The 216,464-nt window shown below is 69.7% G+C and carries 167 protein-coding genes, 1 pseudogene and 1 CRISPR repeat array; of the genes and pseudogenes, 107 read left to right on the top strand and 61 right to left on the bottom strand.

Annotation, left to right across the window (positions count from 1 at the left end; translation table 11 throughout):
* Both J2847_RS19250 and galU read right to left on the bottom strand, forming a co-directional pair.
* The coding region (locus J2847_RS19250; RefSeq protein WP_209780498.1) for an NAD-binding protein at positions 1 to 104 on the bottom strand (104 nt) is incomplete at its 3' end.
* A gap of 128 nt (positions 105 to 232) precedes the next feature.
* Positions 233 to 1,102, bottom strand: coding sequence for a UTP--glucose-1-phosphate uridylyltransferase GalU (gene galU, locus J2847_RS19245; RefSeq protein WP_209780485.1), 870 nt, complete (start codon positions 1,100 to 1,102; stop codon positions 233 to 235).
* Positions 1,103 to 1,449: 347 nt separating this feature from the next.
* Here galU and J2847_RS19240 point away from each other — a divergent pair, with 347 nt between their 5' ends.
* From J2847_RS19240 to J2847_RS19225, 4 genes are all read left to right on the top strand, one after another.
* Positions 1,450 to 2,208, top strand: coding sequence for an RluA family pseudouridine synthase (locus J2847_RS19240; protein ID WP_209780484.1), 759 nt, complete (start codon positions 1,450 to 1,452; stop codon positions 2,206 to 2,208).
* A gap of 5 nt (positions 2,209 to 2,213) precedes the next feature.
* Positions 2,214 to 2,504 carry a GNAT family N-acetyltransferase gene (locus J2847_RS19235; protein WP_209780483.1) on the top strand — a complete coding sequence of 97 codons (291 nt, stop codon included), beginning with the start codon at positions 2,214 to 2,216 and terminating at the stop codon, positions 2,502 to 2,504.
* A 136-nt stretch (positions 2,505 to 2,640) separates the two neighbouring features.
* Entirely contained in the window at positions 2,641 to 3,882 is a 1,242-nt protein-coding gene (locus tag J2847_RS19230) for an O-antigen ligase family protein (RefSeq protein WP_209780482.1), read from the top strand.
* The gene (locus J2847_RS19225) at positions 3,879 to 4,820 is read left to right on the top strand and encodes a glycosyltransferase family 9 protein (RefSeq protein WP_209780481.1); all 942 of its coding nucleotides are present in this window, start codon (positions 3,879 to 3,881) and stop codon (positions 4,818 to 4,820) included. Before J2847_RS19230 ends, J2847_RS19225 begins: the two co-directional genes overlap by 4 nt.
* Positions 4,821 to 4,859: 39 nt before the next feature.
* Here the strand turns inward: J2847_RS19225 and J2847_RS19220 are convergent, their stop codons facing one another.
* Entirely contained in the window at positions 4,860 to 6,374 is a 1,515-nt protein-coding gene (locus J2847_RS19220; RefSeq protein ID WP_325169445.1) for a hypothetical protein, read from the bottom strand.
* A gap of 265 nt (positions 6,375 to 6,639) precedes the next feature.
* On the opposite strand from J2847_RS19220, the gene J2847_RS19215 reads away from it, so the two are divergent.
* The 4 genes from J2847_RS19215 (at position 6,640) to J2847_RS19200 (ending at position 13,763) form a co-directional block, all read left to right on the top strand.
* Positions 6,640 to 7,818, top strand: coding sequence for an HflX-like GTP-binding protein (locus J2847_RS19215; RefSeq protein WP_209780479.1), 1,179 nt, complete (start codon positions 6,640 to 6,642; stop codon positions 7,816 to 7,818).
* 88 nt (positions 7,819 to 7,906) lie between these two features.
* Entirely contained in the window at positions 7,907 to 8,266 is a 360-nt protein-coding gene (locus J2847_RS19210; RefSeq protein ID WP_209780478.1) for a DUF2934 domain-containing protein, read from the top strand.
* Positions 8,267 to 8,543: 277 nt separating this feature from the next.
* On the top strand, positions 8,544 to 10,409 hold the full coding sequence (gene ilvD / locus J2847_RS19205; protein WP_209780477.1) for a dihydroxy-acid dehydratase: 1,866 nt from the start codon (positions 8,544 to 8,546) through the stop codon (positions 10,407 to 10,409).
* Positions 10,410 to 10,703: 294 nt separating this feature from the next.
* Positions 10,704 to 13,763 (top strand): ATP-binding protein, encoded by a 3,060-nt coding sequence (locus J2847_RS19200; RefSeq protein ID WP_209780476.1) that lies wholly within the window; start codon positions 10,704 to 10,706, stop codon positions 13,761 to 13,763.
* A gap of 55 nt (positions 13,764 to 13,818) precedes the next feature.
* Here the strand turns inward: J2847_RS19200 and J2847_RS19195 are convergent, their stop codons facing one another.
* Positions 13,819 to 14,130, bottom strand: coding sequence for a ribbon-helix-helix domain-containing protein (locus J2847_RS19195; RefSeq protein WP_209780475.1), 312 nt, complete (start codon positions 14,128 to 14,130; stop codon positions 13,819 to 13,821).
* Positions 14,131 to 14,300: 170 nt separating this feature from the next.
* Between J2847_RS19195 and J2847_RS19190 the strand changes: the two genes are divergently transcribed.
* From J2847_RS19190 to J2847_RS19170, 5 genes are all read left to right on the top strand, one after another.
* A complete protein-coding gene (locus tag J2847_RS19190) occupies positions 14,301 to 14,492 on the top strand; it encodes a hypothetical protein (RefSeq protein ID WP_233474627.1) in 192 nt (63 codons plus the stop codon).
* A 118-nt stretch (positions 14,493 to 14,610) separates the two neighbouring features.
* A complete protein-coding gene (locus J2847_RS19185; RefSeq protein ID WP_209780473.1) occupies positions 14,611 to 15,879 on the top strand; it encodes a YcaO-like family protein in 1,269 nt (422 codons plus the stop codon).
* Positions 15,876 to 16,619 carry a TfuA-like protein gene (locus J2847_RS19180; protein ID WP_209780472.1) on the top strand — a complete coding sequence of 248 codons (744 nt, stop codon included), beginning with the start codon at positions 15,876 to 15,878 and terminating at the stop codon, positions 16,617 to 16,619. The genes J2847_RS19185 and J2847_RS19180 overlap by 4 nt, the downstream gene beginning before the upstream one ends.
* A 76-nt stretch (positions 16,620 to 16,695) precedes the next feature.
* Positions 16,696 to 17,406 (top strand): Crp/Fnr family transcriptional regulator, encoded by a 711-nt coding sequence (locus J2847_RS19175; RefSeq protein ID WP_209780471.1) that lies wholly within the window; start codon positions 16,696 to 16,698, stop codon positions 17,404 to 17,406.
* Between the two features lie 105 nt (positions 17,407 to 17,511).
* Positions 17,512 to 17,913 carry a ribbon-helix-helix domain-containing protein gene (locus tag J2847_RS19170; RefSeq protein ID WP_209780470.1) on the top strand — a complete coding sequence of 134 codons (402 nt, stop codon included), beginning with the start codon at positions 17,512 to 17,514 and terminating at the stop codon, positions 17,911 to 17,913.
* A gap of 70 nt (positions 17,914 to 17,983) precedes the next feature.
* On the opposite strand, the gene J2847_RS19165 is transcribed toward J2847_RS19170, so the two are convergent.
* On the bottom strand, positions 17,984 to 18,463 hold the full coding sequence (locus tag J2847_RS19165) for a MarR family winged helix-turn-helix transcriptional regulator (RefSeq protein ID WP_233474626.1): 480 nt from the start codon (positions 18,461 to 18,463) through the stop codon (positions 17,984 to 17,986).
* Between the two features lie 325 nt (positions 18,464 to 18,788).
* Here J2847_RS19165 and rimO point away from each other — a divergent pair, with 325 nt between their 5' ends.
* The 9 genes from rimO to J2847_RS19120 all read left to right on the top strand — a co-directional run bounded on the left by rimO (position 18,789) and on the right by J2847_RS19120 (position 31,697).
* Positions 18,789 to 20,141 (top strand): 30S ribosomal protein S12 methylthiotransferase RimO, encoded by a 1,353-nt coding sequence (gene rimO / locus J2847_RS19160; protein WP_209780469.1) that lies wholly within the window; start codon positions 18,789 to 18,791, stop codon positions 20,139 to 20,141.
* 25 nt (positions 20,142 to 20,166) lie between these two features.
* Complete coding sequence (locus J2847_RS19155) at positions 20,167 to 20,502, top strand: HNH endonuclease (RefSeq protein WP_209780468.1); 336 nt, start codon at positions 20,167 to 20,169, stop codon at positions 20,500 to 20,502.
* A 123-nt stretch (positions 20,503 to 20,625) separates the two neighbouring features.
* Entirely contained in the window at positions 20,626 to 21,807 is a 1,182-nt protein-coding gene (locus J2847_RS19150; protein ID WP_411800606.1) for an NAD(P)/FAD-dependent oxidoreductase, read from the top strand.
* A 42-nt stretch (positions 21,808 to 21,849) separates the two neighbouring features.
* A complete protein-coding gene (locus J2847_RS19145; RefSeq protein ID WP_209780467.1) occupies positions 21,850 to 22,011 on the top strand; it encodes a hypothetical protein in 162 nt (53 codons plus the stop codon).
* A 189-nt stretch (positions 22,012 to 22,200) separates the two neighbouring features.
* Positions 22,201 to 22,452: a hypothetical protein gene (locus J2847_RS19140; protein ID WP_085553994.1), complete on the top strand. Its 252-nt coding sequence runs from the start codon at positions 22,201 to 22,203 to the stop codon at positions 22,450 to 22,452.
* Positions 22,453 to 22,620: 168 nt separating this feature from the next.
* Positions 22,621 to 22,929 carry a hypothetical protein gene (locus J2847_RS19135; protein WP_085553995.1) on the top strand — a complete coding sequence of 103 codons (309 nt, stop codon included), beginning with the start codon at positions 22,621 to 22,623 and terminating at the stop codon, positions 22,927 to 22,929.
* A gap of 119 nt (positions 22,930 to 23,048) precedes the next feature.
* Positions 23,049 to 28,697 (top strand): malto-oligosyltrehalose trehalohydrolase, encoded by a 5,649-nt coding sequence (gene treZ / locus J2847_RS19130; protein ID WP_209780466.1) that lies wholly within the window; start codon positions 23,049 to 23,051, stop codon positions 28,695 to 28,697.
* Between the two features lie 28 nt (positions 28,698 to 28,725).
* Positions 28,726 to 31,506 (top strand): malto-oligosyltrehalose synthase, encoded by a 2,781-nt coding sequence (treY, locus tag J2847_RS19125; protein WP_209780465.1) that lies wholly within the window; start codon positions 28,726 to 28,728, stop codon positions 31,504 to 31,506.
* 35 nt (positions 31,507 to 31,541) lie between these two features.
* Positions 31,542 to 31,697 carry a hypothetical protein gene (locus J2847_RS19120; protein WP_209780464.1) on the top strand — a complete coding sequence of 52 codons (156 nt, stop codon included), beginning with the start codon at positions 31,542 to 31,544 and terminating at the stop codon, positions 31,695 to 31,697.
* Positions 31,698 to 31,765: 68 nt separating this feature from the next.
* Here J2847_RS19120 and J2847_RS19115 read toward each other — a convergent pair whose 3' ends face one another.
* On the bottom strand, positions 31,766 to 32,224 hold the full coding sequence (locus J2847_RS19115; RefSeq protein ID WP_209780463.1) for a response regulator: 459 nt from the start codon (positions 32,222 to 32,224) through the stop codon (positions 31,766 to 31,768).
* 247 nt (positions 32,225 to 32,471) lie between these two features.
* Between J2847_RS19115 and J2847_RS19110 the strand changes: the two genes are divergently transcribed.
* The gene (locus J2847_RS19110; RefSeq protein WP_209780462.1) at positions 32,472 to 32,690 is read left to right on the top strand and encodes a hypothetical protein; all 219 of its coding nucleotides are present in this window, start codon (positions 32,472 to 32,474) and stop codon (positions 32,688 to 32,690) included.
* Between the two features lie 18 nt (positions 32,691 to 32,708).
* On the opposite strand, the gene J2847_RS19105 is transcribed toward J2847_RS19110, so the two are convergent.
* Positions 32,709 to 33,479 carry an oxepin-CoA hydrolase, alternative type gene (locus tag J2847_RS19105; RefSeq protein ID WP_233474625.1) on the bottom strand — a complete coding sequence of 257 codons (771 nt, stop codon included), beginning with the start codon at positions 33,477 to 33,479 and terminating at the stop codon, positions 32,709 to 32,711.
* A 53-nt stretch (positions 33,480 to 33,532) separates the two neighbouring features.
* Positions 33,533 to 33,964 (bottom strand): PaaI family thioesterase, encoded by a 432-nt coding sequence (locus J2847_RS19100; RefSeq protein WP_085554000.1) that lies wholly within the window; start codon positions 33,962 to 33,964, stop codon positions 33,533 to 33,535.
* Positions 33,965 to 34,128: 164 nt separating this feature from the next.
* Between J2847_RS19100 and J2847_RS19095 the strand changes: the two genes are divergently transcribed.
* From J2847_RS19095 to J2847_RS19070, 6 genes are all read left to right on the top strand, one after another.
* Positions 34,129 to 34,836: a glutathione binding-like protein gene (locus tag J2847_RS19095; RefSeq protein WP_209780461.1), complete on the top strand. Its 708-nt coding sequence runs from the start codon at positions 34,129 to 34,131 to the stop codon at positions 34,834 to 34,836.
* 153 nt (positions 34,837 to 34,989) lie between these two features.
* Complete coding sequence (locus J2847_RS19090; protein ID WP_209780460.1) at positions 34,990 to 36,186, top strand: GNAT family N-acetyltransferase; 1,197 nt, start codon at positions 34,990 to 34,992, stop codon at positions 36,184 to 36,186.
* 15 nt (positions 36,187 to 36,201) lie between these two features.
* Positions 36,202 to 37,416: a carboxylate--amine ligase gene (locus tag J2847_RS19085; protein WP_209780459.1), complete on the top strand. Its 1,215-nt coding sequence runs from the start codon at positions 36,202 to 36,204 to the stop codon at positions 37,414 to 37,416.
* Positions 37,413 to 38,243 (top strand): metallophosphoesterase family protein, encoded by an 831-nt coding sequence (locus tag J2847_RS19080; protein ID WP_209780458.1) that lies wholly within the window; start codon positions 37,413 to 37,415, stop codon positions 38,241 to 38,243. Before J2847_RS19085 ends, J2847_RS19080 begins: the two co-directional genes overlap by 4 nt.
* 93 nt (positions 38,244 to 38,336) lie before the next feature.
* Positions 38,337 to 39,863: a bifunctional metallophosphatase/5'-nucleotidase gene (locus J2847_RS19075; RefSeq protein ID WP_209780457.1), complete on the top strand. Its 1,527-nt coding sequence runs from the start codon at positions 38,337 to 38,339 to the stop codon at positions 39,861 to 39,863.
* Between the two features lie 6 nt (positions 39,864 to 39,869).
* Complete coding sequence (locus J2847_RS19070; RefSeq protein ID WP_209780456.1) at positions 39,870 to 42,341, top strand: ATP-binding protein; 2,472 nt, start codon at positions 39,870 to 39,872, stop codon at positions 42,339 to 42,341.
* A 22-nt stretch (positions 42,342 to 42,363) separates the two neighbouring features.
* On the opposite strand, the gene J2847_RS19065 is transcribed toward J2847_RS19070, so the two are convergent.
* Positions 42,364 to 42,696, bottom strand: coding sequence for a DUF1491 family protein (locus J2847_RS19065; protein ID WP_209780455.1), 333 nt, complete (start codon positions 42,694 to 42,696; stop codon positions 42,364 to 42,366).
* Positions 42,697 to 42,763: 67 nt separating this feature from the next.
* Between J2847_RS19065 and J2847_RS19060 the strand changes: the two genes are divergently transcribed.
* The 5 genes from J2847_RS19060 to J2847_RS19040 all read left to right on the top strand — a co-directional run bounded on the left by J2847_RS19060 (position 42,764) and on the right by J2847_RS19040 (position 52,575).
* The gene (locus J2847_RS19060; protein WP_209780454.1) at positions 42,764 to 44,263 is read left to right on the top strand and encodes a tetratricopeptide repeat protein; all 1,500 of its coding nucleotides are present in this window, start codon (positions 42,764 to 42,766) and stop codon (positions 44,261 to 44,263) included.
* Positions 44,260 to 46,431 (top strand): tetratricopeptide repeat protein, encoded by a 2,172-nt coding sequence (locus J2847_RS19055; RefSeq protein ID WP_209780453.1) that lies wholly within the window; start codon positions 44,260 to 44,262, stop codon positions 46,429 to 46,431. Before J2847_RS19060 ends, J2847_RS19055 begins: the two co-directional genes overlap by 4 nt.
* 240 nt (positions 46,432 to 46,671) lie before the next feature.
* Positions 46,672 to 49,041 (top strand): flagellar hook-basal body complex protein, encoded by a 2,370-nt coding sequence (locus tag J2847_RS19050; RefSeq protein WP_209780452.1) that lies wholly within the window; start codon positions 46,672 to 46,674, stop codon positions 49,039 to 49,041.
* 79 nt (positions 49,042 to 49,120) lie between these two features.
* A complete protein-coding gene (gene flgK, locus J2847_RS19045; protein WP_209780451.1) occupies positions 49,121 to 50,530 on the top strand; it encodes a flagellar hook-associated protein FlgK in 1,410 nt (469 codons plus the stop codon).
* On the top strand, positions 50,527 to 52,575 hold the full coding sequence (locus tag J2847_RS19040; RefSeq protein ID WP_209780450.1) for a flagellin: 2,049 nt from the start codon (positions 50,527 to 50,529) through the stop codon (positions 52,573 to 52,575). The genes flgK and J2847_RS19040 overlap by 4 nt, the downstream gene beginning before the upstream one ends.
* 54 nt (positions 52,576 to 52,629) lie before the next feature.
* Here J2847_RS19040 and J2847_RS19035 read toward each other — a convergent pair whose 3' ends face one another.
* Entirely contained in the window at positions 52,630 to 54,279 is a 1,650-nt protein-coding gene (locus J2847_RS19035; RefSeq protein ID WP_233474624.1) for an alpha-amylase family glycosyl hydrolase, read from the bottom strand.
* A 193-nt stretch (positions 54,280 to 54,472) separates the two neighbouring features.
* Between J2847_RS19035 and J2847_RS19030 the strand changes: the two genes are divergently transcribed.
* Complete coding sequence (locus tag J2847_RS19030; protein WP_233474623.1) at positions 54,473 to 56,176, top strand: DUF4384 domain-containing protein; 1,704 nt, start codon at positions 54,473 to 54,475, stop codon at positions 56,174 to 56,176.
* Between the two features lie 26 nt (positions 56,177 to 56,202).
* On the opposite strand, the gene J2847_RS19025 is transcribed toward J2847_RS19030, so the two are convergent.
* Both J2847_RS19025 and cobT read right to left on the bottom strand, forming a co-directional pair.
* On the bottom strand, positions 56,203 to 57,048 hold the full coding sequence (locus J2847_RS19025) for a PP2C family protein-serine/threonine phosphatase (RefSeq protein ID WP_209780448.1): 846 nt from the start codon (positions 57,046 to 57,048) through the stop codon (positions 56,203 to 56,205).
* A gap of 144 nt (positions 57,049 to 57,192) precedes the next feature.
* Positions 57,193 to 58,221, bottom strand: coding sequence for a nicotinate-nucleotide--dimethylbenzimidazole phosphoribosyltransferase (cobT, locus tag J2847_RS19020; protein ID WP_209780447.1), 1,029 nt, complete (start codon positions 58,219 to 58,221; stop codon positions 57,193 to 57,195).
* A 201-nt stretch (positions 58,222 to 58,422) separates the two neighbouring features.
* On the opposite strand from cobT, the gene J2847_RS19015 reads away from it, so the two are divergent.
* Positions 58,423 to 61,137 carry an O-linked N-acetylglucosamine transferase family protein gene (locus J2847_RS19015; RefSeq protein WP_209780446.1) on the top strand — a complete coding sequence of 905 codons (2,715 nt, stop codon included), beginning with the start codon at positions 58,423 to 58,425 and terminating at the stop codon, positions 61,135 to 61,137.
* Between the two features lie 34 nt (positions 61,138 to 61,171).
* On the opposite strand, the gene J2847_RS19010 is transcribed toward J2847_RS19015, so the two are convergent.
* The 3 genes from J2847_RS19010 to cobS form a co-directional block, all read right to left on the bottom strand.
* Positions 61,172 to 61,687, bottom strand: a complete 516-nt coding sequence (locus tag J2847_RS19010; protein WP_209780445.1) for a pyridoxamine 5'-phosphate oxidase family protein — start codon at positions 61,685 to 61,687, stop codon at positions 61,172 to 61,174.
* 74 nt (positions 61,688 to 61,761) lie between these two features.
* Entirely contained in the window at positions 61,762 to 62,361 is a 600-nt protein-coding gene (locus tag J2847_RS19005; protein WP_209780444.1) for a histidine phosphatase family protein, read from the bottom strand.
* Positions 62,358 to 63,194: an adenosylcobinamide-GDP ribazoletransferase gene (gene cobS / locus J2847_RS19000; RefSeq protein ID WP_209780443.1), complete on the bottom strand. Its 837-nt coding sequence runs from the start codon at positions 63,192 to 63,194 to the stop codon at positions 62,358 to 62,360. The genes J2847_RS19005 and cobS overlap by 4 nt, the downstream gene beginning before the upstream one ends.
* Positions 63,195 to 63,332: 138 nt before the next feature.
* On the opposite strand from cobS, the gene J2847_RS18995 reads away from it, so the two are divergent.
* On the top strand, positions 63,333 to 63,740 hold the full coding sequence (locus tag J2847_RS18995; protein ID WP_209780442.1) for a flagellar basal body rod protein FlgC: 408 nt from the start codon (positions 63,333 to 63,335) through the stop codon (positions 63,738 to 63,740).
* Positions 63,741 to 63,768: 28 nt separating this feature from the next.
* Here J2847_RS18995 and J2847_RS18990 read toward each other — a convergent pair whose 3' ends face one another.
* Together J2847_RS18990 and J2847_RS18985 are read right to left on the bottom strand one after the other, a co-directional pair.
* Positions 63,769 to 63,972 carry a hypothetical protein gene (locus J2847_RS18990; protein WP_085554020.1) on the bottom strand — a complete coding sequence of 68 codons (204 nt, stop codon included), beginning with the start codon at positions 63,970 to 63,972 and terminating at the stop codon, positions 63,769 to 63,771.
* Positions 63,973 to 64,006: 34 nt separating this feature from the next.
* Positions 64,007 to 64,561: a hypothetical protein gene (locus J2847_RS18985; protein WP_209780441.1), complete on the bottom strand. Its 555-nt coding sequence runs from the start codon at positions 64,559 to 64,561 to the stop codon at positions 64,007 to 64,009.
* 200 nt (positions 64,562 to 64,761) lie between these two features.
* Here J2847_RS18985 and J2847_RS18980 point away from each other — a divergent pair, with 200 nt between their 5' ends.
* Positions 64,762 to 66,297, top strand: coding sequence for a tetratricopeptide repeat protein (locus J2847_RS18980; protein WP_209780440.1), 1,536 nt, complete (start codon positions 64,762 to 64,764; stop codon positions 66,295 to 66,297).
* 10 nt (positions 66,298 to 66,307) lie between these two features.
* On the opposite strand, the gene J2847_RS18975 is transcribed toward J2847_RS18980, so the two are convergent.
* Positions 66,308 to 67,588 (bottom strand): methyltransferase, encoded by a 1,281-nt coding sequence (locus tag J2847_RS18975; RefSeq protein WP_209780439.1) that lies wholly within the window; start codon positions 67,586 to 67,588, stop codon positions 66,308 to 66,310.
* Positions 67,589 to 67,718: 130 nt separating this feature from the next.
* On the opposite strand from J2847_RS18975, the gene J2847_RS18970 reads away from it, so the two are divergent.
* The 3 genes from J2847_RS18970 to J2847_RS18960 all read left to right on the top strand — a co-directional run bounded on the left by J2847_RS18970 (position 67,719) and on the right by J2847_RS18960 (position 73,810).
* Positions 67,719 to 71,225 carry a tetratricopeptide repeat protein gene (locus J2847_RS18970; protein WP_209780438.1) on the top strand — a complete coding sequence of 1,169 codons (3,507 nt, stop codon included), beginning with the start codon at positions 67,719 to 67,721 and terminating at the stop codon, positions 71,223 to 71,225.
* 11 nt (positions 71,226 to 71,236) lie between these two features.
* Positions 71,237 to 73,522, top strand: a complete 2,286-nt coding sequence (locus J2847_RS18965) for a tetratricopeptide repeat protein (protein ID WP_209780437.1) — start codon at positions 71,237 to 71,239, stop codon at positions 73,520 to 73,522.
* A 111-nt stretch (positions 73,523 to 73,633) separates the two neighbouring features.
* Entirely contained in the window at positions 73,634 to 73,810 is a 177-nt protein-coding gene (locus tag J2847_RS18960) for a YdcH family protein (protein ID WP_085554025.1), read from the top strand.
* A 97-nt stretch (positions 73,811 to 73,907) separates the two neighbouring features.
* On the opposite strand, the gene J2847_RS18955 is transcribed toward J2847_RS18960, so the two are convergent.
* The 12 genes from J2847_RS18955 to J2847_RS18900 all read right to left on the bottom strand — a co-directional run bounded on the left by J2847_RS18955 (position 73,908) and on the right by J2847_RS18900 (position 90,295).
* Positions 73,908 to 79,787 (bottom strand): tetratricopeptide repeat protein, encoded by a 5,880-nt coding sequence (locus tag J2847_RS18955; protein ID WP_209780436.1) that lies wholly within the window; start codon positions 79,785 to 79,787, stop codon positions 73,908 to 73,910.
* A gap of 26 nt (positions 79,788 to 79,813) precedes the next feature.
* Positions 79,814 to 80,221 (bottom strand): flagellar biosynthesis repressor FlbT, encoded by a 408-nt coding sequence (locus tag J2847_RS18950; RefSeq protein WP_085554027.1) that lies wholly within the window; start codon positions 80,219 to 80,221, stop codon positions 79,814 to 79,816.
* 123 nt (positions 80,222 to 80,344) lie between these two features.
* Positions 80,345 to 82,210, bottom strand: a complete 1,866-nt coding sequence (locus J2847_RS18945; RefSeq protein WP_209780435.1) for a flagellin N-terminal helical domain-containing protein — start codon at positions 82,208 to 82,210, stop codon at positions 80,345 to 80,347.
* 176 nt (positions 82,211 to 82,386) lie between these two features.
* Positions 82,387 to 83,469, bottom strand: a complete 1,083-nt coding sequence (locus tag J2847_RS18940) for a ketoacyl-ACP synthase III (protein WP_209780434.1) — start codon at positions 83,467 to 83,469, stop codon at positions 82,387 to 82,389.
* A 40-nt stretch (positions 83,470 to 83,509) separates the two neighbouring features.
* Positions 83,510 to 84,289 carry an SDR family NAD(P)-dependent oxidoreductase gene (locus J2847_RS18935; RefSeq protein ID WP_209780433.1) on the bottom strand — a complete coding sequence of 260 codons (780 nt, stop codon included), beginning with the start codon at positions 84,287 to 84,289 and terminating at the stop codon, positions 83,510 to 83,512.
* Entirely contained in the window at positions 84,286 to 85,467 is a 1,182-nt protein-coding gene (locus J2847_RS18930; protein WP_209780432.1) for an AMP-binding protein, read from the bottom strand. The genes J2847_RS18935 and J2847_RS18930 overlap by 4 nt, the downstream gene beginning before the upstream one ends.
* Entirely contained in the window at positions 85,464 to 85,712 is a 249-nt protein-coding gene (locus tag J2847_RS18925) for a hypothetical protein (RefSeq protein ID WP_085554032.1), read from the bottom strand. The genes J2847_RS18930 and J2847_RS18925 overlap by 4 nt, the downstream gene beginning before the upstream one ends.
* The gene (locus J2847_RS18920; RefSeq protein WP_209780431.1) at positions 85,709 to 86,545 is read right to left on the bottom strand and encodes an alpha/beta fold hydrolase; all 837 of its coding nucleotides are present in this window, start codon (positions 86,543 to 86,545) and stop codon (positions 85,709 to 85,711) included. The genes J2847_RS18925 and J2847_RS18920 overlap by 4 nt, the downstream gene beginning before the upstream one ends.
* A gap of 1 nt (position 86,546) precedes the next feature.
* On the bottom strand, positions 86,547 to 86,780 hold the full coding sequence (locus tag J2847_RS18915; RefSeq protein ID WP_209780430.1) for a phosphopantetheine-binding protein: 234 nt from the start codon (positions 86,778 to 86,780) through the stop codon (positions 86,547 to 86,549).
* Positions 86,781 to 86,810: 30 nt separating this feature from the next.
* The gene (locus tag J2847_RS18910) at positions 86,811 to 87,584 is read right to left on the bottom strand and encodes a cytidylyltransferase domain-containing protein (RefSeq protein WP_209780429.1); all 774 of its coding nucleotides are present in this window, start codon (positions 87,582 to 87,584) and stop codon (positions 86,811 to 86,813) included.
* Complete coding sequence (pseI, locus tag J2847_RS18905; RefSeq protein WP_325169444.1) at positions 87,581 to 88,654, bottom strand: pseudaminic acid synthase; 1,074 nt, start codon at positions 88,652 to 88,654, stop codon at positions 87,581 to 87,583. Before pseI ends, J2847_RS18910 begins: the two co-directional genes overlap by 4 nt.
* A 63-nt stretch (positions 88,655 to 88,717) precedes the next feature.
* Positions 88,718 to 90,295: a glycosyltransferase gene (locus tag J2847_RS18900; RefSeq protein WP_209780428.1), complete on the bottom strand. Its 1,578-nt coding sequence runs from the start codon at positions 90,293 to 90,295 to the stop codon at positions 88,718 to 88,720.
* Positions 90,296 to 90,429: 134 nt separating this feature from the next.
* Between J2847_RS18900 and J2847_RS18895 the strand changes: the two genes are divergently transcribed.
* Entirely contained in the window at positions 90,430 to 90,648 is a 219-nt protein-coding gene (locus J2847_RS18895) for a hypothetical protein (protein ID WP_085554037.1), read from the top strand.
* Positions 90,649 to 90,688: 40 nt separating this feature from the next.
* On the opposite strand, the gene J2847_RS18890 is transcribed toward J2847_RS18895, so the two are convergent.
* Together J2847_RS18890 and J2847_RS18885 are read right to left on the bottom strand one after the other, a co-directional pair.
* Positions 90,689 to 91,981 carry a pentapeptide repeat-containing protein gene (locus J2847_RS18890; RefSeq protein WP_085554038.1) on the bottom strand — a complete coding sequence of 431 codons (1,293 nt, stop codon included), beginning with the start codon at positions 91,979 to 91,981 and terminating at the stop codon, positions 90,689 to 90,691.
* A gap of 142 nt (positions 91,982 to 92,123) precedes the next feature.
* A complete protein-coding gene (locus J2847_RS18885; RefSeq protein WP_209780427.1) occupies positions 92,124 to 94,283 on the bottom strand; it encodes a hybrid sensor histidine kinase/response regulator in 2,160 nt (719 codons plus the stop codon).
* Between the two features lie 470 nt (positions 94,284 to 94,753).
* On the opposite strand from J2847_RS18885, the gene glgX reads away from it, so the two are divergent.
* On the top strand, positions 94,754 to 97,054 hold the full coding sequence (gene glgX, locus J2847_RS18880; protein ID WP_325169443.1) for a glycogen debranching protein GlgX: 2,301 nt from the start codon (positions 94,754 to 94,756) through the stop codon (positions 97,052 to 97,054).
* Here the strand turns inward: glgX and J2847_RS18875 are convergent.
* Both J2847_RS18875 and J2847_RS18870 read right to left on the bottom strand, forming a co-directional pair.
* Positions 97,014 to 97,358, bottom strand: coding sequence for a hypothetical protein (locus J2847_RS18875; protein ID WP_209780426.1), 345 nt, complete (start codon positions 97,356 to 97,358; stop codon positions 97,014 to 97,016). The genes glgX and J2847_RS18875 overlap by 41 nt on opposite strands.
* A gap of 18 nt (positions 97,359 to 97,376) precedes the next feature.
* Positions 97,377 to 97,706 (bottom strand): cyclic nucleotide-binding domain-containing protein, encoded by a 330-nt coding sequence (locus J2847_RS18870; RefSeq protein WP_233474622.1) that lies wholly within the window; start codon positions 97,704 to 97,706, stop codon positions 97,377 to 97,379.
* 336 nt (positions 97,707 to 98,042) lie between these two features.
* Here J2847_RS18870 and gpmA point away from each other — a divergent pair, with 336 nt between their 5' ends.
* A complete protein-coding gene (gene gpmA / locus J2847_RS18865) occupies positions 98,043 to 98,789 on the top strand; it encodes a 2,3-diphosphoglycerate-dependent phosphoglycerate mutase (protein ID WP_209780425.1) in 747 nt (248 codons plus the stop codon).
* Positions 98,790 to 98,832: 43 nt separating this feature from the next.
* Here the strand turns inward: gpmA and nirJ are convergent, their stop codons facing one another.
* The 3 genes from nirJ to J2847_RS18850 are packed head-to-tail and all read right to left on the bottom strand — an operon-like array spanning position 98,833 to position 101,548.
* Positions 98,833 to 100,020: a heme d1 biosynthesis radical SAM protein NirJ gene (nirJ, locus tag J2847_RS18860; protein ID WP_209780424.1), complete on the bottom strand. Its 1,188-nt coding sequence runs from the start codon at positions 100,018 to 100,020 to the stop codon at positions 98,833 to 98,835.
* A gap of 40 nt (positions 100,021 to 100,060) precedes the next feature.
* Complete coding sequence (locus tag J2847_RS18855) at positions 100,061 to 100,834, bottom strand: cyclic nucleotide-binding domain-containing protein (RefSeq protein ID WP_209780423.1); 774 nt, start codon at positions 100,832 to 100,834, stop codon at positions 100,061 to 100,063.
* Positions 100,835 to 100,837: 3 nt separating this feature from the next.
* Complete coding sequence (locus tag J2847_RS18850; protein WP_209780422.1) at positions 100,838 to 101,548, bottom strand: Crp/Fnr family transcriptional regulator; 711 nt, start codon at positions 101,546 to 101,548, stop codon at positions 100,838 to 100,840.
* A gap of 211 nt (positions 101,549 to 101,759) precedes the next feature.
* Between J2847_RS18850 and J2847_RS18845 the strand changes: the two genes are divergently transcribed.
* The 11 genes from J2847_RS18845 (at position 101,760) to J2847_RS18795 (ending at position 111,445) form a co-directional block, all read left to right on the top strand.
* Positions 101,760 to 103,400, top strand: coding sequence for a cytochrome D1 domain-containing protein (locus J2847_RS18845; RefSeq protein WP_209780421.1), 1,641 nt, complete (start codon positions 101,760 to 101,762; stop codon positions 103,398 to 103,400).
* A 129-nt stretch (positions 103,401 to 103,529) separates the two neighbouring features.
* Complete coding sequence (locus tag J2847_RS34850; RefSeq protein ID WP_209780420.1) at positions 103,530 to 105,185, top strand: NapC/NirT family cytochrome c; 1,656 nt, start codon at positions 103,530 to 103,532, stop codon at positions 105,183 to 105,185.
* 35 nt (positions 105,186 to 105,220) lie between these two features.
* On the top strand, positions 105,221 to 105,547 hold the full coding sequence (locus J2847_RS18835; protein WP_209780419.1) for a cupredoxin domain-containing protein: 327 nt from the start codon (positions 105,221 to 105,223) through the stop codon (positions 105,545 to 105,547).
* 70 nt (positions 105,548 to 105,617) lie between these two features.
* Positions 105,618 to 106,409 carry a uroporphyrinogen-III C-methyltransferase gene (gene cobA / locus J2847_RS18830; RefSeq protein WP_209780418.1) on the top strand — a complete coding sequence of 264 codons (792 nt, stop codon included), beginning with the start codon at positions 105,618 to 105,620 and terminating at the stop codon, positions 106,407 to 106,409.
* The gene (locus J2847_RS18825; protein ID WP_209780417.1) at positions 106,402 to 106,746 is read left to right on the top strand and encodes a c-type cytochrome; all 345 of its coding nucleotides are present in this window, start codon (positions 106,402 to 106,404) and stop codon (positions 106,744 to 106,746) included. Before cobA ends, J2847_RS18825 begins: the two co-directional genes overlap by 8 nt.
* Complete coding sequence (locus tag J2847_RS18820) at positions 106,743 to 107,957, top strand: cytochrome D1 domain-containing protein (RefSeq protein ID WP_325169442.1); 1,215 nt, start codon at positions 106,743 to 106,745, stop codon at positions 107,955 to 107,957. The genes J2847_RS18825 and J2847_RS18820 overlap by 4 nt, the downstream gene beginning before the upstream one ends.
* A 14-nt stretch (positions 107,958 to 107,971) precedes the next feature.
* Complete coding sequence (locus tag J2847_RS18815; protein WP_209780416.1) at positions 107,972 to 108,430, top strand: AsnC family transcriptional regulator; 459 nt, start codon at positions 107,972 to 107,974, stop codon at positions 108,428 to 108,430.
* Positions 108,421 to 108,954 (top strand): siroheme decarboxylase subunit beta, encoded by a 534-nt coding sequence (gene ahbB / locus J2847_RS18810; protein WP_209780415.1) that lies wholly within the window; start codon positions 108,421 to 108,423, stop codon positions 108,952 to 108,954. Before J2847_RS18815 ends, ahbB (J2847_RS18810) begins: the two co-directional genes overlap by 10 nt.
* Positions 108,954 to 109,403: an Lrp/AsnC family transcriptional regulator gene (locus tag J2847_RS18805; RefSeq protein WP_233474621.1), complete on the top strand. Its 450-nt coding sequence runs from the start codon at positions 108,954 to 108,956 to the stop codon at positions 109,401 to 109,403. Before ahbB (J2847_RS18810) ends, J2847_RS18805 begins: the two co-directional genes overlap by 1 nt.
* The gene (ahbB, locus tag J2847_RS18800; protein WP_209780414.1) at positions 109,400 to 109,918 is read left to right on the top strand and encodes a siroheme decarboxylase subunit beta; all 519 of its coding nucleotides are present in this window, start codon (positions 109,400 to 109,402) and stop codon (positions 109,916 to 109,918) included. Before J2847_RS18805 ends, ahbB (J2847_RS18800) begins: the two co-directional genes overlap by 4 nt.
* 27 nt (positions 109,919 to 109,945) lie before the next feature.
* On the top strand, positions 109,946 to 111,445 hold the full coding sequence (locus J2847_RS18795) for a cytochrome D1 domain-containing protein (RefSeq protein ID WP_209780413.1): 1,500 nt from the start codon (positions 109,946 to 109,948) through the stop codon (positions 111,443 to 111,445).
* A 54-nt stretch (positions 111,446 to 111,499) separates the two neighbouring features.
* On the opposite strand, the gene J2847_RS34845 is transcribed toward J2847_RS18795, so the two are convergent.
* The gene (locus J2847_RS34845; RefSeq protein ID WP_209780412.1) at positions 111,500 to 113,347 is read right to left on the bottom strand and encodes a di-heme oxidoredictase family protein; all 1,848 of its coding nucleotides are present in this window, start codon (positions 113,345 to 113,347) and stop codon (positions 111,500 to 111,502) included.
* Between the two features lie 432 nt (positions 113,348 to 113,779).
* Here J2847_RS34845 and J2847_RS18785 point away from each other — a divergent pair, with 432 nt between their 5' ends.
* From J2847_RS18785 to J2847_RS18775, 3 genes are read left to right on the top strand one after another with little or no spacing between them, the layout of a single operon-like run.
* A complete protein-coding gene (locus J2847_RS18785) occupies positions 113,780 to 115,084 on the top strand; it encodes a ferritin-like domain-containing protein (protein WP_085554053.1) in 1,305 nt (434 codons plus the stop codon).
* A 60-nt stretch (positions 115,085 to 115,144) separates the two neighbouring features.
* Complete coding sequence (locus tag J2847_RS18780) at positions 115,145 to 116,986, top strand: LodA/GoxA family CTQ-dependent oxidase (protein ID WP_209780411.1); 1,842 nt, start codon at positions 115,145 to 115,147, stop codon at positions 116,984 to 116,986.
* On the top strand, positions 116,976 to 118,157 hold the full coding sequence (locus J2847_RS18775; RefSeq protein WP_209780410.1) for an FAD-dependent oxidoreductase: 1,182 nt from the start codon (positions 116,976 to 116,978) through the stop codon (positions 118,155 to 118,157). The genes J2847_RS18780 and J2847_RS18775 overlap by 11 nt, the downstream gene beginning before the upstream one ends.
* A gap of 7 nt (positions 118,158 to 118,164) precedes the next feature.
* Here J2847_RS18775 and J2847_RS18770 read toward each other — a convergent pair whose 3' ends face one another.
* A complete protein-coding gene (locus J2847_RS18770) occupies positions 118,165 to 119,847 on the bottom strand; it encodes a Hint domain-containing protein (protein WP_209780409.1) in 1,683 nt (560 codons plus the stop codon).
* Positions 119,848 to 120,266: 419 nt separating this feature from the next.
* Between J2847_RS18770 and J2847_RS34660 the strand changes: the two genes are divergently transcribed.
* From J2847_RS34660 to J2847_RS18760, 3 genes are all read left to right on the top strand, one after another.
* The gene (locus J2847_RS34660; RefSeq protein WP_267912543.1) at positions 120,267 to 120,401 is read left to right on the top strand and encodes a hypothetical protein; all 135 of its coding nucleotides are present in this window, start codon (positions 120,267 to 120,269) and stop codon (positions 120,399 to 120,401) included.
* A 179-nt stretch (positions 120,402 to 120,580) separates the two neighbouring features.
* Positions 120,581 to 121,054 (top strand): YciE/YciF ferroxidase family protein, encoded by a 474-nt coding sequence (locus J2847_RS18765; protein ID WP_411800604.1) that lies wholly within the window; start codon positions 120,581 to 120,583, stop codon positions 121,052 to 121,054.
* A 555-nt stretch (positions 121,055 to 121,609) separates the two neighbouring features.
* Complete coding sequence (locus J2847_RS18760) at positions 121,610 to 125,029, top strand: DEAD/DEAH box helicase (RefSeq protein WP_209780407.1); 3,420 nt, start codon at positions 121,610 to 121,612, stop codon at positions 125,027 to 125,029.
* A gap of 85 nt (positions 125,030 to 125,114) precedes the next feature.
* On the opposite strand, the gene J2847_RS18755 is transcribed toward J2847_RS18760, so the two are convergent.
* From J2847_RS18755 to J2847_RS18745, 3 genes are all read right to left on the bottom strand, one after another.
* Positions 125,115 to 125,348, bottom strand: a complete 234-nt coding sequence (locus J2847_RS18755) for a hypothetical protein (protein ID WP_209780406.1) — start codon at positions 125,346 to 125,348, stop codon at positions 125,115 to 125,117.
* 24 nt (positions 125,349 to 125,372) lie between these two features.
* On the bottom strand, positions 125,373 to 125,510 hold the full coding sequence (locus tag J2847_RS18750; protein WP_209780405.1) for a hypothetical protein: 138 nt from the start codon (positions 125,508 to 125,510) through the stop codon (positions 125,373 to 125,375).
* Positions 125,511 to 125,615: 105 nt separating this feature from the next.
* Positions 125,616 to 125,858 carry a hypothetical protein gene (locus J2847_RS18745; RefSeq protein WP_209780404.1) on the bottom strand — a complete coding sequence of 81 codons (243 nt, stop codon included), beginning with the start codon at positions 125,856 to 125,858 and terminating at the stop codon, positions 125,616 to 125,618.
* Positions 125,859 to 126,131: 273 nt separating this feature from the next.
* Between J2847_RS18745 and J2847_RS18740 the strand changes: the two genes are divergently transcribed.
* The 9 genes from J2847_RS18740 to J2847_RS18700 all read left to right on the top strand — a co-directional run bounded on the left by J2847_RS18740 (position 126,132) and on the right by J2847_RS18700 (position 136,561).
* On the top strand, positions 126,132 to 126,707 hold the full coding sequence (locus tag J2847_RS18740; RefSeq protein WP_209780403.1) for a hemerythrin domain-containing protein: 576 nt from the start codon (positions 126,132 to 126,134) through the stop codon (positions 126,705 to 126,707).
* Between the two features lie 228 nt (positions 126,708 to 126,935).
* Positions 126,936 to 127,700 carry a gluconate 2-dehydrogenase subunit 3 family protein gene (locus J2847_RS18735; RefSeq protein WP_233474620.1) on the top strand — a complete coding sequence of 255 codons (765 nt, stop codon included), beginning with the start codon at positions 126,936 to 126,938 and terminating at the stop codon, positions 127,698 to 127,700.
* A 12-nt stretch (positions 127,701 to 127,712) separates the two neighbouring features.
* Positions 127,713 to 129,485 (top strand): GMC family oxidoreductase, encoded by a 1,773-nt coding sequence (locus J2847_RS18730; protein WP_209780402.1) that lies wholly within the window; start codon positions 127,713 to 127,715, stop codon positions 129,483 to 129,485.
* Positions 129,482 to 130,714 carry a cytochrome c gene (locus J2847_RS18725; RefSeq protein WP_209780401.1) on the top strand — a complete coding sequence of 411 codons (1,233 nt, stop codon included), beginning with the start codon at positions 129,482 to 129,484 and terminating at the stop codon, positions 130,712 to 130,714. Before J2847_RS18730 ends, J2847_RS18725 begins: the two co-directional genes overlap by 4 nt.
* Positions 130,711 to 131,904: an HlyD family secretion protein gene (locus tag J2847_RS18720; RefSeq protein ID WP_325169441.1), complete on the top strand. Its 1,194-nt coding sequence runs from the start codon at positions 130,711 to 130,713 to the stop codon at positions 131,902 to 131,904. The genes J2847_RS18725 and J2847_RS18720 overlap by 4 nt, the downstream gene beginning before the upstream one ends.
* On the top strand, positions 131,901 to 133,493 hold the full coding sequence (locus tag J2847_RS18715) for an MFS transporter (protein WP_209780400.1): 1,593 nt from the start codon (positions 131,901 to 131,903) through the stop codon (positions 133,491 to 133,493). Before J2847_RS18720 ends, J2847_RS18715 begins: the two co-directional genes overlap by 4 nt.
* A 181-nt stretch (positions 133,494 to 133,674) precedes the next feature.
* Positions 133,675 to 134,769 carry an SDR family oxidoreductase gene (locus J2847_RS18710; RefSeq protein WP_233474619.1) on the top strand — a complete coding sequence of 365 codons (1,095 nt, stop codon included), beginning with the start codon at positions 133,675 to 133,677 and terminating at the stop codon, positions 134,767 to 134,769.
* Between the two features lie 36 nt (positions 134,770 to 134,805).
* Complete coding sequence (locus J2847_RS18705; RefSeq protein WP_209780398.1) at positions 134,806 to 135,303, top strand: DUF4142 domain-containing protein; 498 nt, start codon at positions 134,806 to 134,808, stop codon at positions 135,301 to 135,303.
* A gap of 175 nt (positions 135,304 to 135,478) precedes the next feature.
* A complete protein-coding gene (locus J2847_RS18700) occupies positions 135,479 to 136,561 on the top strand; it encodes a spore photoproduct lyase family protein (protein WP_209780397.1) in 1,083 nt (360 codons plus the stop codon).
* Between the two features lie 17 nt (positions 136,562 to 136,578).
* Here the strand turns inward: J2847_RS18700 and J2847_RS18695 are convergent, their stop codons facing one another.
* From J2847_RS18695 to J2847_RS18670, 6 genes are all read right to left on the bottom strand, one after another.
* Complete coding sequence (locus tag J2847_RS18695; RefSeq protein ID WP_209780396.1) at positions 136,579 to 136,806, bottom strand: hypothetical protein; 228 nt, start codon at positions 136,804 to 136,806, stop codon at positions 136,579 to 136,581.
* A 192-nt stretch (positions 136,807 to 136,998) separates the two neighbouring features.
* Entirely contained in the window at positions 136,999 to 141,012 is a 4,014-nt protein-coding gene (locus J2847_RS34655) for a cellulase family glycosylhydrolase (RefSeq protein WP_209780395.1), read from the bottom strand.
* A 611-nt stretch (positions 141,013 to 141,623) separates the two neighbouring features.
* Positions 141,624 to 142,664 carry a sensor histidine kinase gene (locus J2847_RS18685; protein WP_209780394.1) on the bottom strand — a complete coding sequence of 347 codons (1,041 nt, stop codon included), beginning with the start codon at positions 142,662 to 142,664 and terminating at the stop codon, positions 141,624 to 141,626.
* Entirely contained in the window at positions 142,661 to 143,110 is a 450-nt protein-coding gene (locus J2847_RS18680) for a response regulator (RefSeq protein ID WP_209780393.1), read from the bottom strand. Before J2847_RS18680 ends, J2847_RS18685 begins: the two co-directional genes overlap by 4 nt.
* Positions 143,100 to 144,602 carry a sensor histidine kinase gene (locus J2847_RS18675; RefSeq protein ID WP_209780392.1) on the bottom strand — a complete coding sequence of 501 codons (1,503 nt, stop codon included), beginning with the start codon at positions 144,600 to 144,602 and terminating at the stop codon, positions 143,100 to 143,102. Before J2847_RS18675 ends, J2847_RS18680 begins: the two co-directional genes overlap by 11 nt.
* A 598-nt stretch (positions 144,603 to 145,200) precedes the next feature.
* Positions 145,201 to 146,004, bottom strand: a complete 804-nt coding sequence (locus J2847_RS18670; protein WP_411800602.1) for an NAD(P)H-dependent oxidoreductase — start codon at positions 146,002 to 146,004, stop codon at positions 145,201 to 145,203.
* 109 nt (positions 146,005 to 146,113) lie between these two features.
* Here J2847_RS18670 and J2847_RS18665 point away from each other — a divergent pair, with 109 nt between their 5' ends.
* The 3 genes from J2847_RS18665 to J2847_RS18655 all read left to right on the top strand — a co-directional run bounded on the left by J2847_RS18665 (position 146,114) and on the right by J2847_RS18655 (position 150,452).
* Positions 146,114 to 147,037: a LysR family transcriptional regulator gene (locus J2847_RS18665; protein ID WP_209780390.1), complete on the top strand. Its 924-nt coding sequence runs from the start codon at positions 146,114 to 146,116 to the stop codon at positions 147,035 to 147,037.
* Between the two features lie 212 nt (positions 147,038 to 147,249).
* The gene (locus J2847_RS18660; RefSeq protein ID WP_209780389.1) at positions 147,250 to 149,076 is read left to right on the top strand and encodes a sensor histidine kinase; all 1,827 of its coding nucleotides are present in this window, start codon (positions 147,250 to 147,252) and stop codon (positions 149,074 to 149,076) included.
* Positions 149,077 to 149,078: 2 nt separating this feature from the next.
* Positions 149,079 to 150,452: a sigma-54-dependent transcriptional regulator gene (locus J2847_RS18655; RefSeq protein WP_209780388.1), complete on the top strand. Its 1,374-nt coding sequence runs from the start codon at positions 149,079 to 149,081 to the stop codon at positions 150,450 to 150,452.
* Between the two features lie 33 nt (positions 150,453 to 150,485).
* Here J2847_RS18655 and J2847_RS18650 read toward each other — a convergent pair whose 3' ends face one another.
* From J2847_RS18650 to J2847_RS18640, 3 genes are read right to left on the bottom strand one after another with little or no spacing between them, the layout of a single operon-like run.
* Positions 150,486 to 151,334, bottom strand: a complete 849-nt coding sequence (locus J2847_RS18650) for an ABC transporter ATP-binding protein (protein WP_233474618.1) — start codon at positions 151,332 to 151,334, stop codon at positions 150,486 to 150,488.
* A gap of 28 nt (positions 151,335 to 151,362) precedes the next feature.
* Positions 151,363 to 152,196, bottom strand: a complete 834-nt coding sequence (locus tag J2847_RS18645; RefSeq protein WP_209780386.1) for an ABC transporter permease — start codon at positions 152,194 to 152,196, stop codon at positions 151,363 to 151,365.
* A gap of 29 nt (positions 152,197 to 152,225) precedes the next feature.
* Positions 152,226 to 153,230 (bottom strand): ABC transporter substrate-binding protein, encoded by a 1,005-nt coding sequence (locus J2847_RS18640; protein ID WP_209780385.1) that lies wholly within the window; start codon positions 153,228 to 153,230, stop codon positions 152,226 to 152,228.
* Positions 153,231 to 153,834: 604 nt separating this feature from the next.
* Between J2847_RS18640 and J2847_RS18635 the strand changes: the two genes are divergently transcribed.
* Positions 153,835 to 154,227, top strand: coding sequence for an LLM class oxidoreductase (locus J2847_RS18635; protein ID WP_233474617.1), 393 nt, complete (start codon positions 153,835 to 153,837; stop codon positions 154,225 to 154,227).
* A gap of 203 nt (positions 154,228 to 154,430) precedes the next feature.
* On the opposite strand, the gene J2847_RS18630 is transcribed toward J2847_RS18635, so the two are convergent.
* The gene (locus tag J2847_RS18630; RefSeq protein ID WP_209780384.1) at positions 154,431 to 154,634 is read right to left on the bottom strand and encodes a hypothetical protein; all 204 of its coding nucleotides are present in this window, start codon (positions 154,632 to 154,634) and stop codon (positions 154,431 to 154,433) included.
* A gap of 47 nt (positions 154,635 to 154,681) precedes the next feature.
* On the bottom strand, positions 154,682 to 155,851 hold the full coding sequence (locus J2847_RS18625) for an aminotransferase (RefSeq protein ID WP_209780383.1): 1,170 nt from the start codon (positions 155,849 to 155,851) through the stop codon (positions 154,682 to 154,684).
* Positions 155,852 to 156,026: 175 nt separating this feature from the next.
* Here J2847_RS18625 and J2847_RS18620 point away from each other — a divergent pair, with 175 nt between their 5' ends.
* The 9 genes from J2847_RS18620 to J2847_RS18580 all read left to right on the top strand — a co-directional run bounded on the left by J2847_RS18620 (position 156,027) and on the right by J2847_RS18580 (position 164,573).
* The gene (locus tag J2847_RS18620) at positions 156,027 to 156,815 is read left to right on the top strand and encodes a MetQ/NlpA family ABC transporter substrate-binding protein (protein WP_209780382.1); all 789 of its coding nucleotides are present in this window, start codon (positions 156,027 to 156,029) and stop codon (positions 156,813 to 156,815) included.
* Positions 156,816 to 156,820: 5 nt separating this feature from the next.
* Positions 156,821 to 158,248: an FAD-binding oxidoreductase gene (locus tag J2847_RS18615; RefSeq protein WP_209780381.1), complete on the top strand. Its 1,428-nt coding sequence runs from the start codon at positions 156,821 to 156,823 to the stop codon at positions 158,246 to 158,248.
* Entirely contained in the window at positions 158,245 to 159,486 is a 1,242-nt protein-coding gene (locus J2847_RS18610) for a trans-sulfuration enzyme family protein (RefSeq protein WP_209780380.1), read from the top strand. The genes J2847_RS18615 and J2847_RS18610 overlap by 4 nt, the downstream gene beginning before the upstream one ends.
* Before the next feature lie 165 nt (positions 159,487 to 159,651).
* Positions 159,652 to 160,203: an OsmC family protein gene (locus J2847_RS18605; RefSeq protein WP_209780379.1), complete on the top strand. Its 552-nt coding sequence runs from the start codon at positions 159,652 to 159,654 to the stop codon at positions 160,201 to 160,203.
* Positions 160,204 to 160,290: 87 nt separating this feature from the next.
* Positions 160,291 to 161,112, top strand: a complete 822-nt coding sequence (locus tag J2847_RS18600; RefSeq protein ID WP_209780378.1) for a MetQ/NlpA family lipoprotein — start codon at positions 160,291 to 160,293, stop codon at positions 161,110 to 161,112.
* A 120-nt stretch (positions 161,113 to 161,232) separates the two neighbouring features.
* Complete coding sequence (locus J2847_RS34650) at positions 161,233 to 162,282, top strand: methionine ABC transporter ATP-binding protein (RefSeq protein ID WP_209780487.1); 1,050 nt, start codon at positions 161,233 to 161,235, stop codon at positions 162,280 to 162,282.
* Positions 162,263 to 162,919, top strand: coding sequence for a methionine ABC transporter permease (locus J2847_RS18590; protein WP_209780377.1), 657 nt, complete (start codon positions 162,263 to 162,265; stop codon positions 162,917 to 162,919). Before J2847_RS34650 ends, J2847_RS18590 begins: the two co-directional genes overlap by 20 nt.
* Before the next feature lie 50 nt (positions 162,920 to 162,969).
* A complete protein-coding gene (locus J2847_RS18585) occupies positions 162,970 to 163,953 on the top strand; it encodes a hypothetical protein (RefSeq protein ID WP_209780376.1) in 984 nt (327 codons plus the stop codon).
* A 5-nt stretch (positions 163,954 to 163,958) separates the two neighbouring features.
* Positions 163,959 to 164,573, top strand: a complete 615-nt coding sequence (locus J2847_RS18580; protein ID WP_209780375.1) for a dimethylsulfonioproprionate lyase family protein — start codon at positions 163,959 to 163,961, stop codon at positions 164,571 to 164,573.
* A gap of 53 nt (positions 164,574 to 164,626) precedes the next feature.
* Here the strand turns inward: J2847_RS18580 and J2847_RS18575 are convergent, their stop codons facing one another.
* A complete protein-coding gene (locus tag J2847_RS18575) occupies positions 164,627 to 164,872 on the bottom strand; it encodes a hypothetical protein (RefSeq protein ID WP_209780374.1) in 246 nt (81 codons plus the stop codon).
* A gap of 478 nt (positions 164,873 to 165,350) precedes the next feature.
* Here J2847_RS18575 and J2847_RS18570 point away from each other — a divergent pair.
* The 3 genes and pseudogenes from J2847_RS18570 to J2847_RS18560 all read left to right on the top strand — a co-directional run.
* Positions 165,351 to 165,713: pseudogene (locus J2847_RS18570) on the top strand (ATP-binding cassette domain-containing protein); the annotation flags it as partial.
* A gap of 8 nt (positions 165,714 to 165,721) precedes the next feature.
* Positions 165,722 to 166,321 (top strand): branched-chain amino acid ABC transporter permease, encoded by a 600-nt coding sequence (locus tag J2847_RS18565; RefSeq protein ID WP_209780372.1) that lies wholly within the window; start codon positions 165,722 to 165,724, stop codon positions 166,319 to 166,321.
* 46 nt (positions 166,322 to 166,367) lie between these two features.
* A complete protein-coding gene (locus J2847_RS18560) occupies positions 166,368 to 167,582 on the top strand; it encodes an ABC transporter substrate-binding protein (RefSeq protein ID WP_209780371.1) in 1,215 nt (404 codons plus the stop codon).
* A 65-nt stretch (positions 167,583 to 167,647) separates the two neighbouring features.
* Here the strand turns inward: J2847_RS18560 and J2847_RS18555 are convergent, their stop codons facing one another.
* Positions 167,648 to 168,556, bottom strand: a complete 909-nt coding sequence (locus J2847_RS18555; RefSeq protein WP_209780370.1) for a LysR family transcriptional regulator — start codon at positions 168,554 to 168,556, stop codon at positions 167,648 to 167,650.
* A 152-nt stretch (positions 168,557 to 168,708) separates the two neighbouring features.
* Between J2847_RS18555 and J2847_RS18550 the strand changes: the two genes are divergently transcribed.
* The 9 genes from J2847_RS18550 (at position 168,709) to J2847_RS18510 (ending at position 179,844) form a co-directional block, all read left to right on the top strand.
* Positions 168,709 to 169,818 carry a glycoside hydrolase family protein gene (locus J2847_RS18550; RefSeq protein WP_209780369.1) on the top strand — a complete coding sequence of 370 codons (1,110 nt, stop codon included), beginning with the start codon at positions 168,709 to 168,711 and terminating at the stop codon, positions 169,816 to 169,818.
* 36 nt (positions 169,819 to 169,854) lie between these two features.
* A complete protein-coding gene (locus tag J2847_RS18545; protein ID WP_209780368.1) occupies positions 169,855 to 170,310 on the top strand; it encodes a MaoC family dehydratase in 456 nt (151 codons plus the stop codon).
* Between the two features lie 7 nt (positions 170,311 to 170,317).
* Positions 170,318 to 171,886 (top strand): CoA-transferase, encoded by a 1,569-nt coding sequence (locus J2847_RS18540; RefSeq protein WP_209780367.1) that lies wholly within the window; start codon positions 170,318 to 170,320, stop codon positions 171,884 to 171,886.
* 31 nt (positions 171,887 to 171,917) lie between these two features.
* Positions 171,918 to 173,054 (top strand): iron-containing alcohol dehydrogenase, encoded by a 1,137-nt coding sequence (locus tag J2847_RS18535; RefSeq protein ID WP_209780366.1) that lies wholly within the window; start codon positions 171,918 to 171,920, stop codon positions 173,052 to 173,054.
* 5 nt (positions 173,055 to 173,059) lie between these two features.
* Complete coding sequence (locus J2847_RS18530; protein ID WP_209780365.1) at positions 173,060 to 174,508, top strand: aldehyde dehydrogenase family protein; 1,449 nt, start codon at positions 173,060 to 173,062, stop codon at positions 174,506 to 174,508.
* 29 nt (positions 174,509 to 174,537) lie between these two features.
* Complete coding sequence (locus tag J2847_RS18525) at positions 174,538 to 175,683, top strand: acyl-CoA dehydrogenase family protein (RefSeq protein WP_209780364.1); 1,146 nt, start codon at positions 174,538 to 174,540, stop codon at positions 175,681 to 175,683.
* Positions 175,684 to 175,732: 49 nt separating this feature from the next.
* Positions 175,733 to 177,391, top strand: a complete 1,659-nt coding sequence (locus tag J2847_RS18520; RefSeq protein WP_209780363.1) for an acyl-CoA synthetase — start codon at positions 175,733 to 175,735, stop codon at positions 177,389 to 177,391.
* Positions 177,392 to 178,050: 659 nt separating this feature from the next.
* Positions 178,051 to 179,226: a zinc-dependent alcohol dehydrogenase gene (locus tag J2847_RS18515; RefSeq protein WP_209780362.1), complete on the top strand. Its 1,176-nt coding sequence runs from the start codon at positions 178,051 to 178,053 to the stop codon at positions 179,224 to 179,226.
* 18 nt (positions 179,227 to 179,244) lie between these two features.
* Positions 179,245 to 179,844 carry a hypothetical protein gene (locus J2847_RS18510; RefSeq protein ID WP_209780361.1) on the top strand — a complete coding sequence of 200 codons (600 nt, stop codon included), beginning with the start codon at positions 179,245 to 179,247 and terminating at the stop codon, positions 179,842 to 179,844.
* A 269-nt stretch (positions 179,845 to 180,113) separates the two neighbouring features.
* On the opposite strand, the gene J2847_RS18505 is transcribed toward J2847_RS18510, so the two are convergent.
* Positions 180,114 to 181,733 (bottom strand): ISL3 family transposase, encoded by a 1,620-nt coding sequence (locus J2847_RS18505; RefSeq protein ID WP_209780486.1) that lies wholly within the window; start codon positions 181,731 to 181,733, stop codon positions 180,114 to 180,116.
* Between the two features lie 154 nt (positions 181,734 to 181,887).
* Here J2847_RS18505 and J2847_RS34190 point away from each other — a divergent pair, with 154 nt between their 5' ends.
* On the top strand, positions 181,888 to 182,241 hold the full coding sequence (locus tag J2847_RS34190; RefSeq protein WP_233474616.1) for a hypothetical protein: 354 nt from the start codon (positions 181,888 to 181,890) through the stop codon (positions 182,239 to 182,241).
* A gap of 36 nt (positions 182,242 to 182,277) precedes the next feature.
* Here the strand turns inward: J2847_RS34190 and J2847_RS18495 are convergent, their stop codons facing one another.
* The gene (locus J2847_RS18495; protein ID WP_209780360.1) at positions 182,278 to 188,172 is read right to left on the bottom strand and encodes a DUF3320 domain-containing protein; all 5,895 of its coding nucleotides are present in this window, start codon (positions 188,170 to 188,172) and stop codon (positions 182,278 to 182,280) included.
* Between the two features lie 62 nt (positions 188,173 to 188,234).
* Between J2847_RS18495 and J2847_RS18490 the strand changes: the two genes are divergently transcribed.
* Positions 188,235 to 189,497 (top strand): metallophosphoesterase family protein, encoded by a 1,263-nt coding sequence (locus tag J2847_RS18490; protein WP_209780359.1) that lies wholly within the window; start codon positions 188,235 to 188,237, stop codon positions 189,495 to 189,497.
* A complete protein-coding gene (locus J2847_RS18485) occupies positions 189,497 to 192,934 on the top strand; it encodes a YhaN family protein (RefSeq protein ID WP_209780358.1) in 3,438 nt (1,145 codons plus the stop codon). Before J2847_RS18490 ends, J2847_RS18485 begins: the two co-directional genes overlap by 1 nt.
* Before the next feature lie 37 nt (positions 192,935 to 192,971).
* On the opposite strand, the gene J2847_RS18480 is transcribed toward J2847_RS18485, so the two are convergent.
* Positions 192,972 to 193,958, bottom strand: coding sequence for a helix-turn-helix transcriptional regulator (locus J2847_RS18480; protein ID WP_209780357.1), 987 nt, complete (start codon positions 193,956 to 193,958; stop codon positions 192,972 to 192,974).
* Positions 193,959 to 194,076: 118 nt separating this feature from the next.
* On the bottom strand, positions 194,077 to 194,448 hold the full coding sequence (locus J2847_RS18475) for a hypothetical protein (RefSeq protein ID WP_209780356.1): 372 nt from the start codon (positions 194,446 to 194,448) through the stop codon (positions 194,077 to 194,079).
* A 260-nt stretch (positions 194,449 to 194,708) separates the two neighbouring features.
* On the opposite strand from J2847_RS18475, the gene J2847_RS18470 reads away from it, so the two are divergent.
* From J2847_RS18470 to J2847_RS18440, 7 genes are all read left to right on the top strand, one after another.
* Complete coding sequence (locus tag J2847_RS18470) at positions 194,709 to 195,560, top strand: nucleotidyltransferase domain-containing protein (protein ID WP_209780355.1); 852 nt, start codon at positions 194,709 to 194,711, stop codon at positions 195,558 to 195,560.
* A 12-nt stretch (positions 195,561 to 195,572) separates the two neighbouring features.
* Positions 195,573 to 196,658 (top strand): AAA family ATPase, encoded by a 1,086-nt coding sequence (locus J2847_RS18465; RefSeq protein WP_209780354.1) that lies wholly within the window; start codon positions 195,573 to 195,575, stop codon positions 196,656 to 196,658.
* A 7-nt stretch (positions 196,659 to 196,665) separates the two neighbouring features.
* Positions 196,666 to 198,489 carry a vWA domain-containing protein gene (locus J2847_RS18460; protein WP_209780353.1) on the top strand — a complete coding sequence of 608 codons (1,824 nt, stop codon included), beginning with the start codon at positions 196,666 to 196,668 and terminating at the stop codon, positions 198,487 to 198,489.
* A 154-nt stretch (positions 198,490 to 198,643) separates the two neighbouring features.
* Positions 198,644 to 199,882, top strand: coding sequence for a type I-G CRISPR-associated RAMP protein Csb1/Cas7g (cas7g, locus tag J2847_RS18455; protein ID WP_209780352.1), 1,239 nt, complete (start codon positions 198,644 to 198,646; stop codon positions 199,880 to 199,882).
* Positions 199,879 to 201,375, top strand: coding sequence for a type I-G CRISPR-associated protein Csb2 (gene csb2 / locus J2847_RS18450; protein ID WP_209780351.1), 1,497 nt, complete (start codon positions 199,879 to 199,881; stop codon positions 201,373 to 201,375). The genes cas7g and csb2 overlap by 4 nt, the downstream gene beginning before the upstream one ends.
* A complete protein-coding gene (gene cas3g, locus J2847_RS18445) occupies positions 201,372 to 204,446 on the top strand; it encodes a type I-G CRISPR-associated helicase/endonuclease Cas3g (RefSeq protein ID WP_209780350.1) in 3,075 nt (1,024 codons plus the stop codon). Before csb2 ends, cas3g begins: the two co-directional genes overlap by 4 nt.
* A complete protein-coding gene (locus tag J2847_RS18440; RefSeq protein WP_209780349.1) occupies positions 204,443 to 205,462 on the top strand; it encodes a type I-G CRISPR-associated protein, Cas3-extension family in 1,020 nt (339 codons plus the stop codon). Before cas3g ends, J2847_RS18440 begins: the two co-directional genes overlap by 4 nt.
* 7 nt (positions 205,463 to 205,469) lie before the next feature.
* On the opposite strand, the gene J2847_RS18435 is transcribed toward J2847_RS18440, so the two are convergent.
* Positions 205,470 to 208,664, bottom strand: a complete 3,195-nt coding sequence (locus J2847_RS18435) for a UvrD-helicase domain-containing protein (RefSeq protein WP_209780348.1) — start codon at positions 208,662 to 208,664, stop codon at positions 205,470 to 205,472.
* A complete protein-coding gene (locus tag J2847_RS18430) occupies positions 208,661 to 211,393 on the bottom strand; it encodes a PD-(D/E)XK nuclease family protein (protein WP_209780347.1) in 2,733 nt (910 codons plus the stop codon). Before J2847_RS18430 ends, J2847_RS18435 begins: the two co-directional genes overlap by 4 nt.
* Positions 211,394 to 211,584: 191 nt before the next feature.
* On the opposite strand from J2847_RS18430, the gene cas4g/cas1g reads away from it, so the two are divergent.
* A complete protein-coding gene (cas4g/cas1g, locus tag J2847_RS18425; RefSeq protein ID WP_209780346.1) occupies positions 211,585 to 213,288 on the top strand; it encodes a CRISPR-associated endonuclease Cas4g/Cas1g in 1,704 nt (567 codons plus the stop codon).
* A gap of 16 nt (positions 213,289 to 213,304) precedes the next feature.
* Entirely contained in the window at positions 213,305 to 213,601 is a 297-nt protein-coding gene (cas2, locus tag J2847_RS18420) for a CRISPR-associated endonuclease Cas2 (protein WP_012975299.1), read from the top strand.
* Between the two features lie 230 nt (positions 213,602 to 213,831).
* Positions 213,832 to 216,378: direct repeats of the CRISPR family, unit length 37 nt; unit sequence GTCTTCCTGGGTGGAAACGCCCAGGCCTCATTGAAGC.
* Positions 216,379 to 216,464: the final 86 nt, after the last annotated feature.

Below are 216,464 nucleotides of genomic sequence, written 5' to 3'. Positions count from 1 at the left end.
TTGCCGGCGTCCTTGTCGACGCAGGTGACGTGGACGCCGAACTCCGAGAAGCAGGCACCCGACACCAGGCCGACATAGCCCGTGCCAATCATCGCTATCCGCATCGTGTATCCCCTGTGCTCTCTCGCATCGGCCGGCTTCCCCCGCCGGCCAGTCCCCGAAACAGGCAAACCCGCCGCCGCCCCGGTCAGGGGACGTCGGCGGGTTGCGTGGTGTCAACGCCGCTCGTCGGTCAGCAATATTTGCGCAGCATCTCGCGCACCTTGTCGGCCATGTCCGGCCGCTTCAGCGCGTGGGCGAGGGTCGCCTCGATGAAGCCGACCTTGTCGCCGCAGTCGAAGCGCGTGCCCTCGAAGCGCAGCCCGTGGAAGGGCTGGTTGCCGATCAGCTTCGCCATGGCGTCGGTGAGCTGGATCTCGTTGCCGGCGCCGCGCTGTTGCAGCTCCAGATGGTCGAAGATCTCCGGCTGGAGGATGTAGCGGCCGATGATCGACAGGGTCGAGGGCGCTTCCTCCGGCTTGGGCTTCTCGACGAGGCCGCGCACGGTGGCGAGGCGGCCGTCGTCCTTCTCGACGTCCAGGATGCCGTAGCTGCTGGTGCGTTCGCGCGGCACGTCGACCACGGCGACGATGTTGCCGCCGACCTCCTCATAGGCCTCGACCATCTGCTTCAGGCAGGGGGTGTTGCCCTGGACGAAGTCGTCGGGCAGCACGATGGCGAAGGGGTCGTTGCCGATCAGGGCGCGGGCGCACCACACGGCGTGGCCGAGGCCGAGCGGAACCTGCTGGCGGGTGTAGAAGCAGCGGCCGGGCGCGATCTCGCTGTGGCGCACCTCCTCCAGGGCGTCGGCCTTGCCGCGCTCTTCCAGGGTGCGGTTCAGCTCGGTGTCGGCGTCGAAATGGTCCTCGATGGCGCGCTTGGAGCGGCCGGTGACGAACACGAAATCCTCGATGCCGGCCGCGCGGGCCTCCTCGACGGCGTGCTGCAGCAGCGGCCGGTCGACCAGGGGCAGCATCTCCTTCGGGATCGCCTTGGTGGCCGGCAGGAAGCGCGTGCCGAGACCGGCGACGGGGAACACCACCTTGCGCACGGGTTTCCGCATAGGAAGTCTCTTGTGGTTGAGGCGAGAAAGGCAAGACATGGGAAGAAACCGCCACGCCGGAAGCGCGGCCATTCCGATGGGCTTTCTGCCACGCCTTCCGGGGCCGCGCAACAAACCTTCCGGGGCCGGACAAAAGGCTAGATGGCTTGCCCGTCGATACTAGGACCGGCCGATCGGCCGGGGTCCCGGTCGAACGTCGCGCCGTTGCAGGGTTTCCACCCCGATCGATCGGGGTAGGCGTCCGTCGCCGCGACACCGTGCCGCCCCAACCTTGTCACACGGCCGTCCGGGCGGGGCGGCGGCGCTTGGCGCTTGCCTCGCGGGCATGGCACCGCCATGGTGCGGTCATGACCCCCGACTCGCTGCGCGCCCGCGTCCTCTACGAGGATCCCTGGCTCTATGTCATCGACAAGCCCGCCGGACTGGCCGTCCACAAGGCCGGCAAGATCGTCGACCATCTCGAACTCTATCTGCCGGCGCTCGCCGACGCCGATGGCGTGCCGCCGAAGCTGGCGCACCGGCTGGACCGCGACACCGCCGGCTGCCTGATCCTCGGGCGCACGCCGTGGGCGCTGAAGCGGCTGGGCCAGATGTTCGCCGCCGGCCATGTGGAGAAGACCTATTGGGGCGTCGCCGACGGCATCCCCGACCGGTCGAGCGGAATCATCGACCTGCCGCTGCTGAAGCGCAACGTCCCCGGCGCCTGGACCATCCTGCCCGACCCGACCGGCCAGCCCGCCGTCACCGAGTACCGCGTGCTCGGCACCGGCAACGGCCGCTCCTGGCTGGAACTGACGCCGCGCACCGGGCGCACCCACCAGATCCGCGTCCATTGCGCGGCGATCGGCTGCCCGTTGACCGGCGAGCCCTTCTACGGGCCGGAGCGGCTGCCCTTCGGCAACCTGCATCTGCTGGCCCGTTCGGTGTCCTTCCAGCTCGGGCTGCAATACCCCAGGGTCACGGCGGTGGCCCCGCCGCCGGAGCATATGCGCGATGCGCTGGCCGGATGCGGTTGGGGTAGCCCCGGTCCAAATCCCGAAACCGCGTGTTACGATGCGGAGACGGGCGGCACGGAGCCGGCCGCCCTGGGCATCGTCACGGGATGAGGGTCATGAGCGAATCGTTTTCCGGCGAAGCGTTTTCCGACAACCGGGCGAAGAACCGTTTTGAGTTGGCCGTCGGCGGACAGACCGTCTTCGCCGACTACCGGCGCAGTGGCGGCACCCTGCTGATCTCCTACGTCGAGGCGCCGCCGTCGCTGCGCGGCACTGGTGCCGCCGGGCGGCTGATGGAGGGCGTCATGGGACAGGCGCGGGCGGAGGGGTTGAAGGTGGTGCCGGTGTGCAGCTACGCCGCCCTGTGGATTCAGCGGCACAAGCAGCACGCCGACCTGCTGGCCTGAACGGAACGGCGTCAGGCGTTCTTAGGGAAGCGCCGGCCGTCCGGGATCGGCGACGAGCACCGTCGGGCGGTGCCGGTTGCTTTCAAGCCGGGACTTCTGTTAAGTCGCCGCCGGTCCTCGCTGTCCCGTTGAGCCCATGGCCATCTCCTCGTCGCGTCACGATTCCTCGACCGGCCTGCCCGATGCGTTGCTCGCGGCGGCGGCCGGAACGGTCGCCGGGCTGCTCGGCCCGCTCGCGGCCCTGGCGCCGCGCGGCCTGCCGGTGTGGGCCATTCTCTTCACCGTCATCGCCCTGGCGGGGCTGGCCCGCCGCCGCGCGCTGGGCCGGATGGCGCGCTCCCTGCCGGCGGTCGCCGTGGTCGGCGCCTTCCTGTTGCTGGCTCTCCTGTCGACCGTGTGGAGCCCGTCCGGACGCGACGGCGTCACGGTGTTGGAGATCGCCTACATCGCGTTGGGCGCCCTGGCCGGCGGGGCCTGGGTGTCGCAGATGCCGGGGGTGGAGGCGCGGCGGCTCGCCGGCCTGTTCCTTGCCGGCTTCCTGGCTGGCGTCGCCGTGTTCGGCGTCGAGGCGCTGCTGGATTTCCCGCTGCATCGGTGGTGGAACGCGATTCCCGACGAGGAACTCATCCACCTCATCCACAGCAACGTCCCCAAGCGCACCGCCGCCCTGCTCTGCCTGCTGGTCTGGCCGGCCGCGCTGGTCGTCGACCGGGCCGGGCATCGCGCCGCCGCCCTGCTGGTGCCGGTGGCCTACGCGCTGGTCTGTCTGCCGTTGACCAGCCGTTCGGCCATTCTCGGCATCGCCGTCGGCATCGCTACCTTCGCCCTGGCCTGCTGGTCGGCCCGCCGCGCCCGGCAGGCGCTGGGGACCATCGTGGCCTTCGCCTTCGTCGCCGTCGTTCCGGTGGCCCTGTTCCTCGACCGTGTCCTGAACCTGGAAGGAGCGGACTGGCTGTTCCATTCCGCCCGCCACCGGATCGAGATCTGGGGGCTGGCGGCGAACCGTGCGCTCCAAACCCCTCTTCTCGGTCAGGGAATCGATTCCTCCCGCGCGCTGACGCCACAGGGCGAGGTGTCCCGCTTCGTGGAAATCGGCGACAGCCTGCTGCCGCTGCACCCGCACAACGCCTTCCTCCAGGTCTGGCTGGAACTGGGAGGGGCCGGGGCCGCGCTGGCGCTGGGCGCGACCCTGATGCTTCTGGCCGGGACCGGGCGCATGGCCGAGCGCGACCAACCCTTCGCGCTGGCGCTGTTCGCGACGGCGCTGGCGATGGGCAGCACCGCCTACGGCATCTGGCAGGCGTGGTGGATGGCCGGCTTCCTCGCCGCCGGCCTGGTGCTGCGGCTGGCCGCCCGCGTTCCGGCGGACGAGCGATGATCCCTGCCGCCCCCCCTGCCCGGCCCTGCCGCATCCTCGTCATCAAGCTGGGGGCCTTCGGCGATTTCTTCCTGGCGCAGACGGCTTTCGCGGCGATCCGGCGCCACCACGCGGCCGACCATCTGTCGCTCATGACCCTGCCGTCGCTGGCCCCCCTCGCCCGGCTCAGCGGCCTGTTCGACGAGGTCCTGGAGGATCCGCGCGAGCGTTCGCTGGCGGCCTATCTGGCGGTCCGGCGGATCCTGCGCGCCGGACGCTTCGACCGTGTCTACGATCTGCAATCGCAGTCCCGCACCAACCGCTATTTTCCCCTGCTGTTTCCCGGTCCCTGGCCCGAATGGTCGGGCACGGCGCGCGGAGCCTCGCACCCCGACCGCTACGAGGGCCGTCGGCGGGTCGCCGCCGTCGAACGCTACGCCCGGCAGCTGGCGCCCTTCGGCATCGTGCCCGATCCGGTGCCGGACCTGTCCTGGCTCGATGCCGACATCGGCCATTTCGGCATCGCCGCGCCCTTTGCCCTGCTGGTTCCCGGCTCCTCGCCCGGCCGGCCCGACAAGCGCTGGCCGGTGCGCCGCTACGCCGAGGTGGCGACCGCCCTGGCCGGGCGGGGGGTGACGCCGGTGGTCGTCGGCACCGGGATCGAATCCGAACTGGCCCGCTCCATCGCCGATGCCTGTCCCGGGACCGTGGACCTGACCGGCCGGACCAGCGTTCCCGAACTGGGCGGGCTGGCGCGCCGGGCCTGGGGGGCGGTGGGCAACGACACCGGCCCGACCCAGCTGATCGCCGCGGTCGGATGCCCGACCGTGGCCGTCTATTCCAACGCGTCGGGGCCGACCCAGTCCTCGGGGCCGCGCGTGGTCATGCACCGGCGGCCGGATTTCGCCGAGATGGACAGCGCCGGCGTGCTGGCCGCTCTGGATCGCGTGCGGGGCTGAACGGCCCCGCGAGCTTTTTCCCTGCCCGTCGCGGTCCGGTCAGCGGCAGAAGGGGAACGGCCCGACCCGCGGCATGTAGGTGGGAATCCACTCGCAATGCGTCGTCGGGTTGGGCAGGCGGCGGGTCTCGATGATCGGCCAGGCGTGCGCCGCGACCACCACCAGCGCCACCCCGCCGAGGATGGCGCGCCGCGACCGGGTGCGGTCGAGAAGCCCGGGCATCCGCGCCAGCACCCAGGCCGCCGACAGGATCGCCAGCGGGTCGGTGTAGGCGGCGTAGGCGCGCTGGAAGCCGCGCAGCGAGAACAGCGCCTCCAGCCCCCAGGCGACCAGCAGCAGGAACAGAGCCTGGACGGCGGCCAGCCGCTCGCCGCGCCGCCACAGCGCCACGGCGCCCGCCAGGGCGAACCATTCGACGATGATCGTCTGCGGGATGTTGTCGGGATGCAGGACGATGGTGCGGATCGCCAGAGTCCGGCCGACCCCGGACAGCAGCAGCGTCAGCAGCCCCTCGCCCACCACCTGCTCCTGTCCCTGCAACGCGGTGGCGTGGCGCCAGCTGGTGAAGACGAACATGTGCTCGACGAAGTTGGCGACGGCGATGACGTTCTGAACGTTGTAGCGGAGGTCGAGCGCCAGCAGCCCCAGCGCCAGCCCGAGCAGGACCGCCGCCGCCGCCGTCACGGCGTGGGCCGGCGGCACCCGCAGCACCGCGGCGACCACCGCCATGCCCAGCAGGATCCAGCCGGCGACCAGCCCCTGGTAATGCCCGGACAGACCGCCGCCCACCGGCTTGTAGGGGTAGAGCGCCTGTCCCCAGCCGGCGATGCCCTCGGCGACGAGCGCGAGAGCCGGAACCAGCGCGGCGGCCGCCAGGAGTGCCGTCACGGCGGCCAGAGCCCACGGAGACCGGGACCCCCGCGTCCGGGCGGCGGGCTCGAACCGCTGCCCGAACAGCAGGGCCGCGACCGGAATGCCCAGCGCCAGGAACACCGCCTGGACCTTGGTGACCATCGCCAGCCCGGTCAGCAGCCCGGCAAGGCCGAGCAGCAGGACCGGCTTTCCTCCCGGCGGACGCCGCACCGCGACCAGCACCAGCAGCAGGGCGGTGACGACCAGGCCGGCGGAGAGCAGATCGGTCCGCATCTGCCGGCCCTGCGCCGTCAGCCCGACTCCGAACGCCATCACGATCCCGGCCAGCAAGGCCACCCGCCGGTCGCCGACGAGGCTGCGGACCAGCGTCGCGTAGACGACGGCGAACAGGGCGACCAGCGCGATCGACAGCGCCCGCCCGGCCTCGACCAGATGCTGCCACGCCGCCGCCGTGGCGGCGGCGTCGCTGGCGGGCGGCAAGGCCGACAGCGTGGCGATGGGCAGCAGCCCCAGCGCGTGCAGCGCTCGGAACCAGGCATCGACGACCAGGAAATAGCCGTATCCCGGATGGTCGAAATACTCCTGCGGCAAGCCGTCGCCGAACAGAAGCCCGTGATAGACCAGGACCAGATCCTGGTCGGCGTGCATCCAGTAGGGCAGCCGGAATCCGAAGATCAGCACCGAAAGCGCAATGGCCGCGGCAATGCCGGTGCACAGGGCCCACCAGGGGGCTTGCGAAAGGCGAGGAAGCGGCGAGGGGCGGGAGGGGGTGGACGGCATGGTCGGGCTCTGATCCGGTCGGCGGCAGCGCCGGGTTGTGACACGAGTCCGGTCCCCTTGGGAACCGTGTCCGAAGGCGCTCTGTTGATAAGGCGCCGCCCGCGCACGCCGTACCATCCGGACGCCTGAAGGCGCGCGGCCGTTTCCAGAGAGCCGGGAAGACCCCATGACGCTGTTTTCCGAAACCGATCCCACGGCACCCGTCGCCCGGGCGCTGGTCGTGACCCCCATCCTGGCCACCGACCCGCCCGCCCCCGCCGCGGCCGCGCGCCTGGACGAGGCGGTGCGGCTGACCCGCGGCATCGGGGCGGCGGTGCTGCACGCGGAAACGGTTTCCCTGGAACAGCCGAAGGCCAATTCCCTGTTCGGGCGTCCGGGCCTGGAGCGTCTCGGCGGGTTGGTGGAGGCGTTCCACGCCGACCTGCTGGTGATCGACCATCCGTTGACCGCCTTGCAGCAGCGCACGCTGGAGCGCGGCTGCCTCGTCAAGGTTCTGGACCGCTGCGGTCTGATCCTTGAAGCGCTGGGGGAATCGCAGGGCGCCCAGGGCGCCGACGCCGAAGCGCGGATGCAGGCCGACCTCGCCATCCTCCGTTTCCAGCGTGGGCGGTCGGTGCGTTGCTGGAGCCGCCCGGACAAGCGATGGGACGGGCTGGGTTTCCAGACCGCCTCATCCGGCGGGATTCCCGGCGACGCGCTGCTGGAGAGCCACCGGCGCCTGCTGACCGAGCGGATCGCCGGCCTGAAGCGCGGTCTGGCCGACCTTCGCCAGCGCAAGGCCCGGACGCGGGAACGGCGCAGGGCGGCCGGCATCCCGTCCGTCGCGCTGGTCGGTTACGCCGGTGCCGGCGTCTCGACCCTGCTCGCCCGGCTGTCCGGCCGAACCTCGCCCGGCGCGGCGGCGGTCGGGGCGTCGCTTCCGTCGGGCCGGGCCGTCGATCTCGTCATGGGCCTGCCCGTTCTGGCCGATCTGCCGCATGGCGCGATCACCGCCTTCGCGGCGACGCTCGACGCGGTGCGCGAGGCGGACCTGATCCTGCATGTGCGGGACGCCGCCGATCCGGAACAGGCCGCGCGGGCCATGGCCGTGGACACGCTGCTGCGCGACCTCGGCATCGATCCGGTGAACGACCCCCGGCTGCTGGAGGTGTTCACCAAGGCCGACCGCCTGGCAGGCACCGCGCGGGCCGCGCTCGCCTTGCGGATGCTGGACGGTAAGGCCGGCGAAAGCCTGCCGGTCTCCGCGGCCACCGGCATGGGCATGGACGATTTGGCCAGCCTGATCGAGCGCCGGCTGGACGCGCGGGCTCCGGTCCTCGACGAGAAGGGGCCGGTGCCGGCGTGACCGGTCATTCGGGGTGCCCCATAGGAGCGGCTTCTCAACGTCGGCGGGAAGCTGTCACAAAGCGATTCTGGCCGAGGAGCAGGAAACAATGAGCGATCCCCAGGATATTCAGGAGCGTATCAGCCGTCGTGCCCACGAAATCTGGGAGCGCGAGGGCCATCCGGACGGCCGCCATGACGAGCATTGGGCGCAGGCCGAAGCGGAAATCCGCGCCGAGGACCGCGCCGGCACGGCTGTGAAGCCTTCCCGCAAGGCCGCCGCCAAGGGCACCCGCGCCGCTGCCGAGGGATTGTCGGCGGTGGCCGCCGGTACGAAGGCGGCGGGCAAGGCAGCGCCGAAGGCCGCCAAGCCCCCGGCGGCGAAATCCGCCGCGGCCGGCAAGCCGGCCGAGCCGAAGGCGGCCCGTGGGTCGCGCAAGGACAATGGCAAGGGGGCGGCGGCACGCTAGCTGGGGGGCCGGCGCGGCGCTTCGGGCCTGCTCGGGGAGCTTTCCCACCGAGGCAACCGGCGCGTCCACCGGATTGCGGCATGGTTTCGGGGTGCTTGCGGGCGATTCGCGTGTCGATGGGCGCGCGTATGGCTCGGCGGTTGGTGCGGTGTGCATGGCTGGCCTACGCGTCCTTCGCGGCTCTGGAAAGCGCGACAGGAGATTGCTAAGGTGCCCACCTGTTTCGTTCCATCCTTTCGCCAATCCGCATCCGCGCGACCAGTCGAGGACAAAATCCATGCCGCATTACCGTTCCCGCACCTCCACCCACGGCCGCAACATGGCGGGCGCCCGCGGACTGTGGCGGGCGACCGGCATGAAGGACGGTGACTTCGGCAAGCCGATCATCGCCATCGCGAACTCCTTCACCCAATTCGTACCGGGGCACGTCCATCTGAAGGATCTGGGCCAGCTCGTCGCCCGCGAGATCGAGAAGGCCGGTGGCGTCGCCAAGGAATTCAACACCATCGCCGTCGACGACGGAATCGCCATGGGCCACAGCGGCATGCTCTACAGCCTGCCCTCGCGCGAGCTGATCGCCGACGCGGTCGAGTACATGGCGAACGCCCATTGCGCCGACGCGCTGGTCTGCATCTCAAACTGCGACAAGATCACGCCCGGCATGCTGATGGCGGCGATGCGGCTGAACATCCCGGCGATCTTCGTGTCGGGCGGCCCGATGGAAGCCGGCAAGGTCAACTGGCGCGGCAAGACCAAGGCCGTCGACCTGATCGACGCCATGGTCGCCGCCGCCGACCCGACCGTGTCCGACGAGGAGGCGGCGGAGATGGAGCGCGGCTCCTGCCCGACCTGCGGCTCCTGCTCCGGCATGTTCACCGCCAACTCGATGAACTGCCTGACCGAGGCGCTCGGCCTGTCTCTGCCCGGCAACGGCACCATCCTGGCCACCCATGCCGACCGCAAGGAGCTGTTCCTCGCCGCCGGCCGCATGGCGGTGGATCTCTGCCGCCGCTGGTACCAGGAGGAGGACGCCACCGCCCTGCCGCGCGGCATCGCCACCAAGGAAGCCTTCGAGAACGCGATGACGCTCGACATCGCCATGGGTGGTTCGACCAACACGGTCCTGCACATCCTGGCCGCCGCGCAGGAGGGCGAGGTCGACTTCACCATGGCCGACATCGACCGGCTGTCGCGCCACGTTCCCAACGTCTGCAAGGTGGCGCCCGCCGTCTCCGACGTCCATATCGAGGACGTGCACCGCGCCGGCGGCATCTTCGGCATCCTCGGCGAGCTGGACCGCGCCGGCCTGCTCCACCGCTCCGTCCCGACCGTCCACGCCCCGACGCTGGGCGAGGCGATCGACCGCTGGGACGTGGTGCGCACCCAGGATCCCGCCGTCCACACCCTCTACAAGGCCGCCCCCGGCGGCATCCCGACCGTGGTGCCCTTCAGCCAGGAGCGCCGCTGGCCGGAACTCGACCTCGACCGCGAGGCCGGCGTCATCCGCAAGGCCGACAAGGCGTTCAGCCAGGATGGCGGCCTCGCCGTGCTGTTCGGCAACATCGCCGAGAAGGGCTGCATCGTGAAGACGGCGGGCGTCGACGCCTCCAACCTCGTCTTCTCCGGTCCGGCCCGCGTGTTCGAAAGCCAGGACGACGCGGTCGCCGGCATCCTCGGCGACACGGTGAAGGCCGGCGACGTCGTCATCATCCGCTACGAAGGCCCGCGCGGCGGCCCGGGCATGCAGGAGATGCTCTACCCGACCAGCTATCTGAAGTCGAAGGGGCTGGGCAAGGCCTGCGCGCTGGTCACCGACGGCCGCTTCTCCGGCGGCACCTCGGGCCTGTCGATCGGCCATGTCTCGCCGGAGGCGGCGGGTGGCGGCGCCATTGGCCTGGTCGAGGAAGGCGACCGCGTCGAGATCGACATCCCCAACCGGATCATTCGTCTCGCGGTCAGCGACGAGGAACTCCAGCGCCGCCGCGACGCGATGAACGCCAGGGGAGCGGACGGCTGGAAGCCGGCGGCCCGCGACCGCGTGGTGTCCCCCGCCCTGCGCGCCTACGCGGCCCTGACCACCAGCGCCGACCGTGGCGCCGTTCGCGACGTTTCGCAGGTCGAGGGCATCGCCGTCCGTCGCTGACGGCGTCCCCGCACACGCCCTTGCCGAACAAGAAAGAAGCGCCACGTCTGGACGTGGCGCTTCTTTTTTGTTCAGGCATCCATACTCACGTATGTATTGCCGGTCTGAGGCGAAAAAGAATCTCAAATGCCTCGCTTGGATATCCACAAATGGCAAAATGCATGCTCTAATATGTCAACGCGAACTCCGCAGGGGGCGGACATGGCGGTGGCCGGGCGGGCCATAACCGGGCCGATGGCCGGGGCGACGATGGGAGGCATCGGGGGCGGTTCGCCCCGTGAGCTTGCACGCCCTGTGCGCGGCAAGGGTCCGGAGCGCAAGCTCCTGACCACGATGTTCGTGGACATCGTCAGCTCCTCCGCCCTGGTGGCCGGCCGCGACCCCGAGGACGCCGACGAGATCCTGCTGTCGATCCTGAACACCCTGGTCGATGTGGTTCCACGCTACGACGGCATGGTGTCCCAGCTGCTCGGCGACGGTTTCATGGCGGTGTTCGGCGCTCCCGACGCCCAGGAGGACCACGCCCTGCGCGCCTGTCTGGCCGCGCAGGACATCGTCCGCGCCACGGTGGACTCCGACCTGCCCGCCTTCCAGGTGCGCATCGGCATCAGTTCGGGCGACGTCGTCGCCCATGTGGTGGAAAGCGGCGTGTGGGCCGATTACCGGATGGTCGGCGAATGCGTCCATGCCGCCGCCAAGCTCCAGCAGCGCGCCGACCCCAACACCGCCCAGTTCAGTTGCGACACGCTCGACCTGATTCCGGTCGGAGTCGTGGCGCGGCCGGTCGGCAGCCTGACCCTGGCGAAGGGGGCCGTGCCGATTCCGGCCTTCACGCTGGAGGGCGCGCGGGCGGTGCGGCGCACCGCGACGGACATGCTGCGGTCGTCCGACGCCCCCTTCGTGGGCCGCGAGGCCGAGGTGGCGACGTTGCTGTCGATGGCCGACATGGCGGAGGCCGGCTCGCCGGCCCTGCTGGTCCTGCGTGGCGAGGCCGGGATCGGCAAGTCGCGGCTGGTCGGGGAGTTCTTCCGCGATCCGCGCAGCCGGCGCTGGAACGTCGTGCCCTGGCCGCAGATGCCGATCCGCCGGCTGGGCGATCCCGACGATCTGGAGGCGGTGGCGCTCAGCCTCGCCGTCCAGACCGCCGGCACGGCGAGCGGCGACGGGCCTCTCCGGGTCGCGGCGGCGGCGGCGCGCCGGGGCGGCTCGCTCGCCGCCGACGCGGTGCGCGACCTGTTCGGCCTGCCGCCGGAGGACGCGCTCTGGCCCGGGCTGGATCCGTCGCAGAAGCTGAGTCTGGCGATCGACGGGCTGGTCGGCGCGGTTTTGGAACTGGCATCGCCCGATGTGGCCGACTCGCGCCCGATGCTGCTGCTCGTCGAGGATGCCCATTGGGCGCGCCCGGTGATGGCGCGGCTGCTCAATGCCCTCGCCGCCGCCCTGCCGGGCAGCCGGGCGCGAATCCTGCTGCTCGCCACCATGCGTCCTCCGGCGCTGCGGCTCGAATCCGCTCCCGAGGGTTGGAGCGTTCCCAAGGGCGCGCGCCGGATCGACCTGGACACGCTCGACAACGGGCAGGTGCAGCGTTTCCTGAACCACTGGCTGGGGCCGGACTGGTCGCTCGCCGACCTGAAGACCCAGGTGACCGAACGCAGCCAGGGCATTCCCCTCTATCTCGAGGAGATTCTGCGCACTCTGGAGGCGACCGGGGCGATCTCCGGCACGCCCGGCGGCTACCGTCTGGCCAACGCCGCGGCGGTGCGGAATCTCCCGCGCTCGCTGCACGGCCTGCTGGCCGCCCGCATCGACCTGATGGACACCGAGCCGCGCCGTTTGCTGATGAACGCGGCGGTGGTGGGGCCGACCTTCGACGCCGGACTGCTGCGCGCGCTGTCGGCGGTCTCGGAATCGGCGTTGCCGGTCCAGCTCGCCTATCTGGAGCGGGCCGGCTTCATCCTGCGCGCCCGGCTGCTGCCGAATCTCGAATACGCCTTCAACCACGCGCTGGTCCGCGAGGTCGCCTACGCCACCCTGACCAAGGCCGACCGTCGGATTCTGCACTCGCGGGTGCTTCAGGCGATCCGGCAGCGGCGCGAGCATGATCTGCCCAACCGGATCGATCTGATGGCCCACCACGCCTTCATGGCGGAGAACTGGCCGTATGCCTACGCCTGCGGGTGGCGGGCCGGGCGGCGGGCCGAGGAGCGTTCCAAGCTGGCGAGCGCCAGCGAGAAATACGGCACGGCGATCAACGCCCTGGCCCATCTGCCGACGTCGCCGCGCGGCATCGGCCGCATGATCCGGCTGTCCATCGCCCTGCCCCGCGTGCTTCTGCCGCAGGGGGCGACCAACATCCACGACATGATCGACCGGGCCAAGGCCCTGTCGGTCCATCACGGCGATTGGCGCGGTCACGCCGACGCCACGTCCATGTTGGCCTCCTTCACCTGGGCCTACGGCAAATTGGACGAGGCCATCGCGCTGTGCGAGGAGGGGCTGTCGGTGCTGCCGGCGGCGGGCAGCCGGCGGAGCCGTGTCCAGCTTCTCGTCAGGCTCGGCGGCGTTCTCGCCGACAAGGGGCTGTTCGGAAAGGCGTGCCGCATCCTCGAAGAGGGGGCCGGCCTGCTGGGGGCCGATCCGCGGCACGAGCGCTACGGCCTCGCGGCCTCCGCCGAGGTGACGATCCGCAGCGTCACCTCCCGTTCGCTGGCCGAGATGGCCCGGCCGCAGGATGCCGTCGCGCAGGGCAGCGCGGCGGTTGAGCTTGCCGAACGGTCCGGGCATATCTTTTCGCGGATATTCGCCTATTCGCATTTCGGCTGGGCTTTGCTGCTTCTCGGCCAGCCGGAACAGGCCATGTCCGCCTTGTCGGAAGCGCGGGCGCTGTGCCGCGCGACCAAATCCTCTCTCTGGCTGCCGCTGGTCACCGCCGGGATCGGGCATTGCTTGGCCCGTCTTGGCCGTGTCGACGAAGGGATGGCGCTGTTCGAGGACAGCTACGACGCGTTCCGGCGACAGGGCAACGCGGTCCATCCGCTCTACCCCCGTGTCAGCGTCCCGCAGGTCCGCATCTGGGATGCGGAGTCGCGGCTGTTGGCGGGCGATCCCGCCGGGGCGCTGGCGACCGCCCAGGACGCCCTGCGCGACGCCACGGCAACCGGCCAGCTCGCCTATCAGGCGCGCGCGCTCCTCGCCATCGCCATGGCCTTGCGGGCGGCCGGCGCGGAGTCCTCAGGCTGCGCCGACGCGCTGGCCCGCGCAACCGACCTCGCCCGGACGCTCGACATGCCACGGCTGGTGGAGGACTGCCGCAGCCTTGGCCGGCCACGGCTGCACAGTCTCCGCGTGCGGTAGGAGCTGCGTCCTACCCTTTCCGACACCTCGCCGCCGCCCGTTCGCCGTCGCCTGTTCACCGCTGCGCGGCGTTCCGGAAATGGGCGAGGACATGGTTGCGGATCGCGCTGGTCAGCGGGGTGTTGGCCGGCCGGGCAGCGTTCAGTTCACCGCACAGATCCCGGACCCCGCGGCCTTCCTCGGCGGCGATGGCGTCCAGCCCGTCCCACACCGCCGTCTCCAGCCGCAGGCGGACGTGGCGCCCGTCCAGCGGGATCGTCCGGGCAACGACCAGCGGCCAGGAGATCAGGTCGGCGGCATCGGCCGGAGCCGGGGACGCGGGAGAGGACGGCGCGTTCCGGGCGGCGGAATTCTCGAGATGGATCATCGGCGATGCCCTTCGGTGGTCGCGCGGACCCGGAGGGAGGGCGCGCTGTCCGGCCTGTCTAGCCTCCCGGCGCCAGTTCGCGATGTGAAGTTTTTCACATCCGTGCATAGCTTCGAATGCAAAGCTGTTCCCCATCAACAACCCAGTGACCCGAGGAACAGCCAATGTCCATGAGCCTCTCGAAGACCTCGACGATCCGCGGCGCCGACGGCCGTCTGTATGTCGTGACCGGCGACGGTGTGTCCGAAGTCGCCGAGGCCCGCCCCACCCCGGTTCGCGCCGCGATGCGCGCCGGCGACCGCGCCACCTTCGATCCGACCGATCTGGAATCGGGCCGGATGGTCATCACCTCCGGCTTCTGATCGCCTTCTGGCTTCCCGTCCCGGTTCGTGACCGCCTCCACCCAAGCAAGGCCGGCCATGAACCGGACGGAGCAGCGCCGAGCCCGTCCCCGTCGCGATTGAGATTGAGCGAGCCGCGATGCCCTTCGATCTTCTCGATGTCCAAGCCGCCGCAGCGGAAGCGGTGAAGGCCCACACCGTCGGCACCCACCGGATCGCGGCGCCGGAACAGACCCTGGCGCGCGTGACCCCCTTCCTGCCGATCATGGGAATCACGCGGGTCGCCAACGTCACCGGCCTGGACAGCGTCGGCATTCCCGTGGTGATGGTGACGCGGCCCAACTCCCGCTCCATCTCGGTGTCGCAGGGCAAGGGCGTGACCCTGGCCGCCGCCAAGGCGTCGGGCGTCATGGAGTCGATCGAGAGCTATCACGCCGAACGCATCACGCTGCCCCTGAAGTTCGCCAGCTTCGAGGAGATGCGCTGGACCCATCCGGTGGTCGACGTCGACCGCCTGCCCCGCCTGTCGACCAGCGCCTACAACCCGCACAACCCGATCCTGTGGATCGAGGGCGACGATCTGCTGAACGGCGGCCGCAAATGGGTGCCGTTCGAGAGCGTCCACCTGAATTTCACCATGCCGATGGCCCCCGGCAACGGCTGCTTCCTGGCCGGCTCCAACGGTCTCGCTTCCGGCAACCACCGGGTCGAGGCGATCAGCCACGCCGTCACCGAACTGATCGAGCGCGACGCCACCACCATGTGGCGGCTGTCCGGCGCCGAGGCTCAGGAGCGCACCCGCATCGATCTCGACAGCGTCGACGATCCGGTCTGCCGCTCGTTGATCGACCGGTTCGAGGCGGCCGGCGTCGATGTCGGGATCTGGGAGATCACCAGCGACGTCGGCCTTCCGGCCTTCCTCTGCCGCATTGTCGAGCGCGAGGATTTGCCGCAGCAGTCGATCCGTCCGGCCAGCGGCATGGGCTGCCATGTGGCGCGCGAGATCGCGCTGTCCCGCGCCCTGACCGAGGCGGCCCAGAGCCGGCTGACCTTCATCGCCGGGGCCCGTGACGACATGCCCCGCACCGAATACGACCGCCATCTCGATCCGGCGCGCCACGCCCAGTGGAAGGCGCGCATCGCCGGCGGCGTCGGGCTGCGCGATTTCACCGACTGCCCGACAAGCGCCGCCCCGACCATCGAGGCCGATCTGGAGCACCAGCTCGCGCGGTTGCGCGCCTGCGGCATCGACGAGGCGGTGGCGGTCGACCTGACCAAGCCGGAGTTCGGCATTCCCGTGGTCCGCATGGTGGTGCCGGGGCTGGAGGGTCTGGACGAGTCCCCCGAATATTTGCTGGGCGACCGCGGCCGCCGCGCGCTCGGCCGATCGATGGAGAAGGCCGCATGAGCGGGATTTTCGTTTTTCTCGGCCCCACCCTTCCCGCCCGCGACGCCGCGTCCGAACTCGACGCGACCTTCCTGCCGCCGGTGGCGCAAGGCGACGTGATCCGCCTGTGCGCGGAAAAGCCCAAGGCGATCGGCATCATCGACGGCTTCTTCGAAAGCGTTCCGTCGGTCTGGCACAAGGAAATCCTTTTCGCCATCCACGCGGGCATCCCGGTGTTCGGCGCTTCGAGCATGGGGGCGCTGCGCGCGGCGGAACTGCATCCGTTCGGCATGATCGGCGTCGGGGCCATCTTCGAGGCGTACCGCGACGGCCGGCTGGAGGACGATGACGAGGTCGCCGTCGTCCATGGTCCGGCGGAACTCGGCTATCCCTCCCTGTCCGAGGCGATGGTCAACATCCGCCGCACCCTGGCCGACGCCGCCGTGGAGCGTATCCTGTCCCAGGACACGGCCTTCCGGCTGGAGGGCATCGCCAAGGAGCTGCCCTACCGCGAACGCGGTTATGGCCGAATCCTGCGGCTGGGCGCCGACATCGGGCTGCCGGGCGACGAGCTGGCGGGCTTCAAGGCCTGGCTGCCGACGGGCCGCTTCGACCAGAAGCGCGACGACGCGCGGCGGATGCTGCGGACCATGCGCCGCCATCTGGGGCAGGACGTTGCGGCACCGGGCGCGCGCTTCCATTTCGAGCGCACCGCCCTGTGGGAGCGCGCCGTGCGCGAGGCGGCGACACTCGCGATGTGAGAACGGTTCCGTTACACTGATCGCGTCCCGCGTGGCGCTCCCACGCGGGGCGCCATCGTGCCTGCGGGATGAACGGATGAGTGCCTTGACGGATGTGACGGCGGTGCTGCGGCGCAACCGTCTGCTGGGAGAACTGGACGCGGATCAGATGATGGAGCTGGTGTCGCTCGGTCGTACGCTCCGCTTCGACGCCGATCAGGTCATCTTCGATAAGGGCGATCCTGGGGACTGCCTCTACGCGGTGCTGAAGGGCCAGATCGCCATCCGCACCTCGTCGGCCGACGGCAAGACGATGCTGCTGAACATTCTGGACGCCGGCGACGTCCTCGGCGAGATCGGCCTGCTCGACGGGCGCGAGCGGACCGCCGCCGCCGTGGCCCTGCGTCCGACCGCCCTCTACCGGATCGACCGCATCGATTTCATTCCCTTCCTCGAGCGCCACCCCCGCCTGTGCACCCGCATGATGATCGTGCTCTGCGAACGCCTGCGCTGGGTGTCCGAGAACATCGAGGATGCCGTCTTCCACGACGTGCCCCGCCGTCTGGCCCGCCGCCTGCTGCTGCTGAGCGAAAACTACGGCCAGCCGTCGCCGGCCGGCCTGCGCATCGCGCAGCCCCTGTCACAGGAAGCCCTGGCCAACATGCTGGGCGTCACCCGGGAAATGGTGAACAAGAGCCTGGGGGCGTTGCGCAAGACCGGCATCGTCACCTACGCCAAAGGCTTCATCGTCATCAATGATATGGCTCTTCTGCGCGATATGGCGGGAGATCCGGAGCGTCTGTCCTGATCCATCGGCGCCCTGCCAAAAGTTTTGTTCCCCAAATTTCTTGCACTCGGGCTATAGTGTAGAAAGGGGGCGCAGGACGAGCGTGTATGGAAAGGGTGCAGTGTGATGGCGAGCGAAGGGAAACAGACGCCGCGCAACAATCAATCCCGAGGAGTTTCGTCTTTGGTCGGGCGCGCGTTGGAGTTGTCCGGAAGGACCGTCCAAGTCCGCCTTGAACCCTCCTATTGGGAGGGGCTCGATGAGATCTGCCGTCGGGAAGACCTGACGGTGGACGAGGTGTGCGCCGACGTGAAGGAGCGGATGGAGCAGCAGATCCGCCGGTCCCGATCGGGCAGCCGCGGCTCCGGCCAGCCGGGCGTGTCGCTCGCCAACGCGTTGCGGGTTTTCGTGGTCGGCTATTACCGTCAGGCGGCCACCGAGCGCGGCCATGCCCGTGCCGGCCATGGTCGCGGCGACCCCTTTGTCAGCACGCCCTTCGACAGCGTTCCGGCCACCACGGATTCCTGATCGCGCGATTCCCGGCTGCGACCGTGGCGGATGCTGTTGCGCTGGGGTGGCCGGGCGTCGGAACGGCCGGTCAGGCCGATTGCCGTTTCGCGAGAAGGCCGCGCAGCAACGTGGTCAGGGTTTCGGCAAGCTGGTACTGGTCGTCGGACGGCAGCGCCGCGATGATGCCGGCGAACTCGCCCAGCGGGTCGAGACGCAGCAGTTCCAGGGCCTTCGAGGTCGGGTGAAGCTGAACGACGCGGCGGTCCTCCGGCACCGGGGCGCGAACGAGCAGCTTCTTTCCCACCAGCACCTCGACCATCTGCGAGGCGGCGCCGCGCGTCGTGGCGTGGAAGTCGGCGAAGGCCGAGACGGTGCGCTGGCTGGCGTTCGCCCCGGCGAAGTAGCGGAGCGCCGTCCATTGCGACGGTTTCAGTCCCTGCGTGTAGCTCAGGCTGTCGGCGATGTGCCCGATGTGCATCATCACCTCGGCGATCGCCTGGGGTGACGCGCTGTTGGACGGGCTTTTGGCCATGACCACCGGAGACATCGACACCGGGATTCCCGGCATGGGCTCCAGGGAAACCACACGGTCCGTTCCGCTTCTGCGCAATGCCGTCCGTTCCATCCGCGTCACTCTACAAAGTGCAGACACTGCACGATTGACGTCCGTACCATGGCTGGACGGATGTTCGATTCTGAAACCCGTCAGCCCTACGGCGCGTGGCGGTACTTTAGTTCGGCAGCCTGCAAAACGGAACAGCGCCAGACCATGCCGCCGGTTGCGAATTGTCGCACCCGCTGTTCCCGTACGGCGCGCGTCCGCCCCGGCTTGCCGGGCATGGCGGCCATTCCGCCGCAGGTTTTGCTGGCGTTGGTCCCCCGATCGCCTGTATATGCGCGCGATGACCGCATCGTCCGTTTCAAAGTCCGCCCCCAAGGTCGGCATCGTCAGCCTCGGCTGCCCGAAGGCGCTCGTCGATTCCGAGCGCATCCTCACCCGCCTGCGCGCCGAGGGGTACGAGATCTCGGCCTCCTACGACGGCGCCGACGTGGTGCTCGTCAACACCTGCGGCTTCCTGGACAGCGCCAAGAAGGAGTCGCTGGACGCCATTGGCGAGGCGATCAAGGAGAACGGGCGGGTCATCGTCACCGGCTGCATGGGCGTCGAACCGGACGTGATCCGGCAGACCCACCCCGGCGTGCTGGCCGTCACCGGCCCCCACCAGTACGAACAGGTGGTCACCGCCGTCCACGACGCGCTGCCGCCGCGCCACGACCCCTTCACCGATCTGGTGCCGCCGGAAGGGCTGCGGCTGACCCCGCGCCACTACGCCTATCTGAAGATTTCCGAAGGCTGCAACAACCGCTGCACCTTCTGCATCATTCCGTCGATCCGCGGCGATCTGGTCAGCCGGCCGATCACCTCGGTGCTTCGCGAGGCCGAGAAGCTGGCGGTGGCCGGCGTCAAGGAACTGCTGGTGATCTCGCAGGACACCAGCGCCTACGGCATCGACACCAAGTTCAAGCAGGAGATGTGGTACGACCGTTCGGTCCGCACCCGCTTCTTCGACCTGTGCACGGAGCTGGCGAACTTCGACCTGTGGGTCCGCCTGCACTACGTCTACCCCTACCCCCACGTCGACGAGGTCATCCCGCTGATGGCCGAGGGCAAGATCCTGCCCTACCTCGACATCCCGTTCCAGCACGCCTCGCCGACGGTGCTGAAGGCGATGCGCCGCCCGGCGGCCCAGGAAAAGCAGCTCGACCGCATCCGCAAGTGGCGCGACGAGTGCCCGCATCTGGTCCTGCGCTCCACCTTCATCACCGGTTTCCCCGGCGAGACGGAGGAGGACTTCCAGTTCATGCTGGACTGGCTGAAGGAGGCCCAGCTCGACCGCGTCGGCTGTTTCAAGTATGAGCCGGTCGAAGGCGCCGTCGCCAACGACATCCCCGGCGCCGTGCCGGAGGAGGTCAAGCAGGAGCGCTGGGAACGCTTCATGGAGACCCAGAAGGCGATCAGCGCCGAGCGGCTCCAGCAGAAGGTCGGCTACACGCTGGGCGTGCTGATCGACGAGGTCGACGAGGACGGCGCCATCGGCCGCTCCTACGCCGACGCGCCGGAGATCGACGGCAGCGTCTTCCTCAACGGCGAGACCGGCCTGAAGCCGGGCGACATGGTCGACGTGACCATCGAGCACGCCGACGAGTACGACCTGTGGGGCAGCGTCGAGCGCGACGACGCCTGATTTCGCCAGATCGAAGGACGATGCCATGCCCGTCTCGCCGGACGACGCCACGCTGATGGACGTCCAGCAGGGCGGGCGTTGCTTCTTCTGCGGCGAGCCGGTCGGCGCCAAGGCGACCTTCGATCATCTGATCCCGCTGGCTTATGGCGGCATCGATGAGCCGTCCAACGTCGTGCTGGCGCACCGTCGCTGCAACCAGCGCAAGGGCGACCGCCTGCCCGACGCCGGGGAACTCGACCGTTTCTTCGCCGCCCGCCGTGGCAGCCGGCTCGGCGTCTGGCCGCCGCTGCGCGCCCTGCGCGCGGCCGAGGAGGGGCAGGAGTGGATCGCCGTCGCGCGAGCTATATCGCAAGAGAAATAAGTTATAATTCGATCCTTATAACCGGATCGCGGCGATAATTTTCCCTTATTTTCCAAACCGCGCTTCCGTGCCTTAATCGGCCATCGGCGGCGCGTCACGCGCCCCTTGACCTTGGCGGGAGGCATGATGAGCGGTCGGTTCGACGTGGTGATCGTCGGTGGCGGCGTGATGGGCTGTTCGGTGGCCTATTTCCTGGCCTCCGATCCGGCCTTCGGCGGCAGCGTCGCCGTGGTGGAGCGCGACCCGACCTACCGCACCGCCTCCTCGGCCCTGTCGGCCAGCTCGATCCGCCAGCAGTTCTCGACCCCGGCCAACATCGCCCTGTCGCAGTTCGGCCTGTCCTTCCTGAAGGCGGCGACCGAAAACCTCTCGGTCGACGGCGACCCGGTCGACCTCGGCCTGCGCGAGCCCGGCTACCTCTATCTGGCGACGGAGGCCGGGGCGGACATCCTGCGGCAAAACCACGCCGTCCAGAAGGCCTGCGGAGTCGACGTCGCCCTGATGAGCCCGGCCGAGCTGTCGGCCCGCTTTCCCTGGCTGTCGGTCGAGGGGCTGGTCTCCGGCTCGCTCGGCCTGTCGGGCGAGGGATGGTTCGACGGCTACAGCCTGATGCAGGGCTTCCGCCGCAAGGCCAAGGCGCTCGGCGTCACCTTCATCACCGCCGACGTGGTGGGAATGGAGCGCAGCGGCGACCGGATCGAGGCGGTCCTGCTCGGCAACGGCGAGCGGCTGGCCTGCGGAACGGCGGTCAACGCCGCCGGCCCCAAGGCGCGCCGGGTCGCGGAGATGGCCGGCGTTCCCCTGCCGGTGTCGGCGCGCAAGCGCTGCGTCTTCGTCTTCGACTGCAAGGAGGCGTTGCCGGGCTGCCCTCTGGTCATCGACCCGTCGGGCGTCTGGTTCCGGCCGGAAGGCGCGCAGTTCATCTGCGGCGCTCCGCCTCCGGCCGACCGCGACCCGGACACCGACGACCTGACCGTCGAGCACGACCTGTTCGACGAGATGATGTGGCCGGCGCTCGCCGCCCGCGTCCCGGCCTTCGAGGCGATCAAGGTCACCAACGCCTGGGCCGGCTTCTACGAGTACAACGACCTTGACCAGAACGCGGTGATCGGCCCGCATCCGGAGGTCGGCAACCTGCTGTTCTGCAACGGCTTCAGCGGCCATGGCCTGCAACAGGCCCCCGGCGTCGGCCGTGGCCTGGCCGAGCTGATCGTCCATGGCGGCTACCGCAGCCTGGATTTGTCGGTGTTCGGCTACGGCCGCCTGAGCGAAAACCGCCCGTTGTTGGAAACCAACGTGATCTGATCCGGTTGTCAGGGGGACACCCAACCACCGAGGAGGCCCCCGATGGCCAAGCAGCCGCACACCGAGGAGAGCATCGAGCACAGCAAGGGCGAGCAGAACACCGGCAACCACAAGAAGCCGGACGCCCCCGACGCCAAGGGGGCCGACCGTTTCGGCGGCACCCGCGCCGGCGCCGAGAACGTCGAGCCGGTCCGCAGGAAATAGCGGAGCAAGGGAGCTTGCGGGAAAGGCCAAGGTTTCGTGCGTTTCTTATCAAACGCACGAAACCTTGGCCTTTTGATGACGAGCGGATTCACGCTCCAAACCGATTCCGGTTTTACGCGATCCGCTCTAGCGCCAGCCCCGCACTCCGTGCGACATCCGGGTGCACCGGCATTCCCCGAAGGACGATCCGTGGCACCCGCGATCTTCAAGCGCTACAAGCTTCACTTCACCCGCCCCCTGCCCGGCCTGCGCCCCGGCCGCCCGGAGCGCGACGCCATGGTGGACCGGGTGAAGCGCTTCGCCAGCGAGAACGGCATGGCCGGCGACCTGCACTCCCTGTCGCCCAACGCCGGCTTCGGCATCCTGGAAATCCGCTGCACCGACCGGCTGGCCCGCCGCCTGTCGGACCTGTCGGAGGTGGAGACGGTGCAGGAGGCGTGATCCGGACGCGCCTCCCCCATCCGGCGACTTGACGGGCATGGGCGCTTGCCGGCCATCGGTCCGCTTCCCATCTGCCGTTCCTTCTCATCGGAACGGCACGGATCGTCCGTCCCGGCTGTTGTGGACTTTCAAGGGGATGACCTGAGAATGTCGCCGAGGATCACCGCCATGACACCCAATCTCCTTGCGGAGCTGTTGGAACCGCTGCTGTCCACGGCGGACGGCGACGAGGAGTCGCTGTGCGAGGCGGTCAACCTGACCGCCGAGGCGATGGCGGCCCTCGGCGCCACCGTGCTGGACCCCGAAGGCCGCCCGGCCCGCAGCGTCAGCGACGAGCGCGCGGTGGTCGCCGCCCTGAACACGCACGCCCACCATCTGATGCGGGAAGGCCGGCTGGACGACGTGGTGGAGGCGCTCCAGGTCGCCGAGCGCATCGGCCGGCTTGCCCATCTGCCGCACCACCCGCGCACCGTCTGATATTTCTTTGGGGGAGGACGGCTGACCGTTCGGTGAGAAGCATTCGCAAGCGCGGGAGGAACCCCCGTCTGCGGTGTTGAGCGAGACGCCGTCCAAGCGCTCAACACGGGAGAGTCCTCTTGCCGACCGCGCCACACACGAACGCTTTTCCCGGCCCCCTCGGAGGCGAGCTTGAGGGCGAGCTTCTCGCGCGCCTCCAGGATGATCTGCTGCCCGACCATCTGATGTCCCGCCGCTGGTACGCCGCGAAGGACGCGGGCCGTCCGGTTGTGCGGATCATCGACGCGCTGCCCCTGCCGCTGGCGGAGGGCGCGGCCCAGCTCTGCCTGCTGCGGGTGGAGCCGCCGGGGCGCGACGCGCAACTGTATCAATTGCCGCTGCTGCTCGACCGGCCGGGGGCGAAGGCCGACGATTCGACCGTCGCGGATGCCGGCGCCCTGCCGATGGCCGGACGCTTGCGCGACGGCTACGCCGACGATTCGGTCGTCCGTGCGATGCTCGGCGCCATCCTCGCCGACCAGCCCCACACGGCGGGGCTGACGGTGGGCCGGACGAAGGCCGGCGACGCGCTGGCGGCGAGGCTCGGTCCCGACGCGCCCCTGCGGAGGCTGAGCGGCGAGCAGTCCAACACCTCGATCCGGGTCGGCGACGCCGCGATCCTCAAGGGATTGCGCAAGCTGGAGCCGGGAACCCACCCGGAACTGGAGGTCGGCCGCTTCCTGACCGAGGTCGCCGGCTTCGCCAACACGCCGGCCCTGCTGGGCTGGGTGGAGCGCGCCAACAGCTCCGGCTCGACCACCCTGTGTATCCTCCAGGTGCTGGTGCCGGACGCGGTGGACGCCTGGGCCCACGTCACCGGGCGGCTGACCGAGCGGGTCGCCCGCTTCACCGACGCCGACCGCTCCGACGACATCGAGGCGCCGGCCTTCCTGCGCCGGCTTGGCCGGCGGACGGCCGAACTGCACCGGGCCCTCGCCACGCCCGGCGGCGGCGACGGCTTCACCCCGGAACCGGTGACGCCGGCCACCCTGCGCGCCTGGGGCGACGGGGTGCGCGCGCTGGCCGGAAATGTTCTGGAACGGCTGCGCGCGGCGGCCCCGTCGCTCGACCCGGCCATCGCGCCCTACGCCCTGTCCCTGGCCGAGGGGCGGGACGCCGTGCTGGCGCAGATCGACGCGCTGACCCCGGCTTCGGCCGACCTCCACGCCATGCGGCTGCATGGCGACTATCATCTGGGGCAGGTGCTGGTGTCCGGCGGCGACGTCCACATCGTCGATTTCGAGGGCGAGCCGATGCGCCCGCTGGCCGAGCGCCGGGCCAAGCACTGCATCCTGCGCGACGTCGCCGGGATGCTGCGCTCCATCGCCTACGCCGCCGCCACCGCGCGCGACGCCATCCCCGCCACCCTCCCCGAGGCCGAGCGCGACGCCCGCGCCGCGTGGCTGTCCTGGTGGGAGGGGGAGGCCGCCTCGGCCTTCGTCGCCGGCTACCGCGAGGCCATCGGCGGCTGCCCCGGCTTTCCGTCCGATCCGGCGGTGGCGACGAGCCTGCTGAAGCTGTTCCTGCTGGAGAAGGCCTTCTACGAGATCGGCTACGAGCTGGCCAACCGCCCGGCCTGGGTCGGCATCCCGCTGGCCGGCGCCATGGGCATCCTCAAGGCCGAGGCGGGCCCCGAGGCCGCCCGGCGCGCCACGCCCGAGGAAAGCGGGCGGCGGATCCACGCCATGCCCTTCGGCGCCGGGATCCAGCCCGACGGCTCGGTGCGCTTCGCCCTGTGGGCGCCGTCGGCCGGCGCCGTCTCGCTGGTGCTGGAGGAGGACGGCGAGCGGTTGCCGATGGCGGCACGCCCCGACGGCTGGTTCGAGCTGACCACCGCGCGGGCGCAGGCCGGCACGCGCTACCGCTTCGCCCTGCCCGACGGGCTGGCCGTTCCCGACCCGGCCTCGCGCTTCCAGCCCGACGACGTGCACGGCCCGTCCGAGGTGATCGATCCGGGGCTGCACCCCTGGACCGACGGGGAATGGGCCGGCCGGCCCTGGCACGAGACGGTGCTGTACGAGCTGCATGTCGGCACCTTCACCGAAGAGGGCACCTTCCGCGCCGCCATCGGCCGGCTCGACGATCTGGTCGCGCTCGGCGTCACCGCCATCGAGCTGATGCCGGTCGCCGACTTCCCCGGCACCCGCAACTGGGGCTATGACGGCGTCCTGCCCTTCGCCCCCGACGCCGCCTATGGCCGGCCGGAGGATCTGAAGACCCTGGTGCAGGAGGCGCACGCGCGCGGCCTGATGGTCTTCCTCGACGTCGTGTACAACCATTTCGGGCCGGAGGGGAACTACCTCCACGCCTTCGCCGAGCAGTTCTTCACCGACCGCCACAAGACGCCCTGGGGGGCGGCCATCAACGTCGACGGCGCCGCCAGCGGGCCGGTGCGCGACTTCTTCATCCACAACGCGCTCTACTGGCTGGAGGAATTCCATCTGGACGGGCTGCGGCTCGACGCCGTCCACGCCATCCTCGACGACGGCCCCAGGCATGTTCTGGAGGAACTGGCCGAGCGGGTGCGCGAACGCTTCCAGCACCGCCGCCACGTCCATCTGGTGCTGGAGAACGACGCCAACCAGGCGCGCTTCCTGGCGCGCCACGCCGAGGGCGATCCCCGCTGGCACACCGCCCAGTGGAACGACGACCTGCACCATTGCCTGCACGCGGCGGCGACCGGCGAGAAGGGCGGCTACTACGCCGACTACGCCGACGATCCGGGCAAGCTGGGCCGCTCCCTGGCCGAGGGCTTCGCCTTCCAGGGCGACCCGTCGGCCTACCGCGACGGCGAGTTGCGCGGCGAGCCCTCCGCCCATCTGCCGCCGACCGCCTTCGTCAGCTTCATCCAGAACCACGACCAGATCGGCAACCGCGCGCTCGGCGAGCGCATCGCGCAGATCGCCAAGCCCGAGGCCGTGCGCGCCGCCAGCCTCCTGTATCTGCTGGGACCGTCGATTCCCATGCTGTTCATGGGCGAGGAGTGGGCCTCGGCCAAGCCCTTCCCCTTCTTCTGCGACTTCGGCGAGGAACTGGCCCAGGCGGTGCGCGAGGGCCGGCACGAGGAGTTCGCCAAGTTCCCGGAATTCCAGGACCCGGCCTTCCGCGACCGCCTGCCCGACCCGACGGCCCCGGAGACGATGGAATCGGCAAAGCTCGACTGGGACGCCCGCGACCGGCCGGAGCACGCGGCGTGGCTCGACTGGTACCGCCGCGCGCTGGCGGTGCGCCACGCCGAGATCGTGCCGCGCCTGGACAACGCGCCGGGCGGCGCCGCCTCGCACGAGGTGGTCGGCGGGACCGGGTTGCGGCTGTGCTGGCGCCTCGGCGACGGCAGCCGGCTGCGGATGATCGCCAACCTCGGCGACCGGCCGGCGGCCGGCTTCGAGGAACCCGCCGGCCGCGTGCTGTGGACGGAGGGGGCCGGCGTCGTTGGTGGCGGCGGCGATGGTGGTGGCGGTGCGTTGGCGCCCTGGTCGGTGGTGGTGTCGCTGGACGAGGCGACGGCGCTCGACCGGCTGGGCGACCGCATGGGCATCGAGCGCTCCTTCCGGAACGCTGCGGGCGAGACGGTGAGCGCCGGCCCCGGCACCGTCCGCGCGCTGCTGGCGGCGATGGGCGTCGCGGCCGACGACGAGGCGGCGGCCGAAGCCCAACTCGCGGCGCTGGAGCGCGCGGAGCTGTCGCGGGTTCTTCCCCCCGCCGTGGTGCTGCGAACCGGACAGGGGCACGCGGCCGTGACGCTCGCTCTGCCGGACGGGGCGGGGGCCGTTCGCTGGACCTTGACCCTGGAGAGCGGCGAAACCCGCCGGGGCGACGCCGAGGCCGCCGAACTGCCGCTGATCCGCAAGGCCGCGCTGGATGGAAAGCCGCTGGCGTTGCGCCGGCTGACGCTCGGCGACGCTCCGCCCGCCGGCTATCACCGCCTGCGTGTGGAAGCGGGGGGTGGATCGGGCGAGACCAGCCTCATCGCCGTGCCGGAGCGCTGCCACCTGCCCGCCCCCATCGCCATGGGCGAAAGGCTGTGGGGGCTGTCGGCCCAGCTCTACACCCTGCGGAGCGACCGGAACTGGGGCATCGGCGACTTCGGCGACCTGGAGAATCTCGCCGACATCGCCGCCGCGCGCGGAGCCGCCGTGATCGGGCTCAACCCGCTGCACGCCCTGTTCCTCGACGCTCCCGCCCAGGCCAGCCCCTACTCCCCGGCGAGCCGGCTGTTCCTCAACCCGCTCTGCATCGACGTGACGGCTGTTCCCGAATTCATGACCGACGAGGAGGCGCGCCGCCGTGTCGCTTCGCCGGATTTCGCCGCCGTGCTCGATGCCGCCCGCGCCGCGCCCCTGGTCGATTACGAGACGGTCGCGGCGCTGAAGCTGCCCGTGCTGGAACGTCTGTTCGCCGTTTTCCAGTCGGGCGCTCCCGCCGAGCGCAAGGAGGCTTTCGCGGCCTTCCGCGCCGAGGGGGGCGAGGGGCTGCGGCGCTTCGCCGTCTTCCAGGCCCTGCGCGAACGCTTCGCGGCCGAGGGCAGGGCCGGCTGGCAGGGCTGGCCCGTCGAACTGCGCGACGCCTCGTCTCCCGCCGTGGCGGCCTTCGCCGAGCAGAACCGGGTGCGGATCGATTTCTTTGCCTGGCTGCAATGGGTCGCCGACGGACAGCTTCGCGCCGCCGCCGCGCGGGCCTCGGATCTCGGCATGGCCATCGGCTTCTACCGTGACCTCGCGGTCGGGGCGGACGGCGGCGGGGCGGAAACCTGGATGGCGCCGGAGGTGGTCGTGGGCACGGCCCGTGTCGGCGCGCCGCCCGACCTGTTCAACCCGGCGGGGCAGGATTGGGGCCTTCCGCCCTTCCACCCCCGCGCGCTGCGCGAGGCGGGCTACCGGCCCTTCATCGAGCTTCTGCGCGCCAACATGCGCCACGCCGGCGCCCTGCGCATCGACCACGCCATGGCGCTCCAGCACGTCTACTGGATCCCCGAGGGGCATAGCCCCGGCGAAGGGGCGTATGTCGCCTACCCGATGGAGGATCTCGTCGGAATCCTGGCCCTGGAGAGCCAGCGCAACCGTTGTCTGGTGGTGGGGGAGGATCTGGGAACCGTCCCCGACGGATTCCGCGAGCGCATGACGGAGGCGGGCATTCTCAGCTACCGGGTGGTCGTCTTCGAATGGACGGAGGATGGCGGCTTCAAGGGGCCGGACGATTACCCGTCCCTGGCGCTGGCCACCTTCGGCAGCCACGACCTCGCCACGCTGCGCGGCTGGTGGGAGGGGCACGACATCGCGCTCAAGGAGGACAAGGGCCTCTACCCCGCCGCCGACGAGGCCGGGAAGCAGCGCGACCGCCGCCGCGCCGACCGGGGCGCCCTGATCGACGCCTTGCGGGCCGCCGCCATCCCACTGCCCGCCGGCTTCGGCGCCGACAGCCCCTACGACGACGCGCTCGGCCACGCGGTGCACGGCTTCCTGGCCCGCACCGGCTCCGCCCTGGCCATGGTCCAGCTCGACGACCTGACCGGCGAGCGCGCCCAGGTCAACCTGCCCGGCACGGTGGACCAGTACCCCAACTGGCGGCGCAAGCTGTCTTTGACGCTGGAGGAGTTGGCCGACGCCCCCGAGCCGGCCGCCGTCGCCGCCATCCTGGCCGCCGCCCGGCCCAACACCCCAAGATCCGACGCCTCAAGATCCGACGCCTCAAGATCCGACGCCCCAAGGTCCGATGCCACCGCCCTCTGACCGACCCGACCTTCAAGGAGCACCATCCATGCCCCCCGCCTCCGGCCAGCCGCTTCCCCGCGCGACCTACCGGGTGCAGCTGAACGCCGCCTTCGGATTCGACCGGACGGCCGAGATCGCCGACTACATCGCCCGGCTGGGCGTCAGCCACCTCTACGCCTCCCCCTACATGAAGGCGCGGCCGGGCAGCACGCACGGTTACGACATCGTCGACCACAACGCCCTGAATCCCGAGCTGGGCGACGAGGCGGCCTTCCGGGGGATGGCGGCGGCGTTGCGCCGCAACGGGTTGGGCCAGATCCTCGATTTCGTGCCCAACCACATGGGGGTCGGCGGCGCCGACAACGGCTGGTGGCTCGACGTGCTGGAATGGGGGCCGGACAGCCCCTGCGCCGGCTATTTCGACATCGAGTGGGACACCGATTACAGGTACCTCCAGGGCAAGCTGCTGGTGCCGGTGCTGGGCGACCAGTACGGCGCCGTTCTGGCCTCGGGCGGGCTGGAGCTGCGCTTCGACGCCGCGTCCGGTAGCTTCGCCGTCTGGGCCTATGGCACCCACAAGCTGCCGGTCCGCCCGCAGGATTACGGCAGCATCCTCGGCACCGACCACCCGGAGCTGGAACGGCTGGGCGACATCTTCGCCCATCTCGCCTACGCCCATCCCCATCAGATCCGCCGTGCCGCCGATCTGAAACGGGAACTGGCGGCGCTGGTCGCCGACCGCCCGGACGTGGCCGACGCCATCGCCCAGCGCCTCTCCATCTTCCGCGGCGACCAGGGCGAGCCGGAGACCTGGAGCCACCTGCACGCCCTGATATCCGGCCAGAACTGGCGCGTCGCCTATTTCAAGGTTGCCGCCGACGACATCAACTACCGGCGCTTCTTCAACATCAACGAGCTGGCCGGCCTGCGCATGGACGAGCCGGACCTGTTCGACATCGCCCACCGGCTGGTGCTGAGGCTGGTCGAGGATGGCACGCTGGACGGCATCCGCATCGACCACATCGACGGGCTGATCGACCCCAAGGGCTATTGCCAGCGCCTGATCGCCGCCTCGCCGAAGCCCTTCTACCTCGTGGTCGAGAAGATCCTGGCCCGTCACGAGCGGCTGCGCGAGGACTGGCCGATCGACGGCACCACCGGCTACGAGTTCGCCACCCTGATGGGCGGGCTGTTCGTCGATCCCAAGGGCGAAGCGGCCTTCGACCGCCTCTATTCCGGCTTCATCGGCCGCTCCGACCGCTTCGAGGACGTCGTCCGCCTGTCCAAGATCCGCATCATGGAAAGCGAGATGGCGAGCGAGCTGCATGTGCTTGCCCGCAAGGCGGCGCGCATCGCCCGCTCCAACCCGGCGACGGCCGACTTCACGTCGAACATCCTGCATCACGCGCTGAAGGAGACCATCGCCCGCTTCCCGGTCTATCGCACCTATGTGGATGGCGGGGTGCCGTCGGATCTCGACCGCCGCGACATCGACTGGGCGGTGTCCCAGGCCCGCAAGGCCGAACAGGGGCCGGACGGGTCGGTCTACGATTTCGTCCAGCGGCTGCTGACCACCGATCTGGTGGCCGCCCCGCGCAGCGGCTACAGCCACCGGCAGGTGACGCGCTTCGCCATGCGGTTCCAGCAATACAGCGGCCCGGTGATGGCCAAGGGGCTGGAGGACACCGCCTTCTACCGCTACAACCGGCTGGTCGCGCTGAACGAGGTCGGCGGCCATCCCGAGCATTTCGGCGTCAGCCCGGCCGCCTTCCACCGCGCCAACCAGGACCGCGCCCGCAACTGGCCGGGCAACATGCTGGCCAGCACCACCCACGACACCAAGCGCGGTGAGGACACCCGCGCCCGCCTCTACACCCTGTCGGAGATGCCCGAGGAGTGGGAGCGCCAGATCCAGACCTGGAGCCGCCTGCTGCGCGCCCGGCGCGGCGACGTCGAGGGCACCGCCCCGCCCGACCGCAACGACGAGTATCTGTTCTACCAGCTCATCCTCGGCGCCTGGCCGGTCGAGCTGACCGGGCTGGCCGCCGACCGGCTCGACCCCGCCGCGATGGCCGCCTTCGCCGAGCGCATCGTCGGCGCCATGACCAAGTCGATGCGCGAGGCCAAGGTCCATTCGACCTGGGCGGCCCCCAACGAGGCGTACGAGTCGGCGGTGATCGGCTTCATCCACGACGCGCTCGACGTCTCGCGCCGCAACGCCTTCCTCGACGCCTTCCTGCCCTTCCAGGCGAGCGTCGCCCGGCTGGGCATGGTCAACGGGCTGTCCCAGACCCTGCTGAAGCTGACCAGCCCCGGCGTGCCCGACCTCTACCAGGGCTGCGAGCTGTGGCATCTCAGCCTCGTCGATCCCGACAACCGGCTGCCGGTGGATTACGGGATCCGGCGGCGGCTGCTGGGCGAGGTTGAGGCGGCGCTGGAGCAGGGGACGACGCCCGCCCTGCTCGACCGCTGGACCGATGGGGCGGTGAAGCTGGCGGTCACCCGCGGCACCCTCGCCCTGCGGGCCGAGAAGCCGGACCTCTTTGCGGCGGGCGATTACGTCCCGCTGGAGGCGACGGGAGACAAGGCCGAGCATGTCGTCGCCTTCGCCCGCAAGGCGGGGAACGACGCGGTGGTGGTCGCGGTGCCGCGTCTGGTGGGCGCTCTCGGGGAGGAGCCCGACTGGTCCAACACGGCGATCCCGCTGCCGCGCGGCGCGTGCTGGCACAACGTCCTCACCGGGCGCGCCGTGGAAGGGGGGGATGCGGTGAAGGCCGCGACGCTGTTCGACGGCTTCCCGGTCGCCCTGCTGGTTCGTGAGGCCTGACCCGCCCGCTACGACAGGACAGGAGGACCATGGCGATGATCAGTCCGACAAGCGCTCCGCCCATGACCGGCGCGCCGCTGAGCGCCCTTCGGCAATGGGTCGAACTGGACCCGGACAACGGCGGCCCCCCGATCGACGACGTGTCGGAGGATGAGGCGGCCACGGCGGCGGACACTCCCCCGCCAGCATGATCATATGAAAAGGCCCGCCGGTTGAGCGGGCCTTGCGAACGGAACAGGCGGATCGGCGCGGGGCGGCGTCAGGCGCTGCGCACGCGCGGCCCGGCGAGCGACGCGGCGGTGACCGAGGCGATGGAGGAATGGAACAGCTCCAGCGCCGAGGGCACCGAGGAGGGGCGCAGGCCGCCCAGAATCTCGGCCAGCGTGCCGACCGCATCGACCAGGGCATCGGGCATCACCGGCTTGCGCAGCAGCCCCATGGCGAACTCGCGCGCTTCCTCGGCGTGGTGGTCGAAGCCGGTCATCAGCAGCGACGGAACCCTGTTTTCCTCCCACAGGCGGCGGGCGAGCGTCAGCCCGTTCTCGCCGCCGGCGAGGTTGACGTCGACCAGCGCCAGGTCGGGATTCTCCCGCGCGCCGACCCGCGCGGCTTTGTTGGCGTCGCGCAGCGGCCCAACGACGGTGTAGCCCGCGTTTTCCAGCACGGCCTTCACGGCCGGACCGATCAGCGGATCATCTTCGACGACGAGCAGCTTCAAGTCTTGGTGCTCCCTTTGTTGCAGGCCGGGCTTATAGCCGGTTGCCGTCCAAAGCCGAAGCCTTTCGGTTCCGGCCGGACTGAACCGCCCATGTTTGTCGCACGGCGCCGACGTTCAAGGGGCCGAAGGAGCAGCCTCTTCCGGTCAGCCTTTGGTGTCGGATCGGCCGGAAGGCCGAACCAAAGGCTTGGAAGGAAACCTACCATGTTCCCGTGTGTTTTACGTGCATGCAGAGAGGATGGTCGTCATGGCATTCGTTGAACTGACCGACACGAGCGGAGCAATCGTTCTGGTGAACCCCGGCGCCGTGCTGTTCCTGCGCGGTGCCGCGAACGGCGAAACCGACCTGTATTTCGGCGGCCGGGCCGAAGCGTTGCGCGTGGCGGGAAAACCCGACGAGATCGCCCGCGCGCTGGAGGACGCCGCCCCGGCGCCGGCCGACCCCACCCTGTCGCTGCTGGCGTGACGCGGGGATCTCATCCTCTCAAACGCGCGGGTAGTTGGCGGGGCGCTTCTCGAAGAAGGCGGTGATGCCCTCGGCGGCTTCGGCCCCATGCAGAGCCTCGACGAAGAAGTCGGCCTCGCGGTCGAGCTGGGCGTCGGGTTCGCCGAAACCGGCCTCGATCAGCCGCTTGGCACGGCCGATGGCCAGCGTCGGGCCGTCCGCCAGCCGCGCCGCCCAGGCCGTCGCCTCGGCCAACGCGAGTCCCGGCGCCACCACCCGGTTGACGATGGCGAGCTGCGCCAGCCGCGCCGCGCCGATCCGCCCGCCCTCGAACATGATCTCGGCGGCGAGCTGCGGCGTCGCCGCGCGCGCCAGGAAGGCCGAGGCCCCGCCGTCCGGGTTGAGCCCGACCTTGACGTAGGCCAGCGTGAAGGTCGCGTCATCGGCCGCGACGATCAGGTCGCAGCCGAGCGCGATGGAGAAGCCCGCCCCGGCCGCCGCCCCCTCGACCGCGGCGATCACCGGCTTCGGGCAGGCGCGCATGGCGCGGACCCAGCCGTGGAACTGCTCCAGGTTCGCGCGGATGGCGCTCGGGTCGGTCTTGGCGTTGCCGAGCAGCGCGCCGAGGTTGCCGCCGGAACAGAAGGTGCCGTTGGCCCCGGCCAGCACCACCGCGCCGACCGCCGGATCGGCCGCCGCCTGGAGGAAGGCGTCGCGCGCGGCCGCCATCATCTCCGGCCCCAGCGCGTTCTTGGTGGCCGCGTCGTCCATCGTCAGCACCAGCACGCGCCCGTCGCGCGCGGCCGTCAACCGTCCTGTCGTCAACCGTCCTGTCGTCAAGCGTTCACTCGTCGGCTGTCCCATCATCTCTCCATCCCCTCCCGGTTCTCGCTGCCCGGTCTGTATTTGAACATGCCCTCGGACGTCGCCAGCAGGGCGCCCGTCTCGCGGTGGCGGATTTCCGCCGCCACCCCGACGATCTTGCGTCCGCCGCCGCGCAGACGTGCGGTGGCGACCAGCGTACCGTTCCGTGACTGCCCGAGGAAGCTCGTGGCGAGCGACAGCGTCACGACCCGTCTCACCCGCCCTTCATGGGGACAGAATGTTGCGGCGAATCCGGAAACCGTGTCCAAAAGCGACGTCAGCACCCCGCCATGCACCACGCCGGCCCGGTTGAGGTGCCGGTCGTCCACCGGCAACTCCATCTCGGCGCTTCCCTCTTCCCAGCGACTCAGACGGTAGCCGAGAAGCTCCTGGTAGCCGGACGGGGATTCGCCTTTCAGCAGGTCGGTCATGCGCGGGGGTTCCTCATGGCGGGATGGTGCTTGCGTTGCGCGAAGTAAAGCGCGGGCGCGCCGCCGCGGTCCACGATCTTCGGCGACCCTGCCCCGCGTCAGGATGGGCTTGCCAGACGGCCGGCGGCGATTAACCTTCTGCGCAAATCAACGGAGGGTTTGGGATGATCGACCTCTATTTCTGGCCGACGCCGAACGGCCACAAGATCACCATGTTCCTTGAGGAAGCCGGGCTGGACTACAGCCTGAAGCCGGTGAACATCGGCGCCGGCGACCAGTTCAAGCCGGAGTTCCTCGCCTTCTCCCCCAACAACCGCATGCCGGCGATCATCGACCAGGCGCCGGCCGACGGCGGCGAGCCGGTCACGGTGTTCGAATCGGGAGCCATCCTGCTCTATCTCGCCGAGAAGACCGGCAAATTCCTTCCGGCCGATCTGCGGGGCCGCAAGACGGTGACGGAGTGGCTGTTCTGGCAGGTCGGCGGCCTCGGGCCCATGGCCGGGCAGAACCATCATTTCGTCCAGTACGCGCCGGAGCGCATTCCCTACGCCATGGAGCGCTACGTCAAGGAGACCGGCCGTCTCTACGGCGTGATGGACAAGCGGCTGGCCGGGAACGCGTTCCTCGGCGGCGCCGACTACTCCATCGCCGACATGGCCGCCTACCCGTGGGTCGTGCCGCACGAGCGCCAGCAGCAGAACCTCGACGACTTCCCGAACCTGAAGCGCTGGTTTGCCGCCATCCAGGAGCGTCCGGCGACGGTCCGCGCCTATGAGAAGGGCTCGGCCGTCAACGCCGCCAAGACGCCGACCGTGAACGACGAGAGCCGCAAGATCCTCTTCGGCCAATCGGCCGATACGATCAAGCGCTGACCCCCGGCAAAAAGGGGCGCGGACGGCCTCCAAGCGGAGCACCCTCTGCGTCCCCGAAACCCCGATGGAGAACCCCGCCGGGACGGATACCCGGATGGGGCCGGATGGTGTTCTCTCCAGTATGGATTCGTCCCTGCTGGAGACGCCGAGCCGATGACCTTCAGGCCCACGACCGACACCGACGGAGCCATCGACATCGATCTGCTCCCGCTCGACCGCACCGACGGTCTGGCGGGGATGTGGACCGATCTGGAATCGCGGTCGGACGGTTCCTTCTTCCTGTCCTGGCTGTGGATCGGCCATTGGCTCGCCCTGCTTCCGCCCGGCGTCCACCCGCATCTGCTGGTCGCGCGCCTCCATGGCGAGGTGGTCGGGCTGGCGGTGCTGTGTCCGCGGGTGCAGTGGCGGCTCGGGCTGCTGCGCACCCGCTGCTGGATGCTGCACGAGACGGGTGACCGGGTCTTCGACCGGCTGTTCGTCGAGTACAACGGCATCCTCGCCGACCGCCGCCATGCCGACTCCGTGACCTCGGCCTGCCTGCGCTGGCTCGGCTCCCGGCTGACCCGCTCCGACGAGCTGGTGCTCGCCGGCCTGACCGACAAGGCCGAGATCGCCGCCCGCCGCGCCGCCGCCCAGACCGGCCACGCGGTGCAGGTGCGGCTGGCCGACACGACGCAATGGGTCGATTTCGACCGGATCCGCGCCGCAGGAGGCGGGGGCGGCGGCTACCGCGCCGGGCTGGGCAGGAACACGCGTTCCGCCGTCAACCGCACCGAGCGGCTCTACCAGGAGCGCGGCGGCCTCGACTACCGCGTCGCCGCCACGGTGGAGGAGGCGCTGGAGGATTTCGCCGCGCTGGAGCTGCTGCACCAGGCGAGCTGGCAGGCGCGCGGCGAGGTGGGGGCCTTCGCCAACCCGGCCTTCCGCCCCTTCCATGAGCGGCTGATCGCCGACGGGGTGCCGAAGGGCGCCATCCGGCTCTGCCGCATCAGCGCGGGCGGCGAGCCCATCGGCTACCTCTACAACATGGTCCACCGCAACCGGGTGATGAACTACCAGGGCGGCTTCGCCTTCGAGAAGGACAACCGACTGAAGCCCGGCCTCCTGAGCCATGTGCTGGCCATCGAGGACAGCCTTCGGCGCGGCGAGGACTGCTACGACTTCATGTCCACGCCGGCCGGGCACAAGCCGCTGCTCGCCAACGCCGAACAGCCGATGAACTGGCTGGCGCTGGGGCCGGACCGGCTGAGCCGGCGCCTCGACGCCCAGTGGCGGCAGGCGCGCGGCGCGCTGGCCGAGACGGTCAAACGGTCCATGCGGGGCTGGTTCGCTCCCGCCAAGGGGTCCTGAGGGGAGGAAACGACGATGACGAGCCTGCGCAAGAACGCTCCGCTGGCCTGCGTGCTGGGCGACATGGATCTGGTCCGCCCGCTCGGGCTGGCCGGCATCCGCTGCGCCGTGGTGGGGCCGCCCGGCTCCCCCGCCGCCTACTCCCGCTTCACCGAGACGCTGCTGCCCTGGACCGCCGGGTCCGGCGGCGACGAGGCGCTGGTCGACGCGCTGCTGCGCTTCGGCGCCGCCCAGCGCGAGCGCCCGGTGCTCCACATCGAGGAGGACGCCCATCTGCTGATGGTGTCGCGCCACCGCGACCGTCTGGCCCGTGCCTTCCGCTTCGCCCTGGCCGACGCCGAACTGGTGGAGACGCTGGTCGACAAGGCCCGGTTCCAGGCGCTGGCGGAGCGTCTCGGCCTGCCGGTGCCGCGCACCCGGCGTCTGCACCCCGCAGCCGGATCGGAGGCGCCCGACCTCGACCTGCGCTACCCGCTGATCGTCAAGCCGCTGACCCGCCGGCCGCCCTGGGATTCCATCGAGGGGCTGGGCAAGGCCATCCGCATCGAGAACCCGGCCGAGCTGCGCGCCCTGTGGCCGCGCCTGATCCCGGTCGGCATCGACCTGCTGGCGCAGGAACTGATCCCCGGCCCGGAAACCGGCATCGAGAGCTACCACGTCTACATCGACGCGCGGGGCTCCGTCGCCGGCGAGTTCACCGGCCGCAAGATCCGCACCTACCCGGCCGAGTACGGCCACAGCACCGCCCTGACCATCACCGACAGCCGGGGCGAGGGCGCCGACGTGGCGGCGCTCGGCCGCAGCCTGAGCGAACGGATGGGGCTGCGCGGCCTCGCCAAGTTCGACTTCAAGCGCGCGCCCGACGGCGGCCTGCATCTGCTGGAGGTCAACCCGCGCAGCACCCTGTGGCACCATCTGGGCGCGGTGGCCGGCGTCAACCTGCCGGCGATCGTCCAGGCCGACCTCACCGGCGCCCCCCGCCCCGCCCCGGCGATCGCCCGCCCCGGCGCCTGCTGGTGCCACATCAGCAAGGACCGCAAGGCGGCGCGCGAGGCCGGCATTCCGACGGCCCAATGGCTCGCCTGGGTCGCCCGCTGCGAGGCGAAGGCCATCGCGCTCGACGATCCCATGCCCTTCCTGCGCCCGAAACTGGCCCGGCTGCTGCCGGCCGGAACCGGCACCGCGCGGGCCCACCGGTCTGGCGACGCCGTGAGGACCGCAAGGCCATGAGGATCGCGCTGATCTCCGATCTCCACGCCAACGCCGAGGCGCTGGGCGCGGTGCTCGACCGCATCGCGGCGGAAGGGGTGGACCGCATCGTCTGCCTGGGCGACATCGTCGGCTACAACACCGACGTCACCGCCTGCGTCGCCCTGCTGCAGCGGGCCGGTGTCCTCTGCGTCGCCGGCAACCATGACCGGGCGGCGGTCGGCGCCATCGGGACCGAGGGCTTCAGCGGGCCGGCGAGCCGCGCCATCGCCTGGACCCGGCAAAAGCTGGACGCGGACAGCCGGGCCTTCCTGTCCGGCCTGCCGCTGAAGGCCGCCGTGGACGACGCGCTCGTCCTCGTCCATGGCGCCCTGCATCCGGAGCGGGGCTGCGAACTGGTTCGGCTTGACAGCGACGGCAAGCGGGCCCTGAGCTTCGACGCGCTGGCCGCCCATCCGTCGGGCGCCCGTGTCTGCGCCTTCGGCCACACCCACCGGGAGGGCGTCTGGGAGCGTCACGGCGGCGTCATCCGGCAACTGGAGGGGAACATGGTCACGTTGCGGCCGGATGCCCTCTATCTGCTCAACCCCGGCACCGTCGGCGAGCCGCGCGGCGCCGACAGCCGGGCGAGCTTCGCCATCCTCGACACCGGCCGTGGCCGCGTCGCCTTCCACCGCGTCGCCTACGACCGCCGGGCGGCACTGGCGAAGACCCGGCGGGCCGGACTGGCCCCCCGCTTCGCCGGGGTTCCGGCGCCGCTGCGCATGCGCCTGATCGGGCTTTTGCAGGCCCTTGGCGTCTACGAATGGCTGAAACGCGCCCTTCCCCGCCGGGCATCGTCCATATGACAATCCCGTAACGCGGCTTTGCTTCAACAGCGGCCCGCAAACGCGCATAATCGGCATGTTTCGCTGGTCGGCAGCGCGTGAAGGGAAGTCGGGATGGGGTCGGGCAAAGGAATCGTTCGGCTTGCGTGCCTGACCCTTGCGCTGACCGCCGCCGCCCTGTTGGTCCTGCCGGCAGGTGGCGCGCGGGCCGAGCCCCACCGTTTCACCATCCTTTATGTCCAGGGCACGACCGATCTCGAGGACAGCCAGGGGCGCGGCGGGATGGCCCGGCTGGCGGCGCTGATCCGCCGGGAAAGGGCCGAGCGCGGCACCCTGCTGGTCCTGCATGGCGGGCAGTCGCTGTCGCCGTCGGTTCTCGCCTTCTACGACCAGGGCGCCCACATCATCGATCTGCTGAACGGCATGGGCATCGACGCGATGGCCGCCCTCAACCGTGAGTTCCATCACGGCGACGACCGCCTGATGACCCGCGCCTTCGAGGCGGGCTTTCCGCTGATCACCAGCAACGCGGTCGACCGCTCGACCGGCGGGCCGCTCGACGGGCTTGAGGAGTCCGTGGTCCTGAAGGCCGGTCCCTATCGGGTCGGCGTGCTGGCGGCGACGCCGACGCTGACCCGGGAGACCGCGCGGGCGCCGCGCACCGAATTCCGCGACCCGGTGGCGGCCCTCACCGACAAGACCAGGGCGATGCGCGCGGCGGGGGTCGATCTGGTGGTGGCGATGACCGGCAGCGCCGGCGACACCCACCGCACCGTGCTGGCGGCCCGGCCGACCGACATCCTGCTCTACCAGGATCGCGGCCGCAGCTTCGGCGTCGAGTATGACGGGCGCTTCCTGTCCGCCACCGTCGCCCCGCAAGCGGCCTGGGCGCTGGCGCTGGACGTCACCATCGACCGCCAGCCGGATTCGCGTGTCGTCTGGTCGGCGGAGGCGCGGCTTCTCGACAGCGCCACGGTCGCGCCCGACCCGGACACGGAAACCCGCGCGAAGGCCTACGCGGCCCGCCTCGACGCGATGCTGAGCATGGAGGTGGGGACGCTCGACGGCGCCATGGACACCCGGCGCGAGGCGGTGCGCGGCGGCGAGAACGCCTTCGCCAACGCCGTGGTCGATACGCTGCGCACGGCCCTGGACGCCGACGTCGGACTGATCACCGGCGGCGGCATCCGCGGCGACCGGCAATACGCCAACGGCGCCCGTCTGACCCGGCGCGACATCTATTCCGAGCTGCCCTACCACGACGTCGGCGTCGTCCTCGACCTCACCGGGCAGCAGCTTTGGGACGCGGTCGAAAGCGGGGTGTCGGCGGTCGAGCAGGTGCAGGGGCGCTTTCCCCATCTGTCGAACGCCCGCGCCGTGATCGACCTGACCAAGCCGCCCGGCCAGCGGTTGCAGGAGCTCAGCGTCGGCGACCGCCCGCTCGACCGCAAGGCGCGCTACCGGCTGGCGACCAGCAGCTTCCTGGCCAATGGCGGCGACGGCTACGCGGCGCTCGGCACGGCGCCCCGCCTGGTCGAGGATCGCGACAGCGACTTCGTCTCCACCCAACTCATCGGCCACATCGCCCGCACCGGGACTTTCGCCCCCCGCCTCGACGGGCGGATGACGGTGAGGCGGTAGCGGCTCATGACCCTCACCGTCCAGGACCGGGGGCCGGCCCAGACATCGACGGGGCCGGCGCCAGACCGCTCCGCACCGTCCGACCATGCCGCGCCGACGGACCGGCCGCCGCCGCGCCGCCGGCGGCGGATCGGCATCGCCCTGCGGATCACGCTGGGGTTGTCGGTGATGGCGATGCTGGTCCTGCTGATCGGCGGCGTGTCGATGTCGTCCTTCAGGCTGTTCCGGACGGAGGTGTCGGCGCTGTCCACCAACACGCTGCCGGAGGTCATCACCAGCGCCGAACTGCACGGTTCGCTGCAAAAGCTGGTGGCGCAGCTTCCCCTGCTGGCCGGCGCCGGCTCGACGCCGCAGCGCCGCTCGATCTACGACGGCCTCGTCGCCGAACTGGACTCGATGCAGCTTCTGGTCGCCCGCATGCGCGCCCTGCTGGCCGGGGAGGCCGCCGGCGAGGGGAAGGCCGGGCAGGAGCCCGCCGGGGAGGAAAACATCCGGCTGCTGGAGCAGATCCGCTCGACGCTGCTGATTCTGGCCGCGACGGTCGCCGACCTCAACGCCGAGGTCGCCCGGCAGATCGACGGCGCCGAACGGCAGGCCGAGGCGGCGCGCGGGCTCGGCCGCCTGTCCGGCGCGCTGGAGGGTTTGCCGGGGGCGGAGGCCGGCCCCTGGGCCGCCCGTGTCGGCGCCCTGATGGCGCGGGCCGCCGGCTCGATCCAGCTCGACCATCTCAGCCGGCTGAAGGGCGAGCAGCGCGCAGCCGAGCGCACGCTGAGCGAGCTGGGACGGATCGCCGCCGTCACCCCCGGCATCGCCGGGGCGGCGATGTCGAGCATGCAGGAGGAACTGTTCTCCCTGCTGGTGGCGCCCGGCGGGCTGTTCGAGAGCGCGGTCGAGCGGTTGCAGGCGCGCAACCGCGCCCAGTCCCTGACCGCCCAGTCCCGCGTGCTGGTCGAGACGGTCGACCGCTCGACCCGTGCGCTGTTCGATTCCATCCGCACGCAATCCTCCGACCGCACCGACGCGCTGGCCTTGCTGATCGCCGAGCGGACGCAGGCGGTGATGGCGCTGGCCGGCGCGTCGGTCCTGCTGGTGGTGATGGTCTATTTCGTTTTCCGCCGCTTCCTGTCGTCGCGTCTGGTCGGGTTGAACCGGGCGGTGGTGGCGCGGCTGTCGGGCGGCGGCCCGGAGGTTGCCGTTCCGGTCGACGGCGACGACGAGATCACCGACATCGGTGCCTCCATCCGCTACTTCATCGACGAGATCGACCGGCGGCAGCGCGACCTCGCCGACAACGAGAAGCGGTTCCGCGATCTCGTCGAGGGATCGATCCAGGGGACCATCATCCACCGCGATTTCCGCGCGCTCTACGCCAACGATTCCTTTGCCGCCATGTTCGGGGTGGCGGTGGCCGACGTCATGGCCCTGCCCTCGCTGCTCGCGCTGGTTCCGGCCGAGGAGCGGCAGGCGCTGCTCGACAATTCCGAGCATCTGCTGAGCACCGGCCAGCCGACCGGCCGGCGGCGCATCCGCGCCCGGCGCCCCGACGGCGGCGGGCTGTGGGTCGAGCTGACCGGCCGCCGGGTCGATTGGATGGACGGCCCGGCGATCCAGGCGGTCGTGGTGGACGTGACGCGCGAGGTCGAGGCCGAGCACGCCCTGCGCCAGTCGCGCGACGACGCCGAACGCGCGCTCGACGCCCTGAAGGCGACCCAGGCGAGCCTGATCCAGGCCGAGAAGATGGCCTCGCTCGGCCAGCTCGTCGCCGGGGTGGCGCACGAGGTCAACACCCCCATCGGCATCACCATCACCGGAGCCTCGCAGCTCCAGACGCTGATCGAGGATCTGGGGCGGCAACACAGCGCGAACACGCTGAAGAAGTCGGACTTCCAACGCTTCCTCGGCGACGGTTCGGAGATGGCCGCCCTGATCCTGGCCAACAGCACGCGCGCCGCCAACCTGGTGCAGAGCTTCAAGCTGGTCGCCGTCGACCAGTCGAGCGACGAGCGCCGGGTCTTCCTGCTGAGGGATTACATCGAGGAGCTGCTGCGCAGCCTGCACCCGACCTACAAGACGCGCACCGCGCTGACCATCGCCTTGGAGTGCCCGGCGGACATCGAGATCGACGGCTATCCGGGCGCCCTGTCGCAGATCCTGACCAACCTGATCATGAACGCGCTGGTCCACGCGCTGGATCCCGACCGGCCGGGCCGGATCGACATCACCGCCCGCGCGCTCGACGGGGAGGTGGTGGAGCTGTCGGTCGCCGACGACGGGCACGGCATCCCGGCCGACGTGCTGCCGAAGATCTTCGACCCCTTCTTCACCACCCGCCGGGGCAGCGGGGGCAGCGGGCTCGGGCTGCACATCGTCTACAACCTCGTCACCGGGCGCCTGCACGGCTCCATCGCGGTGACGAGCGTGGCGGGCGGGGGGGCCGCCTTCACCCTGCGTTTCCCGCGCGTGACGGCGCCCGCGTGAGGAACCGTCAGCGGCTGCCTGTTCAGCGGATGGCGCCCTCGAACCAGTGCCGGCCCTGGCGGTCCTCGATCTCGATCACCCAGACGTCGGGGTCGTAGCGGGTCTGGCGGGCGATGTAGGCATCGGCGTCGGCCTCCGTCACCGGGTCGGGGCCGGTTCCGCGCGACCAGAACAGCTTTTCCCCGTCCCGCGCCTGGACCAGCACGGTGAAGGTCCGGTCGAGCCGGTTCAATTTCAGGATCACCGTGCCGCGGCTGGGGTCGCCCTTGCGCACGACCATCATCGGCACGCCCTGCGCGTCGGCGCTGCGGATGTGGGCCATGACCCAGAGATGCGTCGGCAACCGGTCGTCCATGCTCGTCCATCCACCTGCGGCAAAGGGCTCTCGCCTAACCGGCGGCGGCCGGTGTAGAGATGAGGGCATGGCCACACTCCTGGACGCTCTGGACGCCGCCGTCAACCACCACATGGCCGGACGCGCCGATGCGGCCGAACCGCTGTACCGGCGGATCCTGGGAACCGACCCGGCGCAGCCCGACGCGCTGCATCTTCTGGGCGTGCTGCACGCCCAGCGTGGAAGTTCGGTCCAGGCGGTCACCCTCATCGGCCGCTCGGCGCGGGTCCGGCCGGCGGCGGCGCAGCCATGGGCGCATCTGGGCGCGGCCCTTCGGGCAGCCGGACGACCGGACGATGCCGAGGCGGCGCTTCGCCGCGCCCTGGCGCTCCAGCCCGCTTCGGCCGACGCGCTGGAGGCGCTGGGAGCGCTCCTGCACGATCGGGCGGGCTATGCGCCGGCGCGGCTCTGGCTGGCGCGGGCCTTGGCGGCGCGCCCCGGCCATGCGGAAACCCTGCTCAATCTCGGCACCGTCCTGCGCGACCTGCGCCGCTTCGCCGAGGCGGAAGCCTGCTTCGACGCCGTGCTGGCCCGGCAGCCGTCCCATGGCGCCGCGCATCTGGCGCGGGCGGTCGGGCGGCTGGTGCGGGGCGATCTGCGGGCCGGCTGGGAGGGGTTCGAGCATCGCTGGCGCCGTTTCGCCACCCCGCCCTGGGCGGGCGAGCCGCTGAACGGCGCCACCATCCTGCTGCACATGGAGCAGGGCTTCGGCGACGCCATCCAGTTCGCGCGCTACGCCCCGCTGGTGGCGCGGGCCGGCGGGCGGGTGGTGTTGGAAACCCACGAGGCGCTGCACCGCCTCTTCGCCAGCCTCGGCCCGTCGGTGGAGCTGTGGCCGCGCGGACCGGAGCCGCCGCCGCATGACCTTCACTGCCCGCTGATGAGCCTGCCGCGCGCCTTCGGCACCGATCTGGAGCGCATCCCCGCCAGCGTGCCCTACCTCGCGCCGGAGCCCGCCGACGTCGTCCGCTGGCAGGGCCGGCTGGACAGCGGGCGGGAGGGGGAACTGCGGGTCGGCCTGGTCTGGGCCGGCAACCCGCGCCATCGCAACGACCGCAACCGCTCGCTGCCCGTCGAGGCCCTGCGCCCGTTGCTGGCGGTGCCGGGGGTGCGTTTCCTCAGCTTGCAGACCGGCGACGCGCGCGCCGCCCTGGCCCGTCTGCCGGGGGACGGCGTCGAGGATCCGATCGACGGCGTGCGGGACTTCGCCGACACCGCCGCCCTGCTCGCCAACCTCGATCTGCTGATCGCGGTGGACACCTCGGCCGCGCATCTGGCCGGGGCCATGGGGTTGCCGGTCTGGCTGCTGCTGCCCTTCGCTCCCGACTGGCGCTGGCTGCTCGACCGCGGCGACAGCCCCTGGTACCCGTCGCTGCGGCTGTTCCGCCAGCCGCGCCCCGGCGACTGGGCGACGGTGCTGGGAACGGTCGCCGCCGTGCTGAAGGCGCAGGCCGCGGCCGCCCAGGCCCGTCTCAAGGCCCGCCCCAAGGCCCAGCGGACCCACGGGCCGGCGGGCGGCACGCCATGACCGACGGCGCCTCCCTTCTGAACCGGGGACTGACGGCGCATCAGGCGGGCGACCTGCCGGGCGCGCTGGCGCTCTATCGGCAGGTGCTGGCCCAGGACCGCGCCAACGCCGACGCCATCCATCTCATCGGCGTCATCGCCTACCAGACCGGCGACCCGCTGACGGCGATCAACGTCATCGGCCGCGCCATCGCCATCGACGACCGCAACCCGGCCTATCACAGCAACCTCGGCGAAGCCCTGCGCGTCACCGGCGCCCTCGACCAGGCGGCGGCCAGCCACGCCCGTGCCATCGACCTCGACCCCGGCTTCATCGACGCCCACCGCAATCTCGGGGTGGTCGAGCTGGCGCGCGGAAACGCCCAGGCGGCGGCGGACAGCTTCCAGCGCGCGCTGGCCCGCGACGCGGCGTCGGCGCCGTCCTGGCATGGGCTCGGGCTGGCTCTCGAGGCTCTGGGGCGGGCGTCGGAGGCGGTGGAGGCGTTCGCCGCCTGCCTGCGCCACGATCCCGGCCACGCCGATGCGCGGCAGCGCCACGACGCGCTGTCCGCCACCGTGGCGACGGAAAACCCGGAGGTTTCCCCCACGGCGCCCCCGGCGGCGCCCCCGGCGGACTGGCAGGACCTGCTGCTCGCGGATGTGCGGGCGCAGTGCCGCAACCCGGGCGGGCCGGAGCGGCTGGCGGTGATCGAGCAGCTCTGCGACACGTTGCTGAACGGCCAGCCCGCCCTGCCCCGGCGCCTGCTCGACGCGCTCGAGGAGGACCCGCCGTGCGGCGACCCGATCCTCGACGCCTCGGTGCAGTTCCGGCTCAGCGGCGACCTCTATCACTATGAACGGCTGATCCACACCGTGATCGGCAACGGCGCCGACTGGCCGCTGGACGTTGCCCAGGCCGTCTATTGGTCGATCAGCCGGCAGATCTTTCTCGGCCGCCCGCTCGGAACCCGGCTCGCGGTCTTCACGGCGGGCGACCTGCCGCGCTTCTACCGCTGGATCCTGCGGGAGGTGAAGCGCCGCTTCGCGGTGGCGCCCAAGCCCTTCACGGTCCGGGCGGGGGAGCCTCGCCGCATCGCCATCGTGACCAACCAGTTCACCCGGCCGATGCACCAGCCGTCGCGCGACGCCTTCGACTACGCCCGCCGGCTTCAGGACGCTTTCGGCTGCGCGGTGCTGCTGGTGAACGGCAACCTGCTGCCCAGCGCCGTGCTGACCGCCTTCGTCCCGCCTTTCCAGGCGGTGGTGACGCCCGGCCTTGCCGGCCCGGTCACGGTGAGCGAGGACGGCGCCACCGTCCGGACCTGGTCGTCGGTCGAGCGCAGCCTCTCGGAGGCGAAGATCCGCGGCCTTGTCGAGACCATCGAGGGCTTCGATCCCGATCTGGTCGTCTCCTTCGGCGGATCGGTCCTCGCCGCCGACCTGTTCGCCGGAGTGCGGCCGACCATCTGCATCCCGACGACCAGCGGGCTGACCTGCTCGATGGCCGACATCCTGCTGAGTTTCGACGACGGTGATCCCACCGTCGGTCTGCCGGAGGAATACCGCGCGTCCTTCGCCGAGCGTCTCCGTCCCTTCCGCTTCGGCTACTCCGCCCCGCCGGAGGCTCCGGGCGCCCGCCGCGCCGCCTTCGGCCTGCCCGACGACGCCTTCGTCTTCACGGTGGTGGGAGGGCGGCTGGACGAGGAGGTGACGTCCGCCTTCATCGAGCGGCTCGACGCCCTGCTCGACCTCTGCCCGAACGCGCTGGTCGCCTTCGCCGGGCCGGTGGCGACCCTGCCCGGCCGGCTCGCCTCCGCACGCAACGCCGGGCGCCTGCGCAGCCTGGGCTTCGTGCCGGAGATCCGCGCGCTCTACCATGTCGCCGACGCCTATCTGAACCCGCCCCGCCAGGGTGGCGGCGGCAGCGCCGCCTATGCCCTGGCCGACGGCCTGCCTGTGGTCACGCTGAACCAGGGCGACGTGGCGGCGGTGGTCGGCCCGTCGCGCGCCGCCAGCCAATGGGACGCCTTCACCGAGCGGGCGCGGCGTCTGGCCCACGACCCCGCCTTCCGCCGGGACGAGTCCGAGGAGGCACGCCGCCTGTTCGCCGGCATCGATGCCCGTCACGCCGCCGTCGAACGGCTTCTGGCCTACGGCCGCGCGCTGATGGAGCGTTTCGCCGCGCGCTGACCCGTCCGATGGCGAAGGGACGGCGGGGGCCGTCCGCGGAAGGACGGGAGCTTTCTTCCCCTTTTCGCGCGGCGGTCACTAGGCGAAACTTTCCCAGCGCCCGGCAATTTCCGGCACCGTTCCTGCCGTTCCGTCAAAAACCCTCGGAAAACAAGGCCCTGCCGCTCTTCCGAAAGTTGGCATTCTCCTTGCTTGATAGGGCGTCAACACGCTCGCCCTTTCTTTCGGAGACCACCGGCCATGAGCATCTTCGGTTCGATGACAACCGCCGTTCTCGGCCTGAATGCCCAGTCGAAGGCTCTTGGCCACATCTCGGACAACATCGCCAACTCCTCGACCATCGGCTACAAGCGGGTGGATTCGGCCTTCGAGACGCTGGTTCTCCAATCGAACGCGCGGATCCACGCGCCGGGCGGCGTGTCGGCGCAGCCGGTCTTCATGAACAACATCCAGGGCAACCTGACCCAGGTTCAGAGCCCGACCAACATCGCCATCCAGGGGCAGGGCTTCTTCAGCGTCTCCAAACTGAACACCCAGGGCTCCAACACGCTGGTGCAGACGCAGACCGGGACGGTCAACTCGTCGTCGGCCTACTACACCCGCGCCGGCGACTTCGAGCTGGACAAGAACCGCTATCTGGTCAACAGCGCCGGCTACGCGCTGAACGGCTGGGTCGCCGACCCGGTGACCGGCCAGTTGCAGAAGGATCAGGTGCAGCCGATCCAGGTGAACTCGCTGATCGACAAGCCGGTGGCGACCAACGGCATCGATCTGTCGGCCAACCTGCCGGCGACCCCGGCCAAGGGCCAGAAGATCCCCGATTCCAGCATCCAGATCTTCGACACCCAGGGCAACCCGCGCACCGTCAACTTCCAGTGGCGCCAGCAGGCCGGCGGCGACTGGCGGCTGACGCTGGACGCGCCCGGCTCCAACACCAAGCCGGTCGACGGCAGCTTCGCCGGCTACCCGGCCACCGCGACCTTCGGCCAGAACACCGCCGGCGTGACCGCGATCGCCCAGGTCAACGCGGTGGTGATCACCGGCCAGAACACGAACGGCCAGGACAACCTGCGCATCGGCGACATCTACACCGTCTCGGTGGACGGCACCAACTACAGCCTGAAGATCACCGCCGACAACATCGCGTCGGTCCGCACCTATTCGGGCCTCGCCGGCGCGCTGGCGAACCAGATCAACTCGGCCTCCCCCGCCGCGCCGGTGCTGGCGACGGTGACGAACAACGTCATCCACGTCACCGCCCGCAACGCCGGCACGCCGTTCAAGATCTCCCAGAGCGTCCAGGGCTCGACCCCGACCTCCAACACGATCACCGGCCCGACCACCACCAACCCGACCTCGGTCGCCGGCCAGATCGACCGCTTCACCTTCCCGCAGTCGCAGATCGACGTCGGCGACGTCTACCGGATCAACGTCAACGGCACGGTCGTGGCGGTGACGGTGACCGCCCAGACCTACTCGACCTACGCCAACGCGACCGGCGTGGTGCAGGAGCTGGCCAACCGCATCAACGCCGCCTCCGCCTCTCTCGGCAACGTGACCGCCACCGCGACCGGCGGCGTGCTGAGCATCCAGGCGAACGTCGCCGGCGGAACCGTCGGCACCTCCAGCGGCGTGACGAACTCCAGCTCGGCGGCGAACACGCTGACCGGCGTCTTCTCCACCGCCAACGTGGCGGGCGTCCGGCAGAGCCGCACGGTGACCCTGACGGGCACGCCGGGCGACGTCGGCACGCTCTACTCGCTGAGCGTCAACGGCACGCCGGTGACCTACAGCACCACCGGCGAGGAGATGACCATGGAGGACATCACCGCCGCGCTGGCCAACAAGATCAACTCCAACACCTCGCTTCCGGTCACCGCCACCGCACAGGGCGGCGTCATCACCATCACCGCCAAGACGGCGGACGGAACGACGGCCAACCAGTTCACCCTGGAGCAGACCTGCGTCGCCGGCCAGACGCCGGCACACATCGGCCTGACCTTCGGCAAGACGCCGGAGACGGTGGGCACGCTGACCAACATATCGACGGCCCTGGTCGGCACCGGCACGGCGGTGAGCGCCGCGACCCAGGCGGCCGGCGCCGACGCCAACATCACCTTCACGGTGGATTACGGCTTCGGCCCGCAGCAGATCACGCTGAACATGGGCAAGTACCAGAAGCCCGGCGGTCTTACCCAGTACGCCGGCGAGCAGATGAACGTCACCCAGCTCATCCAGAACGGCGCGCCGAGAGGCCAGTTCAAGGACGTGGTTTTCGGCGACGACGGCAACGTGCTGGTCAACTACGACAACGGTCGCTCGAAGGTGATCGCGAAGGTGCCGATCATCACCTTCAACAACCCCAACGCGCTGCAACGCGAATCCGGCGGCGTCTTCCTGGAGAGCGAGGAGGCGGGCAAGCCCAACTTCAACGATCCGGAGACCAACGGGGCCGGCGCCGTGATCGCCAACAGCGTCGAGGGCTCGAACGTCGACATCGCCGACGAGTTCACCAAGCTCATCGTCACCCAGCGGACCTACTCCGCCAACACCAAGATCGTCACGACCTCCGACGAGATGCTCCAGGAAGTCCTCGGGCTGAAGCGCTGACGCGCCACCCTCGGCTTTGAGCTGACGGGGCGGCCACGCCGCCGCCCCGCCCCTCCCGTTCCGCGAAAGGTCCACGGCCATGTCCTCCCTCTTCAGCGCCTTGAACAGTGCGACCGCCGGTCTGCGCACCGTCCAGGCCAACGTGAAGTTGGTTTCGGACAACATCGCCCGTGCCGACGACCCCACCCGCACGCGCCACACCGTCCAGCAGACGGTCGACGGCAGCGGCCAGATCATCAACACCCAGTACCGGCGCGAGGTCGACCAGGCGCTGAAGGCCCAGGTCGAGGAACTGAACTCGCGCTCCGGCGGCTCGGCGGTGCAGGCGACCTACATGCAGCAGCTGGGCGACCTGCTGCGCACCACCAACGGCACGCCGCTGATCAACGAGTACGCCGCCAAGTTCCAGTCCGCCTGGAGCACGCTGGCGACAACGCCGGAGGACGAGACGGCGCAGTATCAGCTGGTCCAGGCCGCCGACAACTTCGCGCGCGAGATCCGCCGCGTGTCGGAGGGCGTGGAGCAGCTCGACCGCAACATGAAGACCGACATGGACGATTCACTGACCAGGGTGAACGGTCTTCTCAAGGACATCAACCAGATCAACAACGACATCGTGTCGTTGAAGAGCCAGGGTGCGGCCGCCAACGAGGTCGCCGACAAGCGCGACGGCCTGATCCGCGAGCTGAGCGGCTACATGAACATCCGGACCGTCGAGCGCCCGGACGGCCGCATCGCCATCTTCACGCCGTCGGGCCTCGGGCTGGTCGATGCCGAACCGGCAAAACTTTCCTTCGACGGCGGCAATATCAACCTACAGGTCGGCAATCAAATCACCTCGATCAACGGCCATCTGAGCGACGGCAAGCTCGGCGCCCTGCTGAAGATGCGCCAGGACGGCTCGCTGACCGACCCGCCGACGGCGGCCAGCGGCGACCCGACGGCCGAGGTGATCCGCAAGCTGCGCTCGCAGCTCGACCAGTTCGCCCAGGCCTTCACGGGCGCCACCAAGCCCGGCGAGCCGACCAGCTTCCGGGACGCCTATGATTCCGCCATCTCCAAGGATGGCGAACAGGGCGAGCAGTTCTTCACCGGCGGCGACCGCTTCACCATCGCCGTGAACGCCAAGCTGTTGGAAAACACCGCGAAAGTGAAGGGCTCGGCGATCAACGACGTGGTCTCGGCGCTGAAGGCGCCGGGCCGCACCCTGACCGCCGACGGCCTCAAGATGACCGACGCGACCTACAGCCAGATGGTCAGCGGCATCACCGGCACCTGGATGGCGACGGCCAAGTCGGTCAACGACAAGCAGACCTCCGACAAGGAATCGGCGCAGCTGCTGACCGAGCGCTACCACTCCCGCACCGGCGTCAACATCGACGAGGAAATCGCGCAGCTTCAACAGCTTCAGACCTCCTACCAGGCTTCGGCACGGGTCATGCAAGTGGCCAATGCAATGTTTGACGCGCTGGAGGCGGTGATCCGATGAGCTCGATAACGGGAGTCAGCAGCTACGCATCGTATCTGAGCCTGGTGCGGAACCTGTCGAACGGCCAGAACAACGTCGACACGCTGTCGACCCAGATGACGACGGGCAAGAAGTCCATCGACCTCAACGCCTACGGCGCGGACACCCAGAAGCTTCTGGATCTGCGGGCCGAGATGGCGCGGCGCGACAACTACCTCCAGAACATCAACACCGCCAGCCCGCGCGTCGCCGCGACGGACAAGGTGCTGACCTCGCTGGAGAAGATCGCGACGGACTGGCAGGCCAGCAACCTGATGCCGTTCGAGCCCGGCCCGCCGAGCGTCACCTCCGCCTTCAACGCCAACCCCGACGCGATGAAGACGACGCTGAACGTCGACAAATCCTCGCTGACGGTCGGCGCCCGCTACACCGTCACCGCCATCCCCTCGCAGACGGGCGCCAACGGCACCTTCGACGTGACGGTGACGGACGGGCTGGGCGGCAAGACCACGCGCGCGATCAATCTCGGCACGACGCCGCCCAACGACGGCAAGGGCTACAACTTCACGATGTCCGGCGGTCCCGGCGACGGCGCCGTTCTGAACCTGACCTTCGACAGCCTGAAGGCGGCGTCGAGCAGCAACTTCACGGTTTCCTGGCCGCAAGCCGACCAGATGAAGGAGCGCGCCGAGGGCGCCATGCGCGACATCCAGGCGATGTTGAACCAGCGCTTCGGCGACCGCTTCCTGTTCTCCGGTTCGCGCTACGCCACCGAGCCCGTCACCGACCTGATGGCGACCAAGCAGACCAGCAAGATCACGCTGAACGGCGCCCTGGTGAACACCGACGATTATTACGAGGTGACGGTCAACGGCCAGAGCTTCGGCTACCAGATCCAGCCGGGCGACCCGAAGACGCTGACCTTCCTGGCGCAGACTCTCAGCACCCAGATGAACGCGGCCAGCCCGAAGCTGCCGATGACCGTGTCGACGGGCAACGGCATCATCACGCTGGTCGGCAACGATCCGGGGCAGAGCTTCACCGTGTCGTCGCGTGTCCAGAACGCCGCGACCGTGCAGAACTCCGCCACGCTGCCGACCACGCAGCAGACGGCGACGGCGACGCTGCCCCAGGTCGAGCGCTTCAGCTTCAACGGCGCCAACGTCGACATCGGCGACACCTTCGAATTCACGGTGACGGTGGGAGATCCGGACGATCCCTACAACCAGCGCTACTACACCAACCATCCGAACGAACCGAAGGATCTGCCGCCCTATCAGACCTACACGGTCAGCTACACGGTCAGCGACACCGACTACGACGCCGGCACCACCGACGTCGCCGCGGTGTCCGACAAGCTGCGCGCCCAGTTCGCCAACCTGAAGCCGCCGCCGCCCGTCACCATCGACGCGCTGGGCAGCGGCGCCGGCATCTCGCTGACCAGCAACACGATGGTCGATCCCAACCATCCCGACCGGATCCAGCAATTCTCGACCGCCGCCAAGGTGACGAACGGATCCATCGAGAACACCATCTCGGTGGCGACCCTGCCGCCCGAAGCCACGCCGATCACCGACATTCCCTACACCAACCCGCCCGACCTGCCCTTCTACGACGCCGAATATCTCACCAAGAAGCAGAATCCGGACGCCTACCGGAAGTCGCAGGTCAGCATCGACGACGGGCTGAACGTCACCTACGGGGTGAGCGCCGACGAGAAGGGCTTCCAGACCCTGGTGGAAGCCTTCCGTATGGCGCGCGTCGCGGCGACCAACCCCGGCAAATACACCGAGTACATCGGCAAGTCGCGCGAGCTGATGGCCCAGGCGACGGACGAACTGCGGTCGATCCACGCCAAGGTGGCGTCGGACCTCTCGACCATGGAGAGCACCAAGACCTCGCACACCGCGGCGAACGCCACCCTGACCGAGCGGATCGCCGGCATTGAGGGCGTCGATCCGACCGAGGTCGCGGCGCGCCTCGCCACCTCGATGAACACCCTCCAGGCGGCCTACACCGTGGCCGGGCAGACCAAGAAGCTCTCGCTGCTGAATTATCTGGCGTGAACCGGCGGACGCGCGGGAGCGGCGAGGCGCCGCCGCCGCGCATCGCCGTCACCGTCAGGTCGCGGAGCCCTGCGCCGCCAGGAAGGCGGCAAGGGGCGGCAGAACCAGCGTCCGCCCGTCGGCCGACCGCTCCGGCCCGGCTGCGCCCGGCGCGCGCGGCAAGGCCAGCGGGGTCAGTTCTCCCTTGCCCTTCAGCGGATGCTCGGCCGGCTGGCCGGTCAGGTTGAACACCGCCAGCAGCCGCTGGCCATCGACCGCCCGCTCGAAGGCGAGCACCCCGCCGCGTTCCTCGACCGCACCGACCGAGCCCGCCGACAGGGCCGGCTGGGTCCGGCGCAGGCGCAGCGCCGCGCGCCACACCGACAGAGGGCTGCCGGCCTCCCGCTCCTGCCGGTCGATCGCCAGCGGGGCGTGCGACGCCGCCAGCGGCAGCCAGGGCTCTCCGGCGCCGAAGCCGGCGTTGGGTTCGGCGGCCCTCCAGGGAATCGGGGTGCGGCTGCCGTCGCGCCCGGCGAAATCGGGCCAATAGGTGATGCCGAAGGGATCGCGCAGCTCATGCTGCTTCAGCACCGCGTTGGGCAGCGCCAGTTCCTCCCCCTGGTAGAGGCAGATGGTGCCGGGCAGCGCGGCCGTCAGCACGGCGAGCAGCGCGTTGAAGTCGCCCGCGTCGGCGCCCGGCGGCAGCCATCGGCTGGCGGCGCGCTCGACGTCGTGGTTCGACAGGCTCCAGCAGATCGCCTCGGGACGCGGGGTGCCGGTCAACGCCTGGGCGAAGCCCTTGGCGGTGAAGGGCTGCTTGGCGAGCGACAGGGTGTAGGCGGCGTCGAGCCCGCGCCCGGTGCAGTAGGCCGCCATGCGCTGACCGGCGCCGGGCTGGCTCGACAGCTCGCCCAGCAGCACGCGGCCGGGGTAGCGGTCCGCCACGGCGCGCAGCTTGGCGAGCATCTCCGTCACCGACGGGTGCATCATGTCGTGGACATGGCGTTGCAGGGCAAAGGGCTTCAGGGGTGGCTCTGCCTCCCCCCACAGGGCCGGTGGGTTGGAGCGCAGTTCCGGATCATGGGCGAAGAAATCCACCGCGTCGATGCGGAAGCCGTCGACGCCGCGTTCCAGCCAGAAGGCGGCGGTGTCGCACACCGCCTGCATCGCCGCCTCGCAATGAAGGTTGAGGGCTGGCTGGCTCGACAGGAAATGATGCAGGTAATATTGCCGCCGCCGCGGTTCCCAGCTCCAGGCGGCCCCGCCGAAGACCGAGAGCCAGTTGTTGGGCGGGGTGCCGTCCGGCCGGGCGTCGGCCCAGACATACCAGTCGGCGCGTTCGCCGGTGCGCGAGCGCCGGCTGTCGACGAACCAGGGATGCGCGTCGGAGGTGTGGCCGCAGACCAGATCGACCAGCAGCTTCAGGCCGAGCCCGTGCGCCCGTTCCACCACCCGGTCGAAGCCGGCGAGCGTGCCCATGCGCGGATCGACCGCGCGGTGGTCGGCGACGTCGTAGCCGAAATCCTTCCAGGGCGACGGGTAGAAGGGGCTGATCCACACACCGTCGACGCCGAGCGACGCGACATGCTCAAGCCCGTCCAGAACGCCGTCGAGGTCGCCCCAGCCGTCGCCGTTGCGGTCGCGAAAGCTCAAGGGGTAGATCTGGTAGAGGGCGGCACCGCGCAGCCAGGAAGCCGGCCGCCAAGAGGATGATTGCTGCGTCAAGACCGAACACTCCGCGCCCGTGGGGTGCGGTACAGCCTCCAGCCATAGGGCTAAGGATCCGTTACCAGGGCGCATTCGTCACAGCCGCCCGCCATGTCCCCGACTCGTCACGCGGGAAGCCGTGGCCCGCGCGGCGCCCAGCCGCTATACCGGGCCGGGACGCAAGGCGCGATGGCTGGTGCGAAGGTCGGGAATGGCGGTCGAGGGGATGGCGGGGCGCAGGCTCGGAAAGTACGAACGGCTCGACGGGATTCGACGGGAGGACGGGGACGCGCTCTATCGGGCGGTCGATCCGGACAACGGACGGGTCGTGACGCTGAGATGCGTGCCGCTGTCGCGCTTCGCCGGCCGCGACACCGCGCTGGAGCGTTTCCGCCGCGACGCGCGGGCGGCGACCCGTCTGATCCATCCGCACATCGCCGCCATCCAGGCGTCCGGCGAGATCGACGGCACCGCCTATGTCGCTTTGCCGCCGGAGGAGGGGCCGCGTCTCGACGAGCGGCTGTCCGGCCCCGGCCCCCTGCCCTGGAGCGAAGCGCTCGCCATCCTGAGCGCCCTGCTCGACGCGCTGGCGCGGGCGCACCATGGCGGCGTGGTGCATGGCGCGCTCCACGCCGCCGCGATCCGGCTGGGCACCGGCGGGGGACTGGTGGTCGCCGGTTTCGGCCTCGCGGCGTTGCACAGCCCCGACGCCACCGAGAGCGACGATCTGCGGAGCGCCGGCCTCCTGGCGAAGATCCTGCTGTCCGGACACGACGGCCGGCCCGGCGTGGCGGCGCTGCTCGCCCGCATCCACGGGGACGGCTCCGGTTTCACCGACGCGGCCTCCTTCCGCGAGGCGGTGCGCGCGCTGGCTTCGCCGCCCGACGCACCGCGTCCTCGCCATGGCCTCACGTTCACGGCCGCCGTGCTGGTCGGGCTCGGCGTGGCGGGCGCCTTCGCGTGGCAGCAGCGGTTTTTGGTACCGCTGCCTGACGCCACCCTGCCTTCGCCGGTCGGGGTGCCCTCCCCCTCGGCCGAGGCGCGCCCTGCCGAGACGCCCCCCGCCGCCACCTCCCCGCCGGAGCCCGAGGCGGTGCCGGAGCCGTCCGCGCCACGACCCGACCCTCCCCCTCTTCCCGAGGAGCCACCCGAAGAAGCGCCGGCACCGGAGCCGGTGGCCGATCCCGAACCATCCTCCTTCCCTCCGCCACCCGACACCCCGTCTCCCACGCCTCGCGAACCGGCCCGGCCGCCGGTGGAGGCGGTGCGGGCGGCGCTGGAGCCTCTGCCCTGCGCCCTGCTGACGGTCGAGGAGGTGCAGGGACGCCTGCTGATATCCGGCACCGTCGCGGGCGAGGCGGCCCTTCCGGCGATCACCGAGGCGCTGGCCCGCGCCGCTTCCGGCTGGGGTCATGGTCTCGATGTCGCCGTGGCCCGCCCCGGCCTGTGCGGTCCCCTGACGCTTCTGGCCCCGGCGGTCGCCGCCAACGTCGCCCTGGAGGCGCCGCTGAGCATGGGCATTGCCGGCGGCGGCACGCTGCATGGCGGCGACCCGCTGACCCTCGACATCGGCGGACCGGCTGCCGCGTCGCGGTTGCAGGTCGATTATTTCACCTCCGACGGCAACGTCGTGCATCTGCTGCCCAACCCTCTCGAACCCGACGGCCAACTCGACGCCGGAGCGGGGCGCCGGCTGGGCGAGCGTGGGGCCGGGGGCCGTTTCTGGAGCATCGGCGCCCCGTACGGGCAGGAGCTGGTGGTGGCGCTCGCCACCCCGTCGCCGCTGTTCACGACTCCCCGTCCGGAGGTGGAACCAGCGGTGGTCTATCTGGCCGATCTGAAGCGGGCGCTGGCCGCCGCCGGTCCCGACGCGGCGCCGCTCGCGGTGCTGCGCTTCATCGCCACGGCGCCCTGAGCGGGAGCCATGAGCCGGCCGTTGCCTCAGGTCGCGGAAAAGCGGGCGACGGCGACGGTGATGTTGTCCTGCCCGCCGGCCGTGTTGGCGGCGTCGACCAGCGCGGCGCAGGCCCGCTCGGGATCGGGCTCCTGCCGCAGGATGCGGGCGATCAGGGTGTCCGGCAGCATCCCGTTCAGGCCGTCGGAACAGAGCAGCAGGACATCGTCGGGAAGCAGGGCGTGCGCCGCCGCCTCCGGTTCGACCTCCTCCCCGGTGCCCAGCGCGCGCAGGATGATGTTGCGGTGGGGAGCCGTGCCGTTTCCGCCATTGTCGAGCCAGAGCTGGTAGAGGCTGTGGTCGCGGGTCAGGGCGCGGAACTCGCCGCCGCGCAGCCGGTAGAGCCGGCTGTCCCCGGCGTGGAAGGCGACGATCCGGTTGCTGTCCGGCACCAGCCACCAGCCGACGACCGTCGTCCCCATGCCGCGCCCGTCGGCGAAGCCGCGCTGCCGGTTGAGCGCATGGATGCGGGCGTTGGCCCGCCGCACCGCCGATCGCGCGAGGGCCAGAGCGCCGCGGATCGCGGCCTCTTCCCGATCCGGTTCCGGCAGCGTCCTGACCGTGTCGCCGCCGTCCGGCCCGTCACCCTCCACCCCGCCGAAATCGCATGGCGGGGCGGAGGCGGCGTCCTCCAGCAGACCGGCGATGACCTCGACCGCCTTGCGGCTGGCGATGTCGCCGCCGGCGTGGCCCCCCATCCCGTCGCACACGATGGCGAAGCGCCCCGCCGGATCGACGTGCAGGCTGTCTTCGTTGCGCGCGCGGGCGCGGCCGACATCGGTCCGTCCGGCGATCCGTCCGGTGGCGGTGAGGGCGAAGGTGGCGACTGGCATCGGCGACACGGCTCCGGAAGCGGGAACGGCGAAGGGCGCGCGCCCGTTCGGGTCGCGCGCCGGCCCCGCGCCGCCGATCATGGCCCATGGGCCGGCAAAGATACAGCGGCGTTTGGTGGTGTTTCGCGCGGTTGCCGCGCCGTTTCACCCCTCCCGGTTGCTGACCCCGGCGTCGGCGAAGGTCGCCATGCCGGCGTGGCAGGCGACGGCCGACTTCACGATGTTGATCGCCAGAGCGGCCCCCGACCCCTCGCCCAGGCGCATGCCGAGGTCGAGAAGCGCCTCCTTGCCCAGCGCCTCCAGCAGACGGCCGTGGCCCGGCTCGACCGAGCGGTGGGCGACGACGCAATGGTCGAGCGCGCGCCGGTCGGCCTTGAACAGGACCGCCGCCGCCGCCGTGCAGGCGAAGCCGTCGAGCAGAACCGGAACCCGCGCCACGCGCGCCGCCAGGATGGCGCCGGCGATCGCCGCCAGTTCGTAGCCGCCGAGGCGGCGCAGGGCCTCCAGGGGATCCTCCTTGGCCTGCGGGTTGGCCGCCAGGCCGGCCTCGACCGCGGCGACCTTGCGGGCCAGCCCCTCGTCGTCCACGCCGGTGCCGCGCCCGGTCCAGTCGGCCGCCTCGCCGCCGAACAGCGCGAGGCAGAGCGCCGCCGCCGAGGTCGAGTTGCCGATGCCCATCTCGCCCAGCGCCAGAAGCTGGACGCCCATCTCCACCGCCATCATGCCGTAGGCCATGGTGCGGCAGCACTCCTCCTCGCCCATGGCCGGACCCTGGGTGAAGTCGGCGGTCGGGTTGTCGAGATCCAGCTCGTAGACGCGCAGATCGGCGTCGGCCGTCTCGCAGAGCTGGTTCACGGCGGCGCCGCCATTCTGGAAGTTGGCGACCATCTGCGCCGTCACCGCCGCCGGATAGGCCGACACGCCGCGCGCGGCGACCCCGTGGTTGCCGGCGAAGACGGCGACGCGCGGGCGACGGATGTCGGGCGGGTGCTGGCCCTGCCAGGTGGCGACCCATTGCGCCAGCTCCTCCAGCCGCCCGAGGGCGCCGGCCGGCTTGGTGAGCTGCCGTTCGCGCTGCAAGGCCGCCGTGCCGGCGTCCAGATCCGGACCCGGCAGATTGCGCAGGAGCGCACGGATTTCCTCGAAGGTGACGGCGGGCTGCTGGTTGCTCATGGGGTGACGTCCTGACGGTCAGCGCTGGGAAAAAGCGGCGCGACCTTGCACCCATCCGGAGCCCGAGTCAAAGCGCCTGTGGCGGATTCCGGCACGGCGCGCGGGGACGCCGGGGCACAAAATCCGTGCAATCCCCGCGAGTCTGCGTGTATCTCGTGACGCCGGCAGCCCGGACCGGCCGGACCGCAAGGAAGCCCCTCCATGGCTACCATCGCCGAAGCGCTCGCCATCGCCACCGACCATCATCAGGCGGGCCGCCTCGCCGAGGCCGAGACGCTCTACCGGCGCATCCTGGAGGCCGATCCCGGGAACCCCGCCGCCCTGCACCGGCTCGGCGTGCTGGCGGCCCAGTGCGGCGCCTTCGAGGCCGCCGCCGATCTCATCGGCCAGGCGATCCGCCACAATGCGGGGATCGCCGAGTATCACCGCCACCACGCCATGGCGCTCGACCGGCTGGGGCGGACCGAGGATGCGGCGGGCGCCTACGCGGCGGCGGCGGAGCTCGCTCCCGGCCACGCCGACACGCTGTTCAACCTGGGGGTCGTGCTCGACCGGCTGGGGCGGCGCGACGCCGCGGCCGAAGCCTACGGGCGGGCGTTGGAGGCCGATCCGCGGCACGCGCCGGCCGCCAACAACCGGGGGCTGGCGCTCCGCGCGCTGGGGCGCGTCGAGGAGGCCATCGACAGCTTCGCCCAGGCCGGCCGCGCCGATCCGGGCTTCGGCGCCGCCTGGTACCACCGGTCGCTGGCGCAGTCGGCGCTCGGCCGGAGCCGGGAGAGCGCCGTCTCGCTGCGGCTGGCGGTGCTGGGCGATCCGGCGCTGGCCGGAGCGCATGTCAACCTTGCCAACCACGCCCAGGAGGCCGCCGACACCGACGCGGCGGCGCGTCATTACCGCCACGCGCTGCGGATCGATCCGGCACAGACCGGGGCTTGGCGCGGGCTGGCGCAGGAACTGCACAGGCAGGGCCGTCCGCGCGATGCGGCCGAGGCCTTTGCCGAGGCGCTCCGCTATGGCGGCGGGGAGCCCGTGCTGTGGAACGCACTCGGCACCTGCCGGCTGGCGGCCGGCGATGCGGCGGGCGCGGTGTCCGCCTTCCGGCGCTGGTCGGTCGCCGAGCCGGACGACGCGGAGGCGCAATTCGCGCTGGCCGTCGCCGCCGCGCAGGCCGAGGCCGGCCCCGGCATCGGCCCCGGCACCGGCCTTGCCGAGACCGCCTACCGCCGCACCGCGCGGCTGCTTCCGACCGACCATCGTCCCTGGGTCAACCTCGCCCTGCTGCGGATCGCCGCCGGCCGTCTGGCGGAGGCGCTGAGCCCGCTGCGGATGGTGGTGGCCCTGCGGCCGCATCTGGCGGAGCCGTGGTACAATCTCGGCCACACGCTGCGCAGGCTGGAGCGGGCGTCCGACGGCGTCGCCGCCTACCGCCGCGCGATCATCCTGCGCCCGGATGACGGCGCCGCGGTGTTCAACCGGGCGCTCGACCTTCAGGAACTCGGACGCATCGCCGAGGCCGCCGACGGGTACCGCCACACGCTGGCGCTCGACCCGGCCCATGTCGACGCGCTGTGCAGCCTCGCCAGCCTCGTGCGCGCGTCGGCCCGCTACGCGGAGGCGACGGCCGGTTACCGCCGCGCCCTGGCGATCCAGCCGGCCAGCGTGGCGTCGCACCGCAACCTGCTGTCCTCGATCCTCTACGATCCCGGCTGGAGCGAGGCGATGCGCTACGCCGAGCACCGCCGCTTCGAGGCTCTGCACGCCCTTCCCCTCTATGCCCAGGCCAAGCCGCCGGCCTGCGATCCCGACCCGGGGCGCCGGCTGCGCGTCGGCTATCTGTCGGCGGACTTCCGCGAGCATCCGGTCGCCCGCAACCTGGAGCCGATCCTTGCCAACCACGACCGCGAGCGCGTCCATGTCACCGCCTACGCCGACGTCGCCCGGCCCGACGCGGTGACGGACCGCTTCCGCGCCCATGTCCAGGATTGGCGTTCCATCGGCGGGCTGGACGATCGGACGGTCGCCGAACGGATTCGGGAAGACCGCATCGACGTGCTGGTGATCCTCGCCGGCCGGTTCGATGCCAACCGGCCGCTGGTGGCCGCCCATCGCCCCGCTCCGGTCCAGATCAGCCTCTACGACGCGGCGACCAGCGGCTTGTCGGCGATCGACGCCATCCTGACCGACCGGGTGATGACGCCGCGCCATGGCCCGGAACGCTTCGCCGAGCGCCCCATCCGCCTGCCGACGCTGTTCGCCTACGCGCCGATCGCCGACGCCCCGCCGGTCGTGCCGCCGCCGCACCTCGCGCGTGGTGGCGTGACCTTCGGCAGCTTCAACAACCCGGCCAAGCAATCCGACGAGGTGCTGGCCCTGTGGGCACGGGTGCTGGCGGCGGTGCCGGGATCCCGGCTGGTCCTGAAATACAAGAATCTCTACGCGGCCCCGGCGCTGGCGGACCGGGCGCGGCGGATCGTGGAGGCCGCCGGCGTCGATCCGGCCCGCCTGCTGACGCCGGCCGCCGTGCAGGAGCGCCAGCATCATCTGGCGCTCTACAACGGCGTCGACATCGCGCTGGACCCCTTTCCCTTCTGCGGCGCCACCACGAGCTTCGAGGCGCTGTGGATGGGGGTGCCGGTGGTGACGCTGCCGGGCGGCAACATGATGAGCCGCTGGTCGGCCTCGCTGCTGTCGGCCATCGGTCTGCCCGATCTGATCGCGGCCGATCCCGACGGCTATGTCCGCATCGCGACGGACCTCGCCGCCGACCCCGCGCGGCTGGCGGACCTGCGCGCGGGGCTGCGCGGCCGGATGGAGGCCGCGTCTTTCCTCGACGGGCGGCTGAAGGCCCGGCAGTTCGAGCGGGTCTACCGGGCGTTGTGGCGGCGCTGGTGCGCCCGCCACGACGCCACGGCCTGATCCTTTCCGCTTGCTGGCCCGCTTACTAGCCCGCTTACTGGAAGGCGATCTTGACGTTCTCGCCCGGATCGGGCGCCTCGCCGGTGATCTTGGCCTTCACGTAGCCATAGGCGTAGACCATCGCGCTCGACGGGCTGTCCCAATACTCGGCCTGGTCGACGCTGACCTTCAGCAGGGCGATCTCGGGATCGTCCGGCCCTTTCGGGAACCAGGTGGACAGGATGTCGCGCCACAGGAAGCGGATCTTGTCGCGGTCGCGCACCACCTCGGCGATGCCGGACAGCGAGACGTAGTCCTCCTTGTCAGGGTTGGCGTAGGCCAGGTTGACACGCCAGTGGCGGTCGAGTTCGGACACCTTCTCGGAATCGGCGCGGGTGAAGAACCACAGGGTACCGTCCTCGAAACCGCCGTGGGACAGGGTCGCCATCGGACGGGAATTCAGCCGGCCGTTGTCGTCGAGCGTCGTCATCATGGTGACGCGGGTGCCCTTGATCATGCTCCAGAGCTTCTCGGCGGCCTCGCGGTCGGTGCCGGTGCGGGTGGTGACCATGCTCTGCCTCTCGTTCGGTAGCCCAACAGAGTTCCGTCAACGCCGCTCCCACGGAAAGGTTCCGGGCCCGGCGTTCAAGGCACGGTGTTCACCCCGCCGACCGACCAGGAACCGCCGCCCGCCGCCGCGTGGTGATCCAGCCGCGTCAGCGACCAGTGATCGACCCGCAGCCGCAGCGCCGCCTGGGGCGTCAGATCCAGCGCCACCGCCACCGCCGCGCGGATCGAACCGCCATGGATCACCGCGATCAGATCGCACCCGGACTGGGCGGCGGTCCAGCGCTCCAGACACCCGGCCACCCGCGCCATCACCGCCGCGAAGCTCTCGCCGCCGGGCGGCGCGTTGCCGGCGGGGTCCGTCCAGAAGCTGGCGGCTTCCTCCGGGTGGCGGGCAGCGACCTCCGCGTGCGACAGCCCCTCCCAACGGCCGAAATCCTGCTCGGCAAGCGCCGGGTCGGCGTGTGCCTGGAGGTCCGGACGCAAGGTCAGCGCGGTCTGCCGCGACCGCCGCAGGGGGCTGGTCAGCCAGACGGCCCGCGTGGGCAGAACGGCCATGAGCGCCACCGCCCTGGTCCGGTCGCCGGTGTCGGCGGGCAGATCGCTGCTTCCGCAGATCGCCCCTTGCGGGTTGGGGACGGGGGCGTGGCGGATCAGCCACCAGCGGGTGACGCTCATGCCACGGCCGCGGCCCAGGCCGCGACGGTCAGCAGCACGGCGGCTTCGCCCACCTGCTGGATCGCCCCGAACACGTCGCCGGTGTGCCCGCCGATCTGGCGCCGGGCCAGCTCCGCGACCAACCATCCGGCTCCGCCCGCCGCCAGGATCGCGGCGGGCGCCATCCAGCCCAGCGTCGCCACGGCGGCCAGACCGCCCAGCGCCAGGGCCAGCGCGGCGGTCGCGGCCGTGGGCCGGCCCTGCGCCGCCGCGAGGCCGTCGCTGCGGGCCGGCGGCAGACGGCTGGCGACGGCCGCCATCCCGGCCCGCGACAGGGCGCCGGCCGCGACCAGCGCCGCGATGGCGTTTCCGACGTCGGATCCCGCCGGTCCGGCGAGGGCGGCCAGCGCCGAGGCTCGGATGGCCACCGAGAACACCAGCGCCAGCACCCCGTAGCTGCCGACCCGGCTGTCACGCATGATTTCCAGCTTGCGCGCCCGGTCGCGCCCGCCGCCAAAGCCGTCGGCGACGTCGGCGGCCCCGTCCTCGTGCAACCCGCCGGTCAGCCACGCCGTTGCCGCCAGGGCCAACAGGGCCGCCGTCAACGGCGGGAGATGGGCGAGCGTGGCGACGGCGAAGACCAGCCCCCCCGTCATGCCGACCAGGGCGCCGACCAGCGGAAACCACCCCATGGCGCGGGCCGCCGCCCCATCCGCAAGCGGTCCGGTCAGGGGAAGCGGAACGCGGGTCAGGAACACCAGGGCGAGGCCGGCGTCCTGGGCAGCGCCGGGTGGGACAGCGCTGGGCGAAGCTGCGTCGGGATCGGGCACGGGTGGGGGAACGGTGTCGGGCATGCCGGTCCGACTACGCCCAACGGGCGACGGCCGCAACCGCTTCCTGATGGGGGCATGCCAATGCGAGGCGTGTCGGCTTCGCTCCGGATCGGTCTCATGGTAGGATGCGGGCGGTGCAACAGCCCGGCCCCGTGAACCATGGTCCCCACCCTCGGCATCGCGCTCAGCGGAATGACTGCCCAGACCAGACGGATCGAGGCCTCGGCCTCCAACGTCGCGAATCTGCGCAGCAAGGGCGCCGTTCCCGACGCGGCCGGCACCGTGCCGGAAGGGAAACCACAAGCCTATCAGGCGCTGGGTGTCGCGCAGAGCGGCACCAACCCCGGCACGCGCGCGACCTTCACCCCGATCACCCCGGCCTATCTCCAGGAGCACGACCCGCAGGCGGATTACGCCGACTCACGCGGCATGGTGGCGGCGCCGAACGTCGATCCGGTGCGGGAGCGGGTGAACCAGATGGCCGCCAGCCGCGCCTATGGCGCCGGAATCGCCGTCGTCCGGACGCAGGACGACATGCTGAAGTCGCTCCTCGATTCAAAGGTTTGAAGCGGAAACAGGACCGGGCCGTGACGCGTCAGACCGTGATGTTCAGGTTCTGACCGCGCGTGGCGGTGACGTTGCCGCCGCCGCTTTCCGTTCCCCCCAGCAAGGTGGTCACGGCGTCCGTCTGCTGCTGGGCTGCCTGATCCAGCGCCTTCAGGCCGAAATCGAACTGCCCCTGGGCTTGGCGCAGGCTGATGGCCGCACCGGCGGTGGATGAGGCGATGTCCAGGCTCATGGCGCAAGTCCCCGAAGCGTGACCCGGGCAGGGATCAGATCACCACATTCACACGCGCGACGCCGGTCGATGCGGCGGCCGGGCGCGTGGTGGCCGGGGAGAAATGTGCCACGGAAACGGCGGCGCCGGAAGAGGAAGACGGCGGTGCCGAACCGCCCGCCGTCGCAGGCGTCGTCATGGGCGTTTTGGCGTTGGCGTCGCGTTGGGACACGCCGTCGCCGCCCCGGCTGTCCGAACCACCGACGGTGACCCGCAGCGTCGCGGCGCGGGAGGCGGTTCTTTCCTGTTCCTGCGCCTCCTTGTACTGCTTCAGCGCGGCCTCGGTCGGAATCTGCGAGACGGTCTTTCCATTCGCGGGATCCCGGTACAGCATGACCAGGCGCGACGCATCGACATCGTAGGAAAACGCGATCGACGGGAAGCGGTTGACCAACGGCTCGGAGCCTGAATTGCCGGTCTGACCGGTCGCAACCTGGCCGATCGGGTCGGGAATCGGGACTTCGGCCGTTTTTCCGACGGTGTCGCCGCCGGTGGCCATCATGAAGGAAGACGGCCATGAAGCCGTCGATGTGGCGGTCGCCACGTTCATGACCCGTGTCACCCGATGTCAGGAATTACCTGTTTGTTAAGGTATGATGGATAAGGGCGCCTGTAAAGGGTTCGTTTACCCTTATTCGGGGTTGCGCCGAAAGGCCTAGCATCAGCCTCTGGCGGGCAACGCCTCCGTCCTGATTCGGATGGTCCGCCTGCGGGCTTGCGCGGATTCGTTTGGGTGCTTAAGGCTTTCGCATGGCCACGATCACCGAAGCCCTGACGCTCGCTCTCGACCTCCACATCGCCGGCCGCCTCGGCGAAGCGCAGGAACTCTATGCCCGCATCCTGGACGCGGATCCCGACCAGCCGGACGCCCTGCATTTCCTGGGCGTTCTGACGGGGCAGGTCGGACAGGGGGAGGTCGGGCTGCCCTTGATCGCGCGGGCGCTGGTCTTCCGCCCCGAGGCCGAGGACATCCACGCCAACCGGGGCAACCTGCTGCGCGGGCTGGAGCGGTTGGGCGAGGCCGCCGACGCCTACCGCCGCGCCCTCGCCCTGCGGCCGGATTTCGCCGAGGCCTGGACCGACCACGCCAGCGCGCTGCGCGGCCTGGGCGACGGGGATGGCGCCATCGCGGCGCTCGGCCGGGCGGTGCGCGCGGCTCCGGATCTGGAGGCGGCGCGGGAGCGGTTGGCGGCGTTGCTGCACGAGCGAGGCCGGCTGCTGATCGAGGCCGGCCGCGCGTCCCTCGCCCTGCCCTTCCTGTTCCGCGCGGTCGAACTGGCGCCGCTTGACGCGGATCTTGCCTTCCTGCTGGGAAACGCGCTCTACGCCGCCGACCTGCGCGAGGATTCGCTGGCTCCCTACCGCCGGGCGTTGATGCTGGTGCCGGATTTCCTGTCGGCGACCTTGAATCTTGGCATTGCCCTGGGCCAGACCGGCCGGCCGGACGTGGCGGTGGCGGTCCTGTCGCACGCTGTCCGCATCGACCCGACCCATCTCGACGCGCTGGAGAATCTGATTCCAGCCCTCTATGCCCTTGGCCGCGAGGCGGAGGCGAACGTCTGGGCCGGCGCCGCCCTGCGCGAGAAGAACCGGCAGGCGGTCGCGCACGCTCCCGCCCTGCCGGAGTTGCCAGCGGCACCGCGCGCCGCCGAGGCCCGGACCCGCGACGTCGTGGTCTTCGGCCTGTGGGGAAGCAGCGCGCCGCACAGGCAAGGGGCGATCGAGAATGCGAGGCTGGTTCCGGTCCTCTATCCCGGCTGGATATGCCGGATCTACCACGATGACTCGACGCCCGCCGCCATCCTTGCCGAACTGGCGGCCAGCGGCGCCGAACTGGTCGCCATGGCGCCCGGCAGCGGGGCGCGGAGCGGTCCCTACTGGCGCTTCTTCGCCTCGGACGATCCGACGGTTCGCCGCTTCCTCTGCCGCGACTGCGGCTCGCGGGTCGGCCCCGGGGAGGCGGCGGCGGTCAAGGCCTGGATCGCGTCGGAGCAGCCCTTCCACATCATGCGCACCCATGTCCTGCAAACCGACCTGATCCCGGCCGGCCAGTGGGGTGGGATCGCCGGCCTGCTGCCGGAACTGCGCGGTCTGGCGGAGCGGTTCGCCCGTGCCGACACCAGCCGGCGGCCGGAGCAGGGATTCCTGCGCCGGTTCGTCTGGCCGGCCATCCGGGATCACGCGCTGATCCACGACCGCACCCACGACGGGCTCGGCCTGCCCTTTCCGGACGGCGCCGACGGGCCTTTCGACGGCTCCACCGCTTTCCGGGGCGGTCAGGCCTGAACGGTCCGCGTCAGGCGTCCGGTTTCCGGGCCAGAACCACCAGCCCGGAAACCGGCACGCCGCTCTCCAGGCGCAGCGTGTCGCGGCCGAGCGACGCGACCGCCAGCCCCGCCGCCGCCAGCGCGGCGCGGAGATAGGCCTCGCGGTGGGCGTAGCGTCCATGGGTGGCGACGCGGTGGGGCGGCTCCTCCCCATCCCCCAGCGCTTCCACGCTGAAGGCGAGCCGGCCGCCGGGGCGCAGCGCCGCCGACGCGGCGGACAGCGCATCGTCCAGAACGCCGAAGTAGCACAGCACATCCGCCGCCATGATCAGGTCGAAGGCCGCGGGGTTGGTTTCCAGGAAGGCGACCAGCTCGGCCTCCTCCAGGCGGTCGTAAAGGCCGCGCGCGCGGGCGCGCTCCAGCATGCCGCCGGACAGGTCGACCCCGGTCAGGCGGCGGGCAAGCGGACGCAGCGCCGCCGCGCACAGGCCGGTGCCGCATCCGGCGTCGAGCACGTCGAGCATGCCGTCGCCGGAGGCGCCGTTGCCGGATGTGCTGTCCGCCGCGACGGCGCGGGCCAGCAGCTCCGGCGCCCGATAGCCGAGTTCGGCGAGCTTCTCGTCGAACTCCCCGGCGAACAGGTCGAAGGTCTGGCGCACATAGGCGTCGGGGGCGCGCGGTTCCGCCCCTTCGCCGGCGATGGCGGCCCCGATGTGACGGGCCACCGCGTTGCCGGGATGCTCGCGCCGCCACAGCCCGGCCAGACGCGCCGCCTCCTCCACCCGCCCGCGCTCGTGCAACAGATAGAGGGCCGAGCCGAAATTGTCGTGGGCGTCGTTCCAGTCCGGCCGCAGCGTCACGGCGCGCCGGTAGCCGACCGCCGCCGCCTCCAGCCGTTCCTCGTCGCGCAGCAGGTTGGCGTGGTTGTTCCAGGCCTCGGCATGGTCCGGCTGCATGACCAGCGCCCGGCGATAGGCGCGGTCCGCCTCCGCCGCCCGCCCGGCCTGCCGCAGGGCGGATGCCAGATTGTAATGCACCAGCGCGATGTCCAGCCCATGGTCCAGCGCGGCGCGGTAGGCGGCGACGGCCTCCTCCGTCCGGCCCAGCGCGCGCAGCGCGTTGCCGTGGTTGTTGTGGGTGCCGGCCTGGGTCGGGTCGGCGGCCAGCGCCGCGCGATAGGCCGCCTCGGCCTCGGCGTGACGGTCGGCGGCGGCCAGAGCGTCGGCGTTCCGCGACAGGCGCGCCGCCGGCGGAACGGCACCGCCGGTGCGCTCCTTCTTTCCACGCAGGGACAGGCGTGATGCGGCCATGGGCGCGTCTCCGGGCGGGCAACGGAATGATATCGGTGGCATCTTTACCGCACAGGCCCGATCATGGCACTCCCTTTGGATGGGAGCGCGCCGGTTGGACGGTGCCGGGGCAAGGCGGAGCGGGTGGGCGATGAGCGACAGCATCCTGACACAGGCCCTGGCCCATCATCAGGCCGGTCGCTTGATGGAGGCCGAGCAGGGATACCGCGCCGTCCTGACCACCGACCCGCAGCATGCCGACGCGCTGCATCTGCTGGGTGTCCTGGCGCTCCAGATCGGCCAGCCGGCCGTCGCCGTCGAGCTGATCGGACAGGCGTTGGAGCGAGAGAAGGGGGTTGCCGACTATTGGGACAACCTGGGCAGCGCGCTGACGGCCGCCGACCGACGCAACGAGGCGGCCCAGGCCCACCGCAACGCGATCCTGTTGAACCCGCAGAGCGCCACCGCCCGTCACAATCTCGGCAACACGCTGGCAGCGCTGGGCCGGCACGGCTTGGCCCGGCGGCTGTTCGCGTCGGCGCTGGCGCTGCGGCCCGACTACGCCAAGGCCTGGTACAATCTGGGCAACAGCGAGCGGGCGCTGCACCGGTTGGACCAGGCCATCGCCGCGCTGTCGCACGCGGTGCGGCTCGCCCCCGGCATGACCGAGGCGCACACCAATCTGGGCGATGCCCTGGCCGACGCCGGACGTCTGGGCGAAGCGGTCGCCCAGCACCGCGTCGCCGTTTCCCAGAATCCGGACGACGCCAACGCCCACTACAATCTGGGAGCCATCCTCCAGCAGCAGGGAGCCCATGAGGGGGCGGAGATCGCCTACCGCGAGGCGCTGAGGCGCAACCCCCTCCACCCCGCGGCCCTGAACAACCTGGGCAGCGTGCTGAAACGGCTGGGGCGTCCCGACCAGGCGGAAATCTGCCACCGCAAGGCGCTGGATCTGCGCCCGGACTTCGCCGAGGCCCGCCACAACCTCGGCAACGCGCTCCAGGTCCTCGGCCGCTACAAGGAGGCGGAGGAGTGCTACGAGGCGGCGCTGGCGCAGGACCCGAATCTCGCCACCGCGACCTACAATCTCGGGAGGCTGGCTCTGCTGCACGGCGACCTGCCGCGCGGCTGGGCCGGTTACGAGCGGCGCTTCGCCGCCGGGGAGGTGCGTCCGCACCGCCGCATCGACCGGCCGCTCTGGGGCGGAGAGGGCTTGCGCGGCCGGCGTCTGCTGGTGTGGCGGGAGCAGGGGGTTGGCGACGAGATCCTCTTCGCCTCCTGCTACCCCGACCTGCTGGCCTGGAGCGGCGGTCCGGTGACCATCGAGTGCGACCGCCGGCTGGTTCCGCTCTTCACCCGATCCTTTCCCACGGCGACCGTGCGGGCGGAGACTTGCACCGCGGATCTGACCGAAACCATCGAGCCACCCGATTTCGACCTTCAGGTGCCGGCGGGCAGCCTGCCCTTCCATCTGCGGAACTCCCTGCCGAGCTTCGAACCGCAAGCCTTGTGGCTGGTGCCCGACCCGGCCCGGCTGGCGTTCTGGCGCGAGCGGCTGGCGGCGCTGGGGCCGGGGCTGAGGGTCGGGATCGGCTGGCGCAGCCAGCTCGTCACCGAGGAACGGCGCAGCGCCTACACGTCGCTGGATCAGTGGGGGGCGATCCTCGCGGTGCCGGGGATCACCTTTGTCAACCTTCAGTACGGCGAGTGCTCGGCCGAACTGAACGCCGCCGAGGCGTGCTTCGGGGTGCGCATCCACCGCTGGTCCGACCTGGACCTCAAGGACGATTTCGAGGGGGCGGCGGCGCTCACCGCCAACCTCGACCTGGTGATCTCGCCGGCGATGTCGGCGGGCGAGCTGGCCGGGGCGCTCGGCGTGCCGGTCTGGCGCTTCGGCGGCAGGGAGTGGACCCAGCTCGGCTGCGGCGTCCGCCCCTGGTTCCCTTCCATGCGGCTGTTCCAGCCTCGCCCCGGCGAAACGCTGGAGGATGCGCTCGGCGCCATCGCGCGGGCGTTGCGCGCGGCGGGAGGAATCGCCGCCGATGCCGTGCGGGCGCCGAAGCCCGACACCAACGCCCTGCTGTCGGACGCCATCGACCGGCACCGGGCCGGCCGACTGGAGGAGGCGCGGGCCGGTTACGAGGCGGTGATCGACGCCGAACCCGGCCATGCCGACGCGCTGCATCTGCTGGGTCTGATCCATCATCAATGCGGACAGCCGGAGGAGGCCGAGAGGCTGATGGCCGACGCGTTGCGGCGGATGCCGGATTTTCCCGCCGCCTGGAACCATCTGGGGCTGGTGCACGAATCCAGAGGGCGGCCGGACGCCGCCCTGCGCTCCTTCACCCGCGCGCTGGCGCTGCGCCCCGATTTCCCGGAGGCGCTCACCCATCTCGGCCTGCGTCTGCAAACGTCGAACCGGCCGGCGGACGCCAAACCTCTGCACAACCGCTCGATCCTGCTGGTTCCGGACAACCCGGCTCCCCACACCAACCTGGGCCATGCCTGCGAGTCCGAGGGCTGCTACGCCGAGGCCGCGATCCATTACCGGCGCGCCGTGGCCTTGCGGCCGGAGACGCCGGACACCCAAAACAACCTCGCCACCATCGCCAACCTGACCGGCCGGGCGGCGGACAGGGATCTTCATCTGAGGCGCGCGCTGCGCCTGGATCCGGATTTCGCGCTGGCCGCCTGGAATTTCGGGCTGCTGGCGCTTGCCAATGGCGACATCACGGCGGGCTGGGCAGGGTATCGCAAGCGGTTTTCCGCCCGCCAACTCCAGCGCGCGCGCCGGATTCCGCGACCCGAATGGCGCGGCGAGGCGCTGGAGGGTCGCCGTCTTCTGGTGTGGAGCGAACAGGGGGTCGGCGACGAAATCCTGTTCGCCTCCTGCTTCGACGCGTTGAAAGGGTTGGACGGCCCGGTGACGGTGGAGTGCGACCGGCGGCTGGTCAGCCTGTTCGCCCGCGCCTTTCCCTGGGTGTCGGTGCGGGCGGAAACCGTTGGCCGCGATGGTGGCGAAACCGTCGAACCGCCGGACTGCGACCTTCAGGTGGCGGCCGGCGGACTGCCCGCGCTGTTCCGCAACCGGCTGGCCGCCTTCCCGCAACGCGACGCCTATCTGGCTGCCGACCCGGCGCGGGTGGCGTTCTGGCGCGAGCGGCTGGCGGCGCTCGGACCGGGGCTGAAGGTCGGGCTCGGCTGGCGCAGCCAGCTCGTCACCGCGCAGCGCCGGAACGCCTACACCTCTCTCGAGGATTGGGAGCCGCTGCTCGATCTGCCGGGCGTGGTGGCGGTCAACCTGCAATATGGCGACTGCACCGCCGAGCTGTCCGCCGTCGAGCGTGACGGCCGCCGCCTGCACCGCTGGGACGACCTGAACCTCAAGGATGATTTCGAGGGGGTGGCGGCGCTGATGACGGCCCTCGACCTGGTGATCTCGCCAGCGATGTCGGCGGGCGAACTGGCCGGGGCGCTCGGCGTGCCGGTCTGGCGGCTGGGCGGCAGGGACTGGACCCAGCTCGGCAGCGGCGTCCGCCCCTGGTTCCCGTCCATGCGCTTGATCCAGCCAGCACCCGGCGAAGACATGGCCGCCGCCGTCACCCGCGCCATCCGCGCGCTTGCCGCCCTGTCCCCGCCCTCCCCATCCGCCTGAGGTCCCGCTGCATGGCGACCATCGCCGAAGCCCTCGCCATCGCCTTCGACCATCACCAGACCGGCCGCTACGACGAGGCGGAACTGCTGTACCGCCGGATCCTCGACGCCGATCCGGAGCAGGCGCAGGCCCTGCACCTGTGCGGGCTGCTGGTCGCCCAGCTCGGGCGGCTGGAGGAGGCCGACGGGCTGCTGACGCGCGCCGCCGCCGCCGCTCCGCTTGCCGCCGACCCGCGGGTCAACCACGGCAAGGTTCTGCGGGCGCTCGGCCGGCCGGGCGAAGCCGTGCGCCGCTTCCGCCATGCCGTCGCGCTGAACCCGGCGCTGGTCGAGGCGCAGGACGGGCTGGGGCACGCCGAGCGGGAGCGTGGTGATCCGGCCGCGTCGGCTCGGGGCTTCGGCCGGGCGGCGGTGAGCGGCGGCGGAGCGGCGATCTTCTACCATTGGGGGCTGGCGCTGGAGACCGCCGGACAGCCCGGCGCAGCGGTCTCCGCGCTCCGCCGTTCCGCCGAACTCGATCCGGAGGCCGGCGCCGTGCCGGCACGGCTGGGGACGTTGCTGCACGGGATGGGAAGGACGGAGGATGCCGCGCCCTGGTATCGGCGTGCCCTGACGCTGCGGCCGGCCCACAACGAGGTTCTGCACAATCTGGCGGTGATCGCGCGTGGAGCCGGCCGGCATGACGAGGCCGTGCGTGGCTTCTCCGCCGCCGCCCGCCTGCATCCCGACCGTGAGGATGCCCGGCGTGATCTGTTCGCCGCCCTGCTCGACCTCGGCCGCGCCCGGAACGCCGCCCGGCAGCCCGAGGCGGCACTGGACGCGTACGAACAGGCGCTCGCCATCGATCCGATGGACGTTGCCGTCGCTGACGCGCTGGCGCTGACCCTGTTCGAACTCGGCCGTTTCGAGGATGCGCGGCGCGCCTACCGCCGTGTCGTGGTTCTCGATCCGGCGGCCTTTGCCGCGCATTACAACGGCGCCCTGGCGTCCAAGAATCTCGGCGCCATAGCGGAAGCGATGACCGGCCTGCGCGCGGCCACCCGGCTCAGCGACGAGCCCTGGGTCCACAGCACCCGCCTGACCACCCTGCTCCTGCTGGCCGATCTCGACAACGCGACGCTGGCCGATGAGATCGACGGATGGCGGAACCGTTTCGGGCGGACCCTATCCAGCCCGGTCGCGCCCAATCCGGCCCTGACCCGGCCCGCCCTCGGCGGACGGCCGCTGCGCGTGGGGTACGTGTCGGGCTACTTGCATCCGGGAAACCGGCTGCTCGATCAGGTCGGTCCCCTGCTGCGGGCGCATGACCGGTCCCGTGTCGTTCCGCTGGTCTACGGCAACCTGCCTTTCGCAGCCCCGGCGTTCGATAGGCTGCGGGGATTTGCCGACGGCTGGTGCGACACGCGGGCGATGAGCGACGACGAACTGGCCGACCGTGTCCGTGCCGACGGCGTCGATGTCCTGGTCTGCCTGATCGGTCACACGAGCGGCCAGCGGATGGGGCTGTTCACCCGCCGGGCGGCGCCCCTCCAGGTCAGCTATTACGGAATGCACGCCACCGGCGTCGACGCCATGGATGTGTGGCTGACCGACCCGGTGCTCCACCCTGCGGACAGCACGGAGCGTTTTACCGAGCGGCTGGTGCGCCTGCCCCATCTGTTCCTGTTCGAACCGCCGGCCCGGCGTGGCGCGGGGTGGCTGCCGGCACCGCCCTGCGCCACGCTGGGCCGTGTCACCTTCGGCTCCTTCAACCTCGACGCCAAGGTCAACCAGCGGGTCGTCGCGCTGTGGTCGGCGCTGCTTCATGCGGTGCCCGGATCACGCCTGATGCTGAAGTCGCGCGGCGCGGGGCTGGCCGGCGAGGAAGGGCGCGTCCGCATGGCCGCCGCCTTCGCGCGGCACGACATCGGCGGCGACCGGTTGCTTCTGGTTCCGCCGGCCGCCAGCCACGAGGAGCATCTGCGCCTGCACGAGCGGGTCGACATCGCGCTCGACCCCTTTCCCTATGGCGGCTGCCTGACCAGCTTCGATGCGCTGTCGATGGGGGTTCCGGTGGTGACGCTGGCCGGCGAACGCTTCATCGGACGAATGACCGCGTCGCTGCTGCACAGCCTGGGGGAACCCGGCTGGGTGGCGCATTCCGAGGAGGATTATATCGCGAAGGCCAAGTCCTTGGCTGAGGATCCGCACCGCCTTGCAGCCATACGCATGGTGTTGCGCGAAAAGATGACAACCTCTCCTTTGTGCGACGCAACGTCACACGCACAATCGATCGAGGCAGTTTTTTGTATGGTTTGACCGCATAAGACGCAAGATTAGGGTTGTTCGGCCGACTGGATCGGTCAACACTGATGTCACCGGCCCGTCATACTCAGACGGGAAGCGGTTCGATCAGACGGAGAGCAGAACATGCACACCGATGCTCGTGTTGTTTCCCTGCAAGAAAAGCACCTGCGCCTTGACCGCGCCATCCTCGACGAAGAAAAGCGGTCCTGGCCGGATGAGAGCGCGGTCAAGCGCCTCAAGCTTGAAAAGCTGCACGTCAAGGAAGAAATTGACCGCCTGACGAGAAGCAGGGTGAATTGATCTCCCCCCACGGAAAAGCGTTTTGAAGAAGGCCGGGTGGAGGTTCAACGCCTCGCCCGGCTTTTTTGATGCCTCCCGCTTGTCCGGTCGAGGCCAGTCAGGTGGAAAAGCCGGACAGACGCCGCAGTTCGGCGGCGACTCTCGGCAGACAGTCGGCGACGGTTCCGCCGGTGGATGCCGTGAAAACCCGCATGGACGGAAACCAGGGCCGGACCCCCGTGCCGAGCGTGGTCCAGTCATCGCCCTGCGCCAGCCGCCACACCGGCACGCCGAGCGCCCCCGCCAACTCCCCGGTCGAAGTGGCCGGGGCGATCACCAGATCCAGTGCTGTGGTCAGGGATGCCGCACCGTCCAGATCATTTTTCAGATCGAGATCCTCGAAGGCGTGCGGGGCCATGCCGAAACGCCGCCGCGCCGCCGCCAACTCCTCCGCGCAATCCCCGTATTGGAGGTTGACGAAGACGATGCCGGGAATGGCGAAGACCGGCTTCCATGCCTCCAGCCGGGTGTAGTTGGCGATGCGGTCGGGATCGAGCTGACCGCTGCGCCACGCCACCCCCACCGTCAATCCCGACCCCAGTTCCGCCACCCGCCGCCGCCACGCCGCCGCCGCGGCTGCGTCGGCGCGCAGGAAGCCCGGTTCCTTCCGGAAGTCGGCAAGGGAACGGCGCAGGAAGCGCGGCAGCGATCCGGCCGCGATGTGGCAATCGACACCCTCGGCCCTGGCTTGCGGATGATCGGGGGCGGCCTGCACCGTCGCCTGCGGGAAGGAGCGTGCGAACAGCGGAACCAGACGCCGGTCGCATTCGGCCACCACATGGCCGGCGCGCGCGATCAGGTCCGACAGCGCGCTGGCGAACATCAGCTCGTCGCCGATCCCCTGCTCGCGCCAAACCAGGATGCGGCGCCCGGCGGGATCGCTCCCGGTCCACAGCGGCACGCCCGGCCGCCGCACGCCGCCGGCGACGTCGCGTGCCTCGAACCGACGATCGTACCCTTCCCATCCGGCGCGAAGCCATCCGCGCGCCAGCCGCAGGACGCCGCCGTTGAACGCCGCCGTCGGCAGCCCCGGAACCAGGGCCAGGGCACGGTCGCACCAACGCACCGCCATGCCGGGAAGACCCTGCTCGCGCAGCAGCCGCCCCTGGTTCGCCATGGCGTCGGCCATGGCCGGATCGAGAGACAGGGCCGTACGCCCGCTGCGTTCGGCGGCATCCCTCCGTCCCAGACGGCGGAGTGCGACGGCACGGTTCATCCAGGCCGACGCCATCTCCGGCGCGCGCAGCAACGCCTGACGATGGGCGGCCTCGGCCTCGGCCACGCATCCCAGACGGGCCAGAACGACCCCATGGTTGTCGTGCGCTTCGGCAAGGTCCGGATCGGCGGCGAGCGCCCGGCGATGCGCCGCCTCCGCCCGCTCCGGACGGTTCAGGGCATCCAGGGCATTGCCAAGGTTGCTCCAGGCGGCCGGTTCGCCGGGTTGCAGGGCCAGCGACCGGCGGAAGGCGGCCGCAGCGTCTTCCGGCCGCCCCAAGGCGAGCCGGACCGAGCCCAGGCTGATATGCGCCGTCGCATAGTCGGGCAGCGCGGCCAGGGCCGCCATGATCCGTGCTTCCCCTTCGGCCGGGCGTCCGGCCTGATGGGCGAGCAGACCCGACAGATGCAAGGCTACCGGATCCTGAGGGCGCTGGGCCAGCACCTGCTCATACAGGGCCGCCGCGTCGTCCCGGTGCCCGGCACGATGGCTGCGCACCGCCCGCTCCAGCAGCCGGTCCGGCTCCTCCACCGGAGGCGGTGCGCAGACCGGCGGGCACAGGGCCGCCGCGATATGCCCCAGCACGTCCCCCAGCGTTTCGCCGGGGCGAGGCTGGAACAGCCGCATGGAGGGGAACCAGGGGCGGACGCCGCTGCCGAGCTGGGTCCAGTCCCTGCCGCCGAAGCGCCAGACCGGCACGCCGAGCGCCCCGGCCAGCTCGCTCGCCGACATCGCCGGCGAGATCACCAGGTCGAGGTTGGCGGTGAGCGCCGCCGCCCCCTCGAAATCGTCCTTGAGGTCCAGGTCGGACCAGCGGTGGATGCGCACCCCGAAGCGCGCCTCCGCCACTTCCAGCTCCGCACCGCAGTCGCCGTATTGCAGATTGACAAAGGTGATCCCCGGCACCGCGAGGATCGCCCCCCACTGGTCCAGCGACGTGTAGGCGGCCTTGCGTTGCGCGGTGACGAGCTGGCTGCGCCAGCCGATCCCGACCCTCAGCCCCGGCCCCAGCGCCGCCAGCCGCTCGCGCCAGAGCGCCAACAGCGCCGGATCGGGCACCAGCCACGATGCGCGCGTCGGAAAGCGCTTCAGGTCGGGACGCAGCAGGCGCGGCAGACTGCCGGCGGCGATCTGGACATCGGCGTCGCGCGGTTCGACCGTTTCGGGACGCACGGTGGCACCGGCGAACGACCGGGCGAACAGGGAGACCAGCCGGCGGTCGCATTCGATGACCAGATGCCCGGCGCGCTTCATCGCGTCGGCGTAGCAGGAGGCGAAGAGGATCTCGTCGCCGACCCCCTGCTCCCGCCATACCAGAAGCCGCGACGCCGCGATGTTCTCGCCACGCCACGCGCGGGCGGCGAGCCGGCGCCGTTGTGTGCGGAACTGCGGCGTCGCCATCCGCCATTCATGCTCGCTCCAGCCGGCGCGCGGCACCCCGTCCCTCAGAAGCATCAGCGACAGGTTGTAGTGGGCCTGCGCGTGCTTCGGGTTGGCCTCCAAGGCTTGGCGGTAGGCGTCCAGCGCCTCATCCCGGCGATCGGCTTGATCCAGCAGGAAGGCGAGGTTGGCGTGCGCCTCGGCCAGATCCGGGCAATGGCCGATGGCGGCGCGATGGCAGGCTTCCGCCTCGGTCAACCGGCCAAGCCCGCCCAGGGCGTTCCCCCGGTTGGTCCAGGCCACGGCCATGTCCGGAGCGCAGCGCAGCGCCCAGCCGAGAACGCGCTCGGCGTCCGCGAAACGGTCCATCGCATGAAAGGCGCTGCCAAGGTTGCTGAGAAGATCCGGCACGGCCGGATCGAGCACGGCGGCGCGCCGGAAGCTTGCCAGAATCGCCGCCGGGTCGCTGACGAGATGCCCATGATGGGTGTGGGAGAGCGACAGGTCGGGCCGCAGCCGGATCGCGCGGAGTATGCCGCGAAGCGCCTCCTCGCCCCGGCCAAGCGTCTGGATTAGCGCCACACGGTTGATCCAATGCTCGGCGGCGTCCGGCTGGGCGACGATGGCCCTCCGCTGGGCGGTGTCGGCGTCGTCGAGACGTCCCAGCTTCCGCAAGGCGTCGGCCTGTCCGGCATGGGCGGCCGCATTGAGCGGCGTGACGCGAGCGGCCCGCTCGAACAGCGCCGCGGCGTCCTCAGCGTCGCCACGCCGCGCCGTCAGGACGGCGGCCAGATGCAGCGCCGTTCCATGCATGGGCGCATCGTCCAGAACGGAGCGGACCAGCGCTTCGGCGGCAGCCGCATCGCCCTTGCGGTAAAGCGTGATGGCTTCCTCGGTGCGTTGGTCGGCATCCAGAGCCGTCGCCATGGGGGCGCGTACCGGGTCGGAAACGCTCCGCAGGCACTCCAGGGCACGGGCCATGCCGCCCAGCACGTCCCCCAGCGTTTCGCCGGGGCGAGGCTGGAACAGCCGCATGGAGGGGAACCAGGGGCGGACGCCGCTGCCGAGCTGGGTCCAGTCCCTGCCGCCGAAGCGCCAGACCGGCACGCCGAGCGCCCCGGCCAGCTCGCCCGCCGACATCGCCGGCGAGATCACCAGATCGAGATTGGCGGTGAGCGCCGCCGCCCCCTCGAAATCGTCCTTGAGGTTCAGGTCGGACCAGCGGTGGATGCGCACCCCGAAGCGCGCTTCCGCCGCTTCCAGCTCCGCACCGCACTCGCCGTATTGCAGGTTGACGAACCGGATCCCCGGCACCGCGAAGATCGCCCCCCACTGGTCCAACGACGTGTAGGCTCCACGTCGCTCGGTGGTCATCACCTGGCTGCGCCAGCCGATTCCAACCGTCAACCCCGGCCCCAGCCGCGCCAGCCGCTCGCGCCAGAACGCCAGCCGCGCCGGATCGGGCACCAGCCACGAGGCTTCCGGCCCGAAGGACGCCAGGCAACGCCGCAGCAGGCGTGGAACCTGACCGGCCGGGATGTGGGCGTCCACATCGGGAGGATCGATGGTTTCGCGGCCATCCGGACCGATCGTCTGCGCCCGCACCGTCGCCTTGGGGAAGGAGCGGGTGAACAGCGGAACCAGCCGGCGGTCGCACTCGATCACCAGATGGCCGACCCGTGGGATCAGGTCCGGCCAGCAGGAGGAAAACATGATCTCGTCGCCGACCCCCTGCTCGCCCCAGACCAGCAGACGGCGGTCCGACAGATCCTCACCGTCCCAAAGAGGGGCGGCGATCGGACGGTCTTCGTAACCCTTGGCCCGGAAACGCCACCGGTAATCGTCCCAGCCGCTGGCCAAGTCGCCGCGTGTGAGCCGGACAATCCCCCGGTTCAGATGAGCGGGCCCCGCCGAGGGATTCAACGCGATGGCGTGGGACAGGCTGGCTTCAGCCCCCTCGGCGTCCATGCGGCTCTGCCACAGCAACATGCCGAGATTGGCATGGGCCTCCGCGCTGCGGTCATCGAGGGACAGCGCCTTGCGATGCGCCGCCTCGGCCTCGGCCATCCGGCCCTGCACCTGTAGGACGAGACCATAACCGGTCAGGGCGACGGCACTGCCCGGACGGATTCGCAGGCTTCGCCGGAACAGCCGCTCGGCGGTGGCCAGATCATCGCGCTCCTGACGGTCGGAAGCGAGGTTGGCATAGGATTCCTCATAATCCGGCTGGACAGCGATGGACAGACGCAGCAACGCCTCGGCGCGATCCAACCGCTTCCAGGCTTTCCAGACACCGGCCAGATTGTTCAGCGCCTTGCCGTAATCCGGACGCAGCCTCAAGGCCCGCTTGAAGGCCGACATGGCGTCGTTCCACCGGCGGCCGGCGTCGAATGCCGTGCCGATGTTGTTCCAGCTCAACGCATCGTCGGGCTGCAAAGCGAGGGCGAGGCGCAACACGGCAAGAGCCGGCGCATGGCGGCCCAGATCCAGCAAGGCCACGCCGAGATTGTTGCAGGCTCCCGCCAGGCCGGGATCGCGGGCAAGCGCCTCGCGGTAGCGGGTGACCGCCTCCTCCAGCCGCCCCTGCCCCTGCATGGCGCTTCCCAGCGCGAACCGCAGAAGGCCATCGGCCGGGGCCGCGGCGACCGCCGCTTCGAGCATGGCCTCCGCCTCCACGCAACGGCTCTGCCCGATCAGCAGCAGGGCCAGTTCGCGCGACAGGTCGGCATCGTCCGGAGTGTCCGCCAGTGCGCGGCGCAGGCAGGCCTCCGTGTCGGGATGACGGAGGTCGCTCAGGCAGAGCGCCAGGTGACGCCATACACCGGGATGGTGTGGGTTGGCTTTGACCACATCGTGCAGATGGTGGGCCGCTTCAGCGCTCCGGCCGGTTTGCCGAAGCAAAACCCCGAGGTTGATCCGCGCCGGGGCGTTGTCCGGATCGCACTCGAGGGCACGGCGGTAGGCCGCCTCTGCCTCGGCCAACCGGCCGAGCGCCTGCAACACGGTGCCCACATTGCCATGGGCCTGGGCGTAGCCGCGGTCGCACGCGATGGCGGCGCCCAGGACCGTCGCCGCTTCGGCATTCCTTCCGAGATCGGCCAGAAGAGTGCCAAGGCTGTTGAGGGCGATCGGAAAATTGGGCTGGACCGCCACCGCCGCGCGTATCCGCTTCAACCCCAACCGGGAATTGCCCGCTTGGTGGGCGGCCAATCCCGACAAATGGAGAAGATCGGCGTGGCTGGAGTTCTGCGCGAGAAGTTGCTCGTACAGCGCGATCGCCTTGTCAAGCCGTCCGGACCGGTGATGGTCCAGTGCCTCTTCAAGCCGAACCGCTGTGAACACCGACGGTGCTCCTCCAAGCAAGGACGTCACGGTTCCGAAACGGAGGCCGATGGTTCGTCCGAGGTTTCGATGCTTCCCTTGAACATCTTCCGGCAGAGTTTCAACGCGCGGTAATAGTTCCGGGCCATCACGAGCTGTTCGATCTCGTTCAGCGTCTTGTGGCTGTCGGGCCGTGCCGCCCGCACCTCCTCCATGATCGAGACAAAACGCTGGAGGTTGAGCTCGGTGTCTTCCGGGAAGATGTAGACGAGCTGAATGACGAAATAGAGTTTCTTTTCGATGCAGTCGATCTGCTCTTCCTTCAGAACCTCGCGCCCGCGCAGGAAATTGGCGGTGTTGTAGAGAAAGAAGGAGCCCGGACGGTCTCCGGCACCGATCACGGCCCCGTTTATGATGACCTTTTCGTTGGGGCGCAGAACGAACTTCAGCGGCATGAGAATCGACCCGATGCATTTCCGGTGCAACCCGGCGGACGCCAGGCGACGGACCCAAAAAGAAACGGGCGGCGGCTTGGAAGCCGCCGCCCGCCGGGTATGATCCTACCCGAACTCTACGCCTTAGAACAGACGCAGGATCGACTGCTGCGACTGGTTGGCGAGCGAGAGGGCGATGGTGCCGAGCTGCTGACGGGTCTGGAGCATCAGCAGGCTGGCGCCTTCCTCGTTCTGGTCGGCCAGCGTCAGCTTGCTGGCGCCTTCCGTCAGCACGTCGCTGAACTCCTTGGTGAAGTTCTCGCGGGTGGTGATGACGTTCAGGTTGGTCGACAGTCCTTGCGAGGCGGAGCGGACCGTCGCCTTGGCGTTGTCGAGGCTGGAGATCGCCGCTTCGATGTCGGAGCGGTCCATCCAGTCGTTCTGCGCCTCGTCGATCTTCAGCCCCTGGCCGCCGGCGGTCAGATCCACCGCCCCAACGGAAATCGAGGCTGTGTTCTTCTCGTTCAGCTGGACCGTCAGGTCGTTGGAGGTGTTCGGGTTCGACACCTGCTTGGTGACGATGTTGCCGCCGCAGTTGGCCGTGGCCGCCTGCATGATCGTCTTCTCGTCCACCCGCACGCGGACGGTGCCGCTGCCGAAGGCGAAGGACTGCTCGCCGTTGGCCAGCTTGCTGTCGCCGCGGTCGTTCAGACCGTCGCGGGAAACCTGGGCGCCGTCCTGGTTGCTGACCTGGATCTGGATGTCGACGTTCTTCTGGATGGTCGAGACGCCGTTGCCGCCGTTGACGGCGTCCTCCATCGCCAGACGGTCGACGGTGAAGGAGACCACCGCGCCCGAGGCGAAGCTTTCCGAGATGCGCTTGCTCAGCGCGTTGGTGGTGTTCACCGTCAGCGTCACCTCGCGGGGGTTGCCCGCGACGGTGGTGCCGGTCAGCGTCACCGTGCCGCCGTTGGGATCGACGGTCACCGAGGCCAGATCCTTGCCCGACAGGCGGGTGGTGTTGGCCAGCGCGTTGCTGATCGAGTCCTTCAGGGCCGTGGCGACGTGGTTCTGGACGTTCTGGCCGACCGCGACGTCCGACGAGGTCGCGGTGTAGCTGAAGGTCTCGCCTTCCACCGTGATCGAGAAGATGTCACCGGCTTCGACCGTGCCCTTGCCGACCGTGACCTTCGAGGTCTGCGGGTTGCCCGAGGTCGCCGCGACGGTGCTGGTGGAGAGCGACTGGCTGTTGTCGAAATAGTTGATCGTCCGGCTTTCCTTGCCGTCGGTGACGACGAAGGTGCGCTCCTTGCCCTTGGCGCCGCGCACCTCGATCTGCACGTCGGCGAAGCTGCCGGCCGTCTTGGACATCGTGCCGTCCAGCTTCAAGCCGGTGAGGCCGTGCGCGGTCTGCGCCTCGGAGATGTCCTCGGCGTTGCCTTCGATCGAGCCGTCGCCCTTGACGCGGAGCGAGTAGGTGTCGGTCGAGGAGACGTTGGTGACGCGGGCGTTGTCGAGGCCGGTGATGGAGTTGACCGAGGCGCGCGAGTCCGAGGTGCTCTCCATCCGCAGGCCGGTGCCGCCGATCAGGTTCTTTCCGGCGTAGCCGCTGTCGCCGGCCAGCTTGTCGATCTGGGTGCGCAGCGTGTTGAACTGGGCGGCCAGCGCCTTGCGGGTGGCGACCGAGGCGGCGTCGTCGGACAGCGAGGCCAGGGCGGAGGTGGTCAGGCCCTTGGCCTGGTCGATCAGGCCGTCGATCGCGGTCAGGCCCTTGTCGGCCGCCTTGATGGTGCTGATCGACTGGCCCATCGACTCCTTCAGCGCCGACAGGTCGCCGGCGCGCTGGGTCAGGCCCTTGGCCGCGAAGAAGGAGGTCGGGCCGTCCAGCGCGGTGTTGATCTTGTTGCCGGTGGAAAGAATGTTCTGCTTCTTGGCGACCTGGTCCTGCACGCTCTGCAACTGAAGCAGATTCGTGCGCATGGAGGAGGTCAGGGAGACTTCGTTTGCCATGAGATGTCACTCCTTTGGAGGATCGTCATCCGTCCGCGCCCCGGCAAAGGGCGGCAAGGACGAAGGGGGACTAATTCCCCCGCCAAGGAGGTAGGCAAAAAGCGGGCCAGATCGAAATTGCCGGGCTTCCCTTGGAAATGCCTGCCGCCCGGCAAAAGCGGCCCGGCAATTTTTGCCTAGATCCCGGCAGAAACTGCCGATCCTTCGGCAGGCGTTGCCGGGGCGGCAGTTTCTGCCGGGCATTTCCTGCCGGGCAGGACAACCATTTCGCACAGGGCCAGCGGTCCGGCGGACAGCGCCACGCTGCCCCAGGACCAGCCGACGCCGAAGCCCGACAGCAGCAGCCGTCGCCGTTCCGAGCGCAACGGCGTGGCGAGAGCGTCGGCCAGGGCGAGGGGAATGGACGCGGAGCTGGTGTTGCCGAACCCGGCCAGGGCCAGGGTGGTCTGTTCCGGCGAGGCGCCGAGCTTCTGCCCGAGATGGCGGATCATCTGGGCGTTGGCCTGATGCAGCACGAGGTGATCGACCATGCCCATGCTCCAGCCGGCTCCCTCCAACGCGGCGCGGACGCTGCCCGGAACTTCGCGCAGGGTGAAGGCGAAGACCTGGGTTCCGTCCATGAAGAGGCGGGCGGGCCTGTCCGGATGGCGCATCGCGCCGCCGGACGCCGTCAGGTAGGGCGCCCCCGCCCCGTCGCTGCCGAGATCGAAGGTCATCGGCCCGCCGTCCGCCGCGGTTTCCAGCGCCACGGCGGCGGCGGCGTCGCCGAACAGGGGAGCCACCGCGCGGTCGCCGGGATCGACCAGCCGCGAGGTGGTGTCGCCGACGATCAGCAGGGCCCGGCGGCCGATGGTCTTCAACAGCGCCGAGGCCGTCCACAGGCCGTACACGAAGCCCGAGCAGCCCTGGGTGATGTCGAGCACGGCGGCACCCTTGCGCAGGCCGAGCCGATGATGCAGCAGCGCGCCGCTGCCGGGCAGCGCATGGTCGTGGGTCTGGGTGACCAGCACCAGGAGGTCGACCGAAGCCGCCTCCCATTCCAGCCCGTCGAGAAGGCGCCGGGCCGCCCTTTCGGCGAGATCGCTGGTGCATTGCCCGGGAGCGGCGATGTGGCGCGCCTCGATCCCGGTCGCCTTGGCGATCCTGGCCGCGGCCTCGTCCCCGAAACGCAGGGCGAGATCGGCCGTGGTATCCCGGCCCTCGGGAACACAGCCCACCACCCCCCGCAGGGCCACGCCGTCAAGATTGCTGGCGACCATGATCGGCTCCTCGTTCGGGTCGTCTGACCAAGCGGCGTCCTCAGCAGGTGATGCCGCCATCCACCGTGATGGTCTGGCCGGTGATGTAGGCGCCGCCGTCGCCCAGCAGGAAACGCACCGCCGGCACGATGTCGGCAACCTCACCCAGCCGGCCGAGCGGTGTCCGCCGCACGATCTGGTCGCGCTGTCCCGCCGACAGGGTTCCCGACATTTCCGTGGTCAGATAGCCCGGCGCGACCGAGTTGACCGTGACGCCCAGCCGGCCGACCTCGCGCGCCAGGGCGCGGGTCAGCCCGTCCAGCCCGGCCTTGGAGGCCGAATAGGCCGCCAGACCGACGTAGCCGCGCTGACCGATGATCGAGGAGATGTTGACGATCCGTCCACCGCCCTGCCCCGGACCCCGCCGCGTCAGCTTGGCGCGCAGGAAGGCGCGCGCGGTCTGGATGGCTCCGGTCAGGTTGGTCTGGATCACCTCGGCCGCGTCGATGTCGGGGAAGGTCGCGAGCACCCCTTCCCGCGCGATGCCGGCGTTGTTGACCAGCCCCCAGAGCGGTGAGGCGCCGCCCCAGGCCACGGCGGCGTCGAAGAAGGCGCGGACCTCGTCACCGTCGCCGATCCGGCAGGGGTGCCAGAGCAGGTCGGGACAGGACAGCCTCTCCAGCGCCTCGGAAGGCGACCGGCTGCAGGTGGAGACGCGGTAGCCCTCGGCCAGCAGCGCCTCCACCAGGCCGAGGCCGAGGCCGCGGCTGCCGCCGGTGACGACGACATGGCGCTTCGGCAGGGGGTTGGCGGTCGGGGGGTGGGGAGCGGATTTGATCATGACGGCCCCTTTCGGCTCTTCTTGCCGGCCACGCTCAGCGGGAGGCTGTCGGCAAAGCGTATCGCGCGCGGCCGGGCGGCGGGCACCAGGTCGGCGCAGGCGCCGCGCAGGGCGTCGCGCAGGGCTGCCTCATCGACGCCCGCGTCCGGCACCACGGTCGCGGTCAGCAGAAAGCCGGTGATCGGGCTGGCGACCGGCATGACCGCCGCGTCCGCCACCCCGGGGACGGCGAGAAGCCGCTGCTCCACCCGCTCCGGCGACACCTTCACCCCCCCGACATTGACGAGCCCGTCGAGGCGGCCGGCGAAGAGGACTCTCTCCCCCGTCACCTCCACCAGATCGCCGGTGTTCAGCCAGCCATCCCCGGTGCGGACTTCGGTGGAGGCGGCGACCATGGCGCGCGGGCCACGGACCTCAAGCACTCCCCCGCGGATGCGCAGGGCGGTCCCCTCGCGGCCGTCGACGAGCCATGCGGCGGGGAAACCCGCCTGCCCATCGGTCACGGCGAAGAGGGCACCCGCCTCGGTCGAGGCGTAGATATGGCGAATCCTCGCCGCCGGAAAACCTCTGCGCAACCGATCGAGAAGCGCCTGGTCCGCCGCTTCGCCCCCCAGCGTGATCGATCGCAGGGAGGGGAGATCGCCTCCGGCCGTCAGGAAGGCACGCCAGAAGCTTGGCGTGCCGCTGACATGGGTCACAGCATGCTGCCGTGCGGTGCGGGCGAGACCGGCGATCCCACCGCCCGGCGCGGCGGCGACCAGCAGAGCGCCCGCCGCGGCGGCGGTCAGGATCACTTGAAGGCCGGCGAAGGCCGCCGGCTCGTAGGTCAGGAGCCAGCGGGCCCCGGCATCATGCGGCGCGCGGATGCGGTTCCGCAAGATATTGAAATCATGCGTTATTCTTTTGGGAGTTCTGGTGGTGCCCGAACTTTCCAGGGTAACCGTGAAGCCCGGAGCCGGCACCCAATCCTCTCCGGGGCCGGCATGCCGTCGCAGCAGGAGACCGGCGTCGGCGCGCTGCGCAGCCGCCAACGCCGCGACGGTCAGCGACGTCCGATCCGCAAGCACGATCCCGCCAGCCGGAACCGGCAGGGAAACCAAGTCGCTCCAGCCGAAACAGGCCTCATCCTCGACCAGACGGAAGCCGGGATGGATCCAGGACGGCCGTTCCGCGGTCATGCCGGGACGGCGTAGAGCGCCGCCAACTCGCCGACCGTGGTGAAATGGCGGAGGCCGGCACGGAAGGGATCCCGCCCGGTGCGCTGCTCCAGCACCACCAGCAAGGTGGCGAGATCGAGCGAATCGATCGGCAGGCCGCCGTCCAGGAACACGCTGTCGGCGCGCAGTTCGGGCAGGACCTCGCCCTTGTCGGCGGCGATGCGGCCGAGTTCCTCGGCGATCAGGGCGAACATGCTGTCGGTCATCGGAAATCCGGCGGGGCGTCGCAAGAGGACAGAAAGGCCCGGATCGCGGCGGTCACCGGGCTGGCGGCTTCAGTATGGGGCAAATGGCCGGTGTTGTCGAAGATGTGGAACGGAGCACCGGGCGGCAGACGCTCGACCGGCGGCAAGGGAATGATCCGATCCTCGCGCCCCCAGAGAATCTGGATCGGCATCCGATAGCCGCTCCATTCCACCGGAGGGCCACCATCGGCATGCCCGGCGAAGGAGCGTTCGATGATCCGCTCCAAGACCCTGCGCCGAGCAGGATCGGCGCCCTGGGCGTGCAGAACCTCGCCGATGCGACCGGTCAGGGGGGATGGCCGGGCAAACAGCCGCTCGGCGCAGGCACGCCCCTCGAAAGCATCGGCGGGCGCGATGGCATGCCTCAGGAAGCCGAGATCGAACGGCGTTCCCAGGCCGGCGCTGGCCAGCAGGGTCAGGCTGGCGACCCGTTCCGGGACGCGCCGCGCCAACTCCCGCCCGACATAACCGCCCATCGAATGACCGATGATATGGAAGCGTGGAAGTTCAATGGCATCGGTGAATCGGATCAACCAAGGTACGAAGGAAAGAACATCCCCGTCGCCGACGTCGAGCGTCGAGGCGCCATGCCCCGGCAGATCGACCGCCACGGTGCGGCGATCGGCGGCCAGGGCCGACAGGTTGAACTGCCAGGTCAACCGGTCCCCCGCGAACCCATGGAGCAGCAGCACCGGCACGCCGCCCGATCCGGCCGACAGATAGCTGGCCGGACCACCCTCGATGCCGGCGACACCGCCGCGCAGGCGGCCTCCGCCGGCGACAGGACGCGGCATGTCAGGCCGTGACCGCCACGCCGGCCAGGGCCAGCAGGTCGGACACCGTCTTCGCCCGGGCCAGCTTCTCCCCCTCGACGACGATGTTCAACCGTTCGTCCACCAGGGCGATGAAGCTGATGACCGCCAGCGAATCCCAAGCTTCGAGGGATTCCAGAGTCTCGTCACCGGTCAGGGTGCCGGGCTCCAGTTCGAGCGTCTCATCGAGAGCGAGAAGGAACTCCTTACGGTCCATGAACATTCTCCTGTTTCTTGACGTCGTCGCTCAATGGAGCGTCTTTTGCCGGATGCTGCGGTTGATGTCCATCCAATCGGGATGCTCGGCCAGGATTTTGCAACAATCCTGCCAACCGAACCGGGGATTGACCGGGTACAGCCTTTCCAGCAGGCGGCGCACGAGGTCGTAGTCGGCGGCCTCGTCGACGCACCAGCGATACCCGCCGTGGGAGCCGCCGTGGGAGCCGCCCGCGGGAGCCAGCGGCACCCCCAGCCGGAAGCGGTCCGGACGGCGGTAGACATAGGGGGTGACATGCTCGCGCTCGTCCGGATCGGTGGCGAGGCGAGCCGCCTCGTCCAGCGCGGCGCGGGTCAGGATCTCGGCGTCGAGGCCACGCGGATGGAGGGTGACGTCGATCGACCGGTAGTCGATCGGCGGGGTCTCCTCCCGGCCCTTGAGAAAGGCGGCGACCAGGGCACCGATCAGGTCCGGGTCGATCAGCGGGCAGTCGGACGTGACGCGCACCACGATGTCGGCACCCGCCAAAGCCGCGGCACCGGCGAAGCGGCCCAGCACGTCCTGCTCATCCCCACGGAACACCGGCACGCCGAGCGCGCCGGCGCAGGCGACCAGCGGATCGTCGGTGGCGTTGACGGTGGTCGCCAGCATGACCGCGTCGAGTCCGGGGGTGCGCCGCAGCCGTTCGAGATGATGGACGAGCAGCGGCTTGCCGGCGGCCTCCAGCAACACCTTGCCCGGCAGCCGGGTGGAGGTCATGCGCGCCTGGGAAATGGCGACGATGCGCGGCCGGGCGGCGGTCATGGCGCGCCCTCCGGCACCGGGGCCAGCAGATCCCAGCGCAGCGGGGTGCCACGCGCCAGCGGCCGGGCGGCGCGGCGGCCGAGAACGGCGGGGAGATGCTTGGGCTCCAGCCCGAAGCCGGGCCGGATCGAGCGGACGTTGGCGGCGGTCAACGCCTCGCCGGCCGCGACGTCCTCCACCACATAGAGCGAACGGCGGTAGTTCCGCCCGCCGGCCTCGCTCGGCTCCACCCCGTAATGGACGCGGCCGAGGGCGGACCAGGCGGCGCGGACGGATTCGGCCATCGCCCGGAACTCGGCCGGCTCGAGGGAGAAGGCGCTGTCGACTCCGCCGTCGGCGCGCGACAGGGTGAAATGCTTCTCGATGACGGTGGCGCCCAACGCGGCGGCCGCGACCGGGACCGCGATCCCATGGGTGTGGTCGGACAGGCCGACGGTCACGCCGAACATCTCGGCCAGATGTGGGATGGTGCGGAGGTTGCAGTCCTCCGGCGGGGTCGGGTAACCGCTGACGCAATGCAGCAGCGCCAGGGGAACCCCGTCGGCCGCCTCGACCGCCTCGGCGATCTCCCCCAGCGTCGCCAGCCCGGTGGAGACGATCAGCGGCTTGCCCGAACGGGCGGCCCGGCGGATCAGGGCGTGGTCGATCAGCTCGAAGGAGGCGATCTTGAAGGCTGGAGCGTCGAGCCGCTCCAGCAACTCCACCGCCGTGTCGTCGAAGGGGGAACTGAAGACGGTCAGGCCAAGGGCACGAGCGCGGGCGAACAGCGGCTCGTGCCATTCCCAGGGCGTGTGCGCCTCCCGGTAGAGATCGTGCAGGGTCCGCCCGGCCCACAGCCCACCCTCCAGCCGGAAACCGGGGCCGTCATGGGCGATGGTGATCGTGTCGGCGGTGTAGGTTTGCAGCTTCACCGCGTCGGCACCGGCCGCCTTGGCGGCGTCGACCAGCGCCAGGGCGCGGCCGAGGTCGCCCTGGTGGTTGCCCGACATCTCCGCGATCAGATAGGGCGGATGGCCGGGACCGATCGGGCGTCCATCGATGATGAGGGGAACTGGTGCGGGAACTGGCACGGGGTGGGCTTTCGCGTCTGCGGTTTCGACAGGGACAGTGTCGCGCCAAAGGGTGAAGGAAGCTTAATTTCGACGTCCGGCGCGCAGCAGGGCGCGGGCCTCCTCCCCATAGGCCAGCAGCCGTTCGGCGCAACGGCGGCGGTCGCCGACCTCGGCGAAGCGTGCCCGCGCGGCCGACGCCGCGGCCTCGTGGGCGTCGGCATCGGCGAAGAGCGCGACGGCACGGGCAAGGTAGGAATCGCGGTCGGGGACGGTGAAGGCCGGGCCGGCGACGCTGGCGACGTCGCCCCAGGCGAAGCCGACCACCGGCACGCCCTCGGCCAGCGCGTAGCCTGCCCCGCCGCCGCCGCCCTGGCGGGCTGGGTTCAGGAAGGCGTGGCAGCGGCGGTAGAGCGCCCGGATGTCGGTCACATGCCCGAGGCTGCGGGTGCGGTCGCCGTTGCGCAGGCTGGCCAGGCGTCCGGGAAGGTCCCTCGCCTCGCCGACGAAGGCGACCAGCGCGTCCGGGCAGCGGTCGAGAATGTCGTCGATCAGCGCCAGGAAGTCGGGTGTCGCCTCCTGGTCGAGGCGGGTGCCGACCACGGCGAAGACGAAGGGCGCGCCGCCGATGCCGGGATCGCCCATGTCCCCCCGTGTCGGCGGCAGGGTGTAGCCGAAGGTGAAGGGGCGGAAGCGCCGGACGAAGGGCGCGCGGTAGAGCTCGGAGATCGACGCCGTGTAATCCTGCTCGTCGAATCCCAGCAGGATGTGCGCCAGCGAGATGGTCAGGCCGGAGGTGGTCGGGATGCACAGCACGGGCCGGGCGCCGGCCTCCGCGAACAGGTCGGCCACGATGTTGGAGCCGCCGAAGGAGACGATCAGGTCGGGATCGTACCCGTCCACCGCCTCGACGATCCCTTGCAGCTTGGCCTGGGAAAAGGCCCGCCCGGTGAAGGACGCGACCTTCACCCGGCGGCCGAACATCTCCATGGCGACGACGCCCTCGAGGTCTTCCGGCAGATGGAAGATCATCGGCGGCATGAAGAGGTTTTCGAGCCGGCTCGGCAGCGTGCAACTGTTGATGACGGCGACCTCCAGCCCCAACTCGTCCTGCAAGCGGCTGGCGAAGTCGAAACAGTCGCGGGTCGGCTGGTGTTGGTCGTTGATGAACTGGTTGGTGACCAGGGCCACCCGGCGGATCGGCCCGCCGCGCGGAGCGGCGGGCGGCGGCACCAGGGACCAGCGCCGGGCGATCAGCCGCACCATCGCCTCGTAGAAGCGGTAGAGGTCGCAGGCGACGAAGCTGGCCGTCTTGTCGCCCAGCGCCGATCCCAGGAAGAGCTGCCGCGACAGGCACCAGTAGGAATAATGCAGCAGGGCCGGATCAACGCCGTCGCCGCCGAGCAGCAGGTAATGCAGAATCCGTTCGTAGTGATAGAGATCGCCGGTCAGCAGGAACAGCACCGAGTGCAGCCGCACCGTGTCGTTGGTCGGCGCGTCGCGGCGCAGCCGCTCGGCCAGGGCCAGGCGGGTCGGCTGGTCGACCTCGCGCCGGATCGTCTCGCACAGGGCGGCGAAGCGGTTGATCTTGTCGGAATCGAAGTGCCGGTCGGACAGATACCCAACCAGAGCGTCGATCCGCGCCTCGACCGTGTCCGACATGACTCACCCTGGCCGTTGCGTGCGGATGCGGCCTTTGTACCGCCCGGAACCGCGCGCTTTCAAGGAAACCCGTTGCGCATCCGAGCGGATCGCGACACACTCATCATAACCATATTTTTACAGAGGTCTTTCCCGTGGCAGGATTCGACAGCGCCGCCGGCCCCGAAACCGTGGTGACCGGTTTGATCGAGAAGGCGGCCAAGGAACTGGACGCGCTGTCCGACGCGGCGGGAGACGTCGCGCCCGAGGTCGGCGATCTGGCGGAGATCCTGGTCGAGGCCCAGCGCATCGCCGACCGGGCGGCGCTGGACTTGCGGCGGCTGACCAAGAGGGTCGCGCGCGCCAAGGCGTGAGGCGGGCGGGCGGTGCCCGCCCCGAACCGCCGCCAAGCCCCTACAGCTTCAACCCGGCGACGCCGTCGAGGACGACGTCGGTCAGGGCGCGGCGTTCCAGTCTGGCCCCGAACAGCTTGGCGGCGCTGAAGTCGGCTTTCGCCAAGTCGCAGCCCATCAGGTTGGCGAAGGACAGGTCGGCCCCCGACAGGTTGGCGCCGCGCAGGCTGGATCCGCTGAAATCGGCGTAGCGCAGCCGGGCCCCCGACAGGTCGGCCGGGCGCGACCGATGCTCGTCGAACACCAGCGGGCGCAGGTTGACCCGTCGCAGGTCGGTGTTGTTCAGCTTGGCGCGCTTCAGGTTGATCCCGCGCAGGTCGCCCTCGGCCAGGATGGCCCCACGCAGGTCGGCGCTCTCCAGCACCGCCGCCTGCAACTGCACGCCCGTCAGGTCGAGCCCGTAGAGCGTCGCCCCCACCGCCCGCAGCATGGTCAGGCAGGCATGGGCCAGCGACGGCGCGTGGCGCAGGTCGAAGCCGGACAGATCGAGCGGCGTTCCCTGCGCCCCGCCCGATCCCACCCAGGCCATGTGGTCGGCCAGCAGCTCGTCGAGGCCGCGGCCCAGCTCCGCCACCACCCGGCCGACCGGCCTGTCGGTCAGGACATCCTCCATGTCGGCGTCGGCCAGTTCGGTCATGGTCATGGTGGCGCCGGTCAGCACCGCGCCGCGCAGGCAGGCGCCACGCAGATCCGCCCCCGACAGATCGGCCCCCTCCATGTTGGAGCCGGCGAAGTTCGCGCCGCGCATGGTCGCCCGCACCATCTTGCAGCCGCGCATCACCGCGTCGGAGAAGTCGGTGTGGATCGCCACGGCGCCGGACAGGCGGGCGTTGGTCAGGTTGGCGCCCGACAGGTCGGCGCCGTTCGCCTCGGCCGGATTCGTGTCGATCTGCACCATGCGCAGATGGCCGGAGCGGTCCTTTTCCGCCAGGGAGCCGTCGCGCAGGTCCGCCTCGAACAGGTTGGCGCCGATCAGGATCGCCCCGCGCAGACAGGCGCCGCGCAGGTCGGTCTTGATCAGGCTGGCGCGCTCCAGATTGGCCTGCCGCAGATCGGCGGCGAACAGCGCGGCGCAGTCGAGCCGGGTCCCCGACAGGTCGGCTCCGCGCAGGCTGGCCCCGACAAGGTCGGCGTGGGCCAGATCGCGCCCCGACAGATCCAGCCCCGACAGGTCGCAGAAGGACAGGCTGGCGCGGGCGCCGCCGATCCGCGCGTTGCGGAACATCTCGTGGCGCCGCACCGCGTTGTCGAGTTGCGTCTGGTCGAGGCGGGTGAGGGCGCGGTTCTGGGTCATCGGATGATCGCAGCGCAAGCGATGGCGGTGGAAACGGTCATGGCGGATGGGTGTCCATCAACAATCACAGCCTTCCCCCGCACCGCTTCAGAAATGGTTAATCATCCCCTGGCTTTTTCGTTCCCCGTCCGCTGACGCCCTTTCAGGCCGCCGTCTGCCGGTGCATGGTCCGGGCGCCGGACCGCTCGGCGATCACCGCCGCCAGGGCGCCGTGCAGCCGGTCGGGGGTGAAGGGCTTGTGCAGCAGGCGGCATCCCGTCGCCACCGCCTCGCGGATGCGCTCGGGCGCGGTGTCGCCGGTCAGGATGATGCCCGGAACGGCCTGTTCGAGAAGCTCGCCGACACGGGTCACCACCTGCACCCCGGTCAGGCGGCCGGGAAGCCGGAAATCGGTGACGATCAGGTCCGGCTTCTCCTCCGCGTCGCGCACCAGCGCCACTGCGGCCTCGCCATCGGCGGCCTCCATCACCCGGTGCCCCCAGCTTTCCAGCAGCAGCAGCATGCCGCTGCGCTGCACGGGGTCGTCCTCGACCACCAGGATCAGCCGCTCGGCGTCGGCCGGAGCCTCCCCGCCCTCCTCCGGAACGGCCGGCTCGGGCGCGCGCTCCGGGATGACGACCGGGGCGCTGACGGCGAAGACCGAGCCGATGCCGAAGCGCGACCGCACCTCCACCGCGTGGCCCAGCAGAGCGGCCTTGCGCCGCACCTTTGCCAGCCCCAGCCCCAGCCCCTGGCGCCGGTCGCGCTCCGGATTGCCGAGCTGGACGAAATCCTCGAAGATGTTGTCGAGCTGCTCGCTGGGAATGCCGGAGCCGGTGTCCCACACCTCGATCCGCAGCCATTGGCCATGGCGGCGGCAGCCGAGGGTCACCCGCCCGGACGGCGTGAAGGCCACCGCGTTGCGCACCAGATCGCGCAGCATCCGTGTCAGCATGGCGCGGTCGGTCCGCACGCTGAGCGCGCAGGGCATGACACGCAACCGCAACCCCTTCTCGGCCGCGGCGGTCCGGAATTCGCAGGCCACGTCGTTCAGGACCGCCGCCACCGGAACGTTGGCGATTTCCGGCCGCACCACCCCGGCGTCGAGCGTCGCCACCTCCAGCAGCGCGTGCAGAAGCTTCTCCCCGGCGTCCAGCGCCTCCCCCATCTTCTCGGCGATGGACCGGTCGCGGGGTTCCTTCAGACGTTCCATCAGCAGGTGATGGAACAGCCGCAGGGCCTGGAAGGGCTGGCGCAGGTCGTGGTTGGCCGCCGACAGGAAACGGCCCTTGGCCTGGTTCGCCCGCTCCTTCTCCTCCAGGGCGCGGATCAGCTTGTGGTTGACGGCGCGCAAATCGGCGGTGCGCTCCTCCACCCGCTGCTCCAGCCGGGCCTTGGAGTCGGTCAGGTCGCGGCGGACGGCGGCCTCGCGGCGCAGGCTGGTCAACCCGACCCAGGACAGGCCGAGCAGGGCGAGGAAGCCGGTCATCGCCACCGCGAGGCCACGCTGCAACCGCATGTTCCAGGGCGCAAGGACCGTGGCGCGCGGCACCGACACCGCCGAGACCACCGGAAGGTCGCGCATGCGCTTCAGCCCGAGGATCGACGCGCCGGCCTGCGCCGGCGGCGCGTCGCCGATCCGCCAATCCGTCTCCACCGCCTCGCCGCCGGGGACCAGCGGGGGCAGATGGCCGAGCGCCTCGGCACCGAAGCCGGCCAGCCGGGTGCCGTCGGGCCGGAACAGGCCGGCCGACCGTTGCAGCCCGTCGCCGAAGGCGTTGAGCACCGGCGTGAGCGCCGCGACCGGAACCCCGGCCAGGACCGCGCCGTCGAGCGAGCCGTCGGCCCGGTAGAGGCGGCGGATCAGCAGGATGACGCGCTCATCCCCGGCCAACCCTGCCGACACCAGCGTGCTCCGGCGGCGGCTCGTCTCGGTCCCCTCCGACAGCCCGCCGAAGCCGTCGCCGTCGAAGGTCACCGCCGACCCGAAGACCACGCGGCCGGACGCGTCGAGGATCGACAGGCTGTTCGGTCCGGACGCCGCCAGCGCGTCGTCCAGCCCGCTCTCCGCCCAGCGCGCCAGCCCGTCCCGCTCGATCCGGCTGACGATCGGGACCAGCGCCGCCGATCCGCCTTCCAGCACCGCCTGGGCATGGCCGTCGAGCAGCGCGGCCGCCTGCCGGGAATCGCGCTCCGCCCGCTCGATCGTGTCGTCGTAGTCGAGAACGGTCACGGCGCCCCAGGCCATGGCCCCCAGCAGGCCCAGCGCGACGATCACGCTGGCCAGGACGGTCTTGGGAGTGGCGATGGAGGGAAGGGGCATGGGCTGCGGGGGTGGAGCGGCGAAGAAGGACACCGGCGGCGGGGCCGGCGCACGGATGGAAAGCGGCGGGCCCGCCGGATCAGGCCGGCCTGCCGGGCACACCGTCACCACGGACGGTCACGCCATCTTCGGTTGCGGTTTCTGTCGTGGGCGAAGGCGCTGGGGGCGGGGCCGATGTGAGCAAATTCCAATCCTCGGTGGCGACACAACCATGGGGTGGGGGTTCGGAAACACCAGCGCTGCCGCATACGTCATTCCCAAAGGCATGACAGGCTGGCCTATCCGAAATTTCGCGCCGACAATCCCGGCCGCCGACACTTTCTTTCTTCACCACTATCTCTATTTGTGAGAACAGTCATAACACACAAACGCATCAGGCGCGACTGACCTTGACGACTATGACCATGCTCATAACGTCGCCTCTCCCTTAGAGGAATACCGGCGGCGCGGGAATCCGGTTCGGCAATATCGTGAGGCGCGTTTTGAAGAACTTCGCCGTTGCCCCGCAAACATTCGGCCGTTCGCGTGTCCGGGAGGGGCTGCCCTACCCCCTCGGGGCGACGTGGGACGGGCTGGGGGTCAATTTCGCCCTGTTCTCCGCCCACGCCACCAAGGTCGAGCTGTGCCTGTTCGACCCGGAGGGGCGGCGCGAGCTGGAGCGCATCCCCCTCCCCGAATACACCGACGAGGTGTGGCACGGCTACCTTCCCGACGCCCGGCCGGGCACCATCTACGGCTACCGGGTCCACGGCCCCTACGATCCGCAGGCCGGGCACCGCTTCAACCCGCACAAGCTGCTGCTCGATCCCTACGCCAAGCATCTGATCGGCCCGCTGCGCTGGTCGGACGCCCATTTCGGCTACCGGGTCGGCTCGCCGCGCGGCGACCTGTCCTTCGACCGGCGCGACAGCGCGCCGGGCATGCCGAAATGCGTGGTGATCGACCCGGCCTTCACCTGGGGCGGCGACCGCCCGCCCGCCATTCCCTGGGACCGCACGATCATCTACGAGGCGCATGTCCGCGGCTACACCATGCGCCATCCCGCCGTGCCGCCGCAGCATCGCGGCAGCTTCGCCGGGCTGGCGGTGCCGGAGGTGGTCGACTACATCCGCTCGCTCGGGGTGACGGCGGTGGAACTTCTGCCCGCACACGCCTTCGTCGACGACCGCGGCCTGCTGGAACGGGGACTGCGCAACTACTGGGGCTACAATTCCATCTCCTTCTTCGCGCCCGACCCGCGCTATCTCGGCACCGGGCGGATCTACGAGTTCAAGGAGATGGTCGCGCGCTTCCACGAGGCCGGGATCGAGGTGCTGCTCGACGTCGTCCACAACCACACGGCCGAGGGCAACGAGCTGGGGCCGACCCTGTCCTTCAAGGGCATCGACAACGCCTCCTATTACCGGCTGGCCCCGGATCCGCGCTACTACATCAACGACACCGGCACCGGGAACACGCTGAATCTCAGCCACCCGCGCGTGTTGCAGATGGTCACCGATTCCCTGCGCTACTGGGTGACCGAGATGCATGTCGACGGGTTCCGCTTCGATCTGGCGACGATCCTCGGGCGCGAGGCCCAGGGGTTCGACGAGGGCGGCGGCTTCCTCGACAGCTGCCGGCAGGATCCGGTGCTGTCGCGGGTCAAGCTGATCGCCGAGCCGTGGGACTGCGGCCCCGGCGGCTATCAGGTCGGCGGCTTCCCGCCGGGCTGGGCGGAATGGAACGACAAGTTCCGCGACACCGTGCGCGCCTATTGGAAGGGCGACGAGGGGAAGCTGCCCGAACTCGCCACCCGGCTGACCGCCAGCGCCGACCTGTTCAACCGGCGCGGCCGCCGCCCCTGGGCCAGCGTCAACTTCGTCACCGCGCATGACGGCTTCACGCTCGCCGACCTCGTTTCCTACAACGACAAGCACAACGCCGCCAACGGCGAGGGCAACCGCGACGGCCATTCCCACAACCTGTCCTGGAACCATGGGGTCGAAGGACCGGCCGACGATCCCGACATCATCGCGTTGCGCGAGCGCCAGAAGCGCAACCTGCTGGCGACGCTGCTGCTGTCGCAGGGCACGCCGATGCTGCTGGCCGGCGACGAGTTCGGCCGCAGCCAGCGCGGCAACAACAACGCCTATTGCCAGGACAACGACGTCAGCTGGATCGACTGGGAGGGAATCGACGAGGACGGCCAGGCGATGATCGGCTTCGTCCGCCGGGTCGTGGCGCTGCGGCAGAGCCATCCGCTGCTGCGCCGGGGCCGCTTTCTGACCGGCGCCATGAATCCGGAGATGGAGGTCAAGGACGTCGCCTGGATCACCCCCGCCGGCACCGAGAAGACGACCGAGCAATGGCTGGATCCGATGGCCCGCTGCCTGGGCATGCTGCTGGACGGCCGGGCGCAGGCGACCGGGGTCCGCCGGGCACCGTCCGACGCGACGCTGCTGCTGATCGTCAACGCCCACCACGAGGCGGTTCCCTTCACCCTGCCCGCCGTGGTCGGCGGCAGCCAGTGGCTGCGCCTGCTCGACACCGCCGAACCGGACCGGCTCGGCGTGGCGATGGACCGCAGCGGCGACGCGATCTCCGTCGGCGGGCGGTCCCTGCTGCTGCTGGAACTGATGCCCGACCGGCGGTCGGAAGCGGCGCTGAGGACGGCCATGAAGGCGGTGCGCCCCGCCTCTCCTCCGGTCCTCCCGGCCACCGCTCCGGAATCGACTCCGGCCGCCGCCCCGGTCAGGGCGGCGGGGCCGTCGTCGCGGTTTCTCCGCGAATGATCAGGTAGATTCCGTCTTCGCCATTGTCGAGATCCTTCACCGCGTCGCGCGGAATCGGGATTTTCTGGCGGCGGCAGAACAGCAGCAGCAAGGCCAGCGTCTTGCTGGCCGTGAAGGCGATCTCGCGCCCCTTCGAGGCGCCGCTCTGCTGGATGGTCACCACCAAGCTGCCGCCGGGCTTGGGCGTCACCATCGTGACGACGCCAAGCGGCAGGTCTGGCTGGTTGGGGACCTTCTGGTACCAGGCGATGGCTTTTTTCAGGGCCGAATTGGTGAAGAACAGTTCTCTGGTCTCGACGATCATTCAATCCCTGGCCAACACTCAGGCCCGGCCGCCCTCCAGTCCCGGATTCAGCCGGAACGTGATCGCCCGACCCAGTTTGGATTCCCGCAGAAGGATCTGCTTGGTCTCCAGCAGCTTGATCGCCCGGTTCACATTCGGGCGCTGCATGCCCAGCGCGTCAGCCAGCTCGGACTGGAGCACCGGAACGGATCGGTCGAAATGGAGCCTCCGGCTCAGATAGGTGAACACACGAAGCGCCTCCAGAGTGATTTCCCGATCGGTCGATACGGTTCTGGAGAGGAAGTCATGATGATGCAGCATCGCGGCCTCGGAACGCAAGGTTGTGTGATGGGGGCTGGGTTCGATCAACGCAGGTCCGGTCCGTCGCGACCCGGACGCGCGGATCGGAGACGGGCGGATCGGCACGGCGGCGCACGCAGCGGCGCGGGACAGGTTGCACGGTTGACGTCCACCCTCCCCTCCTTCGGCATGCGCCTGTATCGATTGCGATTTCGGACAAAAGGAAGGTTATCGTCCGATTGTTGTCCGAGTGTGTCGGCGCTGTTTCGTGATTGACACAATGACTGTCTGGACGCGCAATCTTCCGGCCGGTTTGTCATCTTGACCGCAACCGTCCGTGACAGGAGGGAACCCGGCGCCCTTCCCGCCGTTGCCGATGGGGACGGATTGCAGGGGAGAACCGGCATGCATCGCCTGATTCTGCTGCGGCACGGGCAAAGCGTCTGGAACGCCGAGAATCGATTCACCGGCTGGACCGACGTCGGCCTGACCGAAAAGGGAATGGCCGAGAACCGCCGCGCCGCCGAGCGGCTGAAGGCCGCCGGGGTGGACGTCGACGTCGGCTTCACCTCGGTGCAGTCGCGCGCCATCGAGACGCTGCACGCCGTGCTGCGCGAGATGGACCGGCTGTGGCTGCCGGTTCACAAGCACTGGCGGCTCAACGAGCGCCATTACGGCGCGCTCCAGGGGCTGAACAAGGCCGAGACGGCGGGGCGCCACAGCCCGGAGCAGGTGTTCCAGTGGCGGCGGAGCTGGGACGTGCCGCCGCCGCCGATCGAACCGGACGATCCGCGCGCCGCGGTGTCCGACCGCCGCTACGCCGGAATCGCCAAGTCGAACCTGCCGCGCGGCGAGAGCCTGAAGGATTGCACCGCGCGGGTCATCCCCTTCTGGCGGGAGGGGATCGAGCCGGCCCTGCGGCTGGGCGCCCGCGTGCTGGTCGCGGCACACGGCAACAGCCTGCGCGGCCTCGTCAAGCACCTGGACAATGTGGCCGACCAGGACATCCCGCTGTTCGAGATCCCGACCGGCCAGCCGCTGGTCTACGAGCTGGGCGCCGACCTGACGCCGCTGCGCCGCTATTTCCTCGGCGAGGATGGCGCGGTCGAGGAGATCACCTGGCCCGGACGGAGCGACAGCGCGGCGGCGTGAGGGAGACGGCAACGGAAGGCGCGGAACGGGCCGGAGCGGTTCCTCAGGCCGGAAGGCGCATGTCCGCTCCGGCGTCCGCCATTCCGGTTTCCGCCTCGGTCAGGTAGCAGCCGGGATCCTCGGCCCAGGGATCGCCGGTCAGCTTCTCGGCCCGCACGCGGGTGTTGCCGTTGCAGATCGCCAGGAATCGGCACCCGGCGCAGCGTCCGCCGACCGGGCGGGGACGCTGCTTCAGCCCGGCCAGGATGGGGTCGGACCGGTCCTCCCAGATGTCCGCGAAGGAGCGCCCGCGGATGTTGCCCAGCGTGTGGTGCCCCCACATCGTGTCGGGGTGGACGTCGCCCCGGCTGTCGATGTTGGCGATGCCGACCCCCGATGCGTTGCCGCCCCAGCGGACCAGCCGACGCTCCAGCGCGGCGCGGCGCTCCGGGAAGCGCCGCGCCGCCCACATCAGGAGATGGGCGCCGTCCGCGTCGTTGTTGCCGGTCACGATCTCGCGCGGCCGTCCGGCGCGCGCGTCGGCCAGCGCCGCTTCGAACAGCCGCTCCATGGCGGCGCGGGTGGTCCGCCTCATCGCGTCCATGCGGCGGTGCGCGTTGCCGCGCCCGGCGTAGTTCAGGTGGGACAGGTAGAACTTGTCGATCCGTTCCCTTTCCATGAGGGCGAGAAGCGCCGGCAGGTCGGCGGCCGTCTGCTCGGTCAGCGTCAGGCGCAGCCCGACCCGCAACCCGGCGTCACGGCACAGGCGAATGCCGCGCAGCGCCTCGTCGAAGGCGCCGGCGCGCCGGCGGAAACGGTCGTGCGTGGGGGCGAGCCCGTCCAGGCTGACGCCGACGTAATCGTAGCCGGCGGCGGCGATGGCGCCGATCCGGGTCGCGTCGATCAGCGTGCCGTTGCTCGACAGCCCGACATAGAAGCCCAGCTCCTTGGCCCGCCGCGTGATGTCGAACAGGTCCGGCCGCATCAGCGGCTCGCCGCCCGACAGGATCAGCACCGACACGCCGGACGCCTTCAGGTCGTCGAGGACGCGGAACGCCTCGGCGGTCGACAGCTCGCCGGGGAAGTCGTGATCGGCCGAGAAGGAGTAGCAGTGCAGGCAGGACAGGTTGCAGCGCCGCACGAGGTTCCAGATGACCACGGGTCCCGGTGCCGCGGCCGGACGTTTCGCCGGCTCCACCGGCTCCGTCGGCGGGGCGACGAGCGTGCGCATGAAATGGCTGAGACGGAACATCGGGCGGGTCCTTGCGGTGGCGGCGGGCCGGAAACGGGCGTCACGCGCCGGGCGGCGGGGTGCAGAGCGCGTGCAGGCGGGCGACGTCCTCGACCCGCACGGTGCGGCCCCGCGTGTGCACGCCGAACTCGCGCAGGCGCGCCAGCACGCGGGACAGTGTTTCCGGCTCCATGCCGAGGCGGCTGGCGATGACCAGCTTCTTCATCGGCAGGATCACGACCGTCTCGCCGCTCACCTGCGGGGTGAGGGAGACGAGCAGTTCGGCGACCCGCTCCAGCGGGCTGCGGCTGCACAGCCGGCGCACCTCCCCGGCGAGCCGCCGCTCCCAGTGCAGCAGCGAGCCCAGCATGCGGCGGGCCACGGCCGGGTTGGCGCGCAGGCCGGCGAGGAAGCCGCGCGCGCCGACGCGCAGCAGCGCCGCCTTCTCCACCACCTCGGCGGCGATCGGGTAGACCCCGGCGAAGATGGCGGCTTCCGCGAAGGTCGACACCGGCTCGACGGTCTCGACGATGCTCTCGCGGCCGTTCTCGGTCAGGGCGAACAGCTTCACTTGGCCGCTCAGCACGATGAAGAAGGCGTCGGCCGGATCGCCGGCCTGGAACAGCAGGCTGTGGCGCGGGTGGAATTCCGCCGGGCTGTTGCCCAGCAGCGTGCAGATGACGTCCGGCTCCAGGCTCTCGAACAGCGGCAGGTGGCGGATGGCCGTCAGGTCGAGGCCGCGGCGGCACAGGCGGCCGCGGCACCGGATGGGCAGGCGGACCGGTTCCGGGCCGCCGCCGGTGTCGGCGCACAGACGGGCGAGGACGCAAGACATGGTTCAGTCATCCCACGGGTCGTTGCTGGACTGCCAGAAGCGGCGCAGGGCCTCCATGTCGTCGATGTCGACGTCGTCGAGACGGCCGGAATGCACGCCTTGCGGGCGCAGCTTCGCGAAGGCGCGCGACAGGCTCTCCGGCTTCATCCCCAGCCGTTCGGCCAGGAACTGCTTTTCGCAGGGAAGCACGATGTGGACCCGGCCCTGCCGGTCCCCGGCCAGCCTGACCAGATAGCCGGCGAGGCGCCGGGTGGTGGATTGCAGCTTCAGTTCGGTGATTTCGAGGATCAGGCCGCGCAGCCGGGCCGCGGCGCCGGCCATCATCGCCTGCACCACCTCGAAACGGTCCTGGAGATGGGCGAAGAACGGCTCCGCCTGGATGGCGACGGCGGAGACCGGCACCAGGGCGAAGGCGCCCGTCGCGTGCCGCCCGCAGTCGAGCACCGCCTCCTCGCCGACCAGATGGCCCGGGCCGACGATGTCGAGGACGTTGGAGCAGGTGCCGTTCTCGGCCGTGGTCAGCCCGACGGTTCCGCTCAGCACGAGGTAGAAGGCGACGGCCGGCTGCCCGCGCAGGAACAGCGGGCTGCCCTGGCCGAACGCCTGCTCGCGGCTGTAGGTCAGGAGATGCGCGCGGTCGGCGTCCGACAGCTGCCCGAGCACGGGGCTGTCGGCGATGGTCCGCGCGAGCGCGCTGTCCATGTCGGTGTCCATGTCGGCACCCGGCTCGCCTCGTAGGGGTTGGCTCACCCGACACTAACGGGCCGTTCCCGCCAAATACTTGACTGTGGTCAAGTCTACGATTTCAGGCTGCGGCAACTCACCTCATGTGCGGTCCGGCCAGTCTTGACCGGCGTCAAGTTTTTGAAGACCACCCCCGGTTCAGTCTCGCCACCTGGGTTTTCTCACGCTGGGGGATGTTTTCATGAAAAAGAGCAGCACGGCTCTTTGGGCCGCGGCAATAACGCTGCCGGCGTTGCTGGGATTCGCGCCGATTTCCGCTTCGGCTCAAACGGCGGAACCGACGCTTTCAAAGGAAGACAAGGAGGCCAGCGCCAAGATTTACTTCGAGCGCTGCGCCGGTTGCCACGGCGTGCTGCGCAAGGGCGCCACTGGCAAGAACCTGGAGCCGGAGGCGACCCGCAAGCTCGGCCAGCCGCGCCTGGAGAAGATCCTGGGGCTTGGAACCGAAGGCGGCATGCCGAACTTCGACGACATCCTGAGCAAGGATGAGCTGAAGAACATGGCCACCTACATCCAGATGACGCCCGACACGCCCCCGGAATGGGGCATGAAGGAGATGAAGGCGTCCTGGAAGCTGGGCGTGGCGCCGGACAAGCGCCCCACCAGGCAGATGAACGCCGTCAACCTGAACAACGTCTTCTCGGTGACGCTGCGCGACAGCGGCGAGGTGGCGCTGATCGACGGCGACACCAAGAAGATCTGGACCATCATCAAGACCGGCTACGCGGTGCACATCTCGCGCATGTCGGCGTCGGGCCGCTACATCTACGTGATCGGCCGCGACGGCAAGCTCGACATGATCGACCTGTGGATGGAGACGCCGGCCGTCGTCGCCACCATCAAGACCGGCCTCGACGCCCGTTCGGTCGACACCTCGAAGTTCAAGGGCTACGAGGACAAATACGCCATCGCCGGCTCCTACTGGCCGCCGCAGTACGTGATCATGGACGGCCAGACGCTGGAGCCGCTGAAGATCGTCTCCACCCGTGGCCTGACCGTCGACGGCGCCTACCATCCGGAGCCGCGCGTCGCCTCCATCGTCTCCTCGCTGATCAAGCCCGAATGGGTCGTCACCGTCAAGGAGACCGGGCTGGTCAAGCTGGTCGACTACACCGACGTCAAGAACCTGAAGGAAACGACCATCGAGTCGGCCAAGTTCCTGCACGACGGCGGCTGGGACGCGTCCAAGCGCTACTTCATGGTCGCCGCCAACGCGTCCGACAAGGTGGCGGTGATCGACACCAAGGACGGCAAGCTGGCGGCCCTGGTCGACACCAAGCCGAAGCCCCATCCGGGCCGTGGCGCCAACTTCGTGCATCCGAAGTTCGGACCGGTGTGGGCCACCTCGCATCTCGGTTCCGACGTCGTCACGCTGATCGGCACCGACCCGGAGAAGCACAAGGACAGCGCCTGGAAGGTCGTCGCCGAGCTGAAGAACCACGGGGCCGGGTCGCTGTTCGTCAAGACCCACCCGAAATCGTCCAACCTGTGGGCCGACGCGCCGCTCCACCCGGACCGCGACATGGCGGAATCGGTGTCGGTCTTCGACATCGCCAACCTGGACAAGCCGGCGGAGATCATCAACGTCGCCAAGATGGCCGGCCTGCCGGAGACCAAGGCGATCCAGCGCGTCGTCCACGCCGAGTACAACGAGAAGGGCGACGAGGTCTGGTTCTCCATCTGGGCGGGCAAGACCGATCCGTCCGCCATCGTCATCATCGACGACAAGACCCGCAAGATGAAGAACGTGATCAAGGATCCCAAGCTGATCACGCCGACCGGCAAGTTCAACGTGCTGAACACCCAGCACGACATCTACTGAGCCTGGCCGGACGCCGTTCGATGCCGTTGGGGGGAGCTTCCGCCGCCCGGTCTTGGGGGGCCGGCGGCGGGGGCTCCCTCGGCCGGGGGGGCCGTTTCGCCCACCCCGCTTTTTGGAAAGGACCGTGAGATGACGGGGGCGGGGGTCTGGGGACTGCTCCGGCGGGTGCGCATTCTGGGCGCGACGCTGGTCGGGGCGGGGGTGATCTTCGTGGCGGGCATCGTCTTCTGGGGCGGCTTCAACACCGCGATGGAAGCGACCAACCAGATGGATTTCTGCGTCTCGTGCCACGAGATGCGCGACAACGTCTATCAGGAATACAAGCAGACCATCCATTACGAGAACCGCACGGGCGTGCGCGCCACCTGTCCCGACTGCCATGTGCCGAAGGACTGGACGCACAAGATCCTGCGCAAGATCCAGGCCTCCAACGAGGTCTACCACTGGCTGCTCGGCTCGGTCGACACGCCCGAGAAGTTCGACGCCAAGCGCCTGGAGCTGGCTCGCCACGAATGGGCGCGCTTCAAGGCCAACGATTCGCTGGAATGCCGCAACTGCCACAGCTTCGAGGGCATGGCGCCCGCCAAGCAGAAGCAGCGCGCCCAGAAGCAGCACGAGATGGCCAGGGCCGACGGCATGACCTGCATCGACTGCCACAAGGGCATCGCGCACAAGCCGGTCCACCACGATCTCGACGAGAACGGCAATCCCAAGCCGGAGGCCCCGAAGGTCGCGTCCATCCTGCCTGTTTCTGCCGCGGCCCCGGCGGCTTCCGCCGCTCCGGTTCCGGCCCCCGCCCCGGTGGCGGCCGCTCCGGCCCCGGTTCCGGCTGCGACACAGGCTCCGGCCGCCGCCACGGCCGCCGCCGCCTCGGCGGCACCCGCCTCCGCCATCGACTGGAGCCGGGTGGCGGAGAAAAAGGTGACTCTGTTCTATCCCGGCCAGACCGGCTTCGAATGGATCCTCAACGGTCCCGACCATGGCGGCGCGCGCGGCTTCAAGAAGGGCGAGCAGTGCTCGGGCTGCCACGAGGGCGAGCAGGCCGACATGGGGGCGAAGATGGCGTCCGGCCAGAAGGCCGAGACGACGCCGATCCCCGGCAAGCCGGCCTTCATCCCGATGACCGTCCAGGCGGCGCATGACGGCACCAACCTGACGCTGCGCTTCCGCTGGCCGGCCAGCCCGCACACCCCGGCGCCCTTCGTCGAGGGCGGCAGGATGGACCCGGAGAATCCGGTGAAGCTCGCCATGCTGATCGACCAGGGCAAGGTGCAGGACGCCGACCGCTCGGGCTGCTGGAGCACCTGCCACATGGACGCCCGCTCGATGCCCGACGCGCCGGCCGGCGGCGGCGTCACCAAGTACCTGCCGCAGACCCGCACCGCCATCGAGCTGAAGTCCCCGCCGCGCGGCGGCGCCGACAAGGTGAAGCCGGCCGACGAGCTGAAGGCCCTGCTCGACCAGGGCGTGTTCCTGGACCTGCTGCGCTGGAAGTCCGGCAGCAACGCCGTCGAGGACGGCTACGTGTCGTCGGAGCGCGTGATGAGCGGCGGACAGGGCGCCACCGGCAACGGCGTGCTGGCGGACGGGTTCTGGACGGTGGAGCTGGTGCGCAAGCTGGTCTCCGACCGGCCGGGCGACGTCTCGATCGAGCCGGGCAAGCTCTACACCATCGGCTTCGCCATCCACGACGACCACACCAGCGCCCGGTTCCACCATGTGTCGATCGACTACAAGCTGGGCCTCGACAGCCCGGACGCCGCCATCAACGCCGTGCGCCAGTGACCGGCGGCACAGTGACCGGCGGCAAGGAGGGCATCATGAACCGCATCGCGTTTGGTCCCGCCCTGCTGCTCGGGTTCGCCGCCGCCTTCTCCAGCGGGACGGCGCTGGCCGAGACGGTGGCCGTGCGCATCGACAAGGGTGCCTTCGAGCCGGCGGTGATCACGATCAAGCCGGGCGACACCGTCGTCTGGCTGAACACCGAGAAACGCACCAGCCATGACGTGGTGTTCGAGGACGGCGTCCGCTCCGAACGGCTGATGCCGGACGACGTCTTCGAACGGCGCTTCGACACGGCCGGACGCCATTCCTACCGCTGCACCCCGCACCCGCGGATGACGGGCGAGGTGGTGGTCGAACCCTGACAGGACGAGCAACCCTGACAGGACAAACACGGCCGGGGGGCGACCTCCGCCATTGACGATCGGATGGGCCATGACACACGGACGAGTCTATCTGGTGGGGGCGGGGCCGGGCGATCCGGATCTGCTGACGGTCAAGGCGCACCGGCTGCTGCGGAGCGCCGGCACCGTCGTCTACGACCGGCTGGTCGGCGCCGACATCCTGCGCCTGATCCCGCGCAGCGCCGAGCGCATCTTCGTCGGCAAGGCGCCCAAGCGCCACACCCTGCCGCAGGAGGAAATCAGCCGCCTGCTGGTCGACCTCGCCCTGAGCGGACGCAACGTCGTCCGCCTCAAGGGCGGGGACCCCTTCATCTTCGGGCGCGGCAGCGAGGAGGCGCTGGCGCTGGTCGAGCACGGCGTTCCGTTCGAGATCGTCCCCGGCGTCACCGCCGCCACCGGCTGCGGCGCCTACGCCGGCATCCCGCTGACGCACCGGGGGCTTGCCACCGGCGTGCGCTTCGTCACCGGGCACGGCAAGGAGGACGGTCCGCTCGACCTCGACTGGGCCGGCATGGCCGACCCGAACACCACACTGGTGCTCTACATGGCCCTGGCCAACCTCGCCGACATCGGCGCCCGGCTGATCGCGGCGGGGATGGATCCGGAGACGCCGGCCGCCGTGGTCGCCGCCGGGACCTCCGCCCGCCAGACGCGGCTGCTCGCCACGCTGGCGACCCTGCCGGAGCGGGCGGCCGCGACCGGGCTGCCGGTGCCCTGCCTCGTCATCGTCGGGCGCGTCGTGGCGCTGGCCCCCCAGCTCTCCTGGTTCCAGCCGGGGGTGGCGGCCGAGGAGCCTCCGCTGCGGGGACGGGTCCATGCGTAGCCCGTCGCCGCGCGGCCTGCTGGCGGCCGTCCTGCTGGCGGCGGCGGTGCCCGCCCCGGCCCCTGCCTTGGCCGACGATGCCCCGCCGCCGGGGCGGCGGGCGGCGCTGCTCCACATGCTGCGGCAGGATTGCGGCGCCTGCCACGGCATGACGCTGAAGGGCGGGCTGGGAACGCCGCTGCTGCCCGCCGATCTGGCGGCCAAGGCGCCCGACGCGCTGGCCGACGTCGTGCTCGACGGCGTCCCCGGCACGCCGATGCCGCCCTGGCGCGCCCTGCTGACCGCCGGCGAGGCGCGCTGGATGATCGACCGTTTGCGCGAGGGACTGGACCGATGACACCCTGTTTCCGACGGCCGCTGTTCGGCCTTCTGCTCGCTTCCGCCGCCATTGCCGCCGCCATTGCCGCCGCATTCGCCATGCCGGCGGCGGCCGACTCCCTGCGCGGCACCAACGATCTGGGGATCGTGATCGAACGCGCGGTGGGCAGGCTGCTGGTGGTGGAGACCTCCGGGCGCAAGGCGCTGGCCGAGGTGGCGGGGCTGGGCGACCTGTCGCACGCCGCCGCCGTCTTCTCGCGCGATGGGCGCTTCGCCTACGTCTTCGGCCGCGACGGCGGGCTGTCCAAGGTGGATCTGCTGACCGCGACCATCGTCAAGCGGGTCATGCAGGCCGGCAACAGCATCGGCGGCGCCATCTCGCAGGACGGGCGGCTGGTCGCCGTGCAGAATTACGAGCCCGGCGGGGTCAAGGTGTTCGACTCCGCGACGCTGGAGCTGGTCGCCGACATCCCGGCGACCTACGGCGACGGAACCGCGCGCTCGAAGGTGGTCGGGCTGGCCGACGCGCCGGGCAACCGCTTCGTCTTCACGCTGTACGAAGCCGGCGAGATCTGGGTCGCCGACCTGTCGGACCCGGCGCGGCCCGCCTTGCGCAAGTATCCGGACATCGGACGCCAGCCCTACGACGGGCTGGTGACTCCGGACGGGCGCCACTACATCGCCGGGCTGTTCGGCGAGGACGGGCTCGCCCTGCTCGATCTGTGGAACCCCGACGCCGGGGTGCGCCGCATCCTCGGCGGCTACGGCCGGGGCGAGCAGCCGCTGCCGGTCTACAAGATGCCGCACCTGCGCGGCTGGGCGCAGGCCGGCGGACGGCTCTATCTGCCGGCCATCGGCCGCCACGAGGTGCTGGTGGTCGACGCCGCGACCTGGACCGAGGTCGCCCGCATCCCGGTGAGGGGCCAGCCGGTCTTCGTCATGGCGCAGCCGGACGGACGGCAGGTCTGGGTCAACTTCGCGCTGCCCGACAACGGCTTCGTCCAGGTGATCGACGTGCCGACCTCCACCCTGGTCAGGACGCTGGAGCCGGGGCCGGGCGTGCTGCATCTGGAGTTCACGCCACGCGGCGAACAGGTCTGGGTGTCGGTGCGCGACCAGGACCGCGTGCGCGTCTACGACACCGGCAGCTTCGCCGAGGTTGATGCCCTGCCGGCCGACAAGCCGAGCGGCATCTTCTTCACCGCGCGCGCCAACCGCATCGGCCTGTGAGGGAGGGCAAGGCGATGAGCATCGTCACGGATTCCACCGACCGCCGCCTGCTCGACGAGTTCCAGCGCGGCTTTCCCCTGGTCCCGCGCCCCTTCGCCGAACTGGCAGCCCGGCTCGGCGGCAGCCCGGCCGAGATCCTCGACCGGCTGGGCCGCCTGACGGCGGCGGGCGCCGTCGCCCGCATCGGGGCCACGTTCCGGCCGAACCGGGTGGGATCCAGCACGCTGGCCGCCATGGCCGTGCCACCCGCCGACCTGCCGCGCGTCGCCGCGCTGGTCGGCGCGTTCGATGAGGTGAACCACAATTACGAACGCGAGCACCGGCTGAACCTGTGGTTCGTCGTCACCGCCGAGGATGCGGGGCGCGTGCGCGCCGTGCTGGCGGAGATCGGGGCCGCGACCGGCCTGTCCGTGCTCGACCTGCCGATGGAGCGCGGCTACCACCTGGATCTGGGGTTTCCGCTATGGCGTTGACCGAAACACTGGAGCGGGACCGGCCCGCCGAACGACTCGCCGACCGATCCGACGGCCGGCTGCTGCGCCGGCTGCGCGACGGGCTGCCGCTGGTGGCCCGGCCGTTCCTGGCGATCGGGCAGGCCATCGGCCGGTCGGAGGCCGACGTGATCGCCGCCATCCGCGATCTGGTGGAGACGGGCGCCGCGTCGCGCTTCGGCGTCATCGTCGATCACGCGGCGCTCGGCTTCACCGCCAACGCCATGGTGGTGTGGGACGTGCCGGACGAGCGGGTGGACGCGGTGGGGGCGGCGCTCGGCGGGCGGCGCGGGGTGTCGCTGTGCTACCGCCGCCCACGCCGTCCGCCGGTCTGGCCCTACAACCTCTTCACCATGATCCATGGCCGCGACCGCGACGAGGTGCGCGCGCTGGTGGAGGAGTTGGCGGCGGGCTGCGACCTCGCCGGCGTGCCGCGCGAACTGCTGTTCACCGCCCGCCGCTTCAAGCAGACGGCCCCCTGCTACGGCCGGGACCGGAGGGCGTGATGGAACTGGACGGGATCGACCGTGCCCTGATCAACCGCCTGCAAGACGGGCTGCCGCTGACCCCCCGCCCCTTCGCCGACGTGGCGGCGGAACTCGGGCTGGATGAGGGAACGGTGATCGACCGTGTCGCCGCCCTGCGGAGGTCCGGGGTGCTGAGCCGCTTCGGGCCGCTCTACAACGCCGAACGCATGGGCGGCGGCCTGTCGCTCGCCGCCATGGCGGTGCCGGCGGAGCGCTTCGAGGAGGTCGCGGCGCTGGTGAACGGCTTCCCGGAGGTCGCCCACAACTACGCGCGCGAGCACACGCTTAGCATGTGGTTCGTCCTCGCCACCGAGACGCCGGAGCGGCTGTTCGCCGTGGCCGAGGCCATCGAGGCGCGGACCGGGCTCGCCGTCCGGCTTTTCCCCAAGCTCGCGGAATACGCGCTGGATCTGAGGTTCACGGCATGACCGGCCACACGCCCGCCGCTTCCACGCCCCTTGCGGCGACGCTCGACGACACCGACCGCCGGCTGGTCGTGGAGACCCAGACCGGTCTGCCGCTGGTGCCCCGGCCCTTCGCCGAACTGGCGCTCCGGCTCGGCATCGCCGAGGAGGAGGTGATCGCCCGCTTCGGACGCATGCTGGAGGCCGGAATCGTCCGCCGCATCGCCGCCGTGCCCAACCATTACCGGCTGGGCTACGCCGCCAACGGGATGAGCGTGTGGCGGGTGCCGGCCCCCGTCATCGACGAGGCCGGGCGTCTGCTGGCCGGCCTGCCCTTCGTCACCCACTGCTACCGCCGTCCGGCCCATCCGCCGGACTGGCCCTACACGCTGTTCGCCATGGTCCATGCCAGGGACCGCGCCGAGGTCGAGGCCCGCATCCGGACGATGGCCGATCTGCTGGGCGGCCGCAGCCTCGGGCACGACGTGCTCTACAGCACCCGCATCCTCAAGAAGACCGGCCTGCGCCTGTCCGCGTGACCGCTCCTTACGCCGGAGATCCTCTTCATGCACGCACGCTTCCTCCTCGCCGCGGCGGCGCTCGCCATCCTGACGCCGGGACCGGCCCCGGCGCAGGAGGGTCCCGCCGCCCGCTACGCCGAGCATTGCGCGGCCTGCCACGGCGGCGACCGGCTGGGCGCCATCGGCCCGGCGCTGCTGCCCGAAAATCTTGGGCGGATGAAGCTTGCCGACACCGTCCGGCTGATCGCACAAGGGCGTCCCGCCACCCAGATGCCCGGATTCGCCGATCGGCTGAGCGAGGCGGAGATCACCGATCTTGCCGCCCATGTCCTCGCCCCGCCGGCGCAGGAGCCGTCATGGAGCGACGCCGACATGGCCGCCAGCCACGTCGTGCACACGCGGCCATCGGCGCTGGCCGTCCGGCCCGTGCACACGGCCGACCCGCTGAACCTCTTCACCGTGGTCGAGGCCGGGGACCATCACGTCACCATCCTCGACGGCGACCGTTTCGAGCCGCTTGCCCGCTTTCCCAGCCGCTTCGCCCTGCATGGCGGCGTGAAATACTCGCCGGACGGACGCTTCGCCTATTTCGCCTCGCGCGACGGCTGGGTGTCGGTCTACGACCTCTACGGGCTGGCCCAGGTGGCGGAGATCCGGGCCGGCATCAACACCCGCAACATCGCGGTGTCGGCCGACGGGCGCTTCGTCGCCGTCGGCAACACGCTGCCGCGCACGCTGGTGCTGCTCGACGCCCGCGACCTGACGCCGCTGAGGACCATCCCGGTCGTCACGCCGAGGGGCGGCGCGCGGGTCAGCGCCGTCTACGCCGCCCCGCCACGCCAGAGCTTCATCCTCGCCCTGAAGGACGTGCCGGAAATCTGGGAGATCGCCACCGGCACGGCGGCCGACGGCAAGGAGCCCTTCGCCGTGCGGCGGATCGAGCTGGACGAACCGCTCGACGATTTCTTCTTCGACCCGCCCTACGCCAACCTGATCGGCGCCTCGCGCGACGGCGGCAAGGGGCAGGTGGTCGATCTGACGGCGGGCCGCAAGATCGCCGAGGTGGAGTTGCCCGGCATGCCGCATCTGGGGTCGGGCATCAGCTGGATGCTGGATGGCCGCCGGGTGATGGCGACACCGCACCTGAAGGGGGCGGCGGTCAGCGTCATCGACATGACGGACTGGAGGACGGTCAAGCGCATCGACACGCTCGGCCCCGGCTTCTTCATGCGCAGCCACGAGACGACGCCCTATGCCTGGACCGACGCCTCGCTCAGCCCGCGCCGGGACACGATCGAGATTCTCGACAAGCGGACGCTGGAGATCGTCCGGACGCTGACGCCATGGCCCGGCAAGACCGCGTCGCATGTGGAGTTCACCCGCGACGGCCGCCACGCGCTGGTCAGCGTCTGGGAGGATGACGGCGCCCTGGTCGTCTACGACACCGCCAGCTTCGAGGAGGTGAAGCGCCTTCCCATGCGCAAGCCGGTGGGGAAGTACAACGTCTTCAACAAGATCCGCTATTCCGAAGGGACCAGCCATTGAGGCGGAAACCGGCGGCTTCGGCCTGTTCTCCGAAGCCGCCCCCGCATCCGCCGGTCAGAACGGCACCACCGCTCCGGGCAGCGGCGGCAGACGCAAACTGGACAGATAGGCGATCAGCGCCTGCTGATCGTCATGGCTCAAGGCGTAGAAGGCGTTGATCACCGGGTCCGCCTCGCTGCCGGCGCACTGGTAGGGGAACTCGGCGGCGAGGCCGTCCGGGCGGGTGCCGCCGTGGAAGCGGATCGCCTGGACCAGATCCAGCGCGCGCCCATCGTGCAGATAGGGCCAACTGTCGGCGACGCCCCACAGCGGCCGGGTCAGGAATTGCTGCGGGGGAACGGCGATGGCCGCCACATCCGTGCCTTGCGGCGCGATGTCGGCGAGGCAGGGGCCCATGTCGTGGAGGCGCAGGTCGCTCAGGAGCGGCACCGCCAGGGGGCCGTCCGGCGTGTCGTGCGGCAGCCGGGCGCGGGCGTAGGCCGGCGGCGGGTTCGTCGTGTCATCGGGCTTTCCACCGTCCAGACCGCGCCAGGGCATCGACGGGGACGCCCGGCTCGCCAGCGTGTTCAGGTTGATCTCCAACCCGCCGACCGCGACCGTGTCGGCGTCGGCCACCGCCCTGGCGTAGAGGGCGGCGACCGCCGCGTCCGGCGCGCCCTGGCGGATGGCATCGCCGGCGCCCGCCGCCGCCTTGGCCAGCCGCGCCCGCGTCTCGCGCACCACCGGCAGATGGTCGGTGCCGGGCAACGGGTTGACCAGGGTCGGGGCCGCCACGGTCCGGCGGCGCGCTTCCGCGCCGCGTCCCGCGTCCCGCGACGGCAGCGCGATCCCGGCATCGGAGCCCACCCGGTCGGGATGGTCCAGCACGGTGCCCCACTCGATCGTCACCACCGGCCGGTCGAGGGTCTGGACCGGGACATGGCAGGACGCGCACATGGCGCTGCCGGCCGGAAGGCCGGCGTCCGTCGCCGTGCCGGCGAAGATCGCGGCGCCACGGGCCAGCCTGGCCTTGCCGGTCTGATCGGCCGGCGTCTCGACCACCGGCGGCCGGGTCAGCGCCACGAAGCTGGTCAGCGCCCCGATGTTGCCGTAGCTCAGTTCGTTGATCACCCCGTCGCCGTCGTTGTCGTTGTTCTCACCGACGACCTCGACCGCCTCCATGCTGAAATGGAACTGGGTCGCGGCGGCCGCGAAGTGACGGACCGACGAGGCGATGCCCTTCCACTGGAAGGGGCGCACGACCAGATCCTGGGCGACCCCGGTCAGCCGGCCGTAATCGTAGACGACCGTCTGGCTCATGCTGTCGTAGAGGGCGCCGAGCCAGCCGAAGGACAGATTCTTGGCCGACAGCGGGAGGGTTACCGCCTTGTCGGGCGTGTAGCGGGCGAGGTCGGCGAGGTGGGCCTGCTGTCCGAGCAGCAACCCGGTGATCTCGTTGGCCAGCGCCTGGGTGTAGCCGGTCCCGAACACATGCGGCGGGTTGCGGATCAACTGGGTCAAGGGGTTGGGAAACTGGCTGTTGATGAAGGCGTTGTTGCCGATGCCGGCGGCCCCGCCGATCGCCGGCTGGGTGCGGGTCGCCGGTCCCGGCGGGGTGGCGGCGGCGAGATCCGGCTGAACGGTGGCGCCGATCGACGTGTGGCACTCGTAGCAGCTCTGGCTGTCGATGCCGTTGAGGCGCAGGAAGGGAATCGGCGGCGGCACGCCGCCATCCGCCGTCGCGTAGGGGCTGAACGGGGAGTTCGGGTAGAGCGCCTTGCGCTGCCACGCGCGCGGGCCGTCCGCCCCCTCCCCCCAGCCATCCTGAGGGAAGTACGGATAGCTGAAGAAGTGCGCGCCTGATTCGAGGATCCGTCGCAACGGGACGCCACCGGACATCACATCCTGCTGCTGGATCGTCACGCTTTCCGTGATGTTCGCCTGCTGGGCACCCGCATTGGAGGTCGCAAATGCGGAAACGCTCAGCACAACGATTGGCCATGCCGCGGCACGAACGCTTGCCATGCGCAGAAACTCCCGTTTTTTTGTGTATACGGCCATACTGGCGCGGCATTCTTAAAAATCAATCGGAATAATTCATATTCATGCGTTCAAAAACAAAATTTCTTCTTATTATTATCGGAGAACCCTACAGACGTAACCGACAAATTCACCTAGATGAAGGGATTATTTCAATATTAACACAATTCCATATCATGGTATGCTGTGGAATTTAGAATTATTGACTCGTTGATTATTCAAAATTTCTTCCCGATAGTCGTCGCACGCGACGCATCAACGCGCGCCGGAACAGCGGCGCGAGAGCGGCATCACCGATCGGGAGGGACGCGGAACATGGCTGAGGAACGTCTTCTGGAACGGGCGCAGGGGAAGGCGGCGCCCCTGTCGGTCGCCTACACGCCGATCTCGACCCTGGAGGATCTGCGCGCCGCCGCACAACTGGCGATCCAGGTCGAATTCACCACCGTGCCCGCCTATCTGACGGCGCTCTATTCGATCACCGACAAGAGCTCGGCCGCCTATCAGGCGCTGCGCAGCGTCGTGGTGGAGGAGATGTTCCACCTCAATCAGGCGGCCAACATCCTGGTCGGCATCGGCGGGCAACCCAAGCTGACCGGAAGCGCGGTGCCCACCTACCCGACCTACCTGCCTTCGGCCAGCACCGCCGGCACGCCCTATGTCGGGCTGTACCGGGCTTCGCAGGCGGTGTTCCGCAACGTCTTCATGGCGATCGAGACCCCCGCCCCCTTCACAGCCCCGCCGCAGGGCAGCAACTACCAGACCATCGGCCAGCTCTACAAGGCCCTGTGGGACGGCATCCGGACCTGCGTCGAGCGATATGGCGCGTCGACCGTCTTCGCCCAGGACCCGGCGGCCGAGCAGCGCACCGACATCTATCTCGGCAAGTTCGGCGGCAAGGCCGTTGCGGTGACCGACGAGGACAGCGCCCAGCTCGGCATCGAGCAGATCGTCCAACAGGGGGAGGGCGCGGTGAACCCGACCCATCCGCTGGTTCCCCAGCAGCCCTACGGCGCCTACGAGCATTACGGCGCCCGCACCGACGGAACCTACGGGCCGATCCTCGGCACGCCCTACGAGCTGTCGCACTACTACAAGTTCCTGCGCGTGGCCGACGCGCCCGATTTTCCCGACACGCTTCCCATCGTCTCCAACCCGCGCGTGTCGGATTTCAGCAACGACACGGCCGTCCTGGCGGTGAAGGCGTTCAACATCGGTTACAGCGTGATGCTGCAAAGCCTGGAGGCCTCCTTCACCAAGGCGGGCGGCGCGGCGGACGTCTACTTCACGCTGGCCCTGCCGCTGATGCACAACCAGTTGCCGACGCTGGCCAACCTGCTGATGCAGCTTCCCGCCTTCCCCGACGGCGACGCGGCCGTCGGACCCAACGCCGCCCCGACCTTCGAGTATGTCGAGGACGCCAGCTTCGACAGCTTCCTCGCGGCGTTGCACGCCCTCGACGATTCGCTGGCCGGCCAGGGGCTGCGCCTGCTCGCCGCCCCGGTGTCGCCACCGGCCCCGCCGGCTCCGGCCCCCAAGCACCGGGAGGCGCTGCATGGGGTGATCGCCGGCGTCCGGACGCTGAAAAGCCGCTCCGCCGCCGCCGGTCTCGGCCTGTAACCCGACCGGCACCGCCCAAACGGCACCACCCGGCCAGAATCGGACAGCGAGGGGAAAACCATGTCCAACACCGTCTATTCCATCGTCCCCGCCATCGGCATCGCCCGCGTCGGCAACGCACCGCAGGATTTCTACATCGGTCCCGAGACGGAGGGCGGCCTGCCCACCCTGCCCGACGGCCGCACGGTCGGGGAACAGGATTTCCGCGACGCAAGCGGCCGTCTGCGCCGGCAGGCGGCGCGCTTCCGCGTGATGCGCAGCGTCGACGGCGGACCGCCGGAGGAGATCACGCTGAGCAGCGACGACGTGTCGGCGATCCGCTGGCACGTCCATCTCGCCAACAAGAAGTCGAGCTGGTACGAATTCCAGACCTCGAAGGGCGAGGATGGCTACGCGTCGAACCACCCGCTGCGCAACGCCAAACGGACCACGACCGAGGAACGCCGCGCCCTGATCATCGACGCCGGCCCGCGGTCGATCGAGGGAATCATCGCCCCGTCGCAGCCCTTCTCCCGCGACACCATCCCGCCGGGCTACGCCGGCAGCTTTCCACCGGAAGGGCTGAAGCCCTACCCCATCGACACGCTGGGCGAACTGCGCACCGACGCGGAGGGCCGCCTTCTGGTGCTGGGCGGCCTGGGGCATTCCGGATCGGAGAGCGAGTCGCCGAAGATCGGGCAGTACGCCAACAACGACGGCTGGTGGGACGACACGTCGGACGGGCCGGTGTCGGTGACGATCAGTCTGCTGAACGGCGACGACGTGGAGGTCGGCGGCGCCTGGGTGCTGGTCGGGCCACCCTCCTACGCGCCGCAGATCCCCAATCTGGTGACGCTGCACGACACCATCTTCGACGTGGTGGTGCGCAAGCAGGGGCTTCGCCCCGACATTTTCGAGGACGGGCTCTGGAAGGCCGGGGCCACCGGTTACAAGCCCTTCTTCGAGAGCGACATCAAGCCGATCTTCGAGCGCGTCGCCCGCTACCCCTGGGTCGCGGCGATCCCGCCGAAGCCGCACAGCTTCGACTTCGCGAGGCTCGGCGATCCGAATCCCGAGCTTAACGGGTTCCGTTCCTATGTTCTCGACATCATCCGCCCGCCCGGCGCCGAGAATGTCCTGGTGAACGCCAGCACCGGCGCCACCGCCATGCCCTATCTGGCCGGCGACGACGCGTTGAGCGCCTCGAAGCCCGGCACCGTCACCGCGGCGACGTCGAAGTACCTGCGCCTGACCGACACCCAGTACTTCTTCCTCCAGCAATGGGCCGACGGGTGGTTCGAGCGGGGGGGCGAGCCGGCCGGAAGCGCCGGCGATCCGATCACCCGCGGCGTGCTGGCCAACTGCGTCGGCGGCGCCTTCTCGCCGGGCATCGAGATGACCTGGATCTCCCGCAACCCGGCCATCTACGATGGCCCCTTCCGCATCAAGGCGCGTCCGGAGACGGACGGCCCGCTCAGCCTCGGCTTCGATCCGGCGGCCGGCATGGAACCGGGCGACGTGAGCCGCTACATGGCCGTCCCCTGGCAGGCCGACTTCAACGAGTGCTCCTCGCAGCCCATCGAGGGGCGGATCCTGTGGTGGTGGCCGGCGCAGCGGCCGGAATTCGTCTATCTGCCGCCCGATCCCGCCAAACTCCTGGCCGAGACCGGTCCGGCCTTCGGGCCGCAGGTGTCGTGGATCGGCACCGAGTACAACCAGAACGCCGACGACTACATCCAGTTCGCCGACGACCTGGACATGGTGAAGCTGTGGGACCAGCTCGGCTTCGTCTTCAACATCGGCACCGCCGACGATCCCCATTTCGTCGAGGTGGCGCGCCGGCTTCCCCGCACGCCCGGCTCGCAGGGCGACACCGCCGGGATCGGCGAGCCGGCGCGGCCGCTGGTGGCCGATGTCCCCTGAGGCGTTCCCCGGCGCGCTCCGCGACGCGGAAGCGGCGGACGTCCTGATCGTGGGGGCGGGGCCGGCCGGTTCCGCCACCGCCCTCGCCCTGCGCGCGGCCGGGGTGCCCCGCGTGCTGCTGGTCGACCGCGCCGCCCACGGCTCGCCGGAACGGGCCGCGCTGCGGGTCGGCGAATCGGCGGCTCCCAACGTCGGACCGCTGCTGGCCCGGCTGGGCCTGCCGGACGATCTCGAACGGCTCGGCCACCGCCCCTATCACGGCAACCTCAGCCTGTGGAGCGGCGGGGAGGTGGCGGCCGACGATTTCCTGCGCCGGGGCAGCGGCCATGGCTGGCATCTCGACCGCGCGCGCTTCGACCAATGGCTGCGCGACGCGGCGGCGGAGCGCGGCGCCCGCCTTCTGGCCCCCGCCAGCCTCGCCGGGATCGAGCGGCGGCCCGAGGGTGGCTGGACCGTCGGGCTCCGTGATCCTTCCGGTGGCCGGGGCAGCGTGACCGCCCGTGTGGTGGTGGACGCCGGCGGTCGGCGGGCACCGCTGGCGACCGCGTTGGGCGCGCGGCGGCGGCGGCTCGACCGCCTGATCGCCCTGGCCGTGGAGGGGTGTCCGGCCGGCGAGCCCGCCGGCGGCGGCTTCGCCGGCCGCTCCTTCGTGGAGGCGGTGGAGATCGGCTGGTGGTACGCGGCGGTGCTGCCGAGCGGACGCGCCATCGTCACGCTGATGACCGACGACGACATCGCCCGCACCGCCGGCCTGGGCGGCAAGGACGCCTTCCGGTCCGCCTGGGCGGCCACAGCGCGCCTGCGGGATCTGGTTCCCCCGCCCGGAAACGACCTTGGCGGCGAAGCGGCCCCGGCGGTTTTCCCAGCCGCTTCGCAGCACATCGACCGGGCGGTCGGCGCCGGCTGGATCGTTGTCGGCGACGCGCTGATCGGGTTCGACCCGCTGACCTCCTCCGGAATCGCCGGCGCGCTCGACGATGGGCTGGCCGCTGCCGACACCATCCTGCGCTGGTTCTCCGGCGACGGCGCCGAGGCCCGCGCCGCGGCGATCGGCTACGCCCGCAGGGCCGGGGACACGCTGCGCCGTTATCTGGCCGAACGGACCCGCCACTACGCCGCCGGGGGCCGCTGGCCCGACGCCCCCTTCTGGAGCCGCCGGGCCGCGCGGTGAGCCTGGATCAGGCCGGAACCGGCCGGTCCGCCACCCAACTGTCAAAATCGGCGTGCAGGCTTTCCGGCAGCTTGGCCCGGACGGCCCGGTCGTCCTGGGCGCCGTCCCGCAGGAACTGGACCTGGATCTGGTAGTCGCCGACCACGATGCCGTTGGCGATCATGGTCGTCGGCCCCTCTCCCTCGGGGTCGAGCCACAGGTTGAACAGGCCGCCGTTCGTCTGGTTCTCCTGGCGGATGGCGGTCACCGTCGTCGTCCCGTGGCGGGTCAGCACCGTGTCGCCGGCCGCCAGAGCCCCCGCCTGGACCGTGCCCGCCGGCGTCATCACCGGGTGGGTGGCCGATCCGGCGAGGGTGGCGCCGTCGGCGAACTCCAGCACGGTGATCGGACCGCTGTGCGGCTGCGCCAGCGTGGCCTGCACCGGCCGGGTTCCGCCGCCGCTGACGACGACATCCCCGGACGTGAAGTCCTCCACCGCCTTGGTCGTGCCGTCGGCGAGCGTGATCTGCGTGCCGGCGACCAGACAGTGCCAGACATAGACGATGGGCTTGATGAAGGCGACGCCGTCGCTCGGGTCGGTGTCCGGCGACAGCGAGCTGACGACGCTCGACCAGCCCACCCCATGGGTAAGATCGTCGAAGAGGACGGTCACACGGGCGGTGAAGAAGGTCCGCGTGTCGGCGACCCAGGGGCTGAGGCCGAAATTGATGGCGTTGCCGGCCGTGGTGGCGGTCGCCCGCAGCGCGAACTTCAGCGTCCGCCCCTCGGGATCGGTGGGATCGATCTCGAAATGCGGCAGATAGGGCAACGTGTCCGCAGCCTTCAACTCGGACGTGCCGCCCTCGCTGCGGGCCAGATAGAATTCCAGGATCGGGTTGGTGCTGTTCAGCGGAGCCAGCTTGTAATCGAATTTCATGCTTCCGGTCAGCGGAACGAGCAGGTGCGTGTCCTGGTGCTGGTTCTGCCAGAACCAGTAATCGATGTCGGTCTTGTTCCTGCTGCCCGTGTTGTTGTCGTAGCCGCGCGCCAGACCAATGACGATGTCATTCAGGTCGCCGGATTTGCGGTCGCTGCGGATGACGGGGTCGACGACGACCGGGTCGCGCGAGGCCTGGTAGGCCCAGGGGGTCAGCGTCGACGAGGCCTCCGTCGTGCCGTCCTGGTAGGTGATCGCGAAGGAGATGATGCCGGACAGCGTGCCGGCTGGCAACGGCGGCAGGGCGGTCGCCGGATTGGTTTCCACGATGATCGTCTGGGTGGCGAAACTGACCAGGACGCCGGAAGCCAGCGACGTCTTGACGGTGCCGTTCTCGTTGACGACGTTCAGCCAGACGGTAGCCTGGGCCACCGGCCGGGTCCGGGTCAGGACGGCGCGGGCGGTCACCACCGTGTTGCTCCGGCTGCTCGAAATGAACTCGACATACTGGCCGTCGGTGAAGGCGCCGGTGTTCCCGGCCGCATTGCTGGTCACCGCGGCGCCGGCGGATCGGGAAAACGGCGATGCGCCTCCGGTCTCGATGGCCTTGAACAGTCCGGGGTAGCGGGCGGCGGTCATCCCGCTGCGTTCGGCGTTGTCCTTCAGGAACGCCGTATGCACCGGGTCGCCGGCCGCCGGATTGCTGTTTGTTTTCAGAATCTCCAGAACCCCGGCCAGCCGATCGTTCTGGGGCTGGGTCAATGCAACAATCATGGGTCAAACCCTCCAATCAATTGTTCTGTAGATTTTGAGCAATCAAAAATCATTGATTAGGGTGCGTATGTTTTTACGGAGGAACGACAGGAAAATCACAATGATTACTCCTGTATGATTTTCGATGGCTCAGAAATTATATTTGAATCGATAACATTTGTTTTTCAATCATGGATTTTACAATCAATCTTCAGCGAACAAAAAATCGGCTCAAGGCGATTTATGGAATTTAAAAGCTGCATATATTTCAGGAAAATCCCCCTATCCGAGCAAATGCGCCGCTGACGGCAAGGCCTCACGGTTGCATCGACCTCGGCATCAGGACCGGAAAGCCACAGATCCCGACAGCGTGCCGGTGGAGAACGCGTCCATGGTGTGGCCGGAGACGACCGGCTTTCCTTCACAGCCCCCGGCATGGTTTGGCCGCCTACCGGCCGCTCGGCTCGGTGATGCTGGCACGCCGGCTTGCCTATGAACGGTCGGCGGCCTTCCGCGCCGAGCACAACGATTGCCCGATCGACGAGCCCGACCGCGCCTACCGCCCGCCGGGGTGAGGCTGGCCGGTCCCATGCCCATCCGGCCAGTGCCCTTTCGCCGCCGGAACCCTCCGGGATGCCGGCTTATTGAAGAGAATGGCGGCCCCATGCCGCCCCAAGGCCAACCGCGACCAACCGCGACCAACCGAACCGCGAGGGATACCATCATGGGCCTGTTCACCAAAGACATCAAAACGATGAACGATCTCTTCGTCCATCAGCTCAAGGACATCTATTACGCCGAAAACCGCATTCTCAAGGGCTTGCCCAAGATGATCGAGAAGGCGACCGATCCAGGACTGAGGCAGGGCTTCGAAACCCATCTGCGTGAAACGGAGGGCCAGGTCGAGCGGCTGAGGCAGGTGTTCGCGATGCACGGCGTCACGCCCGAAGCGGTCACCTGCCCGGCCATCGACGGCATCCTGAAGGAGGCCGACGAGGTCGCCGGCGATGTCGCCGACAAGCAGGTCCTCGACGCCGCGCTGATCGCGGCGGCGCAGGCCGTCGAGCATTACGAGATCACCCGCTACGGCTCCCTGATCGCCTGGGCGAAGGAGCTGGGTCGGAACGATTGCGCCGCCGTGCTTCAAAAGAATCTCGACGAGGAAAAGGCGACCGACCTCAAGCTGACCTCGCTGGCCGAATCCAGGGTCAACCGCGCCGCCGCATGAGGCCCCCCTGCCAAGGCGCCGGAGGGTCGAAACCCCGTCCGGCACCTCTTGGAGGATCCGGGCCGCTCCGCGGTGCTTCCCGGCCCCAGGCGCGTTGCCATGGCGGCGTGCTTCAACCGGAATGGCCGCCGGAAAACCCGGCACGGTCCACAGCCGCCGGTCGCGGGCGCGGCCTTGACTGGCGCGATGCTCGTCGCAAGCTGCGCCCGCCGGCCACGGCCGCCGCCGAACCGGGAGCGGGCAGTTTGGAATGAGGACCCGCGCGAGGACAGGCCCACGGCGGGGGACGGGCCGGCCTGCATCCCGGATGGGGTGGCGGCCGGCAACGGAGAGGCTCGTCATACGCCGCACACACGACATCCGGCCGCACGGAGCGTCACTTCGCCCAGGTCTTCAGGCAATGCCGCTCCGGGATCGGCTCGCGGGGAGCGGACGCTTTCCCGGAAGCGGCGGCGACGGCAAATGGCACAGACGGGGTTGCGGGCCGTTGTCGTCGAAGGCATCGCAGCCGCGGCCCGCCGATCCGACCGGAGCCCTGACCGGAGTGATGACACGATGTTCGACGGCACCCCTTCCGCCACGCACACGCCTCCATCGTCCCGATCGCCGGCGGAGCCGCCTGGCGATACCCTGACGGTCCTCAGCGAGGGGGAGCTGGCGGTCCGGCTGATGGAGCGCGCCCGGCGGCCGGGCGGCGTCCTGTTCCTGGCGCGCAGCGACAGCCGCGCCGCCCGTCTGGCCTGGGCCGTCGGCGATCTGGCCCCGGACCTCGACGTCGTGCTGCTTCCGGTCGACGAGGCCACCGCCGGCGACCGGGTGCCACCGTCGCGCGCCGTGCTGGGGCGGCGCATGGCGGGTCTGGCCGCCCTGGGGCGGCCGGCCGGACCCGGCGGCCGCCTGATTCTCGCCTCGGCCGAACTGGCCTTGCAGCGTCTGCCGCCCGCCGGTTCCTGGACGAACGGGATTCTGCGCATCGAGCGCGGCGTGCCCGTCGACGAGAAGGCGTGGCGGGCCTTCTTCGCCCGCGCCGGCTATGTGCTGGACGACCGGGTCGACGAACCCGGCGAGGTGGCGATCCGCGGTGCGGTGGTGGAGGTCTTCCCCGGCGACGGCGACCGGCCTGTGCGTTGCGAGATCGCCGACGGGATCGTCGCCGAGTTGCGACTCTACGACCCGGTTTCCCAACGTTCCACCGGGACCGTGGATGCCGTCACCCTCCATCCCGTGAGCGAGATCGTTACCGACGCCGCGACGCTCGACCGTCTGGCCGCGTCGCTCGCCGGGCGCGGCGCCACGCTTCCGGAGGATCTGCGCGCCGCCATCGAGGCGGGGCACCGCCCCTACGGCTTCGACCGGCTGCTGCCGACCGTCTTCGACGATTGCCCCCTGCTGCTCGACTGCGCGCCCGCCGCCGCGATCGTGCTGGACGCGGGCGCCCGCGACCGGATCGAGGCGCGCGCCGAGGAGCTGCGGGAGGTCCACATCGACCGGCGTCTCCGGCGGACCGACCCCGGCCCCCTGCCCGCACCGCCGGCCGAGCGCCGGCTGATCGACGCCGCCGCCTTCGAAGCCCTGCTCGCCGGGCGCAGCGTCGCCACGGTCGACCTCGTCGTGGCGGAAAGACCCGAGGAACAGCCGCGCTCGGAGCGCACGCTGCTTCGCCGCGCGAGCGCATTGATCGCCGAGGGCGCCCGCGTGCTCATCGCGGCGGGCGACGGCGCGGAGGCGGACCGGCTCGCCGCGGCAGCCGCCAGGACGCTGGGGATCGAGGCGCGCCGACCCGGCCGCTGGCCCACCGACGGATTGCCCGACGGCGGCTGCGCCGTCATGCCCCTGCGGGTGGCCGGCGGATTCGCCTGCGACGGCGTCACCGTGCTGGTGCCGCCGCGGCGGGCGCCGGGCACCGCGCGCGACGCCCCGATCCGGACACCGCTCGCCCCGGCGGAGCTGTCCACCGGCGACTTCGTCGTGCATCTCGATTACGGGATCGGCCGGCTGGTCGGGCTGGAAACCATCGAGCAAAAGGACGAGCCCGGCGACGGGACCGGCGATGCCCTGGCGGGCGATTTCCTGGTTCTCGACTACGCCCGCGACGACCGGCTGCTGGTTCCCGCCGCCGATCTCGACCGGCTGTGGCGCCATGGGTCGAGCGACAGCGGCGCCAGGCTCGACAGCCTCAAGAACGGTTCCTGGCTGGAACGCCGCGCCGTTCTGGAACGGGAGATCGCCGACACCGCCAAGGCGCTGCTCGCCGCCGCGCGCCGCCGCTCGCGGGAGAAGGCGCCGGTCATCGCCCCGCCCGCCGACCGGATGCGCCGCTTCGCCGCGCGCTTCGGCTTCGACCCGACCGAGGGGCAGGCCCGCGCGGCCGCCGACGTGATCGGCTCGATGGCCAGGGGGTGGCCGATGGACCATCTCGTCTGCGCCGACGTCGGCTACGGCAAGACGGAGGTGGCCTTGCGGGCGGCGGCGGCCGTCGTCTTCTCCGGATTCCAGGTGGCGGTGATGGCGCCGACCTCCGTGCTCGCCCGCCAGCATCTGGACACCTTCCGCCGCCGCTTCGCCGGCTTCGGCGTCACCATCGAGCCGCTGACCGGCGCCATGGACAAGGCGGAGGCGGCGCGGATCCGCGCCGGGATGGCCGACGGCTCCGTGTCCATCGTCGTCGGCACCCACGCCCTGCTGTCCAGGGAGGCCCGTTTCCAGCGCCTCGGCCTGATGGTGGTGGATGAGGAGCAACGCTTCGGCGCCGACCAGAAGGAAGCGCTGCGCCGGCGCACCAGGGGGGTGCACAGCCTCGCCCTCAGCGCGACGCCGATCCCGCGCACCCTCCAGGGCGCCCTGGCCGGCACGCGCGGCCTCAGCGTCATCGACACCCCGCCGGCCCGCCGCCGGCCGGTGCGCACCACGGTGATCCCGCGCGACCCCGAGGTCGCGCGCGCCGCCCTGCTGCGGGAGCACGCGCGCGGCGGACAATCCTTCTGCGTCGTCCCGCGCATCGCCGACCTGAAGCCGCTGGAGGCGTGGCTCCGCGCGCTGGTGCCCGGCCTGCGCATCGCCGTGGCGCACGGGCGGCTGGGACCGCAGGCGCTGGACGACGCCGTCATGGGCTTCGTCGACGGCGAAAGCGACGTGCTGCTGGCGACGCCGATCATCGAATCCGGCATCGACATCCCGCGCGCCAACACGTTGCTGCTGTTCCGTCCCGACCTGTTCGGGCTGGGGCAACTGCACCAGCTGCGCGGCCGGGTGGGCCGGGGAGCGGTCCAGGGCTACGCCTGGCTGATGACCGATCCCGACCATCCGCTGGAGGAGCGCGCCGCCCGCCGGCTCGCCTCGCTGGAGCTGATCGAGAGCCTCGGCGGCGGCTTCGCGCTGAGCCTGCTCGATCTCGACCAGCGCGGCGGCGGCGATCCGCTGGGCACCGACCAGACCGGCCATCGCCGCGCCGTCGGAACCGAGCTGTACCAGCGCATCCTCGCCGATGCGCTGCGGGCGTTGCGGCGCGAGCCCGACGAGGGCTGGACGCCCGAGGTGACGGTGGCGGTGCCGCAGACCATCCCCGCCGCCTACATCCCGGAGCCGGAGCTGCGCATCGGCCTGCACCGCCGGATCGCCCGCATGCGCGACGCCGCCGACGTCGATGCCCTGCGCGAGGAGATGGAGGACCGTTTCGGAACGCTGCCGGAAACGGTGGAGGGGCTGCTCGACGTCGCCGCCCTGCGCTGCCGCTGCCGGCGGCTCGGCATCGCGGCGCTCAAGGTCGGGCCGGCCGGCGTGGCGCTGAGCCCGCGCGGCGAGCCGGCGGCGAAGCGATGCGCGCACCTCGCCAAACGGTCGGGCGGCCTGTTCCTGGCGCGCGGGGACCGGGTGACGGCCGCGCTGGCTTCGGAGGATCCCGCCGCTTCGCTCGCCAACGCCGCACGCTGCCTCGACGCCGTCGAGTCAACGCATGGCGAAGCCACCGGCCGCTGAGATGACCGCCCGCGCACAGAAACGGCGGGATCCAAAGCAGGAGGCCCCGGACATGGGGCCTCCTTGGTTCCGGTTGCCGGCGCGGTCACGCCTCGTCGTATCCGGGCTCCCGTGTCTGGCCTGCCCGGTCATCCGTTGCCGTGTCGTCCGCAGCCTTGTCATCCGTTGCCTTGTCGTCCGCCGGCCCGGCGGGCGGGCGCTTCACCCCGGTCCCCTGCGGCTCATGCTCCTGCCCGAGCGACGGGGTTGCCGGCGGCTCGGGCATCCGGCCGCCGACCGCGTCTGGGGTCGGCCGATCCTTGCCGGGTTCGTCGTTCATGATGCTCTCCATGCTTGAAAACGGTCAGACGTCGTAGATCGGGCCGGGCGTCGCCTTGTTCGCGCCACCGGCCTCGTCCTCCTCCTTCTCCGTCAGGGTCTTGTCCCGCTCGTCGTCGGTTCCCGGCTTCGGGGCATGGTCGTCTTTCGGCTTGTCGCTCATCAGTCGCTCCCGTTGGTTTGATGCGACGTCAACAGGCGGCGGGTTTCCTTCTCGCGGTGACCGCCCTGCCATCCGGGCGGGGCGGGCGCGGCCCGGAAGGTCCCGTTACGCCTGATCCTTCACCGGGGTGTCGCCGACATGCCCCTTGCCGCCGGTGTCCGACGGCAGCGGCGTCTGGGCCAGATTGCTGTTGTTGCCATGCTGCGGGTCGTCCCCGCCATGGGGGGTGTTGCCCAGGCCCATGCTGTCGACCGCCCGCTTGGTCCGCTCGGCCTCGTCCCGAACTTTGTCCGCCCGCGCCTTGTCCACGCGGTTCGGCTGATCCTGGTTGCCAGTCTGCTTGGTCATCGCCTCATCCTTCGTCTTGATGGTCGTTGCGCGGGGGGCGCAGGATGAAAACCGGCCTCCCCCACGGTCGTCCGAAGCGTGCCGGACCCCAGGTTGAACAGCGCAGGGTGCGGAACCTCCCCTGACCGGGTGGCGTATGCCCGTGGTGCAAGCCGCCCCACGGCGACCGTTCCGGGCCCAAGCGCTCCCCGCAACGCGGATGGATGGGCGGAACGGCCTGCGCGGCCTCATGTTTTCTTCCATCATCGCCAACACCACGAGGGAGCGCGAACGATGGCACGGTCCGACGGTTGGTTGTCCATGCAGGGAATGGCGGCGTTCGCGGGTGGCGCGGCCCTGGCGGTGATCGCCAGCCGGCTCCTGCCGCCGCTGGTGGCGCAGGTGGCCGGCTCGGCTCGGGCCCGCGCCGGGCGCGATCCCTTCGACGCGCTGGCCGACGACCACCGGCGCATCCTCGCCCTGCTGTCCGAGATGGTGCGGACGCCCATCGACGCGACGGTGCGGCGGACGCAGCTGCTGCTGCGCCTGAAGCGGCGGCTGGCCGCGCACGCGGTGGCCGAGGAGGACGTGGTCTACCCGATGCTGCGCGACGACGCCCATCTGGAGGAGGACGCCCGGAGGCTCTACGGAGACCACGCCGAGATGAAGATGCACCTCTTCGCGCTGGAGCGCATGGCCAAGGACGACCCGCGCTGGCTGGCCGTGGCGCACGAGCTGAAGCACGTCGTCACCGAACACATCCGGCAGGAGGAGACCGTCGATTTTCCCAGGCTCCGCCACGCCCTGGACGAGCGGGCGGTCGTCAGCCTCTCCGGCAACGTCGCGCGCGAGAAGGCGCTTCTGCTGTAGCGCGGCCCCGCCGCGGGGACATCCCTCCGGCGGCGTTCGGCATCGACGCTTTGGAGCGGTCGCGAACACCGGAAGGCCAGGGTACACCCACCCGCCTGTTCCGTCGGCGCAGCCATGCGTGGGAGGGACGGAACCACGCCGTCAAGGCACCGTTTGAGCCGGGAGACCCGCATGCCGGCGACGCTCCGCCGGCACGCGATTCCCACGCCGACGGGAGCATGGCCGAGAATGAGCAGTCCCCATCCCTTCCACACCAGCCGACGCCAGTTTCTCGCCTCGACGGCGATGGGGCTGGTGGCGCTGGCGGCGTCGGGGGCCAAGGCGCGCACGCTGTTCGGCACCGGCCTGCCCTGGGACGCCGGCGCGGCGGACCCGCCGGAGCGGGTGCCGCCCGGCCCCTGGACCGTCTTCACCCCGCGCGAGGGCGAGCTGGTCGAGGCCATCGTCGAGCGGCTGATCCCGGCCGACGATCTCAGCGTCAGCGGCAAGGACGCCGGCTGCGCGGTGTTCATCGACCGCCAGCTCGCCGGTCATTACGGCGATTCCAGCCGGCTTTACATGCAGGGGCCCTTCCAGCCCGGCCTGCCCACCCAGGGCGACCAGAGCGACCTGACTCCGGTCGCCAAGTACCGGCACGGGCTGAAGGCGCTCGACGAGCATTGCCGCCGGACGATGGAGGGCAAGGGCTTCACCGACCTGACGCCCGAGCAGAAGGACGCGCTGCTGACCGACATGGAGAAGGACGCCGTCGCCTTCGACGGGCCGGTGGGTTCCGGCAGCTTCTTCAGCCTGATCCTCCAGAACACCATGGAGGGGTTCTTCGCCGACCCGATCTACGGCGGCAACCGCGACATGGTGAGCTGGAGGATGATCGGCTTCCCCGGCACCCGCTACGACTACCGGGACCATGTGCTCAAGCACAACCAGACATACCCGCTGCCCCCCGTCGCCATCGGCGGCCGGGGCGATTGGGCGATGGCGACCGGGCGATGAAAGGCTGACGCGATGGCGAGCAAACTCCCCCACAAGGACGTGGTCATCATCGGGCTCGGCTGGAGCGGCGCGATCCTCGCCAACGAGCTGTGCGACGAGGGGCTGGACGTCGTCGCCATCGAGCGCGGGCCCTGGCGCGACACCGCCAAGGACTTCAACATCGGCTACGCCCCCGACGAGCTGCGCTACAATTCCCGGCAGGAGCTGATGCTGCGGCCGGCGCAGCTCACCGTCACCGCCCGCAACAACGCCGGCCAGACGGCGCTGCCGATGCGGCAGTTCGGCAGCTTCCACCCCGGCAACGGCGTCGGCGGGGCCGGCGTCCACTGGGCCGGCATCACCTGGCGTTTCTCGCCGGCCGACTTCCGCCTGCGCTCCCACTACAGCGAGCGCTACGGCGCCCAGGCCATCCCCGACGGCATGACCATCCAGGACTGGGGCCTGACCTACGAGGACATGGAGCCCTGTTACGACCGGTTCGAGTATCTGGCCGGCATCTCCGGCAAGGCCGGCAACCTGAACGGCGAGAAACAGGAGGGCGGCAACCCGTTCGAGGGCGCGCGCAAGCGCGACTACCCCAACCCGCCGATGATGCAGACCTACGGGCCGACCCTGTTCGCCGAGACCACCGCCGGCATGGGCTACAAGCCCTTCCCCATCCCGTCCGCCCTGCTGTCGCGCACCTACACCAACCCGCTGGGCGTGACGATGGGGCAATGCACCTTCTGCGGCTTCTGCACCAACTACGGCTGCGCCAACTATTCCAAGGCCAGCGCCCAGACCACGGTGCTGCCGGTGCTGATGCGCAAGCCGAACTTCGAGGCGCGGACCCTGTGCGAGGTGATGAGGGTCAACCTCGATTCCACCGGCAAAAAGGCCACCGGCGTCACCTACGTCGACAGCTCGGGCGAGGAGTTCGAGCAGCCGGCCGATCTGGTGATCCTCTGCGCCTTCATGCTCGACAACGTCCGGCTGATGATGCTGTCGGGCATCGGCACCCCCTACGACCCGCAGACCGGCAAGGGGGCGCTGGGGCGGAACTTCTGCTACCAGATGGCCAACCAGGCCGTCGGCTTCTTCGACCCCGCGAAGTACAATTTCAACAACTTCATCGGCGGCGGCGCCACCGGCATGGCGATCGACGAGTTCAACAACGACAATTTCGATCATGGCCCGCTGGGCTTCCTCGGCGGCGGCAGCACGCGCTGCGCGCCGATCGGGGCCGAGCCGATCTCCAAGCGGCCGACGCCGCCGGGCAGCCCGACCTGGGGATCGGGCTGGAAGAAGGCGACGCGCGACAGCTACCTCAGCAACCTCAGCGTCGGCTGCGAGGCGAGCAGCTACGCCGACCGCGGCAATTTCCTCGACCTCGACCCGACCTACAAGGACCGCTTCGGCCGTCCGCTGATGCGCATCACCTTCGACTTCCCCGAGAACGACGTGAAGATGTCGGCCTACGTCACCGGGAAGGTGGCGGAGATCGTCCGCGCCATGGGCGCGCGCGAGGTCGTCGAGAATCCGCGCACCCGCCCCTGGTCGGTGGTGCCCTACCAGTCCACCCATGTGGTCGGCGGCACGGCGATGGGGGCCGACCCCTCGACCAGCGTCGTCAACCCCTTCCTGCAAAGCTGGGACGTGCCGAACGTCTTCACCGTGGGGGCGAACGTGTTCCCGCAGAACTCCGGCTACAACCCGACCGGGACGGTGGGCGCGCTGGCCTTTCGGGCGGCCGACGCCATCCGCAGCCGCTACCTGAAGGCCCCCGGCCCGCTGGTGCACGCATGAGCCGGCTCGGCCTCGCCACCGCCGCCGCCGCCGTGGCGCTGTTCGCCGCCGCCGGCACCATCCGCGCCGACAGCCAGGATTACGAGCTGGTCGAGCGCGGCCGCTACGTCGCCGTCGCCGCCGACTGCGTCGCCTGCCACAGCGTGCCCGGCGGCAAGCCCTACGCCGGCGGCGTGCGGCTCGACACGCCCTTCGGCGCGCTGGTGGCGCCCAACATCACCCCCGACCGCGAGACCGGCATCGGCGCCTGGACCGAGGACGACCTGCGCCGCGCCCTGCACGAGGGCATCGGCCGGGGCGGCAAGCGGCTCTACCCGGCGATGCCCTACCCCGCCTACACCAAGATGACCGACGAGGACGTCCGCGCCCTGTGGGCCTACCTGACCACGCTGGAGCCGGTGAACAACGCGGTGGACGTCAACCAGCTTCCCTTCCCCTTCGACATCCGGCTGTCGATGGCCGGCTGGAACCTGCTGAACTTCGAGCCGGGCCGCTTCCGCCCCGACCCGCGGAAGACGGAGGAATGGAACCGCGGCGCCTATCTGGTCGAGGCGCTCGGCCATTGCGGCACCTGCCACACGCCCAAGACCGCGCTCGGCGCCGACGAGGACGACCGCGCGCTGGAGGGCGCCAACCTCCAGGCCTGGTACGCGCCGGCCATCACCACCGACACGCGGACCGGCATCGGCGGCTGGTCGAAGGAGCAGCTCGTCGCCTACCTCAAGACCGGCGCCAACCACGCCACCATCGCCTCCGGGCCGATGGCGGAGGAGATCCGGAACTCCAGCTCGAAGATGACCGACGCCGATCTGGCGGCGATGGCGACCTATCTGCTGGACCAGCCGCCGCCGGGCGGCGAGGCACCGGCCCGGCTGGCCGCCGACGACGGCCGGATGCGGGCCGGCGGCGCCATCTACCAGGACAGCTGCGCCGCCTGCCACGGCGGCGACGGGGCCGGGCAGACCCATCTGTTCCCGACCCTGGCCGGCAGCGGCGTGGTGCAGGCGGACGACCCCGCGACCCTGATCCGGCTGGTGCTGGAGGGCTCGCGCGGGGTGGCCACCGACGCGCGCCCGACCGCGCCGGCGATGCCGCCGCTCGGCTGGCGGTTGTCCGACGAGCAGGTGGCGGCGGTCGTCACCTACATCCGCAACGCCTGGGACAACGCCGCCCGGCCGGTCTCCGCCGCCGACGTCGGCAAGGTCCGCAGGGCGGTGGCGGCGCGGTGACGCCGCCGGACCATAGGGGGCCGGACCATAGGGGACCGGACCACGACGCGGAGCGCGCCGTGGTGGCGCCGCCCGCATCCCCGCCGGCCACGGCCGCGCCGGTGGCCTGGAGCCCGTGGCTGGTGCGCAGCGCCGTGCTGGCGCTGGCCCTGCTGCTGCTGGCCGCCTTCGTCACCCGCTGGGACCGCTGGGTCGGCTCCGCCGTCCGCCAGACGACCAACGACGCCTACCTCCAGGCCGACACCACGCCGCTGGCCGCGCAGGTCTCCGGGACCGTCCGCTCGGTGCCGGTCGGCGACTTCCAATGGGTGAAGGCCGGCGACCCGCTGGCCGTCATCACCGACGACGAGTACCGCGCCCGCGTCGCCGAGGCCGAGGCTGCCCTGGAGGCGGCGGACGCGGCGATCGCCCTGCTCGACATCCAGAAGCGCGCCCAGCAATCCCTGATCGACCAGGCCGAGGCCAACGTCCACGGGCTGGAGGCCGACGCCTGGCGCGCCCGCCTGGAGGAGCGGCGCCAGCAGGATCTGTCCGAACAGGGGCTGGCCGGCACCCTCCAGGCCCTGCAACAGGCCCAGGCGGCGGCCCGCCGCGCCGAGTCGACGCTCGGCGCCGGGCGCGCCCTGATCGACCAGCAGAAAGCGACGCTCGTCGGGCTGGACGTCCAGCAGCGGCAGGCGCGCGCCACCCGGCAGCAGCGCGAGGCGGCGCTGGCGCTCGCCCGCATCGACCTGGACCGCACGACCATCCGCGCCCCCGCCGACGGCATGGTCGGCCAGCGGCAGGCCCGCCCCGGCCAATTCGTGGCGGTCGGCAGCCAGATCATCACCCTGGTGCCGCTGCCCAACGTCTGGGTCGTCGCGAACTACAAGGAAACCCAGATGACCCGCCTGCGCGTCGGCCAGCCGGCGACCATCCGGGTCGACAGCTTCCCCGACACGCCGCTGACGGGCCGTGTCGAATCCCACTCCCCGGCGAGCGGCAGCCAGTTCGCCCTGCTGCCGCCGGAGAACGCGACCGGCAACTTCACCAAGATCGTGCAGCGCATCCCGGTCAAGATCGTCCTCGACACCCCGCACCCGCTGATGGACCGCCTGCGGCCGGGCATGTCGGTCGAGGTCAGCATCGACACGACAGGGGACGACGCCAACGGCTCCGACAGGTCCCCGGCCGTTGGAGGCGGATCGTGACGGCCGCCGAGGCGCGCCGTCCCCTGCTTCTCCGCTTCCGCCGCCACGCCCGCCGCAGGGCCGGTCCGGTCATCACCCACCACCCGGTCGTCGGCATCCTCGGCGTGCTGCTCGGCGCCATCATCTCCACCCTGACCGCCCGCATCACCGCCTTCGGGCTGGCCGACATCCGTGGCGCCATCGGCGCCGGCTTCGACGAGGGGGCCTGGATCACCACGGCCTACACGGTGGCGCAGATGGCGGTGGCGCCGGCCGCCGCCTTCTTCGGCGCGGTCTTCGGCCCCCGGCGCATCCTGCTGGTCTCGGCGGCCAGCTACGGGGTCGCGGCCCTCGCCCTGCCGCTGACCGGCAGCCTGCCGGGCGTGCTGGCCTGCCAGGTGCTCGCCGGCCTGTCGTCGGGCACCTTCATCCCGCTGACCATCGGCTTCATCGTCCGCAACCTGCCGCCGCGCTTCGTGGTCTACGGCATCGCCGTCTACGCCATGAACATCGAGCTGTCGCTGAACCTCTCGGCCTCCGTCGAGGGCTGGGTCATCGAGAACCTGAGCTGGCACTGGCTGTTCTGGGACACCGCCCTGCTGGCGCCGCTGATGTGGCTGTGCGTGTATGTCGGGATGCCGCGCGAGCCGACGCGGCGCGACCTGCTGGCGACGGCGGACTGGTGGGGCATCGTCTACGCCAGCGCCGGCTTCGCCCTGCTCTACGCCGCGCTCGACCAGGGGAACCGGCTGGACTGGCTGAACTCCGGCCTCGTCGTCGGGCTGCTTCTGGCCGGCGGGCTGCTGGTCGCCGCCTTCGTCGTCCAGGAGTTGACCTGCCCCACCCCCTGGATCACCTTCGGCGCGATCTTCCGGGGCAACATCCCGCTGCTCTGCCTGCTGCTGGTGCTGCTGCGGCTGGTCATGCTGTCCACCGCCTTCCTGATCCCGCAATACCTGATCACCGTGAACAACTACCGCGCGCTGGAGGTCGGCGACACGCTGCTGCTGATCGCCCTGCCGCAGTTCCTGCTGGCGCCGCTGATCGGCACCCTGCTGCGCCGCGCCGACGCCCGCGTCACCATGGCGGCGGGCTTCGCGGCGGTCGGCGCGGCCTGCTTCCTGTCCGCGCGCCTGACGGCGGACTGGATCGGCGAGACCTTCCTCGCCTCGCAGATGCTCCAGGCCTTCGGCCAGTCCTTCGCGATGACGTCGCTGATCTTCTTCAACATCAAGAACCTGTCCCCGGCCCACATCCTGACGCTGGGCGCCCTGATGCAGACCGCGCGGCTGCTGGGCGGCGAGCTGGGATCCGCCTTCATGCAGACCTTCGTGCGGGTGCGGGAGCAATTCCACTCCTTCACGCTCGGCATGAACGTGCAGGCCGGCGACCCGGACACCGTGCGCCGGCTCGCCGGCACCGCCGCGCGGGTCGCCGCCCGCTCGGCCGGCGACGCCGAGGCCACGGAACGGGCCGCCTCGCTCCTGGCGGGCGTGGTGCGCAAGCAGGCCTACGTCCTCGCCTACGCCGACGGCTTCCTGGTGATCGGCTGGCTCGTCGTCGGCGGCCTGCTGCTGATCGCCCTGCTGCGCCCCGCCCCCGCCGGGTGACGGCAGGGCTCGGCGTCTGGGTCCGGTTTCTGGGTCCGGTGTCCCCGGACGGCCGGCACTTCCGCAGACAGGCCCGGCGGACAAGCCCGTTCGGCCACGAAAGCCGCCGGCCGCCGGAACCCAAACCATCGCCATGCGTTGCCGACCCGGCACATGGTTGCTTGTCACGAGGGCACAGAGCATGAAGTCAGGTCCGGTCGTCTGCATCACGGGAGCGTCCGCCGGCGTCGGTCGCGCCACGGCGCTGGCCTTCGCGGCGCGGCACAAGGCCTCCATCGGGCTGATCGCGCGATCGCGCGACGCGCTCGAAACAGTCCGGCGCGAGGTCGAGCGGCTCGGTGGGCGTGGGCTGGTCCTGCCCCTCGACGTCAGCGACGCCCAGGCCCTGTCCGCCGCCGCCGACCGGCTCGAGCAGGCTTTCGGGCCGGTCGACGTGTGGGTCAACAGCGCCATGGTGACGGTGTTCGGGCCGGTGACGGCGCTGACGCCGGAGGAATTGCGGCGCGTCACCGACGTGACCTATCTCGGCTCGGCCTACGGCATCCAGACGGCGTTGCGGTCCATGCGCCCGCGCGGCCGGGGCACGATCATCCAGGTGGGCTCCGCCCTCGCCCACCGCTCGATCCCCTTGCAGGCGGCCTATTGCGGAGCCAAGCACGCCATCGTTGGTTTCGTCGACAGCCTGCGCTCCGAACTGTTGCACGACGGCAGCCGGGTGCGGATCACCATGGTGCAGTTGCCGGCGGTCAACACCCCCCAGTTCGAGTGGGCGCGCAGCCACATGCCGCACCGTGCCCGCCCCATGGGAACGGTCTTCCAGCCCGAGGACATCGCCCACGCCATCCTGCACGCGGCCGAGCATCCCAAGCGCGAATACTGGCTGGGCACGACGACGGTCGAGGCGATCCTGGGCAACAGCCTGCTGCCGGGCGTCGGGGACCGCTACCTTGCCCACGCCGCGGTGGAGGGGCAGGAAACGGAGGAGCGCGAGCGGCCCGGCCGGCCGGACAACCTGTTCCAGCCGGTGGAGGGCCTGCACCGCACGCGCGGCCGCTTCGGATTGCCCCGCCACCGCCTGCGGCTGGTGTCCGAGGCGGGTACCGCGCGCGGAACCGCGCTGATGGCGGGCTTGCTCCTGGCCGGTGGGCTTGGTTACCTTTTGGGCAGTGCCCGCCCTCCACGCCGGCGGCCGGCGGAAGGTTCCCATGACGTAAGGAACCGGCCGGCCTTCCCGAAAGGTGAATGGGAAAATCCACCGTTCCATCGACCTTCCTAGGCTCAACACCGCAACATTGCGCCGGGAAACGAACCCATGAAAAAGACGCTCCTGTTCTCCGCAACGATGGCCCTGCTGCTGTCGGGACCCGCCGTTTCCCTGGCACAGCAGCCGAGCCGCGCGGATCTCCAGTTCGCCGAGAAGGCCGCCATCAGCGACCAGTTCGAGATCCAGACCGGACAACTCGCGGCCGAGAAGGCTCAGAAGGCCGAGGTGAAGGCGGTCGGCCAGCAGATGGTGGCCGATCACGGGAAGACGTCGGCGGCGATGAAGACGCTGGCCCAGGCCAAGGGAATGACCCTGCCGGCCAAGCTGGACGCCGAGCACCAGCAGAAGCTCGACCAGCTCAAGGGGCTGTCCGGCGGCGCGTTCGACAGCGCCTACATCAAGGCTCAGGTGGAGGCGCACCAGACGGCGGTCGCGTTGTTCGAGACCCAGGCCAAGCAGGGCCAGGACGCCGGCCTGAAGCAGTTCGCCCAGACCAATCTGCCGACGCTCAAGCAGCATCTGCAACATGTGCAGAGCCTTCAATAGGCGACCTTGAAGGCTGCCGTCCACGCGTCGCTCGGGTTCGTGGGCCGTTCGTGGGCCGGTTCGCGGACAGGTTCGCGGATGGAAGGGCAGCCGGTGTCCGCCGCCCTCCCCACCCGGCAACCACGCCACCGGGCGCAGGATGCGCGACGATGACGGCGGGGTGTACAATGCGGCCATGAGCAACGCACCGCCCCCGCTGCCCCTGCCTCCATTGGAGATTACCCGCATCCTCGCCGAGCCGGCGGCGGCCGAGCATCCGCGCGGCCGTGCCATCCTGGCCCGCTTCCCCGACGCCGAGCGGGTGACGATCGCCTCGCACTGGAACATCCCCGATCTGCACGGCGACGCCGACCAGCTGGACAGCTACGTCCGCACCAAGCGCAGCGTGCTGGTGCTCGGCGTCAAGAAGACGCTCGCCGTGCGGCCGAACGGGCGCAGCGCCGATTTCATCGCGCCGTCCCATTCCAACGGCTGCGCCATGGCCTGCGCCTACTGCTACGTCTCGCGGCGCAAGGGCTACGCCAACCCGATCACGACCTTCGTCAACATCGACGGCATCCTCGCCGCCATCGAGCGCCACGCCGGCCGGCTCGGGCCGAAGCCGGAGGCGAATCAGGTCGATCCGCGGGCCTGGGTCTACGACGTTGGCGAGAACGGCGACTGTTCGGTCGACGCGCTGATCTCCGACAACGTCCGCGACCTCACCGCCCTGTTCCGCCGCCTGCCCAACGCCAAGGGCAGCTTCGCCACCAAATACGTGAACCGCGACCTGCTGGGCTACGACCCGGCCGGCCGCATGCGCATCCGCTTCAGCCTGATGCCGGCCGAGCTGGCCCGCACGCTCGACGTCCGCGCCGCCCCCATCCCCGAGCGGATCGCCGCCATCGAGGAATTCGTGCGCGCCGGCTGGGAAGTGCACCTGAACTTCAGCCCGGTGGTGGTCTACGAGGGCTGGACCGCCGCCTACGCCGAGCTGTTCCAGCAGATCGACGCCGCCCTGTCGGAGCGCGCCCGTGTCCAGATCGCCGCCGAGGTGATCTTCCTCACCCACAACGAGGAGCTGCACGACCTGAACCTGCGCTGGCACCCCAAGGCGGAGGAGCGGCTGTGGACGCCGCGCTGGCAGGAGCCCAAGCGCTCGGAGAACGGCGCCGTCAACGTCCGCTACCGGGCGGCGCTCAAGGGCCGGATGATCGCCATGTTCCGCGAGCTTCTCGCCCGCCACATGCCCTACTGCCGGGTCCGCTACGCCTTCTGAACGGGATCGGCCACCGCTCAGAACAGCGGAAGCTGCATCCTGCCGCCGTCGTCGACATGCCGTTGCGCCGCCCGGACGGCCGCGTCCTGGGCGCCTTCCTGGCTGCGCGCCGTCCCCTTGGCGACCGGCTCGCCGGCAACGCTCACCGACCACAGCCAGCCGTCCGGCCGCCATGTGACGGCCAGATCGCAGCCATGGATGCGGGTGACCATGTGACGGACGGACCAGACGGGAGACAGCGGCATCCAGGCCTCGGGGTGAGGGCAGTTCCGATCCCGGCAAAGCCGGCAACGGCGTTTTGGGAGGCCCTGGTATATCCCGTGCCGCCCCTCCAGGCCAGCACCACCGGATGGGCGGAAGCACGCGAGCCCCCGCCCCACCCTCTCGTTTCCGGTGGAGAGGTTGGGCGGAGGCCCAGCGCCGATCCCAGTGCCCCGTTACGCGAACAGGAAATGGGTCTTGTTCAAGGAGGACATCTGCACGTTGGCGAGCGTGATCCCGTCGGTCGATCCGAGTTCGATGGCCAGGTTGCTCCCCGATTGGGTGAGGTGGGGCGCCAGATCCGCCATGCCGTGGATCGACGTCCAGCCCCGCAGATCGATGACGTCTCCCCCTGCGGCGGTGGCGAAGTCGCCGATGTAGTCGTAGCCGCCTCCGGGATTGAAGACGAACACGTCGCTGCCGCTTCCCCCCTCCAGGTAATCGTTGCCGGCCCCGCCATCGAGCGTGTCGGCGCCGTCGCCGCCGGACAGAAGGTCGTTGCCATCGCCACCAAGAAGGCTGTCGTCTCCGATGTAGCCGACGAGGGTGTCATTGCCGGCGAGCCCGATGAGGGCATCGTCGCCGGCCGTGCCGACCATCTGGTCGGCGTTCGCGGTGCCGTACTCGGGCGCTGCGGCGAAGCGGAAGTTGGCGGCGGTGAGGCTGCCGAGGCTGACACCGGCCAGCGTGATGCCCGTGCCGTTGCCGAGATAGATGCCGGTGTCGTTGCCCGACTGGGTCGCGCCGGCCATGACCGCGCCAAGGCTGGTCATGCCGGCGATGGAATGAACATCGATGATGTCCCCGCCGCTGCCGGCTTGGAAATCCCCGACATAGTCGTAGCCATCGCCGGGAGCCATCACGAAGGTGTCGCTGCCGGTTCCGCCGACCAGATAGTCGTTCCCGATGCCACCCGCGAGTGTGTCGTTTCCGGTTCCGCCCGACATCACGTCGTTGCCGGCGCCACCGAACAGGACGTCGTTGCCGTCCTCACCGAACATCTGGTCGTTGCCGGCCCCACCGGACAGCGTATCGTTGCCTTGGGCCGCATACATCTGGTCGACGCCGTCGCCGCCGGTGATGACGTCGGCGCCGCTGGTGCCGAACCATTGCGAGGGGGCGAACAGGAAGTTGGCCTCGACCAGGGACGAGACCTGGAGGTTTCCAAGTGTCAGCCCGTCCGTCGGGCTGATGTCGATGGCGACGTTGGCGCCGCTCTGGGTCAGGGTCAGGTCGGCAAGGCTGTGGATCGTGGTGATGGAGCGAAGATCGATGATGTCGCCGCCGGCCCCGGCCGTGAAGTCGTCCACGTAATCGTAGCTGTCGCCCAGCTTGAAGACGATGGTGTCGGTGCCGCTTCCCGTCTGGATGTGGTCGATGCCGGCCCCGCCCCAGAGGGTGTCGTTTCCGGCACCGCCGTAGAGCTGGTCGCCGCCGCCGCCACCGATCAGGCTGTCGTTTCCGTCCTCGCCAAACAGCTGGTCGTTGCCGTCACCTCCATCCACCGTGTCGTTGCCGTTGCCGGCAAAGACCTGATCGGCCACCGTGGTGCCGGTCCAGTTGTCGGGTCCGGCGGTCAGGTAATAGGTCTGAGGCGTCGGCTGCGAGGAATCGTCGTTCAAGATGACGCCCTGGGCCGTCGCGGTGGTGAAAACGGTGGGATCGTTGGGCAGGGCTTGCAGGGTGACGGTGAAGCCTTCGGCCGCTTCGACGGCGGTGTCGCCGAGAACCGCAACGCTGATGGTCGCGGTGGGGCTTCCGACGGCGAAGGTGGCGGTGCCCGAGGGGAAGGTGCCGCCGAAATCCGCGGCGTCCGCCGGGGCGGAACCCGACCCGGCAACCGACCATTGCACGGTCTTCGCCGTGTCCGTGCTGCCGGTCCGGGTCAGAGTGAAGACGAAGCTGGTCGTGCCGCTGTTGCCCTCGGCCTGGGAAACGACGGCCGGGGTGATGGAGACCGAGGCCGGCTCCTCCGGCGGCGGCCCGTCGGTGATGGTGATGGTGGAACCGCTGGCGATGAAGTTTTCCGCCGCGTAGCTGCCGGTCAGCACGATGTCGAGATCGCTGCCCGGCGTGGCGTCGGTGCCGATGTGGAGGATGGTGTCGTTGCCGCTCGCCTCCATGCGGATGCCGCCGAGCCCCAGCCCCGCGCCGTTTCCGGACGCCACGGCTCCGGTGAAGGTCAGCCCGGTCACCGCGATGACGTCGCCGGTCTTCGCGTCGGTGATCCGGTCGGCCGAACCGGCGTTGCCATAGGTGGTGAATTCGAAGCGGTTCAGGCCGGCGCCCCCGGTGAGCAGGTCGCTGCCGGCGCCTCCGATCAGGGTGTCGTTGCCGTCGCCGCCGACCAGGGTGTCGTCCCCTCCACCGCCGGCGAGGCGGTTGGCGCCGGCGTCACCGAACAGCGTGTCGTTGCCGTCGCCGCCGATGGCGTGGCTGAAGCCGGAGATCACATCGCCCTGAGCGTCCCCGCCCGCCGCCGTGCTGGTCGTCAGGTTGACCGACACACCATCGACCGATCCGCCGTAATCGATGGTGTCGTCGCCGCCGCCTCCCAACAGCGTGTCCGCTCCCGCGCCACCGTTCAGCGTGTCGTCGCCGAGGCCGCCGTCCAGGCTGTCGTTCCCGGTTCCGCCGCGCAGCCAGTCGTGGCCGGCACCGCCCAGGAGGGTGTCGGTGCCTTCCATGCCGAACAGGGAATCGTCGCCGTCGCCGCCGAGGATCGAATCGTCGCCGACACCGCCGATCACGGTGTCGTTGCCGGATCCGCCATCGACGGTGTCGTTGCCGGCCTCGCCATCGACCAGATCGTTCCCGGCACCACCCGACAGGATGTCGTCGCCCTCGTTTCCGGCCAGCAGGTCGGCCCCGTCACCGCCGTCGAAGCTGTCCGCCCCGGCCGAGCCATCGAAGAAATCCCGGTTCGCGGTGCCGGTCGCGCCCGCGACCGCGTAGGGATCGTTCACCGCGGTGGGATCGATGTAACGGTAATGGTCGTAGTTGAAATTGCTCCATCGTCCCCAGGTGTTGCCGCTGGCTTCACCCTGCGACAGCCCGAAGTGGTCGCCATAGCTGTAATCGTCGTTGAAGGTCCAATAGGTCCAGCTCATGCCGGCCTGCCCGGCGGTCCCTCCTTGCGGGCCACCGACCCAGGGATTGTTCATGTAATCGATGAGCGTCTGGGCCCATTCCTTGCCGCGTTCGGTTTCGAAACGGTTTCCGAACTCGCCGACCAGGATCGGGGCGATGTTCTGCTTGTAGATGTAGCCGAACTGCTGGTTCCAGGTGTTGACCCAGTCCTCGGCGTCGGTGTTCGGGCCCATGCTGAATTCGTAATAGTGGGCCGAGTAGACGATCTTGTTCGTGTTGTCGCCCGTCAGCTGGATCGGATTGTTCAGCACGCCGGTGAGGTCCGATCCCCAGGTGGCGCCTTCGACGATGATCAGCCAGTCCTTGTTCGCGGCGTGCACGGCGTTCGCCAAAGCCTGGGCGCCGTCCCGCCAGGATTCGGTGGTCGCGCTCCCGTTCCAGGTCGCCCCGGTCTCGACGCCGTTGACGACCGAGCTTTTCGGTTCGTTGTGCAGGTCGGCGCCGATGACCGTGGGGTTTCCGGCATAGCGCTTGGCAAGAAATTCCCAGTCGCTGGTCACCGTCGCCTCGTCATAGGTCGGGTACGGTGCGTTGGGATCATCGTCGTACCAGAGGCCATTGCTCATGTACGAGGAATTGTCGGTCGCCTGGGCACTGGTGAAATGGTGATCGAGAATGATCCGGAGACCGACCTGCCCGGCATAGTCGATGATCTTGTCCAGCACCTCCAACGGGGTCACGACGTTGCCACCCTGCTGAAGTTCAGGATTGAAGAAGGTGTTCACGTTGGTCGGACGCAGAGCCGGGTCACGGAACCCGGACTGCGGGTCGTTCGGATCGATCAGCACGCTGGGGTCCAGCATGCGGTTGCTGATCGGAACACGGACCGTGTTGAAGCCCATGGCGACCATCTGGTCCATCACGTCCTTGTAGTTTCTCTGATCCAGACCCTGCGGCGCGAACAGGACGTCGTTCCCACCGCCATCGGTCGTTCCGGCGGCTCCGGCCCAGTTGACGCCCACCAGCTGGACCGCTTGTCCGTTGGCGTCGACGATCTGGCTTCCGTTGGTGCTCAGGAACCCGTCAGCAATTTTTGACATTCAATGGACTCCAGGCCAATAGTGACGCGGGAAAAACCAACCCCGCTGGACCCGTGCAATTATTTGCATCAAGAGGTTGCATTCCAGAAATCAATCGTAATATCCATCGCGGATTCATGATCTATATAATAGAGGTTACTGTACAGCAATCTTCCTTTCCGCCATCGTCAGCGGATTCATGCACGCAATAATCATATGAAGGCAGTCATATGATTATTAAAATTTGCAGCAAGTCATGCATCGAAAAGGCAGGGCCGTCGGAAAGCCGGCACGGGCGGGCACCCAGCCAAAGGGGGAAAACGAGGTTAATGACGCGCTTCCCGTTTCCCGGAGACCATTTGCTTTGAATCGTGCCGCAGAGTCGGTGCTCAGGTTCCGAGCCCGGCAACGCGCTTGGGCCTCGGAGGCGGAGCTGTGCCGATGGATTCGGGAATGCGCCGGTTGTGGAGCCCGTCGTCCCATTCCGGGGCGGCGAACTCGGCGGCCTTCGGGATACGCTTCAGCCCACGACACCGGCTTCGGTGGGGCATCTGGTGGCGCAACCCGCTGGAACTCCGCTTTTCAAGGCCCATCGTACCGGGGTGATTCAGGAAATCCGCCCGATTCGACCGTCACAGCGGTTGCAGGGGCATCGTCAACGTCACCCGGGTGCCGGCGTGCTGACGGTCATGATGCAGCATGGCGCCCAGGCTGGTCGCCATGGCCTGGACGATGCGGGTGCCCAAACCGGTTCCCTGCGGCGCGCCGCCACCCGGAAAGCCGATCCCGTCATCCTCCACGCTCACCGAGAGCTGCCCCCCGGCGGTCTCCGCCCGGACGCGGATGCTGCCGGACCGGCCTTCGGGATAGGCGTATTTGCAGGCGTTGGTGACCAGCTCGGTGACGATCACCGCCAGGGACACCGCCGTGTCGGTCGGCACCAGGATCGCGTCGGCGGTGACGGCAAACATGTCCGGCCGGTGCGAGGCCATGGCGGTGTGCATCTCGGCCAACAGCGTTTGCAGATAGGCATCGATCCGGACGGAGCGGACCTCGCCGGAGGTGTAGAGGCTCCGATGAATGCCGGCGATCGCGGCAATCCGCGCCTGGGTTTCCCCCAGCGCGGCGCGGGCCTCGGAATCGGACAGGGATGACTTCTGCATCTGCACGAACGCCGCCACCAGGGCCAGGCTGTTGGCGACCCGGTGGTTGACCTCCCGCAGCAGCAACTCGGCCCGGTCGCGCGCGGCGCGCACCTCCTGCTCCGCCCGTTCGTGCTCCCGGCGCAAGCGGGCCTTCTCCAGGGCTTGGTCGATCGCCGCCGTCAGCAGGTCGAAGAAGCCGTCGCCGACCTCCTTGGGAACATAGTCGGCCGCCCCCGCCTTCAGCGCCGCGACGGCGACGCGCGTGTCGCCGGCCCCTGTGACGTAGACGACCGGCGGCGCGTCGGCCCGGTCGAGCAGGATCGGCAGGATGTCCAGCCCGGTCGCCCCCGGCATCTCGTGGTCCAGCCCGACCACGGCGATGCCGCCCTGCGCCAGCCGCGCCAGCCCCGCCTCGCCGTCCGCCGCGCACTCCACCGTGTAACCGCGCCGTCCAAGCCGCCGCTGCACCAGCCGCGCCAGGGCGAGGTCGTCGTCGATGTAGAGGATGCGGACGCCGGGCTCCGTCATCCCTCCGCCTCGGGAATCTGGATGACGGAGAAGAACAGCCCGAGTTGCCGGATCGCGTTGGCGAAGCTTTCGTAGTTCACCGGCTTGGTGATGTAGACGTTCGCGCCGAGGTCGTAGCAGCGCTGGATTTCCTGGCGGTCGTCGGTGGTCGTCAGCACCACGACGGGAAAGCGCTTGGTGTAGGGGTTCGTCTTCACCCTGGCGAGGATGTCGACCCCTGTCATGTCCGGCAGGTTCAGGTCGAGCAGGATGAGAAACGCCCGCCCGGCGCTGGCCTCGCCGGTTCCGTCCGGACCGAACAGATGGGCGAGCGCGCTGGTCCCGTCGGTGAAGGGGAGGATCTCGTTGGTCACGCCGGCCCGGCGGATGTTCTTCTCGATCAGCCGGGCATGACCCTCGTCGTCCTCGATCATGACGATGCACACCGTCTGGGGGTCACGCTTCATGAGCCGGCGTCTCCGGGGACAGGGTCAGGGTTTTGGGAAGGCTTATGCGAAAGACACTGCCCTGTCCAGGAACCGAATCGACGGTGACGTCGCCTTGCAGGCGCCGGACCAGCGTCCGCACGTAGGCGAGCCCGATCCCCTCGCCGGGGCGGTCCTGCGCGCCGGAGCGGCGGAACAGCTCGAAGATTCGCTGATGGTCTTGCGGCATGATTCCGCGCCCGTTGTCGACGACCTCGAAAAGGAGACGGTTTCCCTCGGCCCGTCCGCGGATGGTGATCCGGCCGGGCCGGGCAGGATCGAGATACTTGACCGCGTTGTCGATCAGGTTCCCGAAGACCTGCTCCAGCGCGAGCCGGTCGGACACCAACGATGGCAGAGGGCCGGCGATGTCCATGGCGCACCCCAACTCGCCGGCTTGGTGGCGGACGCTGGCCAGCGCGTTCTCCAGCAGGGACTGCATCGAGACGGCTTCCGGGACCAGCGTTCGGCGCCCCTGGCGGGACAGGGCGAGGATGGCGTTGATCAGGCGGTCCATCTTGCTCGTCGAGGCGCGGATGAAGTCGATGGCCTCCGGCATGTCCTCGGTCGCCGCCCGGCGGGCCTCGGCCGCCGCCGCGTCGTCCCCGTCGGGCGGCTGGCGGTCGAGATGGGCGCGGACGCTCGCCAGCCCGCTGTCGAACTCGCTGGTGAAGCCCATCACGTTCACCAGAGGCGCGCGCAGGTCGTGGCTGACGATGTAGGCGAAGCGCTGGATCTCATCGTTGGCCCGCTGCAACTCCACGGTGCGCTCCGCCACCCGCTGTTCCAGGGAATCGTTGAGCGCCTGGATCGCGTGCTGCGCCTGCACGAGGTCGCGGGTGTAGCGCAGCACGATCCACACGGCCCCGCCCACGACAAGCAGGATGAACAGACCGCCAAGCGCCGCCACCCAGCGCGACATCCTGGCCTGCCCGTTCATGGCGGCGAGCTGGGCGGCGAGTTGGGCATCGGCCGGAGTGATCAGGTCGGCAAGCGCCTGCCGGGCCTCGTCCATCAACCTCATTCCGCGGCCGGTGCGCACGACGGCCAGGGCCTCGTCCCGGCGCCCGGTCTCCATCAAGGCGATGGTTTCCGCCAATTCCGTCCGCTTTGCCGTCGCGAGCACGGCGAGACGGTCGAGGATGTCCGACGCGACGGCGTCCTCCCCCTCGGCGAAGCCGTGCAGGCGGGCGATCGTGTCGTCCACCGCCGTGGTGGCCGCTTCGTAGGGCTTGAGATACTGGCGGTCCCCGGTGAGCAGATAGCCGCGCTGCCCGATCTCGGCGTCCTGCAACTGGCTGAGAAGGGTGCCGGCGGCAACCCGTATGGCGGTCATCCGCCCCACCGCCTGGGAGTATTGCCGCGTGCTTTCCGCCAGCCATCCCGACATCGTGACGATTCCCAGCAGCGCCAGGGCGCCGGCGAGCAGCATCAGCATGGTTCGGCGGGTGACGGTGGTGTTGGATATATGCATCACGAACGGTCGGCCGGGATGTGAAAGAGCGGGCGCCGGATGCTGAACCACCAATCGGACGCAGTACAAATTCTTACAACGCACCCAAAGCACAATCAAGCGCGTGACCGGCAACGCATCTTTAAAAGATAATATGTCTGCATAATCAATTGGTAATATGAAAATCATTCAGCCAACATATCGGATTGATGCTGGCACTGCTTTATCGGTTCCGGTGTGGGAAAGCGTACGGTCAGTTGTCGAGCAGCCAGGGAAGGGCTCTTGGCGGGAGTCTTCCACCGAAAGTGCGGACGCGGGAAGCCGAGGCCGCATCCGGCCGATGCGCGGTTTCAAACCCCGTTCAGCGACACCGGGTTCTGCTGGGGGCGCGACGGATTGCGCGCGCCACCGAATCCCCCCGCGCCGCCAACCCGACGCAAGCGGCACGCTCCGGCGGCGCGTCGACGGACGATCCAGGTCCGGAGGTTGCCGCTCCGCGCGACAGGCTCGCCGTTGCGCGCTGCACGGCCCACACCCTCCGGCCCCTTCCGCATCAAGCGCTCGGACGCGGCACGGCATTTCGCGGAACCTCCGAACGCTGGCGCAGGTCACGTCCGCATCACCCGTTCCCGGAGCCGCTTTCCGAAGGACTCCGTTCATCCCGATGCAGCGAGAAGCCGGTCGCTTCGGCACTCCCCAGATCGGGGCGAAGCTGAAGACTCGGAATCAGATATTCTCCACCGTTCTGGCGGCGGAAGGGAATCGGCGGCGTGGTGTCGAGCGTGCGCATCCGCTCGCGCAAGCGTTCCGCCGTCTGCGCGAACCCGGCTTCGTCGAGACGATCCACCCGGTAGGTGACGAAAGGCGGCAGCACGTCGTATCCCGGATAGTGCAGGATGCCGTGGTTGATGGGGAACAGCAGATCGTCGATCGGGCCGTTGATGCCGCGCGGCGAATAGTGCTCGGCCCAGCCGCCTGTCGTCACGATCAGCATCGCGCGCTTGCCGGCGAGGCGCCCCTCCCCGTAGCGGTCGCCCCAGCGCCGGTCGCTGTGCTCGCCGACGCCATAGGCGAAGCCATAGGCGTAAACGCGGTCGATCCACCCCTTGAGGATCGCCGGCATGGTGAACCACCAGAGCGGAAACTGAAGGATCAGCGTGTCGGCCCAGAGCAGCTTTTCCTGCTCGACCTTGACGTCCTCGGTCAGCGCGCCGGCCATGAAGGCTTCGCTGGATGCGGTCGCCACCTTCAGACGCCCGTCGGCGTCGAGGTTGAGAAAGTCGGCGCGATCCACCGCGGTTTTCCAGTTCATGGCGTAGAGGTCCGAAACCCGCACCGCGTGGCCCCGAGTCTCCAATTCCCTGATCGCGACGTCGCGCAGGGCGGCGTTGAGGGAACGGGGTTCGGGATGGGCGAAGACCATCAACACATTCATGATGAGCACCTGTTCGCTTGGGAGGGGATGTTCCGCAAGCTAGGCGCACGACCATTGATCCGCTATGGATTGGGAATGGATAGGACAATGCCATAAGATGGATCAATCAAACGTTACCCTCGAACGCATGCGCACCTTCGTCCGTGTCGCCGAGCGCGGAAACCTGTCGGCCGTTGCACGCGAGATGAACATCGGGCAGTCGAGCGTCACGCGGCATATCCGCGAGTTGGAAGAAGCGCTCGGAGTCGCGCTGTTCAGCCGAACCACGCGCCGCGTCACACTCACCGACGAGGGCGACCGCTACTACGCCAAGGCTCTGCGGATCCTGCGCCTCGTCGAACAGGCGGGCGACGAAGCGCGCATGGGGAGTGGAGCGTCGGCCGGCACGGTGCGCGTGTCCTGCACGGCCGCGCTTGGGGTCCGTCACATCAGCCGGCTGATCTTCGCTTTTCAGGACCGCCACCCCGCAATCGCGATCGATCTCGGCCTGACCGACGAGCGCATCGACCTCGTGCGTGAAGGCGTGGACATCGCCATCCGCCTCGGCCCGCTCGCCGACAGTTCGATGAAACTGCGGACGCTTGGGGCGAGCCGACGCATCCTCGTCGGCTCGCCCGCTTATCTGGCACGGCATGCCAGGCCGACGAAGCCGGACGAGCTCGCGGGGCTCGAAGGCATCCGCATGTCGAACATCGCCGGCAGCGATGCGCTCACGCTGGAGGGGCCGGACGGCGAAACCCACCTCGTGTCCTTCGGGGGGCGCCTGCGGACCGATCATGGGCTTGCCGCGCGCGAAGCCTATCTCGCCGGCCGCGGCGTCGGCCCGGCCCACATCTGGCTGGTGGACGACCTCCTTGCCGATGGCCGTCTCGAAACCATCCTGCCGAACCTCGCTCCGCCCTCCGTGCCGCTCAACATGCTGATCGTGCCGGAACGGGCCGGCGTCTCGCGCGTCAGGCTGCTGGTGGAATTCCTGGCCGAAGAGATCATGGGCATTCCAGGGATCGAGCGGTCGCCCTGACTTGGTGCTTCGAGCGTTTGATACGCGTCCATCCGGTGCGCCCGGATGGACGCGTATCTCGATGACCGTGCTCGGCCACCCCCTCCAGGCGCTCGTCCGCTCGGGCGCGGCGCCACATCCCGGGCCCCCTGAGCGGCTCCGCCCGCCGGAAAACCGGGGATGGCCGCAGCACGGCGCTGGACAGTCCGGGACGTCGCCCGCATAGACATGGGATGGCCTTCGTCTCCACCTCCCCTGACCCACGCGGCGCAAGGCGGCACCGGATCGCGCTCATCGCCCTGACGCTTGCGGCGGCCACCGCGCTTACCGGCTGGGTGGCCTATCACTGGGCGGAAACCGGCGCGCGCGCCGAGTTGGCGCAGAACGGCGACCAGCGCCTGGGGCTCTACGCCAGCAGCATCCGCAACGCCGTCGGGCGCTACGATTATCTTCCCGTCCTGGTCGCCCGCGACCATGAGGTTCTCGGCCTGCTCGAGACACCGACCGACGCCCGGCGGGACGCGGTGAACCGGCGGCTGGAACAGGCGAACCTGTCGGCCGGCTCGGCGGCGCTCTATGTGGTGGACGGCAAGGGGGTCGCACTGGCAGCCAGCAATTGGGCCGATCCAGCGCAAAGCTTCGTCGGCCAGACCTACGATTTCCGGCCTTATTTCCGGCAGGCGGTGGAGGAAGGCGCCGGCCGCTATTTCGGGATCGGCGTCACCACCGGCTTGCCTGGCTATTTCCTGTCGCAGGCGATCCGGCTGGACGGGCGACTGATCGGCGTCGCCGTGGTCAAGATCGACCTGGAGCCGTTGCAACGCGACTGGGCGGCCGGCGGCGAGCGGGTGCTGGTCACCGACGGCCACGGCATCGTCTTTCTGTCCAGCCATCCTGATTGGAAGTACCGCGCCCTGCGCCCGTTGCCCGGCCCGGTGCGGGAAGGACTGGCGCGGACGCGGCAATACGACCGGACGGAACTGGCGGCGCTCGGCTTGCAGGACGGGCCGGAGGTGGAGAGCGGCGCGCGTCTCGTCAGCTTGCCCGACGATCCGTCCGAGGGCGACCCCGACACGCGGCCAGTCCGCCGGCGGTCGTTCCTGATGCAGGAACGGCCCTTGCCGGAATTCGGCTGGACCATCCGCTTCCTGTCCGACCCTGAACCGGTGCGGGCACGGGCGACCGGAGCCGCGATCCTCGCCGCCATGGGCGTGCTGCTGGCCGCCGCGTTCCTGGCCCTGGGACATCAGCGCCGCCAGACCCTGCGCGTTCAGCGCGAGGCACGCGTCACTCTGGAGCGCCGGGTGGAGGAGCGGACCGCCGAGCTGGTCGCCGCCAACCGTGTCCTGCGGGAGGCGCAGGAGGAGTTGGTCCAGGCCGGCAAGCTGGCGGCGCTCGGCCAGATGTCGGCCGCGCTGGCCCATGAGATCAACCAGCCGCTGGCCGCCATCCGCACCTTCGTCGCCTCCACCCGCCTGCTGGCCGAACGGGGAGAGACCGGGCTGGTGCGCGACAACCTCGCCATGATCGGCGATCTGGCGGAGCGGATGGCGGTGCTGTCCGGCCACCTCAAGGATTTCGCCCGCAAGGGGCCGGCGCGGGTCGAGGCGGTGCCGGTCGCCCGCGCCATGGACCGCGCGCTGGCCCTGCTCGCATCCCGTCTGCGCGAGGATGGGATCGACGTGACCCAGGCGATCCCGGCCGGGGCACGGGTGCGCGGCGACGCGGTGCGGCTGGAGCAGGTCTTCGTCAATCTGCTGCGCAACGCCGCCGACGCCATGGACGGTGTTGCCGACCGCCGCCTCGACCTCGCCGCCCGTCCGGTCGCGGAAGGGTGGGAGATCCGCATCCGCGACAGCGGCACCGGCATCGCCGAGGCGCACCGGTCCCGGCTGTTCGACCCCTTCTTCACCACCAAGGAGGTCGGCCAGGGCCTCGGCCTCGGCTTGTCGCTGTCCTACGGCATCGTGCGCGATTTCGGCGGCACGCTGCGGGCGGAGAACAACCCGGACGGTGGCGCCTGCTTCATCCTTCTGCTTCCCGACGCCGAGGAGATCTAGAGATGCGGACCGATCCCCAGGCGGCCCCCGTCCTGTTCGTCGACGACGAGATGGCCATGCGTCTGTCGGTGGTGCAATGGCTGCAATTGGCGGGTTTCGCCGCCGAGGGGTTCGCGACGCCGCAGCCCGCACTCGACCGGCTGTCGCCCGACTTCCCAGGCGTGCTGGTCACCGACGTGCGGATGCCGCGCATGGACGGAATGGCGGTCCTGGCGCGCGCCCTGGAGCGCGACGCCGACCTGCCGGTGATCCTGGTGACTGGCCACGGCGATGTGACGCTGGCGGTGGAGGCGATGCGGCGCGGCGCCTACGACTTCATCGAGAAGCCGTTCGAGCCGGATCATCTGGTCGCGGTGATCCGCCGGGCGGCGGAGAAACGCCGGCTGGTTCTGGAAAACCGGGGCCTGCGCCTGCGCGCGGCCGGCGACGGGATCGAGACGCGGCTGGTCGGCACTTCCCCCGCCATGGCGGAACTGCGGCGTGACCTGATGGATCTCGCCGCCACCAGCGCCAGCGTGCTGATCCACGGCGAGACCGGCACCGGCAAGGAACTGGTCGCCCGCTGCCTGCATGATTTCGGCACGCGCACCAAGGGGGCCTTCGTCCCGGTCAATTGCGGCGCCATCCCCGACAGCATGGCGGAGAGCGAGCTGTTCGGGCACGAGGCCGGCGCCTTCACCGGCGCCAGCCAGCGCCGGGCCGGCAAGCTGGAGCATTCCAGCGGCGGCACCCTCTTCCTAGACGAGATCGAGAGCATGCCGCTCGCCATCCAGGTCAAGCTGCTGCGCGCGTTGCAGGAACGGACCATCGAACGGCTCGGCTCCAACAAATCGGTCGCGATCGATCTTCGGCTGGTCGCCGCCACCAAAATCGACCTGCTCGACCTCAGCGACGAGGGGAAATTCCGCGCCGACCTCTATTACCGGCTGAACGTGGCGGAGCTGCACATTCCGCCGCTGCGGGCGCGCGGCGACGACATCCCGCTGCTCTTCGATTATTTCGCCACCGAGTTCGCCGAACGCCACGGCCGTGAGCCCCGCCCCCTGGAGCCGGCCGACATCGACGCCCTGTTGGCCCACGACTGGCCGGGCAACGTCCGCGAGCTGCGCAATCTCGCCGAACGCCACACGCTGGCGGTCGGGCGCGGCGGGGTGGCAGGGCTGCTGCGCCGCCGCGCCGCCGGAAGCGAGGCCAGCTCCCCGCGCGCGCTTGCCGATCAGGTGGACGCCTTCGAGAAGCGGGCGATCGAGCAGGCGCTGGAACGCTGCAAGGGCGACATCAAGGCTGTGATGGAGACGCTCAACACCCCGCGCCGCACGCTGAACGAGAAGATGGCGCGCCATGGGCTGGACCGGACCCGCTTCCTGCCCCGCTGAGGGAGCGCGCCATCCGGTCCGGCCTTCGCGCGGTCAATCCGCCGTGACGGAGCGGATCTCGTCCTGGCTGAAGCGTTGCTGCTCCTCCATCACCATCTGCGACAGCTCGCGCTTCAACCGGTTGAACTCCGGCGCCGAGGCATCGCGCGGGCGGGGCATCTCGACCTGGACGTCACGTTTGATGGTGCCCGGCCGGTAGGTCATCACGATGATGCGGTCGGCCAGATAGATGCTCTCCTCGATGGAGTGGGTGACGAAGAGGATCGTCTTGCCGACCTCCTCCCAGATGCGCAGCAACTCGTCCTGCAAGGTGCGGCGGGTCAGCGCGTCGAGCGCGCCGAAGGGCTCGTCCATCAGCAGGATGGGGCTGTCGAGCGCCAGCACGCGGGCGATGGCGACGCGCTGGCGCATGCCGCCCGACAGATCCTTGGGATAGCGGTTGCGGAAGTCCTGAAGGTGCAGCTTGCCCAGAAGCCACTCGACCCGCTCCGCGATCTCGGCCTTTGGCATCGTCTTGATCTCGAGGCCGAAGGCGACGTTCTGCGCCACCGTCATCCAGGGAAACAGGGCGTATTCCTGGAACACCATGCCCCGGTCGGGGCCGGGCTCGGTGATGAGGCGGCCATCGACATTGACCGTGCCGCGCGTCGGCGGCTGGAAGCCGGCGACGGCGTTCAGCAGGGTGGACTTGCCGCAGCCCGACGGACCGAGCAGGCAGACGAACTCCCCCTTGCGGATGTCGAGATCGATGTCCTTCAGCGCCACGATGGGCTGGGCGCCGGCGGTGAAGCTCTTCTCCACCCCGCGCACGCTGATCTGGACGGGAGCGGTGCCGGCGCCGGTCCAGGCGGCGGGCTGGCCGTCGGCGATGGTCTTCAGCATGGGCGTCATCCTTCGTTCCTCCCTAGGATCAGTTTTCCAGCCCGCGATGCCAGCGCAGCAGATGGTTGTTGAGACGGTTCATGCCGATGTCGATGGCCAGCCCCAGCAGGCCGATGGTGAACATCCCGGCGATGATCTTGTCCGACCACATGAACTCGCGCGCTTCCAGGATTCGGAAGCCGAGGCCGGAGTTGACCGCGATCATCTCCGACACGATCACGACGATGAAGGCGGTGCCGATGCCGATGCGGGCGCCGGCCAGGATGTAGGGGGTCGCGGCCGGCAGGATGACGCGGATGAACATCGTCGTTCTGCCGACCCCCAGGTTGCGGGCGGCGCGCAGATAGATGCCGTCCACATGCCGCACCCCGGCGATGGTGTTCATCAGGACCGGGAAGAAGGCGCCGATGGCGATCAGGAACACGGCCGGCGCGTTGCCCAGCCCGAACCACAGGATCGCCAGCGGGATGTAGGCGATGGGCGGGATCGGCCGCAAAATCTGCAACAGCGGATCCATCAGCGCGTAGATGCGCGGCTTGCCGCCCATCGCCAGCCCCAGCGGCAGGGCCAGCCCCGCGCCGACGGCGAAGCCCAGCACCACGCGGTACAGGCTGGACCAGGCGTCGAACAGCATCTCGCCCGACAGCGCCCATAGGAACCAGCTTCCCTGCGCCGGATCATAGGGATCGGGAGGCAACAGATAGGCCCACCAGCGCTCCACCACCGCCACCGGCGAGGGCAGAACGACCGGGTTGATCAGCCCGGACATGGACAGCCCCTGCCACAGGGCGACGACCAGCATGGGCACGAGCGCGCCGCGCAGCACGGCGGCGGGCGAGAAGGGGGACTTGGCTCGGGACATGTGCGATCCTTTCCGGCACCGGACGGGCCTCAGTTGGTCTTGGTGTCGGCGGTCTTGCCGCCATCGGGCTTGGCGGCGGCCTTGGCCCTCTCCAGCAGATCCAGCTTCACCCACTCCGTCGCCTTGGGCGGGTTGTCCATCCGGCCGACGCCGAACTTCTGCATCAGGTCGGTCGTAACCTGCACATGGGCGACCGAGAGGTCGTAGCTGTAGGGGGAATTGCCGATCGCGTCCTTGAAGTCCTGGCTGGTGATCTGCCCCTTGAACATCTGCTCGCGCACGTACTTCTCAGCCAACTCCGGGTTGGCGATGAAGGTCGCCGTCGCCTCGACGAAGCAGCGGATCAGGCGCTCGGCCACCTCGGGCTTCTTGTTGTGGAACTCCTCGGTCACGACCAGCGATCGGACCGGCTCGCCGAGCTCGGTGTCGTAGGGCTTGATGACCTCGACGCCGAAGCCCTTGTTGATCGCCTGGCTCGATTGCGGCTCCGACTGCGACATGGCGTCGATGTTGCCGGAGAGCAGGGCCTGATTCATGTCGGCGTAGGCCATGTAGACGATCTGCACGTCCTTGCCCGAGCGGTCGGACCAGCTCAGCCCGTGCTTGGCCAGTTCGGCCAGCAAAATCAGTTCCTGCGCGCCGCCGCGCGGGGTGGCGACCTTCTTGCCCTTCAGGTCGGCGATGGATTTGATCCCGGCACCCGGCTTGGCGACGATGCGCGCCCCGCCCTTGGCGAAGCCGGCCACCGCGTAGATGGGCACGCCCGATGCGCGACCGGCGATGGCGGCGTCCACCGCGCTGGCGGCCACGTCGATCTCGCCGGCGACGATGGCGGGCAGGATGTCGATACCCTTGGGGAACACCCGTTCTTCGATCTTCAGGTCGTACTTGCCGGCGATCTCCTTCATGTAGGAGACGGCCCCGTAATGGGCGAATTTCAAATTGCCGAGCCGCACCAGATCGGCGGCCGAAGCGCCGTGCGCGGCGAGCGTGACGGCTGCGATGGCGGCGGCAAGCAGGCTCTTGCGAAGCATCGTTCTCTCCCCAGGGTCGTGATCCGCGGCCCTTCGCCACGGTTGACCAGGAAGAGAGCAAGGGGCATGCCATCGTCAGTTCGACGGACAAACCATTGAAGCGCCTTGTTTCTGTGGGCCCCACACGGAGATGCCATCGGCGGATCTCCGCTGATCACCGTCCATCCATCGGCGGATTTCCGCTTATGGATTCCCAGCAACGATTACCCATGGCGCGGCATGATGCGTGATGAAGGGACCGGTTGGATGGCCGGAACATAGTGTCCCTACGGTGTGAGCCGCGTTACCGGCTTGGCGCTGGTGACTGAAGTTTGTCTGGATCGCGTCATCACGCGTCTGCAAACGAGCGGCAAACGTCATGGCTTACCAGCGAGTTGAGGTTCTGACGGGAACGACTCGCCCGCTTCGCCGTGCGCGAACTGGCCGCCGCCACCGCGCGGCCGGTGCGGACGCTGGAGACGGAAGAGGCGAACCGGCTCGACGACACCAACGACGTCTGGCGTTCGCCCTACAAGCTGTAGGAACGCGGCGACCGCGAGGCCGCTCCGGGAGTATCTGCGCTGCCAGCGCCATCGCGTCCCTGTCGATCGCGCTCGGCCACGACGTGTCGGGCTTCGACCCCGACGGGCCGCTGCCGGACATTCCCGAGACCAACGCCGGCAAGAGCGGCCGCCAGCGCGCCATCGACCTCGCCCACCGCGAGGGGCTGAGCGTCCGCCAGCTGGCGCAACGGCTCGGCGGCTATGGCGGGCTGTCCTTTGTCGGCACCCCGGCGACCATCGCCGACGCGATGGAGGAATGGCTTCTGACCGAAGGGTCGGACGGCTTCAACATCATGTTCCCCTTTCTGCCGGCAGGCCTCGACGCCTTCGTGGACCGGGTGGTTCCGGAACTCCAGCGCCGCGGCCTTTTCCGGACCGAGTATGAAGGGACGACGCTGCGCGACCATCTCGGGCTGCGGCGCCCGGAGAACCGCTTCTTCGCGACGACGGCCTGACAGGCCATCACGGCGGACGGGCAGAGCACGGCGCCCGCCAGGCTGTCTCGGGGGCGGATCGGACCATGCGCGGCAGCACCGCATGCACCCACGCCAGCGGGGCGGTGCATGCCAAGCCCGCAACCGCTACGCCGCCAACCGCCGTGACGCCTGGAGATGGGCGATCAGCGCGACCAGGGCGCGGACCACCGGCTTGTCGGTCTTCAGCACTGACGTCGGCAGGCGCAGGCAGCCGTCATGGGTGCCGAGGAGCCTTGGCTCCAGGCGAGCTTCAGCATGCGGAGATTGCCCTTGGGCGCCGCGCTTTGCGCGAAGGAGCGCGAGTCGGCAACGCCGAGCGGCAGGCCGGCGCCGGCGATGCCAGCGGTGCGCAACAGGGTTCGGCGGGAGAAGGACGGAGTGGACATGGTTGGAATTTCCCCAACAAGCGATGAAGGACCGGGATGGATTCTGTCTAGGCCGCCAAGCCGGCACGCTCCCGCCAGTCGGCCAGTCGGCCAAGGGCGTCGTGCAGCAGCGGCGGGGGCTTGGCGAAGCAGAGGCGGATCAGCGCGTTCATGTCGCGCTCGGCGTAGAAGCTGCTGACCGGCACGGCGGCGACGCCGGATTCAACGACCAGCCGGCGGCAGAAGGCGAAATCGTCGCCCTCGCGGTCGAGGTCGCGGATGTCGACACACAGGAAATAGGTGCTGGCGCAATCGAGCACCCGGAAGCCGAGGTCGCGCAAGCCGGCGGCCAGGACGTCGCGATGGCGTTGCAGCGTGTCCTGCAAGCCCCGGAAATACCCGTCATCCAGGCCCAGCCCGAAGGCGACGGCGCTTTGCAGGTGCGGCGGGGTGGTGAAGGTCAGGTATTGATGGGCGCGCGAGACCGGCCCCAGCAGCTTGGCGCCGCCGGTGACGTAGCCGACCTTCCAGCCGGTCACCGAGAAGGTCTTGCCGGCCGAGCCGATGCGCAGGCAGCGGTCGCGCGCCTCCGGCAAGGCCAGCAGCGGCCGATGGGCCTGCCCGTCGAAGGTCAGATGTTCGTAGACCTCGTCGCAGATGGCGATCAAATCGTACCGCTCCAGCAGCCCCGCCAGGAAGGACAGCTCGTCTCGGCTGAAGATCTTGCCGTTGGGGTTCATCGGCGTGTTCAGCAGGATGGCGCGCGTGCGCGGGGTGATCGCGTCGAGGATGCGCTGCCGGGGCAGCTCCCAATGCGGCGGCTCCAGCCGCACCGGCACCGGTACGGCGCCGGCGCGCCGCAGCAGCACGCCGTAGCAGTCGTAGGCCGGCTGGAAGACCAGCACCTCGTCGCCCGGCTCCAGCAGGCCGAAGAAGCAGTCGGCCAGCGCCTCCGTGGCGCCGGAGGTGACCAGAACCTCCGTTTCCCAATCGACGTCGATGTTCCAGAAGCGGCGGTTGGCCTCGGCGACGGCTTGGCGCAGCACCGGCAATCCCAAGGTCGCCGGGTATTGGTGCGGGCCGGCGTGCAACGCGCGTTCCGCCGCCGCGATGACTTCCGTCGCCTCGATGCCCTCCGGGAAGCCCTGCCCCAGGTTGATCGCCCCATGTCCGGCCGCCAGCCGCGACATGGTTTCGAACACCGAGGTGCCCGTGTCGCGGAACACCGAATTCACCATTTTCTTCCTGCCCATATATCGGGGTCGAGTCTCGCGTTTCACAGTTGCGCGCTTATTTCCTATCATGCAAGTATATTTATTGTCGCTATTCCACGAATTCCGCCGCGCGTCGGGCGGGGGCGTCGACCGCCCCTCGCGGCGCCACGGCAGCGGTCCGGCAGAAAAGGAAAGACACATGCGGTTATCGTTCTTCGCGCTGGCCGTGGCCGGCGCAACCGGGTTTGCCTGGAGCGCCGGGGCCGGTGCCGAAACGCTGAAGGTCGGCGTCACCCCCGGCCCGCACGCCCAGATCCTCGAAGCGGTCGCCAAGGTCGCCGCCGGGCGCGGGCTCGACCTCAAGATCCTGGAATTCACCGACGGCGCCACCATCAACGCCGTCACCGCGTCCGGCGAGTTGCAGGCCAACGCCTTCCAGCACCTGCCCTATCTGCAATACGACAAGCGCAACACCGGCTACGATCTGGTGCCGGTGGCCGAAACCATCCTGCTGCCGATGGCCGCCTATTCGCGCCGGGTCAAGGCGCTGGCCGATCTGCCCGCCGGGGCCCGGATCGGCATCCCCAACGACTCGACCAACGCCAGCCGCGCCCTGCTGCTGTTGCAGGAGTCCGGTCTGATCACGCTGCGGGGCGGCGGCGATGTGTCCTCGACGCCGCTCGACATCGAGGCGAATCCCAAGCGCCTCACCATCGCCGAACTGGAAGGCGCACAGCTGCCGCGCGTCCTCGACGAGCTGGACGCTGCCGTCATCACCAGCCACTTCGCCATCGAGGCGAAGCTGAATCCGCTGACCGATTCGATCGCCCGCGAGAGCCCGCAGTCGAAATACAATGTGGTGCTCGTGGTGCGCCGACAGGACGGGGAGAAGCCCTGGGTGGCGCCGCTGGTCGACGCCTACCGCTCGGCGGAGGTGAAGCGCTTCGTCGCCGACACCTTCCACGGCTCGATCCTGACGGTCTGGTGAGAGGCATGGGTTCCCTCATCGACGCCCTGCGCGCGGCGCTCGGCCCCGGCGCGGTGCTGACCGGCGCCGACGCGCGCGGACGGCCGGCGTCGGCGCGCGAAGCGACCGGCTGCGCGGCGCTGGCCGTTGTCCTGCCGCGCTCCACCGCCGAGGTCGCGCGGGTCCTCAGCCTCTGCCACGCGGCCGGGCACCCGGTGGTGCCGCGGGCCGGCATGACCGGCCTCGTCGGCGGCACCGTCACCGGGCCGGGGGAGATCGCCCTGTCGCTGGAGCGGCTGTCCGCCATCGAGGGGCTGGACGCCACCACCGGAACCCTCACCGTCGGGGCCGGCGCGACGATCCAGAGCGTCCAGCAACACGCCGCCGAGCATGGCCTGCTGTTCGCGCTCGATCTCGGCTCGCGCGGCTCCGCCACCGTCGGCGGGGCCATCGCCACCAACGCCGGCGGCAACAAGGTCATCCGCTACGGCATGATGCGCGACCTCGTGCTGGGCGTAGAGGCGGTGCTGGCTGACGGCACCTTGGTGTCGTCGATGAACGCCATGCTGAAGAACAACACCGGCCTCGACCTCAAGCAGCTCTTCATCGGCACCGAGGGCACCCTGGGAATCGTCACCCGCGCGGTGCTGCGCCTGCATCCGCTGCCGCGCGCCCGTCACACGGCGCTGGCCGCCCTGCCCGGCTTCGACGCGATGACCGGCTTTCTCCAGGCCATGCGGGCGGAGTCCAACGGGACGCTCAGCTCCTTCGAGGCGATGTGGCCGGCCTATTACGCGCTGGCGACCCGACTGGCAACCCAACCGGCGGGCCGGCCGCGCCCGCCCCTGCCCCACGGCGCCCCCTTCTACGTCCTGGTGGAATGGGAGGGCGCCGACCCGGACGGCGACGCCGGCCGCTTCGCCACCGCGCTGGAGCGGGCGCTCGGACGCGGCCTGCTGCTCGACGCGGTGGTCGCCCGCTCGGAGGCCGAGCGCGCAGCGCTCTGGGCGATCCGCGACGAGGTGTCGGAGCATCTGCGCCCGCTCGGGCCCCGCACCGCCTTCGACGTCAGCCTGCCGATCCCGGCGATGCCCGGCTATGTCGACGGTCTGGCACGGACGGTGGCGGCGCGCTGGCCGGAGGGCGCCGTGGTGGCGTTCGGCCATCTCGGCGACGGCAACCTGCACGTCATCGTCGCCACCGGCGCCCCGGTGGACGGGGCGGAGGACGGGCGCGCGGCGGCCGACCTCGTCTACCGGCCGCTCGCGGCGCTGGGTGGATCGGTGTCGGCCGAGCACGGCATCGGGCTCGACCGCAAGGCCTATCTGCCGCTCTCCCGCTCCGCCGCCGAGCGCCGCGTCATGGCGCTGGTCAAGCGCGCCCTCGACCCCGCCGACACCCTCAACCCCGGCAAGGTGCTCGACACCGCCGCCGCCCTGGATCCGGCATCATGAGTTCTCCCCCATCCAACCGCCCCCGCTGGAGCGGCCTGTCCACGCGCGCCATCCACCTGAACTACGACCCGGCGAGCGAACAGGGCGCGCTGACCCCGCCGGTCTTCATGACCTCGACCTACGCCTTCGAAACGGCGGAGGACGGCGCCGCCCTGTTCCGCGGCGAGAAGGAGGGCTACGTCTACGGCCGCACCAAAAACCCGACGCAGGCGCTGCTGGAGGCGCGCCTCGCCGACCTGGAGGGCGCCGAGGCCGGGCTGGCGGTGGCGTCGGGCATGGCGGCGATCTCGGCCACGCTGTGGACACTGCTCTCGGCCGGCGACCTCGTGGTGATCGACCACACGCTCTACGGCAACAGCTACGCGCTGTTCACGCGCGGGCTGACCCGCTTCGGCATCCGGGTCGAGGTGGCCGACTTCACCGACCTCGACGACATCGCCCGCGCGCTCGCCCTGCGCCCGGCGTTGATCCATTTCGAGACGCCGGCCAACCCCAACCTGCGCATCGTCGACATCGCGGCGGTCAGCGCGCTGGCGCACGCGGCCGGCGCCCTGGTGATGGTCGACAACACCTTCGCCACCCCGGTGCTGCAACGCCCCATCGAGCATGGCGCCGACCTTGTCGTCCATTCGGCGACCAAATTCCTCGGCGGCCACGGCGACCTGATCGCCGGGGTGCTGGTCGGGCCGAAGGCGATCCTCGACCGGGTCCGCGCGCACGGGCTGCGCTATCTGACCGGCGCCACCGTCGCCCCGCTGACCGCCTTCCTGCTGCTGCGCGGCCTGAAGACGCTGGAACTGCGCGTGGAGCGCCACAGCGCCTCGGCCGCCGCCATTGCCGAGCTGCTGGCGGCGCACCCGGCGGTGCGCCGGGTCGGCTATCCCGGCCTCGCCGATTCCCCCGGCCACGCCATCGCCAAGCGGCAGATGAGCGGCTTCGGCGGCCTCGTCTCCTGCGAACTGGAGGGCGGGCTGGAGGCCGGCGTGCGCTTCATGAACCGTCTGGTCCTCGCCACCCGCGCGGTCAGCCTGGGCGACGCGGAGACGCTCGTCCAGCATCCGGCCAGCATGACCCACGCCGCCTACAGCGCGGAGGAGCGCGCCCGCCACGGCATCGGCGACGGGCTGATCCGCCTCTCCATCGGGCTGGAGAACCTGCCCGACATCCGCGAGGACATCCTCCAGGCGCTGGACGCCGTGACGGTGAAGCGGACCGGGCCCGCGCGCCCGTCACCGTGAGGATTCAACAGAATGGAGCGTTTTTTAAAATCTACTTATTGAGTTGACAATATCATTCAAAACCCTCTCTATGTTGATGTGATTAGGGTTGCCAAGCCACGAAGCCGCCGTCCGGCGATCCGCAGGCGCCCCCAGCATCCTCCTCCTCCCGGAAGGCGCCATTCCATGAGCACGCTCAACGAGTATCTGGTCCAGAAGGGCGCCGCCCACCGTGCGCTCAAAGAGCGCATCCAGCACCCCGACTTCGCACCGCCTCCGCTCTCCGCGCGGGTCAGCGCCGAGGGCCGCAGCGGCATCCGCCGCATCCGCATCCGCGATTTCCAGCTCGTCAGCGACGCCGCTCCCGACTATGCCGGCTACAACCTCGGCCCGACCTCGCCGGAGCTTCAGCTCGGCGTGCTCGGAAGCTGCGTCACCCACATCACCCTGATCCAGGCGACCGAGCTGGGCGTTCCGCTCGACAGCCTGGAGGTCGAGGTCGAGGGCGTCTTCGACCCGCGCGGCGGCAAGCCGGGCTTCGAGCACATCCCGGTCTACCCGCAGGATCTGCGCTACACCATCCACATCGTCTCCCCGGCCAGCGCCGAGGCGATCGCCGAGCTGCACGCCCTGGTCGAGCGGACCTGCCCGATCCTGAACCTGCTGCGCCACCCGCAGGAGGTCGTCTCGACCGTTTCCCACCGGCAGCCGGCCGAGACTGTGACCGCGGGCGCCTGACCGCGCCCCGTCCCGACGACGAGCCCGGCCGGGGCCGGGCTCCACCCGACAGGCCCGCGGGCCGAGAATTCCGGAGCGTTCCGTCCGATGCTGAGTTGCTTTTTCGCGCGCGCCGCGCGCGCCCTGGTCACCGCCGCGCTTGTGACGATGGGCGCCGGTGCGGCCAACGCCGCCGATCCGGTCCACCTGAAGGTCGGCATCCGCGGCGGCATCAGCGAGCCGCTGTGGGAGATCGTCGCCAAGGTCGGCAAGACGCGCGGCCTGCTCATAGAGCCCGTCGTTCTCGCCGGCACGCTCAGCCCCAACGAGGCGCTGAACGACGGCGAGCTGCAGGCCAACGCCTTCCAGCACATCCCCTTCCTGCGCGACCAGATCAGGCAGCGCGGCTACAAGCTGGCCGTCGTCGCCAACACCTACCTGTCGCCGATCGCCTTCTATTCCAAGAAGTACAAGTCGCTGAAGGAGCTGCCGACCGGCGCCAAGGTCGGCGTCCCCGACGATCCCAGCAACGAGAGCCGCGCCCTGATCGTGCTGCGCGACGAGGGGCTGCTGAGCTTGCGCGACGGCTTCGACGCCTTCAACGAGACCGCGACGCTGGCCGACATCAAGGAGAATCCGCGCAAGCTGGAGATCGTCGAGGCGAAGTCCGTGGTGCTGGCGCGCTCCTACCAGGACGTCGACGCGGCCGCCGTCATCTCCAGCTTCGGTTCCCAGGTCGGGCTGAACGCGGCGCGCGACGGCATCACCCAGGAGCGCAAGGAGAACAACCCCAACGTCAACATCATCGTGGTGCGCGAGCAGGACAAGGACGCGCCCTGGGTCAAGCCGCTGGTCGAATCCTTCCAGTCGCCGGAGGTCCGCGCCCACATCGAGAAGGAGCTGGCCGGCATCCTCATCCCGGCCTTCTGAACCCGGCTTCCCGAGCGGACACGCGCCATGCCCAACCCCATCCGGCGGACGGTGAACGCGCTGCTGCGGAAGACCGCCGCGGCACCGGCCGGCACCACCGCCCCGACGAGACCGTGCGCGATGGACGCGCCGGCGGAGATCCACATCCGCTTCGACGGCGTCGGCAAGATCTATCCCGGCGGCGTCCAGGCGCTGCAAGAGCAGTCCTTCGCCATCCGGCGCGGCAGCGTGTTCGGCATCATCGGCCGCTCGGGCGCCGGCAAATCGACCCTGCTGCGGGCGATCAACATGCTGGAGCGCCCGACCGCCGGCCGGGTGCTGATCGACGACGTCGACGTCGGCGCGCTCGACGAAGACGCCCTGGTCGGGCTGCGCCGCCGCATCGGCATGATCTTCCAGCATTTCAATCTGCTGTCGGCGAAGACCGTGCGGGAGAATGTCGGGCTGCCGTTGAGAGTCGCCGGAATCGGCGCCGTCGAGACCCGCCGCCGGGTGGAGGAGCTGCTCGACCTCGTCGGGCTGGCCGACAAGGCGGACGTCCACCCGTCCAAGCTGTCGGGCGGGCAGAAGCAGCGCGTCGGCATCGCCCGCGCGCTGGTCCACCGGCCGGAGATCCTGCTGTGCGACGAGGCGACCTCGGCGCTCGATCCCGAGACCACCCACGCGATCCTCGGGCTGCTGCGCGACATCAAGGCCAAGCTCGGCCTGACCATCGTGCTGATCACCCACGACATGGCGGTGATCCGCGCCCTCTGCGACGAGGTGATGGTGCTCGACCGCGGGCGGCGCGTCGAGCATGGCCCGGTCTGGTCGGTGTTCGGCACGCCGAAGGGCGACGCCACCCAGGCCCTGCTGCGCCCGCTCCGGCGCGGGCTGCCCGAGGACATCGCCGCCCGGCTGCTGCCCGAACCACCCGGGCAAGGCGGCGGCCACGCGGTGCTGTCCCTGCGCTTCACCGGCGAAAGCCACCCGGAGGGCGTCTCGCTGGCCAGCCTGCTGGCGCTCGCCCCCGACGCCCGGCTGCTGCACGGCGGCATCGACCGCATCCAGGGCCACGCCCAGGGCGACCTGCTGATCGCCGTGCCGGTCGCCGCCATGCGCTCGGCCGCCGGCGCGCGCTTCACCCCCGACAGCTGGAAGGTGCTCGGCTATGTCGCCGACAATGTTTGAGCGCTACCTGCGCGCCTTTGGCGAGACCATCACGATGGTCGGCGTCTCGGTGACCATCGCCATCGCCAGCGGCCTGACGCTGGCCCTGCTGCTGGTCGCCACCGCGCCCGGCGGCCTCTACCCGCGGCCCCGCCTCAACAAGGGGCTGTCGGTGGTGGTCAACGTCTTCCGGGCGATCCCCTTCATCATCCTGCTGGTGGCGCTGCTGCCCTTCACCCGGATGATCGTCGGCACCACGCTCGGCACCTGGGCGGCGGTGGTGCCGCTCAGCATCCACCTGATCGCCTTCTACACCCGTGTCGCCCAGGTCAGCCTGAACGAGGTCGACCACGGACTGATCGAGGCCGCCCGCGCCATGGGCTTCCGCCGCCGGCACATCGTGCGCCACGTCATCCTGCCCGAGGCGCTGCCCGGCATCGTCGGCGGCATGACGGTCTGCGTGATCGCGATGATCAACGCCTCGGCGATGGCCGGCGCGGTCGGAGCGGGAGGCTTGGGCGACCTCGCCATCCGCTACGGCTACGAGCGCTACGAGACCCGGGTGCTGTTCGAGATCATCGTGATCCTGATCGTGCTGGTGACCTCGGTGCAATTCGGCGGCGAATGGCTCTCGCGGCGGGTCGACCACCGCCGCTGATCCTCCCGCCCATTCCCTTCCGCCGCCCTTCCTTCCGCCGGAGCCCTTCCATGATCCAGCCCCGCAGCCTGTCCATCGACGCCGCGCGCTATTTCGGCCTCGCGGCACCCGCGCGGCTGCACGACCGCCTGTCGGTCACCGTCACCGAACGCAGCTTTCCCCCCTATCTCGACGATCTCCAGGCGGATTGGGTGTCGAGCGTGGCGACCCCCGCCTTCCGTCTGTTGGCCGGGCGCCGGGGCGCGGGAGGGTCGCCGGGCTTCTGCTCCATCGGCACCGGCACCGGGCTGGACGCGCTCGCCGCCATCGAGCTGCTGGGAGCAACGCTGGTCGGGATCACCGACCTGCACGAGGAGGTGGTCGCCTCGGCGCGCGGCAACATCCTGACCAACCTGCGCGACAGCGGAGCCATCCACCTGCTGGCGGGAACCGGCGACCTGCTGGCCCCGCTGGCCGCCGCCGCCGCGCAGGACGGGCTGCGCTTCGACGTGATCTACGAGAATCTGCCCAACCTGCCGATCGACGACGATTCCCGGCTGGCCGAGAGGCGCAAGAGTTCGAGCTTCGTCCCGCCGCGCCCGGAGGCCGTGCCGGCGGCGGTGCGCAACGCCCTGCTGACCCTCCATTATGTGGCGCTGGTGCAGGCGCGGGAGTTTCTCGCGCCCGGCGGCGCCGTGCTGTCGATGCTGGGCGCGCGGGTGCCGTTGCAGCGTTTCCTCGACATGGCCGAGCGGGCGGGCTACCGGGGATCCTTCCTCACCTATGGCTGGAAGATCCAGGCCGAGGCGCCGGAGGTACTGGCCGGGCACGCGGAGTGGCAACGGCTCGGACTCGGCCCGTTCCACTTCTACCGCGCCGAGGATGTCGAGCGGGCCTTCGCCGGGCTGGCCCCGGAGGAGGCCGCCCTCCAGGCGCAGGCCATCGAACGGGACCTCGCCCCGCACAGCCTGGACGCCGAGACGGCGCTGGCCGCCCACCATGACGGCGCGCGGATCGCCCACACCTACGCGGTCCTGCATTCGGTCGCGGAATGACGGCGATGGCCGTGGCCGATCCCGACCTTCCGCGCCTGCTGCGCGTGATGCGGCACGCCTTCGCCGCCGGCCGCGGGCACAGCCCCGCCGTGGCGGCGGAGGCCGCGCGCGTGCTGGACGCTCTCCCCGACGGGCAGGAGCCGGTGCCGCTGACGACAGCGCTGTCCCCCAACGATCATCCCAGCCTGCACCAGATTCCAGAAGCGGCACGCCGCGCCGGGCCGGCCTGGACGGAAGCCCTGACGCCGGTCGCGCGGCGGCTGCCCTGGCGATTCGGCTACGCGCCGCGCCCCGACCTTCCGGATCTTCAGGACCGTATGGCCTGGGCGGAAATCGTCGGGCCGGCGGCACCGATCCACAGCGACCGGGTCGGCTTCGGCCTCACCCTCATCGGCCGCGACACCCTTTACCCGGCCCATCGGCATCCGGCGGTGGAACTGTACGCCGTGGTCTCGGGCACCGCCGCCTGGACTCTGGACAGCGTCACGACACAGCGCCCGCCCGGTGATTTCGTTCTCCACCCGGCGCAGGCCGTGCACGCGATGCGGACGGCGCAGGAGCCGCTGCTGGCGATCTACTCCTGGACCGGGGACATCCTGTCCCCCACGGCATACGCCTGAAAGATCACCGCGCGGCGATGGCCTGTCCGCAAGACCGGTCTCCGCCGGACCGTTCAACTCCCGGCCTCGCCGTGCAGGTCGGAGAAGGCATAGTCCCTCCACGAGGCCGGCTTGTTCTTGATGGAGCCGACCCGGTGCATGAAGTCGGTGATGACGCCGGTGTTGTAGGGCACGAAGGAATGGGTGATGTCCGGGTTGTTCAACAGCGCCAGCACGTCGGCTTCGCTCAGCTTGCTCGACTCCTCGGCCAGATAGGCGCGGGCGGCGAGAGTCTTGTCGCGCTCGATCAGGCCGTCCACCACATCAGCTCAGCCCCAGCAGGTTGGTCGAGCTGGCAACGCTCTGAATCAGCTCGCTCAAGCCACCAATCCGTTCGGCGATAACGGCCACCCCCTCCACCCGCTGACCATGCCCGGCCCACAACGACGTGAAGGCCGTCCATCTCGGCGACCGCACCGCCTGAACCAAGCCCCGGACCCAGGAAACAGCGACCGATGCCCGGACCATGCGGCGATCCGCGCGGCGGGGCTCGGTTTGGTGTCGATGGGCGAGTCCTTATATGAAACCGATATAAATAAAATACTAATAATATATTTGTGGCGCTCCACCCTCTGTCCTACAGTCTTTTCGTACAAACAATCCTGAAAGCCAGCAATTCTCACTCACCGGGTGCTGGCGATTCTCGCGCGACAACTGTGAACCAATGGCCACAGTTGTCGCGTTACATGCGCCCTCTTGCGCTGGGGAAGACAAAGCGGGATGGAAAGAGGAAGCGCCATGGACGACTTCGTCCTTCAGATCTATGGCATGACCAAGGAATTCAAGGGTTTCACAGCCGTCAACCGCGTCGATCTCAACATCCGGCGCGGGCACATCCACGCGCTGATCGGACCCAACGGCGCCGGCAAGACGACCTGCTTCAATCTGCTCACCAAGTTTCTGGAACCGACCCGCGGCCGGATTCTGTTCAACGGGACTGACATCACCGATGAAAAACCGGCCCAGGTCGCGCGCCGGGGCATCGTGCGCTCCTTTCAAATCTCGGCGGTGTTTCCGCATCTGACAGCCTTGCAGAATGTCCGCGTGGCCATGCAGCGCGGTCTCGGCACCTCCCTCCATTTTTGGAAGTCCAACCGGTCGCCGCCCAGATGATGTTCTTCGTCTTCCTGAAGGCGCCGTTCACCGGCGGCGAGGACGGCTTGCAGGGCGTGCCGCGCGGCACCCTGTTCGGCCTCGACCTGTCCGACGACACCACGCTCTATTACGTGGTTCTGGCCATCACCATCTTCGGGCTGTGGGTGATCCACCGCGCCATCCACTCGCCCTTCGGCGAGATCCTGAAGGCGATCCGCGAGAACGAGGCGCGGGTGACCTCGCTCGGCTACGACATCGCGCGCTACAAGCTGCTCGCCTTCGTGCTGTCGGCCGGGCTGGCCGGCGCCGCCAAGGTGCTGGTGTTCAAGTTCGCGACGCTGGCCGACGTCCATTGGCACGTGTCGGGCGAGGTGGTGCTGATGACGCTGCTGGGCGGCGTCGGCACCGTGATCGGCCCGATGCTGGGAGCCGGCGTCGTCGTCGTGCTCCAGAACGGGCTGGCCGACAAGGTCGGTTCCTTCGTCACCATCATCATCGGGGTGATCTTCATCCTGTGTGTCCTGACCTTCCGGCGCGGCATCGCCGGAGAGTTGAACGAGCTGCGCCGCCGCGTTCTGGGCGACGCGCGATCCGGATCCGCCGACGGCGGATGAGGCGCTCCGCGCGCCATCCACAAACACATCCAAAAGGGAGGAAGCCATGTTGAAGGGCAGTTCCATCGGCCTGTGCGTCGGCGCTCTGCTGAGCCTCGGCACGGCGCACGCCGAGATCACCGACGGCGTCGTCCGCATCGGCGTGCTGAACGACCAGTCCGGCATCTACGCCGGACTGTCCGGACCGGGATCGATCTGGGCGGCCAAGAAGGCCGTCGAGGATTTCCAGCCTGAAAAGCACGGGCTGAAGGTCGAGGTCGTGGCCGCCGACCATCAGAACAAGCCCGACATCGGGTCGAGCATCGCCCGCAAGTGGATCGACGTCGACAAGATCGACATGATCGTCGACGTGCCGACCTCCTCGGTGATCCTCGCGGTCAACCAAGTGGTCAAGGAAAAGAACAAGGTGATGATCGTCTCGGGCGGCGGGACCGCCGACCTGACGGGCACCGCCTGCACCGCCAACTCGATCCACTGGACCTACGACACCTGGGCCCTGGCCAACGGCACCGGCAAGACCGTGGTGAAGACCGGCGGCGACAGCTGGTACTTCCTGACCGCCGACTACGCCTTCGGCCACGCGCTGGAGCGCGACACCGAGGCCGTCGTCCTCCGGAACGGCGGCAAGGTCCTGGGCAAGATCCGGCACCCCTTCCCCGGCGCCGATTTTTCCTCCTTCCTGCTCCAGGCGCAGGCATCAAAGGCCAAGATCATCGGCCTCGCCAACGCCGGCGGCGACACCATCAACGCCATCAAGCAGGCGGCGGAGTTCGGCATCACCCAGGGCGGCCAGAATCTCGCCGGCCTGCTGGTGTTCATGAGCGACGTGCAGGCGCTGGGGCTGAACGCCGCGCAGGGCCTGATCCTGACCGAAGCCTGGTACTGGGACATGACGGACGAGAACCGCAAGTTCGCCCAGGCCTTCACCGCCGCCAACCGGGGCTCGTTCCCGACCAGCGCCCAGGCCGGCGTCTATTCGGCGGTGACCCATTATCTGAAGACGGTGGCGGCCCTGAAGGAGGACGGCGACGGCGCCAAGCTGGTCGCGGCGATGAAGGCGACGCCGACCGACGATCCGCTGTTCGGCAAGGGCACCATCCGCGCCGACGGCCGCAAGACCCACCCGCTCTATCTGTTCGAGGTCAAGAAGCCGTCCGAATCCAAGGGGCCGGGCGACTTCTACAAGCTGCGCGCCACGATCCCGGCCGAGGAGGCCTTCCGTCCGCTGGAGGACGGCGGCTGCCCGCTGGTCAGGAAGTAGGACCCGACGTCACACCGCATCACGCCCGCCAGGCCGCGACGCCTGGCGGGCGCTTTCGTGTTCCGTCATCCGGCGGCGCGCGGCGCGTTCATGCCGCGCACGACCGTTTTCGCCGTTTCGATGAAGGCTTTCAACAAGGGGGATGGGGTGCGTTGCGTCCATCCCAACAGCACCTCGATCCGGGCGTCGTCACCCGACAGGGTCTTGTAGACGACCTGCTCGAAATGCACCCGGCGCACGGCGGACGGCACGAACGCGATCCCGGCGCCCGAGCTGACCAGCCCGAGCGCGGTGTAGACCTGCGCCACCTCCACCGCGACCCTGGGAGCGAAACCGGCCGCGGCGCACATGCCCGCGATCATGCCGTGAAAGTCCGGGGCCGATTTCTGGCTGTAGATGATGAAGCTTTCCGACGCGCAGTCGGCGAACGGCACGGTCTCCAGCTCCGCGAAGGGATGGTCCGACGGAACGGCGAGCACGAAGGGTTCCTTGAGCAGGGTTTCGCTCGTGATGTCGTCGGACGTGAAGACCGGCCGTAGGAACGAGACGTCGATGTCCCCGCGCAGCAGGGCGTCGACCTGATCGACGACCGGAAACCAGCGCAGTTGCACGTCGACCATCGGATAGCGTTCGCGATAGGCGCGCAGGATCGGCGGCAGCACGGTGTAGGAGGTGTGCTCGAAGAATCCGACCGCCAGCTGCCCGATCTCGCCGCGCTGGGCGCGCTGGGCCTGCACCGCCGCCGCTTCGACCGACCGCAGAATCTGCCGGGCCAGGTCCAGATAGATCCGCCCGCTGTCGGTCAGCTCGACGTGACGGCGCGTCCGGTACAGCAGGGATACGCCGAGTTCGTCCTCCAACTGGCGGATCTGCTGGCTGAGCGGCGGCTGGGCGATGTGCAGCCGTTCGGCCGCCCGCGTGAAGCTGAGCTCTTCCGCGACCGCGACGAAGTAACGGAGGTGGCGCAGGTCCATTCTTATATTTTTCAAGTATAAATAACGCGTTTATAATATATTGGACGGTTGATTTCAGCAATCCTTATCATCGCCCTCACGACACAAGGGCATTGCGGACAATCGGCAGACAGAACGGTTTGCGCGACCGAACCGCCAAGAGGAAACGCATCATGATCGATCGAACCGACGCCATCGCGCGCGTGCTGGCGCGCGTCGACTCCACCCTGGCCCAGCCCGGTCCGGGCTTTCCCCATTACGCCGATCCGGCCGACGGCGTGTGGGTGCGCAGCCCGGCCGGCGATTGGACCGGCGGTTTCTGGTGCGGCATGCTGTGGCTCGCCGCGCTGCGCACCGGCGATGCGGCCTACCGCGACCATGCCCGCGATTGGGCGTCGCGGCTGCGCGTCCGCGCGGACTCCAACTCCGTCTTCAAGGGTTTCCTGTTCTGGTACGGCGCCGGCATCGGCGACGTCCTGTTCGCGGATCCGGTGGCCCGCGAGCTGGCCGCCGCCGGCGCCGCCGGGCTGGTGCGGATGCACAACCCGCGCGCCCGGCTGATCCCGCTCGGCACCGAGGCGGAGGAGGCCTCCGACGTCGGCGCGAACGAGGCCAACATCGACGCCCTGCCGGGAACCGTCGCGCTGCTGCTGTCCCAGGGCGCCGACGCGGCGGCCATCGCCCGCGACCATCTGCGCCAGCACATCGCGCTGTGCGTGCGCGACGACGGGTCGGTCTGCCAGTCGGCCAGCTTCGATCCCGGGACCGGAGCCCTGCTGCGCCGCTACACCCACAAGGGCATCCACGAGAACAGCACCTGGGGACGCGCGCAGGGCTGGGCGATGATCGGGCTGGCCCAGGCGCTGGCGCGCGGCGAGGCGGAGTTCCGCGCCGACGCCGTCCGCGTCGCCGACTGGTGGCTCGCCAACATCCCCGCCGACGGCGTGGCCTTCTGGGACTTCGACGACCCGGCGATCCCGGTGACCGAACGCGACAGCTCGGCGACCGCCATCGGCGCCGCCGCCCTGCTGAAGCTGGCGGCGCTGATCCCCGAGCACCGCGAGCGCTACGAGACGGCGGCGCGCAAGTCGGTGGATGCGCTGGTGAACGGCTACCTGACGCCGACCGCCCCCGGCGACACGCGCCAGCCCGGCATCCTGACCGAAGGCTGCTTCAACAAGCGCAACGGCGTCGCCATCGCCCACGAGCTGATCTGGGGCGACTACTTCTTGCTCGAAGCCCTGCTGGCGCTGGAGGGCGACCTCGCGCCCGAGCGGCTCTGACGGCCACACACACCCTGTTTTCCCGGAGGAATTCCCATGTCCGAACACCCGTATCCGCCGCCCCGCATCAACCATCGCGGCCCGGTGTCCACGCTGATCGGGACCGAGACCAGCTACACGCGCACGCTCAGCGAATACGACATCTACGCCTTCGCCGGCATCAGCGGCGACAACCATCCCAACCATTGCGACGAGGAGTACGCCCGCCGCGTCGGGCTGGGCGGCCGCGTCGCCCAGGGATCGATGATGGTCGGCTACGTGTCGGGCGCCGTCACCAAGTACCTGGATTGGGCCGGCCGCCCCGCCGTGTCCTACGGCTACGACCGCGTCCGCTTCACCAAGCCGGTCCGCATCGGCGACACGCTGACCGTCCATTACCGCATCGTGCGGGCCGACGACGCGAAGAAGCGGCTGTGGGCCGACGCGACGCTGACCAACCAGCGCGGCGAGACGGTCTGCGTCTGCACCCACATCATCCATTTCCAGGAGTGACCCCGCGATGAGCAAGGTCTGCACCGCGCAGGCGGCGGTCGCGCTCATCCAACCCGGCCAGACCGTGGCCAGCGTCGGCGTGATCGGCTGGCTGACCCCGGACGCCCTGCTCGGCGCGCTGGCGCAGCGGTTCCGCGACACCGGAAGCCCGCGCGACCTCACCTTCTTCTTTCCGGTCAGCGTCGGCGACGCGCTGGGGATCAAGGGGATGGACCACGTCGCCATCGAGGGGCTGATGAAGCGCGTGGTGTCGGGCAACTACCTGAACGCGCTGGACCCGGCGACCGGCAAGCGGCCCGAGATGATGCGCCTGATCCGCGAGAACCGGGTCGAGGCCTATTGCTGGCCCATCGGCGCCACCATGCATTGGCTGCGCGAGGTCGCGCGGCGCGGCCCCGGCTATCTGACGCCCATCGGCATCGGCTCCTACATCGACCCGCGCCAGCAGGGCGGCAAATACACCGAGCGGGCGCGGGAGGATCTGGTCCGCCTGCACAGCATCGACGGCCGCGAGTACCTGCACTACCCGACCTGGCCGCTGGACGTCGGCTTCATCCGCGCGACCAGCGCCGACGAGCACGGCAACCTCAGCTTCGAGGACGAGCCGATCACCTCCGCGGCCCTGGCGGTGGCGCTGGCGGTGAAGGCGTCGGGCGGCACCGTGATCGCGCAGGTCCGCAAGCTGGTGCCCCGCCGCTCGCGCTCCGTCCACGAGGTCCGCGTGCCGGGCGAGCTGGTCGATCATGTCGTGGTCGCGCCCGAACCGATGATGACCACCGGCGTCCGTTACGACGACCGCTACCTCGGCCGCCAGATCTTCGACGGACGGACGACGGAGCGGCTGCCGCAGGGCGCCGACAAGGTCATCGCGCGGCGCGCGGCGGCGGAGGTGCGGCCGGGCGTGGTCACCATCTTCGGCTTCGGCGCCTCGTCCGACGTGCCGACGGTGATGATGGAGGACGGCGCCTTCGCCGACGACGGCCTGCTGCGCTACAACTTCACCACCGAGCACGGCCCCTTCGGCGGCGTGGTCATGAGCGGCTGGCAGTTCTCCGCCAACCTGTACCCCGAGGCGCTGATCGACGGACCGTCGCAGTTCGACTTCATCGACGGCGGCAACTGCGAGGCGGCGGCGCTGGCCTTCGCCCAGTTCGACCGGGCCGGCAACGTCAACGTCAGCCGCTTCGGCGCCGCCAATCCCGGTCCCGGTGGCTTCATCGACATCGCCCACAACGCCCGCGAGCTGGTCTTCACCGGCACCTTCACCACCGCCGGGCTGGGGGTGGAGGTCGGCGACGGCCGGCTGACCATCCAGCGCGAGGGCAAGGTCCGCAAGTTCGTCGAGCGGGTGGACGAGATCACCTACCCGCTGCTGCGCAACGTGGCGGAGCGCGGGCAGAAAGCGACGATCGTCACCGAACGGGCGGTCTTCGCGGTGGAGCCGGACGGTCTGGTGCTGACCGAGGTGGCGCCCGGCATCGACGCGAAGACCCAGGTCATCGACCTGATGGACTGCCCGCCGCACCGCGTTCTCGACCCGCTGCCGCGCATGGCGGACCGGCTGTTCCGCGACTGACGCGCTAAACGAAGACATCCGAGGAAAAACCATGGCGACCATCAGTTATCTGACGACGATCCAGTTCGATTACGGGGCGCTCGGCACGCTGCCGGCCGAATTGCGGCGGCTCGGCATCCGCCGTCCCTTCCTGGCCACCGACAAGGGCGTCGGCGCGGCGGGGCTGCTCCGGCGCGTGCTCGACGCCATGGGCGACAGCGAAGGCACCGTCGTCTACGACGACACGCCGGCCAACCCGACCGAGGACGCCGTCGTCGCCGCCACGGACCTGTACCGCGACCGGGGCTGCGACGGCATCGTCGCGGTCGGCGGCGGGTCGGCGATCGATCTGGCCAAGGCGGTGGCGCTGCTGGCGACCCACCCGGCCCCGTTGCAACAGTACGCGGCGGTTGAGGGCGGCGCCGCCCGCATCACCGCCCAGGTGGCTCCGCTGGTCGCCATCCCGACCACGGCCGGCACCGGCAGCGAGGTCGGGCGCGGCAGCGTCATCGTCATGCGCGACGGCCGCAAGCTCGGCCTGCTCAGCCCGCATCTGCTGCCCAAGGTGGCGATCTGTGATCCGGAGCTGACGCTCAGCCTGCCGCCGCAGTTGACGGCGGCGACCGGCATGGACGCCATCGCCCATTGCATCGAGACCTTCCTCGCCCCCGCGATCAACCCGCCGGCCGAGGCCATCGCCCTGGACGGCCTGCGGCGCGGCGTCCGCCACATCGAGCGGGCGACCGCCGACGGGACCGACCGCGAGGCGCGCTGGAACATGATGATGGCGGCGATGGAAGGCGCGATGGCGTTCCAGAAGGGTCTCGGCGCCGTGCACGCCCTGTCGCACCCGCTGGGCGCCGTGCCGCTGCGGCTGCATCACGGCACCTTGAACGCCATCCTGCTGCCCGCCGTGCTGCGCTTCAACAAGCCGGCGGTCGCGGCGAAATGGGCAACGCTGTGCGAGGCGATGGGGCTTCCGCAGGACGGCGACCCCGCCGCCTTCATCGCGGATCTCAACCGCCGCCTGGGTCTGCCGGCCGGGCTGGAGGCGCTGGGGCTGGAGCGGGCGCAACTGCCGGAGATCGCGGAAAAGGCGCTGAAGGACCATTGCCACGCCACCAACCCGCGGACGGCCACCGCCGACGACTATCTGGGCATGCTCAACGATTCCTACCGGGCCGGGTGATTGCGATGACCAGCACGACCACCATCTACAAGAACTTCATCGACGGCGAATGGCTGTTGGGCGACGACGCCACGGTGAACGTCAACCCGTCCGACCTCGACGACGTGATCGGCCGCTACGCCGTCGCCGACGCGGCGCAGGTCGAACACGCCGTCGCGGCGGCGCGGCACGCCTTCAAGACCTGGTCCGCCGTCGGCGTCCAGGAGCGCTCCGACATCCTGGACCGCGTCGGCACGGAAATCCTGGCGCGGCGCGAGGAGCTCGGCCGCCTGCTGTCGCGGGAGGAGGGCAAGACCCTGCCCGAGGGCATCGGCGAGGCGACCCGCGCCGGCCAGATCTTCCGCTTCTTCGCGGCCGAGGTGCTGCGCGGGCGCGGCGAGCTGCTGGATTCCGTCCGCCCCGGCGTCGGCGTGGAGATCACGCGCGAGCCGGTCGGCGTGGTCGGTCTGATCACGCCGTGGAACTTCCCGCTGGCGATCCCAGCCTGGAAGATCGCGCCGGCGCTGGCCTACGGCAATTGCGTCGTCTTCAAGCCGGCCGAACTGGTGCCCGGCTGCGCCTGGGCGCTGTCCGACATCCTGTCGCGCGCCGGCCTTCCCGACGGCGTCTTCAATCTGGTGATGGGCCCGGGCGCCGTGGTCGGCGACGCCATCGCCAGCTCGGCCGGGGTGGACGCCGTCAGCTTCACCGGATCGGTCGCCACCGGCAAGCGGGTGGCGGCGGTCGCCGCCGAACGGCTCGCCAAGGTCCAGCTGGAGATGGGCGGCAAGAACCCGCTGGTGATCCTGGACGACGCCGACCTCGACGTCGCGGTGCGCTGCGCGGTGCAGGGATCCTACTACTCCACCGGCCAGCGCTGCACCGCCTCCAGCCGGCTGATCGTGGCCTCCGGCATCCACGACCGCTTCGTGAAGAGTCTCGGCGAGGCACTGAGCCGCCTGACCGTCGACGACGCGCTGGCTCCCGGAACCGACATCGGCCCGGTGGTGGACGAGCAGCAGTTGGCCCGCGATCTCGGCTACATCGACTGCGGCACCGGCGAGGGCGCGACGCTCGCCTTCGGCGGCAACCTGCTGACGCGGGCCAAGCGCGGCCATTACCTGGCGCCCGCCCTGTTCACCGAAACCACGCCGGAGATGCGCATCAACCGCGAGGAGATCTTCGGGCCGGTCGCCACGGTTCTGCGCGCCGACGGCTACGACCACGCGCTGGCCATCGCCAACGACACGCCGTTCGGCCTGTGCGCCGGGATCGTCACCGGCTCGCTGAAGCACGCCGCGCATTTCAAGCGCAACGCCGAGGTCGGCATGGTGATGGTCAACCTGCCCACCGCCGGCGTCGATTACCACACGCCGTTCGGCGGCCGGAAGGCGTCCAGCCATGGCCCGCGCGAGCAGGGCGCCTACGCCCGTGAATTCTTCACCACCGTCAAGACCAGCTACGTCCAGGCCTGACGGCGGCGGCACGCACAGAGGACAGGATCATGAGTTCCGTCATCAAGGACCATCACGAGGCGATCCGCGACGCCGTCCGCCGTTTCGCGGAAAACGAGATCGCGCCGGTCGCCGAGCATCTCTGGCAGGCGGAGGAGTTTCCCTACGCCGCCTGGAAGCAGGCCGGCGAACTCGGCTTCATCGGCCTGCCCTACCCCGAGGCCCATGGCGGCGGCGGCGGCGACTGGCTCGGCTTCACCATCGTGCTGGAGGAGATCGCGCGGGTCGATTGCGCCGTCGCGGTGTCGATCATGGCGAACTCCACCATCGCCAGCCTGCTGAATACTTTCGGAACCGAGGAGCAGAAGCGCCGCTTCCTCCGCCCGATCCTGGAGGGCACCCAGGTCGGCTGCATCGGGCTGACCGAACCCGGCGCCGGGTCGGACAGCGCGAACATCCAGACCCGCGCCGCCTTGCGCGACGGCAACTGGGTCATCACCGGATCGAAGACCTTCATCAGCAATTCGGGCACCGACATCACCGGCCCCGTCGTCATCGCCGCCGTCACCGGCACCCGTCCGGACGGCCGCAAGGAGATCTCCAACTTCATCGTGCCCAGCGGAACGCCGGGCTTCACCTCCGGCCGCAAGCTGCACAAGATCGGCTGGCGCGGCTCGTCCACGCACGAGCTGTTCTTCGACGAGTGCGTGCTGACGCCCGACCATCTGCTGGGCCAGGTCGGGTCGGGGCTGAAGCAGACGCTGGCGCAGATCAGCACCGGGCGCATCCTGATCGGCGCCCTGGGGCTGGGCATCCTGCAGGCCTCGCTGGAACGCTCGATCGCCTACATGAAGGAGCGCCACGCCTTCGGCAAGGCGCTGACCGAGTTCCAGGCGTTGCAGTTCAAGATCGCCGACATGGCGACGCACGGCCACGCCGCGCGGCTGATGCTGTACGACGCCGCGGCGCGCAAGGACGCGGGCGAGCGGTTCGACCGCGAGGCGTCGATGGGCAAGCTGTTCGCCACGGAGAAGGCCATGGAGGCCGCGCACCAGGCCGTCCAGATCCACGGCGGCAACGGCATCATGATCGAATACCCGGTGTCCCGCGCCTTCGGCGACGCCAAGGTCCTGGAGATCGTCGAGGGCACCTCGGAGATCCAGCGGATGATCGTCGCGCGCGAACTGCTTCGGTAGAGGCGCCGGCAGAGGCGTCCCCTCCCTTCAGGACGGAACAGACAGGACCATGCCCGCCAACAGCTCCTTCCAAGCCGACGGCCTCGGCAAGACCGCAGCCAACCATGCGCCGCTGACACCGCTGTCGCTGCTCGCCCGCACGGCGGAGGTGTACCCGCACCACCTTGCGGTGGTTTACGGGACGCGGCGCTTCACCTGGGCACAGACGGCGGAACGGTGCCGCCGTCTCGCCTCGGCGCTGGTGGCGGCGGAGGTCGGATGTGGCGACACCGTCGCCGTGCTGGGCGCCAACACCCCCGAGACCATCGAGGCGCATTTCGGCGTCCCGATGGCCGGGGCCGTGCTCAACACGCTGAACACCCGCCTCGACGCTCCGACGCTGGCCTTCATGCTGCGGCACGCCGAGGCCAAGGTGCTGATCGCCGACACGGAGTTTTCCGCGACCGTCCGCGACACGCTGGCCCTGCTCGACCGGCCGCCGCTGGTGATCGACATCGACGATCGGCAAGGTCCCCGCGGCCCGCGGATCGGCGCGGTCGACTACGAAGGCTTCATCGCGCTCGGCGACCCGGGTTTTGCCGGTGGGCAACCCTTGGACGAATGGCAGGCCATCGCCCTCAACTACACCTCGGGCACCACCGGGAATCCCAAGGGCGTCGTCTACCATCATCGCGGCGCCTATCTGGCCGCCCTGTCGAACATGATCGACTGGGGCATGCCACGGCATTCGGTGATGCTCTGGACCCTGCCCCTGTTCCACTGCAACGGCTGGTGCTTTCCCTGGACCATGGCCGCCAACGCCGGCACCAACGTCTGCCTGCGCCGCGTCGATCCGGAGCGGGTGCTGTCGCTGATCCGCGAACACCGCGTCACCCATTATTGCGGCGCCCCGGTGGTGCACGCGATGCTGGCCAACGCACCCGATGCCTGGAAATCCGGGATCGGCCACCCGGTCGAGGCGCTGATCGGTGGCGCGCCGCCACCGGTTCCGGTGATCGCGGCGATGGAACGGATGGGCTTCTCCATCACCCAGATCTACGGTCTGACGGAGGTCTACGGGCCGGCGGCGGTGTGCGCCCCGCAACCGGATTGGAACGATCTGGACACGGCGACTCTCGCCGAGCGGAAGGGACGGCAGGGGGTGCGCTACACCGCGCAGGAGGGCATGGCGGTGCTGGACCCGCAGACGATGGCGCCGGTCCCCCCGGATGGCGTCACCATCGGCGAGGTCATGTTCCGCGGCAACATGACGATGATGGGATACCTGAAGAACCCGTCGGCGACGGCCGAAGCCTTCGCCGGGGGCTGGTTCCATTCCGGCGATCTGGCGGTGGTTCAGCCCGACGGCTATGTCCAGATCAAGGACCGCTCCAAGGACGTCATCATTTCCGGCGGCGAGAACATCAATTCCGTCGAGATCGAGGAGGTGCTCTACCACCACCCGGCGGTGCTGGCCGCAGCGGTCGTGGCGCGCCCGGATCCCAAATGGGGCGAGACCCCCTGCGCTTTCGTGGAGTTGAGGCCGGAGGCGACGGCGACGGAGGCCGAGCTGATCGCGCATTGCCGGGCGCGGCTTGCCCATTTCAAGGCACCGAAGACGGTCGTCATCGGTGACTTGCCGAAGACCTCCACGGGGAAAATCCAGAAATTTGCCTTGCGCGAAGCCGCGAAGCAGAGCGGCCCACATGGTGAGGGAAGCGGCCGATGACGATCCTGGTGCCCGTGAAGCGGATGATCGACTACACAATGTAAGATTCGCGTGGTCGCGATCGCAATCGCGCTTGATCAGGAGTTCCCGCTCGGGCCAGGACCGAAGGAGACGGCGCGGCTCGCCCCTCGCGCTGCCGGTCGGCATGACCACCGTGGGCGCCGGCCGCAGCATGGGGCTGCAGGGCATCGTGCATTCGGTGATTTTCGGGGCCTTCCTATTCCTCGCTGTCGCGCCATCAATCCACGGCTCCGAGACCGCCGAGGAGAGCCAAGACGTCAAGCGGCCATAAGGAGCGGGCCAACAAAGAGCGGTTCGCCGACAGTCAAGGCATGTTCCGCTCGCCGGAAGGCATAAGTCATCCGTTTCCGGCCACGGGGCCGCGACTTCACGGCCAGAGGCCTGTTGACGGCTGAACGTTCAGGCACGGGAGCGCCCAGCCTGCATCAGCGGGCGTGCAGGCGCCGCGCCGGGCAACCGATGGAGGTTGGGAGTCCCGGCGCGGAGGTTCCCTGAGGAACCATCCCTGGGAATGCAGTCGGCCTCGCTCACGTCTGAGGGTTTTGAATCCGACAGCCCCCCACAGAGACATGCTCTTCAGTCCAAAGCACTCCCGGAAGCGCAGGCCTCTGCACCTTGGCAGGATGAAGGAGGAAAGCATGCGAGCCTTGGTTTGGCACGGCAAGGAAGACATCCGGTGCGATACCGTCACGGACCCCGAACTCGAGCAGCCGCGCGACGCCATCGTCAAGGTGACGAGCTGCGCCATTTGCGGCTCGGACCTGCACCTGTTCCACAACTTCATTCCGGCGATGCTGCCCGGCGACATCATGGGGCATGAGATGATGGGAGAGGTCGTCGAGGTCGGGTCCGAGGCCAAGCACAAGCTCAAGGTCGGCGACCGGGTGGTGGTTCCGTTCACAATCATCTGCGGCGAGTGCGACCAGTGCAAACGTGGCAATTTCTCGGTGTGCCAGACCACCAACCGCAAGAAGCAGCTCGCTGACAAGGTCTTCGGTCACGCGACCGCAGGCCTCTTCGGCTACACGCATCTGACCGGCGGCTATCCGGGCGGGCAGGCTGAATATCTCCGCGTTCCCTTTGCCGATGCGACGCACATCAAGGTGCCGGATGGGATCCCGGACGAAAAGGTTCTCTTCCTCGGTGACATCTTCCCGACCGGCTGGCAGGCCGCCGTCCAGTGCGACATCCAGCCGACCGACACGGTGGCGATCTGGGGCTGCGGTCCCGTCGGTCAGATGGCGATCCGCAGCGCCGTCCTCCTCGGCGCCAAGCAGGTGATCGCCATCGATCATTTGCCGGAACGCCTGGACATGGCGGAAGCCGGCGGCGCCATCACCATCAACTTCGACGAAGAGAGCGTGGTCGAGCGTCTGAACGAACTCACTGGCGGCTTGGGCCCGGAGAAGTGCATCGACGCCATCGGGATGGAAGCCCATGTCTCGCCGTCCATGCCGGATACCGTCTACGACCGCGCCAAGCAGATGCTCGGAGCCGAAAGCGACCGGCCGCATGTCCTTCGCGAGATGATCTACGTCTGCCGCCCGGCCGGGGTGATTTCGATCCCGGGTGTCTATGGCGGGTTGGTCGACAAGGTCCCGATGGGCCAGCTGATGAACAAGGGGCTGACCATCCGGACGGGCCAGACGCACGTCAACCGCTGGACCGATGACCTTCTGCACCGCATCGAGGAGGGGCAGATCGATCCATCGTTCGTCATCACCCACACCGTGAGCCTTGATGAGGGGCCCGAGATGTACAAGGTGTTCCGCGACAAGCAGGACAGCTGCATCAAGGTCGTCCTGAAACCCTAGAGACCGGGGAGAGAAGACGTGACTTACAGCATATCGAACATTGCCCGGTCCAAGGGCGACCCGAAGGTTCTCCACTCCGGCCCCAGTTCGCTGGGAGCCGCCGACCGCATGGCCAGGGCACTCGGCTGGTTCAGCATCGGGCTCGGAGTGACGGAGCTGATTGCGGCCAGGCGCATCACCCGGGCGCTCGGCATGGAGGGCAAGGAAGCCCTTGTGCGGGCCTATGGGATCCGCGAACTCGGGCACGGCATCGTCTCGCTTTCGTCCGACAAGCATCTCGGATTGTGGAGCCGGGTGGCCGGAGACGGGCTCGACATTGCCACCCTGATGACGGCCATGCGGCATGACAATCCCAAGCGCGACAATGTCGGGATTGCTCTTGCGGCGGTGCTGGGGGTGACGCTGCTCGACATCATCGGCGCGCAGGGGGCTACGGCCCGCCACAGCCGCCCCCGTGGCCGGCCAAGCTCCTACAGGGGTCGGACGGGCTTCCCACAGGGTGTCCAGGCGGCGCGAGGCGCAGCCAAGGATTTCAAGGTGCCTCCGGACATGCGGGCCGCGCCAGCCCTCGCAGCGGTGTCCGATCGTGCCCCGCAAGAGAGGGCACGGCCGCACTGAACCGTCAAGGTTACGGCGGCGTTCACGCTGTGAGACAGCCGCCGCACCCCACACGATCATGGCCACTCGATGGAAATGAACATCCAACGGCTCGCAACGGTGACCCTGCTTTTCAGCACGCTCCTGGCCGGCACATCCGTGACACAGCAGGGTGCCGCACGATCTCAGGGTACGGCGCAGCTTCAGCAGGTCGCCAGCTTTTGTCAAACGACATCCCGAACTGGTCCTTCCGTGTTTTCGGTGCAGCAGCGTGGCTGGAGCGCTGCCGTTCAAGCAACCTCCAGGACCCGTTGACGCAGCAGGTCGAACTTGGCGCGGCCGCACATGGTTCGCTTGATGGTCTTCAATCGGCTGATTTTCCCCTCCACCGGCCCGGTGCTCCACGGCAGCGACAGTGCCGTGCGGATCGCCGCGAGATCACGCGCGAGCCCATCGGCGAACCCGGCCAGGGCGGTTTCCTTCGCCGCGGCCAACCATTCATCCAACCGGCCCGCCTGCTGACGGCGCACCATGGTGCTGAACGCGCGGGCCAACTCGATGGCCCTGGTGAGTCCCTCGGAACGGATGAGCAGGGCATCGACGAACCGTTGCTCGGCGGCATCGATCGTCTCCGGATCGGCCACCACCAGCCACGCTGCCCGGCGTTTCGAGGGCAACTTCCATGGTCTCATCGTGCCGGCCGCGCCGGCTGGGGGCGGGTTTGCGGCCCGAAGGCGCCCGACCCAGCGCTGCACGGTGCGGAGTTGCCCGCGAAACCCACGCTCCTGGATCTCTTGCCACAACCGGGCGGCGTTGTGGCAGCCCTCGCCCCAGCGTTGCCGCAGGTACGTGGCGTGGCGATCGACCGCGCTGCCGCGATCCCGTTGAGACCAGACCGGAAGTTCGCCTGCCCGCACCCACGTGCGGACCGTCTTGCGATTGATGCCGAGCGTCCGGGCAATCCGTTTCATCGGCCAGCCTTGGCCGTGCAAGGCCATCACCTCGTCAAACCGGGCCTGTCGAACGCCATGACGATCCGTCATCGGCAACTCCGGTGCCGGGAGCGGTGCGGTCGTCGGAGACGACGAGGAGGCGGCCGTACCGATTTCCATGGCGGCTCCCGCTGCCGCTTTGCTGGCCATGCGCAGATCATGATGATGGCGGTCGAGAACCCCGGCCAGAGCATCACCGAGATTGCGCAGAAGATGCCAGCGATCAGAGACCTGGACGGCGCTCGGAGCGCCGGCCCGAACGCCGTCGGCGTAAGCGCCGGCGCGGTCGCGGGCCACGACCTCCGCCTCGGGATGGGCTTTCAACCACGCCGCCACCGTCTCCGGGTGGCGGTCGGGCAGCAGGTCGATGGGGCGGTTGCGTTCCAGATCGACGATGATCGTGCCGTAGCGCTGACCGCGCCGCCAAGCCCAGTCGTCGATGCCGATGACGCGCGGTGTCGGCACCGCCGGCAGGGGTGCCGCCCGGATCAGGCGCAACAGCGTGTCGCCGCTGACCGGCATGGCCAGGCAAGCCGCCAAGCGGGCACCGGCTTCGCCGCCGGCGGTGAGGGCGATGCGCCGTTGCGCCTCCGAGAGCCGGACGGTCCGCCGAACCTTCGGCAAGGCGACGGCCGGCAGGCGTTCGGCGAAGATGCGGCGTGGACACTCGACAGCGGCGCAGCGGAACCGGCGAATCTGAAGGTCGAGTTGGCCGACCCGGCCCCGCCAAGGCAGGTCGCCGAGGCGGCGACTGTAACGACTGTGAACGCGGCGGGACGGACGCCGACACACCGGGCAGGCCACCGTAGAGGTGCGAGCGCGCACGGCCACAACAACGCGGTCGTGGGCGACGGTGACGTGATCAACGGCGAGACCGGGCGGGAGCAGGGACAGCAGCGATTTTGACAAGGAAATCAGAGCACTCAGAAAAGGGATATCGTTCCCTCTATGTGCTCACTGCCGCCCGTAAATGCATTCACGCTGCACCGAAAACGCGGATGAACCAGTTTGACCTGTCGCCTGACACGCGCTCGCCGCCGAGATCGATGCCCTGGGCACGGAGGCGCCGGAGATGCTGCTGCCGGCCAACCTGCCGGAGCTGTACCAGGGGAAAATCGCGGAGCTCGAGTCCGTGCTCGGCGACGGCGACGAGGGGATGGCCGCGATGGAGATGATCAGGACCATGGTCGACCGTGTCGTACTGTTGCCCTGCCCCTCGGGTGCCGGGCTGGAGGCGCAGCTTCATGGCGACCTGCTGGCAATCCTGGAGGCGTGCGCCGAGGCGGACCCGAAACGCCGACAGCCCGCCTCGTTGGAGGCGGGCTGTCAACTGTCGTTGGTTGCGGGGGCGGGATTTGGCCTTTACCGAACTGGCGATAAAGCTCCGTCGCGGCGTCTTGATCCGCAGCCGTTCAAACGGCGGTGAAGAGGTCGTGGAACCGACTTGCCGTGACGCACGCTCCTACTCCCTGATATGTCCCGCAACCGGCTTCGCCATCTTTAGCCGGTCGCGAGCCGCTGAATTTAGCCTTCTGATGCCGAACTGTCGCGCCGCACCCGTCAGCGGATCGTCGACATCGATGCAGCCGCGGATGGCGGCCGACAACTCGGGCAGGGCGATGTCCTCGATGGATCGCACGTCGGCGCCGGTGTTGGGAAAACGGGCCATTTCCCACGCCGCGACGGCCATCGCGTCCGGCCAGACGAAGCTGGCGCCGGTATGCTCGGTCTCGACATGGGCGACACCGCGCGCCACCGCCATGATCCGCTCCCGGATCAGGCGGCCGGAGCGCTTGAATCCATGGGCGCGGGCGATGCGCTCGACCAGCAGGCTGTCGCGGATCGGCGCCTCCGCCGCGACGACCTGCAACACCATCTCCCTGAGAATGGCGGAATAGTCGTTTTCCTGGAACCGGTCCGGATCGATGCCGGCGATGGCGCCGAAGTCCGTCCGCCGATAGTCCCCACCATAGGCGTCCTGGTCGTCCTCGGTTTCCATCGCGGTTTCGACCCCGTCGGAGCCATCCTCCCCGTCCGCCCCGAGATCGAGCATCACATCCGGCGCCTCCGCCGTCACAGGCACCGCGACCGCTTCCGCACGTGACCGTTCCAAGGCCTCCTTCAGCGTGGCGTCGAGCCGGTCCAGCGCCCCCTCCGGATCGATCCACCACTCTGTCGACCATACCCGCGCCAGAGACCAGCCCAGTCCCCTCAGCACCGCTTCGCGCACCTTGTCGCGGTCCCGCGCCGTTGCGGCACCGTGGTAGGACGCACCATCGCATTCGATGCCGATCAGATAATCTTCCGGACGATCGGGATGCACCACGCCGAGGTCGATGCGGAAACGGGACACGCCGACCTGCGGAACCACCGTCCAGCCACGCCCGCCCAGTCCCTGTGCAACCGCCTGCTCGAAATGGGAGTCCACCGAACCGGCGGACGGGCCGGCCGCCTCGCCCAAGGTCCGCGTCCCCCGCTCCGCATACTCAAGGAAATGCCGCAGGTCGCGCAGAGCCGACGAGCTGGTGCGGTTGAGATCGATAAGGTTGGGCGGGAAGGAGGTGAAGACGACCATCTCCCGCCGCGCCCGCGTGATGGCGACGTTGAGCCGCCGCCAACCGCCGTCGCGGTTCAGCGGCCCGAAATTCATCGGCATCGCCGGGGCATTGGGCGTTTCCGGCCCGTAGGCGATGCCCAGAAGAACCACGTCGCGCTCGTCGCCCTGGACGGTTTCCAGATTCTTGACCACGACGGGTTCGGGAGCGTCCTCCGCGAAATAGGGTTCCAGTTCGGGATAGCGCCGCCGGGCGCGATCCAGCAAATCCTCGATCAGCTTCTGCTGTTCCGAATTCAGCGTGATGACGGCAAGCGTCAGGCGGTTGCCCCGTTCATCGACGAAGGCGGGGTCGAGAAGGCGCCGCAGAACCCCCGTCACCACCGCCTCGGCTTCGGTCCGATTGTTGCGGTCCTTGCCGCGCGACCAGGCGCCGGGGACCTGCCGCAGGCTGACCATCGTCTCGCGCGTCACCGGAGCGGGGAAGGTGATCAGATCGCCGTCATAGTAACGGTGGTTGGAGAAGGCGATCAGACTTTCGTGCCTGCTGCGGTAATGCCAGGTCAGGCGGCGTTGCGGCAGGCGAGCGCCCAGGCACTCCTCCAGGATGCTTTCCTGATCGGTTTCGATCTCGCTGTCGTCGTCCTCCGCACCGGCTCCACGATCAAAGAAGCTGGTCGGCGGCATCTGCTTGGGATCGCCGGCGACCACCAGCTGCCGGCCGCGGGCGATGGCGCCCACCGCGTCCCACGGCGTGATCTGCGACGCTTCGTCGAAGATAACCAGATCGAACGGCGGCATCTCCGGCGGCAGGAACTGTGCCACCGACAGCGGACTCATCAGCAGGCAGGGGGTCAGCGTGGTCAGTGCCGGCCCCATTTCCGCCACCAGCTGGCGGACCGGCTTGTGCCGCTTCTGCAGCTTCAACTGATGCGCCAGCGTGCCGAAGCCGGCGGGCGGCGACTTCGAGTCCTTGGCCGGGATGCCGCCGGCGATCCGGGCACGGATATAGAGTTGCGTCAGTTCGCCGAACTCGTGATCCAGGGCGCGGAAGCGGCCGATGGCATCCGTGTGTTCGGTAACGTTGAAGTCGCGCACCAGCGGTTCGATGTCGATGGCCCAGTCCGCCCACCAGCGGGCATAGGCGATGTCGAAAGCCTCCGCCGCACGGCCGGGCGGAACAGTTCCATCCTCCACCGCCACCACCAGCCCGTCCAATCCCTGCTGCACCGCGGCCTGCCGCGCGCGTTGCCATGCCGTCCAGGCATTCAGCTGCGTCGGCCGCGCCGCCATCGCCGCGGCGATGGCCTGACACTCCGCCAGCAGGTCGGTGCCGTCGAGCGGTTCCGGTGCCCCGGCAACGCGCTCGAACTCATCCTTGGCGTCCAGGAAGGCGGCATGGCTGTCGAGATACTGCCGCATCGCCTGTCCGATCGACCCGTCGGGGGCCAGCAGATCTCCGGCCTCGGTGCAGAGACGCTTGAGCGACGTCCGCAGGGCGATCAGCTGATCGGGGCTTTGCGCAGCACCGCCGAGCGCGGCCCGCACCGTTCCGGCAGCCTTCAGCTTGCGGTCCAGCCGGTCCGGATCGGTTGAGACACCCTGCCAGCCCGGAAGCGCTTGCGCCTGGGGAAGGCCGTCGATCTCGGCCAGGATTTCCTGCAACCGGCGCAGCCGGGGAAGATCGGTCTCCGGATCGGCCGCTCCGCCGGGGTCGAGCCGCTTCGCCACCGCCTTCTTCCGCAGCGCCGACAGCGGCCAGATCGCCTCGCCCGCCGCTGCCCATTCGGCATCGAGTTCCGCCAGGGGCAAGGCTTTGACCCGCTCAGGACCCATCGGGCGGGAGAGCAGCGCGGCCTCCGTCCGATACGCGCCGAGCAACGGCAACACCCGCGTGCCCTGCTCGATCATCCTGGCGGCATCGGGCGTGAAGGCGAACCCCAGATTCAGCTCACCGACCTCTCCCAGGGCGCGGGCCAAGGCGGCGGCGGCGGCAAGGCCGCGCCGGTCTCCACCCACAGCGGTGCCGAGCCCGGCGGCGAGCTGAGCGCGGGCCGACTCCAACGTCTTGGAGGCGGCGGCCAGCTTGGCGGCGGCGGCCAGCAGCTCGGCCTGCCAGGCGTTCGACCATTCGGTCCGCCCGACATGCCCGAAGGCGCCCCGGTTCTCCGGCGATGCCGTCGCGCGGTGCAGATCCAGCCTGTGGGCGGTCTCGCGCAGGCTTTCCAGATCGGTTTCGGCGTGCTCCATCCCTCTCGGCCACGTCAGACGCAACGCGGCGTCCGCGCCGTCCCGGGCGACCCGTCCGATGGCGGCGTAGAGGGTCAGGCCGTTGGCATGCCGCCGGTGCAGTGCCCGGACGAAATCGTTCAGCCGGTCGCGATTGGTCTTGAGTTCGGCTGCGCGGCGGCTCCACAGCTCGGCCGGCGGCTCCTCCGCCGTGGTCCATGCGGCGTCGAGCTGGTGCAGGACGTCCTGCTTGGATGCCTTGTTGCTGTGCAGCTCAAGGCAGAACGGACCGAGGCCATGGGCGACCAGCCGGCGATGGACCACGTCCAGAGCCGCCCGCTTCTCCGCGACGAACAGCACGGTACGGCCAAGCGCCAGATTATGGGCGATCATGTTGGCGATGGTCTGCGACTTGCCGGTGCCCGGCGGGCCGTCCAGCACGAAGTCGCACCCCTGCGCCGAGCCGACGACCGCCGCCAGCTGGGAGGAGTCGGCGGCGAGCGGGGCGAACAGCTCCTCCGGCGTGACAAGCTCGTCCAGCTTTGATGGGTTGGGCGGCTCCCCCTGGCCGGCATAGGCGTCGCGCGGCGTTTCCAGCAGGTGCCGCACCACCGGATTGCGCTTCAAGGCGTCGGTGCGGTCGACCAGATCCCTCCACATCAGGTATTTGGCGAAGGAAAAGGCTCCCAGCACCACATCCTCGACCACTTCGAAGCCCGGCATGTCGCGCACCGCCCGGCGGACCATGGTCCAGATGCGCGGAACGTCGATCCCGGACTCGTCAACCGGCAACGGCCCGGCCAACTCCGGAATGTCGAGTTCGAAATCCTGACGCAGCATCTGCAGCAGGGTCAGGTTGAAGCGCGGCTCGTCCTCGTGGCTGGACAGCCGCACACCCGACCGCGCGCTGCGCCTTTGCAGCTTCACCGGCAACAGGATGAGCGGGGCGCGGTAATGGCGCGTGTCGCTGCCGGATTTCTTCCAGACCAGGAAGCCCACCGCGAGGAACAGCGTGTTGGCGCCGCCCTCCGCCAGATCGAGCTGTGTCTTGCGGTAGAGGTCGACCAATTGCGCATCGAGCTTGTCGGTCGGCATGGGCGACAGGATCTCGCCGCGCTCCATGGCGTCGTGGGCATAGGCGGCCTCCAGCTCCTCTCCCGTGCGCTGGAGGTGCAAATTCGTGTCGCGGCCGGCACTGCCGTCCATCGCCGGAGCCGCCACGATTCGGAAGCTGGCTCCGTCGGCAAGCCTGTCCTCCAGCGTGGCCGGATCGGGACAGATCAGGCGGATGCTGGTCGCACCCGGCTTGACGTTGAGCAGCCGGTTGCGCGTGGTCAGGTCCAGAAGCTTGCGCTGCCAACGGTCCAGCCGCCCCTCGGCCGTGGCGACCCCGTCCGGCGGCTCGCTTGACTCGGCGAGATCGAAATCGGGAAGGGCCGGAGCCGCTTCGAACACATCCCCCACCGGGACGATGTCGGCTTCCGCCGCCTGCCCTGCCCCCGCCCCCGACGACGCGGCATCCGCCAGGGCCAGCGGACGCAGGCGCTGCATCCGGGCGCGGCGGATGTCGAGCGCCATGACGAACTCGCCCTCGCGTTCCTCGTCGATCTGGCGGTTGGCCTGGGCGATGGCGCGCGAGAAGGGCGACGGGTGCCCGCCGGTGGCCAGCGTGGTCTCGAACAGCACCAGCTCCTGGAGCGCCACGCGCTTGCGCAGGCTGGCGGCGTCCTCGACCAGAAGGGTGGCGAACTCCTGCGGTTGCAGCCACACGCCGGCGAAGGCATGGCCGCGCGTGACGACGATCACCGGATAGAGGCCGGCCTGCTCCAGCACCGCCGCGAACAGCAGCGCGGTATCGAGACAGGTCCCCAGTCCGGTCTCCAGAATCTGGGAAGGCGAACGCACCTTCTGCCCCTGCCATTCGAAGCTGCTCGGCGGTTCGGCATAGGTCAGGCGCAGGGCCGCCACGGCCGACCAGATGGCGGAGGCCAGCTCATGCACCCGCGTGCGGCTCTTCGACTGGTATCCCTCGATGCCGTCCGGGCGGCCGCCGCGCCGCAGCACGTCGCTCGACGTCTTGATCAGCCTGCTGACGGCCGGGTCGTTCGGCAGGGTGAAGGCGGCCAGCAGTTCCGGCATCGCCGCGGCACCGCCCCATTCGTTACGGGCCAGCAGCTCGACCGGCAGCACGCGCTCGGCGGCGTCGCCACCGTCCATGCCCTCCGCCGTGGCCCGCAGCGTCACCGTCGCGCGGATCGCTTCGTTCAACTGGAACAACAATCCGGCGTTCAGCCGCAGGTCGCGCTTGCTGATGTGCGCCTCGCCACCTGCGGCGATGCGGTCGATGCGCCATTGCACCGGCTCGAAGACCGGCGGGTCGGCCAGGATCTCGGCCACGATGTTTTGCAGCGGCTCTCCACCCAGGTTGATCAGGCGGAGATCACGAAGGACGGGAACGGCGCTCTGATGAGTGGCGAAGCTGATTTTGGGGGCGATCACGGCGTCGATCGCCAGCGCGGAACTCGCCGTTTCAGCACGGGAATCCATAACGTTGACGTCTATGGTCGATTGCATGATGATGCCCACCGCCTGAAGTAGAGTGTTTCTGCACTATATTCAAAAATCAAGGGTTTGCTATGGGCAGTTTCCACTTCCTCCACGCGGCCGACATCCACCTCGACAGCCCCTTGCACGGCTTGTCGCGTTACGACGGGGTGCCGGCGGAGGAAGTGCGTGGCGCGACGCGCGCGGCCTTCGACAACCTCGTCGCCTATGCCTGCGATCAGGCGGTGGATTTCGTGCTGATCGCCGGCGACCTGTTCGACGGCGACTGGAAGGACATGGGCACCGGTCTCTACTTCGCCCGCGCGATGGGAAGGCTGGCGGCGGCGGACATCCCCGTCTTCTGGCTGTCCGGAAATCACGACGCGGCCTCCGCCCTGACCCGGTCGCTGCCCTGGCCGAAAACCGTCGAGCAGTTCAAGCCGCGCCGCTCGCATACCCTTTACATCAAACATTTGAATGTCGCGATCCACGGGCAGAGCTTTCCGAATGCCCATGTCACCGACAACCTCGCCGCCGGCTATCCCGACCGGGTGGAGCATCATTTCAACATCGGCCTTCTTCACACCGCGCTGGCCGGTCATCCGGACCACACAACCTATGCGCCCTGCACCATCGACGATCTGCGGGCCCGCCATTACGACTACTGGGCGCTGGGGCATGTGCATGACTTCACGGTCGTCGCCGAAGCGCCCTACATCGTGTTCCCCGGCAACCTCCAGGGCCGGAACATCCGCGAGACCGGACCGAAGGGAGCGGTCCATGTGGAGGTGGAGGACGGCGCGGTCGCCCGTTTGACCCATGTACCTCTGGACACCGTGCGCTGGCTTCGGGTGGAGGTGGATTGCACCGGAATCAACAAGACGGATGAGATCGACGCCGCGATCCGCACCGCCCTCGCCAATCGGCATGCCGAGCAGTCCGACGGGCGACCGGCCATCGCTCGCGTCGTGCTGACCGGCGCAACGTCACTGGCCGGCAAACTGCAGGACGGACGGGCGAGCCAGCGCGACACCGTGCGCGCCCTGGCCGCCGCCGTCGCGCCGGACCTGTGGATCGAAAAGGTCCAGTTGGACGTCACCATGCCCGGCTCGGCGCCCGTCGCCGACGGTGCTGCGGAGGACATCATGGCTCTGCTGGCCGAGGTCCGCCAATCGCCGGAACTGGCCCAGGACCTGAAGGCGGACCTCCTCCCCTTCCTGACCGCGGCGGCCAAGGCCGGGGATTTCGACGAGGACAGCCTCGCCGCCATGGCGGAACGGGACGACTGGCCGGCCCTGTTGGCGATTGCGGGAAGCGCGCTGGAAGCCCGCCTCACCGGTACGGAGACAGAGTGATGCGGTTCGCCGAACTCCATCTGGAACGCTATGGCCATTTCGAGGATTGCCGCCTGCCCTTCCAGGCGGGGGCGCCCGATTTCCATATGGTCTACGGCGCCAACGAGGCGGGGAAATCGACCACCCTGTCGGCCGTTTCCGATCTGCTGTTCGGCTTTCCGATGCGCAGCCCTTTCAACTTCCGCTTCGATTACGCGCTGCTGCGCATCGGCGCGGTGCTGGAGGAGGATGGGCGGCATCTGGCCTGCCGCCGCCGCAAGTCCCGTGACCAGAGCCTGATCGATGCGACGGACCGCCCCCTCGATGAAGGTCGGCTGTCGGCCCTGCTGCACGGCCTGAACCGCGAGACCTTCGGCGCTGGCTTCAGCCTGGACCAGAGCGGACTGCGCGACGGCGGCCATGCGATGCTCCAGGCTTCGGACGATCTGGGACAGGCCCTGTTCGCCGCCGGATCCGGACTGACGGAGATCGGCAAGGTTCGCGAGGCGCTCGACAACGAACTGGATGCGATCTGGGGCAAGCGTGCCGCCGCCCGGCGGACCTTCGTGGCCGCGGAAAGGCAACTCGACGCCTGCGTCAAAGCCCTCCGCGACGCGCAGCTCAAACCCAAGGAATGGTCCGATGCGCAGGCGGACATGGAATCCTGCCAAAAAGCCCTTCGCAACCTGCAGGACCGGCAGACCGCCCTGACCGCCCAGCGCGACGCCGCCGAACGGCTGCGCCGCATCGGCGCCGCGATGCGGTCACGGGCCGCCCTGCTCGCCGAGATCGCCGCGGAGCGAGAGATGATCGTCTTTTCTCCTGCGGAGGACACCGCGGCGCGGACCTCCCTGGCGGCCCTGGCCAAGGCGGCCGAAGCGCATGACGCTGCCAAGCGGCACCGCGACGACGTCGCGGAAAAGCTGAACCGGCTCCAACCCGATTCCATCGTTGCGCTGGGAGAGCGGATCGAGCGCCTGATCGAAAAGCGGGGTGGGATCACCAAGGATATCGCCGACCTGGACCGGCTGACGGTCGAGCGGCAAGGGCTGCTGGACCGCGCGGCATCCCTGCGCACGGAACTGGCATTGCCCGGAGACCTGCCATCCAGTCTTGAGGTCAGGACGCTGCGCGACATCGCCAAACGTCACCTCAGCCTCGCCGCCGGCCTGCGGATGCGGGACGGAGAACTGGACGACCTGCGGACCGATGCCCGGAAACTGCGCGAGGATCTGGCCGACGCGGTCGTCGCCGAGGATTTGGACGATATCCGGACGGCGATCTGCCATGCCCGTGGGCTGGGCGACGACATCGACCACCGGTGCGCCGAAGCCCAGACAGCCATCGAACGCGCGGACACCGAGACGCGGCTGGCGCTGGCGGCCCTTGCCCCTTGGCAGGGGGATGCCGACCGGCTGGCCATGCTCTGCGAATGCGACGACGGAGAACTCCAGGCCGCCTCCGATGCGGAACTCAAGCTCGCCACCAAGCTGGAAAGCGAGCGGGCCGAACTCCGCCGATTGGAAAATGAAATCGAACAGCTGGGAACCCAACGCGGCTTGCTGGCTCAAACCGGGCATGCGGTGTCCGCGGATGAAGTGCTTCGAGCACGGCAGACACGGGACGATCTGTGGAAAACCATCGGCACCCATCTGCGAGAGGGCCGCGCCTCGGCGGCCGACGCGCTCGGCGCCGAGTTCACGGGCGCGCTTCAGAACGCCGACGCCATCGCCGACCGCCGTTACGCGACCGCCGAGGACTCCGCTCGCCTGACCGCCCTGGACCACCAGCATGTCATCCTGGATTTGACCCGGCAGCAGGCGGAAAAGGCCGTGCAGGAGGCCGAGAGTTCCCTAGCCGCGCAAACGATCTCCTGGGAAGAACGCCTTCGCGCGCAAGGACTGCCGCCTCTCACGCCGCTGAGGCTGCGCGCCTGGTTTGCGCAGCGCCGCACCACGCTGGACCTTCATCACGGGGCGAGCGAGACCCGGCGGCAGGCGGTGCTCCTGATGGAGCGCAGGGCCGAAGCGGCCGGCATCCTTGCCAAGGTATTGACGGTTTCGCCGGAGAACGACCGGCTGTCGCCGCTGCTGGCTGCGGCCGACCGTGAGCGGCTGAAAGGCGAGGCCCTGGAGCAGGCGTTCCGCGAAAAAAGCGCCAAGCTCGCCACCCTGGAGGAGGATATCTCCCGCCGGGAACGGCAGGAGATCCAGGACCGCCGGACCTTGCAGGCCACGGTCACCAACTGGACAGAGGCGTCGGCACGGCTGGGGATCGCCGCGGACATCGCGGGTATCGACCATTGGCTCGAACTGGTCGAGGACCTGCGCGGCATCCTCGACGGCATCTCCGCACACGACCGCCGGCTCGACCTCATCGGCAAAGACCGCATGTCCTTCGATGCGGAGGTGGAGGCGCTGGCGGTGGACGCGCAGATGGACGCGCAGATGGACATCCAGGCGGACCCGATGCGGACGCTCGACGCTCTTCGGGAGCGCTTGGCCAAGGCACGTTCGGTCGCACAGGAGATCGGGACGCTGGAGGCGGAACAGAAGAAACACCAGGCGGACATGGATCGCGCCGCCGTCGATCGGACCATCGCACTCGATCGCCTGGGCTCCTTCATGAACCGCGCCGATGTCGCCGAGGCCGCGCTGCTGCCTCCGTTCCTCGACCGGTCGAAAGCCTATCAGGACCGCCTTGTCCGGCTGGCCGAGGCCGAACGGCAGATCGTCGCGGATGGCGACGCTCTGCCGCTTGCCGATCTCGTCGCCGCCTGGGAAGCCTGCGATCCCGACATGGTGGCCTCCCAGTCCGCCACATTGGGCCAAGCGCTGGAGGCTTTGAACGAGGAGGTGGCCGAAGCGGCCAATGCGCTCGGCGAGGCCCGGACAAGGTTCCAGAGCCTGGACCAGTCCTCCCACGGCGCAGCCGATGCCGCAGCCGACGCGGAAGCGGCAAAGGCGGACATGAAGGCCGAGGCGGACCTCTATGTGCTCAAACGGGCGCAGCAGCTTCTGTTGAGCCGCGCCGTCGAGCAGTACCGCGCGCGCCGGCAGGCGCCGTTGCTGACACGCGCCGGCACGCTTTTCCGCACATTGACCCTCGGACGCTTCATCGACTTCCGGATCGATCACGATCCATCGACACCGCGCCTGCTGGGACTGCGGCAGGATGGAGAGACCCTTGTCCCCATCGAAGGCATGAGCGAGGGGACGAGGGATCAGCTGTTCCTCGCCCTGCGACTGGCGGCGGTCGAACAGTCGATTGCCGCCGGGGTGCGGGTGCCCTTCATCGCCGACGACCTGTTCGTCAATTTCGACGACGACCGCGCCGAAGCCGGCTTGAACGTCCTTGCCGGGCTTGCCGCCTCGACACAGGTGCTGTTCTTCACCCATCACGCCCATTTGCGCGACATGGGGCGGACGGTCGACGGTTTGAGGGGACTGGAATTGTGAACGACATCGCCGACCGGAAAATCGATCCAACGTCTTTTCATGGCAAGGCCGGCCACGCCCGTCTTTGACCGTTTGCCAGTTCCGCCAAACGTGCCGGTTCGAGAACTTCCACCTTGTCGCCCCAGATGCAGAGATGCCAAGCCATCTCCAGATCCCCGCCGGCACGGAATCGCACGATCAGGGAGCCATCCTCCTGCCGTTCAAGCGTCTGGGTCGGATGAAACACGAAGTCGGCGGCAACGTCGGCGGCATCGGGGGAGAACCGCCACACGACGTCGAACGGCTCCTCCTGGAACAGCCCGAAGGAGCGGGCGGCGAAACTCTGCAGATTGAAGGCGGAATCCCGAACGAAGCTCTCCGCCGACAGTTCCACCGTTTCGATACCCGGCAAACTGAACAGCACGAATTTCTCCGCCTTCGGATGCTCATGCCAAGCCACCAGATAATGGCGGTGGCCATGAAGGAAGCCATAGGGATGGACGATCCGTTCGTTCGTCTGCCGGGTCTTCCGGTTGCGGTAGCCGATGCGCACCTTGCGGCAGGATTTGATCGCCTCGCGGAGGATGGTGACGACGCCCATCCCGATGCGCGGCCGCGGCCCGGGACGCATCGCCAGCCCTTCGGATTCGAGCAGCGCGTCAAGATCGGGTTCGGCCCGGCGGACGGCATCCGGGCGCATCATCGCCTTCAGCTTCGCCACAAGGCCGGCGAGTTCGGCCGCCTCGACTGCGCGATTCTGTTGCTGCATCAGACGGGCGGCCGACTCCAGCGCCGCCAGTTCCTCGACGCTGACGTCGATCAGGCCGTTCACCGAGCTTTTCGGAATCCGCCACCGCTTGGCACGGTCGTCACCGGCAATCTCCTCGACCTGCGGAAAGACACAGACCACGGCATCCCTCATCCGCATCGCGGTTCGGCGGCCGACACCGAAACGCTCCTCGATGTCGGCCAGCGACACGCCCTGCCGGCTGGCTTGCATCTCAAGCGCAAGCTGGAGCATATTGCGCGCCTTTTCGTGTCTCATTTCCTCATGGTTCCATAAAAGAATATGCAGAGAACAATGTATTGCTCTCGAATATCATGGAGACCGGCATTGAATGAACCGGAGATTGCCGCCAGCGCCCCATGGAACCGCGGAGCGTTCAATCGACGACCGTGACGATGACATTGTCCTTCACCACGAAGCTGATCCCGTCGATCGTGACACGGGTCGCCCCGGCGCGGACAGCCGCCTTCACCTCCTGGCTGAGCAGGCTCCGCTCCAATGCCTTGACGTCGATTCCCAAGAACCTTTCCACATACCGCAACAGAGCATGGCTGCTGACCACAGGCTCCTTGGACGTCCGCTTGCGCGACGCGAGCGCCTGACGCGCGGTATGCAGATCCCGAAGCAGGGACTCGCGATCACGCTTCGCCTCTTCAAGGGTCCGTTCGACCCGCTCGGCCTGTGCCGTCAGACGGCAAATCATGTCCTCCAGTTCCGAACAGGACCGGTCGGCAAGCGCCTTCGCCATAGCTTCCACCACCGCGGATCATCGTCATCGCCATCATGACGACGGTCATGGACAGAATCGGTCATCCTTCACCATCGGCATAATTGCATCCGATATCGGATTTATTTATTCAGCCTGCATCCCTGCCACTGTCGGCCCCTCCCCTGTCCGCCGATGCCCGTACCGTCGATATACGCATCCGACAAGGGGGGCTGACCGAATCAGTCACCCCGCCGCGATACGCTTGCCACCGGACCGCTTCCATGCCGCAGGGCCTGCCAATGACTATCGATCCCATCCCCTCCGCCGTCCGGCAACGCATTGCCGCCAAGCTCGACCGGATCGAACGGGACAGCGGCGTGCGCATCCTGCTGGCGGTCGAATCGGGCAGCCGCGCCTGGGGGTTCGCCTCCCCCGACAGCGACTACGACGTGCGTTTCCTCTATGTCCGGCCGCTCGACCGCTATCTGACGCTGACCAGGGAGCGGGATGTCATCGAGTTGCCCATCGAGGACGATCTCGACATCAACGGCTGGGACATCGCCAAGGCGCTCGCCCTGCTGGGCAAGGCGAATCCCGTCCTGTTCGAGTGGCTGTCCTCGCCCATCCGCTACCGTGCGGACGAGGAGTCCGTGCGGCTGGTGCAGGCGTTCGCCGGCCGGGTCACCCACCGGACGGCGGCGATTTACCATTACCGGAGCCTGGCCGCCGGCAACCTGAGGCGTCACATCGACGGCCAGGACCGGGTCCGCCTGAAGAAATATTTCTACGGCGTGCGCCCGGCCTGTGCACTGGCCTGGCTGCGCACACGGCCGGAAGACCCGCTGCCGATGGCGCTCGGCGCGCTGATGGACGGCCTCGTCCTCACTCCCGAGATCCGCAAGGCCATCGGCGGCCTGCTGGCCCACAAACGGCAACTGTCCGAAATGGGCGAAGGCCCGCGGATCGGCGTGCTCGACGCCTTCATCGCCTCCGAGATCGCGGCAGCGGTCATCCCCGACCCGACACCCAACGAAAAAGCGGCCCTCGCCGCCGAAGCCGACCGGCTGTTCCGCCGTCTGGTGCGCGGCCCGCTGGAGGACGCCTCCCGGCCGCAGGAGCCGGCGGGCAGCGCCGCCCATCCCGTTTTCTGATCCGGAACCTTCATGTCCATGTCCTCGCCGGGAGCGTCCCCTGGCTCTCCCATCGCCCTGACTCCCGCCACCCTGCCCGAGTTCCTGCTGGCGGTCGCCCCGGTGCGCCCGGTCTACATCAAAGGGCCGCCGGGCATCGGAAAATCCAGCCTGGTCACCGACTTCGCCGCCGCCGTCGGGCTGGATTGCGTCACCCTGCTCGGCAGCCAGATGCTGCCGGAGGATTTGCTGGGCGTTCCCCGCATCGAGGATGGGCGCACCCGCTTCTGCCCGCCCGCCCGCATCGCGCGCGACACCCCCTATTGCCTGTTCCTGGACGAGTTGCCCAACGCCTCCAAGGAGGTGCAGAAGGCGCTCTACCCGCTGGTGTTCGAAAAGCGGATCGACGATTACGTCCTGCCGGCCGGGTCGGTGGTGATCGCCGCCGGCAACCGGGCCGAGGATGCCGCCTTCGTCAACCCGCTGTCCAGCGCCCTGCTGAACCGGCTGGTCGTCGTCGAGCTGCGGGCATCGGCACGCGAATGGCTGGAGTGGGCACGGCACAACACGGTGCACGAGCAGGTCATCCGCTATGTCGAGGCCCGCCCCGACCATCTGTGGAGCCGGCCGCCGCGCAGCGAAGAGCCCTTCTCCACCCCGCGCTCCTGGCACGCGCTGTCCGACGCCATGGCCGCCTTCGGCGACGCCCTGACCGACGAGTGGGTCGGCGTACTCGCGGCCGGCTGCCTGTCGCCCGCCCATGCCGTCCAGTTCCGCGCCTTCCTGCGCCAGTCGCGGCTGCGCTACGATGTCGCGAAGCTGCTGAAGGGCGACCTCCGCTGGCCCGACGCGCCCGGCGACCGCGACGTCCTCTATTTCCTGGCACAGTCCTTCCGTGCCCATCTGGTCAAGGAACTGCCGGCCGAGCCAGCGGGCATCCGGCCGCCCCACCGCGAACTCGCCCACGCCGCCAAGGCCCTGCTGCGCAGCCTCGCCGCCATCAGCCTGGAGATCGCCCAGGGCGTCGTCGCCGCCGACGAGGATGACCGCGGCATTCCCGGCTGGTTCCTGGCCGAGGTGGTACGCGACCTGCCGCGGCTTGCCGCGCAGGCCCGGTGAGGCGGCGATGGGCAAGCGCCGTGACACCGACAGGACGATCTCGGATCCGGCGACCCTCGCCTTCCGCGACGGCGTCGCCCTCCTGGCCGGACATCCGCTGACCGCGCCGCTGCTGCATGCCGCCCACCTCATCCGCGGCAAGGATCGCCCCTGGCCCTATGGCGCCACCGCCTGGTGCGTCGTCACCCCGGCGGGCGACATCATCTGCAACCCGGCCCGGCGCGGCACCCCGCAGGAGTGGGCGCGGGCGGTTGCGCATGCCCTGCTGCATCTCGGCATGGAGCATTTCCAGGACAAGGCGAATCCCCGGCTGTGGAACGCCGCCTGCGACGTGGTGGTCTGCCGCCTGCTCGACGGATTCGGGATTCGGTCCGATTCCGGTGGCGACGCCGCAGGAGAAGCGGTCGATCCGGCCCTTGTCCCCGATGCCGGCGAGGCGGAGCTTTACGGCTGGATGGTCGCCCAGGGCTGCCCGGACAGCGTGTGGGCGCTCGGCACCGCCGGGCCGCATCCCGACATGGTCGATGCCCCGGTGGAGCGTTGGCGCGGCAAGGTCCGCTGGGCCGACCTGTTCGTCGACGGCATGCGGGAGGCGGTCCGGCGCGCGGTGGCGGTGGCCGGCGGGCGCATCCTGCAACTGGACGCCAAAACCGAGCGGGTCAGCGCCGCCGAGGAGGCGCGGCGCTGGTTCACCGACCGCTTCCCGCTGCTGGGCGCCATCGCCGCCGCCTTCCGCATCGTCGAGGATCCGGTGGCCTGCCGCTCGCTCGACGTGTCGGTCGCCGCCGTCAGCGACATGGCCGGCGAGATCTATGTGAATCCCGCCCATGGTCTGTCCCCCGACGAGCTGCGCTTCGTCATGGCGCACGAGCTGCTGCATGCGGCCCTGCGCCATCTGGCGCGGCGGCGCGGGCGCGACGCCTTCCTATGGAACGTCGCCTGCGATTACGTCGTCAATGGCTGGCTGCTGGAAATGGCGGTCGGCGCGATGCCCGCCGGCCTGCTGCACGATCCGCAACTGAAGGGAATGTCGGCCGAGACCGTCTATGACCGGCTGTGCGGCGACCTGCGGCGGGCGCGCAAGCTCGCCACCCTGCGCGGCGCCGGCCTGTGCGACATGCTGGAGGAGCGCCGGGGCGGGCCGCCGCCCAGCTCCGGCGACTGGACCGACCTCGACGCCTTCTACCGCCGCGCGCTGATGGACGGGCTGGAGCTGCATCGCGAGCGCGGGCGCGGCACCATCCCCGCCGGCCTGATCGAGGAGATCCGGGCGCTGGCCCATCCCCCGCTGGAGTGGGACGTCGAGCTTGCCCGCTGGTTCGACGAGCGCTTCTCCCCCATCGAGACGGTGCGCAGCTTCGCCCGGCCCAGCCGCCGGCAGGCCGGCACCCCCGACATCCCGCGCCCCAGCCGGCGCCCGGCCTTGGGCTCGGTGGAGGACCGCAGCTTCGGCGTCCTGCTCGACAGTTCGGGATCGATGGACCGCATCCTGCTGGGCAAGGCGCTGGGCGCCATCGCCAGCTACGCCACCGCCAAGGACGTGCGCCATGTCCGGGTGGTGTTCTGCGACGCCGCCGCCTATGACCAGGGCTATCTCGACGTGGTGGAGATCGCCAGCCGCCTGACGGTGCGCGGACGCGGCGGCACCGTGCTGCAACCCGGCATCGACCTGCTGGAGGACGCCGAGGATTTCCCGAAGGACGCCCCGCTGCTGATCATCACCGACGGGGAATGCGACCGGCTGACCATCCGGCGCGATCACGCCCTGCTGATCCCGGCCGGGAGACCCCTGCCCTTCGCGCCGCGGGGGCCGGTGTTCAGGGTGCGGTAGTTTTTCAGCTTATAAACTCGCCCCTTCCAACGTTTAATGCGCTATCACTCAATCGCTTTCAAGGTGACCGTTTCAGTCAAAGCAACCCACTATAATCCGAATTGCCTAATCGCTCCTGCTCCACGGGAGTGAAACGAAGCCTGAGGGAACGTTTATGGACATTACCACGCTCACGCGCATGGTCGCGGAGAACGCCGCCCTGCGCCGCCGCCAGACCCTTCAGCCGGTCGGCGGCAGGAACGACAAGATCTTTCCCCCAACCTATCCCGGCGAAGGCCGCAATCCCCAGCCGACCCATGTCTATGAATGGCGCCGCATCTGGGACGACGACATCGCATGCGTGCTGGTCGACAGCCCGCAATCCCAGGCCAACCGGCTGGAGGAGTCGCTGCTCGCAGCCCACCGCGACGGGATGGCGCGCATCCCCCATGTTGTGGTCGATTTCAAGGCGTTCGATCTGGCCGGCCTGTCGGAGCTGACCTCGCTCGACGCGCCGCACCGCGTCTATGACGCCATCCTGCGCGACAGCCTGCTGGGCAACGAGCCGTTCATGGACAGCGCGCTCGGCAAGCGGCTGGCCAAGGCGAAGGCGGAGGACGCCAGCGCGCTCTTGGAAACCTCGCCCAACGCGCTGCTGTTCGGCTCCTGGCACTCCACCGGCGAGGGCGGCGGGCTGGGGGCCAAGTTCGCCCGCTGCCTGGTGTCGGAGATCGTCGCCATCGGCGTGCCGGTCGAAGGGGTGAAGAACCAGAAGACCGGCGAGATCGAACCACGCACCGCCGGACGCCGCACCGGCAGCCGCATCGACCCGCTGGGCGTGCTGCGCAAGGTCGAGGTGTTCAAAGGTCCGGCCGGCTGGGACGTCACCGCCGATGGGGCCGGCAAGAAGTCGAAGAAGGTCCGCCCCTCCGAGATCAACCATGGCAACATCGCGCCGTCGATCTCCGCCCTCGGCATCACCTGCGACCATCTGGAACAGACGGTGGTGATCAGCTTCGCCGCTCTGCGGCGGCTGCGCTTCGGTTCGCCGGAACGGGATGTCGCCGGGCGGGCACTGCTGGCCACCCTCGGCCTGCTCGCCATCGTCGAACAGGATGCCCAGGGCTATGCGCTGCGTTCGCGCTGCGATCTGGTCTGCGACGGCCGGGCGCCGCTGGAACTGGTCCATCCCGATGGCACCACCACCGAAATCGACATTGATCGCGATGGCGCCCGCGCGCTTTACCGCGACGCCGTGGCGGCGGCGATCAAGGCCGGTTTCGCCCTGCCCGAGGAGCCGATCCGGCTGGTTCCGCAGGACAAGCTGGTCGCCATCGTCCGCCGCAGCCAGGAACTCGCCCTGGAAGGCAAGGGCGGCGAGGAGGACGGCGAGGGCGATGGGGCCGGGTCATGACGGCCGCGCCGACAGCCCCACCCTCTACCGCCCTGGTGCTGGAGATCGACTATCTGCTGGGCGTCACCTTCTCGGCGTCCGGCCCGGAAGCCGACCAGCCGGACTGGCCGCCCCAGCCGCCGCGCGTCTTTTCCGCCCTGGTCGCCTCCTGGGCGGCGCGCGGCCAGCGCCCGGAGGAAAGCGCCGCGCTGGAATGGCTGGAGAAGCAGCGGACGCCGCGCATCGTCGCGTCCGGCCACATCGCCCGCTCCGCCCCCGTCCGCTTCGTTCCGCCCAACGACGCGGAAAGCGGGCGGTCGGGCGACAAGGCGGTCCTGCCGTCGCTGCGCTCCCGCCAGCCGCGCCGCTTTCCCGCCACCCGGCCCTTCAACCCGAAGGTCAGTCTGCACTGGCCCGACACCGCCCCGGACGACGGGACGATGGCGGCGCTGGAGGCGCTGGCCGCCGACACCGCCTATGTCGGCCATTCCACCAGCCTGACCCGCTGCCGCTTCCTGCGTGAGGCGGATGGGCCGCTACCGGAAAACGCCCGCTGGCCGACATGGACGATCTATCCGGGACGGCTCGACGAGCTGCGTCGCGCCTATGACGCGAACCAACGGCCCGGCCCCGGCAATCCCTTCAAGCCGCCGGCGGCGCCGCGCACGGAAGCAGCCGGCGTCTTCGCCGACCGCTGGCTGCTGCTGGAGCATGTCGTTTCCAAGACCGGCGGCGCCGGCATGCCCGACCTGCGGGCCGCCGCCCTGGTCGCCAAGAAAATCCACAAGACCCTGCTCAGCGGCTACGGTCGGATCGGCCTGCACAACGACGCCATCCCGGAGGTGGTCAGCGGCCACCAGCCCGACCGCGGGCCATCCCGCGCGCCGCACATCGCCATCGTGCCGATGAGCTTCACCGGCTTTCCCCATGCCGACGGCCACGCGCTCGGCTTCGCGGTCATTCCGCCGCGCGGCAGCGACCTGTTCGACGATCCCGATTTCCTGAAGGCGCTGCGGGCGGTGGCGCCGGTGGACGAGGACAGCGAACGCCGGCTGATGCACCTGGACGGCTTCGACCTGACCTTCGCCCCCACCTTCGATCCGCCGGAAAACCGCCGCTCGCTCGACCCGGCGCTCTACACCACGGCGGCGACGACCTTCGCCACCGTGACCCCGATCGTGCTCGACCGCCACCTGAAGGAGCGGGGGGAGGCGCGGCAAATCGAAATCGCCGACCAGATCGCCGCCGCCTGCCGCAATGTCGGGCTGCCGGAACCGGCTGACGTGGTGCCCGACAAGCATTCCGCCCTGGAAGGGGCGCCGTCGGCCTATCCCTCCGGCAACGCCCCGGCCTGGATGCGCTGGAAACTGCCCGACGCGCTCGCCAGCCGCCAGCTGACCCATGCGGTGATCCGCTTTCCGCAAAAGTTGCGGGGGCCGGTGCTGCTCGGCGCCGGCCGCTTCCTCGGGCTGGGCCTTTGCCGCCCGCTGGACAGCAAGGAGGAGCGGTCATGACGTCTCTCACCGCCGACCACTTCACCGCCTTCTTCACCGAGATCCACGGCCACCCGCCTTTTCCCTGGCAGCGGCGCCTCGCCGCCCAGGTCGCGGAGACCGGCGACTGGCCCGACCAGCTCGCCCTGCCGACCGGCTTCGGCAAGACGGCGGCCATCGACGTCGCCGTCTTCCATCTGGCGCTGGAGGCCGACCGGGGACCGCAGCGGCGGGCACCGCTGCGCATCGGCTTCGTCGTCGACCGCCGTCTGGTGGTGGATGACGCCTTCGAGCGGGCGAAGGAAATCAAGAAGGCTCTGGTCAAGCCGAAGGGCCCCGTCACCACCGTGGTCGCCGAACGGCTGCGCAAGCTGACCGGCGAACCGGACGCGCCGCCGCTGGTCGTCCAGCGCCTGCGCGGCGGCATCCCGCGCGAGGATGGTTGGGCGCGCAGCCCGGCCCAGCCGACCATCCTGTGTTCCACCGTCGATCAGGTCGGCTCGCGGCTGCTGTTCCGCGGCTATGGCGTGTCCGACGCGGCCAAGCCGATCCATGCCGGGCTGATCGGCGCCGATTCCCTGATCCTGCTCGACGAGGCCCATCTGGCCGAGCCGTTCCGTCAGACGCTCCGCCGGATCGCAAGGCACAAGAGTGACGACCCGGAAGCCGCCTCCGCCCCCTGGCGGGTCGCCCTGCTGTCGGCCACGCCGCGTCCCGAAGAGGGAGCGACGCTGTTCGAACCGGATGCGGCGGATGCCGACAACCCGATCCTCGCCGCCCGCCGAAACGCTCCCAAACCGGTGCGCCTGATCGCACCGCCCAAGGGCAAGGCCGAAGCCGTCGAAGAGGAGGACGGCGACGCGAAGGCGGACGCCACTGCCGAACGGCAGCGTGTCGGCGCCCTCGCCGATGCGGTGACGGCCACCATCGCCGACCTGCGCGCGCAGGGCATCGACCGCCCGGCGGTGGCCGTCGTGGTCAACCGCATCGCCCGCGCCCGCCAGCTGTTCGAGCGTCTGAAGGCGGAGAGCGGCGCCGATGCCGAACCGATCCTGATGATCGGCCCGACCCGCGCCCCGGATCGCGGGAAGGCGGTCGAGACTCTCCTCCCGCTGCGCACCCGGATGTGGACGGATGGCGAGACGCGGGCGCTGGAGCGCACGACCATCGTCGTCGCCACCCAATGCCTGGAAGCCGGCGCCGATCTCGATTTCGACGGGCTGGTCAGCGAAGCGGCACCGCTCGACGCGCTGCGCCAGCGCTTCGGCCGCCTGAACCGGGCCGGACGGCCCTTCGCCGCCCATGGCGCGGTGGTCGCCGGAAAGCCTGATCTCTCGACACGCTACGACGATCCCGTCTATGGCCGCTCGATCAAGGCGGCGTGGGACTGGCTCTCCGAACGGACGGCGGGAGGAACGGTCGATTTCGGACCGGCAGCCTTCAATGCGTTGTTGAAGGAGGCTCCACCCCCCGAAAATCCGTCGCCCTATTCGCCGCACGCCGACGCGCCGGTGCTGATGCCGGCCCATCTCGACCTGTTCAGCCAGACGGCGCCGGTGCCGGCCTGCGATCCCGAGATCTCGCTCTATCTGCACGGCCCCCGCCGCCAGCCCGACGCGGTGTCGATGATCTGGCGGGCCGACGTCGAGCCGGGCCGCCTGGACGATGCCAATCTGCGCCGCCTGCTGCTGCTGGTGCCGCCGCGCTCCGGCGAGGCGGTGGAACTGCCGGTGTGGACGGTGCGCCGCTGGCTGACGACCGGGGCACGGGAGATCGGCCAGTTGGCCGATCTTCCCGCCACCGCACCGGACGAGCCCTCCTTCCATCGGCCGGACGGCCCGCTGAAGCGGGTCTTCCGCTGGTCGGGCGACGACGACCGGTCCTGCTGGATCGAACCGTCGGCTCTGCGCCCCGGCGACACCATCATCGTTCCCGCCGGCTATGGCGGCCTGGACCGCTTCGGCTGGAACCCCGAGGCCGCCGGTCCCGTTGCCGACATCTCCGCCGAGGTGGCGGAGCCCTTCGCCGGGCGCCGTTTCGCCGTGCGCGTCGCCCCCGGCCTGCTGCTGTCCGCCCCTGACGGACTCCTCGACAAGGAGGAACGCCAGGAGCGGACGGCGGACGCCGATGCCGCCGCCGCCCGCCTGCGTCAGGCATTGGCGGACACGGGCAGCGTCACCGACTGGACGCGGGTGCGGGATGCCGTTCTTGCGCTCGGCCTGCCTGCCGAATTGAAGGCGGCGCTGACCCGGCTGGACCACGCCAAGGGCCGCCATCGGCGGGTGGAGATGCACCGCGACCTCTATGGCGAGGACGGCGACCAGCCGCGCGGCATCGTGTTCGTCGCGCCGCTGGGCCTGACGGACGTGACGACGAAAGACGACAAGGCGGACGGCGGGTCGACCGACGACGACATCGCCGGGTCGCTGCCCGGCTACGCCCAGCCCCTGGCCGAACACAGCGGAGAGGTGGAAAGGATGACCACCCGCTTCGCCAGCGCCGCCGGGTTGACGCCGGAGCGCGTCGCCGATCTCGCCATCGCCGGCTACCTGCATGATCTCGGCAAGATCGATGAGCGCTTTCAGCGCTGGCTGGCCGGCGATCCGCTGGCCGATCCGGACCGCGTGCTGGCGAAGTCCGGCCGGAAACTGCCGCGCGACGCCCGCGAGCGGGCCGGGCTGCCACCCCACTGGCGGCACGAGGCGCTGTCGGTGCGGCTGGCACGGGAAACGCCCCGGCTGGAGGAGGCCACGGACCCGCAACTCGTCCTGTGGCTGGTCGGCACCCATCACGGCCATGGCCGCCCTCTGTTCCCGCACGGCGACGAGAAGGATACGGAGCTGCGGCCAAATCTGCCGGCGGTGCTCGGCAATCGAACCAGCTTGGCGCCGGGCCATGGCCCGCAATCGCTGGGCTTCGATCTGGACGGGCTGGACTGGCCCGGCCTGTTCGAAACGCTGAAGGCGAAATACGGCCTGTGGGAGCTGGCCCGGATGGAAGCGATCCTGCGGCTCGCCGACCAGCGCGCGTCGGCGGAGGCCGCCAAACGGAGGGGCGATGAGGCCGGCAAGAGGGAAGGAGACGCGGCATGACCACCGCACACCAGGATCCCACCACCAAACACCGGCTGACCGGGCTGGAACCGGACAATCTGCTGGCCTTCCTGGCCCTGCTCGGCCTGCTGCGGGCGCTGGAGGCCACAGACCGGGCGCGCGAGGCGGCGGACCGCCTCCATCCTCGTGCCTCCTGGAGCTTGGATGAACCGCCGCTGCGCCCGGTGCTGCATCTGGCCCGCCCGCTCTCGCGGGATGAGGTGGCGGGTGAAGCGGCACGAGGGATCGCCCTGCTGACCGAAGCCCACGACTTCGGCAAACAGAAGGATCTGAACTACACCCGGCAGGAGGCCCGCGAGTTGCTCGAACAGTCAATCGGCACCGGAGCGGATCGCGCCGACCTGCTGGCCGCGCTGATGACCGATGCGGCGATCAAGGACGAGGACAAGCCGGACACGGCTCCCATCGACCCGACGCCGCTGTGCCTGCTGTTCGGCCAGGGGCATCAGCATTTCCTCGAACGGCTGGCCCGCGTCCCGGCGGAAGCGGCACCGCCGCCGCGCGGGCGCGGCAAGAAGGCCGTCACCCTGACGGCGGCAGCCTGCTTGGCCGAGGCGCTGTTCGCGCCCTGGCACCGCGACGATCCCACCTCCTCCTTCCGCTGGGATCCGGAGGAGGATGTGCGCTATGCCCTGATGGCCGGCAACCCGACCGATCCGGCCTACAAGCTCGGCACCCAGCATGGGGCGAACCGGCTGGCGGCGGTCGGTCTGGCGGCGCTGACACTGGCCCCGGAAACGCGCGCCGGACGGGTGCGCCCCACCCTGCCCGGCGGCGCCTGGAAGGACGGCTTCTCCTTCGCATGGCCGGTGTGGCGCGACCCGGCGAGCCTGCCGGCGATCCGCGCCCTGCTCGGCCATCCCGATCTGCGGGAGCCGGACGGCCTGTCCCATCTCGGCGTCGCGCATGTCTTTGCCGCCCGGCGCATCTCGGTCGGCAAATTCATGAACTTCACCCGCGCCCAGTTGATCTGGCCGCCGGACGCCCCATCCTGACGGCCGTTCAGCCCACCTCAAGCAGCCGCCCGACCACCGGCATGTGAATGAAGCACCCCAGCACCGGGCGGCCGCTGGCCTCCGCCACCAGCCGGGCGTAGAGCGCCAGCTGGGGTGCGTGCTCCAGGGCGCGCTCAGCCCAGCGCTCATGCGGGCCTGGAAAAGCCTTGTGGTCGAGGATCACCCAGCCCGTCCCCGCATCGACCAGCAGGTCGATGCGGCCAGACACCCGTTGCAGGCCAAGCCGTCCCTGCACCGGCACCTCGCAGCGCCAGCCCGCCCCCGGCCAGCGGGCTGCCAGCGCGCGCCACAGGCGGTCGCCCGCCTCGACCAGCGCCTCCGCCGCCATCCCCGGCAGCTCCCAGCGAGTCAGCAGCCCGGCGGCCAACGCCAGCCGGCGTGCCGCCGGGGTATCCGGCCGGTCCACCGCCAGAAAGCCATGCATCGCCTCGCCCAGCCGGGTGATGTCGGCACCGCCGGGGGTCGGCAGGCGTTCCCCCAACCGCGTTTCTCCCGCCAGGACCGCGGGCGCCGCATCGGCCGCCGGACGCCAGCGGCTGGGCGCGATCCGCAAGGGCGGATGCTCCACCGGCGCCGCCGCCGGCAGGGTGAAGACGGATGCCTCCGGATCGATGCATGACCCTGGGTCCGTTTCCTCCGGCGGTTCGAACGACGCCAGAGTGAGGGGATGACGGGCGGAGGCGACCCGCAATTCCGGTTCGCCATCGGCCGCCGGCAACTGGACCACCGGCACCCCCTCCGCATCGCGGGGCGCGGTCAGCCATGCCGCACCGTGCCGGCTCTGGGCCAGAACCAGATAATCGCGCGCCCGTGTCAGCCCGACATAGAGCAGGCGCACGGCTTCCGCCTGCTCGCGGGCGCCGGCGGCGGCCATCTCCGGGCTGGCATCGGCGGAACCGTCCAGCCCGGTGCCCTTGCGCTGCTTCTCGTAGGGCCAGGGCCACCAGCGCAGCCAGCGACCGGCCAGCGGGTTCCAGGGATCGACGCCATCCGCCGGCCCCTCCACCGACAGGCCGAAGGGTGACGGGTCCGGCCCGTCCTGAAGATCGATCGCAATCACCAGCGGCCATTCCAGCCCCTTGGCCTGATGGTAGGTCATCACCCGCACCGCCGCGGCGTCGGTGGCGGGCGGCTGGTCGCCTCCCTTGTCCACATCGCTCAGGAAACCGATCAGCCCGCCGGCGGTGGCCGCCCCGCGCCGGGCGCGGCAGTCCTCCTCGTAATCGCGGGCCAGTCCGCGCAGCGCGTCGAGATTCGCCAGCCGCCCGGCGGCGTCCCCCCAGCGCTTGACCCGCTCCACCACCCCGCCGGCCATCATGGCGACCTCCAGCGCCTCCACCGGAGTGAGGTGCAGAAGCCGGCCGCGCGCGGCATCGAGCGCCCGCAGCGGCTCCAACTCCTCCCGCGCCCGCCGGGCGGCGCCCCGGGCGTCGTCGGGGCGCAGCCAGTCCTCCAGCCAGGACGGCTGTCCGTCGCCACCTGTGGCATCGCCGTCCGCATGGGCCAGTTCGACCATCGCCAGCGTGTCGGCCGGATCGACCAGATAGCGCAGGGCGGCGAGCGCCAGTCCGGCTTCCGGGGTCGAGACCAGCCCCTGACGTCCGACCGCCACCTTCAGCCCGGCGGCGGCCAGTGCCCGCGCCGCAACGGCGCAACGCTCGTTCTTGCGGCAGAGGATGGCGATATCCTCCCCTCGGATGGGCCGCGTCCGGCCCTCGCGGTCGCCGCGCATGCCGACCGGCCAAGTCTCCGGCAGCGCCAGCAGGGTCGCCACACCACGGGCGAGCGCCGCCAGCACCAGATCCCAATTCTTGCCGCCCAGCGTCCACAGCGCCAGCGGTGGCCGCTGGTCCGCCCCATCCTTCCGGGCACAGCCGCCGACCGTCGCATCCTCCCGCGCGATCCCCAGCGGCGGGAAGGCGGCGCCGAACAGGTCGTTGTGAAAGGCGACCAGACCGGGACGCGACCGCCAGCTGGTCGGCAGCCGCTCCGTCATGCCGCCGGTGGCGCGCGGCACCGTGGCGGTCACCGCGTCGATCAGCGCCGGATCGGTGCCGCGGAAGCCGTAGATCGCCTGCTTGGCATCGCCGACCCAGACGGAGCGGCGAACCACGCGGGCCAGCCGGAGGAAAAGGGCGAGCTGGATCGGGCTGGTGTCCTGGAACTCGTCGACCAACGCCAGCTCGATCCGCTCGGCCAGCCGGTCGCGAAGCTCGGGCTGCTCCAGCAGGGCCAGCGCCTCGCATTCCTGATCGACGAAATCGACGAGACCACGGTCGCGCTTGAACCGGCCATAGGCCTCCATCGCCTCGGCGGCGCAGCGGAACACCCCTTCGACCAGGGCGCGCAGGTCGGCGCGGAGACGGGGATGGCGCAGATGGGCGCCGGCCGCCTCCCGCACCGGATCGACCACGGCGGTCCAGCGCTTGCCGGCATCGGTTTTGCCGAGCCGCACCCACTCCGCCCAGGGCAGCGGGCGCCCGTCATCCAGCAGGGCGGCGGCATCCTTCAGCACCGCCAGCGCCTCCGCCGTCTTCTTCACCCCGGTGTCGCCCGCCGCCCCGATGGCGGTGACAGCGGCCGACACCGCGTCGGCCAGGGCGCGATCGAGCGTCTCGCCGGAGTCCGCCGCCGCCGGCAGCAAGGTGAACAGCCCGGCGAGCGAGCGCTCGGCCGACAGGACGAGGTCATCCGCCGCAATGCCGTTCAGCCGCGCCTTGGCGCCGACCTCCTGCACCAGACCGCGCCAGTCCGGCAGCCGCAGACGCCAGGCGGCGGCCTCGACACCGTCGCCATGGCGAAGGATGACCGCATCGGCCGCCGCGGCGAACAGGGCGGCGGCACGCTCGTCGGCGATCACCTCGGCGACGGGGGATCGCCCGGCCTCCAGTGCGAAGTCGGCGGCGATGCGGCCGAACAGGGCGTTGACGGTGCCGATCCGCCCAGCCAGCGCATCGCGCGCCGCCTCGTTCCGGCCGGCCTCGAACAGCCCGCCGCGGATGCGCTCCAGCAATTCGGCCGCCGCCTTGCGGGTGAAGGTGGTGGCGAGGATCGCCTCCGGCGCAATGCCCGCCGCCACCGCGTCAAGATAGGCGCGGGTCAGCCGGTGGGTCTTGCCGGTGCCGGCGCTGGCCGTCACCAGATCGACCGGCGACATCTCCGTACGAGACAGGCCGTTCATGCGCCAACGCTCCCGACGCCGCACAGGCGTCCGTATCCGCAGAGTTTGCAGGGTGGTTCCAAGGTCAATTCAGCCGATCCATCCGATCCGGAACCGCTGTCGTCGGGAATCCCGGCCGCCCGGATGTCGCCGTCGACCAGACGCTCCAACGCCGCCGAACGACCGCTCCAGGCCGCGCGCCAGACCGCCGACAGGTCGCTGCCCGGCACATGCAGATGCGGCGGGAAGGGGGCCGGCGCGCAAGCCAGAAGCCGCTGCTGCGCCAGCATCATATAGCCGGCCGGAACCGCAAGCTCCTCTCCTGCGCCCTGCCCTGCCCCATGGCCGACCAGCCGGCCGTAAACGGCAAGCTGGACCGCCCGCCCCTCGGCGATCTCCTGCCGGCGGCGCTTGTCGCTGCCACTCCATTTCAGGTCGAGAACCACCGGCGCGCCCGCCGCCGTTTCCAGCAGCAGGTCGACCCGCCCTTCCAACGTCACACCGTCCAGGTCGGCCTCCACCGGAACCTCGCAGCCACGCACCCGCAGCCCGGCCTCGGCGATCAGCCCCACCAGCCGGCGGGCCGCCTCCACTACCCCGGCACGGGCACGCTCCATCTCCAGCCCCAGGCCGGGACGCAGCAGCGGCGCCGCCAGAGCCGGCAGCAAACGGTCGAACAGAGCGGCGGCACGGGCGGCGGCGGCCTCCGGCGTCCAGTCGGGCCGCTCGGTCAGAAGCTCTGCAAGGACCGCATGGGCGAGCGAGCCGAGCAGACGCGCCCCGTCCGGGATGGCCCGCAGCACGCCGGGCCGGATGCCGGCGACATGGTGCAACACCCAGGCGAAAGGGCAGCCGAGCAGACGTTCCAGGCCGGTGGCCGACAGCCGGTCCGGCACGGCGACCGCACCGGCGGGAACCCGCCAGCGCGCCCGCGGCAGCGGTGGCACTCCCGGCTCCAATTCTTCGCGGAAAAGCGTACGACCGGCGAAGGTCAGGCGATCCACCGTCAGGGCGGCGCTCGCGGACAGCCGCGGGCAACGGGCCAGCGCGGGTTCGATCTCGTGCCACAGCGGATGGGCAGCGGCCGCCTCCCCGGCGATCCGGCGCGGCCTGACCAGGATCAGCCGGTCGACCGCATTCAGCAGCGGCAGCCGCCATGCCCAGGCTTCGCGGGCCAGACGCGCGCCCGCCGGTTCCGGCAGGCAGCCGGCGCCGGCCAGCGCCAGACGTTCCGCATTGCTCCAGGGGATGGCGGGATGGGCCGCAGCCGGATCGACGAAACCCCACCACAGCACGGTGCCGCCCGGCCCCCAAAGCTGTCCGGGATCGTCGACCGTCGCCCAAGCCGCCGCCTCGGCCCCGCCGGCCGGCATGGCGACGCCGTCGGCGACAACCATGTCGAGCATGCGGTCCAACTGGGGCCGGGACAGCCGCGACACCCCGCAGGCGGCGACCACGCCCGCCATCGCTTCCGCCTGATCGGCGACGGTGTCCAGCATCTCGTCGCGGCCGCCGCCCTGGCTGCCGTCCCGGGTTCCCGGCCGGGGTGCGGCACGCCCGCGCGCCCAGGCCGCCACCCGCCCGCACAGCGCCACCGCGGTCGGAACCGGCACCCCTTCCGTTTCCGGAAAGCGGGCGCTTTCCAGCCAGCCGCGCCACTCCCGCTCCTCCGCAGCCAGCCGGCGCTCCAACTCCTTGCCCGACAGGCCGCGCGCCTCCAGCCTGGCGCGACGGCGATCGCACGCGGTCCGCCACGCCTCCTGCCAGACCGGACCGCCGATGCCCGGCGCCTCGACCAGCGCATCGGCGAAGGCCTCGGCCACACCGGACGGGATCGGCGATTGCGGCAGGGTCAGCAACTCCATCAGGCGATGGGCGTCCAACGGTTCCCACAGAGCGGCAAAAGCCAAAGGCAGCACCTGCGCCGCTCCTCTCCAGGCCGAGCGCCCCGCCCCGCCGACACGCGGCAGGCCGAGCCGGCGGCAGGCCTCGTCCAGCAAGGTGGTGCGCTGGCCCTTGATGATCACCACTTGGTGATCGAGGTCCGGCCGGGCAGCGAGCCAGCCGGCAACCACCTCCGCCGCCATCCATTCATCGTCGGCCTCCAGCACCGTCACGCCGCCGTCGCCGACAGCCTCGGCGGTGCGGTCGCCGGCAAGACGGCGCCCGAGAGCGGCCAGATCGCCGCCGCCCAGCGCTTCGCCGTCCTTGCATGGCAGGATGCGGACCCCCGCCGCAGCCAGCCGGTCGAGCATCAGCCGCCAGCCCGGCGGCAGCAGTCCCGCCGGCGTGGCCAGGCGCAGTTCGGCGATCGGCAGGGTCGGCAAGGCGGCCAGTTCGTCGAGCAGAGCGCGCAGACGGTCGGCACGGCCGGGGATCAGCGGTCCGGCGGCCCTTTCCACCGCTGCAAGCGTCGACAGCCGTTCGCCACCACCGGGATTCTCACCGGTCCAGCCGGCCTCGACCAGCGCGTCGCGCCAGCCGAGGATCAGGGCGGCGACCGCCCAGCCATCGGCGGCCAGCGATGCGCTGAAGAAGCGCGCGCCATCATCCACAGCCCGCAACCGAGCCAGGAACTGGGCGACGCGCAGCACATGCGGCGCATCCGGTCTGCCGAGGCCAAGACAGCTTTCGAGCAGCCCGACAAGCCCCTCCGGTCCGACCACCGCATCGTCCAGACCACAGGACCCGCCATCGAGCGTTTCCGGCCAACGGGCGCCGTCCAGATGCCAGCCGAACTGAATGCGCATGGCACCCTCCCTTCGCAACTCCACACACAACTATCGTACCGGCAATATAAACAAAAGGTTGACACATATCCGAATTATATTCTTCTAATTGTATTCTATTCGCAAATCGTTCCTTTTCAGGTTTCAATCAGGGAATTTTCCCCCGCTGATACGAGAATCGCTGACAAACCATCCTTCAGGGAGTGGTGCCGATGACCGAACAGCTAAGCCTCGCCCTTCCCGCGCCGCCGGAAAGCGATCCAGATCTGCTGGTACCGGCGCGCATGGTCAACGAATGGGTCTATTGCCCGCGCCTGGCCTATCTGGAGTGGGTCGAGGGCAGTTGGGCGGCCAGCGCCGACACGGAGGAGGGCAAGCGGGTTCATGCCCGCGTCGATGCCGGGCGCGGCACCCTGCCCCCGCCGGAGGAAGCCGACGAGGCCCCGCCCTTCGAGGTCCGCTCCATCGAGCTGTCGTCCGAACGGCTGGGGCTGGTCGCCAAGATGGACGTGATCGAAGGAGATGACGGCATCCTCGCCCCCATCGACTTCAAGAAGGGCAAGCGGCCCCATGTGGAGGGCGGCGCCTATGAGCCGGAAAAGGTCCAGCTTTGCGCCCAGGCGCTGGTTCTGGAGGACAACGGCTACCGGGTGGGCGGCGGCTTCCTGTGGTTTTCCGGCAGCCGGGAACGGGTGCCGGTGGCCTTCGGCGAGGATCTGCGTGCCCGCACCCTCGAAGCGGCGTCGGGATTGCGGCTGGCCGCCGCCGCCCGCCGCATCCCGCCGCCGCTCGACAACAGCCGCAAATGCGCGAAATGCTCGCTGCTGCCGATCTGCCTGCCGGACGAGGTCAACCTGTTTCGCAGCGGCGGCCCGCCGCGCACACCGCCGCCTGCCGCCGATTCGGCCATGCCGCTCTATGTCCAGCAACCGGGGGCGCGGGTCGGCAAGAAGGGCGACCTGCTGGTCATCACGGCGGAGAACGAGCCGGACCGCGAGCTGCCGATCGGCGAGGTCTCCGAACTGGTGCTCGCCGGTCCGGTATCGCTGTCCACGCCGGCCCTGCACGCGCTGGTGCGCGAGGAAATCCCCGTCGCCTGGATGTCCAGCGGCTTCTGGTTCATGGCCACCACCGGCGGCCGCGGGCCGCGCAGCGCGCATGCGCGCGAGGCGCAATATGCGGTGCGCGGCGACGCCTTCCGCCGGCTGCTGTTCGCCCGCGACCTCGTCCGGGCGAAGCTGCGCAACCAGCGTACCATCTTGCGCCGCAACTGGCGGGCGACCGAGGCCGAGCGCGACCATGCCGCCGATACGCTGAAACGGCTGGCCGAGCGCACCGCGAAGGTCGCCTCGCTGCCGGAACTTCTGGGGGTCGAGGGCGAAGGGGCGGCGGTCTATTTCCGTGCCTTTCCCTCTCTGTTCACCGACAAGGTGGCGGGGTTGCCGGAGTTCGGCTTCGACCGTCGATCGCGACGCCCGCCGGCCGACCCGGTCAATGCCTGCCTGTCGCTGTGCTATTCGCTGCTGGCGCGCACTTGCGCCACGGCGCTGGAGATCGCCGGGCTGGATCCCTGGGCCGGCCTTTACCATGCCGACCGGCCGGGCCGCCCCGCCCTGGCGCTGGACCTGATGGAGCCGCTGCGGCCGATCCTGGCCGATTCCACGGTGCTGATGGCGCTGAACAATGGGGAACTCTCGCCCAGTGATTTCGTCACCGTGGGGCCGGGCTGCAACCTGACGGTCGCGGGTCGGCGCTCCCTGATCCGCGCCTTCGAGCGGCGCCTGGATCAGGAAGCTTCCCATCCGGACTTCGGCTATCAGATCTCGATGCGGCGGATGCTGCATGTGCAGGCGCGACTGCTGGCCCGCCATCTGCTGGGCGAATTCGACCGCTACACGCATTACTGCCCACGATAAGCGAGAGGAGCCGCCGATGGCCGGCAACGAGCGCCTTTACATCGTGACTTACGACATCGGCGACCCGAAACGGGGGCGGCGGGTATTCAAGGCGATGGAGGGGTATGGCCGCTGGCTTCAGCTTTCGGTTTTCCAATGCCGCCTGACCCCGCGCCGCCGGGCGGCCTTGGGCGCCCGGCTGGACGGTCTGATCAAGCCGTCGGAGGATCATGTCCTGATCATGGACATCGGTCCGGCCGAAACAGTGGATTTGCGAATAGAGAGCCTTGGCCGTCCATTCGACACGATCCGGCGCGAGGCGATCGTGGTGTGAGCGTGGCGTGTGATGCTATCGTGGAAGCCTGCCGGCCCTTTTGCGAGGGGTTCGGCGCACATGAAAATGCTGGCACCGCTCGAATTTGCCAAGTGGTTGTCGGCGCTCGGTTCTTTGACATCGTGAAGAACGAATGCGGATCGAAAACCGCCCTGCCCATCCTCGAAGTGAGAAACCCTTCGAAATCGGCGCCATTTCTGGCTATTAAACTAGCGGCTAGAGTGGTGGCGGTCTTCCTGGGTGGAAACGCCCAGGCCTCATTGAAGCGTCAAGCCGCTGGGCGGTACCGTGACGATCGCACGCGCGTCTTCCTGGGTGGAAACGCCCAGGCCTCATTGAAGCTCGGTCCCCGCTTCGGCGTCGGCAGGTCCGTGACCAGTCTTCCTGGGTGGAAACGCCCAGGCCTCATTGAAGCAATTCCAAACGCTACCTGGACGAAAACCCCGACGTCGGTCTTCCTGGGTGGAAACGCCCAGGCCTCATTGAAGCGCCAACAGCGCGCAGGCGCAGGAATATGCCCAGAACCGTCTTCCTGGGTGGAAACGCCCAGGCCTCATTGAAGCATCAATTTGCAATGAGGCATATACGATGACCCCTCCGTCTTCCTGGGTGGAAACGCCCAGGCCTCATTGAAGCTGCAGCCGTTGCGGTGATCTACTTCATGTGTAGGAGTGTCTTCCTGGGTGGAAACGCCCAGGCCTCATTGAAGCAAGATCCAGAACGTGATGGGCTTCGCCATGACCGACCTGGTCTTCCTGGGTGGAAACGCCCAGGCCTCATTGAAGCCACAAAGCCGTCGCCCTGCAGTGCGAGTCCATGAACGTCTTCCTGGGTGGAAACGCCCAGGCCTCATTGAAGCAATTGGGCCGCCGAGCGAGATGTCGTTGCGGTGTCGGTCTTCCTGGGTGGAAACGCCCAGGCCTCATTGAAGCAACGGCTTGAAGGTGGTGGACGCTCCCGGCAGCCCGTCTTCCTGGGTGGAAACGCCCAGGCCTCATTGAAGCGGCGCGGACACGCTCGTGCCGGTGGCCCGGGTGCAGGTCTTCCTGGGTGGAAACGCCCAGGCCTCATTGAAGCAACGTGCCCGCCGGGGCTTCCAGCACGCCGCCGGATTCGCGTCTTCCTGGGTGGAAACGCCCAGGCCTCATTGAAGCAAGAGGTCGCCGTGCGGGCCGACGCCATACGGACGGACGTCTTCCTGGGTGGAAACGCCCAGGCCTCATTGAAGCACCTTCACGTCGTCGTCGTCCGCCGGCCCGATCCAGTCTTCCTGGGTGGAAACGCCCAGGCCTCATTGAAGCCGTTGAGCGCTCCGGTCAGGTCGCCGCCGGATAGGGGTCTTCCTGGGTGGAAACGCCCAGGCCTCATTGAAGCGCGAAGGACTTTATCTCAGCCTGCTTGACGTCCGGTCGTCTTCCTGGGTGGAAACGCCCAGGCCTCATTGAAGCGTTCTACTGATGTCGCCGAATGGCGATGGAGCGAGCGGTCTTCCTGGGTGGAAACGCCCAGGCCTCATTGAAGCCATCGGTGCAAGTCCCACTGTCTGACCTGCAAACTCAGTCTTCCTGGGTGGAAACGCCCAGGCCTCATTGAAGCCCATAGACTGTATCGGCCGGAGGCGTGGGAGTGCAGGCAGTCTTCCTGGGTGGAAACGCCCAGGCCTCATTGAAGCTCGCCAGAATTGACCATCACCCTATCGCCTATGGGTCTTCCTGGGTGGAAACGCCCAGGCCTCATTGAAGCGGTGTTCCCCCAGGTCCAGGCGGCACGCCTGGAGCCGTCTTCCTGGGTGGAAACGCCCAGGCCTCATTGAAGCTTCTACGGCATTCGCTGCGGTTTCGGCATCGGTAAGCCGTCTTCCTGGGTGGAAACGCCCAGGCCTCATTGAAGCCCGACCACCCGTGTCGGCCGCCGGCTGGTGATTTCCCGTCTTCCTGGGTGGAAACGCCCAGGCCTCATTGAAGCCAGTACTCTGCGGCTTTTCGCAGATCGCTGTTGGCCGTCTTCCTGGGTGGAAACGCCCAGGCCTCATTGAAGCAAGACGCCAGATGTCGGAGAAGTCTTTCAAGGTTCGTCTTCCTGGGTGGAAACGCCCAGGCCTCATTGAAGCGGGAAGGACTACGGCGCCACCGCGACGATCAAGGACGGCCGGTCTTCCTGGGTGGAAACGCCCAGGCCTCATTGAAGCACTTGGACCGACATGCAGCTCGGTCCCAGTGGCAGCCCGCGTCTTCCTGGGTGGAAACGCCCAGGCCTCATTGAAGCGGAAGCCACAGCAACCCAAGCAGACCGAGGCGCCAGACGTCTTCCTGGGTGGAAACGCCCAGGCCTCATTGAAGCCTTCCGAAAGCCCCGCGACAGTCCACCGTGATTTGGTCTTCCTGGGTGGAAACGCCCAGGCCTCATTGAAGCTCCAAAAAGAAAGGCGCCCCACGGTGGAGCGCCTGTGTCTTCCTGGGTGGAAACGCCCAGGCCTCATTGAAGCCATGGCGGCGCGCACGCCATCGTCCACCACCTTCGCGTCTTCCTGGGTGGAAACGCCCAGGCCTCATTGAAGCAACGCCGCTTTCGGTCGAGACGTGGCCGCCGCCAACGTCTTCCTGGGTGGAAACGCCCAGGCCTCATTGAAGCCGGGGATCAGTTCCTCAATGTCGGACTTCAAACGGCGTCTTCCTGGGTGGAAACGCCCAGGCCTCATTGAAGCAACTCGTCAACCGGGCTCACCCTGCGCGGTCAATGGGTCTTCCTGGGTGGAAACGCCCAGGCCTGGTCGTGTCCCGAGGCGTGGTGTAGGAGCCGGGGGGCTCATCTGGTCTCCGGCAGGCCTAGCCGGGGCAGTCACGCAGCCGTAGCGGGCAACGTG

It is taken from the genome of Azospirillum agricola (assembly GCF_017876095.1).
Classification (GTDB): Bacteria; Pseudomonadota; Alphaproteobacteria; order Azospirillales; family Azospirillaceae; genus Azospirillum; species Azospirillum agricola.
The sequence above is the reverse complement of the archived record's forward strand: the minus strand, read 5'-3'. Positions and strand labels throughout refer to the sequence as shown.

Coding starts and splice junctions, on each gene's coding strand:
- J2847_RS19060 (WP_209780454.1), top strand. CDS start 42,764: ATGGCCACACTCCTGGACGCTCTGGACGCCGCCGTCAACCACCACATG.
- J2847_RS18965 (WP_209780437.1), top strand. CDS start 71,237: ATGGCGACCATCGCCGAAGCCCTCGCCATCGCCTTCGACCATCACCAG.
- cobT (WP_209780447.1), bottom strand. CDS start 58,221: ATGAGCAACCAGCAGCCCGCCGTCACCTTCGAGGAAATCCGTGCGCTC.
- J2847_RS18565 (WP_209780372.1), top strand. CDS start 165,722: ATGATGTTCTTCGTCTTCCTGAAGGCGCCGTTCACCGGCGGCGAGGAC.
- J2847_RS19135 (WP_085553995.1), top strand. CDS start 22,621: ATGACACCCAATCTCCTTGCGGAGCTGTTGGAACCGCTGCTGTCCACG.
- J2847_RS18665 (WP_209780390.1), top strand. CDS start 146,114: ATGGATCAATCAAACGTTACCCTCGAACGCATGCGCACCTTCGTCCGT.
- J2847_RS18705 (WP_209780398.1), top strand. CDS start 134,806: ATGAAAAAGACGCTCCTGTTCTCCGCAACGATGGCCCTGCTGCTGTCG.
- J2847_RS18610 (WP_209780380.1), top strand. CDS start 158,245: ATGAGTTCTCCCCCATCCAACCGCCCCCGCTGGAGCGGCCTGTCCACG.
- J2847_RS18600 (WP_209780378.1), top strand. CDS start 160,291: ATGCTGAGTTGCTTTTTCGCGCGCGCCGCGCGCGCCCTGGTCACCGCC.
- J2847_RS19235 (WP_209780483.1), top strand. CDS start 2,214: ATGAGCGAATCGTTTTCCGGCGAAGCGTTTTCCGACAACCGGGCGAAG.
- J2847_RS19080 (WP_209780458.1), top strand. CDS start 37,413: ATGAGGATCGCGCTGATCTCCGATCTCCACGCCAACGCCGAGGCGCTG.
- J2847_RS18465 (WP_209780354.1), top strand. CDS start 195,573: ATGTCCATGTCCTCGCCGGGAGCGTCCCCTGGCTCTCCCATCGCCCTG.
- J2847_RS18795 (WP_209780413.1), top strand. CDS start 109,946: ATGCACGCACGCTTCCTCCTCGCCGCGGCGGCGCTCGCCATCCTGACG.
- J2847_RS19025 (WP_209780448.1), bottom strand. CDS start 57,048: ATGCCAGTCGCCACCTTCGCCCTCACCGCCACCGGACGGATCGCCGGA.
- J2847_RS19050 (WP_209780452.1), top strand. CDS start 46,672: ATGAGCATCTTCGGTTCGATGACAACCGCCGTTCTCGGCCTGAATGCC.
- J2847_RS34850 (WP_209780420.1), top strand. CDS start 103,530: ATGACGGGGGCGGGGGTCTGGGGACTGCTCCGGCGGGTGCGCATTCTG.
- J2847_RS18580 (WP_209780375.1), top strand. CDS start 163,959: ATGGCCGTGGCCGATCCCGACCTTCCGCGCCTGCTGCGCGTGATGCGG.
- J2847_RS18995 (WP_209780442.1), top strand. CDS start 63,333: ATGGTCCCCACCCTCGGCATCGCGCTCAGCGGAATGACTGCCCAGACC.
- J2847_RS18740 (WP_209780403.1), top strand. CDS start 126,132: ATGGCACGGTCCGACGGTTGGTTGTCCATGCAGGGAATGGCGGCGTTC.
- J2847_RS19230 (WP_209780482.1), top strand. CDS start 2,641: ATGGCCATCTCCTCGTCGCGTCACGATTCCTCGACCGGCCTGCCCGAT.
- J2847_RS18540 (WP_209780367.1), top strand. CDS start 170,318: ATGAGCAAGGTCTGCACCGCGCAGGCGGCGGTCGCGCTCATCCAACCC.
- J2847_RS18930 (WP_209780432.1), bottom strand. CDS start 85,467: ATGACCGCGGAACGGCCGTCCTGGATCCATCCCGGCTTCCGTCTGGTC.
- J2847_RS19010 (WP_209780445.1), bottom strand. CDS start 61,687: ATGGTCACCACCCGCACCGGCACCGACCGCGAGGCCGCCGAGAAGCTC.
- J2847_RS18480 (WP_209780357.1), bottom strand. CDS start 193,958: ATGAGACACGAAAAGGCGCGCAATATGCTCCAGCTTGCGCTTGAGATG.
- J2847_RS18850 (WP_209780422.1), bottom strand. CDS start 101,548: ATGGACACCGACATGGACAGCGCGCTCGCGCGGACCATCGCCGACAGC.
- cas7g (WP_209780352.1), top strand. CDS start 198,644: ATGGACATTACCACGCTCACGCGCATGGTCGCGGAGAACGCCGCCCTG.
- J2847_RS18985 (WP_209780441.1), bottom strand. CDS start 64,561: ATGAACGTGGCGACCGCCACATCGACGGCTTCATGGCCGTCTTCCTTC.
- J2847_RS34650 (WP_209780487.1), top strand. CDS start 161,233: ATGGACGCGCCGGCGGAGATCCACATCCGCTTCGACGGCGTCGGCAAG.
- J2847_RS19180 (WP_209780472.1), top strand. CDS start 15,876: ATGAGCGGGATTTTCGTTTTTCTCGGCCCCACCCTTCCCGCCCGCGAC.
- J2847_RS18835 (WP_209780419.1), top strand. CDS start 105,221: ATGAACCGCATCGCGTTTGGTCCCGCCCTGCTGCTCGGGTTCGCCGCC.
- J2847_RS18490 (WP_209780359.1), top strand. CDS start 188,235: ATGGGCAGTTTCCACTTCCTCCACGCGGCCGACATCCACCTCGACAGC.
- J2847_RS18625 (WP_209780383.1), bottom strand. CDS start 155,851: ATGGTGAATTCGGTGTTCCGCGACACGGGCACCTCGGTGTTCGAAACC.
- J2847_RS18780 (WP_209780411.1), top strand. CDS start 115,145: ATGTCCAACACCGTCTATTCCATCGTCCCCGCCATCGGCATCGCCCGC.
- J2847_RS18890 (WP_085554038.1), bottom strand. CDS start 91,981: ATGACCCAGAACCGCGCCCTCACCCGCCTCGACCAGACGCAACTCGAC.
- J2847_RS18555 (WP_209780370.1), bottom strand. CDS start 168,556: ATGGACCTGCGCCACCTCCGTTACTTCGTCGCGGTCGCGGAAGAGCTC.
- J2847_RS18630 (WP_209780384.1), bottom strand. CDS start 154,634: ATGTCCACTCCGTCCTTCTCCCGCCGAACCCTGTTGCGCACCGCTGGC.
- J2847_RS18650 (WP_233474618.1), bottom strand. CDS start 151,334: ATGCTGAAGACCATCGCCGACGGCCAGCCCGCCGCCTGGACCGGCGCC.
- J2847_RS18730 (WP_209780402.1), top strand. CDS start 127,713: ATGGCGAGCAAACTCCCCCACAAGGACGTGGTCATCATCGGGCTCGGC.
- ahbB (WP_209780414.1), top strand. CDS start 109,400: ATGACCGGCCACACGCCCGCCGCTTCCACGCCCCTTGCGGCGACGCTC.
- J2847_RS18475 (WP_209780356.1), bottom strand. CDS start 194,448: ATGGCGAAGGCGCTTGCCGACCGGTCCTGTTCGGAACTGGAGGACATG.
- J2847_RS19030 (WP_233474623.1), top strand. CDS start 54,473: ATGGCGGTCGAGGGGATGGCGGGGCGCAGGCTCGGAAAGTACGAACGG.
- J2847_RS18660 (WP_209780389.1), top strand. CDS start 147,250: ATGGCCTTCGTCTCCACCTCCCCTGACCCACGCGGCGCAAGGCGGCAC.
- J2847_RS18470 (WP_209780355.1), top strand. CDS start 194,709: ATGACTATCGATCCCATCCCCTCCGCCGTCCGGCAACGCATTGCCGCC.
- J2847_RS18710 (WP_233474619.1), top strand. CDS start 133,675: ATGAAGTCAGGTCCGGTCGTCTGCATCACGGGAGCGTCCGCCGGCGTC.
- J2847_RS19090 (WP_209780460.1), top strand. CDS start 34,990: ATGACCTTCAGGCCCACGACCGACACCGACGGAGCCATCGACATCGAT.
- J2847_RS18655 (WP_209780388.1), top strand. CDS start 149,079: ATGCGGACCGATCCCCAGGCGGCCCCCGTCCTGTTCGTCGACGACGAG.
- J2847_RS18900 (WP_209780428.1), bottom strand. CDS start 90,295: ATGTCGGACACGGTCGAGGCGCGGATCGACGCTCTGGTTGGGTATCTG.
- J2847_RS18525 (WP_209780364.1), top strand. CDS start 174,538: ATGAGTTCCGTCATCAAGGACCATCACGAGGCGATCCGCGACGCCGTC.
- J2847_RS19070 (WP_209780456.1), top strand. CDS start 39,870: ATGACCCTCACCGTCCAGGACCGGGGGCCGGCCCAGACATCGACGGGG.
- J2847_RS18765 (WP_411800604.1), top strand. CDS start 120,581: ATGAACGATCTCTTCGTCCATCAGCTCAAGGACATCTATTACGCCGAA.
- J2847_RS19110 (WP_209780462.1), top strand. CDS start 32,472: ATGGCATTCGTTGAACTGACCGACACGAGCGGAGCAATCGTTCTGGTG.
- gpmA (WP_209780425.1), top strand. CDS start 98,043: ATGCATCGCCTGATTCTGCTGCGGCACGGGCAAAGCGTCTGGAACGCC.
- J2847_RS18560 (WP_209780371.1), top strand. CDS start 166,368: ATGTTGAAGGGCAGTTCCATCGGCCTGTGCGTCGGCGCTCTGCTGAGC.
- J2847_RS18495 (WP_209780360.1), bottom strand. CDS start 188,172: ATGCAATCGACCATAGACGTCAACGTTATGGATTCCCGTGCTGAAACG.
- J2847_RS18975 (WP_209780439.1), bottom strand. CDS start 67,588: ATGGCCGCATCACGCCTGTCCCTGCGTGGAAAGAAGGAGCGCACCGGC.
- J2847_RS18960 (WP_085554025.1), top strand. CDS start 73,634: ATGCACACCGATGCTCGTGTTGTTTCCCTGCAAGAAAAGCACCTGCGC.
- J2847_RS18530 (WP_209780365.1), top strand. CDS start 173,060: ATGACCAGCACGACCACCATCTACAAGAACTTCATCGACGGCGAATGG.
- J2847_RS18520 (WP_209780363.1), top strand. CDS start 175,733: ATGCCCGCCAACAGCTCCTTCCAAGCCGACGGCCTCGGCAAGACCGCA.
- J2847_RS19190 (WP_233474627.1), top strand. CDS start 14,301: ATGAGCCTCTCGAAGACCTCGACGATCCGCGGCGCCGACGGCCGTCTG.
- J2847_RS18875 (WP_209780426.1), bottom strand. CDS start 97,358: ATGATCGTCGAGACCAGAGAACTGTTCTTCACCAATTCGGCCCTGAAA.
- J2847_RS19170 (WP_209780470.1), top strand. CDS start 17,512: ATGGCGAGCGAAGGGAAACAGACGCCGCGCAACAATCAATCCCGAGGA.
- J2847_RS18815 (WP_209780416.1), top strand. CDS start 107,972: ATGAGCATCGTCACGGATTCCACCGACCGCCGCCTGCTCGACGAGTTC.
- J2847_RS19095 (WP_209780461.1), top strand. CDS start 34,129: ATGATCGACCTCTATTTCTGGCCGACGCCGAACGGCCACAAGATCACC.
- J2847_RS18970 (WP_209780438.1), top strand. CDS start 67,719: ATGAGCGACAGCATCCTGACACAGGCCCTGGCCCATCATCAGGCCGGT.
- ilvD (WP_209780477.1), top strand. CDS start 8,544: ATGCCGCATTACCGTTCCCGCACCTCCACCCACGGCCGCAACATGGCG.
- J2847_RS18620 (WP_209780382.1), top strand. CDS start 156,027: ATGCGGTTATCGTTCTTCGCGCTGGCCGTGGCCGGCGCAACCGGGTTT.
- J2847_RS18820 (WP_325169442.1), top strand. CDS start 106,743: ATGACACCCTGTTTCCGACGGCCGCTGTTCGGCCTTCTGCTCGCTTCC.
- J2847_RS18640 (WP_209780385.1), bottom strand. CDS start 153,230: ATGCTTCGCAAGAGCCTGCTTGCCGCCGCCATCGCAGCCGTCACGCTC.
- J2847_RS19075 (WP_209780457.1), top strand. CDS start 38,337: ATGGGGTCGGGCAAAGGAATCGTTCGGCTTGCGTGCCTGACCCTTGCG.
- J2847_RS18460 (WP_209780353.1), top strand. CDS start 196,666: ATGGGCAAGCGCCGTGACACCGACAGGACGATCTCGGATCCGGCGACC.
- J2847_RS19225 (WP_209780481.1), top strand. CDS start 3,879: ATGATCCCTGCCGCCCCCCCTGCCCGGCCCTGCCGCATCCTCGTCATC.
- J2847_RS18915 (WP_209780430.1), bottom strand. CDS start 86,780: ATGGACCGTAAGGAGTTCCTTCTCGCTCTCGATGAGACGCTCGAACTG.
- J2847_RS18805 (WP_233474621.1), top strand. CDS start 108,954: ATGGAACTGGACGGGATCGACCGTGCCCTGATCAACCGCCTGCAAGAC.
- J2847_RS18980 (WP_209780440.1), top strand. CDS start 64,762: ATGGCCACGATCACCGAAGCCCTGACGCTCGCTCTCGACCTCCACATC.
- J2847_RS18920 (WP_209780431.1), bottom strand. CDS start 86,545: ATGCCGCGTCCTGTCGCCGGCGGAGGCCGCCTGCGCGGCGGTGTCGCC.
- J2847_RS18935 (WP_209780433.1), bottom strand. CDS start 84,289: ATGATCAAATCCGCTCCCCACCCCCCGACCGCCAACCCCCTGCCGAAG.
- J2847_RS19150 (WP_411800606.1), top strand. CDS start 20,626: ATGATGAGCGGTCGGTTCGACGTGGTGATCGTCGGTGGCGGCGTGATG.
- J2847_RS18680 (WP_209780393.1), bottom strand. CDS start 143,110: ATGAAGCGTGACCCCCAGACGGTGTGCATCGTCATGATCGAGGACGAC.
- J2847_RS19120 (WP_209780464.1), top strand. CDS start 31,542: ATGATCAGTCCGACAAGCGCTCCGCCCATGACCGGCGCGCCGCTGAGC.
- J2847_RS18885 (WP_209780427.1), bottom strand. CDS start 94,283: ATGCCCCTTCCCTCCATCGCCACTCCCAAGACCGTCCTGGCCAGCGTG.
- J2847_RS19165 (WP_233474626.1), bottom strand. CDS start 18,463: ATGCCGGGAATCCCGGTGTCGATGTCTCCGGTGGTCATGGCCAAAAGC.
- J2847_RS18700 (WP_209780397.1), top strand. CDS start 135,479: ATGAGCAACGCACCGCCCCCGCTGCCCCTGCCTCCATTGGAGATTACC.
- J2847_RS18670 (WP_411800602.1), bottom strand. CDS start 146,004: ATGGTCTTCGCCCATCCCGAACCCCGTTCCCTCAACGCCGCCCTGCGC.
- J2847_RS19145 (WP_209780467.1), top strand. CDS start 21,850: ATGGCCAAGCAGCCGCACACCGAGGAGAGCATCGAGCACAGCAAGGGC.
- J2847_RS34190 (WP_233474616.1), top strand. CDS start 181,888: ATGCTGCTGCCGGCCAACCTGCCGGAGCTGTACCAGGGGAAAATCGCG.
- J2847_RS18590 (WP_209780377.1), top strand. CDS start 162,263: ATGTCGCCGACAATGTTTGAGCGCTACCTGCGCGCCTTTGGCGAGACC.
- J2847_RS19005 (WP_209780444.1), bottom strand. CDS start 62,361: ATGAGCGTCACCCGCTGGTGGCTGATCCGCCACGCCCCCGTCCCCAAC.
- csb2 (WP_209780351.1), top strand. CDS start 199,879: ATGACGGCCGCGCCGACAGCCCCACCCTCTACCGCCCTGGTGCTGGAG.
- J2847_RS19185 (WP_209780473.1), top strand. CDS start 14,611: ATGCCCTTCGATCTTCTCGATGTCCAAGCCGCCGCAGCGGAAGCGGTG.
- J2847_RS18435 (WP_209780348.1), bottom strand. CDS start 208,664: ATGAACGGCCTGTCTCGTACGGAGATGTCGCCGGTCGATCTGGTGACG.
- J2847_RS18545 (WP_209780368.1), top strand. CDS start 169,855: ATGTCCGAACACCCGTATCCGCCGCCCCGCATCAACCATCGCGGCCCG.
- J2847_RS18910 (WP_209780429.1), bottom strand. CDS start 87,584: ATGACCGCCGCCCGGCCGCGCATCGTCGCCATTTCCCAGGCGCGCATG.
- J2847_RS18535 (WP_209780366.1), top strand. CDS start 171,918: ATGGCGACCATCAGTTATCTGACGACGATCCAGTTCGATTACGGGGCG.
- J2847_RS18735 (WP_233474620.1), top strand. CDS start 126,936: ATGAGCAGTCCCCATCCCTTCCACACCAGCCGACGCCAGTTTCTCGCC.
- J2847_RS18945 (WP_209780435.1), bottom strand. CDS start 82,210: ATGGCAAACGAAGTCTCCCTGACCTCCTCCATGCGCACGAATCTGCTT.
- cas4g/cas1g (WP_209780346.1), top strand. CDS start 211,585: ATGACCGAACAGCTAAGCCTCGCCCTTCCCGCGCCGCCGGAAAGCGAT.
- J2847_RS18855 (WP_209780423.1), bottom strand. CDS start 100,834: ATGTCTTGCGTCCTCGCCCGTCTGTGCGCCGACACCGGCGGCGGCCCG.
- J2847_RS18940 (WP_209780434.1), bottom strand. CDS start 83,469: ATGGTCGCCAGCAATCTTGACGGCGTGGCCCTGCGGGGGGTGGTGGGC.
- J2847_RS18770 (WP_209780409.1), bottom strand. CDS start 119,847: ATGATTGTTGCATTGACCCAGCCCCAGAACGATCGGCTGGCCGGGGTT.
- J2847_RS18675 (WP_209780392.1), bottom strand. CDS start 144,602: ATGCATATATCCAACACCACCGTCACCCGCCGAACCATGCTGATGCTG.
- J2847_RS19085 (WP_209780459.1), top strand. CDS start 36,202: ATGACGAGCCTGCGCAAGAACGCTCCGCTGGCCTGCGTGCTGGGCGAC.
- J2847_RS19015 (WP_209780446.1), top strand. CDS start 58,423: ATGGCTACCATCGCCGAAGCGCTCGCCATCGCCACCGACCATCATCAG.
- J2847_RS18825 (WP_209780417.1), top strand. CDS start 106,402: ATGCGTAGCCCGTCGCCGCGCGGCCTGCTGGCGGCCGTCCTGCTGGCG.
- cobS (WP_209780443.1), bottom strand. CDS start 63,194: ATGCCCGACACCGTTCCCCCACCCGTGCCCGATCCCGACGCAGCTTCG.
- J2847_RS18990 (WP_085554020.1), bottom strand. CDS start 63,972: ATGAGCCTGGACATCGCCTCATCCACCGCCGGTGCGGCCATCAGCCTG.
- J2847_RS19100 (WP_085554000.1), bottom strand. CDS start 33,964: ATGACCGACCTGCTGAAAGGCGAATCCCCGTCCGGCTACCAGGAGCTT.
- J2847_RS18750 (WP_209780405.1), bottom strand. CDS start 125,510: ATGAGCGACAAGCCGAAAGACGACCATGCCCCGAAGCCGGGAACCGAC.
- J2847_RS19055 (WP_209780453.1), top strand. CDS start 44,260: ATGACCGACGGCGCCTCCCTTCTGAACCGGGGACTGACGGCGCATCAG.
- cobA (WP_209780418.1), top strand. CDS start 105,618: ATGACACACGGACGAGTCTATCTGGTGGGGGCGGGGCCGGGCGATCCG.
- galU (WP_209780485.1), bottom strand. CDS start 1,102: ATGCGGAAACCCGTGCGCAAGGTGGTGTTCCCCGTCGCCGGTCTCGGC.
- J2847_RS19175 (WP_209780471.1), top strand. CDS start 16,696: ATGAGTGCCTTGACGGATGTGACGGCGGTGCTGCGGCGCAACCGTCTG.
- J2847_RS18755 (WP_209780406.1), bottom strand. CDS start 125,348: ATGAACGACGAACCCGGCAAGGATCGGCCGACCCCAGACGCGGTCGGC.
- J2847_RS19210 (WP_209780478.1), top strand. CDS start 7,907: ATGAGCGATCCCCAGGATATTCAGGAGCGTATCAGCCGTCGTGCCCAC.
- J2847_RS18775 (WP_209780410.1), top strand. CDS start 116,976: ATGTCCCCTGAGGCGTTCCCCGGCGCGCTCCGCGACGCGGAAGCGGCG.
- cas3g (WP_209780350.1), top strand. CDS start 201,372: ATGACGTCTCTCACCGCCGACCACTTCACCGCCTTCTTCACCGAGATC.
- J2847_RS19240 (WP_209780484.1), top strand. CDS start 1,450: ATGACCCCCGACTCGCTGCGCGCCCGCGTCCTCTACGAGGATCCCTGG.
- treY (WP_209780465.1), top strand. CDS start 28,726: ATGCCCCCCGCCTCCGGCCAGCCGCTTCCCCGCGCGACCTACCGGGTG.
- J2847_RS19195 (WP_209780475.1), bottom strand. CDS start 14,130: ATGATCCATCTCGAGAATTCCGCCGCCCGGAACGCGCCGTCCTCTCCC.
- J2847_RS18615 (WP_209780381.1), top strand. CDS start 156,821: ATGGGTTCCCTCATCGACGCCCTGCGCGCGGCGCTCGGCCCCGGCGCG.
- J2847_RS19040 (WP_209780450.1), top strand. CDS start 50,527: ATGAGCTCGATAACGGGAGTCAGCAGCTACGCATCGTATCTGAGCCTG.
- cas2 (WP_012975299.1), top strand. CDS start 213,305: ATGGCCGGCAACGAGCGCCTTTACATCGTGACTTACGACATCGGCGAC.
- J2847_RS18440 (WP_209780349.1), top strand. CDS start 204,443: ATGACCACCGCACACCAGGATCCCACCACCAAACACCGGCTGACCGGG.
- J2847_RS19215 (WP_209780479.1), top strand. CDS start 6,640: ATGACGCTGTTTTCCGAAACCGATCCCACGGCACCCGTCGCCCGGGCG.
- J2847_RS19065 (WP_209780455.1), bottom strand. CDS start 42,696: ATGGACGACCGGTTGCCGACGCATCTCTGGGTCATGGCCCACATCCGC.
- J2847_RS18925 (WP_085554032.1), bottom strand. CDS start 85,712: ATGACCGACAGCATGTTCGCCCTGATCGCCGAGGAACTCGGCCGCATC.
- J2847_RS18950 (WP_085554027.1), bottom strand. CDS start 80,221: ATGCCGCTGAAGTTCGTTCTGCGCCCCAACGAAAAGGTCATCATAAAC.
- rimO (WP_209780469.1), top strand. CDS start 18,789: ATGCGCGCGATGACCGCATCGTCCGTTTCAAAGTCCGCCCCCAAGGTC.
- J2847_RS18430 (WP_209780347.1), bottom strand. CDS start 211,393: ATGCGCATTCAGTTCGGCTGGCATCTGGACGGCGCCCGTTGGCCGGAA.
- J2847_RS18485 (WP_209780358.1), top strand. CDS start 189,497: ATGCGGTTCGCCGAACTCCATCTGGAACGCTATGGCCATTTCGAGGAT.
- J2847_RS18695 (WP_209780396.1), bottom strand. CDS start 136,806: ATGCCGCTGTCTCCCGTCTGGTCCGTCCGTCACATGGTCACCCGCATC.
- J2847_RS18685 (WP_209780394.1), bottom strand. CDS start 142,664: ATGACGGAGCCCGGCGTCCGCATCCTCTACATCGACGACGACCTCGCC.
- J2847_RS18745 (WP_209780404.1), bottom strand. CDS start 125,858: ATGACCAAGCAGACTGGCAACCAGGATCAGCCGAACCGCGTGGACAAG.
- J2847_RS18725 (WP_209780401.1), top strand. CDS start 129,482: ATGAGCCGGCTCGGCCTCGCCACCGCCGCCGCCGCCGTGGCGCTGTTC.
- J2847_RS19155 (WP_209780468.1), top strand. CDS start 20,167: ATGCCCGTCTCGCCGGACGACGCCACGCTGATGGACGTCCAGCAGGGC.
- J2847_RS18760 (WP_209780407.1), top strand. CDS start 121,610: ATGTTCGACGGCACCCCTTCCGCCACGCACACGCCTCCATCGTCCCGA.
- J2847_RS18845 (WP_209780421.1), top strand. CDS start 101,760: ATGAAAAAGAGCAGCACGGCTCTTTGGGCCGCGGCAATAACGCTGCCG.
- J2847_RS18605 (WP_209780379.1), top strand. CDS start 159,652: ATGAGCACGCTCAACGAGTATCTGGTCCAGAAGGGCGCCGCCCACCGT.
- ahbB (WP_209780415.1), top strand. CDS start 108,421: ATGGCGTTGACCGAAACACTGGAGCGGGACCGGCCCGCCGAACGACTC.
- J2847_RS18550 (WP_209780369.1), top strand. CDS start 168,709: ATGATCGATCGAACCGACGCCATCGCGCGCGTGCTGGCGCGCGTCGAC.
- nirJ (WP_209780424.1), bottom strand. CDS start 100,020: ATGTTCCGTCTCAGCCATTTCATGCGCACGCTCGTCGCCCCGCCGACG.
- J2847_RS34655 (WP_209780395.1), bottom strand. CDS start 141,012: ATGTCAAAAATTGCTGACGGGTTCCTGAGCACCAACGGAAGCCAGATC.
- J2847_RS18585 (WP_209780376.1), top strand. CDS start 162,970: ATGATCCAGCCCCGCAGCCTGTCCATCGACGCCGCGCGCTATTTCGGC.
- J2847_RS18785 (WP_085554053.1), top strand. CDS start 113,780: ATGGCTGAGGAACGTCTTCTGGAACGGGCGCAGGGGAAGGCGGCGCCC.
- J2847_RS18515 (WP_209780362.1), top strand. CDS start 178,051: ATGCGAGCCTTGGTTTGGCACGGCAAGGAAGACATCCGGTGCGATACC.
- flgK (WP_209780451.1), top strand. CDS start 49,121: ATGTCCTCCCTCTTCAGCGCCTTGAACAGTGCGACCGCCGGTCTGCGC.
- J2847_RS18645 (WP_209780386.1), bottom strand. CDS start 152,196: ATGTCCCGAGCCAAGTCCCCCTTCTCGCCCGCCGCCGTGCTGCGCGGC.